This is a genomic window from Thioalkalivibrio sp. ALE10 (assembly GCF_000381385.1).
In the GTDB taxonomy this organism is placed as follows: Bacteria; Pseudomonadota; Gammaproteobacteria; order Ectothiorhodospirales; family Ectothiorhodospiraceae; genus Thioalkalivibrio.
Map to the genome: position 1 here is coordinate 264,972 of NZ_KB906451.1, position 174,815 is coordinate 439,786.

Consider the following 174,815-nt stretch of genomic DNA (forward strand, 5'->3'; position numbering starts at 1 on the left):
AGGCCTTGGTCATCGCATCCGCCGCCTCGATCGCCGGAACCAGACCGCGGGTCTCGATCATGCCCAGGGCCACACCAAAGTTTTCACTCGCCATTGCTATTTTCTCCCGGAGTTACGGTTACTTCGAAAATTCGACGCTCACGCGGCCCTGCGTCCGCCATCCGAGCGCCCGGTATCGGTCTGGTCCTGCCCAGCCTTGTCCCTGGTCGACGACGACGTGTCGTCACTGCCGTCATCCCAGTAATCAATGATCCCCCCGATCGTCAGGTCGGTCAGGATCGAATTGTCGTCCAGCGCCAGGCGGGCGGCCGATCCGCTGATCGTGAACACCCAGTTCCCCGGGTGCGCACCGACCGGATCCACCGCGACCGCCCGGCCACCTTTCGCGTCCACCAGCACGCGCAGGGACGCCGTTTTCAGCCCGTCAACACGACGGGTTACGGTCAGCTCGTCCTCCACGCGCATGATGTCCATGGGTTACTGCTCCTCCCAGTGATCGATGATCCCGACGATCGTCGCATCACTGGGGTAGGACTTGTCCCCGGCCGCTTCCCGCGCCGCCGACGAGCCCACCACGATCACCCAATCCCCCGGCACGCAGCCAACGGCGTCCACCGCCACGGTCCGCGGACCGCCGACCTTCTCCTGCACCACCAGCAGGGGCCGATGTCCCAGATCGCGAATGCGATTGGTCGATACCAGCGTTTTCTCTACCTTGCAGATCTTCATGTCGTTCCCGTTGGCCTCAGGCCTCCAGCGGCTCCAGCTGCGAACCACTGCGCTTGTCCCGAATCACCATGTGGCAGCCGATCAGTCCCTTTTCGGACAGGTCCCGATAGCGCTTCATGATCTCGTCGCGTACCCGCCGGCAGCGGGCCTCCACCCGCTCGCGCGAGCCGGGCACCTTGCGGTCGTAGCGGAAATGCACCACCACCGGCACCGGCAGACCACGTTCCACGTTCAGCTTGCGGAACACCTTGTTCACGCCGACATCCATGCTCTCGGCACCCTCTTCCATGGTGTCCAGATGGGCGATGTAGGCGAAGTTGCGCACCTGCATCTCTTCCACTTCCTGGCCCACGATGATCATCCGTTCGCGATGCCCGACGTCGGCGTAATGGCCACCGTGATAGCGGGCGACGTAATCCAGCTGCGACAGGTTGTTCATCAGCAGCCGCGAGATGAATCGCAGCATGCCTTCGTGCGGCGCCCCGTTCCCGGTGCCCCAGCCCTGCTGATGCACCGTGTCCTGAATCGCGCGATACACCGCGAGCGACGCGTCCTGTTCGTTCATGTCCTGCGTCTCGCGGTACAGCGCCGCGCTGTCCACAAAGCGGTACAGGCTCATCCGCGTCTCGCCATCCGGCACGTGGACCTTGATGGCATCCGTATCCGTATCCACCCCGATCAGCAGGGTGTCCACCGACGCGCCGCAGCAGTAGGTGTTTTCCACCGCCTGCCGGAACGCCCGCAGTTGCCGCAGCGCGGCGTCCGCCGCCTCCCGTTCGCAGGAAGCATGAGCGGTGCAGCCCTGGTGATCCGGGTCCGCACTGCTGTAATGGTACGCCGCCACCTTCAGGTACCGGCTCGGCACGTCCGCAGTGGTCGGCCGCCCTTCACGAAACCGCAACAGCTCCCGCTTGGTCCAGTGCCGCACGTCCTCCTCGATATCGAACAGGGCGCCCGCGTAGCTCTTCACCCGCACCGCCATGTCCGGCAGGCGCAGGATAAAACGCCGCAGGCCGAGCAGGCGGCCATCGGAGCACGGCGAGATATCTACTTCGTGGAAATCGCAATCCAGGAACCACGCGATCGCCGACTCCGCTTCGGCCACCAGATCGTCGCGGCCTGCCCAGTACTCGTTCACCATCCGGTCAAACAGCCGGAAACTTCCTTCGAGGTACAGCCGCCGGGTATCCAGATGATTGATCCAGGCATCTTCCAGCACCTGCCGCGGCAGGCTCACCCCCAGGCGACGTTCCGCCACCGACTGAGCCCGTTCGGCGAAGTCCTTTTCGTGCTGCATTGCATGGATCTCACGCAGCACCGGGATCAGGGCGGCGAAGCGATCGCGAAACCCCTGTTCGAATCCCTGCAGGCGTTCGTTACCACGCACATCCGCCAGAGGATGCCCCGGCCGCACACCGCTGCCGTCGTCGACCGGCGCATAACGCCCGACCTCGCCGAGCTCGGGCCCGCCCGCCGGCTCCGTACCCACGAGGGGTGCCGGTTGAGCCTGCGGCGCCGACGCCGAGCCACGCCCGCTCACATTCCCGCGAGGGCGCAGAGACGTCGGTTTGCGGCGGCGGCGAACGACCATGAGCTCCCGACTCCCCGGATCAGCCGCGGGCGCCGCCGGACAGGGTCACCAGCGACCCGGCGTCCGTACTGCCCGAGGACCCGGTGATCCGGCTCGCAGGCACTTCCTTGCGTTCCAGCTCGCGGTTGCTCCAGGCACTGCTGCCCTCGCCCCGCGGATTCCCGCGCATGCTGACGTTGCGCCGCGTCGAAAAGCCTTCGGTACCGGTCACCGACTCCCCGCGCTGCCAGTCATCACCGGTAATCGCGAAGTCTCCGCCGGCCCCATTGACGGTCACGCGTTCGGCACCGGCACGGTCCTGCTCCGCAGCCTCAACCTCGGCCATCGCCGCCCGGGCCTGAGCCTGAGCCATGGCCATGGGTGCGCCTGCCCGGGCACGCGCCTCTCCGTAACGGAACTCCTCGGTGCCGGACACCAGGCCCACCGCCTTGTTCACCGAACCCGTGATGGATCCGCTCGAACCGTAGGCCGTACCCGTCACGCGCCGTTCACGCGCCTCGCGGGCCGGAGACGGCACACTGAAGCCGCGCGCCGGCACTTCGGCATCACCCGCCGCCGGGGCGGCCTGGTATGCAGCGGTGGTCTGCATCACCGCGTTCCCTTCGAATCCTTCCGGACGCAGGCGGGGATGCAGGTCGCCGGCCACATTGGCGCAGGTGGACGCGAATTCGTCGGCACCGACATATGGCGCGCCGGAAACGTCCTGGCAAGCACCGTGTTCGGTTCCGGTCACCCGGTCGTCATAACCCGGCTGACTGCCGGAAACGGCGTGCCCCGGGGTCGAGTGCCGCTGTGCGACGCGCACGCCGGCCGAACGCGCTTCCTCGGGGGCACAGTACTGCTGATACTGGTCCGGACCCACGTACGAGGTGCCGCTGATCGGCTTGCACGCCCCGTACTCATCGCCGGTCACGCGCGAGGACGGTCCCATCGCCGGGCCCGAGACCCCCTGCTGCTTCCAGGTACGGCTCATCGTGACCTTGTCCGGGCCGGCTTCCGGCGTGGTGCCGCACAGTGTTTCGTAATGATCGGATCCCACGTATTCCGTCCCGGTAATGGGCTTGCAGCCCCCGTATTCATCGCCGGTGATGCGACTGGACGATTCCACCCGCGTTCCCGACACCTCGCCGCCATGCAGGGTATGCATCACGCCGACCTTGTGGACGCCACCGGCCGCCGGCTGCTCGCAGAGCTCCGCAAAATTGGCCCGGTTGTAGTAAGGCGTCCCCGTCAGCGAGGCGCAGGAACCCGTCTCGTCTCCGGTCACCCGCGGACTGCGATCCACGGCCACACCGGTCACGGACCGGCCGTGCGCGGTGTGCATCTCGCTGACACGGGAGGCCGCCGGTTCGCCGCGCGTCCCGCAGCGCTGGAAGTCCTCGCTACCCAGGTATTCCGTACCCGTCACGGGCTTGCAGTCCCCGTGTTCAACACCCGTCACTGGAGAGGAGCGCCCGACGTCGGTGCCGGTCAGTTCACGACCCCGCAGGGTGTGCATCACACCGGCCCGCGCCGGCGCTCCGTCAGGCTTTCCCGTGCAGGGAACCTCACTGTCGCGGGTATTCAGATACTCGGTCCCGGTCACGCTCCGGCAGGAACCCGACTCATCACCCGTTACCTTCGGACTGCGACCGACCGTCGTGCCGGAGACATCCTCGCCGCGACCGGTGTGCATCACGCCGGTGCGCAGAGTGCCGGGTGCCGGACGCGTGCCGCAGAAGCCCTCGTACTGTTCCGTACTGAGATACTCGGTGCCGGTGATCGCCTCGCAACTGCCGCGCTCGTCGCCGGTGACCTGGCGGGACCGCCCCACCTCGGTTCCACTGACTTCCTGCCCGTGGCTCGTATGCGAATGGCCGACCTTGGGCGAATGGGCCTCCGGGAGCGTCCCGCAGTAGCGATCGAAATGTTCCGCGCCCAGGTATTCGGTCCCGGTCACGTCGTAGCAGCTGCCGGCTTCGCCACCGGTCACGGCATAAGTGCTCTCGACCTGGGTGCCGCTCACGTGCCCGCCGGAAAGGGTGGTCCCTTCCTCGACTTTCGGCGGCGCATCATGCTGGGCGTCGTGCCGCGGCCGGCCGCAAGGCCGGCCCGGCTCGGACGAACCGCGGCCAATGCTGCACAGTTCCTGGCGCCGCTGACGCGCGATCTCCCGGGTCGTCATGCCCTTGCGCTGGGCCGCTTTCCACGAGCCCTCGCGCGGCAGATCGGAAGGCCGCTTGGTGCCGGCCTGATAACGCCGACGCAGCGCCTTCTTGCCCTGGCTCGCCATTGCGTCCCGGCGCGCCATGCAGATGGCCCGCACGTCGGAGATCATCGGCTTGATCTCGCGATCGTTCTCGTCCTGACGCTGTTCCACCTGCTCGCACAGGCGATCCAGCCCCTGGTCCAGCGCCTCTCCCGCACGTTCGGCGGATTCATCGGTCGCCGGCGATTCCGGCTGCCGCGCGGCCTCCCGCGGCGGACGCGTCGGGCGCGGCGGTTCCGGGTCGCGCTCACGGCCACGCAGACGATCCTCGCGCCGCGGTTCGGTCGCCATCGCCTTCTTGCCGTTCTGCGCCAGCGCCTGACGGCGCAGGCGGCAGATCTCGCGGCCGCTCATGTTCTCGCAGTCAACGTCCTGGCTCTGCGCAAGGACTTCGAGCTGCCGCGAGCGTTCGGAGCCGGCCCGGGCAAATCCGCCCGAGCCGCGCGTGCTGCCCCGCCCCAGGGCCTTTTTGCCCTGACGTGCCATCTTCTGCCGACGCTCGAGCGCGGCCTGACGCCCGTTGGAGGCACCCTGGTGGGCGCCCGGAGGCGGCGCGTCGGACCCATCGGTCTGCCGCTCCGCCCGCGGTTCGGCGAACCGGGGCTCGGGCTGCGCGGGCGCGTCGGACTCACGCCCCGATTCCGGGGCCGAGGGAGCCGGCTCGGGCGCAGGCGCCGCGGGCGCGGGGTTCTGACGAACCACCTGGGACCGCGAGACGCCCTGGTTCGAGCCCTTCACGGCGGCCTTGCCATTGCGGGACATGGCCTTGCGCCGTTCGCGGGCCAGCTCGCGACCGGAGAGGCCTGCAGACGCGGATGTCGGATTACTCATGGCACTTCCTTACAGTTGGCGACGGCAACAGTAAAACCCTGTATGGAATGGCCGGGCCGGCGACAGCCGACCCGGCCGCAGCCGGATCAGCGGCCGCGATCGACCACGAAGGCCATGCCCAGGCTCTGGGCGTAGTTATCGTACGCGACGAAGCGCACCATCATGCCGGGATTGCTGCGACGGCACTCTTCGATTTCCTGCAGCACGGCTTCCACCGACTGCTCACCGAAGAAGGGCAGCTTCCACATGTACCAGTAGGGGGACATGGCGTGCTCCTTCTCGGAGTACTCCACGGAGGGGTTCCAGCCCTGCGCGAGGCAGTATTCGATCTGCTTGCGCACCTGGTCGGCGTTCATCTCCGGCAGGTAGGAGAAGGTTTCGTACTTCTGCACCGGCTTGAAGTTCTGAATATCGGACATGTCGGTCATCCTGTGTCTGGTTCGTTCAGGGTGCGGACGGCGCCGCCAGCGGCCGTCCGCACTCGGGCGATCACTTGTGCTGGGAATCGAGCTTGTCGACGGTGTCGAACTCGAACTTGATCTCCTTCCAGGTTTCCATCGCAATCTTCAGCTCGGGGCTGTGCTGCGCGGCCTGGGTGAGGATCTCCTTGCCTTCGCGCTCGACGTCGCGGCCTTCGTTACGGGCCTGGACGCAGGCTTCCAGCGCCACGCGGTTGGCCGTCGCACCCGGGGCGTTGCCCCACGGATGGCCCAGCGTACCGCCGCCGAACTGCAGCACGGAGTCGTCGCCGAAGATGGTGACCAGCGACGGCATGTGCCAGACGTGGATACCACCGGAGGCCACCGCGAACACGCCCGGCAGGGAGCCCCAGTCCTGATCAAAGAAGATACCGCGGGAGCGATCTTCCGGGACGAAGGATTCGCGCAGCATGTCGATCCAGCCGAGGGTCGCGGCACGGTCGCCTTCCAGCTTGCCGACCACGGTACCGGTGTGCAGGTGATCACCGCCGGACAGGCGCAGGATCTTCGCCAGCACGCGGAAGTGGATACCGTGCTTCGGATGACGGTCGAGGACGGCGTGCATCGCACGGTGGATGTGCAGCAGCATGCCGTTGTCGCGGCACCAGTTGGCCAGGCCGGTGTTGGCGCAGAAACCGCCGGTGATGTAGTCGTGCATGATGATCGGCGCGCCGATCTCCTTGGCGAACTCGGCACGCTTGTACATCTCTTCCGGGGTCGGCGCGGTCACGTTCAGATAGTGACCCTTGCGCTCGCCGGTTTCGGCTTCGGCCTTCTCGGTCGCTTCCTGCACGAACTCGAAACGCTCGCGCCAGCGCATGAACGGCTGCGAGTTGATGTTTTCGTCGTCCTTGGTGAAGTCGAGACCGCCACGCAGGCACTCGTAGACCGCACGCCCGTAGTTCTTGGCCGACAGACCCAGCTTCGGCTTGATGGTGCAGCCCAGCAGCGGCCGGCCGTACTTGTTCATCTTGTCACGCTCGACCTGAATACCGGCAGGCGGACCACCGCAGGTCTTCACGTAGGCGATCGGGAAACGCACGTCTTCCAGGCGCAGGGCACGGATGGCCTTGAACCCGAACACGTTGCCCACCAGCGAGGTGAACACGTTCACCACCGAGCCTTCCTCGAACAGATCGATCGGATAGGCGATGAACGCGTAGAAGGACTCGTCGTCACCCGGCACGTCCTCGACGGCGTAGGCACGGCCCTTGTAGTAGTCCATATCGGTAAGGAGGTCGGTCCACACCGTCGTCCAGGTCCCGGTGGAGGACTCGGCGGCCACGGCGGCTGCGGCTTCTTCGCGGTCGATGCCCGGCTGCGGGGTGATCTTGAAGCATGCCAGCAGGTCGGTATCCAGCGGCATGTATTCCGGCATCCAGTAGGTTTCGCGGTAATCCTTGACACCCGCGGAGTACTTCTTGGCGGCCATGTGGCTTTCTCCTACGCGTTGGTTAATCGTGACGGTCGCCTAGGTTAGGAAGGTTAACCACTAATAACAAATAAATAATCTAGATACGACCGATTGACGTTCATCTATGGTTTCCCGGGATCCGTCGTTTACGGGTTCCCGGCGATGGGGGGCACGCGACCTTTCCCGCACGCTCCCGCTGATGAGCCGCCCGCGATTCTAGCCGAAAACCCCGGACGGTGCATGCCAATGACGACACGGTTTCGCGGACGCCGGCCGGCAGGCACCCGCAGCACGCCGGCCTGGACTGCGACGAAGGGATAGGGGATGCGAGGGGTGACGAAGGGAAGAAACGGAGCCGCCCGGGACGCCGGGCGACTCCGGGAAGGGCCCGGGAGGTGTCAGGTGCCGCGCAACAGGCGCACCATGGCGTCGGCGACCGCCCGTGCCGACTGCGGGTTCTGTCCGGTCACCAGGCGGCCATCAACCACCACGTGTTCCGCCCAGTCGTCGGCGGCGTCCACCTTGCCACCGCGAGCCTCCAGACGATCCTGCAGCAGAAAGGGGACCGCGGCATCGAGACCGACGCCTTTTTCTTCGCTGTTCGTGAAGGCGGCCACCCGCCGGCCGGAGACCGCGGGGCTGCCATCCTGGAGCATGGCGCCCACCAGACAGGCCGGGCCATGGCAAACCGCGCCGAGTACCTTGTCGTGCTCGAGGAATTCGACGACCAGCCGCTGGACATGCGGATTATCCGGCAGATCGAACATGGTGCCGTGCCCGCCGGGGAAGAACAGCGCTGCGTACTGCTCGTGCTGCACCGACGCATCCAGCGGGATGGTGTCATCCAGGGCCTGTTGCGCGGTCGCCGCCGCGGGCCCGGGGTGGGCCGCCTCGAGGCTCCGCGGGTCCAGCGGAACCGGGCCGCCCCGGGGACTGGCGACCTTGATCTCGTATCCGGCCTCGCGAAACCGCTGATAGGGGTCTGCGAATTCGTCAAACCAGAGTCCGGTCGCATGCCCCGGGGCGAGCTCGTCGTGACTGGTGGTCACGATCAGGATGGTCTGCATCATGGCGCCGTCTCCTTCCGATGGTTGTCCGTGGTGGACAAACGGTGGATCGGCCACGTTCCCGCAGTTGCCTCAGCGGGCCCCTTCCTCATGGTCGGGCAGAGTGATGTTGAGCTCGAGCACCTCGCAGTCCCCTTCGCGATCGACGTTCATCTGCACCGCGTCGTCGTCCACTTCGACGTATTTGCGGATCACCTGCAGCAGCTCCTGCTGCATTGCCGGGAGGTAGTCCGGGCCGGAACGCGCCGCGCGCTCGCGCGCCACGATGATCTGCAGGCGCTCCTTCGCAACGTTCGCACTCTTCTGCCGTGGCTGACGGAAATAATCGAAGATGCCCATGGACTCAGCCTCCGAACAAACGGCCGAAGAAGCCCCGCTTCGGCACGTCCACGAAACGCAGCGGACGCTCCTCGCCCAGGAAGCGGCCGACGGCATCGTCGTACGCCTGCCCGGCATCCGACTCCGCGTCCAGGATGACCGGCTGCCCCGCGTTGGAGGCATTCAGCACCGCCTGGGATTCCGGAATCACGCCCAGCAGGTCGATCGCCAGGATCTCCCCCACGTCCTCGATGCTGAGCATCTCCCCGCGCTCCACCCGCTCGGGGGAATAACGGGTCAGCAGCAGGCGCCCGGGCATGGGATCGCCGCCCTGTTCCACCTTGCGGGTCTTGGAGGCGAGAATCCCCAGGATCCGGTCCGAGTCACGCACGCTGGACACCTCGGGATTGGTGACCACCACCGCCTCGTCGGCGTGATAGGCAGCCATCAGGGCACCCCGCTCGATGCCGGCCGGGCTGTCGCAGATGATGTAATCGAACTCTTCCGCCATCTCGCCGAGCACGCGCTCTACGCCATCCTCGGTCAGCGCTTCCTTGTCGCGAGTCTGCGATGCGGGAAGGATGTGCAGATTCTCGACCCGCTTGTCGCGGATCAGCGCCTGTTTCAGGTTCGCGTCACCGTTGATCACGTTGACGAAGTCATAAACCACGCGCCGCTCGCAGCCCATGATCAGGTCGAGATTGCGCAGACCGACATCGAAATCGATCACTGCGGTCCTGTGGCCCCGCTGGGCCAGGCCGGTCGCGATCGCGGCCGAGGTCGTGGTCTTGCCCACGCCCCCCTTGCCGGAAGTCACCACTACGATACGTGCCATGTTGGCTGCGTCTCCTTGAGAATCGAGGGAAGCGGAATCCGCTCAGGACTCCGTGATGTTGAGGCTTTCGCCCGCCAGTGTCACCAGCCGGTTGTCGCCGCGCTCGGCTTCCGTGATGTCTTCGGCAATCCGGTAGTGTCCACCGATCGACAGCAGCTCGGCCTCCAGGCGGCGACAGAAGATGCGCGCGCTCACCAGCCCGCGCACTCCGGCCAGGGCGCGGCCACGCAACGGCCCCAGTACGGTGATGTGGCCGTCCGCCAGCAGCTCCGCACCGGCGGAGACCGGAGCCGTCACCAGCAGATCCCCGCCGCGTGCGTAGACCTGCTGCCCCGAGCGCACCGGCTGGTCCACGACGCGTGTCGCGCTGTGCACCGCCACCGGCGCCGCCGAAGCCGACGCCGCGGAATCGCTTTCCTCCGCGGCCTCCGCGGATGGGGCCTCCCGCCGCGCACGGCCCTCGCCCAGGGCCACTTCGCCGGAACCGCCGCGGCCACCCATGGCCAGACGCGGCGGCAGTCCGGCGGCATCCGCCGCTTCAAGCGCCTGCGCCGCCTCGCCGTCCTGCAGCCCGATCAGGCGAAAGCCCGCGGCCCGCACCTGCTGCACAACCGCGCGCAGCGCGGCGTCCCCGGCATCCGCCACCGGCTGCAGATCCAGCACAATGGGCATGTCGCGCATCAGATCGGGCGCCTCGTCGCGTCGCGCGGCGAGCATGTGGCCCAGGTTGTGCGGCTCGGCGTCGTGCACCCGCAGCACCGAGACCAGCAGCATGCGGCCCTTGAGTTCCATGGCCTGGACGGAGCTGGGGGAAGCGCTCATGCTCGGTTCCACGTTCGGAGGATGGTCGGCGTCGCCCCGGACGGGGCGGAATCGCGCATTTATAGCGTGCCGGCCCCGGGTCCGGCAAGCCTGCGCGCCATTCACCGCCGGCGCGGGCGCCCCGGGATCAGCGCCGGGGTCCGCGCAACGTAGTCGGCATAACCCGGGCGGGTCTCGTGCAGGTGCGATTCGAGGAGCGTTACCCCGGATACCCGCAGGATCAGAACGATCATCAGAACCGCCGACGGGATACCCCACCAGCCGCCGGCCGCCAGCGCCAGCAGGCCGTAGCCCACCCACACCACGATCTCGCCGAAGTAGTTGGGATGCCGGCTGTAGCGCCACAGCCCCCGGTCCATGACCTCGCCGCGCCGCTGCGGATCGGCGCGGAAGCGGGCCATCTGCAGATCGGCCACGGTCTCGAAGACGAAACCGAAGGCCCATACCGCAAGGCCCGCCGCCAGCAGCAGCGGCTGCATCGACTGCGCACTGACCCCCGCCAGCACCGGGAGGCCAATCACCGCCACCAGCGCACCCTGCAGACCGAAGATCGTGACCAGGCTGCGGCGCGCGAAGGCCGCATCGCTCAGCTCTCCGCGCATCGCGGTGTACCGCGCGTCCTCGCCATGGCCCCAGTTGCGCCAGGTGATGTAGGCCGACAGGCGCAGGCCCCACAGGACCACCGGCACCAGCATCCATAGTCCCGCTGCCGGGAACCCGGCCATCCCCCACCACAGGACGCCGACGACGATGAAGCCGATACCCCAGAAACGATCCACCAGGCTGGCGTCGCGGCGACGCATCGCCGCGCCCCAGACCAGGGTCATCAGACCCAGCGCCGCCAGCAGCCCCCAAAGAAAAGCGACCGAAAGGGTCATTCCGTGTCCTCGCGCAGCGGGCGTTCCAGCAGGGTATGCGAGACGAACCACTCACCCCCGCCGTTCCGGGCGAACAGCTCGGCGCAGGCCATGTAGAACATCCGCCAGCGCTGGAAGACCCGCGCCGGCTCCGTCGCATCCGGCGTCCGGGAGAACAGCGGCAACAGCCGTTCGCGGGCGGCATCCTGACGCTGCAGCCAGGCGTTCAGACTGCGCGCATAGTGTTCGCCGCCCACCCGCCACTGGTGACGCACCCGCAGGTGGTCCTGAAACTCATGCACCAGATCCTCGGACGGCATCAGCCCGTCGCGAAAGAAGTGCCGGGCCATCCAGTCCGCATCACCGTCGGTCTCGAAGAAATAGGCGCGGTCGCGATGGGCGAACACATGCATGAAGAACCACCCGCCCGGGCGCAGCCAGTCATGGATGCGACGGAACAGCTCCGGCCAGTTGCGCATGTGTTCGAACATCTCGACGGAAACCACCCGGTCGAAGTCGCCGTACGGAGGACTGAAATCGTTCATGTCGGCGGTCACCACCTCCAGGTTGGTCAGGCCGAGGGCATCGCGCCGGTGCTCGATCGCCGCGCGCTGGGTCGCCGAATTGGACACCGCCAGGATCGAGGCCCGCGGGAACTGTTCCGCCATCCACAGCGAGAGCGACCCCCAGCCGCAGCCCAGTTCCAGGATCCGCTGGCCGTCGGCCAGCCCGGCGCGCTCCGTGGTCAGCTGCAGCATCGCCGCCTCGGCTCCGGCCAGATCCTCCACGCCTTCCGGCCACCATCCGGAGGAATACTTCATCCACGGCCCCAGGCACGCCTCGAAATACTCGGTCGGCAGCTCGTAATGCTGTTCGTTGGCCGTATCGGTGGACAGAGCGACGGGCGCCTCACGCATGGCCCGTACCAGCGCCTCGCGCCGTGCACGCAGGGTCTCCGGCGACCCGCCACTCTCGCGCAGCCGCCGCCGCAGCAGATGCCGGATCCCGGCACGGATGGCCGCATCCGGCAACCAGCCGCGCTCGGCCCAGTCAATCAGTCGTTCCATCGTCCCCTCCGTCTGCCGGTGCCCGGGCCGCAGGCCCGCCGTCCGCAACACCATGGACCGACTGCGGCCGACCCGGTTCCGCGCGACCCGCCGATCACAACCCCGCCAGACGTCGGGTTTGACGTGACCCCGGTCACCCCTCGCCCCCCGACAGCGGTGATAGAGTGAGACCCAACGCTCAATTTCCACGTGATCATGGCCCAGACCTACCGAATCCCGCCCCGGCTGCTGCAGCGCGTCTGGACCCCGTTCATGGATGCGCTCGAGGAAAAGAACCGCGCATTCATGAACGAGCTCGACGACCGCCTGATGGACTCGGCCGAGAAGGCGATCGATTCCCAGCGCGCGCAGCAGAACATGATGCTGTCGCGGCAGATTCGCATGGCGGCTCAATCCGTGCTCGTTCAGTTCCGCAGCGGACTGGCGGAACGACTGACCCCGGCACAGCCGCCCTCGGGCACGGACCCCGGCGCCGACGATGTCGGCCTCGAGCTGAGCGTGATGGATCAGGAGGCCACCGAACGCGAAGTCGCCCTGCGCAAGGTAGTCGCCGGGGCGCGCTCGGTGATGTCGGAAGAGATCGACGCCCTGGAGCAGCTCACGCGGGATTACCGGCTCGCAGCATCCCCGGAGGCGGCCCCCTGGCATCCGCATGCCCTCGGGGATGCCTTCCTTCAGGCCGTCGAAGCCGTCCCCCTGCCCCCCGAAGACTGTCTGATGCTGCTGCACTGGTTCGACCGCGACGTGGTTCGCGACCTGCAGCCGGAGATGCAGGCGCTGCTCCGTGCCTTCGGCGAAGCGGGGCTGGCTGTCCCCGAAACGGGTCCCGTGGCGCGCACGCGGAGCACCGGCGGCGGCGGAGCCATCCGGGCCGGGACAGAAGAGCCGCCAGCGCACGCCGGCCCGGCGACCACCGCGACGGCCCGGCACGAGCCGGGACCGGCCGCCCCCGCCGGCCACTGGGGCCAGTTCGGCTACGTCGTCCCGGCCGGCGAACGCGGCATGGTGCCCGCCGAGGGCGGAGCGATGCCGCAGGGCATGCCGGGCACCCTGGCGGTGGCCACCATGGTCCAGAACGCCCCCAGCCGCGAGTCGCTGGAGCCGTTCATCATGGACCTGCTGCAGGGGCTGTTCGACCTGATCCTCAAGCGCGACGACCTCAACCCGGCCCTGCGCGAACCCCTGGCCGACCTCCAGCTCCCTCTGGTGCGCATAGCCATGCGCGACAGCAGCTTCTTCCGCGACAAGCAGCACCCGGCACGCCAGATGACCGGTCAGCTGCTCAATATCGCCCTGCGCGTGGACCCCGATCTCGACCTCAAAGACGCCCGCGAACTGCCACTGGCGCGGCTGGTCGCGGAACACGTCGAGCGTCTGCGGGGTGCCGGCCTCGACAGTGCCGACGCCTACCACAGCGCGCTGCAGGCCCTGCGCGAGGATCTCGAGCAGGTCGAATCCGAGATCGAAACCGAGGCGGCCGAGGAACGTCGGGAGGCGGAACAGGAGGAGACCCGGATCGAGGTCTCCTGGCAGATGGAGACCACCGTCCACCAGACCGTGGAAACCGCCGGACGCGGCCTGCCCGACCAGGCCCGCCAGCAGCTGATGGACGCCTGGGTCCCGCTGCTCACCGCGGAGGAGACCGCCCGCGTGGCGACAGCCCCCGAATCGCAGGGCAGTACGGACGCCGCCACCGCGCCGGCCCCTGTGCAGGACGGCGGTCCGGGATCCTCTCGGGCGTCCGACGTCCCGGCCGGCGCCGCGGAAACGGGCACCACGGACGGGACCGACGACGAGACCCCGGCCGCCACCCCCGGCGAACAGCCTGCGGACACCGCCGCATCCGCCGCCGATGACAGCCAGGAAGCAGACGACGGCCGGGAGTCCCCCGCCGGTCTGGCTCTGCTGGAGGAACTGCTGCAGCTGATGCGCGAGGCCCCGGACTTCAAGTCCTCGGCGCCGCTGCTGGCCCGTATCCGCGCCTATCTCGACCGGGCTCCGCTGTCGGCGGAGGAACGTGCCCGCATCAAGTCCGATCTGGTCAGTGCCCACCTGATGGCCGCGGGACGCAAGCCCGCCCGCCCAGAGCCGGCAGAGCCGGGCGCCGGAGAGTCCGCTCACGAAACGGGCGGCACCGGATCCTCGGAGGCCGCGAGCACCCGCGATCAGGATTTCGGGAAAACCAGCTCGGAGCGCACTCGCGAACGCGGCCGACGCAGCGAGGGCCGCTCGACGGCCAGTCCGTTCGCCACCGCAGCGCGCCTCCCGGACGACGACCCTTCACTGATGCGCGATCACGACGACGAGCACGTGGACACCGCCGACAGCCTGGCGTCCGGCACCTGGATCCAGTTCACCTCGCCCGCCGGCACCCGGGTCACGCGCATGAAGCTGGTCTGGCGCGGCACCAACTCCGGGCGCTTCCTGTTCACCGATGCCGCCGGCCGCAGCAAGCGCCAGCACAGCCTCCAGGGGCTGGCCCAGGAGTTCCGCACCGGGCGCGCACAGATCATCCCGGAAGAGTCCCTGTTCGATCACCTGATGGAGCAGAAACTGGGCGCGGGGGCCTCGGCCGGCGCGACTGGCTGACCCCCCCACCGGCTTGCCCCCTCGCACCGGTGCCCGGTCCGCACGGGGCCGGCTCTACTCCGGTTCCGGCGTGCCGTAACCCCCGCCGCCCGGGGTATGGATCTCCACCGCATCGCCCGCTTCCAGCGCACGCCGGTCGCAGCCCTGCAGGCGTTCGCGGCGCCCGTCCACGCGGATCAGCCAGTCCTCGCCCGCCGCCGCATCGCCACCGCCGCACAGGCCGAAGGGTGCCACGCGGCGGCGATTGGCCAGCAGGGTCAGCTCCATCGGTTCGTCGAAACCCAGACGGCGGATAACCCCGTCGCCGCCCCGCCAGGGCCCCGTGCCGCCCGAGCCCGTGCGCAGCGCAAAGCGCTCCACCCGCACCGGGAAGCGGCTCTCGAGCACCTCCGGGTCGGTCAGGCGCGAGTTGGTCATGTGGGTCTGCACGGCGCTGGCGCCATGGTGGCCGGGGCCCGCACCGGCACCCCCGGCGATGGTCTCGTAATACTGGTGCCGGTCGTTGCCGAAGGTCAGGTTGTTCATCGTCCCCTGCGCGGCCGCCTGCGCCCCCAGGGCACCCAACAGGGCGTCGGTCACCGCCTGCGAGGTCTCCACGTTCCCGGCCACCACCGCGGCCGGCGGCACCGGATTGAGCATGCAGCCCTCCGGCACCCGCAGCTCCACCGGATCCAGGCAGCCGTCGTTGAGTGGCACCGGGTCGTCCAGCAGGCAGCGCAGCACGTACAGCACCGCCGCACGCACGATGGACACCGGCGCGTTGAAATTGTCCGCGCGCTGGGCCGAGGTCCCGTCGAAATCGATCACCAGCCGCGCATCCTCCGCCGATCCGGGCCGATCCGGGGTCACCGACACCACGATCTCCGCCCCGTTGTCCAGCGCACAGCGAAAGTGGCCGGGCTCCAGTTCCGGGATCAGCCGCCGCACGGCCGCGGCCGCGTTCTCCTGCACATGCTGCATGCTGGCAGTTACCAGCGCGGGGCCGCTTTCGGCCAGCAGGCGATCCAGTTCCTCCAGACCGCGCCGATTGGCCGCCACCTGCGCCTCCAGATCGGCACGGTTCTGCGCCGGATTGCGCGCCGGCCACGGACCGGACATCAGCAGCGTCCGGAGGATCTCGCCATCGAACTCGCCGTCGCGCACCAGCCGCACCGGCGGGATGCGCACACCTTCCTCCTCCGGAGCTGAAGAGAACGCCGGCATCGACCCCGGCGTGATCCCGCCGACATCGGCGTGATGCCCGCGCGAGGCCACGAAGTACCGCAGCACCGCCGGGGTCGCCGGATCGCTGGTGACCCCGCCCGCGGCATCCAGGAACACCGGCGTAATCAACGTTATGTCCGGCAGATGGGTCCCGCCGTTGAACGGATCGTTGAGCACGTAGGTATCGCCCGGACGCAGGTCGTCGCCGAAGGCCGCCACGATCGCGCGCACGCTGGCCCCCATGGAGCCCAGATGCACCGGCATGTGCGGCGCGTTCGCCACCAGCCGGCCGGCCCCGTCGAACAGCGCGCAGGAGAAATCCAGGCGTTCCTTGATGTTCACCGAATGGGCGGTGTTCTGCAGAGTGAAGCCCATCTGGTCGGCGATCGCCATGAAGCGGTTGTTGAAGACCTCCAGCCGCACCGGGTCGCGACGCTGCGGATCCTCGCTCCGCTTGCGATCATGCGCCCCCGCGGCGGGGTCGTGCTCCAGCATCAGCGTGCCGTCCGCGGCCATGCGGCCCCGCCAGTCCGGCTCCAGGATCACCGTGCCGGTGGCCTCGATCACGATCGCCGGCCCCGTCAGCCGCATGCCGGGGCTCAGGGCCTCGCGACGATATAGCGGCACCTCGCACCACTGCCCTGCGGTGAACATCGACACCCGTTCCGCGCATTCCGCTTCGCCCGTCGCGGCCTCGTCCTTCGCAGTGGCGCCCGCCGCTTCCGCGGGGTGTTCCGCCCCCGGCCCCACGGCCTCCACCGCGGCCACCGCCACCACCAGCCGCCGGTCCGGCGGGGCGAAGCCGTAACGCCGGCGCCAGGCCTCGGCAAACGCATGCTGCATCGCCTCCGGGCTCCCGGCCTCCACCTCCAGGGGCGAATCCGAGCCCTCCACCCGCAGCTGGACCCGCCGGTGCAGGCGCAGCTGCGCGGGCTCGACGCCCTGCCCGGTCAGCTCGTCCCGGGCCCGGGCCTCCAGCTCGCCCAGCGCCGCCTCCAGCCGCACCACGCCATCGCCGTCCAGCGGACATTCCAGGCTCGCCTCGTGCAGCGCCCGCAGCTCGGCCAGGCCCATGCCGAAGGCCGACAGCACCCCGCCCAGCGGATGCAACAGCACGTGCCGCATGCCCAGACGCTCGGCGACCCGGCAGGCATGCTGCCCGCCGGCCCCGCCGAAGCAGACCAGCGCATAACCGCCGACGTCGTGCCCGCGCTGCACCGAAATCGTCTTGATCGCGCGCGCCATGTGTTCCACCGCGATCTCCAGCAGGCCTTCGGCCAGCGCCTCGGGCGACGGGGGCTCGTCCTGGGTCGCCCCCCCCTCGGCCGCCAGCGCGGCAAAGCCCTCCGCCACCGCCCCGGCATCCAGCGGCCGGTCGCGATCCGGCCCGAACACCGCCGGGAAATACTCGGGCCGCAACCGTCCCAGCTGCAGATTGCAGTCGGTGACCGTCAGCGGACCGCCCTGACCGTACGCCGCCGGACCCGGCTGCGCCCCGGCCGACTCCGGCCCCACGCGCAGGCGCATGCCGTCGAACCGGCAGATCGACCCGCCGCCGGCCGCCACGGTGTGGATGTCCAGCATCGGTACGCGCAGGCGGACCCCGGCCACCTCGCTCTCCTGACGCCGCTCCAGCTCGCCCGCCAGATGCGCCACGTCGGTAGAGGTCCCGCCCATGTCGAAGGTAATCAGGCGCTCGAAGCCCAGCGGGCCCGCGGTGCGCAGCGCCCCGACGATGCCACCGGCGGGACCGGACAGCACCGCATCGCGCCCGCGAAAGCGTTCGCCATCCACCAGTCCGCCGGAGGACTGCATGAAGCGCAGCGGCACCGTCCCCAGCTCGGCGGTCACCTGTCGTACGTAGCGTCGCAGCACCGGCGACAGAAAGGCGTCCACCACCGCGGTCTCGCCGCGCGGCACCAGCTTGATCAGGCCGCTGACCTCGTGGCTGGCGACCACCTCCTCGAAGCCCAGCTCGCGCGCCAGCTCGGCCACCGCCTGCTCGTGCGCCGGGAAGCGGTAGCCGTGCACGCAGGCCACCGCCAGCGCGCGATAGCCGTCCGCCCGCGCCGCCTGCAGGCGCGACCGCAGGGCGTCCAGATCGGGCGCGCGCAGCACCCGTCCGGCGGCATCCACGCGCTCGTCCACCGGTTCCACCCGGTCGTACACCGGGACCGGCAGGCGGATGTCGCGCGCGAACAGCTCCGGGCGCGCCTGATGCCCGATGCGCAGCGCGTCCTCCAGGCCCGCGGTGATCACCAGCACCACCGGCTCGCCCTTGCCTTCCAGCAGGGCGTTGGTGGCCACCGTGGTGCCCATGCGCACTTCGTGTATGCGCGCCGCCGGCACCGGTTCGCCCGGCGCGAGCCCGAGGAGGTCGCGGATGCCCTGCACCGCCGCGTCGGCATAGGCCTCGGGGTGCTCCGACAGCAGCTTGTGCGAATGCAGCCGGCCCTCGGGGTCGCGCCCCACGATGTCGGTGAAGGTGCCACCGCGGTCGATCCAGAAATCCCAGGCCCGCGTATCCGCGTGCCGGCCGCGGGCTTGTGCGTGATCGTCGCCGCCCGCCATCATTGCGCCCCGAACTCGCCGCGCCGCGGCCGGTCGCAGGACCACCCGCCCACGCATCGCAGGGAAACGCAGACCCCCATGGATCCCGTCACCCACGCCAGTCTCGGTGCCGCCGTCGGCGGCCTCGTCCTCGGTTCACGGCTGGGCCGCAAGGCCCTGGTACTCGGCGCGCTGGTCGCCCTGATTCCGGATCTCGACATCCTCATAGCTTACGGTGATGCGGTCTCCGATTTCACCCTGCACCGCGGGTTCAGCCATTCGATCCCGGTGCTGTTGCTGTTCTCGCTGGCGGCCGCCGGGCTGGCCTCGCGGATCCCGGCGACCCGCGACATCGGCTTTGCCCGCTGGTGGTGGTTCTTTGCGCTGGTCCTGGTCACCCATGTCCTCAACGATGCCCTGACCACCTACGGCACCCAGATCCTCTGGCCGCTGCCAGTCGACCCGGTGGGGACGGCCTCGATCTTCGTGATCGACCCGCTGTACACCCTGCCGCTGCTGATCGGGGTGATCGTCGCGGCCTTCTGGCGCTTCGCGCCGCGGGCGCTGGTGGCCGGGCTGGTGCTTTCCACCGCCTACGCCGGCAGCGGCCTGGCCCTGCAGGCGTGGCTGGACCGTCACATCCAGCCCGCGCTGGCCCAGGCCGGACTGGAGGACCAGCCCCGGCTGGTCCAGCCCACCCCGTTCAACATGCTCGTGTGGCGGGTCACGGTGCTCGACGGCAACCACTTCCACGAGGCCTGGGTCGGGATCTTCGACCAGCCGATCCGTCCCGATTTCGAGACCTTCCGCCGCGACCCGCACGGACTCGAAGAAGCCGCCATGGAACTCGAAGACGGCCGGCGCCTGCGCGAGTTCAGCGGCCCGTTCCTGCGCTTTCACGCGCAGTACGACGAGGACCGTCCGCCGCGCCTGGTCGCCACGGACATCCGCCTGGGCGGTCCCGGCTACTTCCCCTTCGGCTTCGCCATCGCCGAACGCGAAAACGGTGAATGGCAGCCGATCAGCAGCGAACGGGTGCGCGAGGAAGGGCCGCTGGACGACGCCCTGCACGCGCTGGCGCGGCGCGCCTTCCAGCCCGATCGCATTGGCTGCATGGGCGATCTGGCCGGGCCGGAGTACTTCGTGACCAATCCTCCACCGCGCTGCCGCATGCGCATGGGTCTCCCCGGCGCCCACCCCGGCGATCCGATCCGGCCGCGCCTGTAGGGAAACGCCGATCCATGTGCCCACCCGGAGACCGCCATGGTGGACACGCGCCCGGCACGCCCCCGGAGGCCCCGACCAGCGGGATCTGCGAGCTGTGCGGGCGACACGAACACCTGACCCGGCACCACCTGATCCCGCGCAAGCAGCACCGGCGTCGGCGCATCCGCCGCCGGTTCCCGCGCGCCGAACGCGAGGGCCGCCTGCTGCAGGTTTGCCGCCCGTGCCACGACCACATCCACCGCCAGTTCGACGAACAGACGCTCGCCGAACGTCTGAACACTCGCGAGGCCCTGCTGGCCGAACCTGCCATCCGGCGCTTCGTGGACTGGATCGCCGAGCGCCCGCCGGGTTTCCGGCCGCGCCGCTGACCCCTGCCCCGACACCGCCTCTTGAGCCCGGCGCCGCCACGGGGTAGCGTCTGGATCATGCTGTTCTCCGAACTCACCTCCGACGGCGTCACCTATCGCATCACCGGACATGCCCCGGGTGCGATCGGAATCAACGATGTCGGCTATCACGCCAGTCTGATCGTGCGGCCGCGCTCGCTGCATGCGGACTGGCCAGTGCGCGCGGCCGGCGAACTGGACCTGGCGGCACTGGGCCCGGTCCTGGAAGACCCCCCGGAGGTCCTGCTGATCGGCACCGGCGAGGTCAGCCGCTTTCCGCCGCGCGAGCTGCGCCGCGAACTGCAGCGGCGCGAGCTGGGGGTGGAGATCATGGACACCGCGGCGGCCTGCCGCACCTACAACCTGATCATGGCCGAAGGCCGCGACGTGGCCGCAGCATTGATCGTGGAACCGGCAGAAGCCTCCGCCGGCGACTGAGTCGATGCCCAACCGCGCTCGGGAGCCCGGCAGTACTCAGGACCCGGGAAGCACCTCGTCACCCTTCATCCCGCGCGATTCCAGCAGCCTCCGCAGGCGCTTGAGCGCATCCATCTGGATCTGGCGCACGCGTTCGCGCGTGACCCCGATCTCCGCGCCGACCTTCTCCAGCGTGGAGCGCTCGAAGCCGTGCAGACCGAAACGGCGCACCAGTACCTCGCGCTGCTTCTCGTCGAGCTGACCCAGCCATTCCTCCACCAGATCCTGGATGTCCTGATCCTCGAGGATGGACGAGGGTTCCACCGCATTCACGTCGGCGAGGATGTCGGTCAATGAGCGATCACCATCCGGCCCCGGCGGCAGGTCCATGGAGGTCGAGGGTTCGGACATCGCCCGCAGTTTCTGGATCTCGGCCACCGGCTTTTCCAGGCGCGCGGCCAGTTCCTCTTCACTGGGATCGCGCCCCAGCTCCTGGGTCAGTTCGCGCGCCACCCGTGCATGCGTGCGCAGTTCCTTGGACACGTGCACCGGGATGCGAATGGTGCGTCCCTGATTCATCAGCGCACGCTCGATGGTCTGGCGAATCCACCAGGTGGCATAGGTGGAGAAACGAAAGCCGCGCTCGGGATCGAATTTCTCCACCGCATGCATCAGCCCGAGGTTGCCCTCCTCGATCAGGTCCAGCAGCGGCAGACCGCGATTGAGATAGCGCCGGGCGATCTTCACCACCAGACGCAGGTTGCATTCGATCATGCGCCGCCGGCCGGCCTCGTCTCCCTGGCGTGCCAGACGCGCGTAATGCCGTTCCTCGTCCGGCGTCAGCAGGGGGCGGAACTCGATGTCGCGCAGGTAGAGCTGGATGGCGTCCAGCTCCGCGGGGCGCGCATCGCGCAGGGTGCGCGGACGCACCGGAACCTCCTCCTCGGGCGTTCCCGCCTCGACCGGGTCGGGGGCTTCTTCTTCCAGAGGGGCTACGTCGTCCTCGACCCGCTCTTCTTCCGCCGGTTCATGCAATGCCGGCTCCTCCAGAGGAGATTCCGGATCGTCACCTTCACGGCCGTCGAGATCGGCCGGGTGCCGGGGGTCGCTCATGCGTGATCCTGCCAGTCAATTGCTCGGTTCAACGATCCGGAAGGTAGCCCGCCGGGTCAACCGGCGAGCCGTCCACGCGGATCTCGAAGTGCAACATCGGCCGGTCCGTCCCCGATGCACCCAGGCGCGCGATCGGATCGCCGCCTTCCACCGTGTCGCCTTCTTCGACCAGCAGCTCGTCGTTGTGTCCGTAGGCCGACAGCAAACGCTCGTCGTGACGCACGATGATCAGGCGACCATACCCCACCAGACCGCCACCTGCATAGACGACCTCGCCGCTGCGCGCCGCCCGCACCGGATCCCCCCGCTCGCCACCGATACCCAGCCCTCGTCGGGTGCTGGAGCTGTCGGAGAAGGCACGCACCACGTCACCATCGGCCGGCCACACCCATTCGCCGTCACCGCTCGGGGCCGGCCGCGGCTCGGGTTCCGGCTCGGGTTCCGGGGCGGACGCAGGCTCGTCACCGGTGCCGGAAGGGCGCCCCCGCTCGCTCGATGAAGTCCCGGATCCGCTCGCCGTTTCGCGCGATGGCACCGGGGGCGGCGACGAACGCGCCGGACCGGTCAGGCGCAGGCGCTGGCCGGGATGAATGACATAGGGCGCACCGATCGCGTTGCGTCGTGCCACCGCCCGCCACTCCAGCCCGTAGCGGCTGGCAATGCTGTACAGGGTTTCACCGCGCGACACGGTATGCGTATCGGGAACCCGGGAATCGCCCGGCGTGCGCAGCGCACATCCGCTCACGGCCGCCACCAGCAGGGCCGCCAGCAACACGAAAATCAGGCCGCGCAGCACCCTCTCGTGCATGCTCACTCCAGGGCCAGATACACCGCGATGGCCACCACGAGCACGCCGATCCCGGCCCAGCCGATGCGTTCCATGTAGGGGCGCAGATGGCGCTCGGCGCGCGGCCCCGCCCAGGCCATGAACAGGGCCACCAGAAAGAAACGCGCACCGCGCCCCAGCAGCGAGGCGAGCACGAACGGCAGCCACGCCATGGCCAGGGCCCCGGCGGTGATGGTGAAGAGCTTGTAGGGAAGCGGCGAGAACCCCGCCACCAGCACCACCCACACCCCCCAGGTGGCGAACCAGTCCTCGGCCTGCGCGAGCTCCGCGGCGTAGCCGATGTCCCGCAGCCACGGGCCCAGCGACTCGAACGCCAGCCAGCCGGCGAGGTAACCCAGCACCCCGCCGATCACCGAGGCAACCGTGGTCAGGGCGGCCAGATACCAGGCCCGCGCCGGCGACGCGGCCGCCATGGGTGCAAGCATGACATCCGGCGGCGGGAACGGCAGCACGAACGATTCCACCAGGGAGAGACCGGCCAGGTAGCGGGGCGCATAACGGTGACGGGACCACCCCATCACCCGATCGTAGACCGGCTCGAACAGTTTCATCGCGGCGCGATTCCGGACACGTCGCTACTGCTCCGCGCCCGGGAGCATGGGCACGAACATCACCCCGTCGAGGACATCGCGGACGAACGCATCCTCGGTGCGCGTATAGCGGACCAGATGCTGACGACCGTCCGCGCTCTCCACCGGGGCCACCAGACGCCCGCCGGGAGCCAGCTGGGTGAGCAGGGTCTCGGGCACCTCGCGCGGAGCCGCGGTGAGAATGATCCCGTCAAACGGTGCGCGCTCGGGCCAGCCCTCCGCCCCGTCGCCGTGGCGCAGGTTCACGTTGTTGATGCCCAGCCGGCTGAGCAGCTCGCGCGCGCTGCGGGTCAGCGCCTGAATCCGCTCGATCGAGTACACCCGGTCGACGATCTGCGCCAGCACCGCCGCCTGATAACCGGAACCCGTGCCGATCTCGAGCACGGTGCTCACCGGCCCGCCCTCCAGCAGGGCCTCGGTCATGCGGGCGACGATGAACGGCTGGGAGATGGTCTGGCGGTGCCCGATGGGCAGCGCGATGTTCTCGTAGGCGCGGTGGCTCAGCGCGTCCTCCACGAACAGGTGCCGGGGCACGCTGCGGATGGCCTCCAGCACCCGCGGATCGCGGATACCCTGCTGCTCGAGGATCCGGACCAGGCGGTCGCGCGCCCGCCCCGAGGTCAGCCCGGCACCCGAGGCGTCGCTCACCATGGTGTACCTCCCTGGTGGTGATCCCCCGGCGCGGCACCCTCCAGCCAGCGCCCGACGGTGTCGATCGCGTCGTAACGAGTGAGGTCCACCTGGATCGGCGTGATCGAGACGTAGCCCTCGCGCACGGCATGAAAATCGGTCCCGGGACCGGCATCCTGCTCCGGCCCTGCGGGACCCACCCAGTAGATCTCCCGCCCGCGCGGATCCTGGTCGGCGACCATGGGTTCGGCGCGATGGCGGTTCCCCAGGCGGGTGGTCTGCACGCCCTGGATCGACTCGAACGGAATATCCGGGACGTTCACGTTGAGGATGGTCGCCGCCGGCAGCGGGACCTGCCGCAGCCGATCCAGCAGATCCAGCACCACGCGCGCCGCGGTGTCGTAATGCCGCAGGTCGGTCCCCACCAGCGACACCGCGATCGATGGCAGGCCAAGGAAGCGACCCTCCATGGCCGCGGCCACGGTCCCGGAGTACAGCACGTCGTCGCCCATGTTGGCCCCGGCATTGATGCCGGAGATCACCAGATCCGGCTCCTCCTCCAGCAACCCCGTCAGCGCCAGATGCACGCAGTCGGTGGGTGTACCATCGACCTGCACACCGGCGTCGCCCACCGATCGGGCGTGCAGCGGCCGCACCAGCGTCAGGCTGTTGCTGGCGCCGCTGCGGTCGCGGTCCGGTGCCACTACCCGGACCTCGGCCACCGTTCGCAGGTGGCCGGCCAGGCACTGGATGCCGGGGGCATGGATTCCATCGTCGTTACTGACCAGAATGCGCATTCGGGAGCCGGAGGCTTTGAAAGGGTCTTCAATATACTGGAAACGGCTTCGGGACATGCAGTTTCCTGCCTGTGCCGGAGCCTCGGAAAGCGAGTATCCTGCCATGAATTCCGGGGACGGTCCCAGCGATTTCGACGAGTTTCTGCGTGCGGTGGGCCCGGTACGCCGGATTCACAGCGACCGCGCGGAGAAGGATACGCCGCGCCCGCCCGCCCGCGCGGCCCAGCGCGACCGCGACGAGGAACAGGCCCGGCGCGACTGGATGAGCGACCCGCTGGAATTCGGCGACCTCCAGCCCGGCGACGAGCTGCGTTTCAGCCGCGCGGGCATCAGCCAGCGGGTGTTCCGCAAGCTGCGCGGCGGCCATTACCGGATTCAGGACGAACTGGACCTGCACGGCCTGTTCGCCGACGAGGCACGCCAGGCGGTGGCCGGTTTCATCGACGAGGCACGCGCGGATGACCGCCTGTGCGTGCGCATCATCCACGGCAAGGGCCAGCGCTCGAGCCCGCGGGGCCCGGTCCTCAAGGGGCTGACCGACCACTGGCTGCGCCAGCGCGACGACGTGCTCGCGTTCTGTTCGGCACGTCCGGCGGACGGTGGCACCGGCGCCGTATACGTCCTGCTCAAGAAACGCCGGGATTCGTCCTGAGTGACACCGGTATCGCCCGCGAACATTAGCACTGAACGGCGTGTTGATTTAGATCAAGTCCAGAGTTACCTTGACCGTTATCAGCGGATTGCCGCAGCCGCATGCCGCCCGGGTTGCAATCCCGCACCGGCTGCGAGACCATCCTGTACAAGCCTTGTACAATGAATGCATCCAAAGGCAACGGAAACTGCGACGAAGAGGTCCTGCTCATGAATCACTGGAAACTTGCCCCCATCGCCCTCGGCATCGCGGCCCTCGCCGCAGGCTGCTCCAACAACGAGGCGACCACGACCGCCGAAGAACCGGCAGCCACCGAGGTCAGCGAAGAGGAAATCGAACAGCGCGCCATGGAGAGCCGTGAGGCCATCCAGCAATTCGCCAGCACCCTGCAGGGCGAACTGATGAGCGCGATGGAAACCGGCGGCCCCACCGAGGCCATCCAGGTCTGCAACGAGGTGGCCCCGGAGATCGCCGCGGACATCTCCGCCGACACCGGCTGGGACGTCGGGCGCACCAGCCTCAAGCTGCGCAACCCCGACAACGCCCCGGACGAGTGGGAGCGCGCGGTGCTGGAAAGCTTTGACGCCGAAGTCGCTGCCGGCACCCCGGCCGACGAAGTCGCCCCGACGCACGAAGTGATCCAGACCGAGGATGGCGCGCGGTTCCGGTTCATGGCAGCGATCCCGACCGGCGGCCAGTGCCTGGCCTGCCACGGCGAGGACATCGATTCCGACATCAAGCACGCGCTGGAACGTCTCTATCCGGAAGACGAGGCCACCGGCTACCAGGCCGGGCAGGTGCGCGGGGCATTCACCATCACCCAGGAGATGTAACGCTCTCCGGCAATGGCGATACGAGAAGGGCCGCATCAGCGATGGTGCGGCCCTTTCTTTTTGCGCTCTACTCCAACAGCCCCCCGGCAGGACGATTGAACAAACCGAATTCCGGCAGGGACAAAGGGACAGTCAAGCGGCTTTATGACAATCTGTAAAGTTGACGGATGGAACCTATCGAACCGAAGACATGACGCGAACCATTGATGCCGAGCTGCTCGCCCTCGCGGTCGACGCCTCCAACGACGGGGTGGTGATTGCCGAACGCGAAGGCAACGACAATATCCTGATCTACGTGAATCGCGCGTTCGAGGAGCTCACCGGGTATCGTTCCGAGGAGATCCTCTACCGCGATTGCCGTTTTCTGCAGAACGACGACAGCGACCAGGATGCCGTGCGCGAAATCCGCGCCGCGCTGGACGAGGATCGCCCCTGCCGCGTGACCCTGCGCAACTATCGCAAGGATGGCTCGCTGTTCTGGAACGAGCTGTCGCTGACGCCCATCTTCAACGACGAAGACCGGCTGACCTACTACATCGGGATCCAGAAGGACATCACCGCGCGCGTCGAGGCCGAAGAACGCGCCGAACGTGCGGAGCGTCAGCTGGCCCGCTCCGGCTGACCCCCCCAGCAACCCCGGAGTGATCCGGGGGTCAGTCCCCGGCCGACGTGCGCATCAGGGCCTCCGCCACACTCGTGGCATATTCCCCCGGGCCCAGTTCCAGCTGCAGACGCAGCACCCGCGACGTCTCCCATTCCCACTCCATGGATCGCGGCACCAGACGCAACGCCCGGCGCGCGGCCTTCAGACCCTCGGCCTCCAGGCCACGGGCCAGCACCTCGTGCTGCGCGGCCACCGCATCTTCCAGCTCGCGCACCTCGCCCCCGGTGCCCGGATCCCCGCGCCCCCACAGCGGCCCGGTGGGATGCACGTCGAGCCGCGCGGCGCGCGCCTCCAGCTCCGCATCCACCGTATCCGCGGTGAACACGCTGCCGCTGCCGTCGAGGTTGACCCGCTCGCCCGGCAGGATGCGGTCCCAGTCGCCACGGCGCACGCGCTCGGCCAGTACCGCGTTGAACAGTTCCGCGCGCGCCGCGGACAGCAGCAGGCTGCGCTGATTACGCCCGCGCGGACGCCGACCGCCGCCCAGCCAGGCGTACGCCCGCTCGCGGTTGGCATGCCCGAAGCGCTGTTCGCCGAAATACGCCGGCACGCCGCCGGCGCGGATCCGTTCCAGCACCTGCTCGGCGATGTCGCCATCGCCCTCCAGCTCGCGCAGGCGCAGGGTGAAGCGATTACCCGCCAGGTGCCCGGTGCGCAGCTTGCGCGCATGCCGGTCGTGGCGGCAGATGCGCAGCCAGGCGTCCGCGGCGATCGCCTCGCCGGGTTCCGGCACCGTCCATGACCCCGGATCGACTTCCGGCGCGCAGGCCACGCTGAACCACTGCCGGGTCACGGCATGACGATCCTTGCGCCCGGCGTAGCTGACCGCGCCGCGGCCCACGCCCGCGGACCGCGCGATCCACACGGCCACGTCCTCGGTGTTCAGACCGCGCTTTTCGATCTCCAGCCACAGGTGTTCGCCCGTGCCGTCCGGCAGGGTGGCCGGAAGCTCCTCCACCCGGAAATCCTCCGCACTCGCCTTCAGCCGGCCCTGTAGCGGGGGCTCCCAGGGCCACACCGGGGCATTCCCGGGCGCGCTCACGGGGTCGCCGCCGGACGTGCCACGTCGTCACGCAGATAGACCGGCTGCGCATCGGCCGGATCCACCCCCTCGCCGCGTTCCCGCGCGTCCACCGCCAGCAGGGCCAGGTCAAAGGCGTCCGGCAGGGCATCGGGGTCCACGCGCTCCGCAGGCAGTCCGCATTGACCAGCGAGTTCGGGGAAGGCACGAAAGCCGGTCCCCAGCCCCAGACGTTCGCCCGCCGGCCACTGCGGCACCACCGCCTCCGGCGGCGCCACGGCCTCCGGCGCCGGCAGGACCCGCTCCCCCGCCACCGGGCACAGGCTCCAGTAGACCTCGCCCATGCGCGCGTCCAGCGCGGCCAGCACCGCCGCCGGGGCCGGCTCCGGCGCCAGCCGCAGGCCCTGCTGGGCCAGCACCTGCAGCGAGGATACCGGGACCACCGGGCAATCCAGCGCGAACGCCAGTCCCTGCGCCACGCCCAGCCCCAGCCGCACCCCGGTGAAGGCCCCCGGACCGCGTCCCACCGCCACCGCATCCAGCGAATGGCGGTCGATCCCGGCCTCCGCCAGCAGGGTCTCGACCTGCCCCAGGATCAGGTCACCGTGACGCTGCGGTGCCCGCTCCGACAGCGAGTACAGTTCGCCGTCCACCCACAGGGCGGCGGAACAGCGTTCGGTGGCGGTGTCGATGGCGATCAGGCGCATGCGTGGCGCTCCCGGGCCTGTTGCAGAAAGTCCAGCGCCGCCCGCGGGCGGGTCGCCTCGTGGAATGGCGGCAGGCTGTTGAGAAAGCGCTTGCCGTAGGGCTTGCCGTCGATGCGCGGATCGCACAGCGCGAGGATGCCGGTGTCCGAGCCGTCGCGGATCAGGCGCCCGGCGCCCTGCTTCAGCGCCAGCACCGCCTGCGGCAGACTGAACTCCATGAACGGGTGCCGACCCTCGGCTTCCAGCGCTGCGGCGCGGGCCTGCAGCACGGGATCGTTGGGCGCGGCGAACGGCAGGCGGTCGATCACCACCACCGACAGCCCGGTCCCGCGGATGTCGACACCTTCCCAGAAACTGTGCGCGCCCAGCAGCCAGGGCCGTTCGGCGGCGCGGAAACGCTCCAGCAGCTCGCCACGCGACTGCTCCCCCTGCACCAGCAGTTCGCGGTCCTCCGGCAGATGCTCGCGCAGCAGGGTCGCGGCCTCCTGCAGCGCGCGATGGCTGGTGAACAGGAAAAATCCGCCACCCGGTCCGTCCTTCAACAGCGGCCAGGCCCAGCGCAGGCAGGCACGGGTGTAATCCGGCGCGTTGGGGTCCGGCAGCGGCGGATCCGGGCGCAGCAGGCAGGCCTGACGCGCGAAGTCGAACGGGCTGTCCAGACGCGCGGTGGCGACGTCTCCGGGCAGCCCCAGGCGGCGCGCCGCGTGGGTGAAGTCCTCGCCCACCGCCAGGGTCGCCGAGGTAAAGATCCAGGCCGCCGGGCGCGCCGCGCGCCGCTGCGCCAGCGGGCGTGCGGCATCCAGCGGGGTGCGGTGCAGGGTCAGGCTCTGGCGAAAGCGCTCCAGCCAGGCGACGGTGTCTTCGGTATCCTCGCGCCACGCCGACAGCCGCTCGCGCAGCAGCTCGCAGCGCGCGCGCAGCTGTTCCAGTCCGGGCGCCCGCGGCGCCGCGACCTGGAGGGCGTCGTGCAGCCAGCGCAGCGCGTCGTCCAGGGCGTCCAGCTTCGGGCCCAGCGCGCCCTCGGGGTCGGCATCCTCCAGACTGGCGCGCCCTTCGTGCCCCTCGGTCACCTCGAGCAGCCCGCCCGCCGCGGCCTCCACCTCGGCCACGCGCTGGCGCATGTCGGTCATCTCCGGGGCATGCTGCTCCTGCTCGCGGCGCGTGTCGCGCGCCAGTTCGCGCAGGGCCCGGGTGCTGAGGGCCACGCCGAAGAACGCCCCGGCGATCTCCGGCAGCTGATGCGCCTCGTCGACAATGACCGCGTCGACCTCCGGCAGCAGCTCGGCGAAGCCCTCTTCCTTCAGCGCCATGTCCGCCAGCAGCAGGTGGTGGTTGACCACGATGACATCCGCCTCCTGCGCGCGGCGCCGCGCACGCACCACGAAGCAGTCATCCAGATGCGGGCATTCGTTGCCCAGGCAGTTGTCCACGGTCGAGGTCACCTGCGGCCACAGCGGCGAGTCCTCGGCCAGCAGGCCGGACTGGCTGAGATCCCCGCTGTCGTCGGTACGCGCCATGGCCTGCAGCTCCTGCAGGGTATGCAGGCGCTCGGCCCGCGCGCCGGCGCCGGTGGCCCCGGACGCCTCGGCCTCGGCGACCTCCAGCCGGTAGTGGCACAGGTAGTTCGAGCGCCCCTTGAGCAGCGCGGTCTTCGGCTGATAGCCCAGCGCGCCGCAGACCACCGGGAGGTCCCGATGGTAGAGCTGGTCCTGCAGGGTCTTGGTGCCGGTGGAGATCAGCGCCCGCTTGCGCCGCTGCAGGACCGGGACCAGATAGGCATAGGTCTTGCCGACCCCGGTGGCGGCCTCCACCAGCAGGGCCGATGGCGCGGTGGCCACGGCTTCCTCCACCGCCGCGGCCATCGCCTGCTGCGGTTCGCGCGGCCGGAACCCGGGGACCGCCTCGGCAATGTCACCGCCCGGGCTCAGGGCCCGCACGGCCGGCGACTCCGCGGATTCAGACACGTTCGCCTCCGAGCGCGCGCAGGGCCTCGCGCGCCTCGCGCGCGCCCTGCGTATCGCCCCGGCCCTCGCGCGCCTGCAGGATCACGGTCCAGTTCTCCCGCTGCAGGGCGCGGTCGCCGGCGGCCATGCCCAGCGAACGCTGCGCCAGCCGCTCGGCCTGATCAAAGTCACGCTGTTCCAGCCGCACCGCGGCCAGGCGCTGCCACAGCCGGGCATCCCGCGGCGCGATGCGCAGGGCCCGCTCCAGCAACTGGCCGGCGCGTGCCAGATCGGCATCCGCGCGCGCCTGCTCGGCGCGCTGCGCCAGCCCCGATGCGGCGCTGTCCACCCCGGCCGCCAGCTCCGGATCCTCGGCCGCCCCGGGCTCGACCTCCAGGACCCCGGGTTCGGGCACATCGGTCGCGGGTTCCTCCGGCGCGGGCCGCGGCTCCGGGGTCGCACAGCCGGCCAGGATCGCGAGCACGGCACAACCGGCCAGCAGCCGCAGCGCGCGCGGGGTGCGGTGCACGGAAAGTTCGCCTTGTCGCAGCTTCATCATCATGGGATACGCTCGCTCAATCCTGGTTGCGGAACATGCGACCGAACCAGCCGCCGGCGTCGCCGTCCGCCTCGCCCTCGCACTCGGCCACCGCCTCGGGGGCCGAATTCTGCCAGAAGGGCAGGCGCCTGACGCGTTCGCAGGCGTGATCCTCGTCCACGATCCGTGCCCCGGACTCCAGGTCGATCTCGTGATATTCGATGGAAGGATGCCGACCGTCCTCGATCGATCCACCCGGCAGCTCCCCCATGATGCCGGCCCAGACCGGCGCCGCCCCGGAACCACCGGTCAGTCCGGTCGCCCGATTGTCGTCCATGCCCAGCCAGACCACGCCCACGTGGCGATCGTCGTACCCGGCGAACCAGGCATCACGAAAATCGTTGGTGGTCCCGGTCTTGCCCGCCAGGCGGCGCTGCGGCAGGCGCTGACCAATCACGCGACCGGTGCCGTCCACCGTCACGTCATGCAGGGCCTCGCCGAGCAGACGCACGGCGCCGTCCGGCACCGCGCCGCGCAGTTCCAGCCCGTAGTGCGACAGGACCTCGTCGTCGGCGTCCAGGACGTCGCGGATCGCGCGCGTGCCCGTGGCATAACCGCCGCTGGCCAGCCCCTGATAAAGCCCCGCCACCTGCAGCGGGGACAGCTCCAGTGCGCCCAGCGCCAGCGAGGGGTTGGGAGCCGGGGTAGCCTGCAGCCCGAAGGTCTGCAGGATCTCCACCAGCTGGGAGACTCCCATACGATCGGCCAGGCGCACCGTGGGCACGTTGTAGGACTGGACCAGCGCCTCCCAGGCCGTGACCTCGCCCCGATGTTCACGGTCGAAATTGCGCGGGGTCCAGGGTTCCCCGTGCGCCAGCTGCAGGGTCACCGGCCGGTCCTCCAGCAGGCTCGCCAGGGTGTAGCGCCGGGGATTGGTCAGCGCCGCGAGGTAGACGAACGGCTTGACCAGCGAACCGATCTGGCGGCGCGCCTCCACCGCCCGGTTGAAACCCGGATACGCCGGGTTGCGGTCCCCGACCAGTGCCAGCACCTCGCCGGAGCGCGCATCGGTCACCACCGCGGCGGCCTGCAGATCCTCCGCATGTTCGCCGGCCCGCGGGGCCACCGCCGCCACCTCTTCGCGCACGCGCTCCTCCACCGCCAGCTGAATCACCGGGTCCAGCGAGGTAAAGATCCGCAGCCCGTCGGAGCGCAGGTCCTCGTCGGCGTATTCGGCGCGCAGCTCGCGGCGCACCAGATCGAGGAATGCGGGGAAGCGACTGCCGCCGGGCATCGCCGGCGAGACATCCAGTGGCATGCCACGGGCCGTCGCCACGGTGTCCGCGTCCGCCAGGCCCGTCTCGTGCATCGCGTTCAGCACGCGGTCGCGCCGCGCCCGGGCCCGCTCCGGATGGCGGCGCGGGTCGTAGTAGCTGGCCCCGCGCGCCAGCCCCACCAGCAGGGCGAGCTGGTCCAGGCGCAGCTCGTTCAGCGGGCGCTGGTAATAGAACCGGGCCGCCTGCCCGAAACCATGGATGGCACGTTCGCCGGCCTGCCCGAGAAACACCTCGTTGACATAGGCCTCGAGGATGGCTTCCTTGGAGTAGCGATGCTCCAGGATCAGGGCCATCACCGCCTCGTTCAGCTTGCGTGACAGGGTCTGTTCGCGGGTGAGGTAGAAGTTCTTGACCAGCTGCTGGGTCAGCGTGCTGCCTCCCTGCACCGTGCGGCCGGCGCGCAGGTTGGCCCAGGCCGCCCGGGCGATGCCGGCCGGGTCCACCCCGCGATGCGACATGAAACGCCGGTCCTCGATCGCGATCAGGGCACCGATCAGTGCCGGCGGGACCTCGTCGAGATCCACCACCACGCGGTCTTCACCGTGCGTCGGGTAGATGCTGCCGATCAGCAGCGGCTCCACCCGCATCAGGTCGACCGCCTCGCCCGTGTCGCGATCGGTGATCGAGCGCACATGGCCACGATCCATCTGCACCCGCACGGAACGCGCCGGCTCGGGCCCGTCACCAAAGGTGAACGGGCGCGTGGTCAGGGCCACCGTGCCGTCGTTGACGGCGTATTCCCCGGCCCGGGCGCCCTGGCCGCTGCGCTGGTAATTCAGCGCCTCCAGCTCCGTCACCAGGCGCTCGCGGTCCAGGCGCCGACCGGGATACAGCTCCAGCGGTCGCGCATACACCCGCGCCGGCAGGGCCCAGCGCTGACCTTCGAACTGCGCGCGAATCTCGCGATCCAGGTTCTGCACATACAGCACACCCACGCCGGCACCGGCCAGCAGAAGACCGAGCAGGGTCCAGGTGCCGGCACGCAGCACGCGGCGCAGCCAGCCGCCGGCGGGGCGGCGCTTGCGCGAAGATCGGGAGCGGGAGGAACGCGGCATGGCTCTCGCGGTCTGCAACAGGGACGGGTGAACACGGGCATCTCGCCCGCAACTCGCACAATGATAACCTGACCCGGGGCAACATTGATGGAGGCCGCATGACCGCGCTGGACGAGCAGCACCGCATTCTCACCCGGCTGATCGAGAGCGGGGCGTTCCCCGATGGCGGTCCGGCCGAACGGATCCGGCGCATCGAAACGCACATCTCCACGGTGATCCTGGCCGGGGACTGGGCGTGGAAATTCAAGAAACCGCTGGACCTGGGCTTCCTCGACTTTTCCACCCTGCAGGCGCGCCGCCATTTCTGCGAGACGGAGCTCGAGATCAACCGCCGGCTGGCGCCGGAGATCTACCACGAGGTCGTCAGCATCAACGGCGATCCCGAACACCCGGTGATCAACGGCCCCGGCGAAGTACTGGAATACGCGGTACGCATGCGCCGCTTCGACCGCGAACGCCAGCTCGATCGGCTGCTGGAGCGCGGCGCCCTGCCGCCCGAGGCGATGGACGAGCTGGGCCGCTACATCGCCCGCTTCCACGAGAGCGTCGAACGCACCGGCCCGGATTCCGCCCACGGCACCCCCGAGGCCGAGGCCGCGCCGATGCGCGAAAACTTTCCCGGCCTGTTCGAATCCGCCCGGCAACCCAGCGAACGCGAGCGGCTGCAGCGCCTGCAGACCTGGACCGAGAAGGAACTGGACCGCCTGCGCCCGCTGATGCAGGCGCGCCACGACGGCGGCTACGTACGTCACTGCCACGGCGATCTGCATCTGGGCAACATGGTCTACATCAAAGCCGGGGACGATGCCGGCGGCGAGCGCCCGGTGGCCTTCGATGCGATCGAGTTCGACCCGGAGCTGCGCTGGATCGATGTCATCTCCGAAATCGCCTTCACCACCATGGACCTGCTGGCCCGCGAGCACCCGGCGCATGCCTGGCGGCTGCTGAACGCCTGGCTGGAAGAACGCGAGGATTTCGACGGCCTGGCCCTGCTGCCGCTGTACCAGGTCTATCGGGCGCTGGTGCGGGCCAAGGTCCAGGGCATCCATGCCGCCGAGCCCAGCCTGCCCTCGGACGAGAAGGCCGCCCACCAGGCCGAGATGGGGCGCTACCTCGCGCTGGCCGAACGCCTGACCGAACCGCGGCGGCCCCGCCTGATCCTGATGCACGGGGTGTCCGGGTCGGGCAAGACCGTGATCAGCACCCGCATCCTCCAGGCCCTGGGCGCGGTACGCCTGCGCAGCGACGTCGAACGCAAGCGCATGGCCGATACCGTTTCCTACAGCGAAGAGGCCCGCACGCGGATCTACGACCACCTGCTGGAACGCGCCGGGGAACTGCTGGAGCTGGGGCATACCGTCATCGTCGACGCGACCTTTCTCGAACGTGGGCAGCGGGAGCCGTTCCGCGATCTGGCCGCGCGCATGGAGGCCGGCTTCGCGGTCGTCGCCTGCCACGCCGACGAGGACCTGCTGCGCGAACGCCTGGAGGCCCGCGCCGCGCAGGGCCGGGATGCGTCGGATGCCGACGTGGAGGTCATGCAGCAGCAGCGCCCGCGCCAGGAATGGCCCGGCGCCGACGAGCATGCCGTGGAAGCGGGCCCCGGACAGCCCCTGGAAGTCGAGCTTCTGGCACAGCGGCTGGAACGCCCGGCGTGACGGCGGTCAGTTCATTTGACGTAGAATAGAGATACCATCGGTTGTCCGCGAGCCACACAGGAGTCACCCCATGTCCGGATTCCGCAACAAGACCCGCCAGGCCGCCCGCCGTATCACCGCCGGATTGCCCGCGCTGGCCCTGACGGCTGCGCTGGCCTTCCCCCTGCCCGCGCTGGCCTATGAGGTCGTCGAGGAGAGCGACGAGCGCGTGATCTACAGCGTCGAAGGGGACTTCGACCACTACTTCGAGATGGTCGAGTTCGCCATCGAAACGGAGGGGCTGGTGATCAACAACGTCGGCCACATCGCCGACATGCTGGACCGCACCGCGGGCCAGGAATCCGGCGAGGGCATCTACCTGAACGGCCGCTCGGTGGACTTCTGCTCGGCCACCTATTCGCGGGCGACCATGGAAGCCGACCCGCACAACATCACCTTCTGCCCCTACGTCATCGCCATCTACGAGCTGGCCGCGGAGCCGGGCACGATCTACATGAGCTATCAGCGCGTGCCGCAGATCGGCGACGAGGCCTCGCAGGAGTCCCTCGGTGACGTCAACGAACTGGTGGACCGGATCGTCACCGAAGCCCTGATGTTCTGAGACGGTCGGATCAGCCCGGCCGAACGGAGGCCAGTGCCGCCACCCGGCCGGGCGCCTGCAGCCAGGCTTCGGCCCGGTCCACGGGCAGCCCCGGGCTGTACAGGAATCCCTGGCCGACATCACAGCCGTGGGCGTTCAGCCACGCCGCCTGGGCAGCCGTCTCGACGCCCTCGGCGATCACCTCCAGATGCAGATTGCGCGCCATCGCGATGATGGTCGCGGCAATCCAGCGCCCCCGGCCCTCGCGGTCCACCTGATCGACGAAACTCCGGTCAATCTTGAGCACGTCCAGCGGGAAGTCCTGCAGGGCCGCCAGTGACGAATACCCGGTGCCGAAATCATCGATCGCCAGACGCACACCCAGCGATTTCAATGCATTGAGCCGGGACACGGCCTGATCGCCCTGACTCATGATGGCGGTCTCGGTTACCTCCAGTTCCAGCTGTTCCGCCGGGAACCCCGTCTCGGCCAGGATCTCGCCGACCCGGCGCACGAGTCCGGCACTGCGCAGCTGCACCGGCGACAGATTGACCGCCACCACCAGGTCGCTGCGTACCTCGCGCAGCAGGCGCACACCATGCCGGCAGGCCTCGCGCAGCACCTGTTCGCCCAGCGGGACGATCAGGCCGGTTGCCTCGGCGACCGGAATGAACCGGTCCGGCGTAATGCTCTCGCCCTGCGGGGTCTCCCAGCGCGCCAGACACTCCACGCCCGCGGGTACGCCATCGCTCAGGCGCACCTGCGGCTGGAAATGCACGTGCAGCTCGCCGGTTCCGCTCGCCAGGGCCTCGCGCAGGCGGCCTTCCAGTTCCAGTCGTTCGCTGGCCGCCCGGGTCAGCTCCGCCTCGTAGAAACTCCAGACCTCGCGCCCGTTTTCCTTGGAATGGAACATGGCCGCGTCGGCATGCTGGATGAGCGTGGTCGCGGTATCGCCGTCCCGGGGGAAGCGGGCGATGCCGATCGAGGCATTGAGATGCACGCTGTGCCCGCTGTCCAGCAGCACCGGGGTATCCAGCGCGGCCTGCAGCTCGCGCGCCACCTCGCTCAGCGATTCGTGGTCGGCGGCCCGCTGACTGACCACCATGAATTCGTCGCCACCCAGCCGGCCGAGGATGTCCGGCGGGCGCACCGTGTCGCCCAGGCGCCGGGCGACCTCGACCAGGGCCTCGTCGCCGGCCGGATGGCCCAGGCTGTCGTTCACGTCCTTGAACCGGTCCAGGTCGAGGCTCAGCACGCCCAGCGGGTGGTCCTCCGCGCGCGCCTCGTCCACCGCACGCGACAGCAGCGCATTCAGCCGCGTCCGGTTGGGCAGGTCGGTCAGCGGGTCATGCTCGGCTAGGTAGTTGAGCTCGCTCTCGGAGCGCTTGATTTCGGTCATGTCGGTGATGGTGCCGGCGTAATGGATCGGCTGCCCGCTCTCGTCCACCACCACCGACAGGCTCAGCCATTCGGGGTACACGGTGCCGTCGCGACGGCGATTCCACAGCTCGCCGGCCCAGTAACCCGTGCTCTCCAGCTCCTGCCACATGGCGCGATAAAACTCGGCGTCGTGATACCCCGACTGCAGGATGCGCGGATTCTTCCCCAGCACTTCGGATTCCGCGTATCCGGTGATCTCGGTGAACGCCGGATTGACCGCGATGATGCGCGACGACAGGTCGGTGATGACCACGCCGTCGCGGGTACTGCGGAACACCGCTTCCAGCCGGCGCAGGCCGACCACGGTCTCGCGCCGCGCCAGCGCGGCCCCCAGGCTGCTGGCAAAGATGCGCGCCACGCTCACGTCGGTCGCACTCCAGTTGCGCGCCCGCACCAGCGCATCCACCGCGACGAACCCGCGATATTCGCCCTCCAGGAACACCGGCGCCAGCAGCAGGGACTGCAGCCCCTGCTGCTGCAGCAGTGCCTGTTCCTCCTCGGGGAACTCCGCCCGGGTGCCGGCGACCGCCTCGCCGGCCCGCAGGCGTTCGGTCCAGCGCGCATGCAGGCTGTCGGGCGTCAGGTTGCGCAGGGCGGGTGGCCTGACCGGAACGGCCGAATCGCCGCGCAACCAGTAGTAACGATGCGTCTCGCGGTTCTCCCGGCCCGGTTCCTCGGCGGCCATGACCACCACCCAGGCGCGATCCCCGGCCAGGGTCTCGCCCAGCCGCCCCAGCAGTGCATTCATGACCCGGTCCGGGGTCTCCGCCTGCAGCAGTGCCAGGGTCATGCGGGCCGAGCTCTCCAGCGCCTGCTCGCGCTGGTCCAGGGCCTGCGCCGCGTGCAGCTTCTGCACCGCCAGACCGGCCAGTTGCGTGAACTCGTCGATCAGACCCTGTTCCTCGTCGCGCGGCTCGCGTGCCTCGTTCAGGTAGGTGGCCAGCATGCCCAGCACGTGCCCGTCGTCATCAAAGAACGGGAACGACCAGCAGGCCTGCAGCCCCGCGGCCTCCATGGGCGCCTCCAGGCCCTCCCAGTACGGATGGCCCGTCACCTGCGGCACCACCACCGTTTCGCCGCGAAAAGCCGCGGTGCCGCAGGAGCCCACGCCATCACTGGCCGGCACCGGGCTGTGCAGCCACGGCAGCGAACCCGGCAGGGACGGCGCCGCCACGCATTCGAGCATCCCGGTCTCGCGGTCCCGCAGCATGATGGACGCCGACAGCTCCGGCAGCAGCGACTCCAGCTCCTGGATCACGTCCGACAGAAACCCCGGATCACGTGTCCCGGTGGCCAGCCGGTCGAGCACCCGTGCGCGCACGGCCGCCAGTCGCTGGTCGCGCACGCGCCGGGTCACGTCAACCAGGTTGCCGGAGAACCCGGTGGGCTGCCCGTCGGTACCCTTTTCGCAGCGCCCCTCCAGCTCCATCCAGTACAATCCGCCCCAGCGGGTCACGATGCCGATCGCGGCTTCGTCCGCGAGCGTCGACACGGTCGCCTCGCCGCGCAGCACGTCCGCCAGCGCCTCGCGCTCTCCCGCCTCGACGAAGTCCGTCAGCGGATGCCCCAGGGCCTCTTCGACCGAACGTCCGGTCATGCGGGTCCAGGCGGGGTTGAGGAACGTGAGCCGCCCCTGCGCATCGGTCTGAAAGATGATGTCACCGGCGCTGTCGATGACCTGGCGATAGCGACGTTCGCTCTCCGCCAGGGCGGCCTGTTCGCGCCGCAGCCGTCCGCGCGCCACCACCTGGTCGACCAGTACCGGCAGCCCCTTGAGGTAACCCCCGCTCTTGAGCACAAAATCGTCGACCCCGAGGCGCAGGGCCTGTGCGGCCAGTTCCTCGGTCCCCTGCCCGGTCACCAGGATCACGGGGATGTCCAGCCCCCGCTCGCTGCGGATGCGGCGCGCCAGCTCCAGGCCATCCATCCCCGGCAGGCGATAATCCAGCAACAGGATATCGGGGTACCCCGCGTCCGCCGCGGCCCCGCCGTCCAGACGCGCCAGGACCTCGTCGGCCGAATCGACCACTTCCAGTTGCAGATGCGGCGCCGCGCGGGCGAATTCCCGCCGCGTCAGACTGACATCGAAGCTGTTGTGCTCGGCGTAGAGCACGCGCACCGTTTCCAGCTCTTCCGGCCGCCGGTGGCGACGCCCGAGGGCGTCCCGCACACGCGCCGGCAGGTGCTCCAGGTAGGTCTCGTTCTTCGGCAGATAGTCGTCGGCCCCGACGCGGAAGGCGGTCACCACGGTTTCCTGTTCGCCGTGGCCGGTCATCACGATGATCGCCTCCTCGCGCCCGGCCTCGCGCAGACGCGGGATCAGGTCCATGCCGTTGCCGTCCGGCAGCCGCAGGTCGAGCAGCACGCAATCGAAGCGGGCCTCCTCCAGCGCCGCCCAGGCTTCGGCCATCGACCCCGCCGTGCGGATCTCGACCTCCGCCCCGTCACGGCTCAGCGCCCGACGCTGCAGATCGGCATCCACCGGATTGTCTTCAACGAGCAGAATCTTCATCTGGCGGGGACCTCCCTGAGGTAAACACCGAGGCCGGAGGCTGGTTCAACACGCACCAGTAGAGTTCGATCTGTTCGGCCACGTCCATGAACCGGTCGAAGTCCACCGGCTTCACGATATAGGAATTCGCGCCGCATTCATAAGCAGTACGGATGTCGGCGTCATCCGCGGACGAGGTCAGCATCACCACCGGGATGTGCCCGCACTCCGGATGCGCGCGCAGTGCCCGCAGCACCTCCAGACCGCTGATCCGTGGCAGCCGGATGTCCAGCAGGACCACCGCCGGCACCGGTTCCTCGCCCCGCGCCCAGCGCTCCAGCCCCGCCAGGGCCTCCTCCCCGTCGCGCGCCACCGTCAGCGGATTGGCCAGGCGGCGGCGACGGAAGGCATGGCGCAGCAGATCCAGATCCACCGGGCTGTCCTCGACCACGCAGATCGGCGGCAGCGAGCCCGGGTCACTCATTGGGGCGCTCATTGCGGCAGCTCCACACGAAAGGTCGCGCCCTCGCCGGGGCGGCCCTCGGCCTCGATCCGGGCGTCCAGTCGGCGGGCCGCGCGACGCACCAGGGCCAGGCCCACGCCGGTGCCGGGATAGTCCTCGGCGCGGTTGAGACGCTGGAAGATCTCGAACATGCGTTCCCGGAACGCCTCGTCGAAGCCGATCCCGTTGTCTTCCACCTCCAGACGCACCACCGACGTCCGCCGCTGAGCGGCGACCCGGACCCGGGGTTCGTCGCGACCGGCACTGAACTTGAAGGCGTTCTCCAGCAGGTTGCGCAGGATCAATCCCAGACCGTCGGGATCGGTCTCGACCTCCAGTTCTTCCGGCACGTCGATCGCGGCCGTCGCCGCCGCCGGGTATTCCGGCTCCAGCGCGCGCAGGGTCTCCGCCACCAGGTCACGCAGCCGGATCCGGCGCTGTTCCAGCGGTCGCCGCTCCATGCGCGAGTACGTCAGCAGGTCGCCGATCAGTTCGTTCATCTGCGCCACGCCCTGGCGGATATTGCGCAGGAATTCGCGCCCCTCGTCATCCAGGCGCCCGGCATGCTCCGCCTCCAGCAGCTGGCTGTAGCCCTCGATCCCGCGCAGCGGCGCCTTGAGGTCATGGGAAACCGCGTAGGAGAAGGATTCGAGCTCCTGGTTGGCGATCTGCAGTTCCGCCGTGCGTCGCTCGACCCGGCGCTCCAGATCGGCATTGAGCGCACGCAGCTCCAGCTCGGCCTGGTGCAGTTCGGTGATGTCCAGTGCCGTACCCTGCACCCGCCACGCGCTACCGGGGCCGTCACCCGTAAACGACGACGCGCGCTGAATGCCGAAACGCAGCCAGGTCTCCGGCCCGCGCCCCGGGTGTCGGCGTACGTGCAGGTACTGGCTTTGCGGCGGGGTACCGGCAGCCATGCCCCGCAAGGTGGCAGCCAGGCGTGGCCCGTCGGCCGATTCGGTGTCGAGGTCACGCTCCAGCAGCGTGGCCACGTCCGGTTCGGGGCCGTCGGGCGGGCGCCCCAGCAACCGGAACAGCTGGTCCGACCACCAGAACCCGTTCACCGGATCGTATTCCCAGCTGCCCAGGCCCGCATCGCGTTCGGCCCGTTCCAGCCGCTCCATCTGCCGCTGACGCTCCAGCTCCAGCCGCCGGCGTTCGGTGACGTCCAGCAGCACCCCATGAATGCGCGTCACACGGCCGTCCGTGTCCCGACTGAGCCAGGTCCGGTCCTCCACCCAGACCGTACCCAGCACGGGCAGCACCAGGCGGTAGAGCTGGGTATAGCGATCGGGGCCGTGTTCGAGGTGCATTGGCACCTCCTCGACGATGGACGGCAGATCGTCAGGGTGAATCAGGCTGGCGTAATCCGGGTCGCCCGCCAGCAGGGCATCGCGATCCAGCCCCCAGTCCGCGGCATTGGACGAGACATAGGTAACCGGCCAGCCGTCGCGCGCCTCCCATTCGATCGCCAGCACCGGCGAGTGATCGATGATGCGCGCGGCCCGCCCCGCCTCCGCGGCCGCCCGGTCGCGGGCGGCCAGCGCGCGATGGATTAGCACGAACAGCAGCCCGGCGGTCACCACCACATAGGCCCAGCCCTTACCGGTCTGCAGCCGGGACAGCAGTTCCACGTCGTCCACCAGCGCCAGCAGCGCCCGGTCGGAAAACCCGATCCACATCAGGCCGAGCACCAGATAGATCAGGGTGATACCCAGAGCCGTGATTGCGGCACCGCTGCGGATCCCGGGACTCGCGTCGCGTGTCATGCCCCCTCCTCTTTGCGCGGTGCTTCCTTCCCCCAAGAATCCGCCGGACGGCCACACGACGCAAGACCCGGCCGCGGCGCGGGATGTTATTCTCTGATGTTTGCGCACAAGCCGAACGACACGCCATGTTCAAGAACCTGGAAAAAGCCCCGGCCGGCCGCCGCGAGCCGCTCGCCGACGTCCTCGACCGCGTCCGCTTCAACGCCGACGGGCTGGTGCCCGCCATCGCCCAGCAGGGCGACAGCGGGGAGGTCCTGATGATGGCCTGGATGAACCGCGAGGCCCTGGAGGAGACCCTGCACACCGGACGGGTCTGCTACTGGTCACGCTCGCGCGGGGCGCTGTGGCGCAAGGGCGAGTCCTCCGGCCAGGTCCAGCAGCTGCGGTCGCTGCATCTGGACTGCGACGGCGACACCGTGCTGGCGAAGGTCGATCAGACCGGCCCCGCCTGCCACACCGGGCGGCGCAGCTGCTTCTATCTGCAGGTCGAAGGCGACGAGGTCGCCGTGACCAGCGACCCGCAGATCGATCCCGAAACCCTCTACGGCGCCTCCTGAAACCGCGACAAGGAACACCGACCATGGCCGACGCCAGCGCACCGCAGCTCGTCATCCACAACACCCTCGGGGGGCAGCGCGAGCCCTTCGTTCCCGCCGACCCGCAGCGGGTGACGATGTATGTCTGCGGGCCGACCGTGTACAACCGCGTGCACGTGGGCAACGGCCGCCCGGTGGTGGTGTTCGACGTGCTGTTCCGCGTGCTGCGCGCGCTGTACGGCCCGGAGCACGTGGTCTACGCCCGCAACATCACCGACGTGGACGACAAGATCAACCAGGCCGCGCGCGAGAACGACGAACCCATCGCCGCGCTGACCGAACGCTTCACCCGGGCCTTCCACGAGGACATCGCGCGGCTCGGCACCCTGGAGCCGACCCTCGAGCCCCGGGCCACCGATCACGTCAACGAGATGATCGCCCTGATCGAGGACCTGCTCGCGCGCGGCCACGCCTACGCGGCAGACGGCCACGTGCTATTCGACGTGACCTCCTGGCCCGCCTACGGCGCCCTGTCCGGGCGTACCCTGGAGGCGATGCAGGCCGGGGCCCGGGTAGAGGTCGCCGACTACAAGCGCCATCCCGGCGACTTCGTGCTGTGGAAGCCCGCCGGCGCGGACGAACCCGGCTGGGACAGCCCCTGGGGCAACGGGCGCCCGGGCTGGCACCTGGAGTGCACCGCGATGATCCGCACCCATCTGGGCCGCAGCATCGACCTCCACGGCGGCGGCCACGATCTGGTGTTTCCGCACCACGAGAACGAGATCGCCCAGGGCTGCGCGGCCGAAGGCTGCGACGAACACGGCGGCCATTACGCGCGTTACTGGATGCACAACGGACACGTGACCATCGAAGGCGAGAAGATGTCCAAGTCGCTGGGCAACTTCCGCCTGCTGCACGACCTGCTGCAGGTCTGGCCCGGCGAGGTCCTGCGCCTGGCGCTGCTGTCGCGCCATTATCGCGCGCCGCTGAACTTCTCCGAGGACACCCTGGAACAGAGCCGCAACGCGCTGGACGGCTTCTACCGTCTGCTGCGCGAACATGCCGGGGTCGTGGCCACCCCCGCCGATGCGGCGGACACCCCGGTCTTCACCGCATTGCTGGACGATCTCGACACCGCCGGGGCGCTCGCCGCCCTGCACCGCATGGCGGATGCCCTGCAGGCCGCCGACAGCGAGGACGAACGCGCCCGCCGCAAGGGCGAGCTGCTGGCCGCCGGCGAGCTCCTGGGCCTGCTGCAGCAGGACCCGGAGGCCTGGTTCCGCGGCGACGTCGCCGATGATGCCGATCTCGCCGCATGGGTGGAGGAACGCATCGCCGCGCGTGCCGAGGCGCGGCGCGCGCGGGATTTCGCCACCGCCGATGCGATCCGCGACGAGCTGACGGCCAGCGGCATCGAACTGGAGGACACGCCGGATGGCACCCGCTGGCAACGCGCCTGAGCGGGCTGTCCGCAGCGCCACCCGGGCACGCGCCCGGGTGGCGCTGGCGCTCCTGATCGCGGTGGCCGCCGGCCTGCCCGCGATGGCCACCGCCCACCCGCATGCCTGGATCGACCTGCGCGTCACGCTCGACTTCGACGCCGACGGCCGACTGGCCTCGATGCACCAGTTGTGGGTCATCGACCCGACCTACAGCCACATGCTGCTGGAGGAGATGACCCGCGACATGGACGGCGATGCCGGCATCGACTCGGTGCTGGATAAGGTCGGCCCGCGCATGCTCGACAACCTCGCGGAATACGACCACTTCACCGAACTCGAGGCAGGCGGCGAAACACTGGACACCCCGCCTGCCGAATCCCCCGAGCTGCGCCTGGAGGAGCGGCGCCTGCACCTGGGCTTCGAGATCCCGCTGGACCGGCACGACATCGGCGCCGAAGAGGATTTCACCTACCGCGTCTATGACCCCACCTACTGGATCGAGATCCGCCATGACCCCGGTGACGTGATCCAGGTGAACCGCGGCGACGGCTGCCGGGTCGAACTCGAGGAACCACGCCCGGATCCACAACTGGTGCGTTATGCCGCCACCCTGGAACGCGAATCCCGCAGCCCGATCGAAGATCTCGGACGCCATTTTGCCGAGATTGCGCGCCTGGAATGTGAATGACGTCGGGTTCCTCGCGCCATTGGAACGTTATACAATAACGCAATGATCCGACACGCCCTCTCTCGCAACCGCCGCCCGGGACGGGCTGCTGCGATGCTGCTGCTCCTGGTCGGCATCCTGCTGCCCGCGCTCGCGCTGGCCGGCCACCCCCTTGGCGGCGGCCCGGAGTCCGACGCGGATGCCGATGCCACGGAACAGCCACCGCCCGCCGAAACGAGGGGATCCGCCGATGCCCCGGACGCTCGCGCCGACGCCGGGCTCCCGGGAGGGGATGACGCCGGACCGCTGGAACGGCTGGTCGGCTGGGTCCTGCATACCCAGCGCCAGCTGCACCGCGAACTGACCCGGGGACTGCACGGGCTGCGCGACGCGCCCTCGGCACAGGCGGGCGCCCTGCTGATCCTCGTGAGCTTTCTCTACGGGGTCTTCCACGCCGCAGGACCGGGGCACGGCAAGGCGGTGATCACCACCTATCTGCTGACCCAGCCGCAGAACCTGCGCCGCGGCATCGCGCTGTCGGCGGCGTCATCGCTCGCCCAGGGCGTCACGGCCATCCTGCTGGTCGGTCTGCTGGTCGGCCTGCTCGGCTGGCTGACACGCGAGACCCTGGGACAGGTCCGCCACCTGGAGATCGCCAGCTTCGCCCTGGTGGGACTGCTGGGCGTCTGGCTGATGGGGCGCGCCCTGCAGCAGGCCTGGCGGCGCCGTGCGTCCGCCGCGCACGGGCATGACCACGGGCACGGGCACGACCACGGGCACGGGCACGACCACGAACATGACTGCGGCTGCGGCACACCCCACCACGTCGACCCCGATCACAAGGGCACCTGGTGGGGCACCGTGCTGGCCGTGGGCATCCGCCCCTGCTCCGGCGCCGTGCTGATCATGGCGGTATCCGCGGCCGTCGGTCTGGTCTGGGCCGGCGTGGCGGCCGTGCTCGCGATGTCCGCGGGCACCGCCATCACGGTCTCCGTGCTGGCCATGCTCGCGGTCTACGCTCGCGACTGGACCCGGCGGCGTTTCACCGGCACCCGCGCCGCGCGTCTGACCTGGATCGGGCCGGCCTTCGGCCTGACCGGCGGCGCGATCATCGCGGTACTCGGCTTCAGCCTGGTGCTGGGGGCCGTGGCCGCGGGCCCGGCGATGCATCCGCTCGGCATGTAGGGCGGCCGTCCCGCGCTTGCCCCCGCCCCGCGCCGTCCTCTACTTTGCAGGGCAAGACCAGTCCAGCGAGACCGCGCATGTCCAACGCCCGGGTCCACCCCGCGACCATCCGTCCTGAAGACGCCCCCACCCTGCCGGCTCTGTTCCGCGCCCGCGTGGCCGCGACCCCCGATGCCCCGGCCTACCGCCAGTTCGACCCCGAGCGCGAGGAATGGACCTCCAGCAGCTGGGGCGAGATGGGCCGCACGGTCGACCGCTGGCAGGCTGCGCTGGCCACCGAGGGCCTGCGGCCGGGCGACCGCGTCGCCATCATGGTCGGCAACTCGCGCGAGTGGATCGCCGCCGACCTCTCCGCCATGGAAATGGGCCTGGTCACGGTACCGCTGTACACCGATGACCGTCCCGAAAATGTCGGTTACATCATCGGGCAGACCCAGGCGCGCGCCCTGCTGATCGGCGACACCGTGCATGGCCGCCGCCTGCTGGAGCATCTGGAGAAGATGCCGTCGCTCAAGCGCGTGGTACGCCTGAGCGACAACGCGGGCACCTCGGGCGATCCGCGGGTCCTGCCACTGGAAGACTGGCTGCGGGGCGGCGACCCGTCCGCGATCCGCTATCCGGAACTCGACCCCGACGCCCTCGCGACCATCGTCTATACCTCCGGCACCACCGGCCGGCCCAAGGGCGTGATGCTTTCGCACCGCAACATCGTGGAAAACGCCTGGGCCTCGTCCCTCACGGGCCCGCTCGGACCGTCCGACCGTTTCCTGTCGTTCCTGCCGCTGTCGCACATGCTGGAACGCACCGCCGGCTGCTACATGCCCATGATGGTCGGGGCCGAGGTCGCCTTCGCCCGCTCGATCCAGCGCCTGGGCGAAGACCTGCAGACCATCCGGCCGACGGTGCTGATCTCGGTGCCACGGATCTACGAACGCGTGCATGGTCGTATCCGCGCCGGGCTGCGGCAGAAGTCGGCGCTCGGCCGCTGGCTGTTCGAGAAGACCGCCGCCGTCGGCTGGCGCCGTTTCGAACACCAGCAGGGCCGGGGTCGCTGGTCCCCCGCCTTCCTGCTGTGGCCACTGCTCGACCGCCTGGTCGCGCGCAAGGTACTCGACCGCCTGGGCGGCCAGGTGCGTTTCGCGGTCTGCGGCGGGGCCCCGCTGCCTCCGCCGGTGGCGCAGCTGTTCATCGGGCTGGGGCTGCCGGTACTGCACGGCTACGGCATGACCGAGGCCGGCCCGGTGGTCACCGTGAACACCCCGGACGACAACCTGCCCGCCTCCATCGGCAAACCGTTGAAGGACGTCGAAGTACGCATCGGTGAAAACCACGAGCTGCAGACGCGCTCGAACTGCGTGATGCTGGGCTACTGGAAAAATGAAGAGGCCACGCGCGAGACCATCGACGCCGACGGCTGGCTGCGCAGCGGCGACCAGGCGCGCATCGACGACACGGGCCACGTGTTCATCACCGGCCGGATCAAGGACATCCTGGTGCTGACCAACGGCGAGAAGGTACCGCCAGCGGACATGGAGATGGCCATCGGCCTCGACGGCCTGTTCGACCAGATCATGGTGGTGGGCGACGGGCAGCCGTTCCTCACCGCCCTGATGGTCCCCGAACCGGACGCCTGGCAGACCTTCGCCTCCGACCAGGGGATCGACCCGGCGACCGCGGGAGAACCACCGCGCAAGGTGGCACGCGCGATCCTCGACCGCATTCACCACCAGCTGGAGGACTTCCCCGGCTACGCGCGCATCCGCCACGTGTACGTGATCCACGAACCGTGGAGCGTGGAGAACGGCATGATGACCCCGACCATGAAACTCAAGCGGCCGGTGATCCGGGAGCACTACCGGGAGGCGATCGCGACCATGTACAACGGCCGCGACCGCTGAAGGAAACGCTGATCAGGACGGAGCCCGGGCTTCGCCGGCTGCCGCTGCGTCGCCCTCCCCGTCGCCGTCATCGTCGGCCTCACTGGCCTCGTCGGTCGCCAGTGACAGCCCGGCGTCCGTGGCCACGTCGGCCAGATCGCGGATCTCGTCCAGCGGCGGCAGCTGGTCCAGGGCCTGCAGTCCGAGATCGTCGAGGAAGGTGCGGGTGGTGCCGTACAGCGCCGGTCGCCCCGGCAGCTCCTTGTGCCCCACCACGTAGATCCATTCCCGTTCCTGCAGCCCGCGCATGATCCCCGAACTGACCGCCACCCCGCGCACCGATTCGATCTCGGCGCGGGTGACCGGCTGGCGATAGGCGATGATCGCAAGCGTCTCCAGCAACGCGCGCGACAACCGCTGCGGGCGTTCCGGCCGCGCCGCGCGCACGCTGCCCGAGTACTGCGGCCGGACGCGGAAACGATACCCGCCGGCCGAACGCACCAGTTCGATCGCGCGGTCGGCATAGCGCGTCTCCAGACGCGCCAGCGCCGCTTCCACCGACGCGCGCTCGACCTCGCCCGATTCCGCGCAGGCGGCGCGCAGATCGCGCAGGGGTACGGGTTCGGTGGCGGCAAAAAGAACCGCCTCCAGGGTCAGCTCCAGCTCGTCGGGCGCATCGTGTCGGGACATCGGCCCTCCCGGGCATGCCTGGACCAGGCCACGATTATACCGGACCGCGCCGGCCCCGCATCCGCCGGCAGCGCTGCGAGCAGTATTTCACCTCGTCCCAGCAACGCGCCCATTTCCGCCGCCAGGTGAACGGACGGCCGCAGACCACACAGGTCTTCTGCGGCCTTTGCGGCCCGCGCGCCGCGCGGCTCACCGGGGCCTCACTGCGGCGGGCAGACCCCGTCGCGACAGCGGGAACGCCAGCGCGAACGGGCGAACACGTTGTACACCCGGTCCATCAGCCAGACCACCGGCGGCAGCCGATGCAGGACCACCCCCGCCACGCGGTAGTACGGCAGGTGCCGCCAGGTGGCGACGAAGGCGTAAGCCCCGCTCACCACCCGGCCGTGTTCGTCCACCGCATGCATACGCCGCATGGCGTCCTCCCACGCGATGCCGCGGCCTTCCAGCGCCGCGGCATCCGCATGGATGTCCCGCCAGTCGATCCGGCCGGCCGTGTCCAGGCGCCGGTAGTGGCCGATCTCGCGGCGGCACAGCGGGCAGCCGCCGTCAAAGAACACCACGGGCCGTTCGCGCGGTTCAGGCATGGCCGACGGGCCCGCTCATCTCGTGGCGCGCCTCGGGCAGCGCCCGGAGCGCACGCTCCACCACATCGCGCGCGAGACCGCGGGTCATCTCGCCGTCGGCGGGGATCATTTCCGTGCGCACCGCCAGCGCCATCGCCAGCGCCTGCAGCAGATCACCGTTGCAGGTGTCACCCAGCACCGCCACTTCGTGATCCACCGTGGTCAGCACGCGGTCCAGCAACTGCTGCACGCGCACGGCCGAATCGGTCTCGGGATGCAGCGCGAACTCGAAGGTCAGCTGCTCCCCGCTTCCGCTGGTGTAGCGATACGGCAGGTATTCCATGGCTCGCCTCCTTGTTGTTGTCTCTGATGGGCCGGAACGCGTCCGGCCGGCCTGTCGCGTGATCCGCGGCGAATGGCGATCTCCGTGATCCTTGGGCCGTGCGGAGGTCCCGGAGTTCGCCACAGCCGGACCTTTCCTGCGCTATTCTTGCTTCCGATGAAACGGTACTCCGGGTACAACCACCACGAAACCCCGACGGCGGAGCGGCGCCCGCGATGATGCTCCTGGGTCGACGTCGCCGCGCCCGGCCACCGGGGCCGCTGCGTTACCTCTTGTGGCTGCTCGTCGCCCTGCTGGGGCTGGTGCTGGCCGCAGTGGTCGCGGTGCTGCTGTATTTCGCCCGGGTCGATCCACCTTACGGCATGGCGATGGTCACGGCCACCGACCGTGCGACCGCCTCCCGTTACCGCCCCCAGTGGCGCTCGCTGGAGGAACTGCCGGACGCCGTCCTGCTGGCGGTGATCGCGTCCGAGGACCAGCGCTTCCCGCGGCACCGCGGATTCGACTGGTCGTCGGTGCGCCAGGCCCTGACCGACCACGCGCGCGGCGGACGCCTGCGCGGGGCCTCGACCATCACCCAGCAGACCGCCAAGAACCTGTTTCTCTGGCATGAGCGTTCCTGGCTGCGCAAGGCCCTGGAGGCGGGTCTGACCGTGGGCATGGAACTGCTGTGGTCCAAGGAACGCATCCTCGAGGTCTATCTCAACCTGGCCCAGTGGGGCCCCGGGATCTATGGCATCGAAAATGCGGCACAGCATTATTTCGATGTCCCCGCGAGCGAACTGACCCCGCAGCAGGCCGCGCGTCTGGCGGCCATCCTGCCCTCCCCCGGACGCCTCGATCCGGTGACCCCGGGCGAAACCCTCGAGCGCCGCATTGCGTGGATCGAGGAGCAGATGGGGGTGCTGGGACCCGGCTGGCTGCGGCCGGTGCGGGAATCCCCGGGGACACACTGAACGGGACTTTGGTCCGGGCTTCCGGACCTTTACACTGCGAAGTTCCATCCCGCCCGTCCGAGGTTCCGCGTGGCCGCACCACTTCGCTCGCCGCAGCACCTGCTTTTCGTCCTCCTGGCCCTGCTCCTGACCACGCTGGCCCTGACCACCGGCCCGGCCATGGCGGACGATGCCCCCTCCTCCGCCGAGACCCACGCGGCGCTGATCGAGCTGCTGGAAGATCCGGAGGCGCGGGAACGGCTGCTGGAGACCCTGCGCGCGGAGGGAGGCGCCGCGGATCCGGCGGAGAGCACGGCGGAAGACGAAACCGCCGAACAGGCGGTGACCCTGCCCCGCCGCATCGCCCGGCTGACCCAGGGACTGGCCGAGGGCACGGTGGCCGAGGTCCGCTCGCTGGGTACGGTGGCCGAAGACACCATTGCGCAGCTGCGCGCAATCGACCCGATCCCCTTCGGCATGGCGGTCGGAGACCTGGCGATCATCATCCTGATCACCCTGGTGATCTACTGGGTCCTGCGCCGCGTGGCGTCGCCGATGTTCGGCGGCATCGATCGCTGGGTCCTCAACGCGGCCGAACAGTACCGCCTGCTGCGGACCCTGCCCGGGGTCGGCCTGGCCGCGATCATCGACTTCGTGGCGGTGGTCCTGGCCTGGGTTGCCGGCTACGGCCTGGCGCTGTTCGTACTGGGCGAACCCGGCGCCATGGAGACCCGGCATTCACTGTTCCTCAATGCCTTCCTGCTGATCGAGCTGGCGCGCGCCGCGCTGCGGCTGATCTTCGCCACCCGCTACCAGGGCCTGCGACTGCTGCCCATGGCCGGGGAAGAAGCCGCCTACTGGAACGCCTGGCTCGCGCGCATCGTGTCCTACATCGGTTACGGCCTGCTGCTGCTGGTGCCACTGACCGGCATGCATGTCTCCGCGGAGGCCGGCCGGTCCCTCGGCCTGCTGGTGATGCTGACGGCCTTCCTGTACGCCGCCACCATCATCCTGCAGAACCGCCAGCGGGTGCATGACCGGCTGATGATGCTGGCGAACCGCTCGTATTTCTCGTTCACCCGCATCGTCACCAGCCTGCTGGCACGGTCCTGGCACCTGCTGGCGCTGCTTTATTTCCTCGCCCTGACCGTCGTCAGCATCGTCCGCCCGGACGACGCGCTGCCGTTCATGGCCGCGGCCACGCTGCAGACCCTGATCGCGGCCTTCGTCGGCTTTTTCATCGCGACCCTGCTGACCCAGATCATCGGGCGCGAGATCGCCATCCCCGACGAGACCCGCGAGAAGTTCCCGCTGCTGCAGGACCGTCTCAATGCCTACGTACCGCGGGCCCTCAAAACCATGCGTCTGGTGATCCTGCTGATCGTTCTCGCGGTCATCGCCGATGGCTGGGGCGCGTTCAACCTGATCGACTGGGTGCGTTCGGATGCCGGTGCGCTGATCCTCGGCACGGCGATCTCCGTCGCCCTTATCCTGCTGGCGGCGGCGCTGGTGTGGCTGGTGTTCGCCAGCTGGATCGAGCACCGGCTCAACCCCGCGACCGGCGACGGCGAGCCCACCGCGCGCGAGCAGACCCTGCTCACCATCTTCCGCAATGCGGTGGCGATCGCCCTGCTGGTATTCACCGTGATGATCGTGCTCGCCGAGCTCGGCATCAACATCGGCCCGCTGCTGGCCGGCGCCGGGGTACTGGGCCTGGCCATCGGCTTCGGCGCGCAGAAGCTGGTGCAGGACATCATCACCGGGGTGTTCATCCAGCTGGAAAACGCCATCAACGTCGGCGATGTCATCACCGTAACCGGCACCACCGGCACGGTGGAGAAACTCACCATCCGCTCGCTCGGGCTGCGCGACCTCGCCGGCACCTACCACCTGATCCCGTTCTCCGCGGTGGATGCGGTCTCCAACTACATGCGCGAGTACGCCTACCACGTGGGCGAATACGGGGTGGCCTATCGCGAGGACATCGACGAGGTCATCGTCCGCCTGCGCGAGGCCTTCGAGGAGCTCAAGCAGGACCCGGAACAGGGCCCCAACGTGCTCGACGAGATGGAGGTGCACGGGGTCACCGCGCTGGACGACTCCTCGGTCAACATCCGCATCCGCATCATGACCGCGCCCGGCACCCAGTTCGGCCTGGGCCGCGCGTTCAACCGCCTGGTCAAGCGCCACTTCGACGCTGCCGGCATCGAGATCCCGTTCCCGCACACCACGCTGTACTTCGGCGAGGACAAGGACGGGTCGGCGCCGGCGGCCAACCTCCGGGTGCTGGAATCGCGGCGCATGCCCGAAGCGGAAACCGACGATACCGATTACTCGCGGGACCGCCGGGCACGCCCCAATCCGAAACACAAGGGCGACTACGACGACGTCGACGAATGACGGACCAGTGACCGGCCGGCCGGTATCCGCCCCGCGGGCTGCCGGGGGTTCTTGGACCGGCGGGCCGCTCCGGTGAAGATCATGGCATGCGTCTGCTGATCCTGGTCATACCGCTGCTCCTGCTGATCGCCTGGCTGCCGGGCTGGTGGGTTCGGCGCACCATGGAGAAATATCACCGCCCCGAAGACCGCTACCGCCACAGCGGCGCGGCCATGGCGCGCGAGCTGCTGCACCGCCACGGTCTGACCCATGTGGACGTAGAGACCACGAAAGACGGCGACCACTACGATCCCGGCGATCGCACGGTGCGGCTGTCGCAGGAGAACTATCACGGCCATTCGCTGACCGCGGTCACCGTGGCGGCCCACGAGGTCGGCCATGCGGTGCAGCACGCACGGGGCTACCGCCCGCTGCAGCTGCGCGGCACCCTGGTGGCCGCCACCCGTCACGCCCAGCGGCTGGGCGCGATCCTGATGATCGGCATCCCGATCATCACCCTGATCACCCGCCACCCGGCGCCGGGCATCCTGTTCTTCCTGGCCGGCGTGCTGTCGATGGGCATGGCGGCGCTGGTCCATTTCGTGACCCTGCCCACGGAACTGGACGCGAGTTTCCGTCGGGCGATGCCGATGCTGCGCGAGGGCGGCTACCTGCACGAACCGGATTACCGCCACGCAGAGCGTATCCTGCGCGCGGCCGCGTATACCTATCTCGCCCAGTCACTCGCCAGTCTGCTGAACATCGCCTCGTGGTTCCGCTATCTGCGGCGCTGATCGGGCGAGTCGCCCACCAATGGAACGCAAGGGCCTCCTGCGCGGTCTCTCCACCACCGCCACAGCCGGCATCATGCCCCGTTGGCGGGCCGACACCCGGCCCTCGAGGCTGTTAAGCTGTGGTTCATCACTCGCCGTCAGAGTGGCAAGAGACATCCTTTCAGGAGAGCAGTACGATGCAGAAACATTCCCGGTCGATCATCGGCCTGACCGCCGCCGCAGTCCTCGCACTGGCCAGCGGCATGGCCCACGCCCAGGGCATGGGCCAGGGCATGGGCGGCCAGCAGCAGCCGCAGCAGGGCGGCCCGCAGATGGAGATGCAGGAACTCCAGCAGACCCTCGCGCAGACCCAGCAGCAGGCCATCGAAAACAACCCCGAGCTGGAGCGCAAGGGCGAGGAACTGGAACAACTGGTCCTCGACAAGATGGAAGCCGCCGGTTTTGAACCGCGTTCCGATCTGGACACCCTGGAATCCGCCGAGGAAGGCCTGCGTGATCCCGACCTGAGCGCGGAAGAACGCCAGCAGCTGATCCAGTCCGAAGACGTTCAGCAGGCGCAGCGCAACCTGCAGGAAGCCCAGCAGGCCGTAGCCGAGGATCCGGAGATCCTGGACGCCCAGGAATCCCTGCGGGAAGACCTGATGAGCGCCATGCGCGCGGAAAACGCCGACATTGACGATGTCATCGAGCGCATGGAAGCCCTGCAGCAGGAAATGATGCAGCAACAGCAGCCCGGGGGTGGCGGTGGCGCGCCCGGCATGGCGCCCCAGCGGTAAATCCGATCACGCGCATTTCCCGCGTCGGATCCGAAGGCCCGGTCACCTGACCGGGCCTTTTTCGTTTCCGCCGAGGCCTCCCCTCGGACCGGCCGGAACGTCAGCCCTGCCCGCCCTCGGGCAGCCGGCCGTGCGCCTCGGCCAGTGCCCGCATCTCGCCGGCACGTTCCCCGGGCACCCACTCCCAGTCAAAACGCCAGTCCCAGTTACCCTCCACCGTCCCGGGACGGTTCATCCGGTGTTCGCTGTCCAGCTCGAGCACGTCCTGCATCGGCAGGATCGCGATACGCGCCGGCGAGGCGTACGCCGTGCGGATCAGCGGCCAGGGCATGGTGTCGGCCGCATCTTCCGGTTCCCCCAGGACATTCAGCACGTGCTGCTGCATGGGTTCATCCAGTGACGCGAACCAGCCCACGGTGGTGTCGTTGTCATGGGTGCCGGTATACACGGCGCTCATCTCGTCATGATTCGCCGGCAGGTACGGGTTGGCCTCGCCGCCCTCGAACGCGAACTGCAGGATCCGCATGCCGGGAAAATCGAAGCGCTCGCGCAGCGCAGTGACCTCCGGCGTAATCACCCCCAGATCTTCGGCCAGCACCGGCAGGTACCCGAGTTCGTCGGCCAACGCGTCGAAGAATTCGGCACCGGGCCCCTCGAACCAGTAACCCCGGGTCGCGTCCGGCTCCTCGGCCGGGATTGCCCAGCTCGACTCGAACCCCCGGAAGTGGTCGATCCGCAGGGCATCCACCGTCTCCAGCGCCCGCCGCACGCGAAGGATCCACCAGGCGTAGCCGGTCTCGGCGAGGCGGTCCCAGCGGTACTGCGGATTGCCCCAGCGCTGTCCGGTCTCGGAGAAATAATCCGGCGGCACCCCGGCCACGGTGCGCGGCTGTCCCTGCGCATCCAGGTCGAACAGCTCGCGATTCGCCCACACGTCCGCCGAATCATGGGCAACGAAGATTGGCATGTCCCCCAGCAGCATCAGTCCGCAATCGTTGGCATGGCGGCGCAGCGTACGCCACTGATCGGCGAACACGAACTGCACGAAGCGCACCTGCTCCAGCGCCTGCGCTTCTTCGCCGGCCACCCGCTCCAGGGCCTCCGGCTCGCGATCGCGGAACTCCGGGTCCCATTCCCACCACGGGCGATCGTCGTGGCGCGCCCGGATCACGCAGAACAGCGCGAAGTCATCCAGCCAGATCGGCCCCTGTTCCTCGAGGAACGCACGGCAGGCCGAATGCAGCGCATGTTCGTCCCGTGCCACCGCCTCACCGGCCCGTTGCAGCAGTTCTTCCACCGGCCGGCCGTCATCGACGATCCCGGTCGACTCCGCCAGCCGCGCGGGATCGATCATCCGCGGATCACCGGCAAACGCCGAGATGCTGGCATACGGCGACCCGTCGCTCTGCACCGGGTGCAGCGGCAGGATCTGCCACAGGGTGAAACCCGCCGAGGCCGCCCAGTTGACGAAACGAAACGCCTCGTTGCCCAGGGTACCCACCGGATGCGGCCCCGGCAGCGACGTCGGGTGCAGCAGCACGCCGGCACGCCGGCGCTGCAGCAGCGGATTGGAATGCTGCGTTTCTTCCATGAATCAGTCCTGCCCTTTCCGCATGGTCCCTCCGGCAGCCGGATCGCCACCGCCCACCGACAGCACCTCCTCCAGGGCCTCGGGCACCGCCAGGCCGGCGAGCTGGTACAACCGGGCCAGGTGGCGCCGATAGAGCTGTTCGAAGTCGCTGACCGAACCCGCCGGGTTGTAGGCCCCGAACCACCAGCACCAGTCGGAACCCTCGCAGATCGCGAGCTGTTCGCGCAGTTCCGGTGTATCCAGCGAGGGGTCCTCCGCGATCGCCGCATCCACGGCCTCGCGGGCCTCGATCAGCCGATCCCAGCCACGGTTCTTGTCGGGGTCGCCAATCCAGGTGGAAAAGGTCCCGTAGACCCAGGAACCCGCCACCAGGCCGGGGAGCTCTACCGGCGCCGCACCCCCGGAAGTCGTCGCATGGGCGCACACGTCGTCGAAGGTGCACAGGTTGAGCCGCTCGTGCTGCGCCAGGGCCTCGTACAGCCCGCTGAGGAAATGGAAGCCGTTCTCGGGGTAGTACTCCCAGGCGTTCTCGCCGTCGAGGATCACCGACACCACGCTGCCGGCCGGGGCCACCTCGGCGATGTTTCCGATGTGGTGCACGAAGTCGGCCACCGCGTCATCGGCGTGCCAGTCGGCGTAGCGGAAGCCGATCGCGTCGGACAGTCCGTCATCGCGGAAATACAGCGCAATCTCGGTGTCCCGCAGTCGATAGCCACGGTGCAGCCAGCCCTGCAGGTCGCGGGGCCCGTCTTCCTCGCCCTCGCCGTTGCCGTTACCGTTGTCCTCCGCATCCGGCATGCCGCCGGCGGCTTCCAGGCTGTTGCCCAGCACGCCCTGGCCGCTGGCCGTCCATCGCAGGCCGTATTCGTCCAGCAGGCGAATGGTGGCCTCGCTCAGGCTGCCCTCGGACGGCCAGCAACCGGTCGGACGCATGCCGAAGTGCTTCTCGAACACCTCCAGCCCCCGTTCGATGTGCCAGCGCACCCGGGCTTCACCATCAGGATACGCCGGGGCCTCCGGCAGTTCGGCCTCGGGCATGGCCTCGCGGGCCGAAGCCAGGTCCTGCAGCAGCGGCATGATGGGGTGGGCGTAGGGGGTGAACGACAGCTCCACCCGTCCCTGTTCCGCCAGTTTACGGTAGCGCGGGATCACGTTGTGCAGCTCGTCGCGCAGGATCTCCAGCAGACGCCGACGCACCCCGGACTCGAAGCCGGCTTCGGCCTTCAGCCAGCCCTGCAGTTCGGGCCGCGCGCGGCGCACGGTCTCGCCGGTCCAGGCCAGGTGATAGCAGGTGGCCAGTTCCTGGAAGAAGCGCCCGTCCAGATGCGCCAGCAGAATGTCGTCCTCCAGCGCCTGACGGCCGATCGCGGCCAGGCGCGCGAACAGCGGGAACGGGTCGATCATGCGCGGCGCGTGGGCGCGCAGACAGGCGCGGATGATCTCGCGGCGCTGGTCCGGCTCCACCGGCACGATGTCCATGTGGAGCATGTCCAGCACCGGGTCCCCGACAGCCACGCGGTTCTGCAGCGCCCGGTCCACGCGCCGTGCATAGTCGGCGATCTGTTCCAGCAGGATGGGGGCGAAGTTCACCACCGCCCGCGCCTGCGGGCAGGCCTCCAGATGGGCCGCCATGTCGGTGTAGTCCTTCAGCGCGTGGAGGTAGGTCCACGGCAGGGCATACTCCCGGCGGCCGCCGTCGAAGTACTGCGGCTGGTGCATGTGCCAGCACAGCACCACGTCCAGCTTGTCCGGGACGCGGGCGAGGGCCTTCGAGGAGCGCTCAGCGGACATGGTGACGTCCCTGACCGAGCATCTCCGGGGTCACCACACGCACGCCCCCGGGCGAGACGTAGTAATCGCGGGCGTCGGCATCGTCGTCCAGTCCGATCTCGGTCCCCGGCGGGATGCGGCAGGCCTTGTCGATCACCGCGTTGCGGATCACGGCGTTTTCGCCCACCTGCACGTCGGGCAGGATCACCGAGTTCTCCACTTCGCCGCAGGCGCTGACCTCCACGCTGGAGAACAGCAGCGAATGCCGCACCCGGCTGCCGGAGATGATGCAGCCTCCGGAGACCATCGAGTCGATCGCCATGCCTCGGCGGTCGTCGTCGTCGAATACGAACTTGGCCGGCGGGAGCTGCTCCTGGTAGGTCCAGATCGGCCATTCGCTGTCGTACAGGTTAAGTTCGGGGGTCACGCCGATGAGCTCCAGGTTGGCCTTCCAGTAGGAATCGATGGTGCCGACGTCGCGCCAGTAACCCTGGCGCTGGCCGGCCTCGTCGCGGAACGGGTACGCCATCACGCGGTTTTTCTCGATGATGCGGGGGATAATGTCCTTGCCAAAATCATGGCTGGAGAAGGTGTCGTCGGCATCCTTGAGGAGCTGCTCGAAGAGGAAATCGCGGTTGAAGACGTAGATCCCCATGGAGGCCAGCGAATGGGTCTCGCTGCCCGGGATGGTCGCCGGATCGTCGGGTTTCTCCTCGAACGAGGTCACGCGCCCCTCGGCATCCACGCCCATCACGCCGAACCCGGTGGCCTCCTCCTTCGGTACCTCCAGGCAGCCCACGGTCATGTCCGCCCCGCTTTCCACGTGCTGGGCGATCATCTGTCCGTAGTCCATCTTGTAGATGTGATCGCCGGCGAGGATCAGCACATAACTGGGGGCGTGCTGCCGGATGATGTCGACGTTCTGGTAGACCGCGTCGGCGGTCCCCGAATACCAGGAGGTCTCGATGCGCTGCTGCGCCGGCAGCAGTTCGATGAATTCGCCGAATTCCCCGCGCAGGAAGCTCCAGCCGCGCTGGATGTGCTGGATCAGCGAATGCGCCTTGTACTGGGTCAGGATCGCCACGCGGCGGATCCCGGAATTGATGCAGTTGGACAGCGGGAAATCGATGATGCGGAACTTGCCGCCGAAGGGTACGGCGGGCTTGGCCCGCCACAGCGTCAGTTGCTTGAGTCGCGACCCGCGACCTCCGGCAAGCACCAGTGCCAGGGTTTCCCGGGTCAGTCGGCTGACGAACCGTTGCGGCTGAGGGTTCATAGGCCCATCCTTGCAGAAAGCTGCTGGTTGCGGGTTCCCCCGCGGATTCCGTTGACCGGCCCCACTCTACGTGAAGCGGATGCATCGAGTATGACAACTGACCGGAACAATTGCATTACGGAAGTCGCGGATGAAATCCGGCGTCTGGCACAGGCCCGTCTGCACGACGCGCATGCGGTCCTGGGGGCCCACGCCCTCAATCGCCAGACCACCTGCTATCGCGCCTGGTTCCCGCAGGCCGACGAGGTCTGGCTGGTTCCGGAACCCGACGCACCCCCGGAGCCCATGGACACCACCGACACCCCGGGGCTGTTCGTATGGAAGGGCGCCTCGCGCAAGCTGGCGGAGCATCCGGAGCTGCGCTGGCGCCCGTCCGGACACAAGGAGATCGTCAGCGTCATCGACCCGTGGAGCTTCGCCCCGAACATCCCGGATTTCGACCGCCACCTGTTCGGCGAGGGCCGCCACTGGCACGCCCACCGCATGTTCGGCGCGCACTGCGAAAACCGGGACGGGATCGACGGCGTGCGTTTTGCCGTATGGGCGCCGGCGGCCGAGCGGGTCAGCGTGGTCGGCGACTTCAACCACTGGGACGGGCGCTGCCACCCGATGACCGTGCACGGTTCCAGCGGCATCTGGGAGCTGTTCATTCCCGGGGTGGGTCCGGAGACCCTGTACAAGTACGAGATCCGCAACCGCGACACCGGCGAGCTGCGTCTGAAGTCCGACCCCTATGCGGCCGCCTACCAGGTGCGCCCGGAGACCGCCTCGCGGGTCATCCCGGAGAGCGGTTACGCGTGGAACGACCGCGAATGGATGGACAATCGCGACCCCGAAGCCTGGAAGCACCGGCCGATGAGCGTCTACGAGGTCCATCTGGGATCCTGGCAGCGCAGCCCCGACGGCGACTGGCCGAACTACGCCGAACTGGCCGAACGCCTGGTGCCTTACGCCCGCGACATGGGGTTCACCCACCTCGAGCTGCTGCCGGTCACCGAGCACCCGTTCGACGGCTCCTGGGGCTATCAGTCCACCGGCTTCTTCGCGCCCACCTCGCGCTTCGGCGACCCGGACGACTTCCGCCGCTTCGTCGATACCGCCCACCAGGCCGGTCTGGGGGTGATCCTCGACTGGGTGCCCGGCCATTTCCCGCGCGACGACTTCGCCCTCGCCCGCTTCGACGGCACCGCCCTGTACGAGCACGAGGACCCGCGTCTGGGCGAGCACCGCGAATGGGGCACGCTGATCTTCAACTACGGCCGCCCGGAGGTGCGCAACTTCCTGCTGTCATCGGCGCTGTGCTGGATCGAGGACTTCCACCTCGACGGCCTGCGGGTGGACGCGGTCGCTTCCATGCTCTATCTCGACTACAACCGCGAGGATCACGAGTGGATCCCCAACATCCACGGCGGCAACGAGAACCTGGAGGCCATCGAGTTCCTGCGCGACGTCAACGAGACCGTGCAGACCGGCCACCCCGGCGTGGTAATGATCGCCGAGGAATCCACCGCCTGGCCCGGCGTGAGCCGGCCGCCGTCGATGGGCGGGCTGGGCTTCACCATGAAGTGGAACATGGGCTGGATGCACGACACCCTGACGTATTTCGGCATGGATCCGGTCTACCGGCGTTACCACCACAGTCAGCTCACTTTCGCGCAGATCTACGCCTATTCGGAGAACTTCGTGCTGCCCTTCTCGCACGACGAGGTCGTGCACGGCAAGCGCAGCCTGCGCGGACGCATGCCCGGCAACGAGTGGGAACAGCACGCCAACATGCGCCTGCTGTACGCCTGGCAGTGGCTGTACCCGGGCAAGAAGCTGCTGTTCATGGGTCAGGAGTTCGGCCAGGGCACCGAGTGGTCGGAAGCCGGAGAACTGGACTGGTACGTGCTGCAGTACCCGCTGCATCAGGGCCTGCAACAGCTGGTGAAGGACCTCAACGGGGTGTATCGCGAGCAGCCCGCGCTGCACGGCCGCGAGTTCGAGCCCGATGGCTTCGCCTGGTTGAATGCCGACGACGCCGACAATTCGGTGCTCAGCTTCGTGCGCCGTGACGTGGAGGGCCACGAACGCGTGGTCATCCTCAACCTGACGCCGGTGGAACGCAGCGCCTACCCGATCCCGAGCCCGCGTTCCGGGACCTGGCGGGTGATGCTGAACACCGACTCGGAGTTCTACGGCGGCGCCTCGCGCGGCCCGCTGCAATGCGAGGCCACGACCGAGGCGTTTCACGGCCAGCCGGCCACCCTCCACGTGGACCTGCCGCCGCTGACCGCACTGCTGCTGGAGCCAACCGGAGGCTGAAGCCCCGGGCGGCGCCGCCGGGGCCCGGGCAGAGGCGTCCGTCAGGACGCCATCCGCGCGCGAACCTCCGGCTGCGTCACCGGTTCGCCCAGCCGGGCCTCCATCGGCCCGGCCTCGCGGGTCAGGGCCCCGGACAGGGCGAAACCCGCCAGGCGGCCGTCGGCATGGAACTCCATCCGGCGGCCGTCGGCATCGCCCTCCACGGACACCCACGCACCCGCGGCGGCATCCGCGACCGATGGCGGGCAGACCTGCATCGGCAGGCTGGTGGTCTTGACCTGCACGGTGCCGGCGTCCGGTGCATAGCGCGCCGTTCCCCCGGCCAGGCGATCGGCGATCACTTCCGCCTGGGCCCGCAGCGTACCCACGTAGGGGCGCAGGACGCCGTCATATTCGGCACAGTCCCCGAGGGCGCGGATCGCGGGATCGGAGGTCGCCAGCGTTGCGTCCACCCGGATGCCGCGCCCGCAGTCCAGGCCGGCCCCGGCAGCCACGTCGATGTTCGGCTGCAAACCGAGGGCGGTAATCACGACGTCCGCCTCCAGGGTCTCGCCACCGGCCAGTGTCAGCCGGGACGCCACGGGACCTTCGCCCGCCGCCGGCAAGGCCTCCAGACAAGCCACCGAGGTCCCGGTGTACAGGGCGACCCCGCGCTGCGCCAGTGCAGCCGCCAGGTCATCTCCCAGCTCGGGCGGCGCGAGCCGCGCCAGCGGGCGCTCGGCCATCTCGATCAGATCCACCGAATAGCCGCCGGCCGCCAGATCATCGGCCAGTTCGCTGCCGACCAGCCCCGCGCCCACGATGGCCACGCGGGCCCCGGGTTGCAGTTCCGCACGCAGCACGCGGTAGTCATCCAGGGTGTTCACCACCCGCGGCGGGGATCCGTCGCCCGGAATGTCGAGCCGTATCGGGCTCGCGCCGGTCGCCAGCACCAGATCGCCGTAGGGAATGCCGCCGCGCGGGGTGATCAGGCGCCGGCGTTCACGATCGATGTCCAGCAGGCGCACGTGCGGCAGCAGCTCGACGCCCAGGCGCGCGGCTCGCGCCACGCCGGATTCCTCCATCAGGTCGTCCGGGTCCACACCGCGCGCACAGGCCGTGGAGATCCGCGGTTTGGTGTAATAATCGCCGCGATCCCCGGTCACCAGCCGAATACTGCGCTCCGGGTCGCGGGCGCGCAGTTCCTCGGCCATTGCCCAGCCGGCCATGCCGCCGCCGACGACCACCACCGCATCCGGGTCGTCCGCCAGCGGGGTGCGCCAGGCCTGCGCCGCTTGTGCCTCGACCGGGTCCTCGGCACGCGGCTGCAGGCGGTCGAAGTCGGCCTTGGTGACGTTGCAGTCCGGGCAGTACCAGTCGTCCGGGATGTCCTCGAACCGGGTCCCCGGTGGCAGGCCCGAGTCCGGGTCGCCCTTCGCCTCGTCGTAGATGTAGCCGCACACGCGGCAGATGTAGCGTCGATATTCGGTTTGGGTTTCGGCTTCAGCAGACATCACGCAACCTCCGGTAGACCGGCGACAATCGCCTCGAACAGCGGGTCCAGCTCCGCGCCCAGCGCATCCAGCTCGGCGCTGCCCCAGGGGGCGAACACCTCCGACGGACGCCGCGCCGTTACATGCAGCTGCTCGCCGTCGCTCCAGACATGGATGCGCAGGGGGATGTCGATACCCGCGGGCTTGCAGGCCTCCCACACGCGCAGGGCATAGCGTGGATGAAAGACCTCGAGGATACGGTCGACCGGGACCTCGGCCCCGATCATCGCGGCATTGGCCTGGCCGTTGATTTCTCCGGCCACGCGCAGTCCCTGCGCCTCCACGGCCTCCTTCAGGGCGGCCACGGCCGCTTCGGCATCGAGTTTGGTGGTGGTTTCCAGCATGATGTCTCCTCCGGGCGCCGGTCAGTGGGCGTGGATACGCGCCAGCTCCTTGCGCAGGTGCTTGATGGCGGGGGTAACGATGGCCACGAAATAGGATTCGCGCAGCTTGCGCTGGGCGGCCGCGCTGGACAGGTAACCGCGCGCCCCGCTGTGCAGCAGCGCCGACTGCGAGGCCCGCAGCGCCAGCTCCGAACCGGTCAGACGCATCTGCAGCACGTCGGCAAAGAACGCGTCGCTGGTGTCGAAGGGATCGCGGGCCAGGGCATAGGTCGCCTGGCGTGCGTCTTCCAGGACCTCCTCCAGCTCGCCCGCCTGGTCATCGAGGTAACCGTTCACGTGCGACAGGGTCTCGTTGGCCTCGTGCATGGTGTTGATGCAGCCCTCGATCAGGCCCAGGCCCATGCCCATCTGCAGCAGCACGAAACCGGGACGGATGCGCTGGATGTACTCCGGCAGGGGATCGGCCAGCACGTGCTCGTCGGGCACGAACACCCGGTCGAAATGGCAGCCGAAGGTGCGCGAACCCTCCAGAGCGATGAACTCGGGGCACGGGGTCAGGCTGAAGCCGGGGTCGGCGCAGTTGATGACCGCCATCAGCGGACGCGGGTTATCATCCGTGGTACGGAAGATCGCACCGAAGTAGTGATCGTCGCCCAGATTGGACACCCACGGCAGCGCCCCGGACACCACGTAGCCGCCCTCCACACGCTCGGCCGAGAGCTTGAGCTCCTCGATGCTGGCGAACCATTTCATCGGGTTGGACAGCGCGGTGGCGCCGAACGCCTCGCCGCCGGCCAGCTTCGGCAGGACCTCGCGCTTGAGCGTGGAGGAATCGCTGTTCTCCACGTACCAGGCGCAGGCGTTCTGGCACCAGGCAACGAATCCGGTGGTCATGCATTCGGCGGAGATCACCTCCTCGGCGCGGATCGCGGACACCAGGTCCGTGGCCCCCGCGGGGTTCTGACTGGCCAGATGGGCATTGAAGGCACCCAGCTGACCCGCCTGATGCAGGAATTCCTCGGGGTAAAGGCCGTCACGGTCGATGCGGACGGTGAGCGGGGCAAGCTGCCCCGCCACCAGGTCCCGCAGCCCGTCCTCGGCGTACACCGGTGCGGAGACCGGCGCCACCCCCGTTGCTTGTTCACGGGTCTCGAGCATTACGGGTCTCCTCGGCCTCAGGCCTTTTCCACGGCCAGGTTGACCGGGTTGCGCATGGTGTTGGCGACCGGCGACCAGAAGTCGGCGTGCGCCACCAGTTCCTGCAGCTCTTCCTCGCTGGCGTCGCCCTCGAGGTCGACCTTCACGCGGATGTCGGTGAAGCCCAGGCGCTTGGACTTGTCGGTATCGCCCACGCCCCAGACCGCGGTCACGTTGATGTCGCCCTCCAGGGACAGCTCCAGCTTGGTGAGGGTGATGCCGCGATCGATGGCATTGGCGTGCATCCCCACCGACAGGCAGGCCCCCAGGCTGGCCAGCGCGGCCTCGGAGGGGTTGGGGGCGGTGTCGTCGCCCAGCAGATGCGGGGGCTCGTCGATCACGTGGGCATCGAGGTCACGCACGTAGGTCAGGTTGCGGAACTTGCCCTCGCACACGGTGCGCGCCTTGAGGGTCACGACACTGTCGGGGTTGGACTTGCCCTTGTCGGCGAGCTTGTTCAGCCCGTCCTGGTCAATGGGATCCAGGGCATTCATGGAAATCGTGGTGGTGGCTTCTGCGGTCGACATGATCAGGTCTCCTGACGGTTGTTTGGTCAATGCCCGAACCTTTGTGGCCGGGTCGCCAGTCCCGTTGCAGAAGCCGTGCCATGTTGCCCCCGATGGCGCCATGCCGCGATTCCCGGCCGATCGGCAGTCCATCCGGGGAGATCACCCCGACCCGCAGGCGGACAAAGCGGACAGTTTGTCCGCGCTTTGCACCAACATTGTCGACACAATGCCCCGTTGCACCACGACGAAACGTCGGCCACCGCCACCCGGCGTCACCGCCCGTGCCGGCTCGTGCCCCCGCCCGGTCCCCGCTGATCCGCGTCCTGCAGCCGTTTCACCCCCTCCGGAGCCACCCCCGTTTCGCGCCCGGTCCGCCGCCGTTCTGCATCTGGCACGCCTCTTGTAAGGGTTCCTGTGAGCGCGCCGTGAGAACCACGGCCCACCAACGTTCCCGGAAGAGGAGCACCGCCATGGGCGCAGCCATCTCCATCGACTACATTACGCATCACTATCCGAAACAGACGGACCCGACGCTCCAGGACATCGAGCTGACCGTCAGCCCCGGCGAGACCATCGCCCTGATCGGGCAGAGCGGCTGCGGGAAATCCACCCTGCTGCACATGCTCGCGGGCCTGCTGATCCCCAGCGAGGGCGCGGTACGCATCAACGGCCACCAGGTCATCAAGCCCAGCCCGCGCTGGAACATGATGTTCCAGAAACCCTCGCTCTACCCGTGGATGACCGTGCGCCGCAACGCCTCCCTCGGCCTGATCTTCCAGGGCCGTCAGGAAGGCATGAACAAGCGCGTCGACGCCCTGCTGGAGACGGTGGGCCTGGCCGAAAAGGCCGAGGTCAACGTGCAGTCGCTGTCCGGTGGCCAGCAGCAGCGCGTGGCCCTGGCGCGCAGTCTGGCCACCGACCCGGAACTCCTGCTGCTGGACGAGCCGTTTTCCGCCCTGGATGCGTTCACCAAGACCGAGCTGCAGGACGAGGTCGTGCGGCTGTCGCGGGATCGCGGCATCACCGTGGTGTTCGTGACCCATGACATCGAAGAGGCCGTCGCCATGGCCGATCGCGTCATCGTGATGGGTTCCAATCCGGGCACGCTGCAGCACCAGCTCAAGGTGGACCTGCCGCATCCGCGCGACCGCACCAGCCCCGGATTCACCGAACTGAAGGCCGAGCTGATGGAGTTCTTTGGCGCGACGCGTCACCCGGCCTCGCGCCCCGACCCGACCGATGACACGTCGTCATCCGCCGAAGCCGACGATTCCGCCGGGTCCGGATCCGCCCCCGCCCGTCGCGCGATTCGCGCGGCCTGAACCGTCCCTAGCCCGTTACCCGAGAGGAACCTCACCATGTGCAACTGTGACAACCACCACCACATCGACGCGGAACTCGACCGCATCCTTGGCGGCAGCCTGTCCCGCCGCACCTTCCTGCGCTCGGCGGCGGCCGGCTCGCTGGTCGCCGGCGCCGGCCTGACCGCCCCGGGTTCGCTGCTCGCCCAGCAGCCCGAGCTGGGTGGCGTCGACCCCGAAGTGGACGACTTCGACGGCGTCGTGCGCATCGGTTACATCCCCATCACCGATGCCGCGGCCCTGCTGGTCGCGCATTCCGAGGGCTATTTCGAGGACGAAGGCCTGGAGGTGGCCGAACCGCAGCTGATCCGCGGCTGGTCGCCGCTGATCGAATCCTTCGCGGCCAACCGCTTCAACCTGGTCCACCTGCTCAAGCCGATCCCGCTGTGGATGCGCTACCAGAACGACTTCCCGGCCAAGATCATGTCCTGGGCCCACACCAACGGGTCGGCGGTGGTCACCGGCCGCCACGTGGAGGTCAACGACTTCGCCGACATGGGTGGCATGAGCGTGGCCGTGCCCTACTGGTACTCCATGCACAACGTGGTCATGCAGATGGCCCTGCGTGACGCCGGCCTGAAGCCGGTGATCAAGGATCAGGGGGACGATCTGGCCCCGGACGAGGTCAACCTGATGCTGATGCCGCCGCCGGACATGCCGCCGGCCCTGGCCGCGCGCTCGATCGACGCCTTCATCGTCGCCGAGCCCTTCAACGCCGCCGGCGAGATGCTGGCCCACGGCAACCTGCTGCGCTTCACCGGCGACATCTGGAAGAACCACCCCTGCTGCGTGGTGTGCATGAACGAGACGCTCACCGATCGCCAGCCCGAATGGACGCAGAAGACCATGAACGCGGTGGTTCGCGCCCAGGGCCACATCCAGGACAACAAGAAGGAGATCGCCCACCTGCTGTCGCGCGACGGCAAGGGCTACCTGCCGATGCCGTCCGGGGTGGTCGAACGTGCGATGACCAACTACGCCGACGACAGTACCTACATCGACTCCGGCGCGATCCGCCATGCCGACTGGGCTAACGGCCGCATCGACTTCTCCCCGTGGCCCTACCCCTCGGCGACGAAGATGCTGGTGGGCGCGATGAACGAGACCCTGGTCGGCGGCGACACCACCTTCCTGCAGGGCCTGGATCCGCAGGAAGTGGCCGATGATCTGGTCAATTACGAGTTCGTCGAGAAGGCCATGGAGAAATACACCGCCTGGCACAACGCACCCGGCGTGGACATGGATTCGCCGTTTGCCCGCGAGGAGATCGTACAGCTATGAACCGCGACGTCACATTCGACATGCCGGCCACCCCCGGGGAGTGGGGGTGGGCCTCCCTGCGTTCCCTGAACCACCTGCGCCGGCGGCTGCAGTACCCGCTGCTCGGCATCGCCGGGTTGCTGGCCCTGTGGTGGTGGGGCGGCTGGGCCATCGCCAACAACCCCGACACCATGGCCTTCGCCAGCTTCGCCCCCGGGCCCACGCTGACCGCCTTCTGGGACATCGTGAGTTCCGGACAGGTGTGGTCGCCGATCGAGTCCAGCCTGCACCGGGTCGGATTCGGCCTGCTCTACGCGATCCTGATCGGGGTCCCGCTGGGGGTGATGATCGGGTACTTCAACGTGCTGCGCGAAACCACCCACGTGCCGTTCCAGTTCCTGCGCATGATCTCGCCCCTGGCGTGGATGCCGATCGCGGTGCTGGCCTTCGCCACCTGGGATGCGGCGATCATCTTCCTGATCGCCATCGCCGCGGTCTGGCCCATCACCTACGCCACCGCGCACGGCGTGCAGCGCATCGATCCGATGTGGCTGAAGGTGGGCAACAACCTGGGCGCCAACCCCTACCACACCCTGCGCTACATCGTGATGCCCGCGATCGCCCAGGACGTGTTCGCCGGCATCCGCCTGGCGGTGGGTGTGGCCTGGATCGTGCTGGTCCCAGCCGAATACCTGGGGGTGACCTCGGGCCTCGGCTACGCCATCAACGATGCCCGCGACACGCTCGAGTACGACAAACTGGCGGCCTTCGTACTGGTGATCGGCCTGATCGGCTACATGCTGGACGCCATCTGCGTGCGCCTGATCCGGCGCAGCAGCTACCACGCCGAAAGCTGAGCCGCCCCCTCACTCCCTCCGTCTGCCCGGCCGTGCACGGCCGGGCCTTTTTTGTCCACGGCCCGCGGGATGCACTGCACCCTTCGGGCGCGTACCGGAACCGAGCGCACCATCGCGGTGCAAAATCCGTCGCCAGGTTCCTCCCGAATCCGCTCCGTGCCCCGCCACGGCCCGGTCCGCGGCGCTGGCAGGGTTTCTGCATGTCCACCGGGCATGAACGACACCGCCACCGAAGACCGCACCGACCAGGCGACCCGCGAGCAGGAGATCACCCTGCTGCTGGAGGTCGCCCGGCTGATGGGCCGCTCGCGCGACCCCGACGCCGCCATCTACCGCATCCTCGGCATGATGTCCCAGCTGCTGGGCCTCAACCGCGGCCGGGTCCTGCTGCCCGACCCGGACAGCGGACAGCTGAAGATCCGGCATGCCTACGGCCTGACCGACGCCGAACGCGAGCGCGGCAGCTACTCGCTGGGCGAGGGCGTGACCGGCCGGGTGATGAAGACCGGACAGATCGCGCTGATCCAGGACATCGACAACGAGCCGGAATACCTCGCCCGGGCGGTCGACCGCTCCACCCTGCCGCAGGAGACCGTGGCATATATCGGGGTCCCCATCGTGCAGGACGAACAGCCGATCGGCGTACTCGGGGTCCACCGGCTGCGCCGCCGGTCGCGCCAGTTCCAGGACGATCTCAACGTGCTGCGCGTTGTCGCCTCCATGATTGGCCAGGTCCTGCGCATCAACCAGCTGATCGCCGAACGCACGGCCGAACTGGTCTCGGAAAACCGCTACCTCAAGAGCGCCCTCGACACCCAGGGGGCGAAATACGGGATCCTCGGCGAGAGCCCCGCCCTGCGCAGCGTCCTCAAGCAGGTCCACCGCATCGCCGATACCCAGGCCACGGTGCTGATCACCGGCGACTCCGGCACCGGCAAGGAGAAGATCGCACGCATGATCCACCGGATCAGCCAGCGCAACGCGCGACCGTTCATCTCCCTGAACTGTGCCGCGATCCCGGCCGACCTGCTGGAATCGGAACTGTTCGGCCACGAGAAAGGGGCCTTCACGGGGGCCTCCAGCGCCAAGACCGGCAAGATCGCCCTGGCCGACGGCGGCACCCTGTTCCTCGACGAGATCGGCGACATGCCGGAGGCGCTGCAGTCCAAGATCCTGCGCGTGTTGCAGGAACGGGTCGTGCAGCCGATCGGGGGATCGCGCGACATCCCGGTGGACGTGCGCGTGGTCGCCGCCACCCACAAGGACCTGCAGAAAGCGGTCAATGCCGGGGAATTCCGGCTCGATCTGTTCTACCGCCTGAACGTAATCCCGCTGCACATGCCCGCGCTGCGCGATCGCGCCAGCGACATTCGCCTGCTCGCACGGCACTTTCTCGACCGTTACACCCACGTCCATGGCTGGAACGTGGTCCTGGACGACGGGGTGATGGAGCGTCTGGAAACCTTCGACTGGCCGGGCAACATCCGCCAGCTGGAGAACGTGCTGGAACGCGCGGTGCTGCTCTCCAGCGAGGGCCGCATCGGCACCGCCCTGATCGACGAGATCCTGCACGAGGAATCGCGCATCAGCCCCGGACTGCACGCCACCGGCCCTGCCGGTTCCCCGCAACCCGACACCGCACCGTCCCCGGACACCGCGGCCTTTCCCGGCGCGCAGGGCAACGAGGCGCACTCCGACGGGGCGGCCGGCCCCGGCATCGTCCGCCCCTACCGCCGCGTGCACGCCTCCGAGGCCGACCAGCTGCGGGACGCCATCGAACGCAGCGGCGGCAACAAGACCCGCGCCGCCATGGACCTGGGCCTCACCCCGCGCCAGCTGCGCTACCGCCTGAAGAAACTGGGACTGGCCTGAGACCCCGGTGCGGACATTGTCGACACTTTGTCCGCACCGGGAGCGGACAAAGTGTCCGCCTCACCCGACCCGTGCTGCCGTACGGCCGTCCCGGAGCGGATCCGGTGAACGGCGTCCAGCTGGCACGGGATCTGCAGAGCATTGGGTGGCAACACTGATCCGACACCAACCGGGAGGCCATCCATGACCCTCAGCAAGACCGAAATGACCGCCACCATCCTCGAAGCCAAGGAGAGCCGGTCCGCGACCTGGGCCGGCATCGCCGAGGCCACCGGCCTGCACGAGGTCTACGTGACCTCGGCCTGCTACGGCATGAACCACCTCGACGCCGAGGCCGCCGACCGGCTCACCGCGTTCCTCGATCTCGGGCCCGACGTGTCGAAGGCCCTGCAGGCCTTCCCGCACAAGCACTGGGACAAGACCATCCCCACCGACCCGGTGATCTACCGCTTCTACGAGGCGATCAACGTGTACGGTGACACCATGAAGGCGCTGATCCACGAGAAGTTCGGCGACGGCATCATGAGCGCCATCGACTTCACCATGGACATCGACAAGGTCGAGGATCCGAAGGGCGATCGGGTGAAGATCACCTGGAACGGCAAGTTCCTGCCCTACAAGAGCTGGTGAACACCGGCCACTCGCCCCCTTGCCCGCCCGTGGTCATGGCACGGGCGGGGCTCTGGCGGCCTTTCCTCCCTGCCCTCCCTGCATTTCCCTGCCCCTCGCGGGAACGAAAGGTTCCCGAATCAAACCGTTGTCTGCACGAACGAGCATCCACCGCCCGGTTCGTAGTAGGCTGACCGGCATGCAATGGCTGCCCCGCACCCTCGTCCTGGCCGTGATGCTGCTCCCGTCCCTCCCGGGCGCGGTCGCCGGCGCTCCGGATGGGGCCACGACGGTGGACATCGGTGTGCTCGCGGTGCGCGAGGCAAGTGCAGCCGAGGCCCGCTGGCAACCGACCGCGGACTACCTGACCGAACGCCTTGGCGAGGATTTCGACGCCCGCTTCCGCATGCGGGCGATGAACTTCCCCGAGCTGGAAGACGCGGTTGCGGGGGAAGAGATCGATTTCGTTCTCACCAATACCGGGCACTACGTCCAGCTGGAATACGCCCACGGCATCAGCCGCCTGACCACACTGATCGCGTCACACGAAGGCGAACCGGTCCGGCTGTTCGGCGGCGTCATCTTCACGCGCGCCGACCGCGACGACATCACCGCGCTGGAGGACATCGCCGGCCAGCACCTGTTTGCGGTACAGGAGGGCTCGCTGGGTGGCTGGCATGCCGGGCACGAGGCCCTGCTGGATGCCGGCGTGGATCCGCGCGAGGATCTCGCCGAACTGACTTTCACCGACATGCCGCATGACCGCGTGGTCGAGGCCGTGCTCGACGGCCGCGCGGACGCCGGCACGGTCCGCACCGGCGTGCTCGACCGCATGGCCGGGGCCGGGGCGTTCGAACCCGGCGAGCTGCGGGTGCTGGAACCGCGCGACACTCCCGGCTTTCCGTTCGAGCACACCACCCGCCTGTTCCCGGAATGGCCGTTCTCGCGCATGGAACATGCCGACGAAGCCCTGGCCAACGCGGTAACCGTGGCCCTGCTGGAGATGCCGGAGGGTCACCCGGCAAGCGGGGCCGGCGAATATCTCGGCTGGGCCGCGCCCCTGTCCTACGCCCCGGCGCATGACCTGCTGGAACGTCTGGGCGCCCCGCCCTACGAACGCAACCCGGCCCTGGACCCGCTGCTCTACTGGCGCGAGAACCCGGCGGTCACCATCGCCTTGCTGCTGGGGCTGCTGGCGCTGATGGCCGCGGCGACCATGCGCTACCACCGGATCAACCGCGACCTCGGGCGCGAGGTGCAGCAGCGCCGCGAGGCCGAGACCCGCCTGCGCCGGCACGAGGCGGAGCTGGCGCATCGCGCCAGCCACGACCCGCTGACCGACCTGCCCAACCGGGTGCTGCTGACCCAGCGCATGCGTTCGGCGATCAACACCAGTGCCGAAGATGGCGGGCGGGTCGCGATCCTGTTCCTGGACCTCGACCGTTTCAAGACCATCAACGACAGCCTCGGCCACCAGGTCGGCGACGAACTCCTGAAGATCCTCGCCGACCGGCTCAAGGATCGGGTACGGGCCAACACCATCGCCCGCCTGGGCGGCGACGAGTTCATCGTCCTGCTGGACGATGTCGAATCGCTGGAGGCCCTCGAGGAGCGGGCCCGGGAGATCCTGGCGGTGATCGCCGAGCCCTTCGCGGTGGGCGGGTGGCGCTCGCTGCAGGTCGGAGGCTCGCTGGGGATCACCCTGTTCCCCGATAACGGCGGGTCGCCCGAGGCCCTGATCACCCAGGCGGACGCGGCCATGTACCGCGCCAAGGCCCAGGGCCGCAACACCTACAGCTTCTACAGCGAGGACCTCACCGCCGCCGCCAGCGAGCGCCTGGAGACCGAAAATCATCTGCGCGAGGCCCTGAAGAACGGCCATCTCGAGGTGTTCTACCAGCCGCAGATCGACCTGCGCGAACGCCGCGTGTCCGGGGTCGAGGCGCTGGTACGCTGGCGCGACCCGGACAAGGGGCTGATCTCGCCCGGGCGCTTCATCCCGGTGGCCGAGGAAACCGGCCTGATCAGCCCGCTGGGCGAGTTCGTCCTGCGCGAGGCCTGCCGCCAGGTGGTGGAATGGGACCGGCAGGGCCTGCCGGAGCTGTCGCTGGCGGTGAACCTCTCGGCCCACCAGATGAACGACCCGGCACTGGTCGCGCGCGTGCGCGAGGTGCTGGATTCCACCGGGATGGACCCCGGGCGTCTGGTGCTGGAGATGACCGAAACCACCCTGATCCAGGCCGAGGGCTCGCGCGAGGTCCTGCTGCAGCTCAAGGGCCTGGGCGTGGCGCTGGCCATCGACGACTTCGGCACCGGGTATTCCTCGCTGGCCTACCTCAAGCGCTTCAACATCGACTGGCTCAAGATCGACCGGGCCTTCGTCCAGGATCTGCCGCACGACCCCAACGATGCCGAACTGACCGTGACCATCATCAACATGGCCCACAACCTGGGGCTGGAAGTGCAGGCGGAAGGGGTCGAGACCGAAGACCAGCGCAGCTTCCTCAAGACCCGCTACTGCGACGCCTGGCAGGGTTTTCTGTGCAGCCCGCCGGTCCCGGCGGAGGAACTGCCGCAGCTGCTGGAAGACTGCGAGGGCGGGGTGGCCGCCGCCGGCGTCCCGCGCTGAGGGAATCGCCGAGGGACTCGCCGGGGCGCAGGCCGGCGCCGGTCAGCGGGCAAAATCCGCCAGATGCACCGGCTGGCGACGCGGCCCCCAGTCCCCCGGCCGCGCCTCGAACACCCCGGCAACGGCCGCCCCGCAGGCATTGCAGCAGCCATCGGCGGTGAGGTTCCAGTCCGACAGCCGGTACCAGTCGCGACCGATCAACCGCCGGCCACAGGACGGACACCAGGTGCTCTGGCCCTCGCGGTCGTGCACGTTCCCCGTATACACGTGATGCAGCCCCCGCTCGCGAGCGATGTTGCGCGCCCGTTGCAGGGTCTCCGGCGGCGTGCGCGGGTAGTCGGTCATGCGGAAGTCGGGGTGGAACGCGGTGAAGTGCATGGGCACGTCCGGACCCAGGTGCTGATACACCCAGTCGGCCATCGCCACGATCTCGGGATCGCTGTCGTTCTCTCCGGGGATCAGCAGGGTGGTGATCTCGGTCCACACATCGGTCTCGTGCACCAGCCACTCCAGGGTATCCAGCACCGGCTGCAGATGCGCCCCGGTCAGGCGGTGGTAGAAGCGCTCGGTAAACGCCTTGAGATCCACGTTGGCCGCATCCATCGCGGAGAAGAACTCGCCGCGCGCGGCCTCGGTGATGTAGCCCGCGGTGACCGCCACCGTGCGGATCCCGCGCGCACGGCAGGCCGCCGCCACGTCGATCGCGTATTCGTGGAAGATGACCGGGTCGTTGTAGGTGAACGCCACCGAGCGGCATTCCAGCTCCTCGGCCGCCCGCGCGATGGTCTCCGGATCCGCCCGGTCGGCGAGGGTATCGACCTCGCGCGACTTGCTGATGTCCCAGTTCTGGCAGAACTTGCAGGCCAGGTTGCAGCCGGCGGTCCCGAACGACAGCACCGGTGTCCCCGGCAGGAAATGGTTCAACGGCTTCTTCTCGATCGGATCCACGCAATAACCGGAAGAGCGGCCGTAGCTGGTCAGCACGACCTCGTCGTCCAGCCGGGCACGCACGAAACAGGCGCCGCGCTGCCCTTCCTTCAGCTTGCAGAAACGCGGACACAGGTCGCACTGCACACGGCCGTCGTCGAGGGCGTGCCAGTAGCGCGTGGACACCGTGAAGGCGTCGTGCTGCGGAGTGTCGGTCGTAGGGCTCATACTCTTGAATGTGGCCCCCGAGGTCCCACAATTCAAGCCATGAGTCCCGATATTGTGGAGCCCGACATGTCCGCCACCGCCGCCATCCGCGAACCCGCCGTCGCCGGGCGCTTCTACCCCGCCGATGCCGCCACCCTGCGGCAGATGGTGGAGGGCTTTCTCGCCGAGGTGGCGTCGCCGGAGGCAGATGCCCCGGCGCCCCGGGCGATCGTCGCCCCGCATGCCGGTTTCCCGTTCTCCGGGCCGGTCGCGGCGGCAGCCTACGCCCGGGTGCGTCCGCTGGCCGGCCGCATCCGGCGGGTGGTCCTGCTCGGGCCCTCGCACCGCGTGCCTTTTCGCGGAATCGCCACCACCGACAGCGCGTACTACCGCAGCCCGCTGGGCGACATCCCCGTGGACCGCGAGGCCGTGGATGCCCTCGCCGGTCTGCCCGGCGTGCAGTGCCTGGACGCCGCCCACGGCCCGGAGCACAGCCTGGAGGCCCAGCTGCCGTTCCTGCAGGTGGCCCTCGAGGACTTCCGCCTGGTCCCGCCGGTCGTCGGCGATGCGTCCCCGGACCAGGTCGAGGCGGTGCTCGACCGGCTGTGGGACGACCCGGAGACCCTGGTGGTGGTGAGCTCGGACCTGTCGCATTTCCACGACGAGGCCACCGCGCAGCGCCTGGATGCGGCGACCCAGCAGGTCATCGAGCGCATGGATGACACCGCGCTGGGGCCGGAAGACGCCTGCGGCTGCCGCCCGCTGGCCGGACTGCTGCGGGCCGCGCGACGCCGCGGACTGGGCATTACCACCCTCGACCGGCGCACCTCGGCGGATACCGCCGGCCCGCGCGACCAGGTGGTGGGTTACGGCGCCTGGGCCCTGCAATGACGGTCCCGTTCGAACCCGATACTCCGGCGCGTGAACGGCTGACCGGACTGGCCCGCGACGCCATCCGCCACGCCGCCGGTGACGGCCCCGCGCCCGAGCTCCTCGCGAAGGCGGAACCCGCGCCCCTGAATGCCCCCGGGGCCAGCTTCGTGACCCTCAAGTGCGGGGGCGAACTGCGTGGCTGCATCGGCTCGCTGGAGGCGCGCCGTCCGCTGGCGGAAGACGTGCTGCACAACGCAGTCGCCGCGGCCACCCGCGACCCGCGCTTCCCGCCACTAACCGCGCCCGAACTGGCAGGACTGGAGTACTCGGTGACCCTGCTGGGGCCGTCCGAGCCACTGGAGGCCACCAGTCGCCACACCCTGCTGGACCGGCTGCGCCCGCGCGAGGACGGGCTGATCCTGCAGGCGGGGCCGCGGCGCGCCACCTTCCTCCCGGCGGTCTGGGAATCCCTGCCCGATGCGGAGGCCTTCGTCGACGCCCTGCTGCGCAAGGCCGGCTTGCCGCGCCATCCGTGGCCCGAGGGCCTGCAGGCCTGGCGCTACGGCTCGCTGGAGTTCCCCGGACGCATGGATACGCGCAATGACTCATAGCGCCCGCGCATGCGATCCAGCAGCACCAGCATCGCCGGGGTGAACAGCAGGGTCAGCGGGGTCGCGAACAGCAGCCCGCCGGCGATCGCCGTTGCCAGCTGGATCCAGAAGCCCGTCACCGGTGCACCGATGTAGAAATCCCGGCCGGCGAAATCCACGGTCCAGGCCAGCACCATCGGCAGCAGGCCGAGGATGGTGGTGATCGCGGTCAAAAGTACCGGCCGCATGCGCTGCGCCGCCGCCCGCAGGGCCGCCTCGTGCGCCGTCAGGCCGCGACCGCGCTGTTCGTTGTAGTTGTCGATCAGCACGATGTTGTTGTTGACCACGATCCCCGCCAGCGCCAGCACGCCGATCCCGCTCATCACGATGCCGAACGGCTCACCCCGCGCCAGCAGCGCCAGCAGAACTCCCGCGGTGGAGAACACGATCGCCGACATCACCAGCAGCGCCTGGGAGAACCGGTTGAACTGGGTGACCATCATCGCCAGCATCAGGAACAGCGACATCGCGAAGGCCCCCAGCAGGAAGCGCGCGGCCTCCTCCTGCTCCTCGGCCTCGCCGCGGAACCGGATTTCCACCGCGTCATCCAGCTCGAGGGTGTCCAGCCGTGCCTGCAGCGCGCGCACCCGTTCGTCCACCAGGTAACCGGGCGCGGCATCCGCCTCGATGGTGTAGGCGCGCTGGCCGTCGAGGCGCTTGATCAGCCCGGTGGCCGGGACCGGCACCAGCTCGGCGAAATTCGCCAGCGGCACCAGCCCGCCCGGCGCCGGCAGGTTGAGATTGGCGAGCTGCTGCAGGTGGCGCTGCTCGGCCGGCAGCCGCAGGCGGATGTCCACCTCCTCGTCGGTGAAATCGGGGCGCCAGCTCCCCAGCAGGATCCCGTCGGTCAGCAGCTGCACGCCGTCGCCCAGCAGCGGCACGTCCACACCGAAACGCGCCGCCTGCTCGCGGTCGAAGCGCACCTCCAGCTCCACCCCGGGCAGCGGCAGGTCGTCGCCGATGTCCTCGAAGCCCCCCAGATCGTCCATCTGCGCGCGGATCTCGCGAATCACCGGCGGGATGCGCCCGGGCTGCTCGCCGGAGGCGACGATGCGGATCGGCCGGCCCTCGCCCGGGCCGTGTTCCTGCGCCCGGAACTGCAGCCGCAGTCCGGGCAGATCCGCGGTGCGCTCGCGCAATTCGGCGATGACCGCCTCCGCCGGCGGGCGGGTGCGCCACTGGGTCAGCTCCAGCTGGATCACCCCGACCACGTCCTCCGGATAATCGCCCTGCAGGCGCGCGAGCTGGGTCCCGAGGGTGCGGGCATAGGCGTGTTTCACCTCGGGCGACGCCATCAGGCGGCCCTCCACCTGGCGCACCAGCGCGTCAGCCTCGCGCACCGAGAGATCGCCGCGGGCCTGCACCTGGACCTGGACGTTCTCCGGCTCGATCGACGGGAAGAACTCCACCCCGCGACCGAAACTCGCATAGGCGGCGTAGGCGAGGACCAGCAACCCGACCGTGGCCCCCAGGGTCAGCCCCGGCCGGTCCACCAGCGGCCGCAGCATACGGATGTAGCGGGCGGTGAAGCCATGCAGCTGGTCGAAGCGCCCTTCCTCGGCCGCGCGCACGAAACGCGTCTGTTCCGCGTTGATCGGATGCGACGGGCCGATCACCGAACCCAGCACCGGGATGAACACCAGCGCCATTGCCAGAGAGGCGATCAGGGTCACGATCACCGTCGCCGGCAGATAAACGATGAACTCGCCCACCATCCCCGGCCAGAACAGCATCGGCGCGAACACCGCCAGAGTGGTCGCGATGGCGGCCGTGATCGGCCAGGCCATGCGCTGGGCCGCGGCGCGGAAGGCCTCGACCCGCCCGCGCCCCTCGGCGATATAGCGGTCCGCCAGTTCCACGACCACCACCGCGCCGTCCACCAGCATCCCCACCACCAGGATCAGCGCGAACAGCACGACGATGTTGAGCGTGAAGCCCAGCAGATGAATGGCCAGGATCCCGCCGAGGAAGGCCCCGGGGATCGCCAGCCCCACCAGCAGCGCGGCGCGCGCGCCCATCATCACCAGGATCACCAGGGCCACGATCAGCACCGCGGTGATCACGTTGTTCTCCAGATCACCCAGCAGATCGGCGACGTCCTTCGCCTGATCCTGGGTATACGTCACCTCCAGCGAGTCGGGCCATTCGGCGCGCGAGGCCTCGATGGTCGCGCGCGCGGCCGCCACCACTTCGAGGATATTGGCGTCCGTCTGCTTGCGGATCTCCAGCGACACCGACGGCTGCCCGTCGATGCGGGTGAAGCCCTCCGGATCGCGATAACTGCGGCGCACCTCGGCCACGTCGCGCACGCGCACCACGGTGTCGTTCTCCACCCGTACCGCGGTGTCCAGCACGTCATCGATGTCGTCGATGGTGCCCGGCACCCGCAACGGGATGCGTCCCACCCCGGTGTCCACCGCGCCGGCGGCCACCAGCCGGTTATTGCGTTCGATCGCGCGACTCAGATCGCCGAAGGACAGCTCGTAGGTCTCCAGCACCAGCGGATCGACCAGCACCTCCATCTGCTCCTCGCGGTCGCCGCCGATGTCGGCCTCCAGCACGCCCGGCAGCGCCTCCACGCGGTCGCGCAGCTCGCGTGCCAGGCGCACCAGCGTGCGCTCCTCCAGCGGCCCCGAGAGATTCACCGTCACCACCGGAAACAGCGACAGGTCCACCTCGGACACCGACGGCTCCTCGGCCCCGTCCGGCAGCTCCGGACGAACCAGATCGACCTCCTCGCGCAGATCCGACAGAGCCTGGCGGTTGTCCCAGCCGGGTTCGAAATCGATGCGCAGCAGAGCGAAACCCTCGCCGGCCCAGGACTGCATCTCGTCCACCCCCGGAAGCCCCTGCAGCTCCCGCTCCAGCGGCTGCACCATCAGGCGTTCGGCATCCTCCGGCGAGATCCCCGGGTAGGGCACGGAAACGAAGAAGATCGGGATGTCGATCTCGGGAGCGGCCTCCTTCGGCGCCACCACCCAGGCCATGGACCCGGTGACCAGGATCAGCAGCAGGAACAGCAGGACCGTCCGGGCATGCGTCACCGCCCAGGCGATCAGCGCATTCACCGCTCGGTCTCCCCGGCCGCCTGCGGACGCACCCGCTCGCCCTCGGTCACGAAGCCCTGCCCCACAGTGATGACCCGGACCTCGTCCGGCAGACCGGTCACCCACACGCCCTCGGCCGCAGTCCGCACGACTTCCACCGGGTGGAAGACCACCCGATCGGCGTCGTCCACGGTCTTCACCCCGACGCGACCGTCATCGCCCAGGGACATGACCGCCGGCGACACGCGATGGGCGCGGACGATGTCGGTGGGGATCTCCACACCGGCGCTGAGGCCCGACGGCAGCGCACCATCGGGATTGGGGACCTCGACCTCGAGGCGGAAGGTGCGGGTGCCCGGCTCGGCCACGCGCGCGACGAAGCGCACCTCGCCCTCCGCGGTGCGCCCGTCGAGGAAGCGGATGCGCGCCGTCTGCCCGCGTTCGACCCGCCCGATCTGGTGCTGCGGCACCTGCACCACCGCCAGCAAAGGGTCGTTGTCGATGATCTCGGCCACCGGGTCACCGCGGCCGACGAAATCCCCCGGTTCCGCCAGCCGCTGATGCACGATACCTGCCAGCGGCGCGCGGATGCGCGTGTTGCGCAGATCCAGCTCGGCCGCCTCGCGCGCGGCACGCGCCGCCTCCAGCTCGGCCTCGCGCGCATCCAGCTCGGTGCGCGAGGCGTGCCCCTGCTGATGCAGACGACGGGTCGCCTCGAAGTCGCTCTCGGCGCCGCGTTCGCGCGCAATGGCCTGGCGACGCTGTGCCTCGCGGTCGTCGATGCGCAGACGGGCCAGCAGGTCCTCCGCTACCACCTCGGCCCCCCGTGTCACCGCCCATTCGGCCACCTGCCCGGCGGTCTCGGCGCGCACCCGCACCCGCTGGTCGGGTTCCACCTGTCCCTGCAGGACCAGGATCCGCTCCACCGGTTCGGCCGCCCGGGTTTCCACCGCCACCGCCATCGGCTGCGCCGCACGGGGCTCCGGCTCCGCCGGCGGCTCGCGGGTCAGCACACCCGAGGCGATCCAGGCCACCGCCAGGAGCACGATACCCCCGGCCGCGATCCACCGTCCGTATCCCGCCATCAAGGGTCACCTCTCGCCATGGCCCGCCCGCGTTCGAAATGTCACTATGACCCATCACTATAAACGGGGCGGCCGCCACCTGTCGGCCGGGACCCCGGCAACGGGCCCCGTGCCCGCACGCGACCGAAGCCCGATGACCGAACAACCGGACGAATCCAGCACCGAGATCCGCGAACTCCGGGCCCGCAAGCGCCTGGTGTATGCCCTGGTGCTTGTCGGCGGGATCACGATCACCCTTCTCAGCTGGTGGTTCCGCGGTCCCGACGATCCCTTCCTGACCCGGGTCTATCCGCCGTTCGCGGCTGCCCTCGCCGGGCTGCTGGTGGTGCTGTGGCGGCAATGGCTGACGCTGGAACACATCGAAGGGCTGATGGTACTGGTCGCCTCCGCGCTGATCCTCGGGCGGCTGGCCTGGCACATGCACTTCGCCGCCGGGATCGAGCAGCAACTGATGGTGCTGGTCGGCGGCCACTTCTGGGCCGTGGGACTGCTGGTCGCCGGCGCCTTCGTGATGCTCGACCGGCGCCGCGGGGTGATCGCCGGGCTCGCCATCCTCGGGATCTCGATCCTGCTGACGGTCACCGGGGTCCTGCGGGAATACATGGCAGCCGCCCCGCCCGCGGCCGAGACCCTGATGTACCTGGTGCGCGTACATGTGTTCCTCGGCCTGCTGCTGGCCCTGCTGGCCGGGGTCGCCGGGATGCGCGACCAGCTGCAGCGCGCCCTGCTGCGCGCCGAGATCCTGCACGACTGGGCGACCACTGATCCGCTCACCGGCCTGGCCAACCGCCGCGCCGCCGAGGCCGGTCTGGAACGCGAGATTGCTTATGCGCGCCGCTACGGGCAGCCAATGAGCGTGATCATCGCCGATCTCGACCATTTCAAGGACGTGAACGACACCCACGGCCATGCCCATGGCGATCGGGTGCTGCGCGAGGTCACCGCCCGGCTGCAGGCGCGCGTGCGCGACAGCGACCTGACCGCCCGCTGGGGCGGCGAGGAACTCCTGGTGATCGCCCCCGGCATCGACCTGCAGGAGGCCACGGCGCTGGCCGAGCGCTGCCGGCGGGCCCTGGCCGAGGAGCCCGTGGCGGGCCTCGGCATCACGGCCACCCTGGGCGTGGCCGAATTCACCCCGGAAGACGACCGCGAATCTCTCCTCGCCCGCGCCGACCGCCAGCTCTACGCCGGCAAGGCCGCGGGCCGCAATCGCGTCGTTCCCCCGCCCGACCCGCTACCGAGCCCGGACTCCGGCCCGACCCCGCGCACGACCACCTGAACACACCCCGCGAGCGGCTCATGCGGGACGCCGTCCCGTTCGCTATTCGGCGCCGGCCGCGTCGCCTTCGGGCTCTTCGCCGAACCACACCAGGGCATATTCCTCCGACAGCGCGGCGCCGATGGCCTCCCATTCGACCCCGGACCATACGCCCCGATTGACCATCACCTCGTGGTGCGCGTCGCTGTCGCGCCAGATCCGCAGCGCCTCCTCGCGGTCCATGCCGGAACTGCGCCAGGCCGCGATCTCGTAACCGGCGTGAGGGTAGTCCTCGCCGGTAATCTCGCGCGGCTTGCGGCGCATGCACTCCGCGGATGCCTTGTCCCCGGGGCGATAGCAGCAGGCCGTCCAGTCTCCCTCCTCGGACCAGCTGTGCAGGTTGCACTGCTCGCCTCCCGCAGCATCCGAGGATTCCAGATCCTCCAGATGGGTCTTCGCAACCTCGGCCAGCGCCGGCGACCAGGCCACCGGCTCCAGCCCCCGATCCTCACGGTGTTCGTTGACCGTCTCCACCAGACGTTCACCCGGTGACGGAGGCGTGGCACAGCCGCTGACGAGAAGCAGCAGCACAACGGGCAACAGGCCCGGCCATGCGGCCGGGCGCGGGATCGGCAGGCGTCGCAAGGTCAGTCCTCCAGCATGTAGGCCAGGATCAGCGGCGCGACGATGGTCGCGTCGGAGTGGATATCGAAGCGCGGGGTCCCGGGGCGCAGCTTGCCCCAGGTGATCTTCTCGTCCGGCGGTGCCCCGGAATAGCCGCCATAGGTGCTGTCAGCGTCCGTCACCTGACAGAAATAACCCCAGGTCGGGGTGTCTTCCAGTCCCAGCTCGCGGGTGATCAGTGGCACCACGCAGATCGCGAAGTCGCCGGGGATCCCGCCGCCGATCTGGAAATAACCAATCCCGGGGGCCGGGTCGCAGTTCTCCAGATACCAGCGCACCAGGCGGTTCATCTGAGCCGTGCCCGGCTCCACGCAGTCATGACGGGCCACGTCGCCGCGCATGACCGCGGCGGAAAACGCATTGCCCGTAGAGGAATCCTCCCAGCCGGGGGTCCAGATCGGGACCGCGTGTTCCGCAGCCGCCAGCAGCCAGCTGGCCTCGGGCTCGATGAAGCGTTCGCGCAGCCACGCATCGTGCAGTACGTCCTGCAGGAAATCGGCGGGCGAGGCCTGGCGCCCGGATCGCGCCGCCGCCTCCCAGCGCCGGATCAGCAGCGATTCTATCGGCTGCATCGCCGTCTCGGGGATCCCGGTGTCCGTCACCCGGCTGACCCCGCGGGCGTACAGTTCGGCCTCGCGCTGCGGCCCCAGGGTGCGCCAGTCCGGCAGGGTCTCGTAGGTGTCGGCGCCGATCAGGCGAAAGGCGTCCTCCTCGAGATTCGCGCCCGTGCAGGCGATCCCGTGGATCAGGCCGGCGCGGATCGCGCGCGCGAGGATGCGACCGAACCCGGCGGTGGACATCGCTCCCGACATCGACAGGAACATGCGCCCGCCGGCGTCGGCGTGGTCGCGCCAGGCGCGCGCGGCGGCGCGCAGCTCGCGGGCGTTGAAATGCCCGTAATGGCGTTCGATGAACTCCGCGACCTGCATCCGCTCAGCCCCCGGCCCCGGCGCCCGAGTAGACGCCGCCCGAGCTGCCCCGCTCGGAGATGGTCTGGCCGAAGCCCCCGCGATCGGAGCGGTTGTTCACCCGGCCGGCGATGGACCCGCCCGGCGCCGGGATGATCGGCATCGGGATCACCCAGGTCTCGGGGTCGCCCAGGGTCATGCGGGCGGTGTCGAAGCCGGCGGTGTAGAGCTCGTGCAGCCAGTTGGCCAGATCGTCCTCGGGCGTGGCATCGGCGTCCGCGGCCACGTGCACGACCCGCGCGATACCGGCGGAACGCAGACGTTCCGGCCCCGGGAGAATGGAGTCATCGATGAAATAGCGGTTGTCGTAATCGCCCGCCTCCGGCTCCGCGTGCGTCAGTCGTCGCGCATCGCAGACCCACACCGGCGGCGCGTCCGCGGGCACGCCGCGCGCCCAGCGCGCCGCCACCCGCGGCGCCATGGTCACCATCGCGTTCACGACTTCACGCGAGTCGACCATGATGCGGGGATCCCCCGCGTGCGGCGGCGCGGCCGTGGGTTCCGCGTCCAGCCGGCGTATCATGCCCGCGGGCTCGGAGTTGGCCCGCGGCCAGTGATCAAAGGTCGCGATCAGCTGACAGGTCCCTTCGGCAAACAGCGTCGCCGCCATCTGCACGCTCAGACCGCCCGGCAGGTCCACCACCGTCAGGGTATCCGGACGCAGCCAGTCCCAGGTGCCCGGGGGACGCTCGGCGGCAATCCGCTCGTGCAGCTGCTGCTCGTGTGGCTGCAGCTTGAGGCGATCGATCCCGGCGAACAGCGTCGGGCAGTGATACGGCCGCCACGGCCCCTCCGGATGCGGCCCGTACAGGCGGTACAGCCGTTCATGGTGCATGTAGTCACGCCAGTCTTCGGAGACCGTCTGCCCCTCCACCGGCGGTGCGGCATCGGGGTCTTCGGTGCCGGCCCCCAGCGGGGATCCGAGGCGCTCAAGCAGTTTCAACCATCGTTGGGACATAATTCGCATCGTGCCGGATGACGGGGTGGCGGCTGACCCGGGTGTGATACCCGGCGAACTCGCCGTCCACGAGAAAGACCCCCACCACCGGGTAGCCCATGCCATGGGAAAACCACAGCGGTGCGGGTTCGAAGAATTCCTGCAGGACGAAGCCCTGCGGGTCCTGCAGCGCGGTATCCAGGGCCTCTTCCCAGGCCTGCGCCGACAGCGCAGCGCCAATCCGGATGCCCTCGCCCATGCGTCCGTAGCTGCGTTTCAGCACCCATTCCTCGCGCTCGGCCAGCCAGGCGTCACGTCCCTCCGCCCGGGGATAGCACGAACGGGTGAAGTCACGCGCCAGCGTGGCCCGCGTGTCCTCGGACAGGGCCAGCACATGTTCGGCCGGGGCCGCATGAAAGCGCTTGCTCTCCGCCACCACGGCGGTCAGCGGGTTCATGCAGGGCACCTCCTGCGCAACCCGCAGCCACGCCTGCGGGTCGGGCAGCCCGGGAATCCATTCCGCGGGGTAATGCCGGAACAGCGCATCCACCGGCCGATCGAACAGGTGCGGACGGCCATCACGCCACTGCAGATTGGCCGGCGAGCCGATGACCGTCGCATGCCCGGCCGCCTCCAGCCACCGCGCCACCGCGGCAACCTGCTGCAGATCCACCGACCAGGCGGTTGCGTGGACCAGACCGATGCGCGGCCACGGCACCAGCGCGGCGGTGATCGCGGCGGCCAGATCCCCGGCCGGCTGCATCCCGCGCACGCCCGTGGCCGCGGCAACGGTGGCGTCCAGCTCCGCGGTCTCGGCCAGCCCGCCGGGCACGTCCTGGTTGAACTCGCTGATCCGCCAGCATTCGTCGGTGCTCCAGTGGAAGTCGCAGCGCGTCAGCCGCGGTCCGGGCGCGGGCGCCGTGGCCACGACCTCGCACAGTTCGGCCGGCACGCCCACCGCCTCGAGACAGGCCGGCTGCGCGCGCACCGCCTCCTCCATCTCGCACTGTGCCGCCCAGGCGGTCTGCGCGCGCCGCACCAGCGCCCGGTGCTCTTCGGCGCCCAGCACCAGAAAATCCGGCAGCACCGTGGGTTCGCCGGCCTGGTGCATGTCCCACTTGCCCAGCTGCAGCGACAGCCGATCCAGCAGGCGGCTCGCCTGCGGCGGCTCCAGCGGCCAGGGCTCGGTCCTCACCCGCGCAGTCCCAGCAGGGTCGAGACCAGCGGGGCCAGCACGACCCCGCCCAGCGCCAGCAGGATGTAGACCACGCCCTCGCGATCGCGCGACCGGACCGCCGGCACGCCCTCGTCTCCGGTTTGATCACCGGCCTGATTACCGGTATGGAACGGCGCGGGCGGGCGCATCACCTCGTGGCCCAGCACCGGCAGCGCGATCACGCTGAAGCCGATCAGCGCATCACCGAATCCGCGATAGTCGCCGTGCACCGCGTAGGTCAGAGTGATGGCGCAGGCGATCATGAAATAGGCGGCCGCCTTCGCATCCTCCATGTTGCGGTCACGCACCACGCGGCGGTAGAAGTCGGTCTTCTCCCGCCGGATCCACAGCCCCAGCGTGACGACCAGGATCAGCCAGCCCATGCCGAAGAACCACGGGGTGATCCACCAGCCATCCTCGTAGCCCGGCAGGACCTCGAAAATCCAGCCGTACTCCAGCCCGCCGGCCTCCAGATCGCCCCAGCTCGCGCCGCCGAAGATCATCCCGGTCGCCAGCACGAACGCACCGAGGAAGACCCCGGCGGCGAGATTGCCACGCTCGAACACGTCCACCTGCAGGCGCGGGCCGAACAGCTGCCCGGCCACCTGGCCGAAGACTTTGATCGCGGCGAACGCCATCAGGGCGTAGAGCACGAACCAGAACCCCTGGATGGTCGGGTCGGCGTGATGCACCAGCACCCACAGGCACCAGGCAAAACCGAGGATGATCCCGAGACGCACCGCGCCGATCGCCGCATTGCCCCGCCGATACAACGGGTGCAGGCGCGAGGCACGGTTCCAGAGCAGGCCAAAGAAGGAAATGACCAGCGCCATCCCGAACACCACACCGGTGTCCGGCCAGAAGATGTCGGCCTCATAAAAAAAGACCGCGGACAGGGCGCCGACCCACACCCCGATCATCAGGGGCCCGACCATCTTCTGCAACAGATAGACTTTATGATCCGTGTACATCTCGCGCCCCATCCGGAAACACGCCCAGCGGCTGGGCCAGACAATGAAAGGCACCGCCCAGATGCACCAGCGCGCGGGCATCCAGCCCCACCGGCCGGTGGCCCGGCAGGCAGTCGGCCAGCACTCCCAGCGCGACCGCATCCTCGGGCACGCCGAACTGCGGCACGATCACGCGCCCGGGGGCGATGTAGAAATTGGCGTAACTCGCCGGCAGGCATTCATCATCGGGACCCTGCACCACGGGGGCCGGCAGACTCACGACCTCGGGCGGGCCGGTCACCAGGTCCAGCGCGCTCAGACGCCGATGCATGTCCTCCAGCATCGCCGCGTCCGGATGCGCCCCGTCCGCCGAACGCATCGACACGATGCGATCCGGGGCCACGAAACGGGCCAGGTTGTCGATATGACCGTCGGTATCATCCCCGCTCAGGCCACGCGGCAGCCAGTGCACACGCCGCACGCCCAGGGTCGTGCGCAGGGCCCGTTCCATCTCCGGCATGTCGGGATTGTCACGCGCGGGCGCGCCCAGCACCGATTCGGTGGTCAGCAGATCTCCGGCCCCGCTGGATTCCAGGGCCCCGCCCTCCAGCGTCAGCGGCAGACGCTCGCGCCGCTGCCCCCAGCGACGCGCCAGCAGCAGCGGGACCAGCGCATCCAGTTCGCAGGGGTGCTTGTTGCCCCAGCCGTTGAAGCCACCGTCGACCAGCAACATCCGTGAACCCTCGCGGACCCACAGGGGACCGGCATCGCGCATCCAGATATCGTTGACCGGCAGCGGCTCCAGCCGCAGCGAGATCCCGTCCTCGCCCCCCAGCAGCGCAGCCGCATCTTCGCGTTCCTCGGGCGATACCAGCACGCAGACGGGTTCCACCTGGCGCAACTCGGCGACCAGCGCGCGAAAGGCCGCCAGCACGCCGGCGTACTGCCCGCGCCAGGCCTGCTCGGCCGACGGCCAGGCCAGCAGCGTTCCGGCCCGCGGTTCCCACTCCGCAGGGAACCGCCGCGCGGCGCACCCGCAACGCTCGGCGTCATCCGCTTCCGTGGGCAGCACTGCCCGCATCGCCTCTCCCCCTGTTCCCCCTGTCGACAGCCCGAAAGGGCATGCCGTCGACGCGGGATCATGCCACAGCGTCGTGTGTCCCTCTACCGGGCCCCTCCACCGGGAGGTCGCCACCCGGGTTACACTGCGGCGAACTGTCACCACAACCGCGGGCAAGGGGCCGGAATCATCATGTGGCTGAGGGTCACCACCGAACTCGAGATGAACCTGCAGGTGGCCAGCCCGATGCTGCTGCTTCTGCGGCCGCACAGCGACGCCCACCAATGGGTGGCCAGCGACCGCTACCGGGTCACCCCCGACATCCACGTCGCCGAATACACCGACCGTCACGGCAACCTGTGCCAGCGGCTGATGGCGCCCGCCGGCCCCTTCGCGGTGCACGTCAGCGCGGATGTCCGGATCCGCCCGGAGGACATCGACGTCACCGACGCCCCGTTCGTGCCGGTGGAACAACTGCCCGACGAGGTCCTGGTCTATCTCCTGCCCAGCCGCTTCTGCGAAGCGGACCGGCTGGGCGCCCGGGCATGGGAGATCGTGGACGGGCGACGGCCCGGCCACGAGCAGGTGACCGCGATCTCGCGCTGGATCCATGAGCACATCCGCTACTGCCCGGAAACCGACCCGGCACCGATCTCAGCCAGCGAGGTGCTGAACCGGGGCAGTGGCGTGTGCCGCGATCTGGCCCATCTCGGCATGGCGCTCTGCCGCAGCCTCAGCATCCCCGCGCGGCTGACCGTGGGCTACGTGCACGGGCTGGAACCGATGGATCTGCACGCCTGGTTCGAGGCCTGGGTCGGCGGACGCTGGCACACCTTCGACCCGACCCAGGCGCAGCCAGGCAACGGCCGGGTGCGCCTGGCCTACGGCCGCGATGCCGCCGATGTCCCGCTTTATCATCTGTTCGGGCCGCCGGCGATCCCCACCCGCATGGAGGTATCGGTGGAGCCCCTGACACCGACCGACTGACCCGGGCGCCAGTGGCCGGAGCCAGCCTCGGGAACCGGCTCAGGAACCGCCGGGTTTCTTCTTGCTCTCGGACTTCGAGGCATTCACCGCGCGCTTGAAGCTCCAGTTCCGCAGCTCGCGGATCTGCTCGACCATGGTCTTCGACAGCGGCACCGTGTTGATGGCCGCGCGGATGATGTCCTTCTGGTTGAAGGCGCGGTCTTCGCGATAGGCCTCGATGCGCGCCGAACGCACCACCTGCTCGATCTCGGCACCGCTCCACTCCTTGGTAGTGGCGGTCAGATACCCCAGGTCGAACTGGCCCGGATCGCCGCCATGACGGCGGATGTGCAGCTCCAGGATCTCGCGGCGCTCGTCGGCATTGGGCAGGTCGAGGAAGAACAGCTGGTCGAAGCGCCCCTTGCGCATCAGCTCCGCCGGCATCAGCTCGATGCGGTTGGCGGTGGCCGCCACGAACACCTTGGGCGACTTCTCCTGCAGCCAGGTCAGGAAGCTGGAAAAGATGTTCACGTTGCCGCCGCTGCCGGTGGAATCGAAGCCGAAGGCGTTCTCCAGCTCGTCAATCCACAGCACCACCGGCGCGATCTCGTCGGCGATGCGGGTCGCCCGGGCGAACGCGTATTCCGGCGTGCCGAAACTGCCCGACAGCACCAGGCTCATGTCCAGCCGCGCCAGCGGCAGGTCCCAGGCCGCCGCGATGGCCTTCGCCGCCATACTCTTGCCGCAGCCCGACACCCCCATGAACAGCACCCCGGCGGGCAGCGGCACGCCGTCCTCGTAGGCCTTCTCCGAGAACAGGTCGGCGCGCGTGGTGACCCATTCCTTGAGCACATCCAGACCGCCGATGTCCTCCAGCGAGCGCTGCGGCGGGTAGAACTGCAGTACGCTCTCCTTGCGCAGGATCTGGCCCTTCTCCTCCTGCACCTCGCGCAGCAGGGTATCCTCGTCGACGTCCTGCATGCGCAGCAGGCGCGAGGCGAGGTGGCCGGCCTCGTTGAGCGACAGCCCGCGCATGCCCGCCGCCAGACGGAACAGCAGCTCGCGCGAATGGGCCTCGGCGCCGCGACGCCCCTCGAGGAACTCCAGCAGTTCCTCTTCGGTGGGCAGATCCACGTCGACCAGGAAGATCTCCTTCTTGATGATGTCCGGCAGATGCAGCTGCGGGCAGCTGACAAACACCACATTGCTGGTGCCTTTCAGCTCGTAGTAAAGATCACGCAGCCCGCGCACCAGCCCGGGGCGCTGGTCGAACCACACCGGCAGATCCTTGAACAGACTCATGCGCGGCGGATCACGATGCCCCGCGATCCGCGCCAGCGCGTCCTCCGGATCGTGGACGGCCGGCTCGGCCTCCACCGCCGCGCCGGAAACCGCCTCCTCCGGGGCGGCAAAGCCGCGCGCGGCGGACCATACCTGCAGACGCCCCTCCTCGCCGTAGTACTTGCGGGCCACCTGCTGCAGCAGCCGCTCGATGCGGTCCTCGTCCCAGCCCTGCAGGTAGATAATGGGATAGCGCGAACGCAGCCCGCGCAGGATCCGTTCCACCGTCGGATTCCGCTTCCCCGCCATGAGCGCTCCTGGTTGTGGAAAACAGGCCCCAGTATAGACCGGCTCCCCGAGCGCCCCGATACCCGCCCGCGCCGGCTTCCGGTTTGACCGGCACCTGATGGTTGTGATTCTTTTCACTCAACAGAACGAGGGGGCCAGCATGGTCGACCGCAGCCTGACCGGGCACGAAATCATTCTCGAACCGCACGACACCATCCAGTCCCGCACCGATACCCGCGGCGTCATCGACCTGGCCAACCACACCATGGTGCGTATCTCGCAGTACAGCCGCGAGGAACTGATCGGCGCCCCCCACAGCATCCTGCGCCACCCGCACATGCCGCGCGCCGCCTTCTACGCGATGTGGCAGATCATCCAGGGCGGCGACGAGTTCTTCGGCTTCGTCAACAACCGCGCGAAGAATGGCGACAATTACTGGGTGTTCACGCGCGTCGCGCCGCGACTGGCGGCCAGCGGCGAGATCACCGGCTACAGCTCGGTACGCATCCGCCCCAAACGCGAGGCCGTCGAGGAATGGTCGAAGATCTATGCCGACATCCTCGCCGTGGAACAGAAATATCCCAGGGAAGAACAGGTCCAGGCCGGCTATCAGGCGATCCAGAAAGCCATGCGCAAGCGCGGTTTCCGGCACCTGACCGACTGGGTCATGAAATCCGTATAGCGCGGGGGTATGTTGCAGCACGGACGCCGCCGGCGTAACGTTTGAGTCCGTGAGAACAACGTTTTCGAGGCCTCGATCCATGCACGCCATCCAGGAAGATCCCCGGCAACAGGAACGCGAGCTGCGCGCCCGGCGCCGTTCGCTCAACCTGCTGGTGGCAGCCACCGCCGCGGTGCTGGCGTTCTGGGCCCCGCCGGGCTACGACTCCCCTGTGGCCACGGTGACCCAGGCGGAGTGGTCTCAACTGGACTGGCCGGGCAGCGAAGCGCCGGGTTCGGCCGAGGTCACGGAATTCCGCCCGCAGCTCCCGCCGCCGGGCGTGGATGCCGATCAGGTCACCATGGAAGAGAGCGACGACACCATGGTGCTGACCCTGGATCGCGAGCTGGAGCGCACCTCCGGCGACCTGCGCTCGCGTGACCGCGTCGAGCGCACACCCGCCGACTGATCTTCCTCTCCGCAAGCCCGGATGAGGCCCCGAGGCGTTCGCCTGCCCGTCCTTCGGCTGCTGCCGGCGCTGTGCCTGCTGTTGCTGACGGCCGGCATGACCGGGTCGGGAACGGCCCTTGCCGATTCCCCGGCCGCCACCACCGTCACCGCCGGGGGTGAGCCCGTCCCGGTGCAGCGCTACCCTGCCGAACACGGTCCCGTCCTGCTGTGGTTTCCCTCCGAGCATGGCCTGCAGGACGAGCACCGCCAACAGGCCCTGGCCCTGCAGGCACGCGGCGTCGAAGTCTGGCTGGCGGATCCGTTCACCGGGCATTTCCTGCCGGAGGCCGCCTCGTCGTTCGACGACATGCCGCTGGCCACCGTCCCGGATCTGCTGGACGCCGCACGCGAGGAGACCGAACGCCCGGTGTTCGTCTTCGCCAGCGACCGCGCCTGGCCCTGGCTGCTCACCGGGCTGCACCAGTGGCAGCAGGCGAACCCCGGCTCGGAAGATCTCGCCGGCGTGCTGATGCTCAGCCCGTTCCTGCATACCGGGGCGGACGCCGCCGAGCCCGAGCTCCAGCCGATCGTCCACTACAGCAACCTGCCGGTCTTTATCCTGCAGCCCGTACAGTCTCCGCAGTTCCAGCACCTGGGCCGCGTGCGCGCGGCGCTGGCCGATGCCGGCAGTTCGGTGGGCGTGAGGCTGCTCCCCGAGCTGCGCGACCGCTATTTCTTCCGGCCGGACGCCACCGCCGGCGAACGCCTCGCACGCGAGGCACTGCCGGGCGAACTGCTGCGCGGCATGGACCTGCTGGCCCGCACGCCCTCGGCACGCGCGCCGCGCGTGCCCGCGGCGGATGTCGATCTCGCGGTGCGCACCCCGTCGGGCACCGACGCCCGCCTGAATCCGGTGGAAGAGCAACCGGACGCGCCGGAACTGATCCGTCCCGATCTGGCCGGTGAGGAACACGACCTGCGCTACTACCGCGGCGAGGTCATTCTCATCAACTTCTGGGCCAGCTGGTGCCCGCCCTGCGTGCACGAGATGCCATCGATGCAGCGCCTGGAAGACGAACTGCGCGACGAGGGCTTTCGCATCCTCGCGGTGAACCTGGGCGAACCGGAAGACACCATCCGCGCGTTCATCGAGGACGAGGTGCAGACCGACTTCACCATCCTGCTCGATCCGCAGCAGGAATCGCTGGAAGACTGGCGCGCCCTGGCCTTCCCCACCAGCTACGTCATCGACCGCGAGGGGCGCGTGCGCTATGCCCTGTACGGGGCCATCGAATGGATGGAACCCGGGGTCGTCGAACAGATCCGCGGCCTGCTGGAGGAGTAGCCGGCAAACGCCGGGCGCGAACGTGCACATTGATCGGCGTTTCCCTAGGATACGGGCACCACAACGGAAGCGAGGACGATCATGACGGAAAACACCGAGGGACGACTCCCCAACCTGCCCGTACCCCTGTTCGCCACCGTGATGGGCATGGCCGGCCTGACACTGGCCTGGCGTACCGGCGAAATCGTCTGGGACGGCCCGTCCACGATCAGTGCGGCACTGACCGGACTGACCACGGTGCTGTTCATCTTCCTCGCGATCGCCTACCTGTCGAAGCTCAAGGGCTGGCCGGACAAGGTGAAGGAAGAGTTCAACCATCCGGTGAAGCTCAACTTCTTCGCCGCCACCTCGATCTCGGTAATCCTGCTGTCCATGCTGTGGCTGCCGGTCGCCGAAGGCTGGGCGCTGGCCCTGTGGATCGTCGGCGTGATCGCCCATCTTTTGCTGACACTGACTGCGATGGCGCGCTGGACCGGAGCCCAGCCGATGCCGATCGAGTCGATCAACCCGGCCTGGTTCATTCCGGTGGTGGGGAACATCCTGATCCCGCTGCCCGGCGTGGCCTTCGGCCTGATCGAGCTGTCGTGGTTCTTCTTCAGCATCGGCCTGGTGTTCTGGATCGTGCTGATGACGCTGGTGTTCTATCGCTTCATCTTCCACGATCCGCTGCCCGAGCGCATGATGCCGACCCTGGCCATCCTGCTGGCACCCCCGGCGGTGGGCTTTCTCGCGTGGATCGAACTGACCGGCGAGGTGGACGCCTTCGCGCGCATCCTCTACTACACCGGCGCGTTCCTGTTCCTGCTCCTGCTGGTGCGGCTGCCGGCGTTCTTCCGCCTGCCCTTCTTCCTCTCCTGGTGGGCCTATTCGTTCCCGGTCGCGGCGTTCAGCATTGCCACCATGGAATTCGGCAGGCATGCGGCCCTGCCGCTGATGGAAACCCTGGGCGTGATCCTGCTGGCCCTGACCACCATCCTGATCGTCGGCCTGGCGCTGCGCACCCTGAAGGCGGCCCGCGCCGGAGAGATCTGCCGCCCCGAGTAGGCCGGGACGCGTCAGAGTTCGTCGCGGACCCAGCGGATGATGTCGGGGGCGCGCATCGCCCCCGGCTGCCGGGCCACCTCCCGGCCCTGTTCGAACAGGGCGAGGGTCGGGATACTCCGGATCCCGAACCGTTTGCCGAGGGTTTCCTGGGCGTCCGTGTTGATCCGCACCAGCCGCACCCGCGGCTCCAGCTCGGCGGCCGCGAGCTCGAATTCGGGGCCCATCATCTTGCACGGCCCGCACCACGGCGCCCAGAAATCGATCACTACCGGGATGTCGCTGCGCTCCAGGTGACGGTCGACATTGTGTCCGTTGAGCTCCGCAGGGCGCGCGCTGAACAGCGCCCCGTGGCATCGGCCACAGCCCGGCGCCTCGGCTATGCGGCCGGACGGAATCCGGTTCACCGAATCACAATGCGGGCAGACGACATGCAGCAATTCATTCATACTTGCTTCGAGATACCGAGCGTTCTTCTCTGTATAGCAGTCCGGCGCCGAAAAGACCGGGACGGGCACCACAGATCCATGCACTTCCCTGCAAATACGGGGAACACGTTGCAGGAAAGCGACAACTTCTGTATCAGTATATGCGGAACCGCCGGAAGCACCCGGTCCGCGAGCCGCACCACAACGCCCCACCCGAACCCCGAACGGTACGCGCATGAGTGACAAGCTCGTCGTAGAAGATCTCTACAAGATTTTCGGGCCTCGCCCGCACCGCGCCCTGGAGCTGATGGAGCAGGGTCTGGACAAGGATGCGATCTTCGCCCGCACCGGCAATACCGTGGGCGTGCGCGAGGCCAGTTTCAGCATCCGCGAGGGCGAGGTCTTCGTGATCATGGGTCTGTCCGGTTCGGGCAAGTCGACCATGGTCCGGATGTTCAACCGCCTGATCGAGCCCACCGCCGGACACCTGTACGTAAACGGCGAGGACATCACCCGCATGAGCCGCAGGCAGTTGATCGACCTGCGCCGGCGCGACATGTCGATGGTGTTCCAGTCGTTCGCCCTGCTCCCGCACAAGACCGTCATCGAGAACGCCTCGCTGGGCCTGGACGTCTCCGGTTTCGATCGTGCCCGCCAGCACGAACGGGCCCTGCAGGCCCTGGAGGCCGTGGGGCTCGGCGCGCACGCCAACAGCTACCCCGACGAACTCTCCGGCGGCATGCAGCAGCGTGTCGGCCTGGCCCGCGCCCTGGCCACCGACCCCACCATCCTGCTGATGGACGAGGCTTTCTCCGCGCTGGACCCGCTGATCCGCACCGAGATGCAGGACGAGCTCATGCGTCTCCAGCAGGAAAAGAGCCGCACGGTGGTGTTCATCTCGCACGACCTCGACGAGGCCATGCGCATCGGCGACCGCATCGCGATCATGCAGGGCGGGCAGGTGGTCCAGATCGGCACGCCGCAGGAGATCGTGTCGAACCCGGCCAACGACTACGTCCGCTCGTTCTTCTACGGCGTGGACGTGAGCCAGGTGTACTCCGCCGGCGATATCGCCCGCCACGATGCCATGCCACTGCTGCAGACCGGGCAGGCGGACGCCGCCGGGGCCCGGCAACAGCTGGGTGCCGATGGCTGCGCGGTCCTTCTGGACGAATCGGATGGTTTCCGCGGCCTGGTGTCCGCCCGCAGCCTGGCGGACGCCGCCGATCTCGACGCCGCACGCATCGACGGCATCGACACGGTGGAGGCCTCTACCGCCATGTCCGATGTCCTCGGCCGCGCCGCCGCCAGTGACTGGCCGCTGGTCGTGGTGGAAGACGGCCGTTTCATCGGGACCCTCTCGCAGCGCGACCTCCTGCAAACCCTCGACCGGACCCATCAGTAGGCCCACCCCCATGACGCAAGACGAACCGGACATCCAGGACCACGAAACCGTCGGACCGCTCGAATCACTGGCCGAGTGGTTCAGCGAGACCGTACTGGAACCGATCACCATCGGTGACTGGATCGAGGACGGGGTCGACTGGATCAGCGACAACCTCGAGGGGCTGCTGGACGGGATCGAGGCGGTCATCCGCGCCCTGGTGGACGCGACCGAGTTCCTCCTGCTTTACCCGCTGTGGCTGACCGCCTTCCTGATTGCCGGAGGCGTATGGATGCGCTTCGGACACAAGATCGGAGCCATCACCACCGGCGCGCTGCTCGTGGCCTTTGGCCTCGGGGTGTTCTCGGAAACCGTTCAGGCGCTGCTGTGGTTCCCGCCACCCTGGGTACTCGCCGTATTGATTGTTCTTGGCGGGATCTGGCGGGTCGGCTGGCGTTTCGGCCTGTTCGCGGCGGTGGCGCTGCTGCTGATCTTCTCGATGGAGCTGTGGCCGGAGACCATCCGCACCCTGTCGCTGGTGGTCGCCTCGTCCATCGCCGCCCTGATCATCGGCCTGCCGATCGGCATCGCGATGTCGCGCAACGACACCGTGGAGATGCTGGTACGCCCGGTGCTGGATCTGATGCAGACCATGCCACCGTTCGTGTATCTGATCCCGGCGGCGATCTTCTTCGGTCTGGGGACCGTGCCCGGCGCGATCGCCACGCTGATCTTCGCCATGCCGCCGGCGGTGCGTCTGACCAACCTCGGCATCCGCCAGGTCAGCCGCGAGCACGTGGAGGCGGGACAGGCTTTCGGCTGCACCCCGCGTCAGCTATTGTTCAAGATCCAGCTGCCGCTGGCGATGCCGTCGATCATGGCCGGCATCAACCAGACCATCATGCTGGCGCTGTCCATGGTGGTGATCGCGTCGATGATCGGCGCCGGCGGCCTCGGCGGCACCGTGCTCACCGGCATCCAGCGTCTGCAGGTCGGCGTCGGCTTCGAGGGCGGTCTGGCCGTGGTATTCCTCGCGATTCTGCTCGACCGTATCAGTCAGAGTTTTGGCCAGCGCCGGCGCGAGGGCAATGCCTACGGCAATCTGCTGCGCTGGTTCTTCAGCGGCCGGCAGAAGGCCGATGCCTGATCATCCGTTCATCCACGCGGCCGCCCCGAATCCCGGCGGCCGGATGCTCAAGAAGCAACAAGGAGAACCGTAACCATGATGAAGAAGAAACTGCTGACGACCGCCACGGCCGCCGCCCTGTCCCTGGGCATGGCGACCTCCGCCGCACAGGCGGACGACGTGCGCATCGGCTGGACCGCCTGGGCCGATGCCGAGTTCATCACCCAGGTCGCCGACCGCGTGATCCAGGAACGCCTGGACACCGGCGTGGAGCTGGTGCAGACCGACATCGCCCCGCAGTACGCCGGTCTGGCCGGGGGCGACCTCGACCTGATGCTGATGTCCTGGCAGCCGATAACCCACGAGGACTACATCGACCAGTTCGGCGATGACATCGTCGACCTGGGCGTGCTGTACGACAATGCCAAGCTGGGCTGGCTGGTGCCCGCCTCGCTGCATGCCGAAGGCCTGACCTCCATCGAAGACCTGCGCGATGACGAATGGCGCGATCGCCTGAACGGCGAGATCCAGGGCATCGACCCGGGCGCCGGTCTGACCCGTCTGTCGCACGACACCATCGAGGAATACGAGCTGGATTACACCCTGATCGAGGCCTCCGACGCCGCCATGACCGCCGCGCTCGACCGCGCCATCCGTCGTGACGACGCCATCGTGGTCACCGGCTGGAGCCCGCACTGGAAGCTCGGTGCCTACGAGCTTGAATACCTCGAGGATCCGAAGGGTGCCCTGGGCGGTGCCGAATCCATCCACGCCATGTCGCGCACCGGCTTTGCCGACGACCATCCCGAGGTCGCCGCCTTTGCCGGCTGCATGAACATCGACATCGACCTGCTCAACGAGTACATGTACCTGGCCGACGAGGAGTCCACCGGCCACGCGGTGGACAAGTTCTTCAATGACGAGGCCGGGCTGGTCGACGAATGGGTGGCCTGCGCCCGTAACTGATCCCGTCCAGGGAACGCACCGGCAGCCTCGCGCTGCCCCCGGGCCCGGCCTTCTGGTCGGGCCTTTTTTGTATCCGGCGCCCTGCCCGATCGGGCCTTTAATCGGCCAGGGGGCAGGTCTCCTACGGTTGCACCCGGCCACGTAGGAGGCCGGCCCTCCGGCCGATGGGGCCGGGCCTGATGCCTGGATCGGCCAGAGGCTGGCCTCCTACGGTTGGACCCGGCCGCGTAGGAGGCCGGCCCTCCGGCCGATTTCACGTCCGGGTAACCCCCTGCGCCGGATCGGCCAGGGGGCTGGCCTCCTACAATTGCACCCGGCCACGTAGGAGGCCGGCCCTCCGGCCGATCTCACGTCCGGGCTACCCCTGCGCCGAATCGGCCAGAGGCTGGCCTCCTACGGTCAAACCCTGCCGGTAGGAGGCCGGCCCTCCGGCCGATCCTACGTCCGGGTAACCCCCTGCGCCGGATCGGCCAGGGGGCTGGCCTCCTGCCTTTTCAGGCGGTTCAGCCCGCCGCGGAAGGCCCGCGCGCGGAACCCGGCCCGCTGCATGCGTTCGGCGATCACCGCCGAATTGCTGCCGCGCTGGCAGTAGAGCACGTATTCGCGGTCGGCGGGCCAGTCGGCGAAGGCCTGCAGCAGGGTGTCGGCCGGGTGGTTCTCCGCCCCCGGCCAGTGCCATTGCCGGTAGGCCTCCGGTGGCTGGCAGTCGATCACCGTGGCCCCCTCGGGGATGCGGTCCACGAAGATCCCTTCGCCCTCGCCCGCGACTCCAGCCGGTCCGTCATCCGCCGCCAGCGGATCGCGCTCGCACACCGCGTCGATCGTTCGCTGCAGAATGGCCGGATCCAGCGCTTCTTCCGCCCGTTCGATGCGCGAGGTCCGGCTCTCGACCAGCGGCGGCTGCTCCGTCAGCGCGCAGAACTCCGGCACGCGCTCGCTCAGCTCGAAGGTGCCGATCGCCCGCGCACGGTCGGTGATCTCCTGCTTGTCGAAACCGATCAACGGCCGCAGCACCGGCAGCGTGGCCACCGCGTCGATGGTCTGCAGATTGGACAGGGTCTGCGAGGACACCTGACTCAGGGCCTCGCCGGTGACCAGGGCCTCGGCCCCGCTGCGCGCCGCCACCGCCTCGGCCGCGCGATACATCAGCCGCTTGAGCACGATCTGCCACATATCGCCGGGGACGCTGGCGCGCAGATCCTCCACCACCGCGTCGAAGTCAACCACGTACAGCCGCGGACGGGTGCCATGCGCCCAGTCGCCCGCCAGACGCCGCGCGATCGCCGCTACCATCGCCTCGTGCGTGGGCCCGCCGAGGTTGCAGAAGACGAAATCCGCCGTGGTGCCACGACGCATCATGTACCAGGCGGCCACCGCCGAATCGAAGCCGCCGGACAGCAGCACCAGGGTGCGCCCCTGCACTCCCAGCGGCAGCCCGCCGGCCCCGCGCCGCCGCTCGCTGAACAGCCAGGCCCGGTCTTCCTGCAGATCGATGCGCACGGTGACGTCGGGCGCATCCAGGTTCACCTGCCCGAGACCGTTGAGCACCGCACCGGCCTCGCGCTCGATGCGGGTGGCCGACACGCGCTTGGTGCCCTGGCGCTTGCAGCGCACCGCATAGGTCCGGCCGCGCACCACCTCGGTGAAATGCCGCCGCACGCCGTCGACAATGGCCTCCAGCTCCGGCTCGACCTCGGCCACCACCGGCGAAAAGGTGCTCAGGCCGAACACCCGCGGCAGGATCTCCAGCGCCCGCACGCGCTCCGCCGTGCGCAGCAGCAGGCGCCCCTGTGCGGTGGCCAGACGGTGCGGCACGTCCTCCAGTGCCCGGCGCAGGTTGCGCTGCAGGATGCGGGTGAAATGGCGCCGCGTGCCGGGCGCCTTCAGGTGAATCTCCGGCGCCTGGCGGAGAATGATCAGATCGGATTCGGCAGTCATTCGTTCGCGGGGTCTTCACCCGTCAGCAGTTCATCCGGCGCCGGCCGCAGATAGCTCTGCCGGCGCACCCAGTCCAGTTGCAGCGCATCCGCGTGCTCCCGCAGCCGGCGTACCACCGACATGCGGTCCCGGCGGCCCGCACCGAAGTCCTCGATGGCAGTCTGCAGGGCCGCGCGTTCGTCCGCGGGCAGGTGCTCGCGGAAATGCCCCAGCAGATGCTGCAGCACGTTCACGTGGGCGCCGCGCGTGGTCCCGCGCGCCAGCGCCCGGGCAAACATCGCTGCATATTCCGCCGCCACCTCCGCGCGCGGACGCGTCCCGGCGGCCGCCACCAGGCGACCCAGGCGGTCGTAGTCCGGCCGGCCATGGGCCAGCAGCAGCATCTTCTCGCGCGCATGGAAGGCCGACAGGTTACCGGCGGTCCACTCGCCGGCCAGGCGCTCGCGCAGCCGCGCCAGCGCGAACAGCCGGATCACGAAGGCCTCGCGCGCCGTTGCATCGTGCAGCGCGGTCTCGTCCACCAGCAGCCGCGACGGGGCAGCCGTTTCCAGCGCGGCTGCGAACAGCCCCGGACGCGGCTCGCGCTGGCCGTTGACCGGCACCGCGCGCCCGCAACTGGGCGAGCGCGCCTTCAGAACGTAGCCATCCGGACCCGCGGGCCCTTCCAGTTCCGGCAACCGCCCATCGACCCAGGCACGCAGGGCCGGCGCATGATCCTGCCCGCTTTCGCGTCCGCGCAGTCGCTGCGTATCCCCGGGCCCGCGCTCCAGCTGCATCGGCTCGCGTGGAGTGCCCAGACCGGCCTCGGCCTCCGGACACAGGGCCACGAGCTCCACATGCGGGAGCAGCACCTGCGTCAGCCAGTCGTCGCGGCGGTGACCGCCATCGTAGCGCACCCGCTCGCCCAGCAAGCAGCGCGAGACCCCCAGACGGGGTCGTGGCGGGACAGTGTCGGGATCGTTCATCGTTGCGCGCCGTGGCCTTCCACCGGCCCCGGTTCTCGGTACTTCGGAGCGCACATGGTAGGCGCCCCCGAAGGTCAAAGGAAATGGAAACCTCCGGGAAAGTGCGTCCGCAGGGTCCGGCCGAGCCCTGGCGGCCCTCTTCGCACGGTGCCCCGTCGCTACAAGGACGGCGCCGGGGTACGCCCCGCCTTGCGGGCATACATCTCGCGATCGGCGCGCCCCAGCAGCGTATCCGGATCACCGTCCCCCGGCCCGTCGGCCCAGCCCAGGGTCATCGCGGGCGTCACCTCGCCTGCGGCCAGCTGCGCCGGCCGGCTCACCACCGACTTCAGGCGTTCGCCGGCCGTCTCCGACGCCGCCTCGCCCGCCACCAGCACGGCGAATTCGTCGCCGCCCACCCGCGCCACGCACGCGGCCTCCGGCACCGCCTCCTGCAGCCGCCGGGCCACCACGCCCAGCAGCTCGTCCCCCGCGGCATGCCCCAGGCGGTCATTCACCGGCTTGAACTGGTCCAGATCGATGAAGGCCACCGAGAACGTTTCGCCGGTCTCACCCGCGCGCTCGATCGCCTCCTCCAGCTGTCGATAGAAGGCACGCCGGTTGGGCAGGCCGGTCAGGGCATCGTGCGTGGCCTCGTGCTCCAGCCGACGGCCGGCCTCCTCCAGCCGGGAGGCCTGTTCCCGCAGATCATGATGCATCGCCACCAGCGTCCGGCGCGTCACCAGCGTCAGGGCCAGGGCGAACAGCACGCCGCCTCCCCCGAACACCAGCATGAACCGCTGCGTATTGGCCCCGACCTCGCGCGCGCGTTCGGCCGCGGCCTCCATCTGCGCCCGCTCGTGGGCCCGCAGCTCCTCGATCGAGATGTCGAACTCCCGGTCCAGCTCGAACAGACGGTCGCTCAGGATCGCCATGGCCGGCTCGATCTCGTCGCGCGCCGCGAGATCCACCACCTCGTCCTGCAGCTCCACGATCTCCGGGATCAGAGCATCCTGCTCCTCCAGCCGCTCGCGGGCCACCGCCTCGGTCACGCGCTCGTCCAGGGCCTCGCGGACTTCGCCGACGCGGTGACCCCAGCGGTGATACTCCATCAACAGATCGTCGCGCTCGAACGGATCATCCGTCAGCACCTGATTCACCATGGTCTGGTGCCGGTTGTAGGCCGCTTCGAGCAGATCGGACGCCAGCTGGATCCGCTGGGCCCGTTCCTCGGTCATGTGGTGGAGCTCGTCCAGCAGCCGCTGGTTCTGCCAGACGCTGTTGGCCACCACCACCAGCATCCCCGCCAGCAGGATCACGAAGGCCAGGGTGATGGCATTCACCAGCCGCCCGCTGATCCGCTTCACCCTTTGCGAAAACTGCATGCATCCCCCACGAACGACGCGCGAAATGCACTATGCGAACGCCATCACACCCCCGGCAACACAACCGCGCAAACCGGGCGGTCTTGCGGGCCCCGGTCTTGTGGGCCCCGACCTTGCAGCCGCGACAGTGCCCCCGGTGTCGCCACCCGGCCGGGCGGCCACTACACTGCAGACAGACGAGCACGGAGGCAGCCATGAGCGATGAGCCGGGCGAGACGCCGGAACGGGACAGCGAGGGCTACGAGCTGTGGTACACCCGGCGTGACGGCGAGGTGCACGGGCCGTTTCCGGCGCATCTGATCCGGCGCTACCTGATCCTCGGGCGGCTCACTCCGGACGACGAAGTCGGGCCGACGCCGCACCTGTGGTACCCGCTGCGCGAGGTGCCCGGGCTGATCCCGGAGGAACTGCTGCATGCCGACACCCCGGAGGGGGTGGAACGCCTGCAGCAGGCCCGACTGCGCGAGGACGAGCGCCTGCGCGAACGTCGCGCGCCCGACGAGGACACCCCGCCGGAACTCCTTGAACGTCGTCAGGGCGAGCGGCGCCGGCCCGAATCGCCCGAGACCGTGACCCATCGTCAGCAGTGGGCGGAACTGCTGACCCTCCCGGCACGGCACGTGCCCGCGATCCTCCGCGGGCCTCGCCGCTGGATCACGCTGGGGGTGACGCTGGCGGTGGCGATCCTGGTGCTGTGGCTGCTGCGCGAGCCGCCACCGGAGACCCCCGCCCGCGACTGCTCGGCCCCGCCGGCTCCGGAGGTCAACTGGAACCGCTGCGAGATGCCAGTGGCCGACCTGCGCGAGGCGGACCTGACGCGCGCCAGCCTGCGCGAGGCCCGGCTGCCCGGCGCGCGCCTGCAGGGGGCCCGGCTGGACGGGGCCCTGCTGGAATTCGCCGACCTGAGCCGGGCGAACCTGGCCGACGCGCGGCTGCGCGAGGCCCAACTGCGGGGGGCCAGCCTGCGCGGCGCGGACCTGACCGACGCCGACCTTTCCGGCGCCGACCTGCGCCACGCCGACCTGCGCGACGCCAATCCGGAAGACGCCGTGCTCGACGGCGCCCGTCTCGGCCGTGCGCTGTGGCCGGACGGCTCGCGCTGTCCGCCCGAAGGCGTCGGCACCTGCGAGTGATGCGCGCCGGGCAGCCCCGTGTCAGGCAGGTTTTTCGAGGGCGTTGCGGATGTCGGGGATGCCCTTGACCCAGTAGAGCAGCGCCACACAGCCGGCGAAGAAGGCGATCGCGGCCCAGTCGAACAGCTCCTTGTAGCGCACGGTGTCGGCGGCCAGCAGCAGGGTCATCATGGCCAGGTAGGCCAGCGCGAAGGTGACGTGGATCAGCATGTCGCGGTAACCGCCGCGGGCCACCCAGTACCAGACCAGCACGGTCAGGTGCCACAGCGCCAGGAACAGGAACAGGAAAGGCAGCATGGTGGCGCCCAGCTCCACGCTGGTGGCGGCCTCGCGCCCGCCCAGCGAAGTCAGGTGACCGATCAGCAGGATGGCGTACAGCCAGGCCACCAGCGTGACCTCGACCAGATCCAGCAGGAACAGGACCACGATGCGGCGCGGGCTGAGCCCGGCCAGGCGGGCGCCGTTGTCGGGATTGCAGAAATAGGCCGAATAAGCGACGAACTTGTAGGCGGTGAAGACCGTAACCAGTGCCGTCAGCACGATGCGCTTCCAGAATTCCGGGTCCCGGATGGTGGACGGGTGATCCGTCAGGAACTGCACGTATTCGACCGAAACCACCAGCAGCCCCAGCGCGATGACCGCCAAGATCAGATCGCTGATCTTCTCGGAAAGGCGGTTATAGAAGGTATTGGTATTCATCGCGGCTTCTCGTCCCTGTGCATGCGGTGGCTCGACGGATCTCCCCTCCGTTTGAGGGGCGACGGCGGGAGGGGCGCAGTTTAGGCTGTTCGCAATATCCCTTCCACTGGAGGCAGCATGCAGCCGACGCAACCGAATACCCGCACCCGTGCCACCCTGCTGACGGGTCTGGCGGCCGGCGCCGCTCTGACGCTGACCGGCGGACAGGCCGTCGCCGGCGAGGTGGTGATGAGCGGCACGATCGATGGTGACGAACGGACCTGGGAGCGCTTCGACACGGATGACGGGGGGCCGGCCTTCTTCACCGACCTGCCCGGCGGGGCCCGCCTGTTCAACCTGCACGGACTGCGCGACGGCAGCACGCCGAACCCCATGGGCTCGCTGATCGTCAGCGTGACGACCTTCAATGACAACGTGGGCAGGGTGGAGGTCAGCTATTATCACGAACAGGCCGGCGGCCCCGATTTCGTGGGCAACGACCAGCTCGAGAATGTGGAGTACGAGTTCGACCGCCTGGAGGTCGACGGGGACACCGCCCGCATCAGCGGCCGGGTTTCGGGCGAGTTGCACCACCGGGAGAATCCGCTGAGCGAGGAGACGGATCCGTCGCGCACGCGCTCGGTGGAGGTGGAGTTCGACACCACCCTGCCCGAACAGGAGTAGGGCCGGGAAAAAGGAACCGGCGCCCGCCCTCTGTTCGCCTGCAAGCAGGTTCCCACAGGCGAACAAAGCGGGGCGGGCTCCGGTTTTACGGCACTCGGCTTACATCAGATCGAAGCGATCGGCGTTCATCACCTTGTTCCAGGCATCGACGAAGTCCCAGACGAACTTCTCCGCCGCGTCGTCCTGAGCATAGGCCTCGGCCAGGGCCCGCAGCTGCGAGTTGGAGCCGAACACCAGGTCCACGCGGGTCCCGGTCCACTTCACCTCGCCGGTGGCGCGGTCACGTCCCTCGAAGCGGTCGGACTCCTCGCCCACGGGCTGCCACTCGATGCCCATGTCGACCAGGTTCACGAAGAAATCGTTGGTCAGCTGTCCGGGACGCTCGGTCAGCACGCCATCCTTCGAGCCCCCGTGGTTGGCATCCAGTGCCCGCATGCCGCCTACCAGCACCGTCATCTCGGGGGCCGTCAGACCCAGCAGCTGGGCACGGTCCAGCAGCATCTCCTCTTCGGCCACGGTGAAGCGCGCCCGGCGGTAATTGCGGAAACCATCGGCTTCGGGCTTCATCGGCTCGAAGGACTCGGCGTCGGTCTGCTCCTCGGTCGCATCCGTGCGTCCGGGGAGGAACGGCACGTACACCGGGTGCCCGGCATCCGCCGCCGCCTTCTCGATGGCGGCCGCCCCGCCCAGCACGATCATGTCGGCCAGGGAGATGCGCTTGTCGCCATACTGCTCGTCGTTGAAGGCCTTGCGCACGCCCTCCAGCCGGTCCAGCACCTTCGCCAGCTGCTGCGGCTCGAACGCCTCCCAGTCCTTCTGCGGCGCCAGGCGGATACGCGCCCCGTTGGCCCCGCCACGCTTGTCCGACTGACGGAAGGTGCACGCCGAACACCAGGCGGTGGCCACCAGCTCCTGCACCGTCAGTCCGGTCGCGAGGATCCCGGCCTTCAGCCGGTCGGCATCCTGCGCATCGATCAGCACGTGATCCACCGGTGGCACCGGATCCTGCCAGATCAGGTCCTCGGCGGGGACTTCCGGTCCGAGATAGCGATCCTTCGGCCCCATGTCACGGTGCGTCAGCTTGAACCAGGCGCGGGCGAAGGCATCCGCGAACTCCTCCGGGTTCTCCTTGAAGTGCAGGGCGATCCTGCGGTACTCGGGATCCTCGCGCATCGCCATGTCGGCGGTGGTCATCATGATGCCCACCTTCTGCGACGGGTCCTCCGCGTCCGGGGCGTGGTCCTCGTCGGCGAGGTTCTTCGGCACCCACTGCCAGGCCCCGGCCGGGCTCTTCGACAGCTCCCAGTCGTACTTGAACAGCACCTCCAGGTAGCTCATGTCCCACTGGCGCGGGGTCGGGGTCCAGGCACCCTCCAGCCCGCTGGTGATGGTGTCGCGGCCCTTGCCGGAACCATAGCTGCTCTTCCAGCCCAGACCCATCTCCTCCAGCGGCGCGGCCTCCGGCTCCGGTCCCACGTGGGCGGCGTCGCCCGCGCCGTGCACCTTGCCGAAGGTGTGTCCGCCGGCGGTCAGGGCCACCGTCTCGTAGTCGTTCATCGCCATGCGCTCGAAGGTCTCGCGGATGTCGTGCGCCGACTTGAGCGGATCGGGGTTGCCGTCCGGACCCTCGGGGTTCACGTAGATCAGGCCCATCTGTACCGCGGCCAGCGGGTTCTCGAGTTCACGTTCGCCGGAATAGCGGCTCTTCGCGTGATCGCTGGTCGCCAGCCACTCGTCCTCGGCACCCCAGTAGATGTCCTCTTCCGGCGCCCAGATGTCCTCGCGCCCGCCGCCGAAGCCGAAGGTCTCGAAGCCCATGGACTCCAGCGCCACGTTGCCGGCCAGGATGTACAGGTCGGCCCAGGAGATCTTGTTGCCGTATTTCTGCTTGATCGGCCACAGCAGACGCCGCGCCTTGTCGAGGTTGGCGTTGTCCGGCCAGCTGTTGATGGGGGCGAACCGCTGGTTGCCCGTGGACGCCCCGCCCCGGCCGTCGGCGGTGCGATAGGTCCCGGCGGCGTGCCAGGCCATGCGGATCAGCAACGGGCCGTAATGGCCGTAGTCGGCCGGCCACCAGTCCTGCGAGTCGGTCATCAGATCGGCCAGATCCTGTTTGACCGCCTTCAGGTCCAGCTGGCTGAACGCCTCGGCGTAGTCAAACTCCGGCCCCAGCGGGTCGGACTCGATCCCGTGCTGGTGCAGGATGCCCAGATTCAGCTGGTGGGGCCACCAGTCACGCGGGCCACCGCCGCCGGCATCGTTGCGGGTACGGCTTCCGTGCATCACCGGGCACTTGCCTTCGGCGTTCGCTTTGTCTCCTGCCATCTCTCTCTCCTTCTTGCGTTGTATTCGTGGACACGCACGCAAGCGATCTCGTTCGATCCATGCGTATCCCTGTCCTGAGGTATAGCAGGAGCAGCCATAAAAGCCATTATCGACTTCACATGGCCTTGATAGAGGTCACCTATTGGGGATCAGAGCCGGGCCCGGGCCCGCTGCACCAGACCGGCCGGGTCGCGCAGGCCGGGCACCACCTTCGCGTGCCCGTCGGCATCCACCACCGTGACCTTGCCGAAGCCCAGGCGCCGACCCAGCCAGTGCTGCTTCACGCCGATGTCGCCGACTCTCTTGAGATCGAAGCGCACCGCGCGCTGCCACAGGAGCCCGCTCGCAACGTGGAGGTAACGATCGGTCAGCACCGCCTCGGAGTTGACGAAACTGGCCAGCCCCCGAATCGCCAGCCCCGGCAGGATCACCAGGTAGAGCACCGCGGCCGCGCCCAGCCCCCACACCCCGAGCGGGCCGATGGCCAGCAGCGCCGTGAGCCCCAGCACCCCCAGCGTCGGCAGAAACACCGCCCAGTGGGCATTGGTCTCCAGCTCCACATGCGCCCCGGGCTCCAGCTCTTCGCGCAGTTCGATGGAACGCCGCCCCAGGATCACCAGCAGGCTGATCAGCACCGCCGGCGGCAACAGCAGGATGCCCGCGACCAGCAGCATGTTGCCGACGCGCGCCCCGGACCAGGCCACACCCGCCACCAGGGTGATGACCGCGGAGAGCATCAGCGCCACCGCCAGCATCCACAGGGCGCGGCGCACGCGCTCGCCACGACAGACCTCGCGGGCCGAGCGCCCGCCCGGCCACCAGCGTATCAGCATCGCCGCCAGTGTCAGCGGCAGCAGCACCACGAACGCCGCCACGAACCCGAGTGAACTCCCGCCACGCACCAGCATGGCCCCCAGCAGCGAGATCACCGTTGCCACCGCCAGGATCAGCGGCATCTGCCGCCCCAGTCGTGCCCAGAAACCCTGCGCCATCACGCCCTCTTGCGGTTATCCGTATCCGGAAAAGGCGCCAGTCTATCAGCGAACGGCTTATTCCTCGGCGGCCGGCGGCTCGGCCGCGCCCGAGAACCCTGGTCCGCGCACGTCCTCGATGTCCCAGCCACGGTCCATGTCGCGTCCGGTCACCCACCAGTCGTGGACGTGCAGGCGCAGCGGGCCACGCACCCGTTCCTCGAAGCGCGACGGCAGGACATACGGCCCGACCTCCTCGTACTCCAGGAACGTGGTGTCCACGTGCGCGCCCTGCGTGCGCTCGAAGCCCTCCAGCGTGATGTGCACGCGGTACAGCCGGTCGGTCTCCGGATGGATCCACATCACCACCTCGTCGCGTTCGGCAAAGCCGAAGCCCGGTTCGATGGTCGCCAGCACCCGGTGGTAGTCCACCCCGTCCTCGCGCCGGTCCGGCAGGCGCTGCAGATCGGTGGCGCGGTGCTTCACGAAACTGGGGCCGAAATGGAACAGCTCGCCGGCGTCGATGGTCATCGCGGTGGCGGCGACCCGGTCCGGATCGGTCTCGAACTCCCCGTTGTAGTACACGCTGATCGTGCCCTCGTGGCGGAACACGTGCTTTACGCCCTCGGGCCCGGTGTACTCGCGGACATACAGCGAATCCGCCGGCCGGTAGCGTTCTTCCGAGCGACCGCGGAATCCGGTGTCCGCCACCAGCGGCTGGATGCGCTGGATCATGCGTCCCCATTCGCCGTCGGTGGCCATGTTGAAGTCGCGCGGATCCTCGCGCAGGTCGCCCCCGTGCGCCTCCAGCGTTCGCTCGAACAGGGTCTCGGCCGACAGCCCGTCGGCGAACTCCCGATCCGGCGCCGGCTCCGGAAAGGCGCGCCCGCAGCCCGCCAGCAACACGATCAATCCCGCCACGCCCGCAAGCCGCCAGCCTGCGGCCACTGTCCGTCCCGTCCGTACCATGGCCATCCTCCCCTGCGTGCGACGCCGGGCCCTGCGGCCCGGTATCCGTCTACTCGGGATCCGGGGGCACGCCAGAAAGTTCCACGTGCTCGGACCCCACGAACTCCCACAGCTCCGGCATCAGCCGTTCCATGCGTTGCTGGATCGCATCGGACACCAGCAGCGTGTGGTCGATCCCCTCGGTCCGGCCGAAGATCGAATGGGTCAGCTCCTCGCGGGTACGCACGCGGTTGCGGATATCGTCCAGCAGCCGCTGGAACTCCGATGGCGTGGGCTGCACACCCAGCGCCCGGAACAGCTCCCCGAGCCCGTTCATCAGCCCTTCGGCCTCCGGCCCCAGGCCAAAGTCCTCCGGGCGGTAATCCGCCTCGCCCACCGAGGCACGCGGCACCCACACGCTGAAACCGACCTTCTTCAACGAATGATAGACCGGTTCCTCGGAGATCAGGACCAGCATCAGCCGCTCCCGACTGGCCACGAACGACGCCCCGCCCATGGACCACTCGCCATCCACCACGAAGCGGTACAGCCGCAGATGCTCGCGGAAGTCCGCCGCCTGCAGCTGATCCAGGATCAGGATGGTGCGTTCGCCCTCGGAGTACGCACAGGCACTGGAGACCTCGCGGTCGAAGGCCGGGATCGGCGGTTCCTCGACTCCGTCCTCCTCCGGATTGGACGGCGGCTGCGCCGTCGGTGCCGGATCATGCGCCTGGGTGAAATCGTGATACAGCACGTGCGGGACTTCCAGTGCCGCGGCCAGGGCGTTGGCGAAAGCGGTCTTGCGCCGCCCCGAGTCCCCCTCCACGTTCAGTGTGGGGATCGCTCCGCCCGCCTGGGCCAGCACACAGTCCACATGATGGGCATAGTCGATATTCGATTCGAAGCCGTTGTCGGCCATCCGTTCGCGCAGCGTCTTCATGGGCCTTCCTCGTGGCCTGCCTTCCCCTCAAGGATACTTTCCCGCTGGCCGGCAGGGATATGGAACCGGTCCCCCGGCAGACGTCGAGCAGCCGCAGCGTGTTCCAGTCGACAGAACGAACCCGACACAATCCATGAACCTGGTTCACAAACCGTTCCGGGTTCGCTAGCCTGCCGCCTCATGGGAACCGAAGACCGCAAGCAACGCGAGCGCCAGGCACGCGAACAGCTGTTCATCGACAAGGCCCACGAGCTGATCCGCACGGACGGCCTGCTGGCCCTGCAGATGTCGAAGCTGGCGGCCGCCTGCGAATACGCCACCGGCACGCTGTACCAGCACTTCGCCTCCAAGGAGGATCTGCTGGCCGCGGTGGCGACACGCACCACCATCCAGCACGCCGAACGCTTCCGCCGGCTGCCGGAGCTGCCCCTGGGCACACGCTCGCAGATGCTGGCGATCGTACTGACCGACCTCGATTTCGCCGCCGCCAACCCGGACCACTACCGCCTGATGCAGTACCTGCTCACCGAGGCGGTCTGGGCGCAGATCTCGCAGGAACGCCGGGAGGCCCTGCTCACGGCCGCCCAGCCCATCAGCGATGCCGTGAGTGGCGTGGTGGAAAGGGCCCGCGAAAACGGCGACCTGCCCCCGCCCAAGGAGATCTCCGCCGAAGAGATGGGGCTCGGCCCCTGGGCCCTGAACCTGGGCATGCAGAACCTCGCGAACGCGCGCGGCCTGCTGGAGGCGTATGACATCGGCCAGCCGCTGGATCACCTGCTCCGCCATTTCCACGCCCTGATGACCGGCTGGCGCTGGGAGCCGCGCGTGGACCCCGACGAACCCTCGGTGGTGCGCGCGGAGAGCGAGCGCGTACGCGCCGTGCTGCAGGAGGCCTTCCAGTGAGTCGCCGTTTCTTCTACATGCTGTTCGGCGTGGCCGTGGTGCTGGGCGGGATCTTCGGATTCAAGGCCTTCATCGACCAGCAGATCGCCGAATATTTCGAGGAGATGCCCGAACCCGAGGCCACCATCAACGCAGCCACCGTCGAGACCGACGCGTGGACACCCGAGACCCGCGCCATCGGCAGTCTCGAGGCGGTGCGCGGCGCGACCCTGAGCTTCCAGAGCCAGGGCCTGGTGGATCGCATCCTGTTCTCCAGTGGCACCGAAGTGGTCGAAGGCGAGACCCTGGTGGAGCTGGACACCGCCCTCGACCGCGCCGAGCTGGAGAGCCTGCAGGCCGCGGCCATGCTGGCCGAAAGCGAGCTGCAGCGCGCCCGCGGGCTGGCCGAGCGCGACAGCATCTCCGACTCCGAACTGCAGCGCCGGCAGACCGAAGCGGAACAGGCCCGCGCCGCCGTGCGCTCGCAGGAAGAGCGCATCCGGCAGAAGCGCCTGCACGCGCCGTTCGACGGCCAGCTGGGCATCCGCCAGATCGACGAGGGCCAGTTCGTCGGCCCCGGCGACCCGGTGGTCGAACTGCAGACCCTGGATCCGATCCACCTCAACTTCACCCTGCCCGAACGACGCCTGAGCGAAGTCGAACCGGGCCAGGAAGTGCGTATCCGCACCGATGCGCACGACGCCGTTGTCACCGGTGTCATCACCGCCATCGAGCCGCGGGTGCGTCCCGCGTCGCGCATGTTCCGCGTGCAGGCCACCCTCGACAACGAGGACCACCGCCTGCGCCCGGGACAGTTCGCCCGCGTGACGCTGCAACGCGGCGAGGCCGAGGAAGGACTGGTGGTGCCGCAGACCGCCATCCGCCACGCCCCGTGGGGCCAGTCGGCGTTCGTGGTGTTCGAGGACGATGACGGGCAGAAGCGGGTGGAACAGCGTCTGGTCGAGACCGGCGAACGGCGCGGCGACCTGATCCGCATCCGCGACGGGCTGGAGGAAGGCGAGACCGTGGCCGCCAGCGGCCTGCTCAAGCTGCAGAACGACACCCCGGTGAACATCACCGAAGACGCCCAGCCGGATGCCGAGCGCGACCCGCGCCCGGACACTCGCTGAGCCGGACCGCGACCATGCGTTTCACCGACGTCTTCATTCAGAAACCGGTGCTGGCCACGGTGGTCAGCCTGTTCATCCTGCTGTTCGGCATCCGCGCGGTGGTGGACCTGAACGTCCGCCAGTTCCCCGAGGTGCAGAACGCGGTGGTGACCGTCAGCACCTCGTACATCGGCGCGGAAGCCGATCTGGTCGAGGGCTTCATCACCACCCCGATGGAGCGCGAGGTCGCCGAGGCCGAGGGCATCGACTACATCGTCTCCTCCAGCATGGCGGGCACCAGCACGGTGCAGGCGCACCTGGAGCTGGACTACGACCCCAACGAGGCGCTGACCCAGATCTCCGCACAGGTCGACAAGATCCGCTCCGAACTCCCGGCCGAGGCCGAGGACCCGGTGGTGGACCTGTCGGTGGGCGACGACGTCGCGGCGATGTACCTGTCGTTCTATTCCGAACAGCTCGACAACAACCAGATCACCGACTACCTCGTGCGCGAGGTGCAGCCGGAGCTGTCCACCGTCAACGGCGTGCAGCGCGCCGAGATCCTCGGCGGCGAGCCCTTTGCCATGCGGGCCTGGCTGGACGCGGACCGCATGGCCTCCTACGGGGTCAGCGGGCGCGACGTGCGCCAGGCGCTGGAGGGCAACAACGTGCTCTCCGCGGTCGGCCAGACCCGGGGTTCGATGGTCAGCCTCGACCTCACCGCCGACACCGACCTGCAGAGCGTCGAGGAATTCGAGCAGCTGGTGCTGTTCGAGGCCGATGGCGATCTGGTGCGCCTGGCCGACGTGGCCGAGGTGGAACTGGGCTCGGAGACCTACGACTCCTCGGTGCGCTTCAACGGTCAGGCGGCCACCTTCATGGGGATCGAGCTGGCGCCGGACGCCAACGCCCTGGACGTGATCGCCGAGGTGCGCGAGGTCTTCGACGAGCGCGTGGAACCACGGCTGCCGTCGGGTCTGAACGGCGAGATCGTCTACGACTCCACCGACTACATCGAGAGCGCGATCAACGAGGTGCTGATCACCATCGCCCTCGCGCTCCTGATCGTGCTGGCGGTGATCTACCTCTTCCTGGGCTCGCTGCGCAGCGTGATCATCCCCGCGGTGGCCGTGCCGCTGTCGCTGGTCGGCACCTTCATGCTGATGCTGCTGATGGGGTTCTCGCTCAACCTCCTGACCCTGCTGGCGATGGTCCTGGCGATCGGCATCGTGGTGGACGACGCGATCATCATGCTGGAGAACATCTCGCGGCACATCGAGGAGGGGATGTCGCGCATGGAGGCCGCGCTGCAGGGCGCGCGCGAGCTGGCCTGGCCGATCGTGGCGATGTCCACCACGCTGGTCGCGGTGTTCCTGCCGCTGGGCTTCATCGGCGGGCTGACCGGCACGCTGTTCATCGAGTTCGCCTTCACCCTGGCGGCCACCGTGGTGATCTCGGGGATCGTCGCCATCACCCTGTCGCCGATGATGTGTTCGAAGATCCTGCGCCACGGCGACGGCCAGCAGCGCGGACGCATCGAGACCTGGCTGGACGACCGCTTCGACGGTCTGCGCCGGCGCTACCGGCGGCGCCTGCACGGGGCCCTCAACGACCGCTTCACCATCGCGATGTTCGGCGCGATCGTGCTGGTCTCGTGCTATTTCCTGTTCGTCACCTCGCAGTCGGAACTGGAACCGCCCGAGGACCAGGGCTTCGCCTTCTCCATCATGGAGGGCGACCCGCACATGGGCATCGACCACCTGGAACGGAACACGGCCCTGACCGACCGCCTGTTCGACGAGATCCCGGAGATGGACAACATCTTCATCGTCAACGGCTTCGGCGGCGGTCCGGGCATGGCCGGCGCGACCAACCAGGCGCTGGGCGGCTTCGTGATGAGCCCATGGGAGGAACGCGAGCGCGACACCGACACGATCCTGGAAGAAGACCTGCAGCCGGCACTGGACCGCATCCCGGGACTGGAGGTGTTCGCGGTCCAGCCACCGCAGCTGCCGACCCCGGGCGACGGCGCCCCGGTCAGCGTGGTGTTCAACTCCACGGCCTCGTTCGAGGAGCTGGAGACCTTCAGTGACGAGATCACCGAACGCGCGATGGACACCGGGCGCTTCATCTTCCTGGATACCGATCTCGACTTCGACAAGCCGCGGGTGGACCTGAAGATCGACCGCGAGCGCGCGGCCCAGCTCGGCATCGACATGACCACGCTGAACGCCGACCTCGCCACGTTCCTCTCCGGGGGCTACACCGGCCGCTTCGCGATGGAGAACCGCAGCTACCGCGTGATCCCCCAGGTGCAGCGCACCGACCGCCTGACCCCGGAGCAGCTGGAGGAGCTGTTCACCCGCACCGCCGACGGCACACCGGTGCCGCTGTCGAGCATCGTGACCCTGGAGGAAACCGTCACGCCACGCGAGCTGAACCGCTTCCAGCAGCTCAACGCGGTGACCCTGCAGGGCGTGCCGGCCCCGGGCGTGACCCTCGGCGAGGCGCTGGCCCTGATCGACGAGATCGCCGCCGAAGTACTGCCGCCGGACGTAAACGTGGACTACGCAGGTGAATCCCGCCAGCTGAAGGCCGAGGGCGGCGACCTGGTGGTGACGTTCTTCTTCGCCCTGCTCGTGATCTTCCTGGTGCTGGCCGCGCAGTTCGAGTCGTTCCGCGACCCGCTGATCATCCTGACCACCGTGCCGATGTCCATCGCCGGCGCGCTGATCTTCATCAGCCTGGGCGTGACCTCGCTGAACATCTACACCCAGGTGGGCCTGCTGACGCTGATCGGCCTGATCGCCAAGCACGGCATCCTGATCGTGGAGTTCGCCAACCAGCTGCAGCGCCAGGGGCATCCGCTGCGCGAGGCGATCGAGGAGGCCGCCAGCCTGCGCCTGCGGCCGATCCTGATGACTACCACCGCCACCGTGGTGGCCATGGTGCCGCTGCTGATGTCCACCGGCGCCGGCGCCGGCTCGCGCTTCGCCATGGGGCTGGTCATCGCCGCCGGCATGGCCATCGGCACGCTGTTCACCCTGTTCGTGGTCCCGGCGATCTACACCTACCTCGCCCGCGACCACTACGCCGACAGCCTCGCCGCCGGGGAGACGGACCACTCGCCCGCCTGACCGACACGCCTGACCTGGCATGGCGGCAACCATTTGCCGCCATGCGGCTAAAGTTTGCCGCCCGCCAGCCGTTACCTCCGGGAAGTTGTGTACCCGGAGGGCCACCGCCCATGCGCATCGCAGAACATTCCCTGGAACTTTCAAGCCAGCGCGTCGCCTTCGAGGCCACGCACCGCTCGGCACGTGTCACCGCCACCCGCGCCGCCGCCGCGAACCTGCCAGCACCGCCGGCAGCCCCCGCAGCAATCGCGGCAACCGGCGAATCCCCCCGGGCCCTGCCATCGTTGTCAGCCCCGGCCGCCACCCCGCACACCGAAGCCCGCTCCACGGTCGGCGCGGCACCCGCGGATGCCGAACTCACCCCGCTGGACAACATGCGCATGGAGCTGCTGCGCCTGATCGTGGAACGCCTGACCGGCCGGGAGATCGAGGTCCTGGACCCGTCCGAGCTGCGCCCGGACCCGGCCGAGGATGCCGAGGCGGTCGAATTCTCGCCGCCCGCCGCTCACGCACGGGGACCGGCCCCGGTGGCCCGTGCCGGCATCGCCTGGTCGGTGGAGGAAACCCGTATCGAAGTCGAGCACACGTCCTTCGAGGCCCGGGGCATGGTGCGCACCGCCGACGGTCAGGCGATCGACATCGACCTCTCCGTCAGCATGAGCCGCGAGTTCATGCAGCACACCCGCGTCAGCGCCGGCATGGACGCCGAGCTGCACGATCCGCTGGTCATCAACTTCGATGCACCGGCGGCCGCCCTCACCGACACCCGTTTCGAGTTCGACCTGGATGCCGACGGCCACGAACAGCAGGTGGCCTTTCTCCAGCCCGGCAGCGGGTTCCTGGCCATCGACCGCTCCGGCAGCGGCAAGGTGGACGACGGCTCGGAGTTGTTCGGCCCGCTCACCGGCGACGGCTTTGCCGAGCTGCGCCGCCACGACCACGACGGCAACGGCTGGATCGACGCGGACGACCCGGTCTACGACCGCCTGCGCGTGTGGACGCGCGACGAACAGGGGCGCGACCAGCTACTCGCCCTGGGAGAGGTCGGGGTCGGCGCCATCTACCTGGGCCACGTCAGCACCCCGTTCGACCTGCGGCACAGCGGAGACAACACCCTGCTCGGCCAGGTCGAGTCCACCGGACTGTGGATCAACGAAGACGGGGAAACCGGCAGCGTCCAGCAGATCGACCTGACCGCCTGAGCGGGGAACCGCGGAGCCCGTATTACTCCGTCAGTTCCTTGAGGATGCGTGCGTGGATGTCGCGGTCCTCGTCCTTGCTCAGCACGAAGCGGATGTAGCGCACCGATTCCAGATGCGGGGTCCGGTGCACCACCGTCTCCAGGGCCACCCGCGCCGCGTCCTCGATGGGGTAGCCGAACGCCCCGGTGGACAGCGCCGGGAACGCGATGCTGAAGATCCCCGCCTCCTCGGCGCGCGCCAGGGCCTCGCGATAGCACGAGGCCAGCAGGCGACTGGCCGGTTCGTCACGCCCGTACACCGGCCCGAGGCAATGGATCACGTAACGGTTGCGCAGCCGGTGCCCGTCCGTCAGCACGGCCTGACCCGGTTCGATGGGGGCCAGCGCCTGGCATTCACGCTCCAGCTCCGGCCCTGCCGCATGATGGATGGCCCCGGCCACGCCCCCGCCCGGGCGCAGCCAGGCATTGGCCGCGTTGACGATGGCGTCCATGTCGTGCTGCTCGACGATGTTGCCGGTCACGCACTCGATCTTCACTCCCCGGACCACAACCTGCATCATTCTTCCCCCATCTTTCCCTGATCATTTCCGTCTCAAGCATAGGCCAGCCAACCGGCCCCGTACACGCCACCCCGGTCCCGTAGGAGGCCAGCCCCTGGCCGACCCGGCGCAGGAGATTCCCCGAACGCACAATCGGCCGGAGGGCCGGCCTCCTACCGGGGGCAGGGCCTCATCTGTCGTAGGAGGCCAGCCCCCTGGCCGACCCGACACCCCGCAGGAGGCCAGCCCCCTGGCCGATCCGGCGTCACGTCCGGAGCAGCAATTCCACCGGCCGCCGGGGCGTCGCCCGCGGCGTCCCGTCCGGGCGCCCCAGTGCGAACAGCAGCTGCGGATGCCCGCCACTCAGCGGCTCTGCCAGCTCCGCGCGTCGCTCCGGCAGCTGCAGCGGCTGATTCAGGTAGCGCGCGCAGAACCCGTGACGCGCGGCCTCCAGCAGCACCCGCTGCAGCCCCTGCCCGGCCGCCAGCGACTGCATCGGCCCGTCGATCCCCGTCCCCAGCGCCAGCAGGACCGGCGCCCGGCTCGCCACCCGAGCCTCGGCACGGGCCATCCGCCGGGGCGACACCAACCGGCGCACCGCCCAGCGGGTCAGACCGCCGGTCAGACGGCCCACCGGCAGCCCGTCGCCTGCAGCCGCCGGGCGCATCCAGTGCGCCAGCTCGGCACGCCAGGCCGGGTTGCGCCACTGCTCGCGCGTCGCCTCCCGCACCAGCCGCACGACCTCGCGGCGCGACTCCGTCCCGGTCACCGGCCGCAGCCAGACGCCCTCCTGGCGCGCCACGGCGACCAGCGCATCCATCACCTCCGGCGGCACCGGGTCCGGGCGGAAGCGTCCGCGCCACGAACGCCGCCGCGAGATCCACTCCTTCAGCGGCGGCAGCGTCTGCAGATCGGCGCCTGCGTGAGAGGTGGTCAGCAGGCGCACGTACGGTCCGGCACCGGCCTGTTCCGGGCGCGCGTTCAGCCCCCGGCCATCGGCCGCCGCGGCCACCCGCAGGTTCATCACCGCGCAGCCCACGCTGATCACCCGCTCGCGCCCGCCGGGGTCGGAGACCGGCAGGGCCCGCTCCGGGTCGGTCCAGACCTCGATCCCGTCGCGCGCCACGCGGAACCGCCACGGCTGGCTGTTGTGCGACGACGGGGCCTGGGCGGCAAGCTCCAGCCAGTTCCGGATGACGGGGTCGAGATCCATGAAGTCATGCCTCTTCGATCAGGGAACGCGTGCGCGCCGCGATGGCATCGGCCGGATGCGCCATGGCCTCCTCCAGAGACAGGCTCCCGTCACACAGGGCGCGCGCATCGGTCAGGCCCAGCGCGGCCAGTTCGTCCGCATCGGCATCCACGGAACCGGCCACCGCCGCCACCGGCACGCCCAGCCCCCCGGCGCGACGCAGCACCTCGGCCACCACCTTGCCATGCGCGGTCTGGCCATCCAGCCGGCCCTCGCCGGTGATCACCCGGTCCGCCTCGCGCATCGCCGCATCCAGACCGATCAGGTCGGCCACGTACATCGCCCCCATGCGCGCGGTCCCGCCCAGCACGCAGCCCAGTGCGAAGCCCAGCCCGCCGGCCGCCCCGGCGCCCGGGGCATCCACCGGCCGCCGCAGCCACCCGGCCGCTTCGATGGCCCCTGCCAGCCGCTGCATGCACGCATCCATCGCCGCGACGTCGTCCACCGCCAGGCCCTTCTGCGGTCCGAACACCGCCGCCGCCCCCTGCGGGCCGATCAGCGGGTTGTCCACGTCGCTCAGCAGCGTGATATCGACCTCGCCCAGGCAAGGATCCAGCTCCGCGAAATCGGCCTGCGCGACGGCGCCCAGTGCCGCCGGATGCGGCGCGAGCGCACATCCGTCCGCATCCCGGAACCGCACGCCCAGTGCTGCCAGCAGGCCCGCGCCCCCGTCCACCGTGCCACTGCCGCCCAGGCCCACCAGCAGATGCCGGGCCCCCGCATCCAGCGCCGCGCGCATCAGTTCGCCCACGCCCCGGGTATCCAGCTGCCAGGGATCGCGGCGCCCCGCGGGGATCCGGTCGAGACCGCAGGCCGCGGCGACGTCCAGCACCGCCCGGCGACCCTGCGGGTCCAGTCCCCAGCCGGCCTGCAGCGCCGTTCCGTCGGGGCCGGTGACCCGCGCCTGGCGCCATTCCCAGCCCGCCGCCCGGCTTACACGCCATGCGGTGCCCTCGCCGCCATCGGCCATCGGCAGGGCGCGCACCCGGGCGTCCGGCCGCGCCGCAAGCACCCCGCGCACCATCGCCGCGGCCACCTCCTCCGCCGCCAGACTGCCCTTGAAACTGTCCGGGCACACCACCACCCGCAGCGGCTCCGCCAAGCTCCCCTCCCGGGTCCGCAACCTGTCACGTCCGTCCGTTGCCACACCCCCTCATTATGGACGATAGCGGAACGAAACCTTCGCCTGACCCACGGCTCGAACGTACATGGACATCCCGCTGCTGATCATCGGCCTGCTGCTGCTCGCCACCCTCGCCGCCTTCTTCGCCGGCGTGCTGCCGTATCCCGTCGGCTGGATCATCCTCGGGATCGCATTCATCGGCCGGCTGCTCCATCTGCGGACCCGCGGCGGAAACTGATACGTTGTTCCCATCGAATTCACCATACGGTCAACGACACGGAGAAACGACATGAGTGGTCTGGAAGGCAAGGTCATCGCCATCACCGGCGGCGCCGGGGGCATCGGTGAGAGCACGGCGCGCAAGCTGTACGAACAGGGCGCCAGCCTGGTCATCACCGACCGCGAGGCGGGCCCGGTTGAAGACATCGCCCGCTCGCTCGGCGAGCGCGCGGTGGGCCTGGCCGTCGACGTGACGCGGCGCGAGGACAACGAACGCATGGTCGCCACCGCCGTGGATCGCTTCGGCCGCCTCGATGGCGTGTTCCTCAACGCCGGGATCGAGGGCGAGATCGGCCCGTTCGACAGCCGCACCGATGCCGCCTGGGACAAGGTCTTCGCCGTCAACGTGCAGGGCGTGCGCCTTGGCGCGGAAGCGGCCCTGCCGGCACTGCGCCGGGGCAACGGCGGCAGCATCGTCATCACCTCCAGCGTGGCCGGACTGCGCGGCTTCGGCGGCCTCTCGCCGTACGTATCCAGCAAGCATGCGGTGGTGGGCATGATGAAGTGCCTGGCCGCCGAACTCGGGCCGGAAAACATCCGCGTCAACACGCTCAACCCGGGTCCGGTCGCCAACCGCATGATGGAATCCATCGAGGAACAGGCGAACCCCGGCCATGCCGACGAGGTGCACCAGTCCTTCGAGGCGCGCATCCCGCTGGGGCGCTACGTCAACAACGAGGAATGCGCCGGCATGGCCGCGTTCCTGCTGTCCGACGCCGCCTCCGGCTGCACCGGCAACACCTACGTCGTCGACGGCGGCCTCTGCGCGCAGTAGCCCGGGACCCTACCCCGTCGCGCGCATGCCGCCGCCCCCGCCACCGCCCGGTGGCGGGGTCCAGACGTTGCGAAAGGCCTGGTGGGTGTTCTGCGGGAGATCGCGGGAGAAACGCAGCTGAACGCCGCCATCCGCGCGTACCGCATGGATCCGCCCGCGCTGGAGGCGGTACTGGCGTGCCACGTCCTCGCAGCCGCGCAGGAACGCCCTCGGCGGCTTGCCGCGCCGCACCCGGGCCGTTCCGTCACGCAGCTCCACCGTAAACACCAGCCGTGCGTGCCACAGCATCAGCGCGACCCCCAGGGCCAGCACGGCGAACATGAACAGCAACGTCAGCAACATGATGGATACGCCACGGGCGTGGAACACGTGCCCAGTGTAGCCCCGATGCGGCCTACCGCACGCTGCGAACGCGCCAATCCGTGCTAGCGTCAGGGGATCACTCGCCAACCGAGGCACACAACATGCACTGGACCCGGATTCTGGGACTCGCCCTTCTGGCAGGAGGGATCATCCTCCTGGTCATGGGCTTCAACGCCACCGAAAGCCTGACCGAGGAACTGCACCAGGAATTCACCGGCCGCTACACCGATGACACGCGCCTGTACCTGATCCTTGGCGGGATAATGACCGTCGTCGGCCTCGTCCTGGCGATCTTCGGCGTGCGCCGCTGAGGTCGCCAACCAGCTTCCATGTCACCAATCCAGCTCCTCGTCGCATTCATCCGCCGGGGTCTCCATCCCCTCGCGGATCGACTCGCGCATACCCGGCACCGATAGCAGGTACAGGGTCTCCTGAATGGCCGACCAGTCCGACTCGGATAGCAGGACTGCGTTGTTCCGTTTGCCAGTGATCACGATTGGCTCATGGGATTCCGCCGTTTCGTCGATCAACCGGTAGAGGTTGCTGCGCGCCTCTGTAGCCGTATTCCCCGTCATGGCACACCTCGCGCGTGTGTGGGCTCCGATTAAGAGTACGCCTTGACGTACGTCCCGCAAACCGTACGCTTGATCTCCGCGCCTTCGCCGAGGCCGATCGCCAGCGGGAACATGCCGAGCACCGTGGTCAGGGTGGTCATCAGGATCGGACGCAGGCGCAGCGCGCCGGCCTCCACCACCGCCCGTTCCCCACCGCGGGCTGGGGCCTGACCACCGCAGGAGGCCAGCCCCCTGGCCGATCAGGCGCGTCCAACACCCCATCGCCCAGAGGGCTGGGCTCCCACGTGTTTAGAAATAGTCGTCCTCGCGCTGGTGCCGGAACGCCAGCAGGGTGACCGTCTCGGCATCGTCGATTTCGAACAGGGCGACATAACCCGAGCGGCCAAACGGGATCAGGAGTTCGCGGATGCGGGGGTAGGAGGCGTCGAGCATGCGGCAGCTCAGCGGAAAGCGCTCCAGTAGCGACACCGCCTCGCCGATGGCGGTTCGGGCATGGGCCGCGGCTGCCGGGTCGCTCTCCGAGAGGAACGCGACAAGCCGCAGGAGATCTTCGCGTGCCTGCGCTGTAAATCGTACCGAGTAACTCATCCTTGAGACTCCAGAGGGTCGGCTACTGCTTGCTTAAGAGACGGTCGACATCGTCGAGGACCGACTGGGCCGGGTAATACTCATCCGTTTCCCGGGCATTGCGCGCGGACTCCAGGCCTCGCGCCAGGAACTCGGCCCGGGCCTGTCGGCGGTCAATCTCGTGGCGAACGGCATCCTCGATAAAGGCCGACAGCGTTTCTCCCTCGCCAAGGGCCTGCTCCACCTGATGCCGAAAACCATCGCTGACCCGCAGGGCCGGTAACGTCGTGTTTTTCATACCGCGTCTCCGCAAGAACCTCCTCGGAGTGTATCGCAAATGCAATACAGCGCCCATCGGTGGACCCGTCCGCGCCGCTCGACGCAGCCTGACCCGGCTGATGGGCCACGGGTAACCACTCTGGCCTGTCTCCGTCATTGCGAGGCCTCGCAGAGGCCGCGGCAATCGACCGTCGCTCGGTACCGTTGGTGGCCCTTGTGACCGACCGCAATGATCGACGATCCGGGCTTGCTGGCCTATACTTATGGCAAAGATTGCCAAACCGAGACGCGGAGGCCTCCATGGCCACAATGAACATTTCGCTACCCGATCCCATGAAATCCTGGGTAGAAGAACAGGCGCAATCCGGCCAATACAGCAACAGCAGTGATTACGTGCGAGACCTGATCCGCCGCGACCGGGAGCGGGCGCTGAAGATCGCGCACATGCAGGCGATCACCACGGAAGGCCTGGAAAGCGGCCGTGGCGAGCGAACGATGGAAGAGCTGAAGTCAGCCGCCAGGAACGACCCCGAAGACTAAAAGCATGCCCTATGCCCTGACCTGCAAGGCAGAAGACGACGTCATCGAGGTCTTCCGCAGTGGCGTCGAGCAATTCGGCCCGCAACAGGCAGAGCGCTACCACAGCCTGCTGGCTGCAACCTTCGAGTTTCTGGCGGAAAACCCTCGTGCAGCGCGTGAGCGTAAGGAAATCTCACCACCCGTTCGGGTTCACCCCGTCGGCGCACACATCGTGCTGTTCCAGATCGAAGGTGATGAAATCCTGATCATCCGTGTTCGCCACGCGCACGAGGACTGGGAGGGAAACGAGTCGTAGGCAATGCGAAGGGACAAGACCAGACGCCGGAGCCCGCGCGCAGGATCCTGCTTGCAAGCGCCTGCGGGCTTTCGGTGTTCTGAATGGGCGATCATCCCGTAAACCGCGCAGCGGTTATGCGGGATCGTGCACTCGGGTTACTCGTAATGGCTCCATAAACGGATCACCTTGACCACCCTCTCGTCCTCGAGCACCTGGTACACCAGCCGGTGCTGAATATTGATGCGCCGCGAGTACGCGCCGGAGAGATCACCCACCAGCTTCTCGAAAGGCGGGGGCTTCCGATACGGGTCCTCCGCGAGCAGCGTCAGCAGTTCCCGTGCCTCCGGCCTCAGGCCACTCGCCGCCAGCTTCCTCGCATCCTTTTGAGCCTGTCGGGTGTAGACCAGCGTCCATGTCACCAATCCAGCTCCTCGTCGCATTCATCCGCCGGGGTCTCCATCCCCTCGCGGATCGACTCGCGCATACCCGGCACCGATAGCAGGTACAGGGTCTCCTGAATGGCCGACCAGTCCGACTCGGATAGCAGGACTGCGTTGTTCCGTTTGCCGGTAATGACAATCGGCTCATGGGATTCCGCCGTTTCGTCGATCAGCCGGTAGAGGTTGCTGCGCGCCTCTGTAGCCGTAATCCCCGTCATGGCGCACCTCGCGCGTGTGTGGGCTCCGATTAAGAGTACGCCGTGACGTACGTCCCGTAAACCGTACGCTTGATCTCCGCGCCTGCGCCGAGGCCGATCGCCAGCGGCAACATGCCGAGCACCGTGGTCAGGTTGGTCATCAGGATCGGACGCAGGCGCAGCGCGCCGGCCTCCACCACCGCCCGTTCCCCACCGCGGGCTTGGGGCCCGACCACCGCAGGAGGCCAGCCCCCTGGCCGATCAGGTGCGTCCAGGTCCCCATCGCCCAGAGGGCTGGGCTCCCACGTGTTTAGTAGGAGGCCAGCCCCCTGGCCGATCAGGCGCGTCCAACACCCCATCGCCCAGAGGGCTTGGCTCCCGATTTGATCGACCTGTTAACGGTTGGCTGTACCGTTCGATCGAGATCTGACACGTATCCTGCGGCCTTGACCGGCGTTGTGCCGGTATTTGGGGCTGACCGAGTTCGGTACGATGCCGGCAGGCAAGAACGGAACAGGCGAGGGATCGATGAGTACGGAGTCACGAACCTCAACGGAGCTGGATGATCTGGCGGGCCGCCTGGAGGCGTTCGTTCGGGAGCGCGACTGGGAGCAGTTTCATTCGCCGAAGAACCTGTCGATGGCACTTGCGGGCGAGGTGGGAGAGTTGATCGAGCACTTCCAGTGGCTGACGGAGGAACGGTCTCGTGAGCTGTCGGATGCGGAGCGGGAGGCCGTTCAGGCGGAAATCGCGGACGTGCAGATCTATCTGCTGTTGCTGGCGCGGGGGCTGGGAATCGACGTGGTTCAGGCAGCGAACGAAAAGCTGACCGTGAACGAGCAGAAGTATCCGGTCGACAAGGCGCGGGGCAGTGCGCGCAAGTACACGGATCTGTAGCCAAAAGGCAAGTCACGATGCTGATCTATACCGCTGACAAGCGCCGTTTCGTCGAGCATGTCCGGCACAACCAGATCGAGGATCGCATCCTGGCCGGGATGCTGGGTGCCGGCAAGGGCAAGCCCTCGCCCAACGAGATCACTTCGTGGCGCAACTCGATGCAGTACATGGAGAACGTGCTCAGCGCATCGGGGATCCCGGATGATGCCGGTGTCGCCATCGAGTACATGATCCCGCAGACCTCCAAGCGGGTGGACTTCATCCTGACCGGACGCAATGACGATGGCCGGGATACGGCGGTGATCGTCGAACTGAAGCAGTGGGAGCAGGTCGAGGCGACCGAGAAGGACGCGATCGTGCGCACCTTCGTGGGCGGCAAGGAACGCGAGGTGACGCATCCCTCCTACCAGGCGTGGTCGTATGCGGCGCTGCTGGAGGACTACAACGAGACCGTGCAGACCGACGGCATCGGGCTGCACCCGTGTGCCTATCTCCACAACAGCGTGTCGGGCGCGATTTCCGATGCGCGGTACCACGAGCACCTGGAGCGCGCGCCGGCCTTTCTGAAGGCGGATGCCGAAAAGCTCGCTCGTTTTCTCGGCCAGCATGTGCGCAAGGGGGATACCAACGACATCCTCTACCGGGTCGAGCATGGCCGGATTCGCCCCTCGAAGTCGCTCGCGGACCATCTGGCGTCGCTGCTGCAGGGGAACGCCGAGTTCGTGATGGTCGATGACCAGAAGCTGGTCTTCGAAAGCGCGCTGGAGCTTTCCGACATTGCCGAGGGACACGGCAAGCAAGTGCTGATCGTGGAGGGCGGGCCGGGAACCGGGAAATCCGTGGTAGCCGTGAACCTGCTCGGGGAACTGACTCGCCGGGAAAAGGTTGCACAGTATGTGACCCGCAATGCAGCCCCACGGGCGGTCTACGAGGCCAGGTTGACCGGCACGATGAAGAAGAGCCGGATCAGCAACCTGTTCCGTAGCTCCGGTGCATTTCACCAAACCGACGCGGACACCTTCGACACCCTGCTGGTGGACGAGGCACACCGCCTGAACGAGAAGTCGGGGATCTTCCAGAACCTGGGCGAGAACCAGACCAAGGAGATCATTAACGCGGCGCGTACGGCGGTGTTCTTCCTGGACGAGGATCAGCGGATTCACTGGAAGGACACCGGGTCACGGGAGGAGATCGAGCGCTGGGCACAGGCGGCGGGCGCTACCGTGCACTACGCCGAGCTGCGCTCGCAGTTCCGTTGTGCCGGGTCCGACGGCTACCTGGCCTGGCTCGATCAGGCGCTGCAGATTCGCGAGACGGCGAACGAGGATCTGGATGAACTGGATTATTCGGTCGAGGTAGTCGACTCGCCGACCGCCATGCGCGACCGGATCTTCGCGCTGAACGTGCACGCCAACCGTGCACGGATGCTGGCGGGCTACTGCTGGGACTGGGAGAGCAAGAAGGATGGACAGGCCATGGACATCCGCTTTCCCGAACACGACTTCGCCATGCAGTGGAACCTCGACAAGGACGGTTCCACCTGGATGATCCAGCCGGACTCGGTCCACCAGATCGGCTGTATCCATACCAGTCAGGGGCTGGAGCTGGACTATGTAGGCGTAATCATCGGGCCCGACCTTATCGTGCGGGACGGCAAAGTGATCACGGTGCCCGAAGCGCGTTCGAAGAATGACGCCTCCATCAAGGGCTACAAGAAGGCCCTGAAGGAGGATCCGGATGCGGCCCGAGCCAAGGCCGACCGGATCATCAAGAACACCTATCGCACACTGATGAGTCGCGGGATGAAGGGATGCCTCATCTGGTCGGCGGATGCGGAGACGCACGCCTACTTCCGCGCGCTGATCGGCCAGCACACACCCGAGCCGCAGTCTGCCCCGGCAGAGGCCGCACCGGCGGATGTCCTGCCGTTCGAGAAGATGGCGCCGGAGGAGGTCGAGCCATTCGTGAATGCATTGCCGGTGGTGCCGATCAAGGCGGCGGCGGGCAGTTTCAGTGACCTTCAGACCGTGGACCAGAACCCGGATGCATTCGACTGGGTCATGCCCCCGGACTTCATTACGCCTCAACCGGGGATGTTCATCGCTCAGGTGGTCGGCGAGTCAATGAACCGCCGTATCGCGAACGGGGCATGGTGTCTGTTCCGGGCGCCGGGCGGCGGAACGCGCGAAGGCAAGATCGTGCTGGTGCAGCACCGCGACATCAATGACCCGGACACCGGCGCCAGCTTCAGCATCAAGCGCTATCACAGCGAGAAGACGGCGGACCCGGACACTGAGTGGCGCCACCAGCGAATCATCCTGAAACCGGAATCCAGCCTTCCCGGCTACGAGTCCATCATCCTGGAAGAAGACAGCGCGTCCGAGCTGGTCGTGGTCGGCGAGTACGTCGCCCAACTGGAACATTGACGGAGCGCCCGATCGGCCAGAGGGCTGGCCTCCTGCGCGGGGTGGGCGGCCCTCCGGCCGATTCGGCCGGGTGGGTCGTCCGGGCCCCGATCGGCCAGAGGGCTGGCCTCCTGCGCGGGGTGGGCGGCCCTCCGGCCGATTCGGCCGGGTGGGTCGTCCGGGCCCCGGTCGGCCAGGGGGCTGGCCTCCTACGGGCGGGGGTAGTCGGTAGGCCGGCCCTCCGGCCGATTCGTGCCGGGCGTTACAACCAGCCACGGCGGCGGAAGAAATAGAGCATGCCGGCGACCACGCCGAGCATGACGAGCCAGACCACGGGGTAGCCGTAGTAGGTGTAGAGCTCGGGCATCGACCAGGGGCTCTCGGGGTGGTCAAAGTTCATGCCGTAGATCCCCACCACGAACGTGAGCGGGATGAAGATGGTGGCGATGATGGTGAGCACGCGCATCACGTCGTTGGAGCGCTGGTTGATCGCGGACATGTAGGCCTCGATCAGGGTGGCGGCCATTTCGCGGTAGGACTCCAGCAGATCCACGATCTGGATGGCGTGGTCGTGCACGTCGCGCAGGTACGGAAACAGCTCGACGGTAAACGGTTCCAGGTCGTCGCGCATCAGCCGCGCCACCACGTCGCGGGCAGGCCAGAGCTGGCGACGCAGCACCAGGAGTTCCCGGCGCAGCCGGTGGATCTCGGCCAGGGTGCTGGCGTCGGGCCGCTCGAGTACCTCGTCTTCGAGGCGTTCCAGCCACTCGCTGATCTCTTCCAGCACCGGGAAGCCCTGGTCCACCACGGCGTCCATCAGCGCGTAGGCCAGGTACGCGGCGCCCAGGCGGTTGAAGTTGCGGTTGGCGCTGCGCATGCGATCGCGCACGGGCTCGAAGGGATCCTGCTCGCCACCGTGGATGCTGATGATCAGGCCGGGGGCCACGAACAGGCTGAACTGGTGGAGTTCGATGCGGCCCTGTTCGTGCCGGGGGTGGCTCAGGATGACCATCAGCGCGTTGTCGAAGAAATCGACCTTGGGGCGCTGGCCCTGGTGACGAATGTCTTCCAGCACCAGCGGATGCAGACCGAAGGCATTGCCCAGGGCACGGAGCTGCTCGGGCCCCGGCATACCCTGCAGGTGCAGCCACATGAAACCCTCGCCGGTGTCACCCGCACCTCCGGACAGGATGCGGTCGGCATCGAGCTCCGTCAGCCGCTCATGGCCGTAATGCCATGCACAAGCCCGGGCGCCCTCGCCCACGTCTTCGCGTGCATGGGCCCCGTGGCCGGGTGCCGCGCCGGGCTCGGGGTAGGTTTTCTCGAACAGCCGGCTCATGACGCCTCCCGCAGAAATGGGCCTCGAGTATAGCCCGTGCGCGCCCCCGCCCGTGGGAGCGTGCTCGCACGCGAACCCATTCGCGGCCAGGGCCCGGCGCAGCCGTTCGGCGATCTGGCAGGCCTCTTCGGCATCGGCGCCGGGCAACAGGACCGGGCATTGCACCCCATGCATTCATGCGGGGCACGGCGAGCGTGCCGTGCCTATACTCGGGCTGAATGCACAGCCCTCCGCAATCCAGGAAGGAGATCAGCATGGCCAGGCGTGGTTACGGGCCGGCGGCCCAGTGGCAACCGAACGACCCCTCACCGAACGCGGCTTCCGGGGTTGCCGAAGCGCCCTCGGGGCCCGGATCCCCGCCGCCGGGAGAGGAAAGCCCGGTAGAGGGGCAGCTGGAGTTCGTGAAGATCTCGCCGCTCAAGCGCTTGCCGTTTTTTGGCGAAAAGACCAGCAGCATCGCGGAACTGCGCCAGGCCGGCACGCCGATCGCCCGGCTGCGTCGGCCCTCGGACGGGCTCGCGGCCTGGTTCGGCAGGCCGGAGCTGCATTTCGCCACCACGCGCATGCGCCTGGCCGACCCGCCGGACGCGGGGTTCTTCCAGCAGATTCAGCGCAATGTCGGCTTCTTCGGGATGCCGCAGCGCCAGGAGGTCTGGCGTGCCGGCGCGGGCACGGTCACGCAGATCGAGGAGACCAGCACCGACCGCAAGACGCTGAGCGGGCTGTTCAGCTATCGCGACGATCACTACCAGCTCAACGGCGAACGCACCGACCGGCGCGGGCTGTTCAGCTACACCCTGCGCGACCACCGCGACATGGTCGCCACCTTCCGCCCCAAGCAGGAAACCGGCCTGACCGGCGGCTGGTTCGTCGAGGTCATCCATCCGCGTCCGGTCGGGGCCATCGCCATTGCCTGCCATATGGCCATGTGGCTGGAACAAAGCACCGGCGACTCGAGCGTCGCCGCCGGAGGGGCCGCCGGAGGCGGTGGTGGCGGTGGCGGCGGCTGCTGACCCCGCGCCGATCAGCCGGTCGCCCTGTTCGGAAACCGCTCCGGGTGCTCAATGATCTCCTGCGTCAGGTCGACATCAATATCGGGCCAGTAGAAATGTCCCGGGGATGGTTCTTCGACATTCACGATGGCCCTGACCGGCTGGTCACGGAACCAGGGGAATTCGTCGTAGGGCATGAACAGTTCCTGGCCTCGCACGAGCAGCCAGAGACCATGCCCCGAAATGTTCGTGACCTCAACTTCCGAAATAGCGTTGCCATGCGCTGACAAGCTCATGATGGTGCTCCTCGATCAGCCACTCGATCTCTTTCAGCTGCGCCCGGTTGTATCGCCATGACTGCGCCAGCTGTAGCTCCGGTTCCAGCCAGAATTTTGCTTCGCCCTCCGCCGAAACCACATGGACGTGCTTGCGCGTTTCTTCTCGCGAGAAGAAAAAGAATCTATACCCCTTCTCTCTGAATACGGTTGGACTCATCGTTGGTATCAGACCTGGCTTCGAGGGTAGCAGTATAGTCGAGACACGTCCCTTTCAGCCGCGGCGCACGGAGGCCTGGTGGAGTTCGTCGCGGGCGATGCCGACGAAGTCCTGCATGAAGGCGAGGCCTTCGTCTTCGCGGCGGATGGCCAGGCGCAGGGTGCTCCACAGGCCATCGGGGCCCATGCGCAGACGCGCGATGGCGGAACGCCCGGGGCCACGCGAACCGGTGCCGGCGCCCTGCATCTGTGCCTCCAGTTCCGGCAGGGCCCATTCCGGTAGCGAGGCCACGCCGCGCCCGCTGGCGACCAGCTGCAGCAGCATGGCCGTCACCTCGGTGGTGCGCCGGGGCAGCGAGATGCCCGCCGGGTGCAGGAAATGCCGGCAGATATCCAGGCGCTCCTCCTCCACCGGGTAGGTGATCAGGGTCTCGCCCTGGAGGTCGGCGGGCTCCACGTAGCTCGCCCCTTCCAGACGATGACCGCGCGGCACGATCAGCAGGTTCTCGTACTCCAGCAGGTCCAGCGCGATCAGCTCCGGGTCCTCCACCGGATCCGGCGATACCGCCGCGTCGACCTCGCGTTCGCGCAGGGCATCCAAGGCATCAAAGCCATGACTCAGGCTCAGGTCCAGCTCCACCTCGGGCCAGTGTTCGCGGAAGGCCGCCAGCGAGGGCATCAGCCACTGGAAGCAACTGTGGCATTCCAGCGCGAGGTACAGCCGCCCGCCGCGGCCGTCGCGGATGCGGGCGATGTCGCGCTCGGCCGCGGCCACCTCCGGCAGCACGCGCTCGGCGGCCTGCACCAGGCGCGTGCCCGCCGGCGACAGCCGCACCGGCGAGCTGCGCCGTTCGAACAGCACCACGTCCATGCGCTCTTCCAGCTGCCGCAGCTGGTGCGACAGCGCCGACTGGGTCACGCAAAGCGACTCGGCCGCCGCCGTCACGCTGCCCAGGCGCACGATCTCGTGCAGTGCCCGCAAATGCCGGATCTCCAGCATGCCGCCCTCCCTCATGAGTCCGATTCACATACTACGTGACAAAAACTTGTTTTACTCATGCGTGGACAGGGTAGAAACTAACCCTCGTGCTCACCCGCCGTGGCGCCTTCATCGGGGCACCGGGCCGGCAGAGCCTGCCACGCGGCTGACATGCTGCTGTATCTGCGTGACATCTCCGTTGGACCGGCACGTCGGGGTGGTGTCCCGACACGCCGCGGGAAGGGAGTCCCCCGCCGCATCGACGCTTTTTCTTGGCTGGGTGTCGATGCGGCTTTTTTGTGCGCGCTCTCCCCCCGGCACCGCTGCCCCGTGGGAGCCTGCTTGCAGGCGAAAGGGCCTTGTTCGCTTGTAGGAGCGCAGCCCTCTGCGCGATCCGGCGTTTCTATTCGGGGCCGGGCTGGCCGGTGAGGCGGCGGTAGAGGGCGAAGCCGGCGTCGCGGTCGGCGCTGCGCAGGATGGCGGATCGGCCCGGGGTCGAGGGATCGGGCTTCAGGTCGACACCGGTATCTTCGGCGGCGCGGAAATCGGCGTCGGTCAGTTCGACCTCGCCGAAGACCGAGATGATGTAGCCACCGGGGATCGGCGGGGGTGGCGTGAACGACTCGCCGTCCGCCAGCGCGACCCAGGCCGGGATGAAGGCCGGGCCGTAGAAGTCGAAGAAGCCGTTGGAGCCGCGCAGATGGGCCTCGATCGGCCGGCCGCCGATCAGCTCGATGTTGCAGATGCCGCTGTAACCGGTCAGGTTGCGCCGCACCCAGTCGGCGATCCACGGCTCCACTTCGGGCACGGCGGCGCCCACCTCCCAGTAGATCGGGCGCGCGGCGTCCTTTTCGTCCGAGCCGCGGGTGTGGGCGAACCAGCGCACCTCGCCGTTCTCCACCAGGCAGTCAGTGCTGGTGTGGGCTCCCTCCAGGCGCTGGCACCAGAAACTGCCGGGCTCGGCCGGCACCTCGCCAGCGGACAGGGCGCGGGCATCCAGCCCCATGCCGGCGAGGTTGGTGATCGGCTTCACGAACACAGTGTCCGCCGCGTCCAGCCCCAGGTCCGTGGGCGCGACCCCGCAGGGCGCGGCGGTCAGGCCCGCATCCAGGGCCAGGCGCAGCTTGTCGTAGACGTGTCGATGCCCGGGGTTCAGGCGCCAGGCGGCCGCGTCCGACACCGCCACCTCGCGCCGCGGCTCGGGCCGGAAGATGTGCCGGCGCTCGGGGAGGACGCCAACGAACGGCAAGGTCAGCCCGCCTCCGGCAGGCGTTGTCCGTGCCCGGCGTGCAGGCGTTCCACCTCGCACAGCAGCGACTTGAATGCGGGGAAGCCGCTGATCGGGTCGAGGTTGCGGTCGTCGGTCAGCTCGTTGATGTTGGCGTGGTTCCAGCCGTGCTGGCAGTGCGCCACGCCGGGCTTGATGCGGTCGGTGACCTTCGCCACGAAGGTGACCCGCCCGCGCGGCGAGCGCACCTCCACGGTGTCGCCATCGGCGATGCCGCGCGCCGCGGCGTCCTGCGGGTGCAGCTCCACCAGCGGCTCCGGCATCGCCCGACGCATGCGCTCCAGATACTGGTGCTGCGAGTGGGTGGCGTGCTTGTGGCGCGCGCCGCTGGTCAGCACCAGCGGATAGTCGCGCGCCAGCTCCGGCGTGGACAGCGGGCTCTCGGCCGGCTCGCGCCAGACCGGCAGGCCGTCGTGCCCGGCCTCGCGCAGCTCGGCGGCGTCGAATTCCACCTTGCCGCTGACCGAGCGGAAGCCGTGCAGCCGGTACTGGCGGTCACCCTCCTCGAAGCCGTGCTCGACCAGATCATCCAGCGCCTTCGCGAACACGGTCACGCCGTCCGGGTCGTTGTACACCTGCTCTCGGATGGTCTCGGGGATGCCGTCGGCGGCCTCGGCCCAACTGGCCTCCAGGTCGCCGTTCCAGAACTGCTCCGCCATCCCGAGGCGCACGCCCAGCTCGAGGAACACCTCGGCGTCGGCGCGTGCCTCGCCGCGCGGGGCCACCGCCTGATGCCGGTAACGCAGCTCGCCACGGAAGTTGCAGCCGGGATAGGCGATCAGCGCCGGGCGTTCGAGGCTGGTGGCGGCCGGCAGCACAATGTCCGCCATGCGCGTGGCCGGGTTGTGGAAAAAGTCCGACACGGCGAAGAAATCCAGCGCGCCCAGCGCCTGTTCCATGCGCTTCGAGTTCGGCCACATGGCGGTGTTGATGCCCATCGCCAGCAGCGAGCGAACCTGCTGCGGCCGGCCGTCGAGGATCGCGTCCGGCAGCAGCATGCTCTGCGCCGCCGGCCAGTGCGCCGTCCACACCGGGAAGGTCTCGTCGCCGATGCGCGGCGGCAGGTTTTCCTTGCAGTGGTCGAACAGGTCGATCGGCTTCGGCGTGACCTTGTCGTTGAAGAAGCGGTTGCCGCCCTCGCGGTCGATATTGCCGGTGACCGCCGCCAGCAGGGTCACCGCGCGGTGATTCTGGAAGCCGTTGGAGTGCTGCACGGTGGCGGTGGGCGAGAGCATGATCTGCGCCGGGCTACGGGTCGCGTAGAGCTCGGCGGCACGCTTCAGGTCGGCCTCCTCGATGCCGCAGATCGCCGCCACCCGCTCCGGCGGGAATTCGGCCACGTATTCGCGGAAGGCCTCCACGCCGCTGCCCCATTCGTCGAGGAAGGTCTGGTCCTGCCAGCCGTTCTCGAAGATCAGGTGGTGCATGCCCAGCGCCAGCGCCCCGTCCGTACCCGGGCGGATCTGCAGATGCACCTCGGCCTGTTCCGCCAGCGGCGTCACCCGCGGGTCGACCACCACGGTGGCGCAGCCGGGGCGCGCCGCGGCCAGCGCATGCTGATGGAACAGCGGGATGGAGCCGCGCGGGTTGGTCGACCACACCAGCAGGCAGCGGGTCGCATCCGAGGCCACGGTGGAGGAGGTCTTGATCTTGGTGCCGAAGGTCACTTCCTCCGCCACCTTGGTGGAGGAGAAGCAGCAACCGCTCTCGGTCAGGTAATTGGGCGAGCCGAAGGCATGCGCCAGGCGCTGCAGCTGCGGCCGAGCCTCCTTGGTGTAGCCGGCGAAGAAGGCGGCCGCCGGGGCGCCGTGCTCCTCGCGGGTCGCGCGCAGGCGCTCGGCGATGGTGTCCAGTGCCTCGTCCCAGGAGATGCGCTCGAACTCGCCGCTGCCGCGCGGTCCGGTGCGCCGCAGCGGGTACAGCAGGCGTTCGGGATGGTTGCGCCGATCGAGCTGCACGTAGCAGCGCGGACAGTCGGGGCCGTCGATCTTCACCGGCTCGCCGGCGTTATCAAGGGTCACGTCGATCGCGCAGTTGGCGTCGCATTCGTAGCAGGTGCTTTTCACGGTCGCCATGGGGTCGGCTTACCTCGCGCGGACATTCGGTCGATGTATCCCGATTATGCGCACGGCGCCCGCCGCCCTCGAACAACGTCATGCGCCCCGGGGCATTGCCCCCGCGTAGGAGGCCAGCCCCCTGGCCGATCCAGCGTCGAACATGATCGGCCGGAGGGCCGGCCTCCTACGGGCGGGTTACCGGGATTCGTCGTCGGGATCGGGGAAATCGAATTCCCAGTCATCCTCTTCTTTTTCCGAGGCCTGCGGGATTTCCGCCTCGTCGGAGGAATCGTCGAACGCCGGTTCTTCGTCCGAGCCGGGTTCTGCCTCGGGTTCTGCCTCGGGTTCCGCCTCGGGTTCCGCCTCGGGTTCCGCCTCGGGTTCCGCCTCGGGTTCCGCCTCGGGTTCGGGCTCGGGCTCGGGTTCGGGCTCGGGTTCGGGCTCGGGTTCGGGTTCGGGTTCGGGTTCGGGCTCGGGTTCGGGCTCGGGCTCGGGCTCGGCGCCCGCAGCCACACCCGCTGCAGCTGCGGCGCCGCCGGCGGCTCCGGCGGCCGCGGCGGCCGCGGCGCCGGAGCCTTCTTCAGCCGGGATTTGCGGTTCGGCTTCGTCCCCGCGGGCCGAACGGCCCTCGCCCGACTTCGCCTGCGCGCTTCCCTTCTTGCCGCCGGAAGCGGACTTGCCCCCGCCCCCGGTCTGACGGCGCCCCAGCATGATGCCGGCCACCAGGAACAGACCCAGACCCAGCGCCATGGACCCCAGTGCAACCAGCACCGGCGGACGGGTCAGCTGTTCGGTCAGCGGCACCTCGTCCGGGCCCGGCCGGCTTTCCACCTCGACCAGGCGTTCCTCGACTTCGACCAGGCGGTCGCGCAGCTGATCACGCTCGGTGCGCAGGGTGTCCAGGTCCTGTTCCATCTGCTGGCGCAGTTCTTCGGCCGCGGCGTCGGTCCCCGCATCCAGACGCTCCGACTCCAGCAGGAACCGCAGCTCTTCCACGGCCTCGCGCAGTTCGTCGATCTCGGCATCGCGCGAGGCCAGACGTTCTTCGATCGCGGCACGCGACATGCCTTCGCGGCCCTCGTCCACCGCTTCGAAGCGGTCCTCCACGGGCACGGCGCCGGGGTCCCAGTTCTCGATGTGGCGCAGGACCTCGGCACGGGCACTGTCCCGATCACGCCGGGCGAACGCCGACTCCGGCGGCCGCTCCAGTACCGTCCCGGCCCGCAGCGTATTCACGTTCTGTTCGGCGAAGGCCTCGGGATTGGCCTCGAGGAAGGCAAGCATGGCTTCGTTGACCGACACGCCCGGGGGCAGATCAAAGGTCTGCACGATGCTGTACAGGGTGTCGCCGCGCTGAACCTCGTGCGTCGGCCGGTCGGGCGATTCGGCCAGCACCGGCGTCACGCCCGCAGCGGCCAGGCCGAGCGTCAGGGTCAGGCCGCGCACGGTGCCCGCCAGTCCGGAGCCATTGCGGCTGTGTTCCACCCGTCGATCCAAACCTGAACCCTCTGTTGAAATCCGCTGGCCACGAAGCGTGGCCTCGAGGAGGGTAACGGCCCGTGCAAGCCGTGCTGAAGGGATCCCCCGCCGGCAGGGTGCAAGCCGACCCCGTTTGACTCACAATCCCGGCTTGCGAACAAAAACATGCTGGAGGAGAAGATGCAGAAACGTTTTGCCCCCGGACTGGCCCTGGCCGGCCTGTTCACCCTGGGCCTTGCCGGGCCCGCTTCGGCGCTGGAAGTCGGCATCACCCCGGACCTGCAATCGCTGGAGGTCCCGCACGGTGACGAGACCGTCACCATCCAGCGCATCCAGGACACCGAGAACCGGCTGGACAACGAATTCGCGAAGACCTCGCGCCCCTGCCCGCCGTTCTGCGTCCAGCCCATGGATCTGGGCCGCGGCGTGGAAACCCTCGGCGAGGCGGAGTTCCTCGAGTATCTCGGCCAGCTTGGCGAGCGCGACGACCTGCTGATCATCGATTCGCGCGGTCCCGACGACTACGCCCGCGGCACCATCCCCGGGGCCATCAACATCCCGTGGCAGGAGCTGAACATCGACGGCGACGCCGAGCCCGCGGACGTACGCGACATCATGCTCGACAAGTTCAGCGTGATGGATCACTGGGACCTGCTGGACTTCTCCAACGCGAAGACCCTGGTGCTGTTCTGCAACGGCCCGTGGTGCGGCCAGTCGCCCACCAACATCCGCACGCTGACCAACCTCGGGTACCCGGGCCACAAGATCAAGTGGTACCGCGGCGGCATGCAGATGTGGCACACCCTGGGCCTGACCACCGTCGAAGGCCGGTAGGAGGCCGGCCCTCCGGCCGATTTGCCCCGGTGGGTCGTCGGCCCCGATCGGCCAGGGGGCTGGCCTCCTACGGGGCGGGGGAACGGCAGGAGGCCGGCCCTCCGGCCGATTTTCGCGCCGATTCGGCCAGAGGCTGGCCTCCCACGGTTACATCCGGCCGGTGGGAGGCCGGGCCTCAGGCCGTACACCCCCGATTGCGCCCGCCACGCTTGGCGCGATAAAGCGCCTGGTCGGCGCGCTCCTCGAGCCGCCGCAGGCTCTCTCCCCGCTCCGCACCAGCCACCCCGAGACTGACCGTTACCCCGCCCACGGTTTCGAACGGCTTGTCCTCGACCACCCGACGGATGCGTTCGGCCAGGGTCCAGGCACCCTCGGCGTCGGTATGCGTCGCCAGCACCAGGAACTCTTCCCCGCCCCAGCGCGCGAAGTGATCGGTGGAACGCAGCACCGTGCGCACCCGGTCGGCCAGCTCGCGCAGCACGCTGTCCCCGGCCAGATGCCCCCAGGTATCGTTGACCGATTTGAAATGGTCGACATCGAACATGATCAGGGAGAATGCCGTTTCGTAGCGCTCCCGCTCGGCATGAGCCTGCTCCAGCAGCGCGTGCAGCTTGGCCCGATTGTAGATCTCGGTCAGGCGATCGTGGGTGGCGAAGCGCTCCAGCTCCGCCTCCAGGCGTTTCTGTTCGGTAATCTCATGGAACACCGCCACGTAGTGCTCCAGCTCGCCCGCGTCGTTGTACACCGCGGTGATGGACTCCCACTGCGGATACACCTCGCCGTTGCGCCGCCGGTTCCATACCTCGCCCTGCCAGCGGCCCTCGGCCTGCAGGCGGGTCCACATCTCGCGGTAGAACTCGGCGTCGTGCCGCCCGGACGAGAGGATCGCCGGAGTCGCCCCGATGACCTCCTCCGGGGCATAACCGGTGGTCTCGGTGAAGGCCGGGTTGACCCGCTCGATGCGCCCGTCCGGGTCGCAGATCAGCAGCGCATGGGTGGTGTGGAAGGCGGTGGCCAGCAGCCGCTGCTCGACCTCCAGCGCGCGGCGCTCGGCGCGGTCGCTGATGTCGGCCAGGACCATGCTGACCATGTGCGGCGTATCCCCCGCCTCGCGGAAGACCGACGCCGCGACCTCCACCCACTGTTCGCGATCTTTCCGCGTCGGATGTTCCAGCCGCAGCTCCAGGCGCAGCTCCTCGTCGTTGCCGGCCTGCAGTTCATCCAGGGCGCGGTACAGCGCCGGCTGCCCGGGAAGATAGTCGGCCAGCGGGCAGCCGATCAGGGCCAGCGGATCGCGTCCCAGCAGGCGGCCGACCATGGGGTTGGCATCCTGGATGACGCCCGTCGAGTCGAGGATCAGCAGCGCCACCGGCGCGCGTTTGCGCACTTCCTCGAAGCGGCGTTCCTGACGCCGCGCCAGGCGCAGCTCATCGCGGGCCTGACGCAGGGCCTCGCCCAGCTCCTCCAGCAGCCGCGACTGGGTGGACGCCAGCAGCTCGGCGAATCCCACCAGTCCGAGCACCTCGCCGGACTCCGGATCGGTGATCCCCAGGCGGCGGATGCCGTGCTCCAGCATCATCTGGCGCGCACGGAACAGGCTTTCCTCGGTATCCACCGTCAGCAGCGGCCGACTGGCGACCTCCGCCACCGACGGATCCTCCGCCGCGCGCGTCAGCTGACGGACCACGTCGCGCTCGGTCAGGATGCCCGGCGGCCCGCCGTCGACCCAGGACACCACCGCCGCCGCCACCCCGACCCGCGACATCGCGCGGGTCGCATCGGACAACGGCTGTTCGGCCTCCAGCCGCAGCGGACGGCCCCCCAGTGCCGTGCCCACTTCGCGCAAACGCAGGTAGGCCTCGGCCCCGTGGCTGAGCGCCAGATCGGTCTGCGAGATGATGCCGAAAGGCCGGCCGTCGTCATCGATCACCAGCAGGTGGCGAATGCCCGCCTCGGTCATGATGCCGTGGGCCTCGGTCGCCGACACCGAGCCGGGGATGCTGCGCACCGGCGAGGTCATCACCGAGGCCATGGGGCGGTCGCGTTCTTCCATCCGCGCGGGATCCAGGCGCAGGGCGTCGCGCTCGGTCCAGATGCCCTGCGGGCGGTCATCCTCGCCCACGACCACCACCGAGCTGCAGCGCGCCCGGTGCATGCGCCGCGCCGCCTCGGCGACGCTCTCATCCGGGGCACAGCGCACCAGATCGCGCTGGGCGATCTCGCCCACCGGCACGGACGAAGACCCGGCGAAGGTCGCGGGGAGTACGGGCTGTCCTTCTGTATCGTTCACGGTATTCCATTCCCGGCTGGCGTTCGGCGTGCATGGCGGCACGCGGATCCCAGTATAGACACGGAAAACGCCCGCACGTTATGAGGTGACCACTACCATGAAAAGAACCGGGCCTCCGGTTTGCGGGAGACATCCATGAAGCGTCGTCTGCGCCTGACCCTGCTGGTGCTGATCGCCCTGCCCCTGTTCGCTCTGGGGGTCTGGGCGCTCTGGGGCGAATTTCAGCCCGAGCAGGAGCGGGAACTGCGCGTGGAGGTTCACGACCGCCTGGAGGAGTGGTTCCCCGAGGCCATGGAACTGCCCGACGAACTGCTCGGTTGGGTCCCGCGCTCGCAACGCTACCCGGACTCCGCGGCTCCGGATGCCATCCTGCTGCACGGACTGGACGAGCCCGGCAACATCTGGGACGAACTGGCGGTGGCGCTGGACGGGGCAGCCTTCAACCCCTGGGAGTTCCGCTACCCCAACGACCAGGCGATCGACCGCAGCACCGACCTGCTGGCGGAACACTGGGAAGACCTGGACGCCGATCATCCGGTCATCCTGATCGGCCATTCCATGGGTGGTCTGGTCATCCGCGATTTCATCACCCGCTGGCGGCACCCGGACGACGGCGAGCCGCGCATCGGGGGCCCGCCGGTGGACGGCGTGATCCTGATCGCCACGCCCAACCACGGCTCGGAATGGGCGCGGCTGCGCATGTGGCTGGAGCTGCGCGAATGGTTCGCCGATATCCGCGAGGAGCGGTTCTCGCTGTTCGCCGGGCTGCGCGACGGCACCGGCGCGGCCAAGATCGACCTGCGCCCGGACAGCCGGTTCCTGACCGAGCTCAACGCCCGCCCGTGGCCCGACGACATTCCGGTACGCATCATCGGCGGCGTGCTGGCCGAACCCACGCCCGCAATGGAACGCGGCCTGCAGCAGATGGGGGAACAGCTGGACGCCCCCGAGCTGCCCCGGCGCATCGCCGACTGGCTGGGCCAGACCGGCGAAGGCCTGGGCGACGGCGTGGTCCCGGTCGACTCCCTGGCCCTGGAGGGGCACCCGGAACCGCTGGTCGTGGAAGGCTCGCACCGCGGCCTGCTGGTACCCACCCCGCTCACGGACACCCCGCCGGCGATCGAGCCCGTGCTGGAGATCCTGGAGCAGTGGCGCGGAGAACCGGATGATGCCCGCGCGCTGGCGGGCCTGGACGAGGCCCGTATGGTCTGGGACATCACCAACGAGCGCCCGGAGCACCTGATCGCGCGCATCAGCATTATCGAGAAGACCCTGGAGTCCGTGCGTGCGCAGGACGTGCGCGCGGACATGATCCTGAGCTTTCGCGATGCGGCCACCGCCCTGCTGGTCACGCGCGACGACCACCTCCCGCTGGAAGACGCCACCGCGGCCGGCCACGTGCGCGACCGCCTGGCGCGGCTGGCCGCGCAGGACGGCGTACGGCTGAAGGCCGATGCCGCGAGCCTGCGCCGCCTGGACCTGGCCCCGGAGGACCTGCCGGACTTCATACGGCCGGTGGAACAGGCCCCGATCGCCATGCTGCGCTGGCGCGCCGAGGGCTACACCATCCTCGACGCCACCTATTGATAGAACGAACCTAGCCCGGCAGGTCCGCCTGGTTGTGGCGCAGGAGGGAACGCCAGTAGCGGTTGGCGTCGGACAGGATGTGCGTCGCCGCGCCCACCAGCTCGCGCAGTTCCTCGGTGCGCATCCAGCGGGTCTGCTCCACGGCGTAGTCCGCCTGCACCTGCTTGTGCAGGGCGAAGGCCTCCTCGAGGGTACGAAGCTGGCGCCACACCTGGCCGGACATCGCCGACATGCGCACGACCTCGTTCTGCGCGAGGATGCCGTGGATGGCCGCGCCCCAGGCGGGGAAGAACGCGGTAAAGAACAGGCTCCACGGAAGGTGGAAAAAGAAATGCAGCGTGACCACCAGGAAGGTCGCGAAGAACAGCGTGAACGCAAGCCGGTGCAGGTACTTGTGGTTCATCTCCAGGTTGTGGGCCGAGCGGCGGTAATACTCGCGATGCTCGTCCAGCACGTCGTGGATGTAATCCAGCGCCGCCTCGTTGTGCTCGCTCATCCGGTAGGGCACGCGGCCACGGCGGTCCTGCGGCATGCCCTCGGCCACCAGCAGACGCTGCAGCACCCACAGTTCGGCGCTCTCCAGCTCCGAATGCAGTTCCAGGGGGCGGCCCTCGGGACGGCGGTTCTCCGGCCGCCAGTACGGTGCGGAAAACGTCTTCGGGAGCACCAGTAACGGATACCCCAGACGCAGATAACGCAGCTGCTCGGCGAGGAAGCGAAAGCGGATCCAGTGTCCGTGATGATCGCGGTAACGGGCCTTCAGCACGCGCCGCACGATGAAATGCAGCAGCACGAACTCCACCGCGATCCAGAAATAAGGCACCTCGCCGGGCGTCGCCGGCCACACCTGCAGGGCCCCGGCCACCGCGGCGAACACCGCCATCGCCGCCGCGTAGTAGATCATCCAGGTGTCGTCCTGGTGGCGCGTGGCAAAGATGCCCGCCTGCTCGTCGGACCAGTTGAAGAAGTGCTCGAACGCCGGTTCGCGGATCGGGTGCTCGGCCTCGCGCTCGGGACTCGGACGCACCGCGTTGTAGCGGTTGCCCCGGGACGGCGCCGGGCGCAGGGCCCGCAGTGCCCCGCGGAGGTCGAGCATGGCCAGCGCGGAGGATGCCGCATGCAGACGGTTCACCACCCAGTGGCGGCGCACTTCGTCACGGGCATCGGTCTGCAGCAGTTCCACCACACGCGAGGGCTGGCTGCGCGCCGGGGGCTCCAGCATCGCGTGCAGCCACATCCAGCTGCCGGTCACCCAGTTCCATAACCCCGGCGGACGCCGGCGACGTCGGGCCAGCCCCACCAGGCCCAGCAGCCACAGCCCCCACCAGACCACGTAGTGCCCCACCCCCACCTGGTCATCGATCCGCCGGATCAGGCGATTCTCGGTGGTGGTCTCGTCGAGGGCCGGGGTGAACGGACACAGGATGCGTTCCAGCCACTCGTCGATCCGGCGGGAGTCGAGCTCCACCGGGTCGAACAGCGACAGCAGCGCCGCCGGGGTCACTTCCATCACGTCCAGGCGGGTCAGCGCCGCGTCGGTCACCCGGGCCGCCGTCAGCATCATCAGCTGTGGCGTGTCCTGCTCCGGGTCCAGATACAGCAGCAGGACCCCCTGTCGGCGCATCACCGCGTCGCGGATCATCTGCCCCGCGCCACTGGTGACCTCGTGGGGTTCCTGACCGTCCCACACGGCCACCAGCATGTCCGAAAACGTCAGCGCCAGGTCATCCCGCAGGCGGTGCACCGACTCGGGCGGGTCCTCCGCACCATGAACGGGCTCGGCCCCCAGCACCACGCCACGGCGGGCATGCGCTCCCGGCTCGCCGGCCGTCTCGGGGCTGGTGGACATCAGATGCAGGTCCACATCCAGGCGCGCGGCCGCGGACCGCGCCAGCTCGTTGGTCCCGGTGGCACGCCCGGTGATCAGCCGCATCACCGGCGATACGTCCGCGTACACCGCATCGGTACTGGCGAAACGTTCCGCGGCCGCGCCGTACAGCCGCCGCAGCACCCGCTCCAGGGTGGCCTGCAGACTGGCCCGGCGGGCTTCGGTATCTCCGTGCGACAGCCAGTTGCGCTCCAGCCGCTGCCCGCGGTGCCCCCCCACCAGTACGGAGAACGCCGGGGTCAGCCGGACCTTGTACGGGTCTTCCCCGCCCCCTGTTTCCGCTGCCAACGCATATCCTCCGGGACGAAAACTGTGAAACCATATCACCGTGGCCGTCAGCCGACTGCCCCGCCCCGCCGGAATCTGCTATACGGCTGGAAGGTCGGGCGGGCCGACCGAACCGTTAAGGGAGCAACCATGTTTGAACGAATCATGATCCCGGTGGATCTCGAACACACCGACAAGCTGCAGAACAGCCTCGAAATCGCGGCCAGGATGGCACGGGAGTACGACGCCACGGTGTACTACGTGACGGTTTCGGGGAGCCTGGCCAACCGTGCCGCCCGGACCCCGGAGGAAATGGAAAGGCATCTGGCGGACTTCGCCCGCGAACAGGGCGAGAAATACGGCATTCGCACCGATTCGAAGCTGATGCACAGCAACGACGTGGCGGTGGAGCTGGATGACAAGCTGGCTCAGGCGCAGAAGGAACTGGATGCCAACCTGGTGGTGATGGCCTCGCACATCCCGGGCGTGGCCGACCGGTTGCATCTGATCAGTTCGAATGCGGGTGAGCTCGCCCGGCGCCTCCCGGTTTCGGTCTTCGTGCTGCGCTGATGATGTTTATCGCCTTTGTGCTGATGATCGGCTTTCTGATCATCGCCGCCGTTCTGCTGGTATGGCAGGTGAGCATCCTCTTCAGCGTGGTGATCGAAGAAGACGGCAGCGTGCACACCACCCGCGGGGATCCGCCGCGCAATTTCCTGCACGCGGTGCGCGAGGTGGTCAGCCGCCACGGGCTGCAGGGCGGCAGGATCACCGCGGTGCGTGGCCGCGACGGCGTTCGCGTGCGCTGTTCGCGCCGTGTGCCGGAAGAGGCCCGTGCGCATCTGCAGGCGGCGGCGGAGCGGGTCAAGGTCGGCCGCCGCCGGCGCGGGCGCAAGAAGCGCCGCTGAAACCGGCCCTCCCCGGTACGGGCAGGGCCGGATAATGCACCGTCAGAGCAGATCGTCCTGGATGGCGTCGATCGCATCCATGGCGCACTGGTGGTCGACCTCGCCGCTGGGACTGCCCGACACCCCGATGCCCGCGACGATGCGCCCGTCGGAGGTGACCTGAGCGCCGCCGCCGAGGATGGTGACGTTGGGCAGGTGCTGGATGCCGTAGCTGACCTCGCCCGGGAAGGCATCATCGCGCAGCTCCAGCGTATCGGTACGGAAGCTGACCGCCGTCCAGGCCTTGCTCTGTGCAGTGCCAACGGTGTGCGGACCGGCGAACCGATCCCGCTTGAGGGCCTGGGTCGTCCCGAAGCGGTCGACCACCGCCGCGGTCACCTGTGCGTTGCGACACGACAGGCATCTACCGCGGCCTCGACGGCCTTGGTCGCGATTTCGGGTGTCAGGCTGGGGGTGTTGAACGTGGCCGAATCGGCATGAACGGGCGCGGCGGCCAGAGTCATCAGGCCGCCGGCCAACAGTGCTGAACGCATGGATGGGGACATATCAACCTCCAGGGTTGTGTGGACTCCACCCATTCTTGTAGGCCCCGTACGGGGATTTGGCAAGCTCCGTTTCGGGACGCCCGCCACGTTCCGGTCCGGCTCAACGGTTTCCGCAACCGGCGCGGCCGACCGCCATCAGGCCACCCGGCCGACCCGCTCGGACACCGCATCATCGGCTATCACCGGCGGGTACTGGCGAGCGAGCTCGCGCGCCGCCAGCACGAAGGTGTTCACCTGCGTGGCGTGCTCGCGCAGCTTGTGCGCCAGACCCGGGTCCTCGCTGACCTCGTCCACCACCACGCCGTCCGGGCGCTCTTCCACGTGCACTTCGATGCGCCCGCGCTGCTCGAAAAGGGTGCGGTACAGCGGATCACGGTCGCGCAAGTGTGCGCTCTCGCGCAGCCGCCGATGCAGTTCCGGCACGTGCACCCGCAGCAGCGCGGCCAGTTCAGGGTCCGTTGCCGTCGTCACTGTCCGGGTACCACCCTCGATGAACTCCAGCTCCCTCCGGATTGCGTCGTGGGACTCCAGCAGGCGCTGAAAGACCACCTGCTCACGCTCGTGCTGCTTGCGGGCTTCGGCGTCCAGGTGACCGCCGCAATCGATCATTCTCAGGTGCATCGTCATGGTCTGTCGGCCTCTTGCTGATGATCCTGCCCGGAAGAAGCAATCTCCCTGCCAACTCGTATTTCCCGCCATGACGCGGCCACATGCCGATGCCGCCGATCCGGTCACGCCCTGAACTGCGAATATTGGCAGCTGCTAATACAAGAAAATGCCACCCGTGACACCCGAACGCTCGCAAGTTACTGTCAAAAGGGGAAAATCATCTCCAAAAAATTTTCGAATATGTATTGATTCCAATTTGCGGCCGTGTATAATTCCCATTGTCGAGTCGACGGCAGCTCAGCGTCGGTTCGCCATGCAGGGGCCCCCTGGCCCCTTCTCTCCTCCATCTCTTCTGGATTTTGCCGTCGGCTCTCGGTGCCCCCGCACCGACCCGGCGGCCCTTTTTTAAATCCGTCCGATCGGATCCCGAAGCAAACCACATGCCAGGCACTGGCCGCCGCGACCGTGGGTCACCCGGACACTGTTGGTTTGACACCACACATTAGTTCTCACTAATATTCCGTCTCCCCCGGGTGCTTCGTCGCCATCCCGACGACGAGTGAAACGGGAAGTCCGGTGCGTGCCCGGCCTCGACCTGCGCACAAGTCCGGCGCTGCCCCCGCAACGGTAGGCGGGTCACGGCAGACCCTCGCGAACCACTGCGAAGAACGCGTCCGTTCAGGGCGTACTTCGCGGGAAGGTGGTCTGCCCCGGAGCCAACGGCTCCAGCCCGCGAGCCCGGAGGACAACGGAGAACCGCGGGGAGCGGTATCACCGGGCGGATCGGCATCGCCGGCGACCTGCGCCTGGGCGGACTTCAAGTCTCAGGTGGAGCTGCGCTTGGGGGGGGGGCACCTGGATGGATGCGATCGATCGGGAAAGCGGGGAGACCCTGACCGACACGCCGGAACTCACCATGGTGGCGAGCGCACTGTGGACGCCCACGGAAGAATTGCGCCTGCAGCTGCGCAGCCGCTACGTGGATGAGGTACGCGTGGCCGGGGACGAATGGGATCGCTCGTTCACCCTGACCAGTCTGAACGTGGAGTACGCGCCGGCGGCCTGGGAGGACGTCACCCTGCGCGGTGGGATCGACAACCTGTTCGATGCCGACAATGAAAGTTCGCTGGCGGCGGATCCCGGCCGCTTCCTCCACGCCGGGGTCCGGTACGACTTCTAGGACGTCCGGTCCGGGGACCGGGAGGGCTGCCTTGATGGGCAGTTCTTCCCCCGGTTTTCATGTCGTTTCTGTCACCACATTGCTCATACGGAGGACTACCCCGGGTGCGGACTGGAACCGGACTCCGCGCAGTATTCCTGCCAGGCTGCCGATCCGCCGCGCAGCACGCGAGCGTCGATGTCCATCGCGCGCAGGCTCTCGGCCACCAGATGGGAGCGCCCGCGCCCGCCACAGAACACCACCACGGGCTGCGCCGGATCCTCCAGATGGGACTCGATGCTGGCCTCCAGCCTGGGCCGGGGGATGTTCACGGCCCCCTCGATGGACCCGGCCTCCACCTCCTCCGGCTGGCGCACGTCCACCAGCAGCAGCGGTTCGCCGGCCTCCCGCCAGCGCGCCAGCTCCGCCGGCTCCACGTGCGGCAGGGTCTGTTCCAGACGGGTGATGCGTTCTTCGAAACGGCTCATGACGATTCCTCGGGTATGATGGAGAGGTAATTCGAGCTTGCCGGCAGGCCGCCGGAGACCGCAACCTGAGCGGTACTCGTGCGCGATACCTCCGGTGGTGCCAACATGACCGACACTTCCGACGTCCGCAGGCCGGGCTTCGTCGCCCACATGGCGACGGTCTTCATCAACGCCCTCAACGACAACTTCTTCCGCCTGGTCGTCATCTTCATCGCCCTGCGCGAGTTCGTTGCCGAGGGCGAAGGCACGTTCTATTACAGCCTGGTCGGGTTCGTGTTTCTGCTGCCGTTCGTGCTGTTCTCGCCGTGGGCCGGCTACATCGCCGACCGTTACAGCAAGAAGGCGGTGATCGTCGCCACCCGCTCGGCCGAGGCCGTGGTGCTGCTGACCGCCGCGCTCATGCTGATCATCGACTACTTCCCCGGACTGCTGGTGACCGTGTTCCTGATGGGCCTGCAGAGCACCTTCTTCAGCCCGGTGAAGTTCGGCATCCTCCCGGAGATCGTGCGCTACGCGCAGCTGTCGCGCGCGAACGGGCATATCCAGCTGTGGACCTTCCTGGCGATCATCCTCGGCACCGCGCTGGCCGGCTTCGTGATGGAGTTCGCCGGCGAGGCGCTGTGGATCCCGGCGGCGGTGATCGTGGCGCTGTCGCTCACCGGCCTGATCACCAGCTTCTTCGTCACCCCCACCCGCGCGATCAACAATCCGGCGCCCTTCCGGCTGAACCCGTTCGCCACCGTGGTGCAGTCGATCGCCGAGATCCGGCCGCAGCGGGTGCTGTTCCTGGTGGTCCTCGGCATCGCGTGGTTCTGGGCCCTGGGCACGTTGTACCAGCTCAACGTCCCGCTGTTCGCCGAGATGCACCTGGGCCTGGGCGAGCTGGCCACCGGCATCATCCTGACGACCCTGGCCCTGGGCATCGGCACCGGCAGCATCCTCGCCGGCTATCTGTCGCGCGGCGGCATCGCCATGCACCATGCCCCGGCCGGCATGATCGCGGCCGCCCTGATCAGCGCGTTGCTGTATTTCACGACCGACAGTTACCCGGCCACCCTGGTGCTGATGGCCCTGCTCGGCGTTGCCTCCGGGTTCTTCATCGTGCCGATCACCGCCTACCTGCAGGGCCACAGCCCGGAGGAACGGCGCGGGCGTTTCATCGCCGCGAGCAACTTCCTGTCGTTCGGGGCGATGCTGCTGGCACCGGTGCTGTTCTGGGTACTCACCGGACCGGCGGGCGCCAGCCCCGGCCAGGTGTTCATCATCGGCGGGGCCGCCTCGCTGCTGGTCGGGCTCGCGGCCCTGCGCCTGTACCGCCGCCACCGCGCGGAGGCGGATGCCTGACCCCCGAAGGCCCCGGCCGCGCGACCGAACCCCAGCATCCGGTGCGAACGTCTATCTTCGAAGGAAGAACTTGCCAGAGGGGCGAACCCGGGAGGCCATCATGAGCAACAACATGGCCGATGTAACCATTCACATCGACGAGACCATCGACGCCGAGGCCCGCGAACGCATCCAGGACGAGCTGCGCGGGATGAGCGGCGTGATGGCGGCATCCAGCCACGAGGAGAAGCCGCACCTGGTCGTGGTCGAATACGACCCGGAGCGGATCAACAGCCATCGCCTGCTCGACACGGTCACCGCCAGCGGCGTGCACGCCCAGCTGATCGGCCTGTAGTCGGCGGCAAGCCTTTCAGGCTCAAGAGGCTCACGGACGGTGGCGGCTCGCCCCGTCGGTCACCCCGCCGGCGATCATGTGCGCGACGCGCAGGGCCTCCGGCAGGTGGCTGTGGACGCGCTGGTCCTCCAGCAGCTGCCGCGCCGCTTCGGGTTCGATCCCGCAGCGCTGGACATGGACCCCCGCCAGCGGTTCCATCGCGCCGGCGGCCTCGATCAGCCGCCACTTGCGGGCCCCTCCGGGGACATGGTCGAGCAACGCCCGTCGAACGGCCTCCATGTCGGGTTGCCGGCGTGCCACGACCATCACGGGCAGGCCGGTCCGTTCGTGCAGGGCCTGCAGGTCCACCACGTTGAAGCCGGCAAAGGCGATCCCCTGCAGCAGGATCGCGTGCAGCTGCGGGGCGAACGGGCTGTCCAGCACGCATGCGGCCAGACGTTTGGTTGCATTGGCGCCGTCGCGCCGCACCCGGCTCGACACTACGCCGTCCAGCCGCGTGCCGGCGAACACCGCGCCCACCACCAGCACGTCGCCACGATACGTCCGCGCGAACGGCGCATCATCAAAACCCGCCACGTGCGATAGATGTCCCGGCATGCGTATCCCCGTTTGCCCGCGCCGTCGTACAGCTCCACGTTCTCATACACACGAAGCCCAGCAGAAGGAGGCTCCCGATGGACCCGGATCAGGTCACGGTATTTGGCGGCACCGGCTTTCTCGGCCGCATGATCGTGTACCAGCTGCTCGACGCCGGACACGCCGTGCGCATCGCCTCCCGCCGCCCCGCACTACCGGCCGACCTGCAACGGCACGAGCGGGTGGAACACTGCAGCGCCGACATCCGCAACGATGACGACGTGGCCAGGGCCGTGGCGGGTTCGCGTGGTGCGGTGAATGCCGTCAGCCTGTACGTGGAGCAGCGCGACCTGCGCTTCACCACCATCCACGTGGAGGGAGCCGCCCGGCTCGCCCGGGCGGCGAGCGAGGCCGGCCTGGAACACCTGGTGCACATCTCCGGCATCGGCGCCGATCCCGCCTCGCGTTCGGCATACATCCGAGCGCGGGGCGAAGGCGAGGCCGCGGTGACCACCGAGTTCCGCGACGCCCTGATGGTGCGGCCCAGCGTGCTGTTCGGCCCGGGCGATGCGTTCCTGCGCAACCTCGCGACCCTCGCGCGGCTGCCGATGGTGCCGCTGTTCGGCCGCGGCGACACCCGCCTGCAACCGGTGCACGTGGCGGATGTCGCGCAGGCCGTGGCCACCCTGTTCAACGAACCGCCGGCCGGACACCGGGTGTTCGAGCTCGGCGGTCCGGACATCCTGACTTACCGCCAGATCGTGAACCAGGTGCTGGAGCACCTGGGACAGCCGCGGGTGTTCGTGCCGGTACCGTTTTTCCTCTGGCACCTCGCCGCCGGGCTGACCTCATGGCTGCCCCGCGCACCCCTGACCCGGGACCAGATCTACCTCATGCAGCAGGACACGGTTACCGACAGCACCTGCGCGACCTTCGCCGACCTCGGCATCACGCCGCGCTCGCTGGAGGCCTCCCTGCCCGAGTGCCTGCCGACGAACCAGACGAACTAGCCGCAGCTACAGGCTGTGGGTGGCGAGGTTCTGCGAGATCAGGCGTTCCCACAGAGAACCGGCCTGCGCGAGGTGATGGAGGGCGATGGCCTCGGCGCGGGGCGCCAGAGCCGCCGCCTGTTCCGCGGATTCGGCGCGCAGGCGGATATCGGCGATCTGCGGCTGGTCCACCGGCATGCCGATCTGGCTGACCAGCACCACCTGCGCATCCGACACTTCGTCGATCTCCGCCACGATCGCCTCGGCGATATGGGTGGCCGTCACGTTGTACAGCTTGCCGACGTGGGTAATCGGGTTCTTGCCGGCGAAGGATTCGATGGTCATCGGACGCGACGGGGTGATCAGCCCGTTGGCCCGATTGCCGCGCCCGGTCTGGCCGTCGTCACCGGCCTCGGCCGAGGTGCCGGTGACCGTCAGATACACGCTGTCCGCGTCGGGATCGTCGGCGGTGTTAACCGACACGTCCGGCTCGCGGCCCAGGGCCTCGGTGGCCACGCGCCGCACCTGCCCGGTCGCATCCGAACGCGCGGCCAGATAGGCGTCCGCGTCCGCCAGGGGCGCCCCGATGAAGGCGCAGGCGACCATCAGGGACACGTCCTCGCCGCTGCGCACCCCCATCACCTTGACGTCCTGACCACGCGCCGCGGGCGCCTCCGGCCACAGGCTCATGTCCGCCGCGAACACCGCCCGCTCCAGCGGGCTCAGGGGCGCATAACCCACCCCCAGCGAGGTGTCGTTCGCCAGCTGCGGCACGCCATCCCGACGCTGGCGCTCGAACAGCTCCACCAGGTCCTGCGATCCGGGACGGATGAGCGAGTGCACCCGCACGTGGCGCTCGACATCCAGCGCGGGCATGTGCGTGGCCAGCCATGCACGGCAGGCCTCCACCGCCAGCTCGTCCACCGCCACGGTCGCGCCGCGATACTCGCGCGTGGCCCGCCCGGCGATGTACAGCTCGATCGGCTCGTCCACCTCGCCCCCGCCGAAGGCCGGGCGGGCGGCGCCGCCGCGCAGCAGGACCTTGTCCACGTTGTGGTGCAGCACGAAGTCGAAGCGCTCGCGGTATTCGCGCGACAGCGCCAGACTCACCTCCTCCGCCAGCGCATCACACAGCGTGTCCGGATGCCCCAGTCCCTTGCGTTCCACCACCTCGACAGGCTGCAGGCCCGCGGGCCGCCCCTCGAGTTCACTGACCATGATCTTCACGCTTCCCCCCTCCGGCGACGGTCGTGACGGCGATCTTCTCACTGGTGGCCGGCCGTCGCCACATGCAGGCCGCAGCCAAGCTGCCCCGCGATCCTGCGCGGTTTCAGTCGCTGCGCGGCTGCGGCGGAACGGCTTTCGCCTGCAGACTCGAATGGAGGCTCAGACCCGTCACGGTCAGCAGGATCAGCGCCATGCCGAAGAGCTGGACCGCCGCCAGGGATTCATCCAGGAACACCACACCGAACAGCGACGCGGTCACCGGCTCGACCATGGCCACGATGGAGGCCACCGCCGGCGCCGTGTAGTTCAGACCGACGATGTAGAAGATGAACGACAGACCGGCGCCCAGCACGCCGAGGATCACGAACAGGGGCCAGCTCGAGGTGCTCAGCACGTCCACCATCTGCCCCGGATCACCAAGCGAGAAAAGGATGAGGACCAGGACCGCGAACGCGATCACCAGGATCGCCTGCGGGCTGCCATGGGGCGCGGCAAACTTGAAACCGAAGATGAACACCGCGTAGGACAGGCCGGAGGCCAGACCGGCACCCGCGGCGATCAGGGTCACGTCCCCGGCGCCGATGTCGTAGATCCCGGTCAGCAGCACCACGCCCAGCAGGACCATGACGATCGCCACCCACTTGAACAGCGTGGGCCGCTCAAGCCCCAGCGCAAACGAAACCAGGTACACGAACACCGGCGCGCAGTACATCAGCGTCGCGGCCACGGCCACGCTGCCTTCCGCGATACTCAGGAAATAGAACGTGAAGTTGCCGGCCACGCCCAGGCCGGCCACCGCCGACCAGAGCCACATGCGACCGCTGCCCAGTCCGCTGCCCTGCGGACGCAATGCCAGCCAGGCGAGCACGAACAGCAGCCCGATCGCACCGCGATAAAACGACACCACCACGGGATCCCAGCCCTGCCCCGTAAGAATGCCGCCGATCCCGCCGGATAACCCCCATGAAAACGCCGCCAGCACGACGAGCAGGGTACTCAGCCCGGCCAGTTTTTCGTTCGTAAGGGATTTCAGCGGGTTCGGTGAGGCATTGGGCATTCACTATCCTTTCATCGGTCGATGATGCGAGAAAACAAGGGACGTAAGTGTAACAGCCCCTCGCAAACTGCCCCGGCGCATCCACTCGATGTGGGAGAACACCCGGGCGCTGCCCCTGCCCTTGCTCGCCACGGACGACCTCGATCAGCGTGTCGAGGGCATCGCTGGCGGTGACGGGATCGGAGTTCTCCGTGCCCCCCTCACATTCCTTGCCGCCGACCGCGCAGGACGCACGGGTGTGTGACCTGCGTCGATTGCCGCACCCGAGGGGAAGGCCTAACGTCACAGGTGAGCACCCATCCCCCTGTGTGCTCGGCGCCCCGTCCTCTCCCGGAGGTCGGGGCGTTTTCGGTTGCGAGCGTCCGGACCGTGAAGAGGCCGCACTTCCGGGCGGCACACGGCGAACTCAGACATTCGGCTGATGGAAAGGCCCCACCGCTTCGCTATCTTCCGAAGTACACGCATGCACATTCGGGAGATTCGCCATGAACACCACCACCGAACAGAAGATCATCGCCGCAACCTCGGCGGTGGCCCGGCTCACCGCCCTGCACCACTGGCTGGGCGATCCCGCCGATGCACCCGGGCATATTTTGCCGGCGCCGGTGGTCCATGCCTGGGCCAAACGCGGCGAGCCGGGGAGCCAGCACGAGGCCCTGGCCGGGGCGATCGGACGCGGCTGGATCCGGGTCACCCCCGATGGCTATTGCCTCACGAGGGACGGTCTCGCCGCGCTGCAGACCTACGTGCCGCATTTTCGCCGCCTGGCCCGCCAGGACGCCGAAGACCGCCGCCCCGGGCACCGCACCCACCCGCTTCTGAGCGGCGACGCAACGGCGTGAGCGCAACCGAGAATGTGAGGCAATGCGACCTGCATCAAACTGTCCTCCATACGTTCAACCCTCGAGCCGATGACCCTGTTTGCACGAGCGCCGCGGGGCTGCTCCGATGGACCAACGTTGTACGGTCTGTGGCTGGACTGCATGGTTCGGACCACCGGAGCCGCGGATGAAAAGCCGCCTGATTATCGCCGCCCTGACGATTGCCACGCTGCTCGCCGCACCGGCCCTGCAGGGCGCGGAGAAACAGCCCGAGCGGCCGAGCATCGGTCTCGCACTCGGCTCCGGTGGCGCCGGGGGGCTGGCCCATATCGCCATCCTGCAGGTCTTCGACGACCTGGGCATCGAACCCGACCACATCAGCGGTACCAGCATCGGTGCCGTGATCGGCGGGCTGTACGCGGCCGGCCTCAGCGCCGAGGAGATCCTGGACGTCTTCGACGACTTCGGTGGCTCGCGCATCGACGCCCTTTCCGGGCTGGTCGAGTCCGATGTGCAACTCACCGAGCTGATCCCGCTGCGCCTCGGGCGCAACGCCGTGCTCGACTCAAGCGAATTCCTCGAATTCCTCGCCAAACACACCGATGCCCGGACTTTTGACGATCTGCGCATCCCCCTGTCGGTGGTAGCCACCGACTACTGGAGCGGCGAACCGGTGGTCCTCCACGAGGGCGAACTGTTCACCGCGATCGAGGCGAGCATGGCCGTCCCCGGCCTGTTCGAACCGGTGCCGCAGGGCGACTACCGGCTGCTGATCGACGGCGGCACGTCCAACCCGCTCCCCTGGAATCTGCTGCAGGAAGAGCACGACTTCGTGATCGCCGTCGACGTCTCCGCCAGCCGCAAACAGACCCCCAACGATCCACCGGGCCTGACCGATCTGCTGTTCACCACCTTCAGCATCATGCAGCGCTCGCAGATCCGCCACATGCGCGAACACGACCCGCCCGATCTCTTCCTCGAGGCCGGCAGCGCGGGCATCCGCCTGCTCGACTTCAACCGGGTCGAGGAGATCGTGGAAAAGGCGCAGCCCAGTGCCGAAAGACTGCGCGAGGCACTCGAGACCCGGCTCGATCCACCCGCGCAGACAAGCCCGTAGGCGGCCTGCCCGACTGCAGCGCGGCCGGGCTCAGATATGCCGGGAGAAATCCCCGTGGCGGCAATGACCAAGCAGGTTGCGAAACGCCGGGCCGTCCAGCCGAATCAGCGAGACGTGGTCACCCCCCTCCACATAGATCCTGTCCTGCGCCGCGAGCGATTCATCCAGGAGGACCTCCAGCCCCCATGCGGTACCCAGCGCCGACACTGCCCCGTGTTCGCAGTCCGGGAACACCGACCGCACCTCCTCTTCGGTCGCCAGCCCCACATGCTCCCCGAGCATGTAGTGCAGCTTGCCGAACTGCAGCCGGCGCGTGGCCGGCAGGACCGCCAGCATGTAATGGCCGGCGTCCTCCACCAGCACACCCTTGGTCAGTTCATCGCCGGGTACGTGGGCGGCCTCGGCCGTACGGCTGGCGGAATCCGCACGCGGATGCCCCACGACTTGATAATTCACGTCCCGCTCGTCGAGAAATTCCTGCAATGTAGTGCTGATCGTCATCGTTCTGCCCCTCTCGCCGCGGCCGGGTCACGCAAACGCGGATCCATGCCTTCAACCCGAGGATAGACAGGCAGAAGGCCACGAGCTCGCCACTTTCCACCACCGGGGCTCGCTGGGGCCCTTCGACGGGCTGCCCCGGTGAGGGAAAGTCAGTTTTCCAGCTGCTGCTTCAGATGGTTCAGGGTCTCGCAGTGCTCGTGCTGCGGGCTGAAGAGGATGATCTCGGCGTCCTCTTCCACCCGGAGGGTGTGCCCGGGAGGCCAGTAGAAGAGATCCCCGGCGGCTGTGGCCTCCTCGTTACCATCCCGGTAGGTCATGATCAGGCGGCCCTGAATCATGTAACCCCAGTGGGGTGACTGGCAGAGATCCTCCTTCAAACCGTGGAGCAGCGGGGTGATGTCGGTGCCCGCATCCAGCGAGAAATACTCCCCCGTCATCTCCGTGTAACCGGACGCGTCGCCGAACTCCAGGGCCTGACGCGCGACGGCCCCCGGGGCACTGAACACCTCGGGCACGTCGGACTTCGCGATGCGCATGACCTGCCTCCTTCCCGTCCAGCGGGGCTTGCTTCCAGACCACAAGGCCTTGCATGGAGTCTAGAAGGGTCCGCGGCCCTGTCCACGCGGGGCTGCCCCCGGAGTGACGGGAACAGGGCATGCTTCACATCGCAGCGGGGAGTTGCAGGGGGTTGCAGGGCCCTGCACGCCCGGGGCCGGAAGTCCGCCGGTGTGGCGGAGGTCACTGACCTGGCCCGCATGTCATTCGTTTTCGTCGGGCACGAAGACCATGGTGCCGTCTTCCAGCTGATACGTCGTACCGGCACGCACGCCCTGTCCTTCACCGATTTCGCCGCTGCTCTCGTAGCGGTCCAGTTCCTCCATGGTCTCCGGAACCACCTCACCCTGCTCCGCTGAGTCCACGTCCTGAATCTCACTGGCGGCACTCTGGGCGACCATGATCAGCAACACCACGATGATCACCAGGAACACGTCAACGATGTTGACGACGGAAAGGATGGGATCGGCCTCTTCCTCGGAATCCAGGAATCGGCTCATGTGACCGTCTCCTGCCGTTCGACCTGCTTGAGAGCGGTAAGCAGCCAGCGGCGCCGGACGGTCAGCACCCAGAAGGTGATCGAGGCGGTGATGAGTGCAAGGATCACCGCCGCGAAGGCCACCACGAGTTGTTCACCGACGGTGGCCAGATCCCCGTCACCCAGGGCCAGCAGTGCGGGCCCGAGCGGGATCATGGTGGCCACCAGTCCGAGCATGGGTGCCGTCCGCGAGACCACCCGCAAGGGCTCCAGTTGACGCAGGACCACCAGCTCCAGTTCCTCGCTGTCGGCACTCCCGAACCGGTTCCGATAATCCTGCAGGGGACAGGGTGCGACATCCCTGCGCCGCTGCCAGGCTTCGAACGCGAAGGCGCCCAGTGCATAAAAGGCGTACGCAAACAGCGCCATGATGATGAGCAGCACCGGGACGAGAAACAGGCGTCCCAGCTCGTACATGGCCATTTCCAGTGCAGTCATGATTCCGCTCCCGTTCGATGTTGGGATCCGGTGGATGATCGGCGCCCGCGCAGAGCCTGGTGGACCACACCCGCCAGGAAGAGCAAGACGAGCATTGCGATGTACACGAGGACCTGCCACGGAGGTGCGCCGGACTCTGCTTCCGGCTCCGGTTCCGCCACCGGCTCCATGACACTACCGCTGACGGTTACGGGGTCGCTCGCTCCGCTGGCATCGGCATCCGGAACCGCCACGGTATTCATGCCAAAGCCGGCCGCCGTTTCGGCCACATAGGCGTCGCGATCCTCGCTGGTCCCCGTTTCTCCATGCTCGCCAGTCCACTCCTGATGCTGCTCCACCAGGGTTTCCAGTACGGCCTCGTCCGGCGTCCAGTGGCCGGTCCGCGCCGCGTCCAGCATGCGTTCGGTGATACGGGTCAGCGCCTCCGGATTGTGCTGTTCGAACCACTCCTCGAGCCCCAGTTCGTAGGCGTCATTTACGTAGATGTCGAAAAAACGATCCCACTGGTCGTCACGCACCATCTCCGGCGCGGTCGCCTGCCAGCCCCACAGGTTCTCCACCGTGTCCTGGAGCGTGGTCGTGCCGGAGTAGCCTTCGTCCACCATGCTCTGCAACCAGCGCGGGTGGTGATAGCGCGTGCGGATCTCCCGCGAGAGGAACTGATCCGCCCGCTCCATCCTGGCGTCCACCGGGTCGCGCAGATTGCTGATATAGAGTTCCGGCCGCTCGCCACCGGCCGTCTGCACCCCCAGGGAAAGTCCGCCCAGATACTGGAACGGGTCGTCGGACGAGAGTAGCCCGAAGACGTTGGAACTGCGGGCGAAGACCGCTGCATCCACGCTCCCGAGCTGTCGCTCGAACAGGTTGATCCCCGGTACGGTCTCGCCCCAGTGGTCGGGGTCCGGTCCGTACGCGTGTTCCAGACGGTCCAGGAAAACCCGACCCATGTAATCCTCATCCAGGGTCTCGCCCTCGGACCAGGCGTCCACATCGGCCACGGCGCCTTCCAGACCGGTACCATACTGACCAATGTCCGCAGAGAAGGCACGGGTACGGCTCAGGCGTTGTACCGCGTCGGCGTCCAGATCGGTGCCTTCCAGTAGCTCCGCAAGCGTACGGGTCATCGCGTGGACGGGGTTATCCGGTTCTTCACGTCCGGCCACCTCGGCGGCGGCACGGGACAGCAGCTCGAGGGTACCGGCGAAGGCATCGCGGTAGAGCCCGCTGGCCTGCAGGACCACGTCGACCCGAGGACGATCGAGTTCATCCCGGGGAATGACCTCGTAGCCCTCCAGGCGACCACGGTCGTTCCAGACCGGCTCGACGCCCAGCGCTTTCATCACCTGACCCTCGACCACACCGTGGTGGCGCATCACCTCCATCGACCAGAGCGTAAACGCCAGACGTTCCGGCGGTTCCCCGTGCTCCTCCTTGTGATCGCGGATCAGCCCCTCCATGAGCTCGGCGCCGGTCTCGTACGCTGCACGGGTCGGCACCCGTGACGGATCAAAGCCATAGAGATTGCGCCCTGTGGGCAGCGAATCCGGGTTGCGCAGGGGGTCTCCACCCACCGATGGTTCGACGAAAACTCCGTTCAGGGCGTTAATCAGTCCCTCGGTCTCGCCGCCAGCCTCGCGCAGGGCATCGAGGTGGACCTGCCCGTGCTCCAGATATTCCGTCACATCGGAGTCCGCATCTTCGAGCGGGCTCCCGTCCAGCAGATGCTTCTTCAGCAGACGATACGGCTCGGACTCCACCACCGCGGTCTCGAAATCCCCCGCGAAAAGCTCCTCGGGATCCACCGTCGTCGCCTTGTGGTAGTCCTCCCCCAGCATCTGCATGACGGTCGACAGCAGATGCTCATCGTCCGCGGGACGCCCGAAGGTGTGCAGGCCAATGGGCTCGCTCTGTTGCGCCAGCTCGTGGATGTAATCGTGGGCGGCGTGCACGTAATCGTGGAAACGGCTGGCCAGCTCTTCGTCACCAAAGCCGAGATCCTTGTGCATGTCCAGCTCGCGACTGGCCTCGACGATCTGCTCTTCCACCCGCTCGCGGGTGCGCCCGTCGTCCAGTTCCTCCCAGTCGTGGATCAGATCATGGAGGTCGACCAGCTCGTGATACAGCGCCGCCGGGGCGAAGGGCGGTGTCTGATGCGACACCATGGTCGCCCGCGTCCGCCGTTTGGCGATCGTGGCCTCGGCCAGGTTGTCGACGATGTAGGGGTAGACATGAGGAAGTTCGCCAACCACCGCGTGAGGATCGTCCTCCAGGGCCAGACCGCGGCTCTTGCCCACCCCGTACTCCGCCGAGCCATGCGTGCCGAAGTGCACCAGGGCATCGGCCTCGTGGCCCTGGTGCAGCCAGGCGTAGCTGGCCAGGTAATCGTGGCTGAAGGGAAGGTCGGTATCGTGGTACTTCCCTTCTCGTTCCGGGTCACCCGGCATGGCCCGGGGCGGCTGCGGCAGCACCGCCATGTGGCCTATCTCCAGCCGCGGGACGACAAAGTGCGGCTCACCTTCGTGCTCGACGACGGTGGGCGCAGCTTCCGGCTCGCCCCACTCCTCCTTTACCCGCGCACGCAACGCCTCGCCTCGCGTCGCCAGCCATTCGCGGTAGGCACTCACCGGGTACAACTCGGCCAGGTCATCGTCGACCAGCGCTTGCAGATCCGCATCCCGATAGTAGGCCCCCACCAGGCGTTTCCCGGCCTCACTGATTTGATCAGCGTCGACGGCATCCACGGTGTAACCGGAATCGGCCAAGTCCGCGAGAGTGGCTGCCAGACTCTCCGGGACGTTCATGTTGGAGGCGGAGAAATTGGTCTCGCCAGTCGGATAGTTGTAGATGTACACACCCAGGCGCTTGTCGGCGTTGGGCTTGCGCTGCAGATCCACCGCGTTGAAGGCCCGCTGCACAAGTGCATCCAGCTCCGGGCGGATCGCCACCACCTGCTGGTCGCCGGAGCGTTCCGCGGCGACCACGGTCGGATCGGTGGCCCCTGCCATTTCCGCCATGGAAAAGTAGAACGGCGTGCTGCCGCGGGGAAAGCCCACGTCATCGCCCCGCCAGTCGGCCTCGGAGCCATCCCGGTAAATCAGGCCCTGCAGTACTGGCACGCCCAGGGAAGCAAAGTCCTCGCGGCGGTCATCCGGGTTGAGCATGACCCGGTAGAACAGCAACGCGTCGATGGCCGGTTCGCCCTCCCGAGCCACCAACGGCTGCATGCCCTCGGCGTCATTCACCGGACTAAAAAACGGCAGGGCCACGCCTCCCTCGGCTTCGATCAGCTCGACGGTGGTGTCGATCCAGTCCGTGAGGGTATGGCGCACGTGGCTGTCGTGGATCGCGATACCAATCACGGGCCGCTCACCAAAATCCCCGCGCCAAGCCTCGTACTCGTCCAGATCCTCGAACACCAGACCCTCGTAGTCCGGGTGGTAAATCCCCCGGTCCGGGTATCGCACGGGATCGGGCACGGCTTCGGCGTGGCGACCGAATACCGCCGCGTCCAGGTAGGCAAAGGCGTGTTCGAAGTTGCGCGCACCGCCCTCGGTCAGGTACGCAGCGATGCGTCTGGCTGTATCGTCATCAAGGCCGTCGGCATCCGCCTGACCGCGATGGACGACAACCACTGGCGTACCGGCGTCCGCGAGGGCCTCCCGCAACGCGGCGACATGGTCCGGGTTGGCGATCGCGTGGCTCGGGGCAAAGACGATCGCCAAATCCCGGTCATGCACCCGACCGGGATCCGGCTCGGCCTCCAGGTCCTCAACCCGACCCGTATCCACATGGATGCCCTGCTCCTCGCCGATATGTTCGAACTCCTGAAGCACCCCGGGGCGCACGGTTTCATTGCCAAGGAGCAGCATGCGGGGTGTATCTGCGGCTGCCGCCGACGCGACACCCGCCAGGATGAGGAACGCAAGAGAGCGCGACCACCGGGCCAGGTCTCCTCGAAGGATCCTCATGGTCAAAACTCCCAACTGGCAGAGACGTAGTAGAAGCGACCGCGGATCTCACGGCTGAAGGCCTCGTCGATATCCCCCAGCCGCTGATCGGTGACGTTCTCGATACCCGCCTGCACCGAAAACCCGTCGGCCAGTTCCTGACTCATGCCCAGGTGGAACAGCGTGTAGTCGCGCGTGCGCTCACTCCCCCGCCGCTGGGAACCGATGTATTCAGCGCGCAGGTTTGCAGTGGCCCCGGGCCAGACAGCCGCCTCGGTGAGGAGGTTGAAACGCTGCCGTGGCCGGTTTTCCAGGGTCTTGCCTGTGTCCCGGTCCTCGGTGTCCAGATACGTGTAGTTGGCGCGGACGATGCCGGACTCGCCGAACCGGTACCCGGCCTCAAGCTCCACGCCCTGAGTCAATGCGCTGTCGACGTTCTGATACTGTCGAACCTCGGGATTAGCCGGGGTCCGGAAGTCGCAGTTTTCGATGCAGCGGGTATTGATGAGGTCCTCGATCTCGTTACGAAACAGGGTCACGCCGAACTCGCGCTGGCCGTCATCGTGCTCGAAACCCAGGCTGTAACTGTCACTGCGTTCGGGCTCCAGGTCCTCATTGCCGATGATTACGAGGGTCGGGATAGGGGGGCCACCCTCAAAGGTATCCGTCGAGCGACGCAGGTCCGGCGCACTGAAGCCGCGGCCGTAATCCGCCTTCACCCGCGTAGTGTCGGTGAAGTTGTAGACCACGCCGGCACTCGGGGTGATCTCACCGGTGTAATTGGTGTGGTCGTCGAAGCGCGTACCCAGCGTGACAATCAGTCGGTCTTCCAGCAGGTAGCTGCGGTTCTGCACAAACGCACCGCGGTGGGTTACCGTGTCGCCGAATTCGCGTTCACCCCCGCGCTCGCGCCAGAAACTCTCGCGCCGATAATCGGCGCCCGCCGTGACTTCCTGTCCTTGCCCCCAGTGACGGGAGGCGCTCACGTCGATGACATCGTCGGTGTGCTCGTCTTCCCGATCCACATGCCGCGACTCGCTCTCGCTTCGGGAGCGGTATGCGTCGAAGCGGGCATCCCATGGACCGATTTCCACGTCGTAACGGATCCCGGCGCTGTAGCGAAGGAGGTCCAGCCGACGTTCGCCGTCCTCGCCCAGATTCGCACGACGCTGGTCATCAGCGACGTTGAAGAACACCTCGATCTCGTGGCCCGCAGCCGGCCGGTGGAAAAGACTGCCATACCCGGTAACCGCTTCCCGACCCTCGATCTCATCCACGCCCTCCTCATCGGGATTGCGAGAAGCGTTCCGGTTCAGGAAATCGAGGCTCAGCAGCGCACCCGTGCGCTCTCCCAGCGGACCGGCGGTGTACAGCGAAAGATTGCGCTCTTCGCCGCCCGGGCGGGGATCCGTGACACCGACACGTGTCCGGACTCGCCCGGTCCATTCATCCTCCGGCGGACGAATGATCGCATTGACCACGCCACCAAGGGCATCCGCCCCGTACAGAGAGGACAGGGGCCCGCGCACCACCTCGAGGCGCTCAATGGCTGCCGTCGGGAGCTGTGTCAGGCGGAAATTACTGTGGCCCACCAGCGCATCGGTGTTGTTGATCCGGCGACCATTGACGAGCATCAGCGTCTGCGATGGTTCGAACCCGCGGATCCGAATCTGACTACGCCCGTCCCGCTCGTTATCCACGGCAACGCCCGGCAGATCGCCCAGCAGATCCGCCAGGGACGTGGCCGGCTTGCGTTCCACATCGTCACGCGTGACCTCGGTGTAACCCGAGGGAGCTTCTTCCTTGCGGATGGCGGAACGGGTTGCCGTTACCACCACCGGCTCAATGGAGGGCGTCGATGCGGTCTCGTGATCATCTTCCGTCTGCGCCACGGCCGGAAAAGCAAGCATGAAGGAGCCGGTCAGTAACGGCGCGAAAATCGGGTGGGATGTTTTCATTATTGGCCTCGAACCTGAGCACAAAGATAACGTTATATCGTTTCTTTTTTGGGGCGCAGACGACACTCGGACCCGGCGAGGGAAACCGATGCGAGGGAGATAGAAGCCCACGCCAGACAGGGAGCGGTGCGTCACGCGAGACGCGGGAGCTGCAGGGGTCCCGCATCCCGATTAACGAAACGTTATCTTATACCATCCCAATTCCGCAAGCGGGACTGACGGCGGCAAGGACGCCCAGGGACGCATCCGGCCGGCGACGTGAACGTTTACGGACTCGTCACCCCCGGGCGGCAACGCGTCGATTGCCCCATACTCCCGAGGCAGCAAGTCCGGACTGACGGGAGAAGGGCATGCTTCGCATCGCGGCTGTGCTGTTGCTGGGCCTGGTGATGTTCGCGGGCTGGATCGCCGCGCAGAGCTGGGAGGCCATGCGCGTGCTCCAGGACATCGAGGCCGGCGCGGGGCCGAGCGCGCTGAAGGAGCGCACCCCCGAGCCCGCGCGCGAAACGCTGTCGCTCACGACGGACGAAGGTGACATCGCGGCCGACCTGTACCATCCCCGACAGGAGGTGGGCGCGCGCATCGTCCTGGTACCGGGCTTCACGCCACAGGGCAAGGACGACCCGCGGCTGGTGCAGCTCGCCCATACGCTGGCGCGGGCGCGGTTTCTGGTGCTGGTTCCCGACCTGCAGGGCTCACGAGCGCTCCGAGTGCGCAGCGAGGATGCCGCGGCCATCGCCGACGCCGCCGCCCTGCTCGCCCGCCTGGAGCCGGAACACGCTCCCGACGACCAGAACGTGGGGGTGGCCGCCATCTCCTACGCCGTGGGCCTGGCCGTGCTGGCCACACTCAAGCCGGAGGGGAAGGGAGCCATCGACTTCCTGGTCGGGATCGGCGGCTACTACGACACCGAAAACGTCGTCACCTTCGCCACCACCGGGGCCTACCGGGAACCCGACTCCAGCCGGTGGCAGAAACGCACGCCCGATCCGCTGGCGAAGTGGTTCTTCCTGCGCGGCAACCTGCATGTGCTCGATGACCGCGCGGACCGCGCGCTACTCGACGAAATCGCCCGCCGGCGCGCCGCCGACCCCGAGGTCCCCATCGACGACCTGAGCGACCCGCTCGGCGAGGAGGGCCGAAGCCTGCTGGCGCTGATCCTGAACGATAACCACGAGCGGGTACCGCAGCTGCTGGATGACCTGCCGGCCGGCGCGCGGGAAGCCATCGAGTCCTGGTCCCTCGCCGAGCACGATCTCTCGCATCTTTCCGGCCGCGCCCTCCTCATCCACGGCCGGGACGACAGGATGATCCCGCATACCGAAAGCACGCACCTCGCCCGTGCCATCGGCGACACCGACCTGCACCGCATCGACGGCTTCTCCCACATCGACCCGCATGGCGTCGGGCTCATCGGCCAGTGGCAGCTCCTGCGCGCGATGACGGACCTGCTGGCATGGCGCGACGATGGCGCCGTACACTCCGAAAACCGAACCCCGCGAACCGAGGACTTGCCATGAAGGGCTTCACGAAACCGTTGCTGATGCTCGCGCTTTTCCTGCCGCTGCTGGCCGCGCCCGCGCACGCGCTGGACGGCGACACGATCGACCGCTGGCTGGCGGCGACCCAGGAACTCAACGAGTGGAGCGCGCAACAACCCGAGGTGCAGGAACCGGCGATGGGCGCGCAGGACGACGAAGCCTCGATGGCGGAGGTCCGCCAGGCCATCGAAGAGGTGGCGCGCATGGAGCAGGAGGTGGAGGAGATCGCCGCGCGTCACGGCTTCGACAGCAGCCACGAACTGACCGAGATCGGCTCGCAGATCTTCAACGCCCGGCATGCGCTGGAGATGGAGCGCCGGCTCCCGGAAATGGAGCGCGAGCTGGACGAAAGCCTGCAGCGCATCGAGGACGATCCGGACATGCCGGCGGAACAGAAGGCGACCATGCGCGACGCCCTGGAGCAGCAGCGCGAGATGCTGCACAACGTCGCGCCCGACGTGCCCGAGCAGGACATGGAGGCGGTGCGCAGCCGCGAGGACGAGCTGGAGGCCCTCTTCAGCAACTGATACCGGCATACCCCCTCGTTTGGAGGGGGTGCATCTCCGCGGACGGTGCCATATTGAGTCTGTTGAGCATGCAACAGGACCGTCCGGATCCAGGAGATGTTCGATGCCCGCGAAGACCCGTTTCCGCAGCCGTTCGCTGGTGCTGGCCCTCGGCCTGCCCGCACTGGCGATCCCCGCGTTCACCGCTTCGGCGGATGAGTCGCCGATCCAGCTCGAACCCCTCGTCCTCGACGGCGGGGGCGATCACTACCGCTACGGCGTCCTGACCGACATCCAGGGCGACGAGATCCGCTGGACGGTGACCCAGGGCCCGGAGATCACCCGCATCCATCCCGACGAGGACTACCGTTCCGGCCTCGGCGGGCGCGAGGACCTGTTCACCGGCCCCGCCCTGGATGGCGAGTTGTATCGCAAGGAGCAGGAGCTGGGGGTTCTGCTGCCGGTGTTCGAAGGCGAACAGGTGGAGCCGCCGCACACGTTCCAGGACATGTTCGACAACCAGCGGCGCGTAGAAGAATATCGCGTACACGTGGCCGAAACCGGCGAGACGCGCGAGATCGCCGGGGAGACGGCACAGGGCTACCGCCTGGCCGCGGTCACCGAGATGACCAACCTCGACAGCGACGATGAAGAGGCCCTGTTCTCCGTAAACCACGGAACGGTGTGGGTGTACGAGGACGAGCCCTTCTCGTCGGCGTTGCTGCAGCTGAGCCCCGGGATGTTCCGCATGGCCATCGGACCCAGCGTCCCGGACGGCCTCGAGGCCCATTACCTCCACACCCTCGGCGAGGCCCTGGAACCGCTTGGCATGCCGGCCGGCCTGCAGCTTCAGGGCTTCCATACCTCGGCCGACACCCTGGAAACCATGGAGGCCCAGGACTGGGCACTGGAAGAAGACCAGTCACCCGGCCAGGCCTCGGGCATCGCCTACCGGATCGAGGTCACCGAATTCAGCGACGACGCCGACGCACCGGATTACGCCGCCCTGCAGGAGTACCCACGCGCCAGCGCGGCCGCCTTCGAATACCTGCGGACCCCGCCGGTGCTGGCGGAGATGCTGGATGCCTGCCCCCCTCTGCCCGACGACATTCCCCGCGACGAGCTGGCTTCGATGCTGGACGAGAACGCGACCTTCGACGGCGCCATGGTGGAAGGGGCCCACTCGGGTCCACTGCTCGGGCAGGCGGCCTGGGGCGGCCAGGAGGACCCGCAGCAGGGCGACGGATTCGTCCTGGTGGTGGAGGGCCTCCTGCCGGAGCTGGAGACCACCGCCTGCATGATCTTCACCCGGGTGGGTGCGGGCATCCCCGATGACACTGACACTCTGGAGGTCGCCGCCGACCCGCACAGCGCCGAGGCCGAGGGCCAGCTGGCCGCGCACCTGCTGGTGGGGGATGTCAGCGAAGCCGGCGACATCGCCTTCCTGACCGTCGGCCAGGGCCTGAGCGGAGAGGTCCGGCTGGATTCCTCCACCCCGGACGGCGCGTTCCACGGCCATCTGGACGTCGAGGGCACGGCCACCCCGCTGGACGACCTGGGTGCCAGCGACGGGTTCCGCCTCGAGGGCGAGTTCTCGGCCATGCAGTACTGGGACCGCGTCCCGGTCGCCCGCTGAGGCCCCGGACGTTCACCTGCTAGAACCGGGCGAGGAATAACCGCCCGCGCGGGATCGGACAGCCCTGCCCGGGCCCCGGTCCCGCCCGGCTTCAGCCCTTCAGCGCCGCGATGGCCCGGACCGTGTTCTCCTTCACCGGGCGCGGGCGCTCCGGGCGGAAGCGGCGGATGTAGTCCACCAGCTCCGGCCCCGTCAGCACCGGGACCGACAGGTCGTCCGAACGCCCCAGCGACACCTCCGGGTGCGTGAACAGCACGATCGGCTGGATCCAGCGCTTGGCCTTGCGGCCCTTGAGGTACTCGCTCAGCAGCCACACCTGCTTCTTCACCTGCCGCACCGGGTTGCGCATCTGCTTGGTGTAACGGCTGCCGCGCCGCCCGGTCTTGCTCACCGTCCACTGCGAGGCCTGCTCGTCGCAGTCGATGGCCCCGCTGTTGTGCTTCACCTCGATCACGAACAGCGCCTCCGGCCCCGCCACCACCAGATCCGCCTCCGCCACACCCGTGCGCGAACGCTCGTCCGGCAGGTCCACCTGATTGAAGATCGTAAATGAGTCCGGCAGCTCCGCCAGATACTCCAGCGCCGCATCCTCCCCTCGCGCCCCCGCCTCGATCACCGCGCTGCCGCCCACCAGGCCCACCAGCACGACCACCCCCGCCAGCGTCACCAGCCCCACCAGCGGATGCACGAAGAACGCCCCCAGCGCCACCGGCAACCCCAGAAACAGCGCCAGGGTGCGCCCGCGCCTCTGGATCGCCTGCGACTCTTCAGTCAGCCGGTTTGCAGTGACGTAGCGAGTGTCTGCCATGGATGCCCCAGCCTGCCAACGTCCGGGATCAACCGCGCACTTTAACCCGTCGGCCCTGTAACAGGGCGTGGCGTACCCCTTTGCAGTCGCCCCCTATGGCCACTCCGTGACGCGCGGGTTGCTAGCGCTTGACCTCCATGTGGATTTCGATGGTGCACAGGAGCTTCTGGCGGTCGATCCATCCGATGGCCCGGCCGGATTCCTCCAGCACCGGGATCTGGTTGAGGTTGTGCTCACTCATGAGCCGCAGGATGTCCTCGGCCTGCGTATCCGGCCCGACATAGCTCAGCGAATCCGCGGGGGTCATGATATCGGCGATCCGGGTGGTCACCCACTGCTCCCGCGGCACCTTGCGGCTGTCACTCAGGGTCACCAGCCCCTGCACCCGCTCCGGCTCGCCGACCAGGAACGAACGGCACCCGCCCGGTAGAACGCCCTGGTCGATCCACTCCTGGATGGATGCATCCGGACTGACGAAAGGCGGCTCCGGATCCGCCAGATCCCGCGCCTGCACATCCACCAGCCGCTCGCGCATCTCGTACATCCGCCCCTGCCCTTCGGCCATGGTCAGCAGGAACCAGGCGATCAGCATGATCCAGACGCCGCCGATCAGGTTGCCGATCACCAGGAGGTTCCAGAAGCCGAAGCCGAACAGGAGATACGCCACCATCCGACCGCCCCAGACGGCGGCATCCACCGCCCTGCGCGGGTCGCCGGTGAACTTCCACACCAGCGCGCGGAACACCCGCCCCCCGTCCAGCGGAAAACCGGGGATGAGATTGAATATCGCCACCACCAGATTGATGAACGCCAGCCAGCCCATGACCACCGACACCGGTTCGTACCAGCCGGCGGTGACCAGCGCGAGCCCCCCGAAGATCAACGCCAGGGCCACACTGACCGCCGGCCCGGCGATCGCGATCCAGAACTCGTCGTCCGCGCGCTCGGCATCCCCGCCCATCTGGGCCAGCCCGCCGAAGATGAACAAGGTGATGGACTCCACCGGAACGCCCCGCCGGATGGCCACCACGCTGTGGCCCAGCTCATGAGCCAGGATGGACACGAAGAACAGCAGGGCCGTCACCGCCGCGGTGCCCACCACCATCGGCAGGGTCCACTCCGGAAACTGGTAGTGGAAGCCGGTGCTCATGGCCGTCAGCAGCAACAGCAGGATGAACACCCAGCTCACGTGGATCTGGATGCGGATGCCGCTGATGTGGCCGAGGACCAGGACCCTCTTGAACATACTTCCACTCCTTGCAGTGGGCGCGGCCCCGTGTCGAACTGCCGGAACCACCTGACGCCCATTATGTGGCCCCGCAGCACCTCCCAGACAGGGGAACTCGACGCAGGCCCGGGGCGGAGCAAGACAACCGACTGCATCCGCCGGCATTACCCCGTGCCAGTCCTCCGCACTCGCAGCCGGTGGAATCCCGACTTTGACGGGGACCCTGCCACATCGGGGACTATCGGGTTGATTATGCCGGCCATGCCGCTGGTGCAGACGCTGGGGGTGGGAGGACCCTCATGGCGGTTGCTAAGTGACACCTGCCCGGTTTCGCGGTCCGCCTGTCTTGTCCGGGGGTGAACGGCAAAGTGATCGATACACATCGTGCGCCCGGGGATTGCCTCAGTTCGGCAACCCGGATGCGCTGCTTCTCTTGCACGCGGTGGGCATCGGCCGATGATCCGACACCTTCGGCAGGTGTCCTCGCCGGCCACACGTTCCGCCCTCCGTTTACTTCACCTTTTCCGCAGGTTACCTTTCACCCCCGTCATAGCCGAACAGCGGTCACCCGACGGCAGCCGCGGGCCCACCCCTGGCCCGGTCGTCGCAAGCCATACACCGCATACAAGGACGCCCCACCCATGATGCTCTCCCGGCTTCGGCGATGGTTCGCTCGCGCGAGAGACAACAGCCAGCCGGCCCCCGGCCGCGCACCGAAGTCGGACGCCCGCGAAGGCACTGCCAGCAGCGACGCAGTGCGAGGAGGCGACGGCACGGAACCGCTCCTCTCGGAACGGGAACTCTCCTCACGGTACTGCGCCGGACTGTTCGCCACCCGACACCAGTCCGAAGGCTCGCCCGGCCCCGAGGAGCGCGCCTGGCTGCGCGAGCATCGAGAGCGGCTCATGGAGGATCCCACCGCATTCACCGCCAGGGTGCCGCGGCTTCCCCGGATCGCGCCCCGACTCATGGCCACCCTGCGCGATCCCGAGCAATACGGATCGAAAGAGATCGCGAAGATGGTCGAAAGCGATCCCGTTCTGGCCGGCAACATGCTCAAGGTCGTCAACAGTCCGTCCGTACGACCGAACCGCAAGGAGATTGTGAGCATCGAGCAGGCCGTGACGATTCTGGGCAACCGGGGCATGCGCGAAGTGGTAGCCGCCGCCATCATCAGTCCCATCGCTCAATTCGGGCAGGATCGTCGCCTCAACTCGGAAGGCCTGCGGCAGATCTGGCCGGAGACGCTGCAAACCGCCATGAACGTGAAGGTCGGCGCCCGGCACATCGGCGGCGGGGTCGAAGGGTTCGCGCTCCATCTCTCGGCCCTGACTCACAGCAGCGGACTCATGGTTCTGCTGCGCAACCTGGACACCCTCGAGGTTCCCACCGTGTCATCCGGGTTCATCGACGAGCTGGAAAGCCTCGCACGAAACGCCTCCGTCGCCATCGCGCAGCACTGGGATTTCGACGAAGACAGCGTCCGCATGCTGCAGGGCTGGGCCGATTCCGATCGCTCGACCCTCGAAACCGCGCTGCTGATCGATGCCATCGGTTTTACCCGGATCAACAACCTCTGCAGGCGCGGCGAGCTGGGATCCAGCTCCTGCCAGGTCTACCTCGACGCCCTGCCGCGCTTCGCGAACGAGTGGAAAACCTCCCCCTCGCAGCCCGGCTAGACAGGCCCGGCACTTCCCGGGACTGGCTTCGTCATCAGGACCCAGTGGCCGGAATGCCGACAACCGGGCCAGGGGAACAGCGGCCTGCGCGCCACGTCGGCATAACCGAGCCGTTCGTAAAGCCGCCGTGCACCCCGGTTTTCTTCCGCCACGATCAGGCTGAGCACCTCCGCACCGGTCGCGGCCGCCACGTCCTCCGCGCGCTGCATCAGTGCGCTTCCCACGCCGCGGCCGCGCCAGGCCGGATCGGCCGCCACGGCGTTCACGTACCAGGACCCCGGGGCCAGCGCCTCCAGCTCCAGCAACGGACGCACCACGACCGGGGCCTCGCTCAACGGCTCGACGTCGTGCGGATCGGGCAGACGGTACCCGAGCAGCATCCCGACGACCTCGTCCCCGATCTCGGCCACATGGGCATTCACGTAACTGAAGCCGCCGTCTGTCCCGCTTACGGTGCGCGCCCCGAACTCCAGGGGATCCCCCTCCGGACCGGCGGACTCCCGCCACAGATAAATCGGAATCCCCTCGCCTGCGAAGTCCATGAGCTCCGCCAGTCGCCGCGCATCCCCGATCTCTGCCGCACGTATCTTCAGATCCATCTCGCATCCCCTCCCTGCGCCCCAGAGATCCCTTCCCCGCGACAGAACGACGTCGCTCAGCACGCAGGGCTGCAACGGCGACGCCCCCGATACACCCGGCCCCACAAAGTCGGCGGACCGGACTCCAACATAACCCTCTGCCTGCGACACCGACGCGTGGCATGCCGGCCGTGACCGGTTCTCTTAACTGGAGGATAGCCCACAGACGGGCGCCCCCACCCGCCCGCGATCAACCGCGCACCTTGACGCGTCGGCCCTATTGCAGGGCCCTGGTCCCGCGGCACGCGGGATATTGCGAGCAGCCCCAGAACTCCTGGCCGGCGCTGGCACCCTGGCGCGCTTTTCGTTTCACCATCGGACTGCCGCATTTCGGACAAACGGGTGCCGCGGGCGCCGAGTGGCGCTCCCGCAGACCCTCCACGTGCGCCCGGCGAGTGTGGCGCGAACGCTCGAGGCATCAGGCCCCGCCAGTGTCACCAGCCCCACCAGCGGATGCACGAAGAACGCCCCGAGCGCCAGCGGCAACCCCAGGAGCAGCACCAGGTTGCGCCCGCGCCTCTGGATCGCCTGCGACTCTTCGGTCAGACGGTTGGCGGTGATGTAACGGGTATCAGCCATGAGTACGGAAGCAATTCCTATTGCCTGGGCGGGTCAGCTGCACTTGCAGACATGCTAAGGCCCAACGGTGTTCTGGCGCCAAGGCAGCACAGCATCAAGCACGTTGCTGATTCACCCCCCCTTCAAGGCGTCCGAATGCTTCCGAACACGCGCAGTTCGACATCCGGCGCATCGGGATCCAGCGGCGCCACCACGCGAAGTTCCAGCTCCGAGCTTGCGCCCGGAGCCAGCGCGGGCACGATGGGGCGTAGCCCGTCCGGCCCGGGAAAGATCTCCGCCACCGAGACCCGCCAGTCGGAACCGAAGACCGACCGTACCTCCGGGTGCCTGACTCGTCCTGCCCCCACCAGTACGGGCTCGGCCTCGGCGGAGAAACCGATGACCAGATGGAGGAGGCCGACCAGCGCCATGTCGGAGTGGTTGGTCATCCGGACGGTCTGACGAAGCGCAAAGCCACCGGACGGCCCCGGTTCGCGAGTGCCCCCGACTTCAAAGGTCACCTGATCGGTCACATCGACAGGCGTGGAATCCGCCTCGTCTTCATCCGAAACACGAACGCCGATCCACTGCGTGGCCGCGCCCGCACGGATCTCCACGGCACTGGCGCCGGGCGCGCGAGACCTCAGCGCCCAGCGATCCCCCTCGGGCGCTCGCACGACCTCCACGACCGAGGCGTCCGTGACACGCACGCGGCTCCCCTGGCCCGGTCGCGACAGGTTCGAACGAGTGCCCGGGAACGTCCGCCCGTGCAACTCCAGCGTTCGTATCTCGTCGGGGCCCAGATAAAGCCCGTTGGGGCGCACTTCGAGAGATCGGGGCTGACCGAGAACACCCAACGCCGCGAGCCCCGCCCGGGTGGCAAGGGGCTCCTCGAGTGCCCGACGAACCTCGCCAGTCCCGGCGTTCGAACTCGACCGCACCGCGTCCGCCACCGGGAAATGCGCGCCCCAGCCGAGAGTACCCGCGACCAGCGCCACGCCGAGCAGAGCAGGACCACCGGAGCCCCGGGGACGCAACATGAGCCCCACAAGCCCCGCCAGCAGCAGGGCCGGCCATGGCCATCCTCCGAAAAGCGTCCCCATTTTCAGGCCCAGGTCGCCCAGCCACCCCGCGGGGATCCCCAGCGCGGCCCGGACCCAGAAAAGCCCCGTGAGCAGAAAACCGGCCAGCCCGACGGCCACCAGCAGCCGCGCTCGCGGAGGGTTCGTCAGAGCGGGGGCCAATCGCCGGCCCTGCCAGGCATTCGCCAGAGCAAGCCCCCAGGCGCAGGCGACCAGAACAACGACACCCCATCCCCACCGACCCCAGATTTCGGCCGGAGGCAGCGCCACGAGGAGCAGGATTGCCCCGCTCGCTACCGCAAACGCACTCCATCCGGGCGCACCCGCGCGCCCCCGGGCTGGCCCCGTCGTCACCTCTGCGCGACCCACCAGACACCCCCCCACAAGAAAAGAATCAATGCCGAAATCACGGGTATCATCCTTCTCCACGGTCGGAAACAGGCCAGCCCCCAGATGTCTTGCGGCCAGGGCCGTACAAGTGAGACCGCAGTAGCCGGTTCCTTACCATGAGGATACTGGCTTTTACCTTGGGGGTACTCGAATCACATGGGAGCCAACAGCGTCCGGAGCTAGTCGAAGGGAGATTGCCAGGCGAAGACCGCCGACTCTGCTTTCCCGGGTCGCCTCAGACACAGATGCAGTTCCTGGTCATTGCGCCATTGCATGGCGTAGACGGCGCCGCTGAGCAGTTGCACGGGCTCGGCGTCGACAGCCGTCAGCCAGGCATGCGACAGCCCACCCCAGCTTCCACGCAACTCGCGAACCACGTAGGCAAGCTGCGTCTGATCGGGTGACCAGGCGTGATCGGATACCATCAGCGAGCGCGTACTCCAGCGAACGGGTCGGTGTTCACCCAGCACGCGGCCACCCGATAGTTCCAGCCTGATCAGGCGCGGATCCACCTTCTTGACTTGCACCTTGCCCAGTTGGGTCCAGTCATCCCAATACGAATACGGCGCCTGAAATCGCCAGTGACCGATGTCTTCGGCACCACATGCAGCGGTATCGGCAAGTTCCATTCGATCGGGCCGGTCAAGGTCGATTGCGTGAACCACAGCCGGTCGTTGCTGGCCACGCGGTGTCACTTTCAACGACGCGAAGGACTGCTGCACGGGCGTCGCCTCGTTGGCGTCGGGAGGCAACACACCGGTCAGCAGGCGTTGTCCATCACGACTCCAGCAAAGCTTGTCGATTCGCGGTGCGGCGGTTGCCGCGTCGCCGCTGCTGTCGCGCCCATCGGGTTCCGGCAGATGGCGGATGCCAGTGTCCAGATCGAGCAAGGCCAGCCGATGCTCGGGAGGGGCATTTTCACCGCGATTGGTCCACAGCCAGAACGCCGACCATTGCCCATCGGGCGAATAACTCAGCGGCAGATGGTCGCCGCAATCGATGCCCTCGGTACCGGCTACCCTCTCACCGCCGGTACTGGCAGGTTCGGTGTTCGGGTGACATCCTGCCAGGCTAACAACCAGCAAACCGATCAGTGCCAGCCCCGCCAACGCCCGTTCGAAACACTGCATAGCCCCCCCAGAGCCCCCGACCGCAAAGCCGCCCTGAACGGCATGCCAGACTCTCAATAACAGCTGGCTCAGTTATTTCCAGGGCGGCTCAGCTGCGTCTGTAGACCTGCTTACGATGACCGACCTTCACAACCGTCACGACCAGGAGGTCATCCACCACTTCGTAAATGATTCGGTACACGCCTTGCCGGATGCGATAGCGCTCCTGTCCCGAGAGCTTTTCACTGCCGACCGGACGGGGATGATCCTGCAGCGCCTCCATGCGCTGAAGAATGCGAGCCACATCTTTGTTCGGGATTGAACGAAGGTCTTTGGCAACGGACTTCTTGAATACAAGCCTATATTTTTCCATGAGCCTTCAAATCATCGAGCAAGGCCTCATAGCTCATGGTTGGCTCGGAGACGCGCTCCTCGAACGCCGCCAGATCTTCCTGATCCTCGGCCAATGCTGCACGAACCGCCTCGTTGACGATATCCGACAAGGAACGATTTGTATGCGCAGCCTTCAGCCGCAGCGCCGCATGCAACTGAGGATCGAAATAAACCGTCGAACGTTTCGGTGTCTCGCTCATGGAGCTCCTCCACACAACCACACCAAGAGGTTTTAGCGTCAAGACATCAAAACGTCAAGACATCAAGCGCTGCCACATTGCGGACAACCGGGTGCCACCAGCGCCGCGTGACGCTCCCGCAAACCCTCCACGTACGCCCGTCGGGTCTGGCGCAACGGGTTCTGAAGCCGGAACGACCGCCGGTAGATCTTCCGGGTCCACTGGGCCTGAAGCTCACCGCCGAAGATCCAGCCCCCGCATGTTCTTCGTCTCGATGACGAAGATGCCGAACCGCGACACCAGCACATGAGCGATCTGCGTGGTGCCGACCGCGGTCTACAAGGCCCATGGCCCCCAGCCGCATGGCAGAGGAGGCAGCATTCATGGCTTGCCCTCCTTCCTGATCCGCTCCTCCAGCGCCTCCAGCTCCTGCAAGTCCTCGGCATCGGCCTCCGGTGCCTCGTCTCTGCGCCGCCGGGATCCTTCAGGCGCTGGTCGTCCATGACGAAGCCCTTGACCAGGTACTCCTCCATATGGGCAGTGGCCCACTGGCGAAACTGGGTGCCCCGGGGGGAACGCACCCGGTAGCCGACGGCCAGGATCATCGGCAGGCTGTAGACACTCACCTTGCGCCGCACCTGGCGCGCCCCTTCCTGACGAACCATTAAGTTTTCCTTAATAGTTGCCTCGGCGGACAGCTCGCCGCTCTCCAGGCTGTTCCTGACGTGGGTGTTGATCGGGTCACGCGCCGGATTGGAGCCAAGAAGCGGCGGACAATCGGTCGCTGTGTAGCCGGTGGTTATGTTTCGTCATCATCAAGGTCGGACATACGCAATATCTGACTACTGCGACGCACAGTCAGAATATCAAATTGATCCTTGATGCTATAAATCACCCGGTACGCCCCAAATATCAGCTCCCTTATACGAGGTGATCCCACCTCGGGAACCATGCGTCCACTTTTGGGGAAATCAGATAACCGCTCTACTGCGGCAAATAAATCATCAACCCACCGTACCGCAGCATCCGGACTATCTTCTGAAGTATACCGCGCTATGTCCTCGACACGCTCCAGCGCAAGCGGGGACCAGACGATCTTCATTGGGTCAGCCCATTCAAAACCCGCCGCTTCGCATCTTCATGCTCCGTACCATCCCCGGAAGCTATTTGTTCTTCCGCCTTGTACACTTCTTCTAGCATTTCCAGACGTTCTTGCATCTTCTCGTACTCGTGAACATCCACCAGTACTGCAACGCCACGACCTCTTTGTGTCAGCACCATAGGACGACGGGTTTCATGGAGCTGCTTTATGAATGTGGCCACCCCTGCACGAAATTCAGACAGAGGACGGATATCTTCATCGACTCGAACCCTTGACATGGAAACGCTTTGTACATTTTAATGTACATTAAAGAGTACAACCTCGCCTGAAGGCAAACAAGGTATCCGACGGAAGGAACAGCCGGGCTCAAGAGTCCCCGCAGTAGAACTACCCGATCACCCGCCCCTCCCGCACCCCACGCGCATACGCCTCCATGAAATGGTCGCTGACGAGGCGCCAGCGGGCGCGGGTCTTGCCGGGGAACAGGCGCAGCGGCTTCGGCAGCAGTTGCGCCGCGGCGATGGCGAGCACGGCCATGACGATGCCCTTCGCGTACCATGGCAGGGTCACCATGCCGAGCGCCTCCAGTCCGGTGAGGCCGCCCCATACCAGCAGCAGCGTGAGGCCGACCAGGACCGCCTGACGCCAGCCGACATCCTTGAAGACGCGCCACCAGGACGGGGCCTTGCGGATATCGCCGTTGCGCTCGATGTAGACGTTGCAGCCGGTGTGTCGGAACCCGATCACCACCGGCGGCACCCGGGGCACCAGGTCGGCGCCGTTGACGATCCGGAAATGGGGGTAAGGCGATGCGCGCTCCAGGTGCCTGGCCTGCTCGGCGCCGAACACTCTGGGAGAGCCGAAGGTGTAGACGGCCGCGAGCTGGCCGCCGTCGCCGAACAGGTCGCGGTGGAGGTAGAAGGCAGCGAGCTGGGCCAGTGCGCCGCCGAGGCTGTGTCCGGTGACCACGAGTCGGTCCTGTTCGCCGACTTCCCTGGCGATGATGTCCTGATAGTCGGCCTCGGTGCCCCGCCACGCCAGCACCCAGCGTCGGCCGCCCTCCCCCGGCGTTGAACCGCAGCGCTCCAGATAGGCGTTGGTGCCGCCGTCGCGGAAGATGACGACCCGGTCGTAGCCAGCGGCGGTGAGGGTTGTAACGATCTCGCGGTGGCCCTTGTAGACCAGGGTGGAGTGATCGGCCAGGCAGGAGGCCAGTTCGGCGTCGTACCGCCTGAGACCGGTGGCCTCGGGAAATGACAGACGGGTGGTGTCCATGTAGTTCATACCTCCTGTAAATCCGCGGGATACGACGCACAGCAGGGTCTATGCGAGATAACGCCAGCCATGAGCCGCGCGGGTGCGACAGCACCCGCGTCGCGCTCCGTGGCCTTGTTATGCAGCATCTAGCGGCTTGATGCGTTTCACTTCTTCCTTGACCGACTGGCCTGCAGCCCAAAGATCAACAGATCGCTGTGCATTCAGCCAGAATTCCGGAGAGTTACCAAACAAACGAGCAAGCCGAAGCGCCATTTCGGGACTGACAGCACGGCGCTCACGAAGCAATTCATTGACTGACTGGCGCGAAACGCCCAGAGACTCCGCCAACCCCGCAACTGTCAAGCCATAGTCCGGCAGGAAATCCTCTCTCAGCATTTCGCCAGGGTGAGTCGGCTTGCGCTGCA

160 protein-coding genes, 7 pseudogenes and 1 riboswitch are annotated in these 174,815 nt (G+C 68.2%); of the genes and pseudogenes, 64 read left to right on the plus strand and 103 right to left on the minus strand.

The features are described from left to right. From F788_RS13345 to F788_RS0105675, 13 genes are all read right to left on the minus strand, one after another. Nucleotides 1-94, minus strand: a 94-nt coding sequence (locus F788_RS13345; RefSeq protein WP_038030644.1) for a BMC domain-containing protein, incomplete at its 3' end; no start/stop codon positions are given. Between the two features lie 44 nt (nt 95-138). After that, on the minus strand, nt 139-474 hold the full coding sequence (locus tag F788_RS0105620) for a carboxysome peptide B (protein WP_018870590.1): 336 nt from the start codon (nt 472-474) through the stop codon (nt 139-141). Between the two features lie 3 nt (nt 475-477). Further along, nucleotides 478-729: a carboxysome peptide A gene (locus F788_RS0105625; RefSeq protein WP_018870589.1), complete on the minus strand. Its 252-nt coding sequence runs from the start codon at nt 727-729 to the stop codon at nt 478-480. A gap of 16 nt (nt 730-745) precedes the next feature. Next, nucleotides 746-2,218 (minus strand): carboxysome shell carbonic anhydrase, encoded by a 1,473-nt coding sequence (locus tag F788_RS0105630; protein ID WP_019589541.1) that lies wholly within the window; start codon nt 2,216-2,218, stop codon nt 746-748. A gap of 121 nt (nt 2,219-2,339) precedes the next feature. Further along, nucleotides 2,340-5,399 (minus strand): CsoS2 family carboxysome shell protein, encoded by a 3,060-nt coding sequence (locus tag F788_RS0105635; RefSeq protein ID WP_019589542.1) that lies wholly within the window; start codon nt 5,397-5,399, stop codon nt 2,340-2,342. Nucleotides 5,400-5,485: 86 nt separating this feature from the next. Continuing rightward, on the minus strand, nt 5,486-5,818 hold the full coding sequence (locus tag F788_RS0105640; RefSeq protein ID WP_019022376.1) for a ribulose bisphosphate carboxylase small subunit: 333 nt from the start codon (nt 5,816-5,818) through the stop codon (nt 5,486-5,488). 70 nt (nt 5,819-5,888) lie between these two features. After that, a complete protein-coding gene (locus F788_RS0105645) occupies nt 5,889-7,310 on the minus strand; it encodes a form I ribulose bisphosphate carboxylase large subunit (RefSeq protein ID WP_019022375.1) in 1,422 nt (473 codons plus the stop codon). 380 nt (nt 7,311-7,690) lie between these two features. After that, entirely contained in the window at nt 7,691-8,362 is a 672-nt protein-coding gene (locus F788_RS0105650) for a type 1 glutamine amidotransferase domain-containing protein (protein WP_019022374.1), read from the minus strand. A 69-nt stretch (nt 8,363-8,431) separates the two neighbouring features. After that, nucleotides 8,432-8,698, minus strand: coding sequence for a cell division topological specificity factor MinE (gene minE, locus F788_RS0105655; RefSeq protein WP_018870583.1), 267 nt, complete (start codon nt 8,696-8,698; stop codon nt 8,432-8,434). A 4-nt stretch (nt 8,699-8,702) separates the two neighbouring features. Next, nucleotides 8,703-9,512: a septum site-determining protein MinD gene (minD, locus tag F788_RS0105660; protein ID WP_019022373.1), complete on the minus strand. Its 810-nt coding sequence runs from the start codon at nt 9,510-9,512 to the stop codon at nt 8,703-8,705. Between the two features lie 42 nt (nt 9,513-9,554). Next, nucleotides 9,555-10,334 (minus strand): septum site-determining protein MinC, encoded by a 780-nt coding sequence (gene minC / locus F788_RS0105665; protein WP_019589543.1) that lies wholly within the window; start codon nt 10,332-10,334, stop codon nt 9,555-9,557. A gap of 101 nt (nt 10,335-10,435) precedes the next feature. Then, on the minus strand, nt 10,436-11,212 hold the full coding sequence (locus F788_RS0105670) for a DUF1295 domain-containing protein (RefSeq protein WP_019589544.1): 777 nt from the start codon (nt 11,210-11,212) through the stop codon (nt 10,436-10,438). Continuing rightward, on the minus strand, nt 11,209-12,258 hold the full coding sequence (locus F788_RS0105675) for a cyclopropane-fatty-acyl-phospholipid synthase family protein (protein WP_019589545.1): 1,050 nt from the start codon (nt 12,256-12,258) through the stop codon (nt 11,209-11,211). The genes F788_RS0105670 and F788_RS0105675 overlap by 4 nt, the downstream gene beginning before the upstream one ends. Nucleotides 12,259-12,453: 195 nt before the next feature. On the opposite strand from F788_RS0105675, the gene F788_RS0105680 reads away from it, so the two are divergent. Next, nucleotides 12,454-14,847, plus strand: coding sequence for a DUF1631 family protein (locus tag F788_RS0105680; protein WP_026332718.1), 2,394 nt, complete (start codon nt 12,454-12,456; stop codon nt 14,845-14,847). Between the two features lie 54 nt (nt 14,848-14,901). Here F788_RS0105680 and F788_RS0105685 read toward each other — a convergent pair whose 3' ends face one another. Next, nucleotides 14,902-18,624: a hydantoinase B/oxoprolinase family protein gene (locus F788_RS0105685; RefSeq protein WP_019589547.1), complete on the minus strand. Its 3,723-nt coding sequence runs from the start codon at nt 18,622-18,624 to the stop codon at nt 14,902-14,904. A gap of 75 nt (nt 18,625-18,699) precedes the next feature. Here F788_RS0105685 and F788_RS0105690 point away from each other — a divergent pair, with 75 nt between their 5' ends. Genes F788_RS0105690 through F788_RS0105700 form a run of 3 tightly spaced genes read left to right on the plus strand, consistent with a single transcriptional unit; the run spans nt 18,700 to nt 20,651 of the window. Further along, nucleotides 18,700-19,827: a metal-dependent hydrolase gene (locus F788_RS0105690; RefSeq protein WP_019589548.1), complete on the plus strand. Its 1,128-nt coding sequence runs from the start codon at nt 18,700-18,702 to the stop codon at nt 19,825-19,827. A gap of 14 nt (nt 19,828-19,841) precedes the next feature. Next, entirely contained in the window at nt 19,842-20,195 is a 354-nt protein-coding gene (locus tag F788_RS0105695) for a hypothetical protein (protein ID WP_019589549.1), read from the plus strand. Between the two features lie 57 nt (nt 20,196-20,252). After that, the gene (locus tag F788_RS0105700; protein WP_019022365.1) at nt 20,253-20,651 is read left to right on the plus strand and encodes an Mth938-like domain-containing protein; all 399 of its coding nucleotides are present in this window, start codon (nt 20,253-20,255) and stop codon (nt 20,649-20,651) included. Nucleotides 20,652-20,687: 36 nt separating this feature from the next. Here the strand turns inward: F788_RS0105700 and rpoS are convergent, their stop codons facing one another. Genes rpoS through surE form a run of 5 tightly spaced genes read right to left on the minus strand, consistent with a single transcriptional unit; the run spans nt 20,688 to nt 24,607 of the window. After that, the gene (gene rpoS / locus F788_RS0105705; protein ID WP_019589550.1) at nt 20,688-21,743 is read right to left on the minus strand and encodes an RNA polymerase sigma factor RpoS; all 1,056 of its coding nucleotides are present in this window, start codon (nt 21,741-21,743) and stop codon (nt 20,688-20,690) included. Nucleotides 21,744-21,771: 28 nt separating this feature from the next. Continuing rightward, entirely contained in the window at nt 21,772-22,551 is a 780-nt protein-coding gene (locus F788_RS0105710; protein ID WP_019589551.1) for a peptidoglycan DD-metalloendopeptidase family protein, read from the minus strand. A 2-nt stretch (nt 22,552-22,553) separates the two neighbouring features. Continuing rightward, entirely contained in the window at nt 22,554-23,141 is a 588-nt protein-coding gene (locus F788_RS0105715; protein WP_019022362.1) for a YqaA family protein, read from the minus strand. Nucleotides 23,142-23,165: 24 nt separating this feature from the next. Then, complete coding sequence (locus tag F788_RS0105720) at nt 23,166-23,831, minus strand: protein-L-isoaspartate(D-aspartate) O-methyltransferase (RefSeq protein ID WP_018870571.1); 666 nt, start codon at nt 23,829-23,831, stop codon at nt 23,166-23,168. Then, nucleotides 23,825-24,607, minus strand: coding sequence for a 5'/3'-nucleotidase SurE (surE, locus tag F788_RS0105725; protein ID WP_018870570.1), 783 nt, complete (start codon nt 24,605-24,607; stop codon nt 23,825-23,827). Before surE ends, F788_RS0105720 begins: the two co-directional genes overlap by 7 nt. A gap of 103 nt (nt 24,608-24,710) precedes the next feature. On the opposite strand from surE, the gene F788_RS0105730 reads away from it, so the two are divergent. From F788_RS0105730 to F788_RS0105740, 3 genes are all read left to right on the plus strand, one after another. Further along, entirely contained in the window at nt 24,711-25,259 is a 549-nt protein-coding gene (locus F788_RS0105730; protein ID WP_019022360.1) for a Smr/MutS family protein, read from the plus strand. Between the two features lie 209 nt (nt 25,260-25,468). Then, entirely contained in the window at nt 25,469-26,092 is a 624-nt protein-coding gene (locus F788_RS0105735) for a DUF3365 domain-containing protein (RefSeq protein WP_019591621.1), read from the plus strand. 190 nt (nt 26,093-26,282) lie between these two features. After that, entirely contained in the window at nt 26,283-26,714 is a 432-nt protein-coding gene (locus F788_RS0105740) for a PAS sensor domain-containing protein (protein WP_019589553.1), read from the plus strand. Between the two features lie 31 nt (nt 26,715-26,745). Here the strand turns inward: F788_RS0105740 and truD are convergent, their stop codons facing one another. From truD to mrcB, 5 genes are read right to left on the minus strand one after another with little or no spacing between them, the layout of a single operon-like run. Then, nucleotides 26,746-27,774 (minus strand): tRNA pseudouridine(13) synthase TruD, encoded by a 1,029-nt coding sequence (truD, locus tag F788_RS0105745; protein WP_018870566.1) that lies wholly within the window; start codon nt 27,772-27,774, stop codon nt 26,746-26,748. A 20-nt stretch (nt 27,775-27,794) separates the two neighbouring features. Further along, the gene (tsaB, locus tag F788_RS0105750; protein WP_018870565.1) at nt 27,795-28,484 is read right to left on the minus strand and encodes a tRNA (adenosine(37)-N6)-threonylcarbamoyltransferase complex dimerization subunit type 1 TsaB; all 690 of its coding nucleotides are present in this window, start codon (nt 28,482-28,484) and stop codon (nt 27,795-27,797) included. Continuing rightward, nucleotides 28,475-30,448 carry an ATP-dependent DNA helicase gene (locus tag F788_RS0105755; protein ID WP_019589554.1) on the minus strand — a complete coding sequence of 658 codons (1,974 nt, stop codon included), beginning with the start codon at nt 30,446-30,448 and terminating at the stop codon, nt 28,475-28,477. The genes tsaB and F788_RS0105755 overlap by 10 nt, the downstream gene beginning before the upstream one ends. After that, entirely contained in the window at nt 30,441-30,989 is a 549-nt protein-coding gene (locus F788_RS0105760; RefSeq protein ID WP_019589555.1) for a tetratricopeptide repeat protein, read from the minus strand. Before F788_RS0105760 ends, F788_RS0105755 begins: the two co-directional genes overlap by 8 nt. Before the next feature lie 13 nt (nt 30,990-31,002). Next, nucleotides 31,003-33,357, minus strand: coding sequence for a penicillin-binding protein 1B (gene mrcB / locus F788_RS0105765; RefSeq protein WP_019589556.1), 2,355 nt, complete (start codon nt 33,355-33,357; stop codon nt 31,003-31,005). Between the two features lie 98 nt (nt 33,358-33,455). Between mrcB and F788_RS0105770 the strand changes: the two genes are divergently transcribed. Both F788_RS0105770 and F788_RS0105775 read left to right on the plus strand, forming a co-directional pair. After that, entirely contained in the window at nt 33,456-35,015 is a 1,560-nt protein-coding gene (locus tag F788_RS0105770) for a bifunctional aminoglycoside phosphotransferase/ATP-binding protein (RefSeq protein ID WP_019022353.1), read from the plus strand. Nucleotides 35,016-35,085: 70 nt separating this feature from the next. After that, nucleotides 35,086-35,616 (plus strand): hypothetical protein, encoded by a 531-nt coding sequence (locus F788_RS0105775; protein WP_018870560.1) that lies wholly within the window; start codon nt 35,086-35,088, stop codon nt 35,614-35,616. 10 nt (nt 35,617-35,626) lie between these two features. On the opposite strand, the gene F788_RS0105780 is transcribed toward F788_RS0105775, so the two are convergent. Genes F788_RS0105780 through F788_RS0105790 form a run of 3 tightly spaced genes read right to left on the minus strand, consistent with a single transcriptional unit; the run spans nt 35,627 to nt 41,797 of the window. Beyond that, nucleotides 35,627-39,547: an EAL domain-containing protein gene (locus F788_RS0105780; RefSeq protein WP_019589557.1), complete on the minus strand. Its 3,921-nt coding sequence runs from the start codon at nt 39,545-39,547 to the stop codon at nt 35,627-35,629. Continuing rightward, on the minus strand, nt 39,528-40,010 hold the full coding sequence (locus tag F788_RS0105785) for a response regulator (RefSeq protein WP_019589558.1): 483 nt from the start codon (nt 40,008-40,010) through the stop codon (nt 39,528-39,530). Before F788_RS0105785 ends, F788_RS0105780 begins: the two co-directional genes overlap by 20 nt. A gap of 8 nt (nt 40,011-40,018) precedes the next feature. Continuing rightward, nucleotides 40,019-41,797 carry an ATP-binding protein gene (locus tag F788_RS0105790; RefSeq protein ID WP_019589559.1) on the minus strand — a complete coding sequence of 593 codons (1,779 nt, stop codon included), beginning with the start codon at nt 41,795-41,797 and terminating at the stop codon, nt 40,019-40,021. 125 nt (nt 41,798-41,922) lie between these two features. On the opposite strand from F788_RS0105790, the gene hisI reads away from it, so the two are divergent. From hisI to F788_RS0105815, 5 genes are all read left to right on the plus strand, one after another. Next, nucleotides 41,923-42,354, plus strand: a complete 432-nt coding sequence (gene hisI / locus F788_RS0105795) for a phosphoribosyl-AMP cyclohydrolase (protein ID WP_019589560.1) — start codon at nt 41,923-41,925, stop codon at nt 42,352-42,354. Nucleotides 42,355-42,377: 23 nt separating this feature from the next. Further along, nucleotides 42,378-43,793, plus strand: a complete 1,416-nt coding sequence (gene cysS / locus F788_RS0105800; protein ID WP_019589561.1) for a cysteine--tRNA ligase — start codon at nt 42,378-42,380, stop codon at nt 43,791-43,793. After that, complete coding sequence (locus F788_RS0105805) at nt 43,768-44,463, plus strand: DUF1007 family protein (RefSeq protein ID WP_019589562.1); 696 nt, start codon at nt 43,768-43,770, stop codon at nt 44,461-44,463. The genes cysS and F788_RS0105805 overlap by 26 nt, the downstream gene beginning before the upstream one ends. Before the next feature lie 42 nt (nt 44,464-44,505). Beyond that, on the plus strand, nt 44,506-45,627 hold the full coding sequence (locus F788_RS0105810) for a nickel/cobalt transporter (protein WP_026332720.1): 1,122 nt from the start codon (nt 44,506-44,508) through the stop codon (nt 45,625-45,627). A 77-nt stretch (nt 45,628-45,704) separates the two neighbouring features. Beyond that, on the plus strand, nt 45,705-47,525 hold the full coding sequence (locus F788_RS0105815; RefSeq protein WP_019589564.1) for a long-chain fatty acid--CoA ligase: 1,821 nt from the start codon (nt 45,705-45,707) through the stop codon (nt 47,523-47,525). A 12-nt stretch (nt 47,526-47,537) separates the two neighbouring features. Here the strand turns inward: F788_RS0105815 and scpB are convergent, their stop codons facing one another. Genes scpB through F788_RS0105830 form a run of 4 tightly spaced genes read right to left on the minus strand, consistent with a single transcriptional unit; the run spans nt 47,538 to nt 49,103 of the window. Then, complete coding sequence (gene scpB, locus F788_RS0105820; protein ID WP_019589565.1) at nt 47,538-48,194, minus strand: SMC-Scp complex subunit ScpB; 657 nt, start codon at nt 48,192-48,194, stop codon at nt 47,538-47,540. 34 nt (nt 48,195-48,228) lie between these two features. Next, nucleotides 48,229-48,387, minus strand: coding sequence for a DUF2256 domain-containing protein (locus tag F788_RS13630; RefSeq protein WP_081617424.1), 159 nt, complete (start codon nt 48,385-48,387; stop codon nt 48,229-48,231). A gap of 7 nt (nt 48,388-48,394) precedes the next feature. After that, the gene (locus tag F788_RS0105825) at nt 48,395-48,781 is read right to left on the minus strand and encodes a thiol-disulfide oxidoreductase DCC family protein (protein WP_018870550.1); all 387 of its coding nucleotides are present in this window, start codon (nt 48,779-48,781) and stop codon (nt 48,395-48,397) included. Beyond that, nucleotides 48,774-49,103, minus strand: coding sequence for a hypothetical protein (locus tag F788_RS0105830; RefSeq protein WP_018870549.1), 330 nt, complete (start codon nt 49,101-49,103; stop codon nt 48,774-48,776). Before F788_RS0105830 ends, F788_RS0105825 begins: the two co-directional genes overlap by 8 nt. Nucleotides 49,104-49,318: 215 nt before the next feature. Between F788_RS0105830 and mtgA the strand changes: the two genes are divergently transcribed. The 4 genes from mtgA (at nt 49,319) to F788_RS0105850 (ending at nt 53,987) form a co-directional block, all read left to right on the plus strand. Further along, the gene (gene mtgA / locus F788_RS0105835) at nt 49,319-50,059 is read left to right on the plus strand and encodes a monofunctional biosynthetic peptidoglycan transglycosylase (RefSeq protein WP_019589566.1); all 741 of its coding nucleotides are present in this window, start codon (nt 49,319-49,321) and stop codon (nt 50,057-50,059) included. A 69-nt stretch (nt 50,060-50,128) separates the two neighbouring features. Further along, nucleotides 50,129-52,438, plus strand: a complete 2,310-nt coding sequence (locus F788_RS0105840) for a mechanosensitive ion channel domain-containing protein (RefSeq protein ID WP_019589567.1) — start codon at nt 50,129-50,131, stop codon at nt 52,436-52,438. A gap of 86 nt (nt 52,439-52,524) precedes the next feature. Then, nucleotides 52,525-53,211: a zinc metallopeptidase gene (locus F788_RS0105845; RefSeq protein WP_019589568.1), complete on the plus strand. Its 687-nt coding sequence runs from the start codon at nt 52,525-52,527 to the stop codon at nt 53,209-53,211. Nucleotides 53,212-53,387: 176 nt separating this feature from the next. Next, nucleotides 53,388-53,987: a hypothetical protein gene (locus tag F788_RS0105850; RefSeq protein ID WP_019022340.1), complete on the plus strand. Its 600-nt coding sequence runs from the start codon at nt 53,388-53,390 to the stop codon at nt 53,985-53,987. 100 nt (nt 53,988-54,087) lie between these two features. Here the strand turns inward: F788_RS0105850 and malQ are convergent, their stop codons facing one another. From malQ to glgC, 3 genes are read right to left on the minus strand one after another with little or no spacing between them, the layout of a single operon-like run. Continuing rightward, the gene (malQ, locus tag F788_RS0105855; protein WP_019589569.1) at nt 54,088-55,578 is read right to left on the minus strand and encodes a 4-alpha-glucanotransferase; all 1,491 of its coding nucleotides are present in this window, start codon (nt 55,576-55,578) and stop codon (nt 54,088-54,090) included. Between the two features lie 3 nt (nt 55,579-55,581). After that, a complete protein-coding gene (locus F788_RS0105860) occupies nt 55,582-57,369 on the minus strand; it encodes a glycoside hydrolase family 57 protein (RefSeq protein ID WP_019589570.1) in 1,788 nt (595 codons plus the stop codon). Then, entirely contained in the window at nt 57,359-58,624 is a 1,266-nt protein-coding gene (glgC, locus tag F788_RS0105865; protein ID WP_019589571.1) for a glucose-1-phosphate adenylyltransferase, read from the minus strand. The genes F788_RS0105860 and glgC overlap by 11 nt, the downstream gene beginning before the upstream one ends. 90 nt (nt 58,625-58,714) lie before the next feature. Between glgC and glgB the strand changes: the two genes are divergently transcribed. After that, the gene (gene glgB, locus F788_RS0105870; RefSeq protein WP_019589572.1) at nt 58,715-60,928 is read left to right on the plus strand and encodes a 1,4-alpha-glucan branching protein GlgB; all 2,214 of its coding nucleotides are present in this window, start codon (nt 58,715-58,717) and stop codon (nt 60,926-60,928) included. 41 nt (nt 60,929-60,969) lie between these two features. Here the strand turns inward: glgB and F788_RS0105875 are convergent, their stop codons facing one another. From F788_RS0105875 to F788_RS0105890, 4 genes are read right to left on the minus strand one after another with little or no spacing between them, the layout of a single operon-like run. Further along, the gene (locus F788_RS0105875) at nt 60,970-62,421 is read right to left on the minus strand and encodes an FAD-dependent oxidoreductase (protein WP_019589573.1); all 1,452 of its coding nucleotides are present in this window, start codon (nt 62,419-62,421) and stop codon (nt 60,970-60,972) included. After that, on the minus strand, nt 62,421-62,804 hold the full coding sequence (locus F788_RS0105880) for a DUF302 domain-containing protein (protein ID WP_019022334.1): 384 nt from the start codon (nt 62,802-62,804) through the stop codon (nt 62,421-62,423). Before F788_RS0105880 ends, F788_RS0105875 begins: the two co-directional genes overlap by 1 nt. A gap of 21 nt (nt 62,805-62,825) precedes the next feature. Then, entirely contained in the window at nt 62,826-63,962 is a 1,137-nt protein-coding gene (locus F788_RS0105885; protein WP_019589574.1) for an acyl-CoA dehydrogenase family protein, read from the minus strand. 17 nt (nt 63,963-63,979) lie between these two features. Beyond that, nucleotides 63,980-64,528, minus strand: coding sequence for an OsmC family protein (locus tag F788_RS0105890; protein ID WP_019589575.1), 549 nt, complete (start codon nt 64,526-64,528; stop codon nt 63,980-63,982). A gap of 452 nt (nt 64,529-64,980) precedes the next feature. Between F788_RS0105890 and F788_RS0105895 the strand changes: the two genes are divergently transcribed. From F788_RS0105895 to F788_RS0105920, 6 genes are all read left to right on the plus strand, one after another. Next, complete coding sequence (locus F788_RS0105895) at nt 64,981-65,832, plus strand: ABC transporter ATP-binding protein (protein WP_019589576.1); 852 nt, start codon at nt 64,981-64,983, stop codon at nt 65,830-65,832. A 36-nt stretch (nt 65,833-65,868) separates the two neighbouring features. Then, the gene (locus F788_RS0105900) at nt 65,869-67,152 is read left to right on the plus strand and encodes an ABC transporter substrate-binding protein (RefSeq protein WP_019589577.1); all 1,284 of its coding nucleotides are present in this window, start codon (nt 65,869-65,871) and stop codon (nt 67,150-67,152) included. A gap of 20 nt (nt 67,153-67,172) precedes the next feature. Next, complete coding sequence (locus tag F788_RS0105905) at nt 67,173-67,988, plus strand: ABC transporter permease (protein WP_231372034.1); 816 nt, start codon at nt 67,173-67,175, stop codon at nt 67,986-67,988. A 213-nt stretch (nt 67,989-68,201) separates the two neighbouring features. Next, on the plus strand, nt 68,202-69,860 hold the full coding sequence (locus F788_RS0105910; protein ID WP_019589579.1) for a sigma-54-dependent Fis family transcriptional regulator: 1,659 nt from the start codon (nt 68,202-68,204) through the stop codon (nt 69,858-69,860). Between the two features lie 183 nt (nt 69,861-70,043). Next, complete coding sequence (gene cynS, locus F788_RS0105915; RefSeq protein WP_018947655.1) at nt 70,044-70,490, plus strand: cyanase; 447 nt, start codon at nt 70,044-70,046, stop codon at nt 70,488-70,490. A 178-nt stretch (nt 70,491-70,668) separates the two neighbouring features. Then, nucleotides 70,669-73,098, plus strand: a complete 2,430-nt coding sequence (locus F788_RS0105920) for an EAL domain-containing protein (RefSeq protein ID WP_019589580.1) — start codon at nt 70,669-70,671, stop codon at nt 73,096-73,098. A gap of 42 nt (nt 73,099-73,140) precedes the next feature. On the opposite strand, the gene amrS is transcribed toward F788_RS0105920, so the two are convergent. Next, nucleotides 73,141-74,253, minus strand: coding sequence for an AmmeMemoRadiSam system radical SAM enzyme (amrS, locus tag F788_RS0105925; RefSeq protein ID WP_019589581.1), 1,113 nt, complete (start codon nt 74,251-74,253; stop codon nt 73,141-73,143). 66 nt (nt 74,254-74,319) lie between these two features. On the opposite strand from amrS, the gene amrB reads away from it, so the two are divergent. Together amrB and amrA are read left to right on the plus strand one after the other, a co-directional pair. Next, complete coding sequence (amrB, locus tag F788_RS0105930) at nt 74,320-75,123, plus strand: AmmeMemoRadiSam system protein B (RefSeq protein ID WP_019589582.1); 804 nt, start codon at nt 74,320-74,322, stop codon at nt 75,121-75,123. Continuing rightward, a complete protein-coding gene (amrA, locus tag F788_RS0105935) occupies nt 75,120-75,716 on the plus strand; it encodes an AmmeMemoRadiSam system protein A (RefSeq protein ID WP_019022320.1) in 597 nt (198 codons plus the stop codon). Before amrB ends, amrA begins: the two co-directional genes overlap by 4 nt. On the opposite strand, the gene F788_RS0105940 is transcribed toward amrA, so the two are convergent. Both F788_RS0105940 and F788_RS0105945 read right to left on the minus strand, forming a co-directional pair. Beyond that, on the minus strand, nt 75,665-78,823 hold the full coding sequence (locus F788_RS0105940) for an efflux RND transporter permease subunit (RefSeq protein ID WP_019589583.1): 3,159 nt from the start codon (nt 78,821-78,823) through the stop codon (nt 75,665-75,667). The genes amrA and F788_RS0105940 overlap by 52 nt on opposite strands. Beyond that, the gene (locus tag F788_RS0105945) at nt 78,820-79,887 is read right to left on the minus strand and encodes an efflux RND transporter periplasmic adaptor subunit (RefSeq protein ID WP_019589584.1); all 1,068 of its coding nucleotides are present in this window, start codon (nt 79,885-79,887) and stop codon (nt 78,820-78,822) included. The genes F788_RS0105940 and F788_RS0105945 overlap by 4 nt, the downstream gene beginning before the upstream one ends. Before the next feature lie 133 nt (nt 79,888-80,020). On the opposite strand from F788_RS0105945, the gene F788_RS0105950 reads away from it, so the two are divergent. Then, the gene (locus tag F788_RS0105950) at nt 80,021-81,166 is read left to right on the plus strand and encodes a GGDEF domain-containing protein (RefSeq protein WP_019589585.1); all 1,146 of its coding nucleotides are present in this window, start codon (nt 80,021-80,023) and stop codon (nt 81,164-81,166) included. Between the two features lie 42 nt (nt 81,167-81,208). Here F788_RS0105950 and F788_RS0105955 read toward each other — a convergent pair whose 3' ends face one another. Genes F788_RS0105955 through F788_RS0105980 form a run of 6 tightly spaced genes read right to left on the minus strand, consistent with a single transcriptional unit; the run spans nt 81,209 to nt 86,981 of the window. After that, nucleotides 81,209-81,790 (minus strand): CAP domain-containing protein, encoded by a 582-nt coding sequence (locus tag F788_RS0105955; RefSeq protein ID WP_019589586.1) that lies wholly within the window; start codon nt 81,788-81,790, stop codon nt 81,209-81,211. Between the two features lie 2 nt (nt 81,791-81,792). Beyond that, the gene (locus tag F788_RS0105960; protein WP_019589587.1) at nt 81,793-82,758 is read right to left on the minus strand and encodes a deoxyhypusine synthase family protein; all 966 of its coding nucleotides are present in this window, start codon (nt 82,756-82,758) and stop codon (nt 81,793-81,795) included. Nucleotides 82,759-82,762: 4 nt separating this feature from the next. Beyond that, the gene (locus F788_RS0105965; protein ID WP_019589588.1) at nt 82,763-83,740 is read right to left on the minus strand and encodes a hypothetical protein; all 978 of its coding nucleotides are present in this window, start codon (nt 83,738-83,740) and stop codon (nt 82,763-82,765) included. After that, nucleotides 83,727-84,929: a glutathionylspermidine synthase family protein gene (locus tag F788_RS0105970; RefSeq protein ID WP_019589589.1), complete on the minus strand. Its 1,203-nt coding sequence runs from the start codon at nt 84,927-84,929 to the stop codon at nt 83,727-83,729. Before F788_RS0105970 ends, F788_RS0105965 begins: the two co-directional genes overlap by 14 nt. Further along, on the minus strand, nt 84,926-85,921 hold the full coding sequence (locus tag F788_RS0105975; RefSeq protein ID WP_019589590.1) for a hypothetical protein: 996 nt from the start codon (nt 85,919-85,921) through the stop codon (nt 84,926-84,928). The genes F788_RS0105970 and F788_RS0105975 overlap by 4 nt, the downstream gene beginning before the upstream one ends. Further along, nucleotides 85,905-86,981: an agmatine deiminase family protein gene (locus F788_RS0105980; RefSeq protein ID WP_019022312.1), complete on the minus strand. Its 1,077-nt coding sequence runs from the start codon at nt 86,979-86,981 to the stop codon at nt 85,905-85,907. The genes F788_RS0105975 and F788_RS0105980 overlap by 17 nt, the downstream gene beginning before the upstream one ends. 171 nt (nt 86,982-87,152) lie before the next feature. Here F788_RS0105980 and F788_RS0105985 point away from each other — a divergent pair, with 171 nt between their 5' ends. After that, complete coding sequence (locus F788_RS0105985; protein ID WP_019589591.1) at nt 87,153-87,947, plus strand: transglutaminase family protein; 795 nt, start codon at nt 87,153-87,155, stop codon at nt 87,945-87,947. 39 nt (nt 87,948-87,986) lie between these two features. Here the strand turns inward: F788_RS0105985 and F788_RS0105990 are convergent, their stop codons facing one another. Beyond that, a complete protein-coding gene (locus tag F788_RS0105990) occupies nt 87,987-89,516 on the minus strand; it encodes an AAA family ATPase (protein ID WP_019589592.1) in 1,530 nt (509 codons plus the stop codon). Between the two features lie 139 nt (nt 89,517-89,655). Between F788_RS0105990 and F788_RS0105995 the strand changes: the two genes are divergently transcribed. The 4 genes from F788_RS0105995 to F788_RS0106010 all read left to right on the plus strand — a co-directional run bounded on the left by F788_RS0105995 (nt 89,656) and on the right by F788_RS0106010 (nt 92,995). After that, on the plus strand, nt 89,656-90,177 hold the full coding sequence (locus F788_RS0105995) for a PAS domain-containing protein (protein ID WP_019589593.1): 522 nt from the start codon (nt 89,656-89,658) through the stop codon (nt 90,175-90,177). Between the two features lie 79 nt (nt 90,178-90,256). Then, nucleotides 90,257-90,625, plus strand: a complete 369-nt coding sequence (locus tag F788_RS0106000; RefSeq protein WP_019022308.1) for a hypothetical protein — start codon at nt 90,257-90,259, stop codon at nt 90,623-90,625. 21 nt (nt 90,626-90,646) lie between these two features. Beyond that, complete coding sequence (locus tag F788_RS0106005) at nt 90,647-91,951, plus strand: peroxiredoxin (RefSeq protein ID WP_019589594.1); 1,305 nt, start codon at nt 90,647-90,649, stop codon at nt 91,949-91,951. Nucleotides 91,952-92,032: 81 nt separating this feature from the next. Beyond that, nucleotides 92,033-92,995, plus strand: coding sequence for an SLAC1 anion channel family protein (locus F788_RS0106010; protein ID WP_019589595.1), 963 nt, complete (start codon nt 92,033-92,035; stop codon nt 92,993-92,995). Nucleotides 92,996-93,006: 11 nt separating this feature from the next. Here the strand turns inward: F788_RS0106010 and trxC are convergent, their stop codons facing one another. Next, a complete protein-coding gene (gene trxC / locus F788_RS0106015; RefSeq protein WP_019589596.1) occupies nt 93,007-93,441 on the minus strand; it encodes a thioredoxin TrxC in 435 nt (144 codons plus the stop codon). A gap of 214 nt (nt 93,442-93,655) precedes the next feature. Between trxC and proV the strand changes: the two genes are divergently transcribed. The 3 genes from proV to F788_RS0106030 all read left to right on the plus strand — a co-directional run bounded on the left by proV (nt 93,656) and on the right by F788_RS0106030 (nt 96,896). Then, nucleotides 93,656-94,825, plus strand: coding sequence for a glycine betaine/L-proline ABC transporter ATP-binding protein ProV (gene proV, locus F788_RS0106020; RefSeq protein WP_019022304.1), 1,170 nt, complete (start codon nt 93,656-93,658; stop codon nt 94,823-94,825). 10 nt (nt 94,826-94,835) lie between these two features. Next, a complete protein-coding gene (locus tag F788_RS0106025) occupies nt 94,836-95,951 on the plus strand; it encodes a proline/glycine betaine ABC transporter permease (protein ID WP_019569809.1) in 1,116 nt (371 codons plus the stop codon). A 75-nt stretch (nt 95,952-96,026) separates the two neighbouring features. Continuing rightward, nucleotides 96,027-96,896 carry a glycine betaine ABC transporter substrate-binding protein gene (locus F788_RS0106030; RefSeq protein WP_018870509.1) on the plus strand — a complete coding sequence of 290 codons (870 nt, stop codon included), beginning with the start codon at nt 96,027-96,029 and terminating at the stop codon, nt 96,894-96,896. Nucleotides 96,897-97,334: 438 nt separating this feature from the next. Here F788_RS0106030 and thiI read toward each other — a convergent pair whose 3' ends face one another. From thiI to F788_RS0106045, 3 genes are all read right to left on the minus strand, one after another. Next, the gene (thiI, locus tag F788_RS0106035; protein ID WP_019589597.1) at nt 97,335-98,834 is read right to left on the minus strand and encodes a tRNA uracil 4-sulfurtransferase ThiI; all 1,500 of its coding nucleotides are present in this window, start codon (nt 98,832-98,834) and stop codon (nt 97,335-97,337) included. Continuing rightward, nucleotides 98,831-99,799 carry a DUF523 and DUF1722 domain-containing protein gene (locus F788_RS0106040; protein WP_026332721.1) on the minus strand — a complete coding sequence of 323 codons (969 nt, stop codon included), beginning with the start codon at nt 99,797-99,799 and terminating at the stop codon, nt 98,831-98,833. Before F788_RS0106040 ends, thiI begins: the two co-directional genes overlap by 4 nt. A 158-nt stretch (nt 99,800-99,957) precedes the next feature. Next, complete coding sequence (locus tag F788_RS0106045) at nt 99,958-101,163, minus strand: diguanylate cyclase domain-containing protein (protein ID WP_026332722.1); 1,206 nt, start codon at nt 101,161-101,163, stop codon at nt 99,958-99,960. A 194-nt stretch (nt 101,164-101,357) separates the two neighbouring features. Between F788_RS0106045 and F788_RS0106050 the strand changes: the two genes are divergently transcribed. Then, on the plus strand, nt 101,358-102,296 hold the full coding sequence (locus F788_RS0106050; protein WP_019589600.1) for a pentapeptide repeat-containing protein: 939 nt from the start codon (nt 101,358-101,360) through the stop codon (nt 102,294-102,296). A 21-nt stretch (nt 102,297-102,317) separates the two neighbouring features. Here F788_RS0106050 and F788_RS0106055 read toward each other — a convergent pair whose 3' ends face one another. Then, on the minus strand, nt 102,318-102,995 hold the full coding sequence (locus F788_RS0106055) for a hypothetical protein (protein ID WP_019589601.1): 678 nt from the start codon (nt 102,993-102,995) through the stop codon (nt 102,318-102,320). A 117-nt stretch (nt 102,996-103,112) separates the two neighbouring features. Between F788_RS0106055 and F788_RS0106060 the strand changes: the two genes are divergently transcribed. Further along, nucleotides 103,113-103,658, plus strand: coding sequence for a hypothetical protein (locus F788_RS0106060; RefSeq protein ID WP_019589602.1), 546 nt, complete (start codon nt 103,113-103,115; stop codon nt 103,656-103,658). A gap of 99 nt (nt 103,659-103,757) precedes the next feature. Here F788_RS0106060 and katG read toward each other — a convergent pair whose 3' ends face one another. From katG to F788_RS0106080, 4 genes are all read right to left on the minus strand, one after another. After that, nucleotides 103,758-105,983, minus strand: coding sequence for a catalase/peroxidase HPI (gene katG, locus F788_RS0106065; RefSeq protein WP_019022294.1), 2,226 nt, complete (start codon nt 105,981-105,983; stop codon nt 103,758-103,760). A 149-nt stretch (nt 105,984-106,132) separates the two neighbouring features. After that, the gene (locus tag F788_RS0106070; protein WP_019589603.1) at nt 106,133-106,975 is read right to left on the minus strand and encodes a PH domain-containing protein; all 843 of its coding nucleotides are present in this window, start codon (nt 106,973-106,975) and stop codon (nt 106,133-106,135) included. A 57-nt stretch (nt 106,976-107,032) separates the two neighbouring features. Then, complete coding sequence (locus tag F788_RS0106075) at nt 107,033-107,923, minus strand: hypothetical protein (protein WP_231372029.1); 891 nt, start codon at nt 107,921-107,923, stop codon at nt 107,033-107,035. Between the two features lie 49 nt (nt 107,924-107,972). Beyond that, nucleotides 107,973-108,842 carry a hypothetical protein gene (locus tag F788_RS0106080; protein WP_018871081.1) on the minus strand — a complete coding sequence of 290 codons (870 nt, stop codon included), beginning with the start codon at nt 108,840-108,842 and terminating at the stop codon, nt 107,973-107,975. Between the two features lie 180 nt (nt 108,843-109,022). Here F788_RS0106080 and F788_RS0106085 point away from each other — a divergent pair, with 180 nt between their 5' ends. From F788_RS0106085 to F788_RS0106100, 4 genes are all read left to right on the plus strand, one after another. Further along, the gene (locus F788_RS0106085) at nt 109,023-109,745 is read left to right on the plus strand and encodes a TetR/AcrR family transcriptional regulator (protein ID WP_019589604.1); all 723 of its coding nucleotides are present in this window, start codon (nt 109,023-109,025) and stop codon (nt 109,743-109,745) included. Next, nucleotides 109,742-110,854, plus strand: a complete 1,113-nt coding sequence (locus F788_RS0106090) for an efflux RND transporter periplasmic adaptor subunit (protein WP_019589605.1) — start codon at nt 109,742-109,744, stop codon at nt 110,852-110,854. Before F788_RS0106085 ends, F788_RS0106090 begins: the two co-directional genes overlap by 4 nt. A 14-nt stretch (nt 110,855-110,868) precedes the next feature. After that, the gene (locus tag F788_RS0106095) at nt 110,869-113,970 is read left to right on the plus strand and encodes an efflux RND transporter permease subunit (protein ID WP_019589606.1); all 3,102 of its coding nucleotides are present in this window, start codon (nt 110,869-110,871) and stop codon (nt 113,968-113,970) included. Nucleotides 113,971-114,080: 110 nt separating this feature from the next. Continuing rightward, the gene (locus F788_RS0106100) at nt 114,081-115,172 is read left to right on the plus strand and encodes a hypothetical protein (RefSeq protein WP_019589607.1); all 1,092 of its coding nucleotides are present in this window, start codon (nt 114,081-114,083) and stop codon (nt 115,170-115,172) included. A 22-nt stretch (nt 115,173-115,194) separates the two neighbouring features. Here F788_RS0106100 and F788_RS0106105 read toward each other — a convergent pair whose 3' ends face one another. The 3 genes from F788_RS0106105 to F788_RS0106115 all read right to left on the minus strand — a co-directional run bounded on the left by F788_RS0106105 (nt 115,195) and on the right by F788_RS0106115 (nt 118,064). Beyond that, on the minus strand, nt 115,195-115,728 hold the full coding sequence (locus F788_RS0106105) for a macro domain-containing protein (RefSeq protein ID WP_019569796.1): 534 nt from the start codon (nt 115,726-115,728) through the stop codon (nt 115,195-115,197). A gap of 247 nt (nt 115,729-115,975) precedes the next feature. After that, nucleotides 115,976-116,923 carry a nitroreductase family protein gene (locus F788_RS0106110; protein WP_019589608.1) on the minus strand — a complete coding sequence of 316 codons (948 nt, stop codon included), beginning with the start codon at nt 116,921-116,923 and terminating at the stop codon, nt 115,976-115,978. Nucleotides 116,924-116,927: 4 nt separating this feature from the next. Beyond that, the gene (locus F788_RS0106115; RefSeq protein ID WP_019589609.1) at nt 116,928-118,064 is read right to left on the minus strand and encodes a glycerate kinase; all 1,137 of its coding nucleotides are present in this window, start codon (nt 118,062-118,064) and stop codon (nt 116,928-116,930) included. Between the two features lie 106 nt (nt 118,065-118,170). Here F788_RS0106115 and F788_RS14040 point away from each other — a divergent pair, with 106 nt between their 5' ends. After that, nucleotides 118,171-118,323, plus strand: a complete 153-nt coding sequence (locus F788_RS14040) for a hypothetical protein (protein ID WP_019569793.1) — start codon at nt 118,171-118,173, stop codon at nt 118,321-118,323. A gap of 51 nt (nt 118,324-118,374) precedes the next feature. Then, nucleotides 118,375-119,139: an SDR family NAD(P)-dependent oxidoreductase gene (locus F788_RS0106125; protein WP_019589610.1), complete on the plus strand. Its 765-nt coding sequence runs from the start codon at nt 118,375-118,377 to the stop codon at nt 119,137-119,139. Nucleotides 119,140-119,148: 9 nt separating this feature from the next. Here the strand turns inward: F788_RS0106125 and F788_RS0106130 are convergent, their stop codons facing one another. Beyond that, nucleotides 119,149-119,481: a DUF3634 family protein gene (locus F788_RS0106130; RefSeq protein ID WP_019589611.1), complete on the minus strand. Its 333-nt coding sequence runs from the start codon at nt 119,479-119,481 to the stop codon at nt 119,149-119,151. Between the two features lie 122 nt (nt 119,482-119,603). On the opposite strand from F788_RS0106130, the gene F788_RS0106135 reads away from it, so the two are divergent. Then, complete coding sequence (locus tag F788_RS0106135; protein WP_018871071.1) at nt 119,604-119,813, plus strand: DUF3185 family protein; 210 nt, start codon at nt 119,604-119,606, stop codon at nt 119,811-119,813. Nucleotides 119,814-119,834: 21 nt separating this feature from the next. Here the strand turns inward: F788_RS0106135 and F788_RS0106140 are convergent, their stop codons facing one another. The 4 genes and pseudogenes from F788_RS0106140 to F788_RS0106155 form a co-directional block, all read right to left on the minus strand. After that, complete coding sequence (locus F788_RS0106140) at nt 119,835-120,077, minus strand: type II toxin-antitoxin system Phd/YefM family antitoxin (RefSeq protein ID WP_019022278.1); 243 nt, start codon at nt 120,075-120,077, stop codon at nt 119,835-119,837. Between the two features lie 44 nt (nt 120,078-120,121). Beyond that, a pseudogene (locus tag F788_RS13910) lies at nt 120,122-120,262 on the minus strand (efflux RND transporter permease subunit); the annotation flags it as partial. A gap of 103 nt (nt 120,263-120,365) precedes the next feature. Beyond that, nucleotides 120,366-120,665 carry a type II toxin-antitoxin system RelE/ParE family toxin gene (locus F788_RS0106150; RefSeq protein WP_019022277.1) on the minus strand — a complete coding sequence of 100 codons (300 nt, stop codon included), beginning with the start codon at nt 120,663-120,665 and terminating at the stop codon, nt 120,366-120,368. A 22-nt stretch (nt 120,666-120,687) separates the two neighbouring features. Continuing rightward, nucleotides 120,688-120,942 carry a YlcI/YnfO family protein gene (locus F788_RS0106155; protein ID WP_019589613.1) on the minus strand — a complete coding sequence of 85 codons (255 nt, stop codon included), beginning with the start codon at nt 120,940-120,942 and terminating at the stop codon, nt 120,688-120,690. A 281-nt stretch (nt 120,943-121,223) separates the two neighbouring features. Between F788_RS0106155 and F788_RS0106160 the strand changes: the two genes are divergently transcribed. Then, nucleotides 121,224-121,463 (plus strand): type II toxin-antitoxin system ParD family antitoxin, encoded by a 240-nt coding sequence (locus F788_RS0106160; RefSeq protein ID WP_026332723.1) that lies wholly within the window; start codon nt 121,224-121,226, stop codon nt 121,461-121,463. Nucleotides 121,464-121,467: 4 nt separating this feature from the next. After that, nucleotides 121,468-121,758 (plus strand): type II toxin-antitoxin system RelE/ParE family toxin, encoded by a 291-nt coding sequence (locus tag F788_RS0106165; protein WP_019589615.1) that lies wholly within the window; start codon nt 121,468-121,470, stop codon nt 121,756-121,758. A gap of 137 nt (nt 121,759-121,895) precedes the next feature. Here the strand turns inward: F788_RS0106165 and F788_RS0106170 are convergent, their stop codons facing one another. The 3 genes and pseudogenes from F788_RS0106170 to F788_RS14045 form a co-directional block, all read right to left on the minus strand. Next, the gene (locus tag F788_RS0106170) at nt 121,896-122,159 is read right to left on the minus strand and encodes a Txe/YoeB family addiction module toxin (protein ID WP_019569787.1); all 264 of its coding nucleotides are present in this window, start codon (nt 122,157-122,159) and stop codon (nt 121,896-121,898) included. Further along, the gene (locus tag F788_RS0106175; RefSeq protein WP_019569786.1) at nt 122,156-122,398 is read right to left on the minus strand and encodes a type II toxin-antitoxin system Phd/YefM family antitoxin; all 243 of its coding nucleotides are present in this window, start codon (nt 122,396-122,398) and stop codon (nt 122,156-122,158) included. Before F788_RS0106175 ends, F788_RS0106170 begins: the two co-directional genes overlap by 4 nt. 44 nt (nt 122,399-122,442) lie before the next feature. Then, a pseudogene (locus F788_RS14045) lies at nt 122,443-122,583 on the minus strand (efflux RND transporter permease subunit); the annotation flags it as partial. 322 nt (nt 122,584-122,905) lie between these two features. On the opposite strand from F788_RS14045, the gene F788_RS0106185 reads away from it, so the two are divergent. After that, nucleotides 122,906-123,274, plus strand: coding sequence for a nucleotide pyrophosphohydrolase (locus F788_RS0106185; protein WP_019589617.1), 369 nt, complete (start codon nt 122,906-122,908; stop codon nt 123,272-123,274). 17 nt (nt 123,275-123,291) lie between these two features. Next, the gene (locus F788_RS0106190) at nt 123,292-125,700 is read left to right on the plus strand and encodes a DNA/RNA helicase domain-containing protein (protein ID WP_019589618.1); all 2,409 of its coding nucleotides are present in this window, start codon (nt 123,292-123,294) and stop codon (nt 125,698-125,700) included. Between the two features lie 241 nt (nt 125,701-125,941). Here the strand turns inward: F788_RS0106190 and corA are convergent, their stop codons facing one another. Further along, nucleotides 125,942-127,018 (minus strand): magnesium/cobalt transporter CorA, encoded by a 1,077-nt coding sequence (gene corA / locus F788_RS0106195; RefSeq protein ID WP_019589619.1) that lies wholly within the window; start codon nt 127,016-127,018, stop codon nt 125,942-125,944. A 254-nt stretch (nt 127,019-127,272) separates the two neighbouring features. Here corA and F788_RS0106200 point away from each other — a divergent pair, with 254 nt between their 5' ends. After that, on the plus strand, nt 127,273-128,031 hold the full coding sequence (locus tag F788_RS0106200; protein WP_019592867.1) for a hypothetical protein: 759 nt from the start codon (nt 127,273-127,275) through the stop codon (nt 128,029-128,031). An 11-nt stretch (nt 128,032-128,042) separates the two neighbouring features. On the opposite strand, the gene F788_RS13635 is transcribed toward F788_RS0106200, so the two are convergent. From F788_RS13635 to F788_RS14245, 6 genes are all read right to left on the minus strand, one after another. Further along, nucleotides 128,043-128,306: a DUF2442 domain-containing protein gene (locus F788_RS13635; RefSeq protein ID WP_081617446.1), complete on the minus strand. Its 264-nt coding sequence runs from the start codon at nt 128,304-128,306 to the stop codon at nt 128,043-128,045. After that, the gene (locus tag F788_RS13640; protein ID WP_018947922.1) at nt 128,266-128,505 is read right to left on the minus strand and encodes a DUF4160 domain-containing protein; all 240 of its coding nucleotides are present in this window, start codon (nt 128,503-128,505) and stop codon (nt 128,266-128,268) included. The genes F788_RS13635 and F788_RS13640 overlap by 41 nt, the downstream gene beginning before the upstream one ends. A gap of 54 nt (nt 128,506-128,559) precedes the next feature. Beyond that, complete coding sequence (locus tag F788_RS0106215) at nt 128,560-129,504, minus strand: LysR family transcriptional regulator (protein WP_019589621.1); 945 nt, start codon at nt 129,502-129,504, stop codon at nt 128,560-128,562. A gap of 382 nt (nt 129,505-129,886) precedes the next feature. Next, entirely contained in the window at nt 129,887-130,732 is an 846-nt protein-coding gene (locus F788_RS0106220; RefSeq protein WP_019589622.1) for a hypothetical protein, read from the minus strand. Nucleotides 130,733-130,734: 2 nt separating this feature from the next. Beyond that, nucleotides 130,735-132,846 (minus strand): molybdopterin-dependent oxidoreductase, encoded by a 2,112-nt coding sequence (locus tag F788_RS0106225; protein WP_019589623.1) that lies wholly within the window; start codon nt 132,844-132,846, stop codon nt 130,735-130,737. Between the two features lie 177 nt (nt 132,847-133,023). Then, nucleotides 133,024-134,313 carry a FimV/HubP family polar landmark protein gene (locus tag F788_RS14245; RefSeq protein WP_019589624.1) on the minus strand — a complete coding sequence of 430 codons (1,290 nt, stop codon included), beginning with the start codon at nt 134,311-134,313 and terminating at the stop codon, nt 133,024-133,026. Nucleotides 134,314-134,487: 174 nt separating this feature from the next. Here F788_RS14245 and F788_RS0106235 point away from each other — a divergent pair, with 174 nt between their 5' ends. Further along, nucleotides 134,488-135,141 carry a rhodanese-like domain-containing protein gene (locus tag F788_RS0106235; protein ID WP_196800570.1) on the plus strand — a complete coding sequence of 218 codons (654 nt, stop codon included), beginning with the start codon at nt 134,488-134,490 and terminating at the stop codon, nt 135,139-135,141. Nucleotides 135,142-135,316: 175 nt separating this feature from the next. Here the strand turns inward: F788_RS0106235 and F788_RS0106240 are convergent, their stop codons facing one another. Beyond that, on the minus strand, nt 135,317-137,431 hold the full coding sequence (locus tag F788_RS0106240; protein ID WP_231372062.1) for a diguanylate cyclase: 2,115 nt from the start codon (nt 137,429-137,431) through the stop codon (nt 135,317-135,319). Nucleotides 137,432-137,566: 135 nt separating this feature from the next. Between F788_RS0106240 and F788_RS13350 the strand changes: the two are divergent. Next, nucleotides 137,567-138,595, plus strand: a pseudogene (locus F788_RS13350) (esterase/lipase family protein); the annotation flags it as partial. Nucleotides 138,596-139,028: 433 nt separating this feature from the next. Here F788_RS13350 and F788_RS0106250 read toward each other — a convergent pair. Beyond that, nucleotides 139,029-141,194 carry a hypothetical protein gene (locus F788_RS0106250; RefSeq protein WP_019589628.1) on the minus strand — a complete coding sequence of 722 codons (2,166 nt, stop codon included), beginning with the start codon at nt 141,192-141,194 and terminating at the stop codon, nt 139,029-139,031. A 129-nt stretch (nt 141,195-141,323) separates the two neighbouring features. Between F788_RS0106250 and F788_RS0106255 the strand changes: the two genes are divergently transcribed. Together F788_RS0106255 and F788_RS0106260 are read left to right on the plus strand one after the other, a co-directional pair. Beyond that, complete coding sequence (locus F788_RS0106255) at nt 141,324-141,743, plus strand: universal stress protein (protein ID WP_018871011.1); 420 nt, start codon at nt 141,324-141,326, stop codon at nt 141,741-141,743. Further along, nucleotides 141,743-142,081 (plus strand): DUF3634 family protein, encoded by a 339-nt coding sequence (locus F788_RS0106260; RefSeq protein WP_019570978.1) that lies wholly within the window; start codon nt 141,743-141,745, stop codon nt 142,079-142,081. The genes F788_RS0106255 and F788_RS0106260 overlap by 1 nt, the downstream gene beginning before the upstream one ends. Before the next feature lie 42 nt (nt 142,082-142,123). Here the strand turns inward: F788_RS0106260 and F788_RS13355 are convergent. Further along, nucleotides 142,124-142,584, minus strand: a pseudogene (locus tag F788_RS13355) (heme-binding protein). Nucleotides 142,585-142,761: 177 nt separating this feature from the next. Continuing rightward, nucleotides 142,762-143,253, minus strand: coding sequence for a hypothetical protein (locus F788_RS0106270; RefSeq protein ID WP_019592930.1), 492 nt, complete (start codon nt 143,251-143,253; stop codon nt 142,762-142,764). Between the two features lie 518 nt (nt 143,254-143,771). Next, nucleotides 143,772-143,991: riboswitch (cobalamin riboswitch) on the plus strand. A gap of 103 nt (nt 143,992-144,094) precedes the next feature. On the opposite strand from F788_RS0106270, the gene F788_RS0106275 reads away from it, so the two are divergent. Further along, nucleotides 144,095-144,415 carry a TonB-dependent receptor gene (locus F788_RS0106275; protein ID WP_019589631.1) on the plus strand — a complete coding sequence of 107 codons (321 nt, stop codon included), beginning with the start codon at nt 144,095-144,097 and terminating at the stop codon, nt 144,413-144,415. A gap of 95 nt (nt 144,416-144,510) precedes the next feature. On the opposite strand, the gene F788_RS0106280 is transcribed toward F788_RS0106275, so the two are convergent. Further along, a complete protein-coding gene (locus F788_RS0106280) occupies nt 144,511-144,882 on the minus strand; it encodes a rhodanese-like domain-containing protein (protein WP_019589632.1) in 372 nt (123 codons plus the stop codon). 105 nt (nt 144,883-144,987) lie between these two features. Here F788_RS0106280 and F788_RS0106285 point away from each other — a divergent pair, with 105 nt between their 5' ends. Both F788_RS0106285 and F788_RS0106290 read left to right on the plus strand, forming a co-directional pair. Further along, complete coding sequence (locus tag F788_RS0106285; RefSeq protein WP_026332724.1) at nt 144,988-146,226, plus strand: MFS transporter; 1,239 nt, start codon at nt 144,988-144,990, stop codon at nt 146,224-146,226. Between the two features lie 100 nt (nt 146,227-146,326). Beyond that, nucleotides 146,327-146,560: a hypothetical protein gene (locus F788_RS0106290; protein ID WP_018871019.1), complete on the plus strand. Its 234-nt coding sequence runs from the start codon at nt 146,327-146,329 to the stop codon at nt 146,558-146,560. Nucleotides 146,561-146,590: 30 nt separating this feature from the next. Here the strand turns inward: F788_RS0106290 and F788_RS0106295 are convergent, their stop codons facing one another. Beyond that, nucleotides 146,591-147,157 carry a DUF99 family protein gene (locus tag F788_RS0106295; protein WP_026331467.1) on the minus strand — a complete coding sequence of 189 codons (567 nt, stop codon included), beginning with the start codon at nt 147,155-147,157 and terminating at the stop codon, nt 146,591-146,593. A gap of 77 nt (nt 147,158-147,234) precedes the next feature. On the opposite strand from F788_RS0106295, the gene F788_RS0106300 reads away from it, so the two are divergent. Then, a complete protein-coding gene (locus tag F788_RS0106300) occupies nt 147,235-148,146 on the plus strand; it encodes a complex I NDUFA9 subunit family protein (protein ID WP_019589634.1) in 912 nt (303 codons plus the stop codon). Between the two features lie 6 nt (nt 148,147-148,152). Here F788_RS0106300 and F788_RS0106305 read toward each other — a convergent pair whose 3' ends face one another. Next, nucleotides 148,153-149,352 carry a methionine adenosyltransferase gene (locus F788_RS0106305; protein WP_019589635.1) on the minus strand — a complete coding sequence of 400 codons (1,200 nt, stop codon included), beginning with the start codon at nt 149,350-149,352 and terminating at the stop codon, nt 148,153-148,155. A 103-nt stretch (nt 149,353-149,455) separates the two neighbouring features. Continuing rightward, complete coding sequence (locus F788_RS0106310) at nt 149,456-150,409, minus strand: DMT family transporter (RefSeq protein ID WP_019022838.1); 954 nt, start codon at nt 150,407-150,409, stop codon at nt 149,456-149,458. A 485-nt stretch (nt 150,410-150,894) separates the two neighbouring features. Between F788_RS0106310 and F788_RS0106320 the strand changes: the two genes are divergently transcribed. Then, nucleotides 150,895-151,251 (plus strand): hypothetical protein, encoded by a 357-nt coding sequence (locus F788_RS0106320; RefSeq protein ID WP_019589636.1) that lies wholly within the window; start codon nt 150,895-150,897, stop codon nt 151,249-151,251. Nucleotides 151,252-151,417: 166 nt separating this feature from the next. Continuing rightward, a complete protein-coding gene (locus tag F788_RS0106325) occupies nt 151,418-152,347 on the plus strand; it encodes a patatin-like phospholipase family protein (protein WP_019589637.1) in 930 nt (309 codons plus the stop codon). A 30-nt stretch (nt 152,348-152,377) separates the two neighbouring features. Here the strand turns inward: F788_RS0106325 and F788_RS0106330 are convergent, their stop codons facing one another. The 6 genes from F788_RS0106330 to F788_RS0106355 all read right to left on the minus strand — a co-directional run bounded on the left by F788_RS0106330 (nt 152,378) and on the right by F788_RS0106355 (nt 160,236). Then, complete coding sequence (locus F788_RS0106330) at nt 152,378-152,848, minus strand: aminoacyl-tRNA deacylase (protein WP_026332725.1); 471 nt, start codon at nt 152,846-152,848, stop codon at nt 152,378-152,380. 149 nt (nt 152,849-152,997) lie between these two features. After that, on the minus strand, nt 152,998-153,384 hold the full coding sequence (locus F788_RS0106335; protein ID WP_019589639.1) for a hypothetical protein: 387 nt from the start codon (nt 153,382-153,384) through the stop codon (nt 152,998-153,000). Nucleotides 153,385-153,606: 222 nt separating this feature from the next. Then, nucleotides 153,607-153,903, minus strand: coding sequence for a DUF2149 domain-containing protein (locus F788_RS0106340; protein WP_018871030.1), 297 nt, complete (start codon nt 153,901-153,903; stop codon nt 153,607-153,609). After that, a complete protein-coding gene (locus F788_RS0106345; RefSeq protein WP_018871031.1) occupies nt 153,900-154,379 on the minus strand; it encodes a MotA/TolQ/ExbB proton channel family protein in 480 nt (159 codons plus the stop codon). The genes F788_RS0106340 and F788_RS0106345 overlap by 4 nt, the downstream gene beginning before the upstream one ends. After that, nucleotides 154,376-158,347 carry a cobaltochelatase subunit CobN gene (cobN, locus tag F788_RS0106350; protein WP_255349488.1) on the minus strand — a complete coding sequence of 1,324 codons (3,972 nt, stop codon included), beginning with the start codon at nt 158,345-158,347 and terminating at the stop codon, nt 154,376-154,378. Before cobN ends, F788_RS0106345 begins: the two co-directional genes overlap by 4 nt. Nucleotides 158,348-158,349: 2 nt before the next feature. Further along, nucleotides 158,350-160,236, minus strand: coding sequence for a TonB-dependent siderophore receptor (locus tag F788_RS0106355; RefSeq protein WP_019592931.1), 1,887 nt, complete (start codon nt 160,234-160,236; stop codon nt 158,350-158,352). A gap of 398 nt (nt 160,237-160,634) precedes the next feature. Here F788_RS0106355 and F788_RS0106360 point away from each other — a divergent pair, with 398 nt between their 5' ends. The 3 genes from F788_RS0106360 to F788_RS0106370 all read left to right on the plus strand — a co-directional run bounded on the left by F788_RS0106360 (nt 160,635) and on the right by F788_RS0106370 (nt 163,967). Beyond that, a complete protein-coding gene (locus F788_RS0106360; RefSeq protein ID WP_019589642.1) occupies nt 160,635-161,804 on the plus strand; it encodes a S9 family peptidase in 1,170 nt (389 codons plus the stop codon). Beyond that, nucleotides 161,801-162,352 carry a hypothetical protein gene (locus F788_RS0106365; protein ID WP_019589643.1) on the plus strand — a complete coding sequence of 184 codons (552 nt, stop codon included), beginning with the start codon at nt 161,801-161,803 and terminating at the stop codon, nt 162,350-162,352. Before F788_RS0106360 ends, F788_RS0106365 begins: the two co-directional genes overlap by 4 nt. Nucleotides 162,353-162,455: 103 nt before the next feature. Then, nucleotides 162,456-163,967, plus strand: coding sequence for a hypothetical protein (locus F788_RS0106370; protein ID WP_019589644.1), 1,512 nt, complete (start codon nt 162,456-162,458; stop codon nt 163,965-163,967). A gap of 91 nt (nt 163,968-164,058) precedes the next feature. Here F788_RS0106370 and F788_RS0106375 read toward each other — a convergent pair whose 3' ends face one another. Both F788_RS0106375 and F788_RS0106380 read right to left on the minus strand, forming a co-directional pair. After that, nucleotides 164,059-164,775, minus strand: coding sequence for a nuclease-related domain-containing protein (locus tag F788_RS0106375; RefSeq protein WP_019589645.1), 717 nt, complete (start codon nt 164,773-164,775; stop codon nt 164,059-164,061). Between the two features lie 121 nt (nt 164,776-164,896). Continuing rightward, a complete protein-coding gene (locus F788_RS0106380; RefSeq protein WP_019589646.1) occupies nt 164,897-166,021 on the minus strand; it encodes a site-2 protease family protein in 1,125 nt (374 codons plus the stop codon). Nucleotides 166,022-166,644: 623 nt separating this feature from the next. Between F788_RS0106380 and F788_RS0106385 the strand changes: the two genes are divergently transcribed. Then, complete coding sequence (locus tag F788_RS0106385; RefSeq protein ID WP_231372063.1) at nt 166,645-167,682, plus strand: HDOD domain-containing protein; 1,038 nt, start codon at nt 166,645-166,647, stop codon at nt 167,680-167,682. On the opposite strand, the gene F788_RS0106390 is transcribed toward F788_RS0106385, so the two are convergent. The 12 genes and pseudogenes from F788_RS0106390 to F788_RS13670 form a co-directional block, all read right to left on the minus strand. Further along, nucleotides 167,679-168,281, minus strand: a complete 603-nt coding sequence (locus tag F788_RS0106390; RefSeq protein WP_019589648.1) for a GNAT family N-acetyltransferase — start codon at nt 168,279-168,281, stop codon at nt 167,679-167,681. The genes F788_RS0106385 and F788_RS0106390 overlap by 4 nt on opposite strands. Nucleotides 168,282-168,537: 256 nt before the next feature. Further along, nucleotides 168,538-168,735, minus strand: a pseudogene (locus tag F788_RS13645) (topoisomerase DNA-binding C4 zinc finger domain-containing protein); the annotation flags it as partial. Between the two features lie 286 nt (nt 168,736-169,021). Further along, nucleotides 169,022-170,080, minus strand: coding sequence for a hypothetical protein (locus F788_RS0106400; RefSeq protein WP_019589650.1), 1,059 nt, complete (start codon nt 170,078-170,080; stop codon nt 169,022-169,024). A gap of 449 nt (nt 170,081-170,529) precedes the next feature. Continuing rightward, nucleotides 170,530-171,480, minus strand: a complete 951-nt coding sequence (locus F788_RS14135; protein WP_231372064.1) for a hypothetical protein — start codon at nt 171,478-171,480, stop codon at nt 170,530-170,532. An 88-nt stretch (nt 171,481-171,568) separates the two neighbouring features. After that, nucleotides 171,569-171,832 carry a type II toxin-antitoxin system RelE/ParE family toxin gene (locus F788_RS0106410; RefSeq protein WP_026332726.1) on the minus strand — a complete coding sequence of 88 codons (264 nt, stop codon included), beginning with the start codon at nt 171,830-171,832 and terminating at the stop codon, nt 171,569-171,571. Beyond that, complete coding sequence (locus tag F788_RS0106415) at nt 171,819-172,052, minus strand: glucose-6-phosphate isomerase (RefSeq protein ID WP_018871046.1); 234 nt, start codon at nt 172,050-172,052, stop codon at nt 171,819-171,821. Before F788_RS0106415 ends, F788_RS0106410 begins: the two co-directional genes overlap by 14 nt. Nucleotides 172,053-172,120: 68 nt before the next feature. Next, nucleotides 172,121-172,367 (minus strand): annotated as a pseudogene (locus F788_RS13650) (nuclease-related domain-containing protein); the annotation flags it as partial. Between the two features lie 143 nt (nt 172,368-172,510). Beyond that, nucleotides 172,511-172,834, minus strand: a pseudogene (gene rhuM, locus F788_RS14275) (RhuM family protein); the annotation flags it as partial. After that, nucleotides 172,831-173,133, minus strand: a complete 303-nt coding sequence (locus F788_RS13660) for a type II toxin-antitoxin system RelE/ParE family toxin (protein ID WP_081622841.1) — start codon at nt 173,131-173,133, stop codon at nt 172,831-172,833. The gene F788_RS13660 and the pseudogene rhuM, both read right to left, overlap by 4 nt. Further along, nucleotides 173,130-173,411, minus strand: coding sequence for a type II toxin-antitoxin system Phd/YefM family antitoxin (locus tag F788_RS13665; RefSeq protein ID WP_081622842.1), 282 nt, complete (start codon nt 173,409-173,411; stop codon nt 173,130-173,132). Before F788_RS13665 ends, F788_RS13660 begins: the two co-directional genes overlap by 4 nt. A 109-nt stretch (nt 173,412-173,520) precedes the next feature. After that, complete coding sequence (locus F788_RS0106420) at nt 173,521-174,417, minus strand: lipase family protein (RefSeq protein ID WP_019589653.1); 897 nt, start codon at nt 174,415-174,417, stop codon at nt 173,521-173,523. 108 nt (nt 174,418-174,525) lie between these two features. Continuing rightward, nucleotides 174,526-174,815, minus strand: a 290-nt coding sequence (locus F788_RS13670) for a HigA family addiction module antitoxin (protein WP_026332727.1), incomplete at its 5' end; no start/stop codon positions are given.

Bases quoted from the DNA above. Each gene is read 5' to 3' on its own strand.
- F788_RS0105620 (WP_018870590.1), bottom strand. From the start codon at position 474: ATGGACATCATGCGCGTGGAGGACGAGCTGACCGTAACCCGTCGTGTT.
- F788_RS0105625 (WP_018870589.1), bottom strand. From the start codon at position 729: ATGAAGATCTGCAAGGTAGAGAAAACGCTGGTATCGACCAATCGCATT.
- F788_RS0105635 (WP_019589542.1), bottom strand. From the start codon at position 5,399: ATGAGTAATCCGACATCCGCGTCTGCAGGCCTCTCCGGTCGCGAGCTG.
- F788_RS0105640 (WP_019022376.1), bottom strand. From the start codon at position 5,818: ATGTCCGATATTCAGAACTTCAAGCCGGTGCAGAAGTACGAAACCTTC.
- F788_RS0105645 (WP_019022375.1), bottom strand. From the start codon at position 7,310: ATGGCCGCCAAGAAGTACTCCGCGGGTGTCAAGGATTACCGCGAAACC.
- F788_RS0105650 (WP_019022374.1), bottom strand. From the start codon at position 8,362: ATGATGCAGACCATCCTGATCGTGACCACCAGTCACGACGAGCTCGCC.
- minE (WP_018870583.1), bottom strand. From the start codon at position 8,698: ATGGGCATCTTCGATTATTTCCGTCAGCCACGGCAGAAGAGTGCGAAC.
- minD (WP_019022373.1), bottom strand. From the start codon at position 9,512: ATGGCACGTATCGTAGTGGTGACTTCCGGCAAGGGGGGCGTGGGCAAG.
- minC (WP_019589543.1), bottom strand. From the start codon at position 10,334: ATGAGCGCTTCCCCCAGCTCCGTCCAGGCCATGGAACTCAAGGGCCGC.
- F788_RS0105670 (WP_019589544.1), bottom strand. From the start codon at position 11,212: ATGACCCTTTCGGTCGCTTTTCTTTGGGGGCTGCTGGCGGCGCTGGGT.
- F788_RS0105675 (WP_019589545.1), bottom strand. From the start codon at position 12,258: ATGGAACGACTGATTGACTGGGCCGAGCGCGGCTGGTTGCCGGATGCG.
- F788_RS0105680 (WP_026332718.1), top strand. From the start codon at position 12,454: ATGGCCCAGACCTACCGAATCCCGCCCCGGCTGCTGCAGCGCGTCTGG.
- F788_RS0105685 (WP_019589547.1), bottom strand. From the start codon at position 18,624: ATGATGGCGGGCGGCGACGATCACGCACAAGCCCGCGGCCGGCACGCG.
- F788_RS0105690 (WP_019589548.1), top strand. From the start codon at position 18,700: ATGGATCCCGTCACCCACGCCAGTCTCGGTGCCGCCGTCGGCGGCCTC.
- F788_RS0105695 (WP_019589549.1), top strand. From the start codon at position 19,842: ATGTGCCCACCCGGAGACCGCCATGGTGGACACGCGCCCGGCACGCCC.
- F788_RS0105700 (WP_019022365.1), top strand. From the start codon at position 20,253: ATGCTGTTCTCCGAACTCACCTCCGACGGCGTCACCTATCGCATCACC.
- rpoS (WP_019589550.1), bottom strand. From the start codon at position 21,743: ATGAGCGACCCCCGGCACCCGGCCGATCTCGACGGCCGTGAAGGTGAC.
- F788_RS0105710 (WP_019589551.1), bottom strand. From the start codon at position 22,551: ATGCACGAGAGGGTGCTGCGCGGCCTGATTTTCGTGTTGCTGGCGGCC.
- F788_RS0105715 (WP_019022362.1), bottom strand. From the start codon at position 23,141: ATGAAACTGTTCGAGCCGGTCTACGATCGGGTGATGGGGTGGTCCCGT.
- F788_RS0105720 (WP_018870571.1), bottom strand. From the start codon at position 23,831: ATGGTGAGCGACGCCTCGGGTGCCGGGCTGACCTCGGGGCGGGCGCGC.
- surE (WP_018870570.1), bottom strand. From the start codon at position 24,607: ATGCGCATTCTGGTCAGTAACGACGATGGAATCCATGCCCCCGGCATC.
- F788_RS0105730 (WP_019022360.1), top strand. From the start codon at position 24,711: ATGAATTCCGGGGACGGTCCCAGCGATTTCGACGAGTTTCTGCGTGCG.
- F788_RS0105735 (WP_019591621.1), top strand. From the start codon at position 25,469: ATGAATCACTGGAAACTTGCCCCCATCGCCCTCGGCATCGCGGCCCTC.
- F788_RS0105740 (WP_019589553.1), top strand. From the start codon at position 26,283: ATGACGCGAACCATTGATGCCGAGCTGCTCGCCCTCGCGGTCGACGCC.
- tsaB (WP_018870565.1), bottom strand. From the start codon at position 28,484: ATGCGCCTGATCGCCATCGACACCGCCACCGAACGCTGTTCCGCCGCC.
- F788_RS0105760 (WP_019589555.1), bottom strand. From the start codon at position 30,989: ATGATGATGAAGCTGCGACAAGGCGAACTTTCCGTGCACCGCACCCCG.
- mrcB (WP_019589556.1), bottom strand. From the start codon at position 33,357: ATGCCGCGTTCCTCCCGCTCCCGATCTTCGCGCAAGCGCCGCCCCGCC.
- F788_RS0105770 (WP_019022353.1), top strand. From the start codon at position 33,456: ATGACCGCGCTGGACGAGCAGCACCGCATTCTCACCCGGCTGATCGAG.
- F788_RS0105775 (WP_018870560.1), top strand. From the start codon at position 35,086: ATGTCCGGATTCCGCAACAAGACCCGCCAGGCCGCCCGCCGTATCACC.
- F788_RS0105780 (WP_019589557.1), bottom strand. From the start codon at position 39,547: ATGAAGATTCTGCTCGTTGAAGACAATCCGGTGGATGCCGATCTGCAG.
- F788_RS0105785 (WP_019589558.1), bottom strand. From the start codon at position 40,010: ATGAGTGACCCGGGCTCGCTGCCGCCGATCTGCGTGGTCGAGGACAGC.
- F788_RS0105790 (WP_019589559.1), bottom strand. From the start codon at position 41,797: ATGACACGCGACGCGAGTCCCGGGATCCGCAGCGGTGCCGCAATCACG.
- hisI (WP_019589560.1), top strand. From the start codon at position 41,923: ATGTTCAAGAACCTGGAAAAAGCCCCGGCCGGCCGCCGCGAGCCGCTC.
- cysS (WP_019589561.1), top strand. From the start codon at position 42,378: ATGGCCGACGCCAGCGCACCGCAGCTCGTCATCCACAACACCCTCGGG.
- F788_RS0105805 (WP_019589562.1), top strand. From the start codon at position 43,768: ATGGCACCCGCTGGCAACGCGCCTGAGCGGGCTGTCCGCAGCGCCACC.
- F788_RS0105810 (WP_026332720.1), top strand. From the start codon at position 44,506: ATGATCCGACACGCCCTCTCTCGCAACCGCCGCCCGGGACGGGCTGCT.
- F788_RS0105815 (WP_019589564.1), top strand. From the start codon at position 45,705: ATGTCCAACGCCCGGGTCCACCCCGCGACCATCCGTCCTGAAGACGCC.
- scpB (WP_019589565.1), bottom strand. From the start codon at position 48,194: ATGTCCCGACACGATGCGCCCGACGAGCTGGAGCTGACCCTGGAGGCG.
- F788_RS0105825 (WP_018870550.1), bottom strand. From the start codon at position 48,781: ATGCCTGAACCGCGCGAACGGCCCGTGGTGTTCTTTGACGGCGGCTGC.
- F788_RS0105830 (WP_018870549.1), bottom strand. From the start codon at position 49,103: ATGGAATACCTGCCGTATCGCTACACCAGCGGAAGCGGGGAGCAGCTG.
- mtgA (WP_019589566.1), top strand. From the start codon at position 49,319: ATGATGCTCCTGGGTCGACGTCGCCGCGCCCGGCCACCGGGGCCGCTG.
- F788_RS0105845 (WP_019589568.1), top strand. From the start codon at position 52,525: ATGCGTCTGCTGATCCTGGTCATACCGCTGCTCCTGCTGATCGCCTGG.
- F788_RS0105850 (WP_019022340.1), top strand. From the start codon at position 53,388: ATGCAGAAACATTCCCGGTCGATCATCGGCCTGACCGCCGCCGCAGTC.
- malQ (WP_019589569.1), bottom strand. From the start codon at position 55,578: ATGGAAGAAACGCAGCATTCCAATCCGCTGCTGCAGCGCCGGCGTGCC.
- F788_RS0105860 (WP_019589570.1), bottom strand. From the start codon at position 57,369: ATGTCCGCTGAGCGCTCCTCGAAGGCCCTCGCCCGCGTCCCGGACAAG.
- glgC (WP_019589571.1), bottom strand. From the start codon at position 58,624: ATGAACCCTCAGCCGCAACGGTTCGTCAGCCGACTGACCCGGGAAACC.
- glgB (WP_019589572.1), top strand. From the start codon at position 58,715: ATGACAACTGACCGGAACAATTGCATTACGGAAGTCGCGGATGAAATC.
- F788_RS0105875 (WP_019589573.1), bottom strand. From the start codon at position 62,421: ATGTCTGCTGAAGCCGAAACCCAAACCGAATATCGACGCTACATCTGC.
- F788_RS0105880 (WP_019022334.1), bottom strand. From the start codon at position 62,804: ATGCTGGAAACCACCACCAAACTCGATGCCGAAGCGGCCGTGGCCGCC.
- F788_RS0105885 (WP_019589574.1), bottom strand. From the start codon at position 63,962: ATGCTCGAGACCCGTGAACAAGCAACGGGGGTGGCGCCGGTCTCCGCA.
- F788_RS0105890 (WP_019589575.1), bottom strand. From the start codon at position 64,528: ATGTCGACCGCAGAAGCCACCACCACGATTTCCATGAATGCCCTGGAT.
- F788_RS0105895 (WP_019589576.1), top strand. From the start codon at position 64,981: ATGGGCGCAGCCATCTCCATCGACTACATTACGCATCACTATCCGAAA.
- F788_RS0105900 (WP_019589577.1), top strand. From the start codon at position 65,869: ATGTGCAACTGTGACAACCACCACCACATCGACGCGGAACTCGACCGC.
- F788_RS0105905 (WP_231372034.1), top strand. From the start codon at position 67,173: ATGCCGGCCACCCCCGGGGAGTGGGGGTGGGCCTCCCTGCGTTCCCTG.
- F788_RS0105910 (WP_019589579.1), top strand. From the start codon at position 68,202: ATGAACGACACCGCCACCGAAGACCGCACCGACCAGGCGACCCGCGAG.
- cynS (WP_018947655.1), top strand. From the start codon at position 70,044: ATGACCCTCAGCAAGACCGAAATGACCGCCACCATCCTCGAAGCCAAG.
- F788_RS0105920 (WP_019589580.1), top strand. From the start codon at position 70,669: ATGCAATGGCTGCCCCGCACCCTCGTCCTGGCCGTGATGCTGCTCCCG.
- amrS (WP_019589581.1), bottom strand. From the start codon at position 74,253: ATGAGCCCTACGACCGACACTCCGCAGCACGACGCCTTCACGGTGTCC.
- amrB (WP_019589582.1), top strand. From the start codon at position 74,320: ATGTCCGCCACCGCCGCCATCCGCGAACCCGCCGTCGCCGGGCGCTTC.
- amrA (WP_019022320.1), top strand. From the start codon at position 75,120: ATGACGGTCCCGTTCGAACCCGATACTCCGGCGCGTGAACGGCTGACC.
- F788_RS0105945 (WP_019589584.1), bottom strand. From the start codon at position 79,887: ATGGCGGGATACGGACGGTGGATCGCGGCCGGGGGTATCGTGCTCCTG.
- F788_RS0105950 (WP_019589585.1), top strand. From the start codon at position 80,021: ATGACCGAACAACCGGACGAATCCAGCACCGAGATCCGCGAACTCCGG.
- F788_RS0105960 (WP_019589587.1), bottom strand. From the start codon at position 82,758: ATGCAGGTCGCGGAGTTCATCGAACGCCATTACGGGCATTTCAACGCC.
- F788_RS0105975 (WP_019589590.1), bottom strand. From the start codon at position 85,921: ATGTACACGGATCATAAAGTCTATCTGTTGCAGAAGATGGTCGGGCCC.
- F788_RS0105980 (WP_019022312.1), bottom strand. From the start codon at position 86,981: ATGCGGGCAGTGCTGCCCACGGAAGCGGATGACGCCGAGCGTTGCGGG.
- F788_RS0105985 (WP_019589591.1), top strand. From the start codon at position 87,153: ATGTGGCTGAGGGTCACCACCGAACTCGAGATGAACCTGCAGGTGGCC.
- F788_RS0105990 (WP_019589592.1), bottom strand. From the start codon at position 89,516: ATGGCGGGGAAGCGGAATCCGACGGTGGAACGGATCCTGCGCGGGCTG.
- F788_RS0105995 (WP_019589593.1), top strand. From the start codon at position 89,656: ATGGTCGACCGCAGCCTGACCGGGCACGAAATCATTCTCGAACCGCAC.
- F788_RS0106000 (WP_019022308.1), top strand. From the start codon at position 90,257: ATGCACGCCATCCAGGAAGATCCCCGGCAACAGGAACGCGAGCTGCGC.
- F788_RS0106005 (WP_019589594.1), top strand. From the start codon at position 90,647: ATGAGGCCCCGAGGCGTTCGCCTGCCCGTCCTTCGGCTGCTGCCGGCG.
- F788_RS0106010 (WP_019589595.1), top strand. From the start codon at position 92,033: ATGACGGAAAACACCGAGGGACGACTCCCCAACCTGCCCGTACCCCTG.
- trxC (WP_019589596.1), bottom strand. From the start codon at position 93,441: ATGAATGAATTGCTGCATGTCGTCTGCCCGCATTGTGATTCGGTGAAC.
- proV (WP_019022304.1), top strand. From the start codon at position 93,656: ATGAGTGACAAGCTCGTCGTAGAAGATCTCTACAAGATTTTCGGGCCT.
- F788_RS0106025 (WP_019569809.1), top strand. From the start codon at position 94,836: ATGACGCAAGACGAACCGGACATCCAGGACCACGAAACCGTCGGACCG.
- F788_RS0106030 (WP_018870509.1), top strand. From the start codon at position 96,027: ATGATGAAGAAGAAACTGCTGACGACCGCCACGGCCGCCGCCCTGTCC.
- thiI (WP_019589597.1), bottom strand. From the start codon at position 98,834: ATGACTGCCGAATCCGATCTGATCATTCTCCGCCAGGCGCCGGAGATT.
- F788_RS0106040 (WP_026332721.1), bottom strand. From the start codon at position 99,799: ATGAACGATCCCGACACTGTCCCGCCACGACCCCGTCTGGGGGTCTCG.
- F788_RS0106045 (WP_026332722.1), bottom strand. From the start codon at position 101,163: ATGCAGTTTTCGCAAAGGGTGAAGCGGATCAGCGGGCGGCTGGTGAAT.
- F788_RS0106050 (WP_019589600.1), top strand. From the start codon at position 101,358: ATGAGCGATGAGCCGGGCGAGACGCCGGAACGGGACAGCGAGGGCTAC.
- F788_RS0106055 (WP_019589601.1), bottom strand. From the start codon at position 102,995: ATGAATACCAATACCTTCTATAACCGCCTTTCCGAGAAGATCAGCGAT.
- F788_RS0106060 (WP_019589602.1), top strand. From the start codon at position 103,113: ATGCAGCCGACGCAACCGAATACCCGCACCCGTGCCACCCTGCTGACG.
- katG (WP_019022294.1), bottom strand. From the start codon at position 105,983: ATGGCAGGAGACAAAGCGAACGCCGAAGGCAAGTGCCCGGTGATGCAC.
- F788_RS0106070 (WP_019589603.1), bottom strand. From the start codon at position 106,975: ATGGCGCAGGGTTTCTGGGCACGACTGGGGCGGCAGATGCCGCTGATC.
- F788_RS0106075 (WP_231372029.1), bottom strand. From the start codon at position 107,923: ATGGTACGGACGGGACGGACAGTGGCCGCAGGCTGGCGGCTTGCGGGC.
- F788_RS0106080 (WP_018871081.1), bottom strand. From the start codon at position 108,842: ATGAAGACGCTGCGCGAACGGATGGCCGACAACGGCTTCGAATCGAAT.
- F788_RS0106085 (WP_019589604.1), top strand. From the start codon at position 109,023: ATGGGAACCGAAGACCGCAAGCAACGCGAGCGCCAGGCACGCGAACAG.
- F788_RS0106095 (WP_019589606.1), top strand. From the start codon at position 110,869: ATGCGTTTCACCGACGTCTTCATTCAGAAACCGGTGCTGGCCACGGTG.
- F788_RS0106100 (WP_019589607.1), top strand. From the start codon at position 114,081: ATGCGCATCGCAGAACATTCCCTGGAACTTTCAAGCCAGCGCGTCGCC.
- F788_RS0106105 (WP_019569796.1), bottom strand. From the start codon at position 115,728: ATGCAGGTTGTGGTCCGGGGAGTGAAGATCGAGTGCGTGACCGGCAAC.
- F788_RS0106110 (WP_019589608.1), bottom strand. From the start codon at position 116,923: ATGGATCTCGACCCCGTCATCCGGAACTGGCTGGAGCTTGCCGCCCAG.
- F788_RS14040 (WP_019569793.1), top strand. From the start codon at position 118,171: ATGGACATCCCGCTGCTGATCATCGGCCTGCTGCTGCTCGCCACCCTC.
- F788_RS0106125 (WP_019589610.1), top strand. From the start codon at position 118,375: ATGAGTGGTCTGGAAGGCAAGGTCATCGCCATCACCGGCGGCGCCGGG.
- F788_RS0106130 (WP_019589611.1), bottom strand. From the start codon at position 119,481: ATGTTGCTGACGTTGCTGTTCATGTTCGCCGTGCTGGCCCTGGGGGTC.
- F788_RS0106135 (WP_018871071.1), top strand. From the start codon at position 119,604: ATGCACTGGACCCGGATTCTGGGACTCGCCCTTCTGGCAGGAGGGATC.
- F788_RS0106140 (WP_019022278.1), bottom strand. From the start codon at position 120,077: ATGACGGGGAATACGGCTACAGAGGCGCGCAGCAACCTCTACCGGTTG.
- F788_RS0106150 (WP_019022277.1), bottom strand. From the start codon at position 120,665: ATGAGTTACTCGGTACGATTTACAGCGCAGGCACGCGAAGATCTCCTG.
- F788_RS0106155 (WP_019589613.1), bottom strand. From the start codon at position 120,942: ATGAAAAACACGACGTTACCGGCCCTGCGGGTCAGCGATGGTTTTCGG.
- F788_RS0106160 (WP_026332723.1), top strand. From the start codon at position 121,224: ATGGCCACAATGAACATTTCGCTACCCGATCCCATGAAATCCTGGGTA.
- F788_RS0106165 (WP_019589615.1), top strand. From the start codon at position 121,468: ATGCCCTATGCCCTGACCTGCAAGGCAGAAGACGACGTCATCGAGGTC.
- F788_RS0106175 (WP_019569786.1), bottom strand. From the start codon at position 122,398: ATGACGGGGATTACGGCTACAGAGGCGCGCAGCAACCTCTACCGGCTG.
- F788_RS0106185 (WP_019589617.1), top strand. From the start codon at position 122,906: ATGAGTACGGAGTCACGAACCTCAACGGAGCTGGATGATCTGGCGGGC.
- F788_RS0106190 (WP_019589618.1), top strand. From the start codon at position 123,292: ATGCTGATCTATACCGCTGACAAGCGCCGTTTCGTCGAGCATGTCCGG.
- corA (WP_019589619.1), bottom strand. From the start codon at position 127,018: ATGAGCCGGCTGTTCGAGAAAACCTACCCCGAGCCCGGCGCGGCACCC.
- F788_RS0106200 (WP_019592867.1), top strand. From the start codon at position 127,273: ATGGCCAGGCGTGGTTACGGGCCGGCGGCCCAGTGGCAACCGAACGAC.
- F788_RS13635 (WP_081617446.1), bottom strand. From the start codon at position 128,306: ATGAGCTTGTCAGCGCATGGCAACGCTATTTCGGAAGTTGAGGTCACG.
- F788_RS13640 (WP_018947922.1), bottom strand. From the start codon at position 128,505: ATGAGTCCAACCGTATTCAGAGAGAAGGGGTATAGATTCTTTTTCTTC.
- F788_RS0106215 (WP_019589621.1), bottom strand. From the start codon at position 129,504: ATGCTGGAGATCCGGCATTTGCGGGCACTGCACGAGATCGTGCGCCTG.
- F788_RS0106225 (WP_019589623.1), bottom strand. From the start codon at position 132,846: ATGGCGACCGTGAAAAGCACCTGCTACGAATGCGACGCCAACTGCGCG.
- F788_RS0106235 (WP_196800570.1), top strand. From the start codon at position 134,488: ATGCAGAAACGTTTTGCCCCCGGACTGGCCCTGGCCGGCCTGTTCACC.
- F788_RS0106255 (WP_018871011.1), top strand. From the start codon at position 141,324: ATGTTTGAACGAATCATGATCCCGGTGGATCTCGAACACACCGACAAG.
- F788_RS0106260 (WP_019570978.1), top strand. From the start codon at position 141,743: ATGATGTTTATCGCCTTTGTGCTGATGATCGGCTTTCTGATCATCGCC.
- F788_RS0106270 (WP_019592930.1), bottom strand. From the start codon at position 143,253: ATGACGATGCACCTGAGAATGATCGATTGCGGCGGTCACCTGGACGCC.
- F788_RS0106275 (WP_019589631.1), top strand. From the start codon at position 144,095: ATGGATGCGATCGATCGGGAAAGCGGGGAGACCCTGACCGACACGCCG.
- F788_RS0106280 (WP_019589632.1), bottom strand. From the start codon at position 144,882: ATGAGCCGTTTCGAAGAACGCATCACCCGTCTGGAACAGACCCTGCCG.
- F788_RS0106285 (WP_026332724.1), top strand. From the start codon at position 144,988: ATGACCGACACTTCCGACGTCCGCAGGCCGGGCTTCGTCGCCCACATG.
- F788_RS0106290 (WP_018871019.1), top strand. From the start codon at position 146,327: ATGAGCAACAACATGGCCGATGTAACCATTCACATCGACGAGACCATC.
- F788_RS0106295 (WP_026331467.1), bottom strand. From the start codon at position 147,157: ATGCCGGGACATCTATCGCACGTGGCGGGTTTTGATGATGCGCCGTTC.
- F788_RS0106300 (WP_019589634.1), top strand. From the start codon at position 147,235: ATGGACCCGGATCAGGTCACGGTATTTGGCGGCACCGGCTTTCTCGGC.
- F788_RS0106310 (WP_019022838.1), bottom strand. From the start codon at position 150,409: ATGCCCAATGCCTCACCGAACCCGCTGAAATCCCTTACGAACGAAAAA.
- F788_RS0106320 (WP_019589636.1), top strand. From the start codon at position 150,895: ATGAACACCACCACCGAACAGAAGATCATCGCCGCAACCTCGGCGGTG.
- F788_RS0106325 (WP_019589637.1), top strand. From the start codon at position 151,418: ATGAAAAGCCGCCTGATTATCGCCGCCCTGACGATTGCCACGCTGCTC.
- F788_RS0106330 (WP_026332725.1), bottom strand. From the start codon at position 152,848: ATGACGATCAGCACTACATTGCAGGAATTTCTCGACGAGCGGGACGTG.
- F788_RS0106335 (WP_019589639.1), bottom strand. From the start codon at position 153,384: ATGCGCATCGCGAAGTCCGACGTGCCCGAGGTGTTCAGTGCCCCGGGG.
- F788_RS0106340 (WP_018871030.1), bottom strand. From the start codon at position 153,903: ATGAGCCGATTCCTGGATTCCGAGGAAGAGGCCGATCCCATCCTTTCC.
- F788_RS0106345 (WP_018871031.1), bottom strand. From the start codon at position 154,379: ATGACTGCACTGGAAATGGCCATGTACGAGCTGGGACGCCTGTTTCTC.
- cobN (WP_255349488.1), bottom strand. From the start codon at position 158,347: ATGAGGATCCTTCGAGGAGACCTGGCCCGGTGGTCGCGCTCTCTTGCG.
- F788_RS0106355 (WP_019592931.1), bottom strand. From the start codon at position 160,236: ATGCTTGCTTTTCCGGCCGTGGCGCAGACGGAAGATGATCACGAGACC.
- F788_RS0106360 (WP_019589642.1), top strand. From the start codon at position 160,635: ATGCTTCGCATCGCGGCTGTGCTGTTGCTGGGCCTGGTGATGTTCGCG.
- F788_RS0106365 (WP_019589643.1), top strand. From the start codon at position 161,801: ATGAAGGGCTTCACGAAACCGTTGCTGATGCTCGCGCTTTTCCTGCCG.
- F788_RS0106370 (WP_019589644.1), top strand. From the start codon at position 162,456: ATGCCCGCGAAGACCCGTTTCCGCAGCCGTTCGCTGGTGCTGGCCCTC.
- F788_RS0106375 (WP_019589645.1), bottom strand. From the start codon at position 164,775: ATGGCAGACACTCGCTACGTCACTGCAAACCGGCTGACTGAAGAGTCG.
- F788_RS0106380 (WP_019589646.1), bottom strand. From the start codon at position 166,021: ATGTTCAAGAGGGTCCTGGTCCTCGGCCACATCAGCGGCATCCGCATC.
- F788_RS0106385 (WP_231372063.1), top strand. From the start codon at position 166,645: ATGATGCTCTCCCGGCTTCGGCGATGGTTCGCTCGCGCGAGAGACAAC.
- F788_RS0106390 (WP_019589648.1), bottom strand. From the start codon at position 168,281: ATGGATCTGAAGATACGTGCGGCAGAGATCGGGGATGCGCGGCGACTG.
- F788_RS14135 (WP_231372064.1), bottom strand. From the start codon at position 171,480: ATGCAGTGTTTCGAACGGGCGTTGGCGGGGCTGGCACTGATCGGTTTG.
- F788_RS0106410 (WP_026332726.1), bottom strand. From the start codon at position 171,832: ATGGAAAAATATAGGCTTGTATTCAAGAAGTCCGTTGCCAAAGACCTT.
- F788_RS0106415 (WP_018871046.1), bottom strand. From the start codon at position 172,052: ATGAGCGAGACACCGAAACGTTCGACGGTTTATTTCGATCCTCAGTTG.
- F788_RS13660 (WP_081622841.1), bottom strand. From the start codon at position 173,133: ATGAAGATCGTCTGGTCCCCGCTTGCGCTGGAGCGTGTCGAGGACATA.
- F788_RS13665 (WP_081622842.1), bottom strand. From the start codon at position 173,411: ATGTCAAGGGTTCGAGTCGATGAAGATATCCGTCCTCTGTCTGAATTT.
- F788_RS0106420 (WP_019589653.1), bottom strand. From the start codon at position 174,417: ATGAACTACATGGACACCACCCGTCTGTCATTTCCCGAGGCCACCGGT.